Annotated in this window: 153 protein-coding genes and 1 riboswitch (1 of these 154 only partly in view); of the genes, 67 read left to right on the forward strand and 86 right to left on the reverse strand. The window is 33.7% G+C overall.

The window, feature by feature from the left end; genetic code table 11:
• From AC4FQ3_RS03490 to AC4FQ3_RS03520, 7 genes are all read left to right on the forward strand, one after another.
• Positions 1-1,430: the 3' portion of a hypothetical protein gene (locus AC4FQ3_RS03490; protein WP_371198254.1), read on the forward strand. It extends 292 nt beyond the left edge of the window; the window shows 1,430 of its 1,722 coding nt (coding positions 293-1,722); its start codon lies off the left edge, out of view; its stop codon occupies positions 1,428-1,430.
• Positions 1,431-1,648: 218 nt separating this feature from the next.
• Entirely contained in the window at positions 1,649-2,170 is a 522-nt protein-coding gene (locus AC4FQ3_RS03495; protein ID WP_073398226.1) for a hypothetical protein, read from the forward strand.
• A 185-nt stretch (positions 2,171-2,355) separates the two neighbouring features.
• Positions 2,356-4,887, forward strand: coding sequence for a PIG-L family deacetylase (locus AC4FQ3_RS03500; protein ID WP_491180880.1), 2,532 nt, complete (start codon positions 2,356-2,358; stop codon positions 4,885-4,887).
• A 124-nt stretch (positions 4,888-5,011) separates the two neighbouring features.
• Positions 5,012-6,736 (forward strand): sodium:solute symporter family protein, encoded by a 1,725-nt coding sequence (locus AC4FQ3_RS03505; RefSeq protein ID WP_491180881.1) that lies wholly within the window; start codon positions 5,012-5,014, stop codon positions 6,734-6,736.
• Between the two features lie 119 nt (positions 6,737-6,855).
• On the forward strand, positions 6,856-7,587 hold the full coding sequence (locus AC4FQ3_RS03510; RefSeq protein ID WP_491180882.1) for an alpha/beta hydrolase: 732 nt from the start codon (positions 6,856-6,858) through the stop codon (positions 7,585-7,587).
• Between the two features lie 131 nt (positions 7,588-7,718).
• Positions 7,719-8,336 carry a hypothetical protein gene (locus AC4FQ3_RS03515; RefSeq protein ID WP_491180883.1) on the forward strand — a complete coding sequence of 206 codons (618 nt, stop codon included), beginning with the start codon at positions 7,719-7,721 and terminating at the stop codon, positions 8,334-8,336.
• Positions 8,337-8,416: 80 nt separating this feature from the next.
• Positions 8,417-9,046 (forward strand): MCP four helix bundle domain-containing protein, encoded by a 630-nt coding sequence (locus AC4FQ3_RS03520; protein WP_491180884.1) that lies wholly within the window; start codon positions 8,417-8,419, stop codon positions 9,044-9,046.
• Positions 9,047-9,050: 4 nt separating this feature from the next.
• On the opposite strand, the gene AC4FQ3_RS03525 is transcribed toward AC4FQ3_RS03520, so the two are convergent.
• The 7 genes from AC4FQ3_RS03525 to AC4FQ3_RS03555 all read right to left on the reverse strand — a co-directional run bounded on the left by AC4FQ3_RS03525 (position 9,051) and on the right by AC4FQ3_RS03555 (position 14,062).
• The gene (locus AC4FQ3_RS03525) at positions 9,051-9,464 is read right to left on the reverse strand and encodes a nuclear transport factor 2 family protein (protein ID WP_042566902.1); all 414 of its coding nucleotides are present in this window, start codon (positions 9,462-9,464) and stop codon (positions 9,051-9,053) included.
• Positions 9,465-9,466: 2 nt separating this feature from the next.
• Positions 9,467-9,991 carry a TetR/AcrR family transcriptional regulator gene (locus AC4FQ3_RS03530; protein ID WP_491180885.1) on the reverse strand — a complete coding sequence of 175 codons (525 nt, stop codon included), beginning with the start codon at positions 9,989-9,991 and terminating at the stop codon, positions 9,467-9,469.
• 301 nt (positions 9,992-10,292) lie between these two features.
• On the reverse strand, positions 10,293-11,135 hold the full coding sequence (locus tag AC4FQ3_RS03535) for a DUF2911 domain-containing protein (protein WP_491180886.1): 843 nt from the start codon (positions 11,133-11,135) through the stop codon (positions 10,293-10,295).
• Between the two features lie 69 nt (positions 11,136-11,204).
• Positions 11,205-11,867, reverse strand: a complete 663-nt coding sequence (locus AC4FQ3_RS03540) for an HAD family hydrolase (protein ID WP_491180887.1) — start codon at positions 11,865-11,867, stop codon at positions 11,205-11,207.
• Between the two features lie 129 nt (positions 11,868-11,996).
• The gene (locus AC4FQ3_RS03545) at positions 11,997-12,713 is read right to left on the reverse strand and encodes a tRNA threonylcarbamoyladenosine dehydratase (protein WP_042566898.1); all 717 of its coding nucleotides are present in this window, start codon (positions 12,711-12,713) and stop codon (positions 11,997-11,999) included.
• Positions 12,714-12,809: 96 nt separating this feature from the next.
• Positions 12,810-13,463 (reverse strand): TatD family hydrolase, encoded by a 654-nt coding sequence (locus AC4FQ3_RS03550; protein WP_491180888.1) that lies wholly within the window; start codon positions 13,461-13,463, stop codon positions 12,810-12,812.
• Positions 13,463-14,062: a DUF1684 domain-containing protein gene (locus AC4FQ3_RS03555; RefSeq protein ID WP_491180889.1), complete on the reverse strand. Its 600-nt coding sequence runs from the start codon at positions 14,060-14,062 to the stop codon at positions 13,463-13,465. The genes AC4FQ3_RS03550 and AC4FQ3_RS03555 overlap by 1 nt, the downstream gene beginning before the upstream one ends.
• 96 nt (positions 14,063-14,158) lie before the next feature.
• On the opposite strand from AC4FQ3_RS03555, the gene AC4FQ3_RS03560 reads away from it, so the two are divergent.
• The 8 genes from AC4FQ3_RS03560 to AC4FQ3_RS03595 all read left to right on the forward strand — a co-directional run bounded on the left by AC4FQ3_RS03560 (position 14,159) and on the right by AC4FQ3_RS03595 (position 22,448).
• Positions 14,159-15,376: an MDR family MFS transporter gene (locus AC4FQ3_RS03560; RefSeq protein ID WP_491180890.1), complete on the forward strand. Its 1,218-nt coding sequence runs from the start codon at positions 14,159-14,161 to the stop codon at positions 15,374-15,376.
• 499 nt (positions 15,377-15,875) lie between these two features.
• On the forward strand, positions 15,876-16,241 hold the full coding sequence (locus AC4FQ3_RS03565; protein ID WP_042566894.1) for a BlaI/MecI/CopY family transcriptional regulator: 366 nt from the start codon (positions 15,876-15,878) through the stop codon (positions 16,239-16,241).
• Positions 16,242-16,276: 35 nt separating this feature from the next.
• Positions 16,277-18,007, forward strand: a complete 1,731-nt coding sequence (locus AC4FQ3_RS03570) for a M56 family metallopeptidase (protein WP_491180891.1) — start codon at positions 16,277-16,279, stop codon at positions 18,005-18,007.
• Positions 18,008-18,323: 316 nt separating this feature from the next.
• The gene (locus tag AC4FQ3_RS03575) at positions 18,324-19,766 is read left to right on the forward strand and encodes a serine hydrolase (protein ID WP_491180892.1); all 1,443 of its coding nucleotides are present in this window, start codon (positions 18,324-18,326) and stop codon (positions 19,764-19,766) included.
• A 65-nt stretch (positions 19,767-19,831) separates the two neighbouring features.
• Entirely contained in the window at positions 19,832-20,521 is a 690-nt protein-coding gene (locus AC4FQ3_RS03580; protein WP_491180893.1) for a serine hydrolase domain-containing protein, read from the forward strand.
• Between the two features lie 144 nt (positions 20,522-20,665).
• Entirely contained in the window at positions 20,666-21,271 is a 606-nt protein-coding gene (locus AC4FQ3_RS03585) for a tetratricopeptide repeat protein (RefSeq protein WP_491180894.1), read from the forward strand.
• Between the two features lie 71 nt (positions 21,272-21,342).
• Complete coding sequence (locus AC4FQ3_RS03590; protein ID WP_042566890.1) at positions 21,343-21,483, forward strand: hypothetical protein; 141 nt, start codon at positions 21,343-21,345, stop codon at positions 21,481-21,483.
• Between the two features lie 119 nt (positions 21,484-21,602).
• A complete protein-coding gene (locus AC4FQ3_RS03595) occupies positions 21,603-22,448 on the forward strand; it encodes an EamA family transporter (RefSeq protein ID WP_491180895.1) in 846 nt (281 codons plus the stop codon).
• A gap of 164 nt (positions 22,449-22,612) precedes the next feature.
• Here AC4FQ3_RS03595 and AC4FQ3_RS03600 read toward each other — a convergent pair whose 3' ends face one another.
• On the reverse strand, positions 22,613-23,167 hold the full coding sequence (locus AC4FQ3_RS03600) for a fasciclin domain-containing protein (RefSeq protein WP_318800575.1): 555 nt from the start codon (positions 23,165-23,167) through the stop codon (positions 22,613-22,615).
• 210 nt (positions 23,168-23,377) lie between these two features.
• Here AC4FQ3_RS03600 and AC4FQ3_RS03605 point away from each other — a divergent pair, with 210 nt between their 5' ends.
• Positions 23,378-23,908 carry an ExbD/TolR family protein gene (locus tag AC4FQ3_RS03605; protein WP_491180896.1) on the forward strand — a complete coding sequence of 177 codons (531 nt, stop codon included), beginning with the start codon at positions 23,378-23,380 and terminating at the stop codon, positions 23,906-23,908.
• Between the two features lie 13 nt (positions 23,909-23,921).
• Complete coding sequence (locus AC4FQ3_RS03610; RefSeq protein WP_491180897.1) at positions 23,922-24,449, forward strand: ExbD/TolR family protein; 528 nt, start codon at positions 23,922-23,924, stop codon at positions 24,447-24,449.
• 28 nt (positions 24,450-24,477) lie between these two features.
• Here the strand turns inward: AC4FQ3_RS03610 and AC4FQ3_RS03615 are convergent, their stop codons facing one another.
• Positions 24,478-26,250: a MutS-related protein gene (locus AC4FQ3_RS03615; protein WP_491180898.1), complete on the reverse strand. Its 1,773-nt coding sequence runs from the start codon at positions 26,248-26,250 to the stop codon at positions 24,478-24,480.
• A gap of 68 nt (positions 26,251-26,318) precedes the next feature.
• Positions 26,319-27,152 carry a universal stress protein gene (locus AC4FQ3_RS03620; RefSeq protein WP_491180899.1) on the reverse strand — a complete coding sequence of 278 codons (834 nt, stop codon included), beginning with the start codon at positions 27,150-27,152 and terminating at the stop codon, positions 26,319-26,321.
• A gap of 162 nt (positions 27,153-27,314) precedes the next feature.
• On the opposite strand from AC4FQ3_RS03620, the gene mnmE reads away from it, so the two are divergent.
• Positions 27,315-28,715 (forward strand): tRNA uridine-5-carboxymethylaminomethyl(34) synthesis GTPase MnmE, encoded by a 1,401-nt coding sequence (gene mnmE / locus AC4FQ3_RS03625; RefSeq protein WP_491180900.1) that lies wholly within the window; start codon positions 27,315-27,317, stop codon positions 28,713-28,715.
• 78 nt (positions 28,716-28,793) lie between these two features.
• On the opposite strand, the gene AC4FQ3_RS03630 is transcribed toward mnmE, so the two are convergent.
• From AC4FQ3_RS03630 to AC4FQ3_RS03665, 8 genes are all read right to left on the reverse strand, one after another.
• Positions 28,794-33,359 (reverse strand): Ig-like domain-containing protein, encoded by a 4,566-nt coding sequence (locus AC4FQ3_RS03630; protein ID WP_491180901.1) that lies wholly within the window; start codon positions 33,357-33,359, stop codon positions 28,794-28,796.
• A 479-nt stretch (positions 33,360-33,838) separates the two neighbouring features.
• On the reverse strand, positions 33,839-35,863 hold the full coding sequence (locus AC4FQ3_RS03635) for a heavy metal translocating P-type ATPase (RefSeq protein ID WP_491180902.1): 2,025 nt from the start codon (positions 35,861-35,863) through the stop codon (positions 33,839-33,841).
• A gap of 86 nt (positions 35,864-35,949) precedes the next feature.
• Complete coding sequence (locus tag AC4FQ3_RS03640) at positions 35,950-37,155, reverse strand: efflux RND transporter periplasmic adaptor subunit (protein ID WP_491180903.1); 1,206 nt, start codon at positions 37,153-37,155, stop codon at positions 35,950-35,952.
• Between the two features lie 10 nt (positions 37,156-37,165).
• Entirely contained in the window at positions 37,166-41,485 is a 4,320-nt protein-coding gene (locus AC4FQ3_RS03645) for a CusA/CzcA family heavy metal efflux RND transporter (RefSeq protein ID WP_491180904.1), read from the reverse strand.
• 105 nt (positions 41,486-41,590) lie between these two features.
• Complete coding sequence (locus AC4FQ3_RS03650; protein WP_463460945.1) at positions 41,591-41,917, reverse strand: DUF6660 family protein; 327 nt, start codon at positions 41,915-41,917, stop codon at positions 41,591-41,593.
• Between the two features lie 285 nt (positions 41,918-42,202).
• Positions 42,203-43,249 (reverse strand): alpha/beta hydrolase, encoded by a 1,047-nt coding sequence (locus tag AC4FQ3_RS03655; protein ID WP_491180905.1) that lies wholly within the window; start codon positions 43,247-43,249, stop codon positions 42,203-42,205.
• A 9-nt stretch (positions 43,250-43,258) separates the two neighbouring features.
• On the reverse strand, positions 43,259-43,825 hold the full coding sequence (locus tag AC4FQ3_RS03660) for a sugar O-acetyltransferase (RefSeq protein WP_491181010.1): 567 nt from the start codon (positions 43,823-43,825) through the stop codon (positions 43,259-43,261).
• An 84-nt stretch (positions 43,826-43,909) separates the two neighbouring features.
• Entirely contained in the window at positions 43,910-44,347 is a 438-nt protein-coding gene (locus AC4FQ3_RS03665; RefSeq protein ID WP_491180906.1) for a nuclear transport factor 2 family protein, read from the reverse strand.
• Positions 44,348-44,473: 126 nt separating this feature from the next.
• On the opposite strand from AC4FQ3_RS03665, the gene AC4FQ3_RS03670 reads away from it, so the two are divergent.
• Positions 44,474-44,881 (forward strand): winged helix-turn-helix transcriptional regulator, encoded by a 408-nt coding sequence (locus tag AC4FQ3_RS03670; protein ID WP_463460942.1) that lies wholly within the window; start codon positions 44,474-44,476, stop codon positions 44,879-44,881.
• Here AC4FQ3_RS03670 and AC4FQ3_RS03675 read toward each other — a convergent pair.
• The 8 genes from AC4FQ3_RS03675 to AC4FQ3_RS03710 all read right to left on the reverse strand — a co-directional run bounded on the left by AC4FQ3_RS03675 (position 44,878) and on the right by AC4FQ3_RS03710 (position 58,719).
• A complete protein-coding gene (locus tag AC4FQ3_RS03675; protein WP_491180907.1) occupies positions 44,878-45,735 on the reverse strand; it encodes an AraC family transcriptional regulator in 858 nt (285 codons plus the stop codon). The two genes, AC4FQ3_RS03670 and AC4FQ3_RS03675, sit on opposite strands and share 4 nt — an antisense overlap.
• A 357-nt stretch (positions 45,736-46,092) precedes the next feature.
• Positions 46,093-48,120, reverse strand: a complete 2,028-nt coding sequence (locus AC4FQ3_RS03680) for a protein-disulfide reductase DsbD family protein (RefSeq protein WP_491180908.1) — start codon at positions 48,118-48,120, stop codon at positions 46,093-46,095.
• A gap of 156 nt (positions 48,121-48,276) precedes the next feature.
• On the reverse strand, positions 48,277-49,665 hold the full coding sequence (locus AC4FQ3_RS03685; RefSeq protein WP_491180909.1) for an alpha/beta hydrolase family protein: 1,389 nt from the start codon (positions 49,663-49,665) through the stop codon (positions 48,277-48,279).
• Between the two features lie 21 nt (positions 49,666-49,686).
• Complete coding sequence (locus tag AC4FQ3_RS03690; RefSeq protein WP_491180910.1) at positions 49,687-51,684, reverse strand: TlpA family protein disulfide reductase; 1,998 nt, start codon at positions 51,682-51,684, stop codon at positions 49,687-49,689.
• Positions 51,685-51,748: 64 nt separating this feature from the next.
• Positions 51,749-53,152 (reverse strand): RagB/SusD family nutrient uptake outer membrane protein, encoded by a 1,404-nt coding sequence (locus AC4FQ3_RS03695; RefSeq protein ID WP_491180911.1) that lies wholly within the window; start codon positions 53,150-53,152, stop codon positions 51,749-51,751.
• An 11-nt stretch (positions 53,153-53,163) separates the two neighbouring features.
• A complete protein-coding gene (locus AC4FQ3_RS03700; protein ID WP_491180912.1) occupies positions 53,164-56,679 on the reverse strand; it encodes a SusC/RagA family TonB-linked outer membrane protein in 3,516 nt (1,171 codons plus the stop codon).
• Between the two features lie 206 nt (positions 56,680-56,885).
• Positions 56,886-58,022: a FecR family protein gene (locus AC4FQ3_RS03705; protein ID WP_491180913.1), complete on the reverse strand. Its 1,137-nt coding sequence runs from the start codon at positions 58,020-58,022 to the stop codon at positions 56,886-56,888.
• 133 nt (positions 58,023-58,155) lie between these two features.
• Positions 58,156-58,719 carry an RNA polymerase sigma factor gene (locus AC4FQ3_RS03710; protein ID WP_491180914.1) on the reverse strand — a complete coding sequence of 188 codons (564 nt, stop codon included), beginning with the start codon at positions 58,717-58,719 and terminating at the stop codon, positions 58,156-58,158.
• A gap of 372 nt (positions 58,720-59,091) precedes the next feature.
• Here AC4FQ3_RS03710 and AC4FQ3_RS03715 point away from each other — a divergent pair, with 372 nt between their 5' ends.
• Genes AC4FQ3_RS03715 through AC4FQ3_RS03730 form a run of 4 tightly spaced genes read left to right on the forward strand, consistent with a single transcriptional unit; the run spans position 59,092 to position 65,262 of the window.
• Complete coding sequence (locus tag AC4FQ3_RS03715; RefSeq protein WP_042566836.1) at positions 59,092-59,709, forward strand: TetR/AcrR family transcriptional regulator; 618 nt, start codon at positions 59,092-59,094, stop codon at positions 59,707-59,709.
• Positions 59,710-59,766: 57 nt separating this feature from the next.
• Positions 59,767-61,101, forward strand: coding sequence for a TolC family protein (locus tag AC4FQ3_RS03720; protein ID WP_491180915.1), 1,335 nt, complete (start codon positions 59,767-59,769; stop codon positions 61,099-61,101).
• 17 nt (positions 61,102-61,118) lie between these two features.
• Positions 61,119-62,204, forward strand: coding sequence for an efflux RND transporter periplasmic adaptor subunit (locus AC4FQ3_RS03725; protein WP_491180916.1), 1,086 nt, complete (start codon positions 61,119-61,121; stop codon positions 62,202-62,204).
• 7 nt (positions 62,205-62,211) lie between these two features.
• On the forward strand, positions 62,212-65,262 hold the full coding sequence (locus AC4FQ3_RS03730) for an efflux RND transporter permease subunit (protein WP_073398270.1): 3,051 nt from the start codon (positions 62,212-62,214) through the stop codon (positions 65,260-65,262).
• 195 nt (positions 65,263-65,457) lie between these two features.
• Here AC4FQ3_RS03730 and AC4FQ3_RS03735 read toward each other — a convergent pair whose 3' ends face one another.
• The 5 genes from AC4FQ3_RS03735 to AC4FQ3_RS03755 all read right to left on the reverse strand — a co-directional run bounded on the left by AC4FQ3_RS03735 (position 65,458) and on the right by AC4FQ3_RS03755 (position 76,755).
• The gene (locus AC4FQ3_RS03735; protein ID WP_491180917.1) at positions 65,458-67,251 is read right to left on the reverse strand and encodes an alkaline phosphatase; all 1,794 of its coding nucleotides are present in this window, start codon (positions 67,249-67,251) and stop codon (positions 65,458-65,460) included.
• A 271-nt stretch (positions 67,252-67,522) separates the two neighbouring features.
• Positions 67,523-69,265 carry a RagB/SusD family nutrient uptake outer membrane protein gene (locus tag AC4FQ3_RS03740; RefSeq protein ID WP_491180918.1) on the reverse strand — a complete coding sequence of 581 codons (1,743 nt, stop codon included), beginning with the start codon at positions 69,263-69,265 and terminating at the stop codon, positions 67,523-67,525.
• A 16-nt stretch (positions 69,266-69,281) separates the two neighbouring features.
• Positions 69,282-72,251, reverse strand: coding sequence for a SusC/RagA family TonB-linked outer membrane protein (locus tag AC4FQ3_RS03745; RefSeq protein ID WP_491180919.1), 2,970 nt, complete (start codon positions 72,249-72,251; stop codon positions 69,282-69,284).
• 175 nt (positions 72,252-72,426) lie between these two features.
• Complete coding sequence (locus AC4FQ3_RS03750) at positions 72,427-76,125, reverse strand: two-component regulator propeller domain-containing protein (RefSeq protein WP_491180920.1); 3,699 nt, start codon at positions 76,123-76,125, stop codon at positions 72,427-72,429.
• A 192-nt stretch (positions 76,126-76,317) separates the two neighbouring features.
• The gene (locus AC4FQ3_RS03755) at positions 76,318-76,755 is read right to left on the reverse strand and encodes a hypothetical protein (protein ID WP_042566831.1); all 438 of its coding nucleotides are present in this window, start codon (positions 76,753-76,755) and stop codon (positions 76,318-76,320) included.
• A 587-nt stretch (positions 76,756-77,342) separates the two neighbouring features.
• On the opposite strand from AC4FQ3_RS03755, the gene AC4FQ3_RS03760 reads away from it, so the two are divergent.
• Complete coding sequence (locus AC4FQ3_RS03760) at positions 77,343-77,684, forward strand: hypothetical protein (protein WP_491180921.1); 342 nt, start codon at positions 77,343-77,345, stop codon at positions 77,682-77,684.
• Between the two features lie 189 nt (positions 77,685-77,873).
• Entirely contained in the window at positions 77,874-79,094 is a 1,221-nt protein-coding gene (locus AC4FQ3_RS03765; RefSeq protein ID WP_491180922.1) for a DUF763 domain-containing protein, read from the forward strand.
• An 81-nt stretch (positions 79,095-79,175) separates the two neighbouring features.
• Here AC4FQ3_RS03765 and AC4FQ3_RS03770 read toward each other — a convergent pair whose 3' ends face one another.
• Positions 79,176-80,678 (reverse strand): aminotransferase class V-fold PLP-dependent enzyme, encoded by a 1,503-nt coding sequence (locus AC4FQ3_RS03770; protein WP_491180923.1) that lies wholly within the window; start codon positions 80,676-80,678, stop codon positions 79,176-79,178.
• A 386-nt stretch (positions 80,679-81,064) separates the two neighbouring features.
• A riboswitch (SAM riboswitch) is annotated at positions 81,065-81,164 on the reverse strand.
• Between the two features lie 213 nt (positions 81,165-81,377).
• On the opposite strand from AC4FQ3_RS03770, the gene AC4FQ3_RS03775 reads away from it, so the two are divergent.
• Positions 81,378-81,971: a 5'-methylthioadenosine/S-adenosylhomocysteine nucleosidase family protein gene (locus AC4FQ3_RS03775; RefSeq protein WP_491180924.1), complete on the forward strand. Its 594-nt coding sequence runs from the start codon at positions 81,378-81,380 to the stop codon at positions 81,969-81,971.
• A gap of 275 nt (positions 81,972-82,246) precedes the next feature.
• Here AC4FQ3_RS03775 and AC4FQ3_RS03780 read toward each other — a convergent pair whose 3' ends face one another.
• Entirely contained in the window at positions 82,247-83,755 is a 1,509-nt protein-coding gene (locus tag AC4FQ3_RS03780) for a glycoside hydrolase family protein (protein ID WP_471733282.1), read from the reverse strand.
• Between the two features lies 1 nt (position 83,756).
• Complete coding sequence (locus AC4FQ3_RS03785; protein WP_491180925.1) at positions 83,757-85,937, reverse strand: HAD-IIB family hydrolase; 2,181 nt, start codon at positions 85,935-85,937, stop codon at positions 83,757-83,759.
• Between the two features lie 283 nt (positions 85,938-86,220).
• On the opposite strand from AC4FQ3_RS03785, the gene AC4FQ3_RS03790 reads away from it, so the two are divergent.
• Together AC4FQ3_RS03790 and AC4FQ3_RS03795 are read left to right on the forward strand one after the other, a co-directional pair.
• Complete coding sequence (locus AC4FQ3_RS03790; RefSeq protein ID WP_491180926.1) at positions 86,221-87,099, forward strand: AraC family transcriptional regulator; 879 nt, start codon at positions 86,221-86,223, stop codon at positions 87,097-87,099.
• Positions 87,100-87,168: 69 nt separating this feature from the next.
• Positions 87,169-88,335, forward strand: a complete 1,167-nt coding sequence (locus tag AC4FQ3_RS03795) for an iron-containing alcohol dehydrogenase (protein WP_491180927.1) — start codon at positions 87,169-87,171, stop codon at positions 88,333-88,335.
• Positions 88,336-88,411: 76 nt separating this feature from the next.
• Here AC4FQ3_RS03795 and AC4FQ3_RS03800 read toward each other — a convergent pair whose 3' ends face one another.
• A complete protein-coding gene (locus AC4FQ3_RS03800; RefSeq protein ID WP_491180928.1) occupies positions 88,412-88,762 on the reverse strand; it encodes a winged helix-turn-helix transcriptional regulator in 351 nt (116 codons plus the stop codon).
• Positions 88,763-88,868: 106 nt separating this feature from the next.
• Here AC4FQ3_RS03800 and AC4FQ3_RS03805 point away from each other — a divergent pair, with 106 nt between their 5' ends.
• Positions 88,869-89,624 (forward strand): SDR family NAD(P)-dependent oxidoreductase, encoded by a 756-nt coding sequence (locus AC4FQ3_RS03805; RefSeq protein WP_491180929.1) that lies wholly within the window; start codon positions 88,869-88,871, stop codon positions 89,622-89,624.
• Positions 89,625-89,670: 46 nt separating this feature from the next.
• The gene (locus tag AC4FQ3_RS03810; RefSeq protein ID WP_491180930.1) at positions 89,671-90,441 is read left to right on the forward strand and encodes an SDR family oxidoreductase; all 771 of its coding nucleotides are present in this window, start codon (positions 89,671-89,673) and stop codon (positions 90,439-90,441) included.
• Between the two features lie 153 nt (positions 90,442-90,594).
• On the opposite strand, the gene AC4FQ3_RS03815 is transcribed toward AC4FQ3_RS03810, so the two are convergent.
• The 6 genes from AC4FQ3_RS03815 to AC4FQ3_RS03840 all read right to left on the reverse strand — a co-directional run bounded on the left by AC4FQ3_RS03815 (position 90,595) and on the right by AC4FQ3_RS03840 (position 96,574).
• Positions 90,595-91,437, reverse strand: coding sequence for a DUF4249 domain-containing protein (locus AC4FQ3_RS03815; protein ID WP_491180931.1), 843 nt, complete (start codon positions 91,435-91,437; stop codon positions 90,595-90,597).
• 5 nt (positions 91,438-91,442) lie between these two features.
• Entirely contained in the window at positions 91,443-94,061 is a 2,619-nt protein-coding gene (locus AC4FQ3_RS03820) for a TonB-dependent receptor (protein WP_491180932.1), read from the reverse strand.
• 100 nt (positions 94,062-94,161) lie between these two features.
• Positions 94,162-95,004 carry a FecR family protein gene (locus AC4FQ3_RS03825; protein WP_491180933.1) on the reverse strand — a complete coding sequence of 281 codons (843 nt, stop codon included), beginning with the start codon at positions 95,002-95,004 and terminating at the stop codon, positions 94,162-94,164.
• An 11-nt stretch (positions 95,005-95,015) separates the two neighbouring features.
• On the reverse strand, positions 95,016-95,225 hold the full coding sequence (locus AC4FQ3_RS03830; protein ID WP_491180934.1) for a hypothetical protein: 210 nt from the start codon (positions 95,223-95,225) through the stop codon (positions 95,016-95,018).
• A 47-nt stretch (positions 95,226-95,272) separates the two neighbouring features.
• The gene (locus AC4FQ3_RS03835; protein WP_491180935.1) at positions 95,273-95,794 is read right to left on the reverse strand and encodes an RNA polymerase sigma factor; all 522 of its coding nucleotides are present in this window, start codon (positions 95,792-95,794) and stop codon (positions 95,273-95,275) included.
• Between the two features lie 174 nt (positions 95,795-95,968).
• Positions 95,969-96,574, reverse strand: coding sequence for a DNA-3-methyladenine glycosylase (locus AC4FQ3_RS03840; protein ID WP_491180936.1), 606 nt, complete (start codon positions 96,572-96,574; stop codon positions 95,969-95,971).
• Between the two features lie 140 nt (positions 96,575-96,714).
• Here AC4FQ3_RS03840 and AC4FQ3_RS03845 point away from each other — a divergent pair, with 140 nt between their 5' ends.
• The 9 genes from AC4FQ3_RS03845 to AC4FQ3_RS03885 all read left to right on the forward strand — a co-directional run bounded on the left by AC4FQ3_RS03845 (position 96,715) and on the right by AC4FQ3_RS03885 (position 104,170).
• Complete coding sequence (locus tag AC4FQ3_RS03845; protein WP_491180937.1) at positions 96,715-97,842, forward strand: NAD(P)/FAD-dependent oxidoreductase; 1,128 nt, start codon at positions 96,715-96,717, stop codon at positions 97,840-97,842.
• Positions 97,842-98,555, forward strand: a complete 714-nt coding sequence (locus tag AC4FQ3_RS03850) for a methyltransferase domain-containing protein (RefSeq protein ID WP_491180938.1) — start codon at positions 97,842-97,844, stop codon at positions 98,553-98,555. The genes AC4FQ3_RS03845 and AC4FQ3_RS03850 overlap by 1 nt, the downstream gene beginning before the upstream one ends.
• Positions 98,552-99,604 carry a type III polyketide synthase gene (locus tag AC4FQ3_RS03855; protein ID WP_491180939.1) on the forward strand — a complete coding sequence of 351 codons (1,053 nt, stop codon included), beginning with the start codon at positions 98,552-98,554 and terminating at the stop codon, positions 99,602-99,604. Before AC4FQ3_RS03850 ends, AC4FQ3_RS03855 begins: the two co-directional genes overlap by 4 nt.
• Before the next feature lie 18 nt (positions 99,605-99,622).
• Positions 99,623-100,060, forward strand: a complete 438-nt coding sequence (locus AC4FQ3_RS03860) for a 3-hydroxyacyl-ACP dehydratase FabZ family protein (protein WP_302096340.1) — start codon at positions 99,623-99,625, stop codon at positions 100,058-100,060.
• Positions 100,057-101,331: a beta-ketoacyl-[acyl-carrier-protein] synthase family protein gene (locus AC4FQ3_RS03865; protein ID WP_491180940.1), complete on the forward strand. Its 1,275-nt coding sequence runs from the start codon at positions 100,057-100,059 to the stop codon at positions 101,329-101,331. The genes AC4FQ3_RS03860 and AC4FQ3_RS03865 overlap by 4 nt, the downstream gene beginning before the upstream one ends.
• Before the next feature lie 10 nt (positions 101,332-101,341).
• Positions 101,342-101,596: an acyl carrier protein gene (locus AC4FQ3_RS03870; RefSeq protein WP_042566812.1), complete on the forward strand. Its 255-nt coding sequence runs from the start codon at positions 101,342-101,344 to the stop codon at positions 101,594-101,596.
• Positions 101,593-102,105, forward strand: coding sequence for a 4'-phosphopantetheinyl transferase superfamily protein (locus tag AC4FQ3_RS03875; protein WP_491180941.1), 513 nt, complete (start codon positions 101,593-101,595; stop codon positions 102,103-102,105). Before AC4FQ3_RS03870 ends, AC4FQ3_RS03875 begins: the two co-directional genes overlap by 4 nt.
• 173 nt (positions 102,106-102,278) lie before the next feature.
• Positions 102,279-103,349: a BamA/TamA family outer membrane protein gene (locus AC4FQ3_RS03880; RefSeq protein ID WP_491180942.1), complete on the forward strand. Its 1,071-nt coding sequence runs from the start codon at positions 102,279-102,281 to the stop codon at positions 103,347-103,349.
• A 452-nt stretch (positions 103,350-103,801) separates the two neighbouring features.
• Positions 103,802-104,170 carry a response regulator gene (locus tag AC4FQ3_RS03885; protein WP_042566809.1) on the forward strand — a complete coding sequence of 123 codons (369 nt, stop codon included), beginning with the start codon at positions 103,802-103,804 and terminating at the stop codon, positions 104,168-104,170.
• 69 nt (positions 104,171-104,239) lie between these two features.
• Here the strand turns inward: AC4FQ3_RS03885 and AC4FQ3_RS03890 are convergent, their stop codons facing one another.
• Positions 104,240-105,229: an NADP-dependent oxidoreductase gene (locus AC4FQ3_RS03890; RefSeq protein WP_491180943.1), complete on the reverse strand. Its 990-nt coding sequence runs from the start codon at positions 105,227-105,229 to the stop codon at positions 104,240-104,242.
• A 92-nt stretch (positions 105,230-105,321) separates the two neighbouring features.
• Here AC4FQ3_RS03890 and AC4FQ3_RS03895 point away from each other — a divergent pair, with 92 nt between their 5' ends.
• The gene (locus AC4FQ3_RS03895) at positions 105,322-105,702 is read left to right on the forward strand and encodes a winged helix-turn-helix transcriptional regulator (RefSeq protein ID WP_042566807.1); all 381 of its coding nucleotides are present in this window, start codon (positions 105,322-105,324) and stop codon (positions 105,700-105,702) included.
• A 60-nt stretch (positions 105,703-105,762) separates the two neighbouring features.
• Here the strand turns inward: AC4FQ3_RS03895 and AC4FQ3_RS03900 are convergent, their stop codons facing one another.
• From AC4FQ3_RS03900 to AC4FQ3_RS03935, 8 genes are all read right to left on the reverse strand, one after another.
• On the reverse strand, positions 105,763-108,078 hold the full coding sequence (locus AC4FQ3_RS03900; RefSeq protein WP_491180944.1) for an ATP-binding protein: 2,316 nt from the start codon (positions 108,076-108,078) through the stop codon (positions 105,763-105,765).
• Positions 108,023-108,634, reverse strand: coding sequence for a biliverdin-producing heme oxygenase (locus AC4FQ3_RS03905; protein ID WP_491180945.1), 612 nt, complete (start codon positions 108,632-108,634; stop codon positions 108,023-108,025). The genes AC4FQ3_RS03900 and AC4FQ3_RS03905 overlap by 56 nt, the downstream gene beginning before the upstream one ends.
• Positions 108,635-108,789: 155 nt before the next feature.
• Complete coding sequence (gene metQ, locus AC4FQ3_RS03910) at positions 108,790-109,608, reverse strand: methionine ABC transporter substrate-binding lipoprotein MetQ (protein WP_491180946.1); 819 nt, start codon at positions 109,606-109,608, stop codon at positions 108,790-108,792.
• 219 nt (positions 109,609-109,827) lie between these two features.
• On the reverse strand, positions 109,828-110,481 hold the full coding sequence (metI, locus tag AC4FQ3_RS03915; protein WP_042566804.1) for a methionine ABC transporter permease MetI: 654 nt from the start codon (positions 110,479-110,481) through the stop codon (positions 109,828-109,830).
• Positions 110,474-111,505 carry a methionine ABC transporter ATP-binding protein MetN gene (metN, locus tag AC4FQ3_RS03920; RefSeq protein ID WP_073398152.1) on the reverse strand — a complete coding sequence of 344 codons (1,032 nt, stop codon included), beginning with the start codon at positions 111,503-111,505 and terminating at the stop codon, positions 110,474-110,476. Before metN ends, metI begins: the two co-directional genes overlap by 8 nt.
• Positions 111,506-111,957: 452 nt before the next feature.
• Positions 111,958-112,437 carry a PPC domain-containing DNA-binding protein gene (locus AC4FQ3_RS03925; RefSeq protein ID WP_491180947.1) on the reverse strand — a complete coding sequence of 160 codons (480 nt, stop codon included), beginning with the start codon at positions 112,435-112,437 and terminating at the stop codon, positions 111,958-111,960.
• A 176-nt stretch (positions 112,438-112,613) separates the two neighbouring features.
• Entirely contained in the window at positions 112,614-112,829 is a 216-nt protein-coding gene (locus AC4FQ3_RS03930; protein ID WP_042566801.1) for a hypothetical protein, read from the reverse strand.
• Between the two features lie 288 nt (positions 112,830-113,117).
• Positions 113,118-114,350: a PQQ-dependent sugar dehydrogenase gene (locus AC4FQ3_RS03935; RefSeq protein ID WP_491180948.1), complete on the reverse strand. Its 1,233-nt coding sequence runs from the start codon at positions 114,348-114,350 to the stop codon at positions 113,118-113,120.
• Positions 114,351-114,904: 554 nt separating this feature from the next.
• On the opposite strand from AC4FQ3_RS03935, the gene AC4FQ3_RS03940 reads away from it, so the two are divergent.
• Genes AC4FQ3_RS03940 through AC4FQ3_RS03955 form a run of 4 tightly spaced genes read left to right on the forward strand, consistent with a single transcriptional unit; the run spans position 114,905 to position 123,128 of the window.
• Positions 114,905-115,492, forward strand: coding sequence for a phage tail protein (locus tag AC4FQ3_RS03940; protein ID WP_042566799.1), 588 nt, complete (start codon positions 114,905-114,907; stop codon positions 115,490-115,492).
• 51 nt (positions 115,493-115,543) lie between these two features.
• A complete protein-coding gene (locus AC4FQ3_RS03945; RefSeq protein ID WP_491180949.1) occupies positions 115,544-116,680 on the forward strand; it encodes an ABC transporter substrate-binding protein in 1,137 nt (378 codons plus the stop codon).
• A gap of 16 nt (positions 116,681-116,696) precedes the next feature.
• Positions 116,697-122,228 (forward strand): T9SS type A sorting domain-containing protein, encoded by a 5,532-nt coding sequence (locus tag AC4FQ3_RS03950; protein WP_491180950.1) that lies wholly within the window; start codon positions 116,697-116,699, stop codon positions 122,226-122,228.
• Positions 122,229-122,279: 51 nt separating this feature from the next.
• Entirely contained in the window at positions 122,280-123,128 is an 849-nt protein-coding gene (locus AC4FQ3_RS03955) for an outer membrane beta-barrel protein (RefSeq protein ID WP_491180951.1), read from the forward strand.
• A 1,288-nt stretch (positions 123,129-124,416) separates the two neighbouring features.
• On the opposite strand, the gene AC4FQ3_RS03960 is transcribed toward AC4FQ3_RS03955, so the two are convergent.
• The 8 genes from AC4FQ3_RS03960 to AC4FQ3_RS03995 all read right to left on the reverse strand — a co-directional run bounded on the left by AC4FQ3_RS03960 (position 124,417) and on the right by AC4FQ3_RS03995 (position 141,480).
• Positions 124,417-126,813, reverse strand: a complete 2,397-nt coding sequence (locus tag AC4FQ3_RS03960) for a TonB-dependent siderophore receptor (protein ID WP_491180952.1) — start codon at positions 126,811-126,813, stop codon at positions 124,417-124,419.
• Between the two features lie 171 nt (positions 126,814-126,984).
• A complete protein-coding gene (locus tag AC4FQ3_RS03965; protein WP_491180953.1) occupies positions 126,985-128,481 on the reverse strand; it encodes an aminotransferase class V-fold PLP-dependent enzyme in 1,497 nt (498 codons plus the stop codon).
• Positions 128,482-128,504: 23 nt separating this feature from the next.
• Positions 128,505-130,448 (reverse strand): protein-disulfide reductase DsbD family protein, encoded by a 1,944-nt coding sequence (locus AC4FQ3_RS03970; protein WP_491180954.1) that lies wholly within the window; start codon positions 130,446-130,448, stop codon positions 128,505-128,507.
• A 448-nt stretch (positions 130,449-130,896) separates the two neighbouring features.
• Entirely contained in the window at positions 130,897-133,689 is a 2,793-nt protein-coding gene (locus tag AC4FQ3_RS03975; protein ID WP_491180955.1) for a M16 family metallopeptidase, read from the reverse strand.
• 89 nt (positions 133,690-133,778) lie between these two features.
• The gene (locus tag AC4FQ3_RS03980; RefSeq protein WP_491180956.1) at positions 133,779-134,918 is read right to left on the reverse strand and encodes a redoxin domain-containing protein; all 1,140 of its coding nucleotides are present in this window, start codon (positions 134,916-134,918) and stop codon (positions 133,779-133,781) included.
• Between the two features lie 103 nt (positions 134,919-135,021).
• A complete protein-coding gene (locus tag AC4FQ3_RS03985; protein WP_073398139.1) occupies positions 135,022-136,428 on the reverse strand; it encodes a RagB/SusD family nutrient uptake outer membrane protein in 1,407 nt (468 codons plus the stop codon).
• A gap of 17 nt (positions 136,429-136,445) precedes the next feature.
• Positions 136,446-139,982, reverse strand: a complete 3,537-nt coding sequence (locus AC4FQ3_RS03990) for a SusC/RagA family TonB-linked outer membrane protein (protein ID WP_491180957.1) — start codon at positions 139,980-139,982, stop codon at positions 136,446-136,448.
• A gap of 346 nt (positions 139,983-140,328) precedes the next feature.
• Positions 140,329-141,480, reverse strand: a complete 1,152-nt coding sequence (locus tag AC4FQ3_RS03995; RefSeq protein ID WP_491180958.1) for a FecR family protein — start codon at positions 141,478-141,480, stop codon at positions 140,329-140,331.
• 279 nt (positions 141,481-141,759) lie between these two features.
• Here AC4FQ3_RS03995 and AC4FQ3_RS04000 point away from each other — a divergent pair, with 279 nt between their 5' ends.
• The 16 genes from AC4FQ3_RS04000 (at position 141,760) to AC4FQ3_RS04075 (ending at position 162,038) form a co-directional block, all read left to right on the forward strand.
• Positions 141,760-142,362 carry an RNA polymerase sigma factor gene (locus tag AC4FQ3_RS04000; protein ID WP_491180959.1) on the forward strand — a complete coding sequence of 201 codons (603 nt, stop codon included), beginning with the start codon at positions 141,760-141,762 and terminating at the stop codon, positions 142,360-142,362.
• Between the two features lie 385 nt (positions 142,363-142,747).
• A complete protein-coding gene (locus tag AC4FQ3_RS04005; RefSeq protein WP_491180960.1) occupies positions 142,748-143,101 on the forward strand; it encodes a hypothetical protein in 354 nt (117 codons plus the stop codon).
• A 262-nt stretch (positions 143,102-143,363) separates the two neighbouring features.
• Complete coding sequence (locus AC4FQ3_RS04010; protein WP_491180961.1) at positions 143,364-144,059, forward strand: ABC transporter ATP-binding protein; 696 nt, start codon at positions 143,364-143,366, stop codon at positions 144,057-144,059.
• Positions 144,060-144,085: 26 nt separating this feature from the next.
• Positions 144,086-146,377, forward strand: coding sequence for a TonB-dependent siderophore receptor (locus AC4FQ3_RS04015; RefSeq protein WP_491180962.1), 2,292 nt, complete (start codon positions 144,086-144,088; stop codon positions 146,375-146,377).
• Between the two features lie 8 nt (positions 146,378-146,385).
• On the forward strand, positions 146,386-147,822 hold the full coding sequence (locus AC4FQ3_RS04020; RefSeq protein ID WP_491180963.1) for an ABC transporter permease: 1,437 nt from the start codon (positions 146,386-146,388) through the stop codon (positions 147,820-147,822).
• Between the two features lies 1 nt (position 147,823).
• Complete coding sequence (locus AC4FQ3_RS04025; protein ID WP_491180964.1) at positions 147,824-149,170, forward strand: DUF3526 domain-containing protein; 1,347 nt, start codon at positions 147,824-147,826, stop codon at positions 149,168-149,170.
• A 216-nt stretch (positions 149,171-149,386) separates the two neighbouring features.
• Positions 149,387-150,028 (forward strand): hypothetical protein, encoded by a 642-nt coding sequence (locus tag AC4FQ3_RS04030; protein ID WP_491180965.1) that lies wholly within the window; start codon positions 149,387-149,389, stop codon positions 150,026-150,028.
• 416 nt (positions 150,029-150,444) lie between these two features.
• Complete coding sequence (locus AC4FQ3_RS04035) at positions 150,445-151,044, forward strand: RNA polymerase sigma-70 factor (protein ID WP_491180966.1); 600 nt, start codon at positions 150,445-150,447, stop codon at positions 151,042-151,044.
• A gap of 67 nt (positions 151,045-151,111) precedes the next feature.
• A complete protein-coding gene (locus AC4FQ3_RS04040) occupies positions 151,112-152,215 on the forward strand; it encodes a FecR family protein (protein ID WP_491180967.1) in 1,104 nt (367 codons plus the stop codon).
• A 42-nt stretch (positions 152,216-152,257) separates the two neighbouring features.
• Positions 152,258-155,584, forward strand: a complete 3,327-nt coding sequence (locus AC4FQ3_RS04045; RefSeq protein WP_491180968.1) for a SusC/RagA family TonB-linked outer membrane protein — start codon at positions 152,258-152,260, stop codon at positions 155,582-155,584.
• A gap of 4 nt (positions 155,585-155,588) precedes the next feature.
• A complete protein-coding gene (locus AC4FQ3_RS04050; RefSeq protein WP_491180969.1) occupies positions 155,589-157,067 on the forward strand; it encodes a RagB/SusD family nutrient uptake outer membrane protein in 1,479 nt (492 codons plus the stop codon).
• Positions 157,054-158,517: a hypothetical protein gene (locus AC4FQ3_RS04055; RefSeq protein WP_491180970.1), complete on the forward strand. Its 1,464-nt coding sequence runs from the start codon at positions 157,054-157,056 to the stop codon at positions 158,515-158,517. The genes AC4FQ3_RS04050 and AC4FQ3_RS04055 overlap by 14 nt, the downstream gene beginning before the upstream one ends.
• Positions 158,518-158,599: 82 nt before the next feature.
• Positions 158,600-159,748, forward strand: coding sequence for a cytochrome-c peroxidase (locus AC4FQ3_RS04060; protein ID WP_491180971.1), 1,149 nt, complete (start codon positions 158,600-158,602; stop codon positions 159,746-159,748).
• Positions 159,749-159,946: 198 nt separating this feature from the next.
• Positions 159,947-160,597 carry a VOC family protein gene (locus AC4FQ3_RS04065; RefSeq protein WP_491180972.1) on the forward strand — a complete coding sequence of 217 codons (651 nt, stop codon included), beginning with the start codon at positions 159,947-159,949 and terminating at the stop codon, positions 160,595-160,597.
• A 302-nt stretch (positions 160,598-160,899) separates the two neighbouring features.
• Positions 160,900-161,517, forward strand: a complete 618-nt coding sequence (locus AC4FQ3_RS04070; RefSeq protein WP_491180973.1) for an outer membrane beta-barrel protein — start codon at positions 160,900-160,902, stop codon at positions 161,515-161,517.
• A 47-nt stretch (positions 161,518-161,564) separates the two neighbouring features.
• Positions 161,565-162,038 carry a hypothetical protein gene (locus AC4FQ3_RS04075; protein WP_042566776.1) on the forward strand — a complete coding sequence of 158 codons (474 nt, stop codon included), beginning with the start codon at positions 161,565-161,567 and terminating at the stop codon, positions 162,036-162,038.
• 174 nt (positions 162,039-162,212) lie between these two features.
• On the opposite strand, the gene AC4FQ3_RS04080 is transcribed toward AC4FQ3_RS04075, so the two are convergent.
• The 8 genes from AC4FQ3_RS04080 to AC4FQ3_RS04115 form a co-directional block, all read right to left on the reverse strand.
• Positions 162,213-165,083: an RICIN domain-containing protein gene (locus AC4FQ3_RS04080; RefSeq protein WP_491180974.1), complete on the reverse strand. Its 2,871-nt coding sequence runs from the start codon at positions 165,081-165,083 to the stop codon at positions 162,213-162,215.
• A gap of 281 nt (positions 165,084-165,364) precedes the next feature.
• A complete protein-coding gene (locus tag AC4FQ3_RS04085; RefSeq protein ID WP_491180975.1) occupies positions 165,365-166,999 on the reverse strand; it encodes a glycosyl hydrolase family 18 protein in 1,635 nt (544 codons plus the stop codon).
• Between the two features lie 133 nt (positions 167,000-167,132).
• Entirely contained in the window at positions 167,133-169,799 is a 2,667-nt protein-coding gene (locus AC4FQ3_RS04090) for a beta-1,3-glucanase family protein (RefSeq protein ID WP_491180976.1), read from the reverse strand.
• Between the two features lie 148 nt (positions 169,800-169,947).
• Positions 169,948-173,910 (reverse strand): family 16 glycosylhydrolase, encoded by a 3,963-nt coding sequence (locus tag AC4FQ3_RS04095; RefSeq protein WP_491180977.1) that lies wholly within the window; start codon positions 173,908-173,910, stop codon positions 169,948-169,950.
• Between the two features lie 572 nt (positions 173,911-174,482).
• Positions 174,483-177,410 carry a triple tyrosine motif-containing protein gene (locus tag AC4FQ3_RS04100; RefSeq protein ID WP_491180978.1) on the reverse strand — a complete coding sequence of 976 codons (2,928 nt, stop codon included), beginning with the start codon at positions 177,408-177,410 and terminating at the stop codon, positions 174,483-174,485.
• Between the two features lie 440 nt (positions 177,411-177,850).
• Positions 177,851-178,486, reverse strand: a complete 636-nt coding sequence (locus tag AC4FQ3_RS04105) for an HAD family hydrolase (RefSeq protein WP_491180979.1) — start codon at positions 178,484-178,486, stop codon at positions 177,851-177,853.
• Positions 178,487-178,562: 76 nt separating this feature from the next.
• Complete coding sequence (locus tag AC4FQ3_RS04110; protein WP_491180980.1) at positions 178,563-179,027, reverse strand: NUDIX hydrolase; 465 nt, start codon at positions 179,025-179,027, stop codon at positions 178,563-178,565.
• An 81-nt stretch (positions 179,028-179,108) separates the two neighbouring features.
• Positions 179,109-180,035, reverse strand: coding sequence for a Cif family virulence factor (locus AC4FQ3_RS04115; RefSeq protein ID WP_491180981.1), 927 nt, complete (start codon positions 180,033-180,035; stop codon positions 179,109-179,111).
• Positions 180,036-180,262: 227 nt separating this feature from the next.
• On the opposite strand from AC4FQ3_RS04115, the gene AC4FQ3_RS04120 reads away from it, so the two are divergent.
• Positions 180,263-181,432 carry a BT3233 family polysaccharide utilization protein gene (locus AC4FQ3_RS04120; protein ID WP_491180982.1) on the forward strand — a complete coding sequence of 390 codons (1,170 nt, stop codon included), beginning with the start codon at positions 180,263-180,265 and terminating at the stop codon, positions 181,430-181,432.
• Between the two features lie 93 nt (positions 181,433-181,525).
• Here AC4FQ3_RS04120 and AC4FQ3_RS04125 read toward each other — a convergent pair whose 3' ends face one another.
• The 13 genes from AC4FQ3_RS04125 to AC4FQ3_RS04185 form a co-directional block, all read right to left on the reverse strand.
• On the reverse strand, positions 181,526-184,153 hold the full coding sequence (locus AC4FQ3_RS04125) for a DUF7619 domain-containing protein (protein ID WP_491180983.1): 2,628 nt from the start codon (positions 184,151-184,153) through the stop codon (positions 181,526-181,528).
• 152 nt (positions 184,154-184,305) lie between these two features.
• Entirely contained in the window at positions 184,306-186,084 is a 1,779-nt protein-coding gene (gene rpsA / locus AC4FQ3_RS04130) for a 30S ribosomal protein S1 (RefSeq protein WP_029270489.1), read from the reverse strand.
• Positions 186,085-186,506: 422 nt separating this feature from the next.
• On the reverse strand, positions 186,507-186,833 hold the full coding sequence (locus tag AC4FQ3_RS04135; RefSeq protein WP_042566767.1) for a helix-turn-helix domain-containing protein: 327 nt from the start codon (positions 186,831-186,833) through the stop codon (positions 186,507-186,509).
• Between the two features lie 11 nt (positions 186,834-186,844).
• Positions 186,845-187,177, reverse strand: coding sequence for a type II toxin-antitoxin system RelE/ParE family toxin (locus tag AC4FQ3_RS04140; RefSeq protein ID WP_042566766.1), 333 nt, complete (start codon positions 187,175-187,177; stop codon positions 186,845-186,847).
• A 129-nt stretch (positions 187,178-187,306) separates the two neighbouring features.
• On the reverse strand, positions 187,307-187,663 hold the full coding sequence (locus tag AC4FQ3_RS04145) for a hypothetical protein (protein ID WP_491180984.1): 357 nt from the start codon (positions 187,661-187,663) through the stop codon (positions 187,307-187,309).
• 26 nt (positions 187,664-187,689) lie between these two features.
• The gene (locus AC4FQ3_RS04150) at positions 187,690-188,412 is read right to left on the reverse strand and encodes a hypothetical protein (RefSeq protein ID WP_491180985.1); all 723 of its coding nucleotides are present in this window, start codon (positions 188,410-188,412) and stop codon (positions 187,690-187,692) included.
• Between the two features lie 84 nt (positions 188,413-188,496).
• On the reverse strand, positions 188,497-189,873 hold the full coding sequence (locus tag AC4FQ3_RS04155) for a nucleoside permease (protein WP_491180986.1): 1,377 nt from the start codon (positions 189,871-189,873) through the stop codon (positions 188,497-188,499).
• Between the two features lie 68 nt (positions 189,874-189,941).
• Complete coding sequence (cmk, locus tag AC4FQ3_RS04160) at positions 189,942-190,634, reverse strand: (d)CMP kinase (RefSeq protein WP_491180987.1); 693 nt, start codon at positions 190,632-190,634, stop codon at positions 189,942-189,944.
• Positions 190,635-190,670: 36 nt separating this feature from the next.
• Positions 190,671-191,276 carry a murein L,D-transpeptidase catalytic domain-containing protein gene (locus AC4FQ3_RS04165; protein WP_491180988.1) on the reverse strand — a complete coding sequence of 202 codons (606 nt, stop codon included), beginning with the start codon at positions 191,274-191,276 and terminating at the stop codon, positions 190,671-190,673.
• Positions 191,277-191,376: 100 nt separating this feature from the next.
• Positions 191,377-191,976 carry a murein L,D-transpeptidase catalytic domain-containing protein gene (locus AC4FQ3_RS04170; protein ID WP_491180989.1) on the reverse strand — a complete coding sequence of 200 codons (600 nt, stop codon included), beginning with the start codon at positions 191,974-191,976 and terminating at the stop codon, positions 191,377-191,379.
• An 11-nt stretch (positions 191,977-191,987) separates the two neighbouring features.
• The gene (gene porQ / locus AC4FQ3_RS04175; protein WP_491180990.1) at positions 191,988-193,007 is read right to left on the reverse strand and encodes a type IX secretion system protein PorQ; all 1,020 of its coding nucleotides are present in this window, start codon (positions 193,005-193,007) and stop codon (positions 191,988-191,990) included.
• Positions 193,008-193,281: 274 nt separating this feature from the next.
• The gene (gene lon, locus AC4FQ3_RS04180; protein ID WP_073398104.1) at positions 193,282-195,735 is read right to left on the reverse strand and encodes an endopeptidase La; all 2,454 of its coding nucleotides are present in this window, start codon (positions 195,733-195,735) and stop codon (positions 193,282-193,284) included.
• A 258-nt stretch (positions 195,736-195,993) separates the two neighbouring features.
• Positions 195,994-196,686: a hypothetical protein gene (locus AC4FQ3_RS04185; RefSeq protein ID WP_491180991.1), complete on the reverse strand. Its 693-nt coding sequence runs from the start codon at positions 196,684-196,686 to the stop codon at positions 195,994-195,996.
• Between the two features lie 255 nt (positions 196,687-196,941).
• On the opposite strand from AC4FQ3_RS04185, the gene AC4FQ3_RS04190 reads away from it, so the two are divergent.
• From AC4FQ3_RS04190 to AC4FQ3_RS04205, 4 genes are read left to right on the forward strand one after another with little or no spacing between them, the layout of a single operon-like run.
• Positions 196,942-197,496: an RNA polymerase sigma factor gene (locus AC4FQ3_RS04190; RefSeq protein WP_491180992.1), complete on the forward strand. Its 555-nt coding sequence runs from the start codon at positions 196,942-196,944 to the stop codon at positions 197,494-197,496.
• A complete protein-coding gene (locus tag AC4FQ3_RS04195; RefSeq protein ID WP_491180993.1) occupies positions 197,493-198,029 on the forward strand; it encodes an anti-sigma factor in 537 nt (178 codons plus the stop codon). The genes AC4FQ3_RS04190 and AC4FQ3_RS04195 overlap by 4 nt, the downstream gene beginning before the upstream one ends.
• Entirely contained in the window at positions 198,013-199,074 is a 1,062-nt protein-coding gene (locus AC4FQ3_RS04200; protein ID WP_491180994.1) for a DUF4097 family beta strand repeat-containing protein, read from the forward strand. Before AC4FQ3_RS04195 ends, AC4FQ3_RS04200 begins: the two co-directional genes overlap by 17 nt.
• Before the next feature lie 15 nt (positions 199,075-199,089).
• Entirely contained in the window at positions 199,090-199,830 is a 741-nt protein-coding gene (locus tag AC4FQ3_RS04205; RefSeq protein ID WP_491180995.1) for a head GIN domain-containing protein, read from the forward strand.
• Positions 199,831-199,962: 132 nt separating this feature from the next.
• On the opposite strand, the gene AC4FQ3_RS04210 is transcribed toward AC4FQ3_RS04205, so the two are convergent.
• The 6 genes from AC4FQ3_RS04210 to AC4FQ3_RS04235 form a co-directional block, all read right to left on the reverse strand.
• Positions 199,963-201,288, reverse strand: a complete 1,326-nt coding sequence (locus tag AC4FQ3_RS04210; protein ID WP_491180996.1) for an MFS transporter — start codon at positions 201,286-201,288, stop codon at positions 199,963-199,965.
• A gap of 175 nt (positions 201,289-201,463) precedes the next feature.
• Positions 201,464-202,276 (reverse strand): M48 family metallopeptidase, encoded by an 813-nt coding sequence (locus AC4FQ3_RS04215; RefSeq protein WP_042565272.1) that lies wholly within the window; start codon positions 202,274-202,276, stop codon positions 201,464-201,466.
• An 87-nt stretch (positions 202,277-202,363) separates the two neighbouring features.
• A complete protein-coding gene (locus tag AC4FQ3_RS04220) occupies positions 202,364-204,763 on the reverse strand; it encodes a glycoside hydrolase family 31 protein (RefSeq protein WP_491180997.1) in 2,400 nt (799 codons plus the stop codon).
• 200 nt (positions 204,764-204,963) lie between these two features.
• A complete protein-coding gene (gene glgB, locus AC4FQ3_RS04225) occupies positions 204,964-206,868 on the reverse strand; it encodes a 1,4-alpha-glucan branching protein GlgB (RefSeq protein WP_491180998.1) in 1,905 nt (634 codons plus the stop codon).
• A gap of 35 nt (positions 206,869-206,903) precedes the next feature.
• Positions 206,904-208,184 (reverse strand): glucose-1-phosphate adenylyltransferase, encoded by a 1,281-nt coding sequence (locus tag AC4FQ3_RS04230; RefSeq protein ID WP_042565279.1) that lies wholly within the window; start codon positions 208,182-208,184, stop codon positions 206,904-206,906.
• A complete protein-coding gene (locus AC4FQ3_RS04235) occupies positions 208,174-209,601 on the reverse strand; it encodes a glycogen synthase (protein WP_491180999.1) in 1,428 nt (475 codons plus the stop codon). The genes AC4FQ3_RS04230 and AC4FQ3_RS04235 overlap by 11 nt, the downstream gene beginning before the upstream one ends.
• Before the next feature lie 139 nt (positions 209,602-209,740).
• Here AC4FQ3_RS04235 and AC4FQ3_RS04240 point away from each other — a divergent pair, with 139 nt between their 5' ends.
• Together AC4FQ3_RS04240 and AC4FQ3_RS04245 are read left to right on the forward strand one after the other, a co-directional pair.
• On the forward strand, positions 209,741-210,598 hold the full coding sequence (locus AC4FQ3_RS04240) for an alpha/beta fold hydrolase (RefSeq protein WP_491181000.1): 858 nt from the start codon (positions 209,741-209,743) through the stop codon (positions 210,596-210,598).
• Positions 210,599-210,655: 57 nt separating this feature from the next.
• A complete protein-coding gene (locus tag AC4FQ3_RS04245) occupies positions 210,656-211,300 on the forward strand; it encodes an endonuclease III domain-containing protein (protein ID WP_491181001.1) in 645 nt (214 codons plus the stop codon).
• 3 nt (positions 211,301-211,303) lie between these two features.
• Here the strand turns inward: AC4FQ3_RS04245 and AC4FQ3_RS04250 are convergent, their stop codons facing one another.
• A complete protein-coding gene (locus tag AC4FQ3_RS04250) occupies positions 211,304-211,738 on the reverse strand; it encodes a nuclear transport factor 2 family protein (RefSeq protein WP_491181002.1) in 435 nt (144 codons plus the stop codon).
• Positions 211,739-211,989 lie beyond the last annotated feature (251 nt).

Consider the following 211,989-nt stretch of genomic DNA (forward strand, 5'->3'; position numbering starts at 1 on the left):
GAAATGTTCCGTACGATTCTTATAAAGTGCAGGAATCTGAGCGTCTTATACGTGCGCAGCGATATGTAACTGCGGTTCGAATTACAAAGCAATTAGCGAGTCCGGCCTCAGATTCTGTAGATGTTACCATTCGCGTTTTAGATTCCTGGAGTACCATTCCAAAATTCTCCATATCAAGCAGCCGGGTTTCTGTGGGATTTAAGGAAAAAGATTTTTTTGGTTCAGGCCAGGAACTTGAATATCGCTTTACCAATCGTTTTGATGACGGTCAAAATGCCAATGACGTTATCTACACAATACCAAATATCAAAAACACCTATATTAGTACCAAACTAAGATACAATATGGATTTGGATAATAATTATTCTAAAAGTATTGATATTGAACGTGATTTCTACTCGCCATTAACCAAATGGGCAGGCGGAATGTTTTTTGCACAAAATTTCAGAAGAGATACGCTTCAGGCGCCTTTACCTGATACCACATATGCTTTTCAGCCTTTTAAAAATAATGTACAGGATTTCTGGGTGGGAAAAGCATCAAAAGTTTTTGAAGATGATAATAATGGCGTTACCAATTTAATTGTATCTGCCCGTTTTCTGAATGTTGATTATACGGAAACGCCTTCAGATTTATATGATCCAACGCATTTTTATTCTGATGAAAAACTATTATTAAGCGGTATCGGAATCAATACCAGAAAATTCGTCAAAGACAGTTATATTTTTAGGAACGGTGTAACAGAGGACGTTCCTATTGGTAGAATTTATGGCATTACGCTTGGTTATCAGTATAAAAATAAATATTGGCGGCCATATGTGGGAGCTCAGTTTTCTTTTGGAAATTACTATGACTGGGGATTTTTAAGTACCAATTTTGAAGCCGGAACTTTTTTCCATCAATCAAAAACATATCAGACTTCGTTTTTATTTGAATCGAATTATTTTACCAAATTATATAGTATAGGAAATTGGAAATTAAGACAATTCGTAAATCCAAAACTGGTTTTGGGTGTAAATCGTGAGGAAATTATTGGAGACGAACTTAATTTAAATGAGCAAAATGGTCTTGCGGGCTTTAATGCTGCACTATACGGAACCAGTAAAGCGGTTTTATCATTACAGACACAAACTTATTCTCCGCATGCAATATGGGGATTTCGTATGAATCCGTTTTTTAATTACTCCATCGCCGTTTTAGGAAGTCCGAATGATGCCATGTTCAACAACAAAGCTTATCAAAAAGTAACAATTGGCTTATTGATCAGTAATGACTATTTAGTTTTCAGTTCCTTTCAATTATCCCTGTCATACTATCCAAGTATACCGTTACAGGGTGATAATGTATTTAAAACCAATACTTTTGAAACTACAGATTTTGGTTTACAGAATTTTGAACTTGCAAAACCAAGAATTGTTGAATATAAATAATCGATTTTGTCTTTTAATTTTTTGCAAAAAAAATGAAGAAAAAGTGCTTTTTTAAAATTTTAGTAACTTTTTAAAAATCAAGACATTCCCAATACAGTAGCGGTTTCACATCGACGAAACGTGTATTTTATTCGTCAAAATACAAGCTGTTTTTATTTTTGGCACAGTATATGAATATCGTTAAATAACATTACGATTAATATAAAAAACTAAACAAAATGAAAACAATTAAAATAGCAATCGCGGGATTATTTCTTTTGGTTGCAAATGCCACACAAGCCCAGGTATCAGTTAATGTAAATATAGGATCGCCTCCAGCTTGGGGACCATCGGGTTATTCTGAAATGGAATATTATTATTTGCCGGATGTTGAAGCGTATTATGATGTTAGAGCTTCACAATTTATTTATTTTGGAGGAGGAAGATGGGTTAGAGCAACTCGTTTACCAAGACAATATCGTAATTATGATTTGTACGGAGGATATAAAGTAGTTTTAAATGATTATCATGGAAGAACGCCTTATACGTATTTTGACAGACACAGAGTAAAATATTACAAAGGATATCATGGTGCACCACAAAGACCATACAGACCAAGACCGGTTTATGGTTACAATGATCGTCATGACCACAGAGATGACAGACGCCACGATAACAGACATCATGATAAACATGATAGACACGATAAGCACGACAGACACGATCACGATGATCACGATGATCACCGTGGAAGAAGATAATTAATAGCCAATTTTTTTAAAGGAGAGTATCAAAATAATGATACTCTCCTTTTTATTTTTGTTTTTTTCTATATTTTCATCTTAAAAATCGGATCGATTTTTGAGCATTAACATTTCATTTAAATACTGTTCCATAAAATAATTAGTATTTTTGAAGCTATTTCAAAAAACAATCAAATCACACCATGCGAAAAATACAGGTTCAATTAATTCTTTTATTTTTTATAGGTTTTCAAATCTCTTTTGCACAACAACCACAAAAACCAAGTTCTGTAGAAATCTACAATCAAATCAAAAAACTAAACTTTTTAGGTTCTGTATTATATATTGCTGCACATCCGGATGATGAGAATACCCGTTTAATCTCTTATATGGCAAATGAAATGAATGCCAGAACAGGCTATTTATCATTAACACGAGGCGATGGAGGACAAAATTTAATTGGACCGCAATTGCGTGAATTATTAGGCGTAATAAGGACTCAGGAATTAATCGAAGCAAGAAAAATTGATGGTGGAGAACAGTTTTTTTCTCGTGCCAATGATTTTGGTTTTTCTAAAAACCCGGACGAAACTTTACAAATTTGGGATAAAGATAAAGTACTTGCAGATGTTGTCTGGACAATCAGAAAATTTCAGCCAGATATCATCATTAATAGATTTGATCATCGTTCGCCGGGAACCACTCACGGGCATCATACATCATCAGCAATGCTGAGCATTGAAAGTTATAAACTAACAAATGATCCTAAAATATATCCGGAGCAATTAAAATATGTTAAACCATGGCAGGTAAAACGTCAGTTTTTTAATCCTTCGTGGTGGTTTTACGGAAGTCAGGAAAAATTTGATGCCGCTAATAAATCGAAGTTCACCAAACTGGAAACAGGTGTTTATTATACCGGAATTGGAAAATCGAATCAGGAAATTGCTGCTTTAAGCCGCAGCCGTCACCAATCGCAAGGTTTTGGAAGTACAGGTGTTCGCGGAAACGAAACCGAATATCTGGAACTTATTAATGGAGAAAATCCTAAAGATCGTGATAATTTATTCGACGGAATTGACACCACATGGAACCGTGTTAAAGGAGGAAAACCTGTTGGAGAATTAATTTCTAAAATTATTGCCAACTATAACTTTAGTAACCCATCTGCCAGTATTCCCGATCTGGTAAAAGCCTATTCGATGATTCAGTCTTTAGAAGATGACCATTGGAAAGAATTAAAAACTAATGCAATAAAAAACATTATTGCCTCTTCTTCCGGACTTTATCTGGAAGCAGTTGCCAGCGAACAGGAAGCAACTCCGGGAAGCACTGTTAAATTAAGTCTCGAAGCCATAAACAGATGTTCTGTTTCAATGGAATTAACGAGCGTAACAACATTACCGGACAATAAAACTACAGTTCAAAACAGTATTTTGCAAAACAACAACGATCAGAAAATCAACCTTCAGATCCAGCTTCCCAATACAATTGAATACACGCAGCCCTATTGGTTAAAAGAAAAAGCAAGCGTAGGAATGTACACGGTCTCAAACCAGGAAAACATTGGGATTCCGGATATTATCAGAGAAACAAAAGTTATTTTTAATGTAAAAATAAATGGCGTTGAAATTCCGTTTGAGCGCATTGTTGTTTACAAATACAACGATGGTGTAAAAGGCGAAATGTATAATTTTCTAGATATAGTTCCAGAAGTTACAACTTCTATTTTAGAAAAAGTTTTACTTTTTGGAAGTACAAAAAGCAAAATGATTCCTGTAAAAGTTCGTGCAGGAAAAGACGATATCAAAGGAAATCTGAAGCTTGAATTACCAAAAAGCTGGGCAGTTTCTCCAAAAGAAATTCCGTTTACATTAGCAAAAAAAGGAACAGAGCAAACTTTCTATTTTGAAGTAACTCCGCCAACATTGCCGGAAGAAGCCGTTGCAAAAAGTGTGGCCACTGTGGATAATAAACGTTTTGATAAAGATGAAATTGTTATTGATTTCAATCATATTACCAAACAAATGGTTTTAAAATCGGCAGAATCAAAATGTATTCGAATTGATTTAAAAACTTCAGGAGATGCCATTGCCTATATTATGGGCGCCGGTGACGAAGTACCTGAAAGTTTGGCACAAATGGGTTATAAAGTTACGATTGTAAAACCGGAAGAAATTACACCTGAAAAATTGGATTCATTTAGTACCGTAATTACCGGAATTCGTGCTTACAACACCGTAAATGCATTAGCAAACAAACAAAAAATACTTTTTGATTTTGTAAAAAGCGGTAAAAACATGATTGTTCAGTACAATACTTTTGGCAGAACTGTAACCGATCAGATTGCACCATATCCTTTAAAAATATCAAATGATCGTGTTACCGAAGAAAATGCAAAAGTTACTTTTTTGGCACCAAATCACCCTGTATTAAATACGCCAAACAAAATTACGTCAAAAGATTTTGAAGGCTGGACACAAGAACAAGGTTTGTATTATCCTAATGATTATGATGCTGCCTTCACTCCTATTTTATCATCGCATGATAAAGGCGAATCTGCTAAAGATGGCGCTTTATTAGTAGCACCATACGGAAAAGGATATTACATTTACACAGGCCTAAGCTTTTTTAGAGAATTGCCGGAGGGCGTGGCCGGAGCTTACAGGTTATTATCGAATATTATTTCGCTGAAACAGCCAATCGAAGCGCCTAAACAAGAACTAAAAAAATAGAGATTTCAAGAATATGGAAGCTAAAAAAACAAAAAAATGGAAAAAAAGCTACACCTATGTTTTGGTAGCCAACGCAATTTATATTGTGATTTTTTTCTTAATCATGCAATTATACTCATAACCTATGCAATTATTTGATTGGATCGTACTGATCGTTACGCTTTTATTTATTGTTGGTTATGGATCCTGGAAAACCAAAGGAAGTAAAAACGTCGAAGATTTTATTTTAGGAAACAACGAAACTCCCTGGTATACAGTTGGTCTTTCTGTAATGGCGACACAAGCCAGCGCAATTACCTTTTTATCAACTCCCGGGCAAGCATATCATGACGGAATGGGTTTTGTGCAATTCTATTTTGGATTACCAATTGCAATGATTGTGATTTGTTTGACATTTATCCCGCTTTATCATAAAAATAAAGTTTTTACCGCTTATGAATTTCTGGAGAAACGATTCGATTTAAAAACGCGTTCTCTTGCTGCTATTCTATTTTTAGTACAAAGAGGTTTGGGAACAGGTCTTACCATTTATGCTCCTGCAATTATTTTGTCGGCACTTTTGGGTTGGAATTTAACTTTTATGAACATCATGATTGGTGTTCTTGTAATTATCTATACATTTTCGGGAGGAACAAAAGCCGTAAACGTAACCCAGAAACAGCAAATGTTTGTAATTATGTCTGGAATGTTTATCACGTTTTTCCTGATTTTGCATTACTTGCCAAACGATATGACTTTTAACAGTGCAATGCATATTGCCGGTGCAAATGATAAAATGAATATTGTTGACTTCTCTTTTGATCCCGAAGAAAAATATACTTTTTGGAGCGGTATTACAGGTGGATTTTTCCTGGCCCTTGCCTATTTTGGAACAGATCAGTCGCAAGTTGGACGTTATTTATCAGGAAAATCGATTCGCGAAAGCCAAATGGGATTAATAATGAACGGACTTTTAAAAGTTCCGATGCAATTCTTTATTCTGTTAACCGGAGTTATGGTTTTTGTGTTTTTTCAATTCAATCCTGTTCCGTTAAATTTTAATCCGAATAACAAAATTGTCATTGAAAAATCAGCTTTTAAGGAAGAATATCATGCCTTAGAAAAAAAATTAAGTAAACTTTCTGAAGATAAAAAAGTAATCAATTTATTGTATATCGATCAGCTGAATCAGGATTATGACAATCCGATTTTGCGTAAAGAGCTAGTTGCTTTATCCAATAAAGAAAAAGATTTGCGCGACCGTGCCAAAGAAATTATTTCAAAAGCCGATAGTAATAGTGAAACAAATGATAAAGATTATGTGTTTTTCCATTTCATTTTGCATTATTTGCCAAAAGGATTAATTGGTTTATTATTGGCTGTAATTCTTTCGGCAGCAATGTCATCAACGGCTTCAGGTTTAAATGCATTGGCTTCTACAACAGCAATTGACATTTACAAACGAAATCTGAAAACCGAAAAATCAGAGAAACATTATTTAAATGCAACAAAATTCTTCACACTTTTCTGGGGAATTGTAGCCATACTTTTTGCCTGCGTGGGAACTTTGTTTGAGAATTTAATTCAGCTTGTAAATATAATTGGTTCTATTTTTTACGGAACTGTTTTAGGAATATTTTTAGTTGGATTTTATTTGCGTCGTGTAAAAGCAAAAGCCATGTTTATCAGTGCTATTATTAGTCAGACGACTATATTTATTATTTATTATTTCATGATTTACAGTCAAGAAAAATTGGGTTATTTATGGCTGAATTTTATTGGGGCTATGTTAACTATTGCATTGTCATTGTTGATACAAATTACTTTTTTTAGAGGAGAAAAAGAGGTTGATGAAATAGTTCTGGAATAATTTCAGTGATTAAACTAGACAGTTTCTATGTTTCAAAAACTGATTCTAATTACATATGTTATTGATAAATAAAAAATAGTTAATATTTTTATATTCAAGCAATTGAAACTATAATGACTATGAAAAAGAAATACCAAATCGTAAAGATTATAAAAAGAGTATGGTTTACCATTGCTATTTTGTTTACGATTTGGTTGTTTTATTCTTATCAGGCTAAAGATGTTCCGGATTCCTATTTCGAAAGCAGTTCTAAAATATCAGTAAAAGACAGCGATGATTATTTTCTGTTTGAACCAAAGCAGAAATTTGATAAAGTCTTCATTTTCTATCCCGGCGCAATGGTCGATCCAAAAGCTTACGTGCCATTATGCAGAAAAATTTCAGAAAACGGAATCAAAGTTTATTTGATTAAAATGCCCTGGAGATTAGCTACGAAAGGATATGAAATTCCAAAAAAACTTAATTTATTTGCTGATAAAAACAAAACCTATATTTTATCGGGACATTCGCAAGGCGGAAAAATGGCTGCTCAGTTTGTAAAAGAAAATCCGGATTTAATCCAAAAACTGATTTTAATTGGAACAACACATCCGCGAGATATTTCATTGGCAGAAAGTAAAATTCCCATAATGAAGATATACGGTTCAAATGACGGTGTTGCCGATGAAAAAACAATTTTTAAGAATAAATCTAAACTTCCTGCGGATACAAAATTTATAAAGATTGAAGGCGCCAATCATGGACAATTTGGTTATTATGGTTTTCAATTGGGAGATGATTCTGCAACAATTTCCCGCGAAAAACAACAGGAAGAAACACTCCGTCATATACTTAATTTTATAAGTAAATAATTATATCATAATTGTAATAAAAAGACTATTTTAGTGTTTCCAAAATCTAGCATTAAACAAATGAAGAGTTTAAAATACTGATTATCAATTAATAATTAGTTACTAAAGTAATTTAACTATAAAATTAGTAAATGAAATTTTCAGACGATATAGAGAAATTACTTCCGCTGGGTTATATCTTCCTTGTAATAATGGGAATATTAAAGGATAGTTTTTTCTATTATCAATTAGGGATCAACATTTTAAAATATTCTACAATAATGGACATCTTGATGAGTCCAATTGCTGAATTTACTTCAAATCCTATAATCTTAACCGCCATAATTCTATTATTTGGTTTGCATTATTATTTGCCTTCACTATTATTAAAATATAATAACATTAAATTCATACAAAAAGCATTTGAATTAAAACCTACAGAAGGTTTATCAATAAATGAAACTAAAAGTTATTTCAATAGTATCGCAATAAAATCTCTGGCAATTTTTTTATGCTCCTTTTTTCTTGGTTATGGGGTTGCGGGAGGATATTTTACATCAAAAAAAATTAAAAATAATAAGATAAAGTACAACTATAAATTGAACTATAACAGCGGAGAATCGGAGGAAATTTATTTGATAAATACAAACTCATTATATTATTTCTACATAAGCAAAGGAAGTAAAACCATAGAAATAGCTCCATTGGCATCTATTAGGAATATAGAGTTAACAGATAATAAAATGCTTGGATTAAATTCTATAAAATAATTCGGATTTTATATACTGTTGTATTTTTAAAAAACCTTTACTAAGAATTTAAATATTTATAAATCAAAACCTTAAGCAAAATGATAGACCTACATAAAATCAGCAATAAAACCAAAGCTGCTTTCATTTTGCTGATTGTGATGCTGATTATTATTTTAAGCAATTTCAATACGCTGCAAAACTCTAAAAAGGTAAATGAAAATATAAACGGGATTTATAAAGATCGTTTGGTGGTGGCACATTATATTTTTCAATATTCAAAAGAACTTCATTTTATAAAAGCCGAAGCAGAGAAATTGAATCTGAGCGATACTATTAAAACAGATGAAATTATCAGCACATTAAAAGTAATTCATTCGATAGACCATTTATACGAAAAAACAGTTTTGACACCAACAGAAAGAATATTTTTTCAAAATTTTCTAAATTCCTGTAATACAATTAATAAACAAACCCAAAATAAAAATTGGGATCAAATTGCAAAATCGAGCGAAAAAGCTTTAAAAACTTTAGAACAATTATCCCAAATTCAAATTACGGAGGGAAAAGTAAAATTAGCCAGCGCAAATGCAATATATAACGACAATAATAGTCTTGGCCAGCTTGAGATTGCTTTGCTTATTATTTTGGGCGGAATTACTTTTTATTTATTAATTGTCAAAAAAACGAAGCGAACTATCAAGATTCCGGAACCACCGAGCATGAATTAGTTTATTATTTCAGTTTTCTGTCTTCTTCTTTAATAGCAAGATCGTTTATACTGGCAAATCTTTTTTGCATTAATCCGTTTGAATCAAATTCCCAATTTTCATTTCCGTATGCTCTAAACCAGTTTCCGTCAAGATTTTGGTATTCATATTCAAAACGAACCGCAATTCGATTTTCTGTATGTGCCCAATATTCTTTTTTTAGTTTATAGTTTCTTTCTTTATTCCATTTTTGCGTCAGAAAGGAAACGATTTCCTCTCTCCCATTTACAAACTGATCTCTGTTTCGCCACTCACTATCAACAGTATAAGCTTTTGAAACACGTTCCGGATCCTGGCTATTCCAGGCATCTTCTGCCAATTGAATTTTTTCTAATGCCGTTTCGTATGTGAAAGGTGGCAATGGTAGTTTCTGTTCCATTTTTATAAAATTAAAGTTTTAATTATTTTTTTAGATTGTTCTATAAGATCGTTTGATTTAAATAACTGACTTTCGATAATACAGCTTTCAAAAAGCAAATAAACATGGTCTGCAATAAGATCGTTATGGATAAGATTCTTAAAATAATTCCGCAAATCTGATTTATGACTTTGAATTACGTTAAGCACTTTTGTATTATCCGAAGGAATTTCAGAAAGCAGATTTAAAAAACTACAGCCTCTAAAATTTTCTTTCTCATTCATATAAATCAAAAAAACAAACGAAGCCTGAATTTTTAATTTTGGATCTTCTGTGTTTAAGGTGAAATTTTCCAATTCATTAAACCAATATTCATGACGCTGATTCAAAAAAGCAACACACAAATCTTCTTTTGATTTAAAGTGTTGATAAAAGCTTGCTTTTGCCACTTTCGCCTCTTCAATAATCTGATTGATGCCAGTGGCATTATATCCTTGTTTGTGAAATAAAACAAAAGCTTTGTCTAAAATTCGTTCTTTGGGTAACATTTGTGTGATGAATTAGAAATACAAATGTATGCAAAAATTACAATAAACAGACAAGTCTGTCTGTATTAAAAAAATTATATAGTATTGTCATTCTGAGGAACGAAGAATCGCACTAGAAACTCGACAAAGATTGGCGATCTCTCTGTGGAGTTTCTAGTGTGATCTCTCCTCCGTCGAGATGACAAACTAGATGTTAGTTTTCTAATTAAAAAAGAACGCAAAAAAAATTCCAAATTCCAAAAGTTTATGACTTTGGAATTTGGAATTTAAAAATATTGGAATTTAATAATTCAAAGAATTATTATCTGCTCCACTCCGCTATACTATCTTTATTTAATTTTACGTAATCCTGATTATTTGCAGTTTCAGCGGCAGCCAATGAAGCTTTTGCAGTTTCAATTGCACCTTTTTTATCTCCTTGTTTTGCCTGGATCAACGATTTTAATCTTAAGATAAAATAAGGTTTTTCAGTACTCATATCCAGAGATTTATCTACATAAGTTCTTGCTGTTTCTATATTTCCGTTTGATTGAAATAAATATTGAGATGCAGCAAAATAATCATTTGCTGTTGGTCCGCCCAACGTTTTTTCGATACTTGCAATCGCATTTTTTGCAGTTGGAACTTCAAATTTTAAAGCAACATGAGAGTTTTCCCAAGCCATTTCTAAATAACCAAAGTTTGGGTCTAAACCATTAATTCCAATTGTAAATGTCTCAACAGGAGTTGGTAAAGCCTCTTCTTTTACTGTAGTTCTTAAAACAACATACGATTCATTCCAATTTTCAGGTAATCCCCAGTTATCAGTAGAAAGATAAAAAATCACTTCCCAGCTTTCGATTTTAGGAATTGTATATATTGCATATTTTCCTTTCTTCAATGTTTTCCCATCAATAATAACATCATCACTAAAATTAATGATTGTATTTTCATTAGCACCGGTTCTCCATAATTTACCAAAGGGAACTAAATTTCCAAATACAGCTCTTCCTCTGGCACCTGGTCTTGAATAAGTAACTTCAACATCAGTTAAACCTACAGTTTGTTTTATATAACCTTTCGGACTCGCTTGTGGTGTTTTTATTTGTGCTTCTGTAGCAAAAGGAGCCAAAATAATGGCCAATGCAATAAGTAGTTTTTTCATTTCTTGTTTATTTTGTTTTGCCCAAATTTACAAATTCAATCAGGGAACAAATGTTAAATATTATATAATTCAAACGCCTAACTGTGATATTTTTTGTGCGTTTAATTCATTAAAATGATTGATAATTAAATCGGCAGCAGATAAATCCTGCATTTTAGAATGATGACTGTTATAACCTACACAAAATAGGTTTGCTGCCTTTGCCGCTTTCACTCCGTTTGTACTGTCTTCAATTACAATACAATTTTCTGCCGGTGCGACAGACAATGATGCTGCATGAAGAAAGATTGCCGGATTAGGTTTTGATTGCGGAAAATCTTCTCCGCTTACAATATGTGTAAAATATTGATGCAAATTAAATCTTGTAAAAACACGATCAATGGTTACTTTTGATGCTGACGAAGCTAATATCAGCTGTATTCCATTGGCATACAAATCTTTGATTAAATCTTCCACACCTTCTAACAGATACAAATCTTCTTTGGTATCAAAAGCATCATTAAAAATACTTCTTTTTCTCTGAATCAGATCTTCAACTTCATGTTCAATCGTTGGAAAAAAGCCTTTTAAGGTTTGAAAAGTATTTCGGGTCGAAAACCCTGTAAACGAAGTATACATTTCTTCGGTCACTTCGATATTTAATTCTGTAAATTGTTTATAATAAGCATAACGATGAACGGGTTCTGTATCTACAATTACGCCGTCCATATCAAATATTACTGTTTTTATCATTTTTTTTAGGTGCTAAGATCCTGAGGGACTAAGGTTTTTTTCTAAGATTCTGAGTTACTAAGGTTCTAAGTTGTTAAGTTTTTTAGCTTTAAATTTAAAACTTAGTATCTCAGAATCTTAGCATCTTAGCTACTCTTTCTTCAACAAATATCTAATTACAGTTTCGGCAGCGTGAAGTCCGAATAATCCCGGCATATAACTGTTTGTTCCGTAAAATGATTTTTTGAAGTTTTTTCCGTCGGTTAATTTTAAGCTTTTTTCGTCTTGAATTTCAGAAGAGAAAACCACTTTTAATTTGTTGATTTTTACTTCTTTCAAACGTTTTCTGATAGTTTTAGAAAAATAGCAGTTTATTGTTTTAGAAATATCACTCACTTTTACTTTCGAAGCCAGCATTTTTCCACCAGCACCCATACTGCTTATGATTTTTACTCTTTTGCGTTTGGCTGCAATAATCAAATTTAATTTTGGTGTGATACTGTCAATACAATCCAAAACATAATCAAATTCTGGAGAAACAATCTCAAAAGCACGTTCAGGAGATAAAAATTCCTGTACACGAGTTAGTTTCAATTCCGGATTAATATCCATCAATCGATCGCCAACAATTTTTATTTTTGGCTCACCAACTGTCGAATGCAATGCCGGCAATTGTCTGTTTATATTGGTTATATCAACTACATCGCCATCTACAATTGTCATACTCCCTACTCCTGCTCTTGCCAAAAATTCTGCTGCAAATGAGCCAACTCCTCCTAAACCAACTACTAAAACATTCGAGTTTTGCAAGTTCTGTAATCCTTCTTTTGTAAATAAAAGCTCGGCTCTTTCTGTCCACTCTGCCATATAAAATTCTTTTGTTTATTTTGTTTTTTCTTGTTTAATGTTTCAAGTTTTGGATTGCGATTATCTTTGTCAAAGTTTTAAACTTTGAAAAAGATCTCAATCTTCATTACTGAAAACTTCTTTAAAATTACTTGAGATAATGTCTTGTAATTCTTTTATATTCAAATTTTTATAATCTGCTGCTAAATTATAAACCTGTTTGATACTTTCTTCAACCGTATCAGTTTCCAGAAAAAAACGATCGTTTGGAATTTGCTCAAAAACCGTTTTCAATTCCGGATTTCTCAATAAATATTTTCCAAACGAAAGATAAAATCCATCCTTAATAAGCTGATTTGCAACTTGGGCATTTTTTGAAAAACCATGCACAATCATCGGAACTGAAATTTTCATTTCTTTCTTGATTGCACTTATTTCCTGAAAAGCCGCAACACAATGAATTACAACGGGTTTTTTGTATTTTTCGGCTAAAGCCAATTGTTTTTTAAAAACTATAATTTGCTGTTCTAACGAAATCTCAATGCGTTTATCCAAACCACATTCGCCAATAGCCAGACAATTATCGGTTTGCAATTTCTCTTCAATAATTTTCAAATCGGCATCAACTCTGTCTTCCACAATATACCAGGGGTGAATTCCAACAGAATAAAACGGAATTGCAACATTAAATTCCTGCGGATATTGATTGACCAATTCTAAAATATCAGTCTGGTTTGTAAATTGATGCGTATGAAAATTAAAGAATTCCATTAATGAAATGTTTTAACTCCGGCTTTAACTTCTACTTTCAAATCATTTTCTAAAGGAACCAACGGACATGAATACTTATGATTATAAGCACAATACGGATTATAAGCCTGATTAAAATCGACTGCAATTGTGTTTCCTTTCGGAATTTTCAAATCAATATATCTTCCTCCTATATAACTTTCTTTATCACTTGTTAAGTCAGAAAACGGTAAAAATAAATGATCTTTATATTCTGCCGTTTTAGAAAGTTCAATATTTCTATAAACGTTCAATTGCAGGGCAACACCGTTTAAAGTAAAATATAAAGTTCCGTATTTAATATATTGTGGAGTTCTTGTTCCTGTAGTTTTCATTTCAAAGACTTTTTCATTCTTTGCTTTTACAAACTTTGCGTTCACAAAATATTTTGAATCTATAGGATAAAAATCTAAAGCTTTAAAAGTCTTTAAATCTTCTTCCATAAGCGGACTAGTCTTAGGATCAGCATATTCTGAGTTTATTGTTTTCTGAAACTTTTCTGTTTCTTTCTGATCAAATTTTTTCTGACCAAAACAAAAATTAACCAGTAACAATACTAAAAAAGCAATTACATTTTTCATCTTTGAAATTTTAAGCAAAAATAGTTTAAAAGTAACAAAGCACCAACCGCAGTAAGTGACAAAGTTTCCTAACTTTGTTGCAAATACGTATTTATAATGCTCAGAACTGCTTTTACCCACTACATCAATAATTTTAGAGGATTTTCAAGAGAAATTTGGATTCTTACCCTGATCACTTTTATCAATCGCGCCGGTACAATGGTGCTTCCTTTTTTGTCAAAATATTTAAAGGAAGATTTACATTTTACTTACAATCAGGTGGGTTGGATTATGGTTTCTTTTGGATTAGGATCGATGTTGGGTTCGTGGTTAGGAGGAAAACTATCAGATAAAATCGGGTTTTACAAAATCATGATATTTAGTTTATTTACAAGTGGGGTTTCGCTGTTTCTTGTACAATATATTACTACATTTTGGGCTTTATGCGGTGCAATGTTTGTTTTAATGACTATTGCAGATATGTTTAGACCTGCAATGTTTGTTTCTTTGGGCGCTTATGCAAAACCCGAAAATCGTACCCGCGCATTGACTTTGGTACGTTTAGCAGTAAATCTTGGTTTTGCTGCAGGACCTGCTTTGGGAGGTTTGATTATTATGGGAATTGGATATCAGGGACTTTTTTGGGTTGATGGTGCATCTTGCATCATTTCGATTTCCATTTTTGCTTTATTAGTTAAGGAAAAGAAAAAAGTAGATCATGGTGATAAAATGGAAATTTCGACAGAAATCAAATCGGTTTTTCATGATCGTATCTTTTGGGTTTTCTTGTTTGTGAGTTTTATTACGGCAATGATTTTCTTTCAATTATTTACGACTTTACCTTTATATCATAATGAAAAGTTTGGCTTAAGCGAATTTCAAACGGGATTATTAATGACTTTAAACGGACTATTAATCTTTGCTCTAGAAATGCCAACTGTTGGTTTTATGGAGAGAAAAGCTTTTCCGAAAATTAAAATCATTATCCTGGGATCGTTTATTATGGCTTTGAGTTTCTTTTTACTACTTATTAATGTATGGGCTGGTGTTCTGGTTATTAGTATGATTTGTATTTCGATTGGAGAAATTCTAACGTTTCCTTTTTCGAATGCTTTTGCTTTAAGTCGTGCACCACGTGGTCAGGAAGGTCGATATATGGCACTTTATACTATGAGCTTTAGTTTGGCTCATATTGTAAGTTCAAAAGTTGGTTTCGAAATAATTTCTCGTTTGGGTTATCAAATCAATTGGTTATTTATGGCTTGCATTGGTGTTATTGCGACTTTTTGCTGTTTCTGGATCAGGAAAGCTTTAGTCGACGAGAAAATTAATTAAACACTGGTTTGTGTGATTTTACCGCAAAGTACGCGATCCCGATAGCTATCGGGATACGCAAAGTTCCCTAAGTTATTTTTAAGGTGATGTGTTTATAAACACAAAGTTCGCAAAGCTTTTTCAATACAAAGCTTTGCGAACTTTTTATTTAATAAAATCATACTTAAAAAAAACCTTTGCGCGCTTTGCGGTAAAATTTTTATTCTCGTTTTCGCTTTACTGGAAATCGCGCAATCCCGATAGCTATCGGGATACGCAAAGTTCGCAAAGCTTTTTCAACACAAAGCTTTGCGAACTTTTTTTTATTTTATAAAAAACACTTGTAAATAAAAACTTTGCGTACTTTGAGGTAAAACCACACTAAACATTGAAAATCAAATAATTAAACCATTATTTCTTTTACTGAAAACACAACTAAACTTCTTTTTTAGTTAAATAACTACGTTTTTAGTTGTGTAACTAAAAAAATAGTTGTAGGTTTGAATTAAAATTAGAAAACATGCAAAAGTTAACCAATAAGGAAGAAGAGATCATGCACATTTTATGGAAGCTCAAAAAAGCTTTTGTAAAAGAGGTTCAGGCAGAAATAACTGAAGATCAACCACATTACAACACACTTTCGACAATTGTGCGTAATTTGGAAGAAAAGGGATATGTGGCGCATAATGCTTTTGGAAACACACATCAATATTATCCAATTGTGAGTATTGAAGATTACAGAAAAGGATTTATGAGTACTGCAATCGACAACTATTTTAATAGCTCTTACAAAAGTATGGTTTCGTTTTTTGCTAAGGAAGAAAAAATTTCGGCAGATGAATTAAGAGAAATCCTTAATATGATCGAAAATCCTAAAGAAAAGTAAGAAAAAAAAATCAACCAAAATAAAATAACCTTTTTATGGAAGCACTTTTCATATTTGTCGCAAAATCAAGTGGATTATTAATCTTGTTTTATCTTGCTTATCATTTTTTATTACGCAAGGAAACATTCTTTAATAGTAACAGATGGTTTTTACTAATTGGTTTGATAACTTCGGTTGCATTGCCCTTTTTAGTTTACACAAAAGTTGTCTGGGTTGATCCTACTCCACTGCCAAATTTTAATTATTCACCAACTTACGTTCCACAAAGTAGTGAAAAAGAATCATTTGTGATAAACTGGAATTTAGTTTCTCTTGCTATTTATGCCATTGGATTTTTGGCTTTTATGCTAAAGTTTGCTCTTGATTTTTATAGTTTAAACTCGGTTTTAAAAGGTAAAAAAGTACAACAACAAGCTGATTTTAAATTTGTTGACATCAAAGAAAATATTGCGCCTTTTTCTTATTTCGATTATATCGTGTACAACTCATCAATGTACAGCGAATCTGAATTAGAGAATATTCTGGAACATGAAAAAGTGCATAGTGATCAAAATCATACTATTGACGTTCTAATTTCGAGAATCTTTTGTGTCCTTTTTTGGTTCAATCCAATCATCTGGCTGTACAAAAAAGCGATTTTACAAAATCTTGAATTTATTGCTGACAGCGAAGCTACCAAAAATATATCCGACAAAAAGGCGTATCAATACACGCTTTTAAAAATAACAACACACGAATCATGTGTTGCAATCACCAATCATTTTTATCAATCATTAATCAAAAAACGAATTGTCATGTTAAACAAAAATCAATCAAAAAAATGGAATTATTGGAAGTATTACACCATTATTCCCGCACTTGTAGCCTTTGTATTTTTATTTCAAATCAAAGTTATTGCACAAGAAAAAGAAAGTAAAGAAGATACCGAAGTTGTTGAGAAAACGGATCCTGTTGATGTTTACAAAATTAATAAACACACAACAGATCAGGATTTAAAGGAAATGGCCGAAGAGTTAAAGGAAAATTACAATGCTGATGTTGTTATTTCTAATGTAAAAAGAAATTCAAAAGAAGAATTGACATCTATTAGAATCGATATCAAAAAAGAAAATGAAGAAACCCAAACTCTTCAGATTGAAGGAGATCAAGCTATCAAGAAATGCGGAATTGTGGTGTCTGTTGAAAATGATGGCTCTAATAAAATAGGTATACTTACAGATGATGCCATTGAAAAACCAATAAGTATTGAAAATCGCAAAATTGAAGTTAGAGAAATTAGAAATCAAGTGGGTGAAGTAACTCCTCCTGTGCCTCCTACACCGCCAACAATGCCAGTGTTTCCAAATGGGCCAATGCCTCCCGCTCCGCCTATTGACATGTCTAAAATGCCAAAAGCACCAAAAGCGCCAACCAACCATAACGATAAAGCAGCCATGAAAATTTTTGAAAAAGAATTGGCTGAATTCGAGAAAAAAATGGAAGCTTTTGAACCTGATATGTCTGCTTACGAAAAACAAGTAGAAGAAATCATGGCAAAACGTGAAGCTATTTATGACAAAGAAATGGCGAAATACGATCTTGCTATGGAAAAGTTTGATGCTGATATGGAAAAATTCAATCAATACATAGAAAAAACATACGGCTCAAGCAGCGACGAATATGCAAAAAACATGGGAGAGTATGAAAAAGGCATGAGAACTTATGAAAAATATATGAGACAGCAAGAAAGGGAGATGAGAAAAGCTGAGAAAAATAAAAAATCATAAGATTTACTAAAATGAAAGAAACATTTTTTATTGCAACACTATTGTTCATTTTAAATTTATGTTTTAGTCAAAAAGAAATGAACGGGACAAAGCTAAATATTGATCGTTGTATCAAAAAAGTAATAGAAATAAAATTGAAGTAAATAAATAAGATATGAACCAGTGAACAAAACACTGGTTCTTTTTTTAGCCTTTATTTTTCAATTCAAAATTTTAACCCAATATTTCTTTTAAAAGTGAAACAAATATTTAATACGAGAGTCTTTTAATTATAACTAGCACGAATCTGTTAAATAGAACATTAAGTCGAAATCAGATGAAAAAAATAATTTTAATAATATTGATAAGTTCGGGTTTTTCCTGTTTGGCACAGAAACAATTAAATAACTTATCCGAAAAAGAAATCCTGGCATCAATGGATAAAAATGCCACAATTTTGTTAGAAAATTCCAAAGCCAATTCTGTTTCTATTGGTATTGTAAAAGATGGTAAAACATACACCAAACATTATGGCGAAATAGATAAAGGAAAAGGAAATCAAGCTGCTAACAATACCGTTTTTGAAGTTGCTTCCATAACAAAATTATTTACGGGATTATTAATTGCTCAAGCCGTTACAGAAGGAAAAATAAGTCCTGAAGATGATATTAGAAAGTACATAACAGGTTCATATCCTAATTTGGAATATCAGGGAAATCCAATTAAAATTAAAGATCTGGTTTCCTTTAGAACCGGGTTTAATAAAGATTTACCCGATAATTCGAAATTCAGAAATAATCCAAGCGATACCAGCTATCTTGGTTTTAAAAAAATGGATGAATCCTATTCGAGAGAAAAATTCTTTGAAGATTTAAAAACAATAAAGTTGGATACTTTACCGGGAACTAAATTTAAATATAGTAATGGAAGTGTACAACTGGCTGCGCATATGCTGGAGAATATCTTTCATAAAAGCTACGAAACACTTTTGAAAGAAAATATTCTGTCTAAACTCAATATGACATCGACATTTTTACATCCTGATAAAAATACCATTATTGCAAATGGATATAACGGTAAAATCCAAATGCCAATGCTGTCTGATAATCTTTGGGGAGCGGCAGGATCATTAAAATCTACTTTAGGTGATTTAACTAAATTTCTTGCTTTTGAAATAAATACCAAAAATAAAATAGTTCTCGAATCTCAAAGAAACCTATTAAATTCTGATAGTGATTTTAACGGTTATTTTTGGGATGGTATACAAGTTGACGACAACGGAAAAAACTGCTTGAAACACGGCGGAGCTTTTGGAACCCAAAATATGTTTTTAGCTTATCCAGAACGTGGTTTAGGTATTTCTATTATTGTAAATATCAGTAATGAAAAAACCGCAAATGCACTAGGAAATGCTATAGTAAGCTTGTCACACGATTTATTGGTTAATGAAAACAGCAAAAAGGAAATTTACGGTTATAAAATCAGTAACAATAATGTTGTTTTTACTTATCAGCATGATAAGGCGCTTGATGCTAGCTTAGTAAAAAGTGTTTCAATTGCCGGCTCTTTCGACAATTGGAACCCAAAGGATCAAAAGTATCAAATGGTTCGAAAAAACAAAGATACTTTTGAACTTTCAATTCCAAAAAGCCAGTTTGAAAATGATAAAGTGCGTATGTTCAAATTTGTTATCAATAAAACGGGTTGGATTGAAGCTCCGCAAAATGCTTTAAATATTGAAAATGGGCCAGATAAAAATTTGCTTTTGAAAATTGAGTAAAACATCAAATTTGAACCATTAGAAGAAAAAAAACCGAATAAAACCAACTTTTTACAATCTTAAAAATGAAAGAAACTTTTATTATAGCAACACTCCTATTGACTATTAATTTCTGTTCTGGTCAAACAAAGGAAACAAAAGAGACAAAACAAAAGATAGATACATACATTAAGGATGTAATAGCAATCAATGAAATTCCGGGTGCAGCTTTGGCAGTCATAAAAGACGGCAAAATTATTTATGAAAACTATTATGGAAAAGCCTCTTTGGAAGAAAATAAACCAGTAGATCAAAATACAATATTCAAAATTTTCTCGACATCAAAACTAATTACGAATGTTGGCATTTTTCAACTTATAGAAAACGGAAAATTATCTTTAGAAGATGAAATCTCTACATATTTAGACAATTTACCCAAAGAATGGCAAACCATAAAAGTCAAGAATTTATTAACTCACTCTTCTGGCTTACCGGATATTATAAAATTTGATGACATACCAATTACATTACCATATGATAAAAGAATAGAATTATTGGCAAAAAAACCAATGGAATTTTCTACCGGAAACCAATACACTTATAACCAGACAAATTATTTGTTTTTGGCAAAAATTATAGAAAGAATCACTGGTTTAACGTTTGATCAATATATTTTGCAAAACCAATTTTCGAATGTAAAATCGGGTGTTTATCTTTCTTCTAACTTTGGAGAAGTGTTTCCAAATAGCGCTTTTAGATACATTTTTAACAGGTAAACCAATACATATGAAAAAAGTGTTACAGACAGCGGCAAAGATTCTCATTCTTCAAACGGAATAAATATCTCTCTCCCGGAATTTATTCGATGGAATCAAAACCTGGATAATAATAGTTATTTGAAAAGCGAAACAAAGCACATTATGTGGGAACCTTTTCAATTTAAAAACAAATATAATTTTGGATACGGATGGGGAATTTATCCTCTAAATAATATTTTTACTTATGGATTTAGTGGTGGAAATGAAACTGCTTTCAGAAAATTTACCAAAAACAATTTGACTGTTATTTTTTTATCAAACGGACATAAATATTCTGGTGTTCAGGATCAGGTTGTTACTCATGTTGCCGGAATTGTAGATCAGGCTTTATTTGATGAATATGCCATTACAGATGAAGAAATAACCTTCGATTTTTTAAAACTGGATTTTAATAAAGCAGAACAAAATTATATTGCTATCAAAAAACAACATCCTGAATGGAATTTTGAAGAGAGATTAAATACCATTGGTTATGCATTAATGACTTGTAAAAGAATTAATGATGCCATCAAAGTTTTTGAGTTAAATACTAAAGAAAATCCACAATCCGGAAATGCTTATGATAGCCTTGCAGAAAGTTATTTTACTGATAATCAATTTGAAATTTCTAAGCAAAATTACCTGAAATCATTAAAATTAGCACCTGACAATAATAATGCAAAAGAGATGCTGAAAAAAATAGATACCATTTTAACTAAAAAATCTTAAACCTGTAACTCAAAAAGACTTTGCCGAAACGCAAAGTCTTTTTTTATATCTTTGCCGAAAATTAACCCACCATGTATAAAATTTTAGCCAAAATAAATAAACTACTTTTACCAAGCTTCACTAAGCAGGGTTTAGACATTGCTAAAGCAAAAAAATGGCAAATGGCAATTATCGGTTACCGCGCTTATGTAACGAAACGTGCTTTGGGATAGTTTATAATCCAATATTTTTGTAAATGTTGATTTATTTTCAACACAGCTTTCTATTTGAAAAAATTAGGAAAAACACATCTTCTTAAGCTTACTACAAGTTTGCGTTCATCATAATTTCAATGAAAAATAAAGAATTCAATATCCCTCCTATTCCGGCGGTACTTTTAGCTATTATCAGTGTACAATGTGGTGCAGCAATTGCTAAATCCCTTTTCCCTGCAATAGGCGCAGCGGGAACGGCATCGATACGAATTGGAGTTTCGGCTTTGATTTTACTATTGGCTTACAGGCCAAATTTAAAGGCAATTACGCGTGAGCAATGGAAGATTGTAGTTCCGTATGGTTTGTCATTGGGAGCTATGAATTTGATTTTTTATTTAGCGATTGAACGAATTCCAATTGGTTTAGCGGTGACTTTAGAATTCATTGGGCCGTTATTGGTCGCCATAATTGGATCAAAACATTTAATAGACTATTGTTGGATATTATTGGCCGCGGCAGGAATCGTTTTAATTGCTCCATGGTCAAATGAACGAATAGATCCGCTGGGTGTTTTGTTTGCTCTTATCGCCGGAGGTCTTTGGGCAGCTTATATTGTTTTGGGCGGAAAAATATCCCGAATAATGAATGATGGTCAGGCTGTTTCTACCGGAATGTTATTTGCAGCGATTTTAATATTACCATTCGGTTTTTACGAAAACGGATTGGCAAATCTTACTCCAAAACTTTTCGGAATGGGTGTTGCGCTTGCTCTTTTGTCGAGTGCTATTCCGTTTACTTTGGAGATGAAAGCTTTAGGTCAGCTTCCTCCACGAACTTTCAGTATTTTAATGAGTTTAGAACCGGCAGCAGCCTCTGTTTGTGCTTTTATCTTTCTGCAGGAAAACTTAAGTTTTTACGAAATTCTGGCTGTTTTTTGTGTTGTTGCTGCTTCTGTAGGATCTACATTAACCGCTAAGAAATAGATCTTTTAAATTCCAATATTGAAACACCAAAATTCCAACTTAGTTTTTTAAATTCCAATATTTTAAATTCCAATTTTCTTTGTAGAATATTATCAAATAAAAAATTCCAAATCTCAATTTGCAAATTGGAATTTGGAATTTTTTAAATTTGGAATTTAAAATTATTACATTTTTGGCAGTAAAACTGTATCTACAACATGAATTACACCATTAGATTGGTTTACATCTGCAATAGTAACTTTAGCTTTGTTTCCGCTTTCGTCGCTAATGTATAAATCTTTTCCATCCATCCAGGCAGTTAAAGTTCCGCCACTTACAGTTTTAAGAGTAGCTTTTCCTTTACCCGCTTTAATTGCTTTTGCAATATCAGATGCGTTCATTTTTCCGGCAACAACATGATAGGTTAAAACGGTTTGCAATGTTTTGATGTTTTCTGGTTTTAATAATGTCTCAACAGTTCCAGCCGGCAATTTGTCAAACGCGGCATTTGTTGGGGCAAAAACGGTGAATGGTCCTTTACTTTGTAATGTTTCTACTAATCCTGCAGCTTTTACAGCGGCAACAAGTGTAGTATGATCTTTTGAATTAACTGCATTTTCAACAATATTTTTATTTGGATACATTGCTGCTCCACCAACCATTACAGTTTTTTGTGCGAAAGATGCAAATCCAAATCCTAATGTTAAGATTGCTACGGCTAAAAATTTTCTAGTTTTCATAATTAATATTTTAAGTTATAAGCTCATTTACGCCATAACAATGGTTTTGGTTTTGCTAAAAAAATAAAAAAGATAAAACTTTATTGCAAAATCCTTAAAATACACTGTAAAACAAGGCTTTAATAAATTAAATTATTTTTGAAATATTTTAAAAACCAACTCTCTTTTTATTCGAAATTATCATTAACTTTCATAAAAAAATGACCAAATATGGAAAATCTACCTAAAAAAGTAAGAAGTAAAAAGTTAAACACACGAGTTGATTTAACGGCAATGGTTAGCGTTTCTTTTTTATTGATTATCTTTTTTATGGTTACGATTGAGTTGGCGAAACCTAAAGGAATAGATTTAGGATTACCAGATAAATATCCTAGTTGTGGAGGATGGAATAGAGGTTGCATCGACGGTAATCGTCTCTATACCATTTTGCTTGACGATAATGATAAAATTATAACCTATTCGGGTTTATTATTTGATCCTCTGGAAAAACCAAAAAAAATCTTGTATGGCACAAATGGCATTAGAAGAGAGGTTTCACAAAAAAAGAGCGAGATATCTGAATATATGACTGCTATGGGTAAACCAAAAAGCGGTGTAATCATAATTATAAAGCCAAGCAAAAAAAGCAATTTTAAAAATTTGGTTGACATTTTAGACGAAATGAAAATTGCTAACATTGACGCTTTTGCCATTGTAGATGACTTTACTCCCGAAGAAACAAAATTATTAGCTTCTAAATAAAATATTTCAAACTATGGAAAATCTATCTAAAAAAGTAAGAAGTAAAAAGTTAAACACACGAGTTGATTTAACGGCAATGGTTAGCGTTTCTTTTTTATTGATTATTTTTTTTATGGTTACGATTGAGTTGGCGAAACCAAAAGCTGTAGACTTAAGTTTGCCAGATAACGGCGACGGAACTATTTTTTGCGGACCAATCCGTGAAGGAGAAAATAGATTAATAACAATAATATTGGGTGAAAACAATAAATTAATATACTATATGGGAATTTTAAATTCACCAATAATTTCACCAAAAAAAGTTGAATACGGTAAGGATGGAATAAGAAAAGAATTGTTTCTAAGAAATAAAAAAACACTGGAATATTCTACAAATCCTTCAAGACAGGAAAAAGTTATTGTAATAATAAAGCCAAGCAAAAAATGCAATTACAAAAATTTAGTTGATATTCTTGATGAAATGAAAATAACAGGAATAAATACTTACGCTATTGTAAACGATTTTACCCCTGAAGAAACAAAATTATTAGCTTTAAAATAATCTAAACTCTACATTCTAAAATCTAAACTTATATCACTCCCATTTTTTGCATTAAAAAAGTAGCACTTTTATTTTTGCAAATTCCCGGGCGCAATTTATAATCAAAATGGAGTTCATTATTTTGAATTTCGACTTCAAAACATTGGTTCGTTAAAGTAGCAGGATATTCATTGGTTGTTAAGCAAACTTCGATATCGTGAGTGGCGATCGCCCCTATTGCTTTTTTTGCAATAATCTTTTTTACGACTTCAATAGTTCCGTTACGTTTATCATCCGAGTTTGTTCCTCTTAAAATTTCATCTAATAAAACAAAAGCCGGTTTATCTTCAAGTGCATCCATAATTTGTTTCAAACGCTTTATTTCGGCAAAAAAATACGATTCGCTATCAGCTAAAGAATCTGATAATCGCATAGAAACTAAAACTGGAAGTGGATGAATGTTAGCCCTTGAAGCACAAACAACAGAACCTACTCCGCCTAAAACCATATTAATACCTAAACTTCTTAAGAAAGTACTTTTTCCGGACATGTTAGAGCCCGTCAGAATCATGAAAGATTGCGGATAAAAATGAGTGTCATTCCCTACTCTGGTCGCAGGATTTAATAAAGGATGACTCAAATCTGAAAATTCAATTTTGTATTCAGAATTTATTTCCGGAAAAACAAAATCAGGATTATTATATGCCAAATTTGCCAAACTATTTAAAGCTTCAAATTCACCAATAATAGCAATCCATTTTTCCAGTTCATCAGAATAGTTTTCTTTCCATTTTAAAAGTGCTTTTAAAACGTGGAGATTAAACAAAAAAGTTCCGTTGAACAAAATAGCGGTAACAAAGTTGCTAATTGTATCCATTCTCGAAAACAGTTCGGACAAATCTTTTAGATGTTTACTTGCAGCTGCATTTTTAAAAATAAGCTTTTGCTGTAAATCAATTATTTTTTTAGACTGAAACTTTTCCGTTTCAATTTTCTCAACCAATAAACTGTATTGTTTGATGATTTTATCAACATTGTCTGCTTTAGCAATTTCTGATTGAATTCGTTTTAATGATCTTCCCAAAACAATCATATTTGCTATAAAAATATAAGTCAGATACGATAATAAAATTGTTTTTGAAGTGATAAAATAGGCAATTAACGTTCCGAAAAACAAAGTTGGAAGAATAATTGAGAGCGATAGTAAAACTTTAGATAAGGTATTATTTTTAAATGAATTCCAATGAATTATAGAATCATAAGAGTTTTTAGAATCATTGCTCACCATTGCCAAAGCTAAAAACTCCTGCCTCCAGTCTATTTTTGTTTTAAGCTCATTAATGGCTTCCTGATTTTCTAAAATAGTATCATTAGAAAACTGTTGCAACAAGTTATTCGCCAATGTTTTTTTACCGATAAAAGTCGCTGTTCTGTTTAGATTCTGAAACAAGGAATGTTCTCCAAAAATATCTAAATCGTATGCATAAGGATGATGAAAATCATTGAATTCTATTCCGTTCTCAAAAGGAATTTTTTCTCTTTTTAAGAAAGAGATTTCATTTTTATTGATTTTTAAAAGTGCCGTTGTAAGCTGTTTTTGAAAAGACAAACGCGAATGAATTCTCATTAAAAAGATGAAACCAACAAAAGATAGAAAAGCAAAAGCAACGTACAGGATTTCATTTGTTTTGATGTAATAAAACAACAGAAACAAACAAGCAAAAATGCTTAAAAGCCTTAGTAAACTTAAACTATTATATCTTTTATTGGTTTTATTAAGAAGTTCCGAATAATGCGCAACTTTATCTTGATATGAATTCATTTTATTGATTTGATGAAATACAAATATAGGTTTTAGATCATAAAATCAATACTAAAAAAAGACCGAATTTAATCTTCATGCATAATTAAAACGGGTACAGAAACCTCTTTTGTTATTTTTTTTGAAAAACTGGATTCGAAAATACTTTCAAAAAAAGATCTTTTATGCGTTATGGTTGTCAATATATCTATGTCTTTATAAAGTATAAAATCAAGAATTGTTTCTTTTACTTCATCACTCGGTAAAACCAGAAATTCGACGTTTTCGCCGGCAAATTCTTTTTCCCATTCTTTAACAGTAACATCAGTAACATCTGAATTTGAAGTTTTAACGTATAAACTTTTTACTTTGGCATTTGTTTTTTTAGCAATTTTTAATACTTTTTTCAGTTCTTTTTTATCTTTATCACGGTAGCGGGTCGTAAATCCAATTGTTTTAATTTTCTTAAAATTAGCATTTTCAGGAATGCATAAAACAGGAACATCTACTCCTGAAATTACAGAACTTGTGTTTGACCCGAGAAAGAATTTTGTCCAGTCAGAAACACCGGTTGTTCCCATAATTACAAAATCAATTTGGTCTTCTTCAACGGCATTTTTCAAATTGTATAATAAATCGCCATCCATCAGGCGGTGTTTTATCACTATGTCACTCAAATTTCGTTCGGCCGCAATAGCTCTTAATTTTGGAATTTCATCTTTGAACATTTCAAATTTTGCTAATTCTATGGAGCTGTAAATTGTGGCATAATTTTCAGGAAAAAATTGACTATCATATACCGGAATCTCAAAAGTATGTAACAAAATAAGCTCGGCATTCACAATTTTTGCAAATTCTAATGCATGTACAAACGCATTTGTTGCTGCGTCAGAAAAATCGGTTGGAAATAATATCTTTTTCATTTTGTTTCAGTTTTATAAAGTTCTTCTCTCAAATTTAATCATTCTAAAAACAAAACACCCTGATAATTATCAGTATTTTAACATTAAGATATGGGTTAAATAGTGCTTTTGCGAATGAGTTCCGGTTTCGGAAATTTGTGCCTTTTTTTATACCTTTGCACCATGATAAATCAAGATTCTATAGTTGCATTGGCAACACCATCCGGAGCCGGTGCTATTGCTATAATCCGAATTTCAGGTTCTGAAGCAATCACTATTGGAAATTCGGTTTTTAAATCGATTAAAAACAAAGATTTAACCAAACAAAAAACACATACCCTGCATTTGGGTCATATTGTTGATGATGTAAAAACGCTGGACGAAGTTTTGGTTTCTGTTTTTAAAGGCCCAAATTCTTATACCGGAGAAGATACTATCGAAATATCCTGTCACGGATCTACTTATATTCAGCAGCAAATTATTCAGTTATTATTGAGAAAAGGCTGCAGAATGGCCGATGCAGGAGAATTTACATTAAGGGCTTTCCTTAACGGAAAACTGGATTTATCACAAGCCGAGGCTGTTGCCGATTTGATTTCATCGGATAACGAAGCTTCTCACCAAATTGCGATGCAGCAAATGCGTGGTGGTTTTAGTAATGAAATTGCCAAATTACGTGAAGAACTTTTAAATTTTGCGTCTTTAATTGAGCTAGAATTAGACTTTGCTGAAGAAGATGTAGAATTTGCAGACAGAACTCAGTTTTATGAATTATTAAACAGAATTGAATTTGTTTTAAAGCGTTTAATCGATTCATTTGCTGTTGGGAATGTTATTAAAAATGGAATTCCGGTTGCGATTGTTGGTGAACCAAATGTTGGGAAATCGACTTTGCTAAACGCTTTATTAAATGAAGAACGCGCTATTGTTTCTGACATTGCCGGAACAACCCGCGACACTATTGAAGACGAATTGGTTATTGGCGGAATTGGTTTTAGATTTATTGATACGGCGGGAATTCGCGAAACTAAAGATGTTGTAGAAAGCATCGGGATCAAAAAAACTTTTGAAAAAATAGATCAGGCACAGGTTGTAATTTATTTGTTTGATGGTTTAAAATTTCAGGTATCAAGTTCTGAATTTGTTTCTGAAATTGAACAAATCAAAAATAAATATCCTCTAAAACCTTTGGTTATTGTAGTAAACAAAAAAGATATATTATCTGATGATGAAGTTTCAAACATCACCACTAAGCTTGAAAATTTAAATGCAAAACTTTTACTGATTTCTGCTAAAGAAAAAATTGGTGTTGACGAATTAAAGAATGAATTGCTTTCGTTTGTAAATACGGGAGCGCTTCGTAATAACGAAACTATCGTAACAAATACAAGACATTACGATTCGTTACTTAAAGCTTTGGATGAAATTACAAAAGTGAAATTCGGTCTTGAAATAAATCTTTCAAGTGACTTAATTGCTCTTGATATCCGCGAAGCTTTATACCAATTTGGTCTTATTACAGGCCAGGTTTCTAATGATGAATTGCTGGGGAATATTTTTGCTAATTTCTGTATCGGAAAATAGCAGGACAAAATAACGCAACAAATAAACGAGTTAAAATATTATTTATCAACATCTAACTCGTTTGTTTGTTTTAGATAATTATCTATTCAGATATAAATATCCAGCCTTTTCATGTGTAGTAGATCGCTTGTCCTTATATCTTAATATATAATAATAGGTACCTTCTTCTAATTCGTTTGAGTATTTACTAGAAAAAGCCCCTTCTGATATGCCCCTAAAAGCGATATCGTTGTTATTATAATGATTTCTCTCGAATACCAAAATTCCCAAACGGTTGTAAATCTGCACTGTATTATCCGGATAACATTCTAAACCCTGAATATAGAATCTTGAGTTATTTTGATCTCCATTTGCAGAAACAGCGTTAAAGATTTTGATCAGACAATCACCAAATTCTAAAACAGTTGGTCTTTCACCATTAAAATCACTAAAATCTGACTTGTCCGTAACAATTATTCTGCTTTTACTATTTCCTGATGCCATTGCCTGATTGCTTATAGTCCCGGCATTTAGATCTGCCTGAGTTAAAACATAGGTTCCTGTAATGGAAGAATTATCCATTTGCCCAATAGCTAAATCGATCGGACCACCAAATATCGCAATTCCAGGTAAAGGATCAGTAACTGTTATGTTTTCAAGATCAGAGTTTCCTTTATTTGCTATTTCGAAGCTATAAGTTAAAGTTTCGCCCACTTCTGTATATCCATTTCCGTTATCATCGTTAAAAACCACTTTCTTAACTATTGCAATAGCAGGAATTTCTACAAAAACACGCACTGTTGCTGTACTGCAATTAGATAAATTAGCCACTTCACATATTTGATAGTTGAAGGTATAATTTCCTGCCTGTGTACCTGGCGCTACATCAATTGTACCATCAGTGTTAATAGTAATTCCGGCAGGAGAATCTATAGCTTTTATTATCACTTGTGAAGCAGTAACAGGAATACCGTTTATTTTGTCATTATCCAAAACATTCCCTATTTCTAATGAACCATTAATACCGTCTGCATTCCATATAGGATCTCCTGCTGCCTCCAATAGTGCTGCTGAAATTACTACAGTTATCGTTGCCGGACTTGCGTCTATACCTCCCTGGTTATCTCTTGCAGTGAATGTAAATGTATCATTACCAACAAATGTTCCACTAGGATCATAAGTGAGCATTGCTGCCTGCGCTGTTGTCAGTACCTGATTTTTTGTTACCGGAACACCTGATAAAGCCAAAACACCGTGAACTGGTAAACTTAAGATGGTATAACTAACGATAATTCCATCAACATCTGTTGCCGTTAATTTATCGATAGGTGTTGCGCCGGATGTAGATAATATCGCTGTATTTACATGATCTAGTGCAACCGGATTATCATTGACAGCCCTAACTGTAATGAGTTGGTTTGCTGTCGCGGTTCCACCATTCCCATCGCTTATTATATAAGGAAAACTGATGGGCGTAGCCGAATTATAGTTAGCATCCGGCGTAAAAGTAATCACACCTCCTATTATGTTTACTTTGGCATTTGGCACAATTATCATCTGGTCAAAACCTGTTAAACTTGTTCCATTAATTGAAGTAATAGTCAATGTATCACCATCAAGATCTGAATCAAGATTTAATGGGTTCAATGTTGCCGTTTCGTCTTCTGCAACTGTATAAATATCGTTTACTGCAACCGGATTATCATTGACAGCCGTAACCGTAATAAGCTGGTTTGCTGTAGCAGTTCCTCCATTACCATCGCTTATTGTATAAGGAATGTTTATGGCTGTAGCCGAATTAAAGTTTTTATCTGGTGTAAAAGTTATCACGCCTGCAGCCGATATGTTTATAGTGCCGTTCGATACAGCAATAACCTGTGCTGCACTTGTTAATGTCGTTCCATTAATAGACGTTATACTCAACGTGTCACCTTCAAGATCTGAATCAAGATTTAATGGTTTCAATGTTACTGTTCCATCTTCAGTAATTGTATAAATATCGTCTACTGCAACGGGATTATCGTTGACAGCCGTAACGGTAATATACATGTTTGCTGTAGCGGTTCCTCCATTTCCATCGCTTATTGCATAAGGAATACTTATGGTTGTAGCGGAATTAAAGTTTTGATCTGGTGTAAAAGTAATCACACCTGTAGCCGATATGTTTACTGTTCCATTCGCTACGGAAATTAACTGTGCCGTGCCGGTTAAAGTGGTTCCATTGATGGACGTAACATTCAATGTGTTCCCATCAGGATCTGAATCAAGATTTAAGGGAGTTAATGTCAATGTCACATCTTCCGCAACGCTGTAAATATCATCAACCGCAACTGGCACATGATTGATATTTGGATTGACAGAGCTCGAATTATTTCCAAGGATTGGATCATGCTCAATTCCTGTTATAGTAGCTGTATTGTTATAATTACCTGTAGCATTTACTCTTGCAACGATATTCAGCGTTGCAGTAGCTCCTTTAGCAAGACTACCAATATCCCAGTTTGGTGATGACCAGGTTCCTGTTGACGCCGTTGTGCTGACAAAAGTGTAACCAGAAGGAAGAACATCTATTACCGAAACTCCCGTTGCAGCGCTTGGTCCAGCGTTGGTGGCAGTGATGGTAAATGTAATGTTATCTCCAATATTTACCGTGTTATTGCTAATGGTTTTCGATATCGAAAGATTACTCTGAACTGCGGGTGTGACAGTTGATGTATTATTTGCTGTATTAGTGTCCGGATTATTCCCGGTAATGGTAGCTGTATTAGCATATATTCCTGAAGCTTTAACTGTTGCAACAATTGACATTGTTGCCGTTGCTCCGTTGGAAAGGTTACCAATATACCAGTTTGGTGGTGACCATGTTCCGGTAGAAGGACTTGCACTAACAAAGTCATAACCTGATGGAAGTACATCATTTACACTCACCCCAGTAGCTTTATAGGGTCCATTATTTTTTGCATTTATTGTGAAAATACTAGTACTTCCGATACTTGGATTAAGATTATCCACTGTTTTTGTAACCTCCAAATCCAACGGACAAATTGCAGTCTCAAAACTTTTTGTGACTAATGATTTACTTCCACAAGAAGTAGTTACTAAATATTGAACTACAACAGTACCTGATGCGGTAAAATTTAGCGTATTTCCTGTCAGGTTTCCAGGACCGCTACGAATACTTAATCTACCTCCTGCAGGAGTTGGATCTAATAAAACAGGATCATTAATGCAATATTTCATACCAGGCCCTCCTCCTGCGGTAACTGGCTGAATAATAGGAAGTGATTCTACACCACAAATTTGTACTGGAGCTGTAGCAAAAGTATAATTTAATTCATTTGTATCTATATCACTCCCATCGCCCATACTTCCATGGTATCTATGGCCGACGTATCCAAATTTAACTTCACAATCTTTAACAATCATTGAGGTGTGCCCCCCGGTTTCTACCACCAGAATATGATCTTGTCCATTTAAACCATTAGGAATAACAGGGTTTGAAGTGGCACCTGTAGTTCCAAGTAACAAGCCATTATTACCAAATGCGTAAATACTTTTACTGTTGTTAATCACATTTATGGCACCATATTGACCGTCATGTTCCTGCGGGCTAAACCATTTAATATCATTCATCACAGGACCTGTCGGAGAAGAATATCTGGGTTGTACCCACGATAATCTGTCAGTAACTGTCCAATCTCCCAGCTCCTTATTAGAATTTTCACCCATACTATATAGGCTACCGTTTGTAGCTAAAATATAGTACGATCTTGCTGTCCCGTTTCCTGTCGAACCAATCATTTTTGGAGTTGCATTCACAGGTAGTGTCATCTGTACCGCTCTGGCTTGACTTGGAATAACAGGCGAGTTATTTCCCAATAATACATTATTACCCCATACATATACAGTACCGTCTGACTTCAATGCCATAAGTCCATCGTTATTTCCTCTACAGGCAACGACGCCCGTCAAAAATGGATTTCTGGTATCCGAAGTTGTTACTTTGTACCACGTAACAGCATTTCCCTTTCCTCCATTACCTCTTACAGTTGATGTTTGTGAAAGTACCCACACATCTCCACTACAAGTTGTTATAGCCAATGTCTTGTATGTCGCAAACATCATTTTAACATCTTGGGGATTTACACCAGTAGGCAGACCATTTGAGTTGCCATTTATAGTGAGTTTTTGAAAAGCTGTGCTTGAGGTAATTGCAGCGCTAAGAACGATTCCTTCTTTTGACCATGCATACAATCCATCAGTTGCTAAAATAATAGCCTGAATATTACCCGTAGAATTACTTCCCAAAGCAGCCTTGAGAGGGATACCCGTTAATGCCGGAAAGTTTGATTTATTTATCGTTAGAGGGGCTAATACATCTGTAGTTCCATCATTTGCCATTTTTTCTCCCCAGATCTGGAAAGAACCATCAGAAGTTCTTACAACTGTGCTATGAAAACCCGAAACGAAATTATCATATTCTATTGTTGCAGCATCATTATTTGACTCACTTCCAAAATTGGATAAATTAGTGTTTGAACATCCTACAATTGGTGTAGCACATTGACTACTCGCAATTTGACTGAATATAAAAAAAACAAAAATGAAGCATATTATTTTTTTAAAGTTCGGGCTGTTATCTAAGGGAAAATATCGTATTGGCATAATTTTCGGATTATTTTATCTGGGGGAATTAGATAATCGTTGGTTATTCAATTCATAAAACTCTTAACTTGATTTTCTTTACTTTTATTTTAATTGAAAGTACTTTTTTATTCAATTTGCTATGCGGGGGGTGCTGGTCATACAATATTAAGTAGTAAAATTATGATATTTTAACATTAATGTACTTACAATTATTAATTATATAATTACATAATTGCCAGTTAACAAAACATCAATATTTAAAACTACTTACCCAACATTCAGCCAATTAAGATGATATTCAGTTACCATTTTAGATTTTATTGAAAGCCTGAAAGTTGAACTTCATTTTGATGAAAAACAGGTTTATTTAATGGGTTTCAGCCAGCGACGAATTATGAGTATATAAAGAAGGACGTTTGATGATGTAAATCTTTGGCTGAAAAATAATTAAACAATAAAAGCGCCAAATCAATGGCGCTTTTTATAAATTTATCTATTTAAAATTTCATTTTCTGAATTCTCACAGCATTTAAAATTGCCAATAAAGCCACTCCAACATCTGCAAATACAGCTTCCCACATCGTAGCCAAGCCTCCCGCACCCAGAATCAAAACAATTCCTTTAACGACAAAAGCCAGCATAATGTTTTGCCAGACTATCTTGCGCATTTGTTTTCCTATATTGATAGCCATTGGTATTTTACTGGGTTTATCATCCTGAATTACAACATCGGCTGTTTCAATTGTTGCATCACTTCCCAAGCCGCCCATTGCAATTCCTACAGTACTTAATGCCACAACCGGCGCATCATTAACCCCATCACCAACAAAAGCTACTGTTTCATTTTTAGCTTTTATTTCATTTACTTTATTTACTTTATCTTCAGGCAATAAGTCCCCAAAAGCATTACTTATACCTAGTTTATTCGCTACAAACTGCACTACAGTATTTTTATCCCCACTTAGCATTGTGGTTTTAACCCCCATCGATTTTAGTTTGTCGATAGTTAGCTGTGCATCCTCTTTAATCAAGTCAGCAATAGTTAAATATCCTGCAAACTTTTTATCATAGGCAATGGCAATCAACGTGTAAACAATAGAATCTGGATCAATATCATACGGAATGCTAAATTTGTCCATCAATTTAAAATTGCCCACATGAAGTTCTTTTCCGTTGATTTCAGCTTTTAATCCATGCCCTGCTATTTCTTCTACATTTTTAAGTTCAATGGAAGGATCAATTGCGCCTACGTGATTATGAATGGCAGTAGCGACTGGATGGGTACTTTGGCTTTCTAAAGCATTAACCATTTTAAGTATTTCTTCTCTTTCAAATTCATTTGAAATAATAACTTCCTGAACCATAAAAACTCCTTCAGTCATGGTTCCTGTTTTGTCCATTACTACATTTTGGATATTGGCAATACTGTCCAAAAAGTTACTCCCCTTAAACAATATCCCGTTTTTACTCGCTGCACCAATTCCTCCAAAATAACCAAGCGGAATACTAATTACTAAAGCACAAGGGCAAGATATTACCAGAAAGACCAATGCCCGGTATAACCAATCATTAAAATCATAGTTAGCCACAAAAAAGTAAGGCAATAAACAAATGGCAATGGCTAGAAAAACCACTATTGGTGTATAGATTTTGGCAAATTTTCTGATGAATAGCTCCGTTGGTGCTTTTTGAGCTGTCGCATTTTGAACCATTTCTAATATTTTGGAAAGCTTACTGTCATTATAAGCAGTAGTTACTTTAACCTGAGCAATGGTTGTTCCGTTTATCATACCCGCCAAAACGGTTTCACCTTTTACTTTAGTATCTGGCTTGCTTTCACCCGTTAGAGCGGCGGTATTAAACGATGCTTTCTCTGATATTAATTCTCCGTCTAATCCTAGTTTCTCCCCGGATTTAAGCTGTATAATAGTCCCAATACTTACATCTGCTGCTTTTACGGTTTGTACAAGATTATTCACTAAAATACTAACTTCGTCAGGACGTTGATCCAACAAACTTTTTATATTTGATTTTGTCCTGCTTACTGCCAAAGTCTGAAAGACTTCGCCAATAGTATAAAATAGCATTACTGCGACTCCTTCCGGATATTCACCAATGGCAAATGCTCCAAGTGTAGCAATACACATCAAAAGAAATTCAGAGAAAAATTCGCCTTTTATTATACTTTCAAATGCTTCTTTCAAAACAGGAATTCCAACAGGTAAATAAGCTATGATATACCAGCCTAATCGTAAATAGCCTTTAAACCAGTTTTGTGGAAAATAATTATCAAATACAATAGCAATTATCAACAAAATGAAGGATATAATAGCAGGCAAAAACATCTTAAATAAGCTATCATCAGCATTATGTTCATGATTGTGCCCATCATCATCTAAATGGGTGTGATCTTCATGTGCAGCACAGCATCCGGTATTCTTATTCGATTTTTTATTGTTTTTTTGTTCTAATTCGCAACAAAGTTGTTTCCCATCTTCGTTATATATATGTTCATGTGCCATTTTTGAACTCTTTTTTAGGATTTTTTATCAAAATCATTTAATGCCTAAGTTAAGTATTTTAAAATCTATTTATATATATTTTTTGTTTAATGCTCGTGTTCACCACCGCCTTTTATTGCTGATAAGAGATAAAAAGCACCTTTGAAAACTATTTGTGCATCAGAAGGTATTTCATCTACAAATTTTACCTCTGTAAAACCTAAGTCTGTTGTTCCGGGAATAACTTCAATGGCCTTAAAATGAATTTCGTCTTGCTCCTTCTCTTTTGTTTTACTTTTCTTCTCCAGGTGATTTTGTTCCTGAACATAAACAAAATATTTATCCCCATTTCTAACAATAGCATCTTTTGGTAATGCGGGAACAGTTGCATTTGTGATATTGATATTTGCCGAGACATACATTCCCGGAATTAAATCTTTTGCATTGGCAGGATCTATTTTTGCATGTACGGCTACCGTTTTACTTTCATTCGAAAAAGATTTATTAATTCCGAAAATTTTTCCTTTAATTGATTTATTCGATTGATTCGTTAACACAAAATCAATAACCTGCCCAACAGAAATAGAACCCAGATCTTTTTCATAAACATTTAAATCTAAGTGCATCTGACTGTTATCTACTACTTCAAATAAAATCAGTCCAGTTTCTGCAAATGCTCCTTTTGCAATGTTTATTTTGCCTACATAACCACTAATAGGTGCTACGATAGGAACAAGTGAACTATTGCCTTTGGTGCTTACATGCAAAGTTTCGAGTTTATTTTTTGCTGCCTGTGCTCTTGCTCTCTCCGCTGCCAGCTTTGATTTTACTTCCTGAAAAATTTTCCGTGGATTTACATTTTCATCACTCAGTGTTTTCTGGCGATTATATTCTAATTGTAAATATTCGATATTTGCTGTTGCAGAATGATAATCTTCCTGCATCTCGATTACTTCCAGATTTTGAATGGTTGCCAGAACTTTTCCCTTGTTGACATAAGTGCCTTCTAAGACAAAAATATCTTTAACCGTTCCGCCAATTAAGGTTGCTACTTCTGCAGAATTTTGAGGTGGTACCGTTGTATAACCGTTTGCTTTGATGATTTTGTTCAGGTTTCTCTCTTCAACCAAACCAGTTTCGATTCCAACGGTTTTAAATTGATCAGCCGTTAATGCTACTTCCGTTTCAGATTTTTCTTCTTCGTGTGTATCTTCGGTTTTTTTATCCTGACAGGAAGTGATTAAAAAGAGACTTAAAACCAGCATCAATAAATTGATTTTAGCTGTTATTTTTGAAATATTATATTTTTTCATTTTGCGAAATTTATTTATTTGTAAGGGATGGAAACTGTAATTCTATCGCGCTTTGGTTAAAGGAATGTGCTGCTTCTGCATACTGTTTTTTAATGTCAATGGCCTGATTCAAAAAACTGATGTACGACCAATAGCTCATATCACCATTAGCATAACTTTTTTCTGCCGACTTTATAATCTGATCCGCATATTGTGTTCCTTCATTTTGATAATAGGTCAATGCTTTTTTTTGCTTTTCAAAATTGTTCTGCAATTCCTGCATTTGAAAATTCAAAGCCAGTTTGTTTTTATCTAATGCAAGCTCTGACTGCGAAATGCTTATAGAAGCTGCCTGCGCTTTGGCTGTATTAACTCCTCCAAATAACGGAATTTGAAGCCCTGCCGTAAAGCCCTGAAACAAAGATTCGGTATTGATGGTTTGGGCAAAATATCCCAATCCTAATTTTGGCGTACGCATAGCTTTAAACGTATTGGCTTCTTTTTGATATACCGAAATTTGCTGATTATAATAATCTGTAACCAGACCCTCTGCTTTTGATTTTCCTTTCTCATTTACATCAGAATAGAGTAATGTAGTATTGGTATCTGGTACTATGTTTTCGTTAGTTTGAACAAAAAACTGAAATTGCTTTTGGTAAATGGCCATATCGTAACTAAGCTGCTCTTTTTGCGTTTCGATCTCTTTTACCTTGGCCTTGGCACTTATAACCTCGATATTGCCACTTTCTCCGGTTTTAAAACGAAGCTCTGCATTTTTAAGAAATTTGGTGTAAATATCATTAAGTTCAGAATTTAATTTTTGGATTGAAATACCGTATAGATATTGATAATAAGACAGCGTGATTGCTTTTTCTATTTCATATTCAGATAATGCTTTTCGCTTTTCAGCCAGCTTGACCAGTTCTTCTTGTAATTGGCGATTGGCTTTGGTAATTTTCCCTATCGGAAAGTATTGCTGAATCGAAATATTATGATCAAAATCAACACTGTTGAACTGACCTCCCTGATATTGAACATTAAGCGGATCTGCCTGAAAAGCTGTCTTTTTAAGAGCGGTTTGTTTCTCGATTTCCTTATCGGCAATTTTTAAATCTATATTGTTAGATTTCCCCATTTCAATTGCTTTTTGTAAGCTTACTGGTTGTGTTGTTTGGGCAGATGAAATACTCGTAAAAAGCAATAACAATGCGATGGTAAGAGGTTGCGATATCATTTTTCTTTTTTTAGTATTGTTCTCCAATAGCAGATATAGAATTGGCAAAACAATTAAGGTGAGCAGAGTTGCCGAAAATAATCCGCCAATAACTACTGTTGCCAATGGTTTCTGTACTTCTGCCCCTCCACTGGTTGATAATGCCATTGGCAAAAAACCCAGAGATGCCACGGCAGCTGTCATTAATACTGGTCTTAGTCTGGTTTTGGTTCCAAGGAACACTCGTTGTAGCGGATCTGTTATTCCTTCTGCTTTAAGCTGATTGAAATACGAAATCAGGACAATTCCGTTTAATACTGCTATTCCGAATAAAGCAATAAAACCAATTCCAGCCGAGATACTAAATGGCATACCTCGCAACCAAAGTGCAAAAATTCCTCCAATGGCTGATAACGGAATAGCTGTAAAGATTAATCCGGCTTGTTTGAAACTATTAAAAGTAAAAAATAATAATATTAAAATTAATCCCAAAGCAATTGGCAATGCAATTGATAACCGTTTTGTGGCTTCAATTAAATTCTCAAACTGCCCTCCATAAGTAACATAATAGCCAGCGGGAAGTTCAAAACTTTTATCTAGTTTTTGTTGAATTTCCTCTACTACACTTTTAATATCACGACCACGAACATTCAGTCCGACTGTTATTCTTCGCTTACCATCTTCACGCGAAACCTGTACAGGACCTTGCTCATAATCAATGGAAGCCACTTGCGAAAGTGGTACCTGCTGCCCATTTGGCAATGGTATAAATAAATTGCTCACATCGGCAATATCGCTTCTGTTATCTGCGTTCATTCGTACTACAACATCAAAACGCTTGCTTTCATCGTATATCTTACCAGCAATCTCTCCCGCAAATGACGAACGAATAATGCGATTAATATCAGATATATTCAAACCATACAAAGCGATTTTATTATAATCATATTTGATCGTAATTTGTGGCAAACCAGTAACTTTATCTGCTTTTAAATCTCCTATTCCTTCAATGTTTTTTACTTTCGAAATGAGTTCGGTTGCTTTTGCATCCAGAATTTCTAAGTCATCTCCAAAAATCTTAATTGCAATATCACTTCTGCTTCCGGTCATCAATTCATTAAAACGCATTTGAATAGGTTGTGAAATCTCAATGTTTACTCCGGGAATAATTTCCATTTCTTTTTTCATCGCATTCGCTAAATCTTCCCAATTTTTGTATTTTCCTGACCATTGCTTTTTATCTTTAAGAACAATAATCAAATCTGCACTTTCTATTGGCATTGGGTCTGTTGGTATTTCACCGCTTCCAATTTTAGCTACAACGGTTTTAATCTCAGGAAATTTATCTTTTAAAATCTTTTCATATTCCGTAGTAGTCTTTATCATTTGGGTTAGAGAACTTCCGGTCATAATAGTAACATTTAGTGCCAAATCTCCTTCTTCGATAGTTGGAATAAATTCTCCTCCCATATTTTGAAAAACAATAACTCCCAAAATAAATAAACCAAGAGCAATACCTAATACTGTTTTTTTAAATGCCAAAGCCTTCTCTAAAAATGGTGCGTAAATATTCTCCAGCCACGCCATCATTCGGTCACTAAAGTTTTCTTTGTGTTCTGTATTTTTAGATAAAAACATGGCACTCATCATGGGTACATACGTTAACGAAAGAATAAAAGCACCAATAACAGCAAAACTAACTGTCATGGCCATTGGTTTAAACATTTTTCCCTCTGTACCAATAAGAGCCAAAATAGGCAAGTACACGATAAGAATAATGATTTCTCCAAATGCAGCACTATTTCTAATCTTAGACGCTGAATTATATACTTCAGTATCCATTTCTTCTTGTGATAATTTATCTTTTCTTTTGAGTTTCTGCAAATGATGCATCGTAGCTTCAACTATGATAACCGCACCATCGACGATGATTCCAAAATCAATTGCTCCCAAGCTCATTAAGTTTCCGCTTACGCCAAAGGCATTCATTAAAATAACGGCAAAAAGCATCGCCAGTGGGATTACAGATGCTACAATTAAACCTGCACGAAGATTTCCTAAAAATAAAATAAGTACAAAAATAACGATCAATGCTCCCTCCAATAAATTTTTACTTATTGTTCCAATAGCACTATCAACTAATTTTCCTCTGTCAATGAAGGCTTCTGCTACAACTCCTTCTGGCAGGCTTTTATTTATTTGGATCATTTTTTCTTTAATACGCGCAACAACTGCACTTGAATTTTCTCCTTTAAGCATCAAAGCCAGTCCACAAACAATTTCTCCCTTACCATCTTTAGTAGAAGCACCATATCGAAGTGAAATACCTTCCCGAACTTCTGCAACATCACGAACCAGAACCGGAGAACCATTACGGTTTTTGACTACTACGTTTCCTAAATCTTTTACACCTGTAGCCATGCCGACTCCGCGAATAAAGTAGGCATACTGGTCTTTTTCGATATAAGCGCCCCCCGTATTTTGATTGTTTTTCTCTAAAGCATCAAAAATTTCAGTGATGGTTACGCCTAAACTATTTAATGTATTTGGATTGACAGCTATTTCATATTGTTTTAATTTGCCCCCCCAGGTACTAACATCTGCTACGCCTGCTATTCCCTGTAATTGCGGAATAATAATCCAATCCTGTATGGTTCTTAATTGTATCGCATCATACTTATCTTCATATCCTTTTTTGGCATAAACATCATATTGATAAATTTCTCCTAAACCAGTTGTAATAGGCGCGAGTTCCGGAGTTCCGGCATACGCAGGGATATTCTCTTCTGCTTGTTTTAAACGCTGAAATATTTGCTCTCTGGCCCAGTAAATATCAACATTATCTTCAAAAACTACGGTCACTACCGATAACCCGAAACGAGAAATACTACGAAGTTCAATTACTTTAGCAACGGTCTTGACAGATTGTTCAAGCGGATAAGTAATTAATTGCTCTACTTCCTGACTGGCCAAAGTTGGCGCTGTAGTAATAATCTGAACCTGATTATTGGTAACATCAGGCAATGCATCTAGTGGTAATTTTTTAAGCGAATAGCTTCCCCAGGCAATTAAAACCAAGGTAAATAATAGTATAATGAATTTATTCCTTATACTAAACTGTATAATTTTATCTAACATTTGAATATATAATGAAATGAGAAATTAAGACAATAAATTGTCTTTAAATTGTGTGGAAAGTCCACAAATCTCTAACCGAATCCCGAAACTTCGGGACGGCCAACATTATACTATTTGAGGTGGCTGCCAAATACTTCCGTAGAAATTGGAAGCTAAAACTGAGATGTAATTTGGTAACGGACGCTTAATCAAAGACCCTATAACATGAAAATCAAAATTAATTGCAGATGCATAACTTAACACTTGCACTCCACAACAACTGCATACGCAAAATGGTGAGCACAAATCATTTTGTGTGTCATGCGAATGATCAATATGAGTTTCAGTAAATTGAGCTGTCTTTTGCGCAGCATTATTCATTTCCATATCAGCACACGGCATGAAGGAAATAATAAGAATGATAAAAGACAATATGATATTGGTTGTTTTCAATACAGTAAAAATACTATTTATTCTATTACAAAATTAAATTATTTAAAGTGTCTGCTATAAAAATTGGTAACCTTGGTTTTTATCAATCCACAACTCTTTCGATCTGCATATTTGGTATCTTTTTTGAAAGCCTTAATGACTGTGGCAAAAAGCCCGTAAACATAAAATAACCTCCAAAATCAAATAACTTTGGAGGTTTGTAATTGTGATGAATGCTGGTGCGCTCCATTTATTTCTTTATACATTAGAAATATTTGGCATCGCTTCAAATTGCCATCTGATATATTATTTCAAATTATCTTTAAAGAATTTTTCCAGCTTATCGAAAGGAATCACATTCACTTTATCATACAAATCAACGTGAACTGCATTTGGGATAATTATTAATTCTTTTGGTTCATTTGCTACTTTAAAAATATCTTCACTAAAATATCTTGAATGCGCATTTTCTCCTGCGATTAAAAGCATTGGTCTCGGCGAAATTTCTTTTACATAACTTAGTATTGGCATATTCATAAAAGATATTGGGTTAGTCACCAGCCAGGCTCCGTTTGAGTTTACAGAGTTAGCATGAAAACCACGTGGCGTTCTGTAGTAATCAAAATATTCTTTTATAAATTGTGGTTCATCGCCTTTCAATGTTTCCGGTAAATTTCTTGGGCCATCTGCCGGTTTTCCGTTTTCTGCATCTTTCCAACGCTGTTCACCCAGATTTTCCAATGTTTTGGTTCTTTGTTCCAGAGTAACAGAATCATTGTAGCCCTTCGACATTACTCTGGTCATATCATACAAACTTGTCACAGCAACCGCTTTAACTCGTTTGTCAATTGCAGTGGCATTTAAAGCAAAACCACCAAAACCACAAATCCCAATGATACCAATTTTATTTCTATCTACTATTTTTTGCAATCCTAAAAAATCAACCGCGGCACTGAAATCTTCGGTATTGATTTCCGGAGAAGCTACATTTCGTGGTTCACCACTACTTTCACCTGTATAAGACGGGTCAAATGCTATCACAGCAAAACCACGTTCGGCCATTATATTTGCGTATAATCCTGATGATTGTTGTTTTACAGCTCCAAAAGGCCCGCTAATTGCTAACGCAGCTAATTTTGTGTTTCCGGCATTTTTCGGAAGATATAAATCTCCGCTCAAAGTAATACCATAACGATTTTTGAAACTTACTTTTTGACGCGTTACTTTATCGCTTAATTGAAAGGTATAATGTTCTTTTGATGTATTCATTTTTTCTGATTTAGATTTTTTGTCTTGCGAAAATGCTTGCAATGTTAAAAGAAGCATTATTGTAATAATCAATGTTTTTTTCATTTTATTAAATTAAATTGTTTTTAAATTTTTTGCAGGAATTCCACCTACGATTGTATTGTCAGGAACATCTCTAGAGACCACCGCTCCTGCTGCGACAACTGAATTTTCGCCAATCGTTACGCCCGGCAAAATGGTAGCGTTGGCACCAATCCAGGCATTTTTTTTAATGAGAATTGGTTTTGGAATTAGAGAATGTCTGTCTTCGATTGAAGTTGGGTGACCTTCGGTAAGCAAACTTACTTTCGGAGCTATTAATACATTTTCTTCAATAGTAATTCCGCCCAAATCAAGAAAAACGCAATCGAAGTTGATGAATACATTTTTACCGATTTTGGTATTTTTTCCATAATTGATATATAACGGTGTAAATACAGTTACACTTTCGTCAATCTTAGTAGCTGTGATCTGGCTTAAAAAATTTATGATTTCCGCAGGATCTGACGAATTATTCATCTGAAGCAATAATTTCTTTGTAGCAAAGGAAGCTTCACGCATTTTATACGCATCTTTATCTGCTGACGAAATGATTTCGCCATTTCTTAATCGGTCGAATATTGTTGTTTGCATCTGTTTAATATTTAAAAACACAAAATTAAACACAAAGCCTCGCAGTGACTTTACTGCGAGGCTCAAAGAATCTTTCTGACAGGCTCAATAAATTTAAGAAACAGGTCTTGTTTCGATAATCAGGAAATGAGCGACACGGTCTTTGATGAACCATTTTCCATTTACAAATACATAACTGTCATCATATTTCACACTGTAATCAGTCAAAATATCTTTTCCCTCAATCTCTCTGATCATTTTGATTTGAGTAAAAGAAACTCCCGAAGCAGTTTCGTTACCTATTTTTACAGTATGCTGTCCGTTCAATGTAAAATAGGTTTTTACCAAAGAAGCATGATGATTAAAATCTTTTTCCATATTTTCTCTTCCGGAAACATCGGCCACCAAAACGCCACCCATATAAACTTTATAGGTAACATCCGGTGTTAATAAATCCATCACTTCTGCAATTTTTTTATCATCACCTAAATAGGCATAATCATCAATTAAGTTTCTAAGTTCTTCTTTTGTTTTTAAAATTTCTAGGGTCATAATTTTGTCGTTTAATTCAAATTGAAAATTTATTTTGTGTAATTATTACAAGCCAAAATTATATTATATTTGCTTACAATTTATTAGTGATTACCTAAAGGTTAGCAGGTAATAAACAACATAGTTATGGATGAAGTAAAAGAAAATCAAGTAGATAACAAAGCATTTACAGAAGATTGTCATAAAGTTTTAATGGCAGTTTCAGACGCTTTATATGCCATTGGCGGCAAATGGAAACTGATGATTATCATCGCCATGGCAAGAGGAAATAAACGATTTACCGAAATTCAAAGACAAGTTACAGGAATCTCTGCAAGGGTTCTTTCCAGCGAATTAAAAGAACTGGAAATGAATGGTTTTATCATCAAAAAAGTAGAAAATGGATACCCTGTAAGCATAGAATATGAACTTCTGCCCTACAGTCATACGCTTGAAGAAGTTGTAGGAGCCATGACAAAATGGGGAATGCAGCATCGCGAAAAAATTAAAAGCGAACATTCTTCGGGAAAATTAAAGAAAGATAAAAAAGTCTAAACTTCCGTTGGCGAAATTCCGTATTGTTTTTTAAAGGCGGTTGAAAAATGAGATGGGTTTTTAAAACCAACTTCCATATAAACGTCTTGTACTTTTCTGCCTTCTTCCTTTAGTTTTATGTAAGCCATTTCCAAACGTTTTTTTATCAGCCATTTCTGAGGTGTGAGGTTGCTGATTTTTTTAAAATCTCTTTTAAAAGTAGCCAGACTTCGTCCTGTAAACGAAGCTATTTGTTCCATTGAAAGTTCTTGATTATAGTTTTCGTTGAGAAATTCCAAAAGATCAATTTTCCAAGGTTCAGCAAAGTCAAAAAGTATTGGATAAAGCTGTTCACTGCTGTTTAGCAAAGCATAAATTCCTTCCAATAATTTTAAATGTGTAACACCTTCGGTTGGTTTTACATTACTGTCAAAATAAGGGGTAAGCGATTGAAATAAACTTTCTATTGCAGGAGTTGTATCTAATTTGAAAACCGTTTGATCGGTAACTTTTGCAGCTTTAGGAATTTCAGATTTATTCATTTTGTTGTAAAAATCACGCAATATATTTCGCTTAAAAGTCAATGAAATACCTTTGTACAAATCTTCTCCTTTGCTATTTTTATACATTTTCAAGCGATGATCTCTTCGGATAAAAGCACAATCACCAGCCTGTAATATTATTTTTTTATTTCTGTCCTCTATAATCTGTTCTCCGGAGTACAAATAAACCAAAACATGTTCGGGCGTGGCGTGAATACACTTTTCGCTATAATCACTAAAACAGGACAAAAATATCCCCGAATAGCTTAATGTTTTTAATTTATCGTCTTGCTGAACATCCATGATTTCTAATACTGTATTACTAACATACAAAATTAAAATTTATATTTCGGTATTGCTTTGTTGTGAGGTTCATTTAATCTTTCTGTAAGGCTCAATTAGATTATTGGCAATTACTCAAAAAATACTTCTAAAGGAAACCTAAAAAAGAGCTGTTGGCAAAAACAGCTCTTTTAGGGTTTCTCAAATGATGTACAAGCTTACTAATTCAAATACTTCTAAAAAATAATAATGTTTGAAAAACCAGTATTGTATTATTTTTGTTATCCTGATAAAGGAAGAATCTTCGCAAGAAACTCCGCAAGCAAAATCGCCAATCTTTGTAGAATTTCTGACGGAGATTTCTCGTTCCTCGAAATGACAAACTGTGCTTTATTTTCACTTCTTAAACTATTTTTTAAAGTTCCCTACTCCTTCTTTTAACCAATTCGTATAAAATTGAATATCCGGATTGTACGCCGTTGGCTGATTTAGGGATTCTCCGTTATGATCTGTTAAAACATAATAAGGCTGGGCGTTGGTTTTGTATTTCAGGATTTGAAATTCACTCCATTTCTGTCCAGTATATTTTAATTTTTTACCTGTTATTTTTGATACAATCTGCTCGTTTTCTGCAAGTGGTCTTTTATCGTCTACATATAAAGAAATAACGACAACATCATTTTTTAATTGTGATAAAACCTGCGGATCCGGCCAGACGCGCTCTTCCATTTTGCGGCAATTTACACACGCATATCCTGTAAAATCGATCATAACGGGTTTGTTTACTTTTTTGGCGTAGGCCAAACCAGTTTCATAATCATGAAAAGTCGTGATTCCGTTTGGACCGCTTTCTGCGCCTTCCGGCAATAACTCTTTTGCATCATTTGAAACCGCTGTGTTTCCAAAACCATTTGGCGATTCACTATATTGTTTTGCCGGCGGAAAACCGCTGATATATTGCAATGGAGCTCCCCAAAGTCCCGGAATTAAATACACTACAAAAGCCAGAACTGCAATTCCTAAACTCAATCTCCCAACAGAAAGATGAGTTACAGGAGAATCGTGCGACAATTGGATTTTTCCAAATAAATACAAAGCCAAAACAAGGAAAATTGCGATCCAGATAGCCAGAAAAACTTCTCTTTCTAATAAATGCAATTGCAAAACTAAATCGGCATTGGATAAAAATTTAAAGGCTAAAGCCAATTCTAAAAAGCCTAAAACAACTTTTACAGAATTAAGCCAACCGCCAGATTTTGGAAGTGAATTCATCCAGCCCGGAAAAGCCGCAAAAAGTGTAAACGGCAAAGCAATAGCCAATGAAAATCCAAACATCCCAATAATGGGTGCCAAACCGCCCTGACTTGCTGACTGTACTAATAACGTGCCCACAATTGGTCCTGTACACGAAAAAGATACTATCGCTAAAGCCAAAGCCATAAAAAAGATACCGATAACACCACTCTTCTGTGAATTATTATCGACTTTGGTGAGCCATGAACTTGGTAATACAATTTCGAAAGCACCCAAAAAAGAAACTGCAAAAACAACCAATAATAAAAAGAATATCAAATTGAAAACGACATTTGTAGCCAGTGCATTTAAGGCATCTGCGCCAAAAAGTGTGGTTACCAATGTTCCCAGCGCTACATAAATAATAATGATAAACCAGCCGTACAACAATGCATTTCGAATTCCGGCTGCCCTGGTTTTGCTTTGTTTGGTAAAAAAACTAACCGTCATTGGAATCATCGGGAAAACGCAAGGTGTTAACAAAGCTGCCAAACCTCCCAGAAAACTCAATAGAAAAACACTCCAGATATTTTGTTCTTCCGGCGCGGGAACATTTTTTACGGCAACAACCGCTTTCTTGATCTCCGGTTTGATCGTATTTTCTTTTACGGTATCTGTTGCAACCGTTGCAATTGTATCTGAATTTGTGGTTTTAGTTTCCACAATTACTTTTGTTTCTTCTTTTAAATTACCTTTCGGAATTTCAAAAATAAATTCTCTTTCCGTTGGCGGTAAACAGCTTTGATCGTTGCAAACCATAAACTCAATGGTAGCATTTATCTTAAAAGCTTCATTTGTTTTTCGCTCTATTATTTGTGTAAAAACAGCTTTGGTTTCAAAAAACTTAATGCGCATATTAAAAACCGGATCATCAACTTCATGTCCGTTTGGTTCTGTAACGCCACCTTTTACCGTATAATTTTTAGATTTTGCAAATTTAAAACTCGTTGGCATTGGTCCGTTTGCAGGAACTTTTTGAGAATAAATGTGCCAGTTTTTTTCTATTTGGGTTGTAATACTTAATTCATAAGTATTACTATCTAATTCTTTTACAGCTGTTTTAAACGATACCGGATCGTAAATTTGAGAAAATGCGTTTTGAAAACTAAAAAGTATCAAAAACAATAAAAGTAATTTTTTCATAGCAGGAAACATTTCATGACCGATCCAATTAAGGAAAGTCCATAATTAATTGATAAAACGAAAAATAGTTTAGATAAAGAACCTTGGTAATCAGGTGTTTTGTGGTTTTCAATCTTTGTCAAAGTTTGAAACTTTGACAAAGATGATCACCTAATATTACTTTTTATATCGGCTTAAAATCCATTTGGCGATATCGTCCAGAACTTCGGTAGCAAAAACTTCGTCTATTTCTTTGACTTCTTTCTGCGTACAAGTTGTGCAATGCTGGTACATGTGATTTAATCCCGGATAAATTTTAGTCGTCAGGTCTTTGGTTTTCAGATGTTTTTTGAATGAATTTACATTCTCTACCGCCGGAACCTGAATGTCTTTGTCTCCATTTCCTATAAATACCGGAATTGTAATTTTTGGCAAATAATCTTCAGGATTGTAATGAATGGTGTATCGATACCATTTTTTATCAGCATCTCTTGAATATCGGTAGGTAAAAGTCTCATCTCGCCTGTCTGAAAGCTGTATTTTTTTTAGCATAACTGAATCCTGCATTTTTATCCAGGCTTTTGTTTTTGCTTCAATAACAGGCTTGGCAGATTCATCATCTTTTGTATCATAAACGGCTTTGAACAATATGTTATACAACTCCATTTGTTTTCCCACAACTTCATCTGTAAAACCATAACTTTTAAGGATTGCCGTATTTTGCAAGTTCAGCATTTCGAGTCCGCTTACTCCTACTCCGGATAAGCTTATCATGAATTTTACATCTTTATTTCTCGAACTTACAATCGATGCAATCATACCGCCTTCGCTATGACCAATTAAACCGATATGAGATCCATCGATAGTTGGATCGCTTTTTAGGCAGGCAATTTCTTCATCAATATCGTCGGCAAAATCTCCGGTTGTTGCGATTTCAAAATCTCCTGTTGTTTTACCAATTCCACGGTCGTCAACGCGCAAAGAAGCGATTCCGTTTTTTGCCAGATAATCTGCTAAAACGGTAAAAAATTCTCTTCCTACATACGTATAATTACGATCATGCTGTCCTGTTCCTGAAATTAAAATAGCAACCGGATATTTCTTTTTATTTTTCGGAAGTGTCAATGTCGCTCCATACGTCAGTTTGGTATTTTTTCCTAAAAAGGTAAAATCTTTCACTTCATACGGATATGGTTTTTGCGGATGCTGTGCAAAAAACAACGGTTTAATTTCGTTTTGTTTCTTTAAGATAATTGTCGCATTTGGAATCGAGTAATTATTAAAAATCCCAGTAATTGTTGTTTTCTGCGGATTGTATTTTCCTTTAAAAGTAAAACCGTACATATCATTTTTAAAGGAAACACTATCAGCAACAATTTTTACGGCAACTTTAGATTCTGAACCTAATTCAGGAATACTAAAGGCCAGGGAATCTATTTTACTATCAAAATCACCAGAAACTAATATGCGGTACGATTGATATTGTCCCTGCCAGATGGTTTGTGAAAAACCAATCTGACAGCACAATAACAAAATGCTGAGATATAAAAAATTAACAATTTTCATTTTCTAACCTTTTTAACTAAATTATTTTTTCTCAGCTTTTAAATATTCTATGATAATCGAAATTTCGTCGGCAAGTTCTGTTGGGCTTCCAAAATATCCATTAGACATCCATCTCAATTTTCCATTTTGATCGATAATCATTTTTTCAGGAATTCCCGAAAACTGAAATGCTTTTGCATACTTTTCATAGACTTCGTCAAACTTTCCTGTTTTTGGATTTTTCCCATCATACAAAATCGTAAAATCAAAGTTTTTCTCTTTTATAAATGCCTGTGTTTGTGCTTTAAAATCTTTGATATATTCCTGTGTATCTACAAAATAGAAATTCACATTAGGATCTTGTTTGTATTTTTCAACAGCCATCTGCATTCCCGGCATTGCATTTTTACAAGGTCCGCACCACATTGCCCAAAAATCAAGTACAACAATTTTTCCTTTGTGATCGGCTAATTTTACTTTGCCTCCTTTGCTGCTTTCTAACTCAAAACCTTCAATTGGCTTATTGATAAGTTCTGCAATCAATTTGGTTTTGTGTTCCTGAATATTACTGTCTGATTTAAATGAATTGACATAAGCTTCAAAACCTGCTGCTGCACCGCCTTCTTTTAAATAAATGGCTTTTAATGAAGCTAACATTTCCGGAGTTGATTTGTTTTCTCTAATGCTGATTGCTAACAATTCCTTAGCGTCCAGCGTTTTTCCTTCTCTTATAAGCATTCTTGTATACACTTCATTATACGAAGCGTCTTTATACCCGTAAAACGACTTAATTTTATCTAAATATCTTCTCTCTAAATCATAGTTTTTAAAGTATTCCTGAAGTTTTGCATACGTAAAATATTCTCTTGCTGCATAATTCAATGCCTGAGCCTGCCATTCTTTAGGAGATAATTTTTGAACAAATTCTTTGGGAACATACAATTCCCTGCTTTCCATTTCTGGAATAATGATATCGGCGTATTTTTTTAATGTTTCCAAAGATGTTTTTTCAACTCCGTCTTCATTTCTGTTAAATGGAATTGAAATTAAATGCCAGGAATAATCTAATACATTATAAAACGAAACTTTTTTTACGCTGTTGATGGCAAAGTCGTAATCTTTGTTTTTTACAATATAATTATAGGCAATTGCTTTAAATAATTTATCGCTGTAAAGACTTTCTGTTTCGGTAACAACATCTAAGAATTTTTCTTTTGGGAAGTTCTTTTCAAACTCGTTATATTCTTTTACTTTTTTATCAAAATCTTTTTCCATAAACATTTTTTTGATTTCAATATCACGAGCCAAAACCCCTTTTGGATATTTTTTCAAAAGTGCCTGTTGTACTGAGTCTATAAAAACTTTATTGGCAGTTGGCTCTAATAAATTCAATGTTCTGGTCACATTGTACTGATCCTGATTATCTAATTCATTAGTAAGTATAAATCGAAGTTCTTTTTTAATACGAGGAGAAAAATCACCGCCTCTAACTATTTGAGCTACTTTTAAGGCAGGATAAAAAATCTTTTTGCGGCTTTCCGGATGGTATTGCAATTCGTAATTTACCCACATTACTGCCACTGAATCATTTTTAAAAGCAGATTCATCAACAATATTCGGAACATCATCTGCAAAAACTTTGTTACGCAGCATTCCCCAGCCAATATAAGCACCCGGAGATTTTGGAAGCATCCAGCTGTAAGTAGTCAGTCCGCCTTTATCTACTAAAGTATCCGAAGTAAAAATAAAAGTTACTAATGACGCATGATCTGAAAGTTTTACTTTAGTCTGCCATTTTTTATCTGCATTTGCTTTTAGATTAATATCCTTAATTTGCCATTTGAAATTATCGTAAGTATAAAGTCTTGCCGAAACTTCTTTTGCATTTTTTAAAACCGTTTGTGAAGGGTCGTATGTAATGCTAATTTCTTCACCCGGATTTGGTTGCTCTGGCGCAACATCAAATGTTTTAACTTGATCTTGCGCATATATAGAAGCATTCGCAACTATAAAAAGTGCTAATAGTTTTAATATTTTCATTTTTTTTGATTTTATAAGCACGCCTATGTAGGTTTTTAGGCGTGCTGTATACTATTGAATTTTATTAATTTTGTTGTAAATCAGGGGCATAATCAAAGTAGATTGCCGCAAAAGGAAACTGGTAACGGGCTCCATTTGGTTCGATACTAAAAGTTTCGTTTAAATAGGTGCGTGTAATGGTTTTAGCAAAACGAGGATCTTTATTTAAACGTTTTAAATCAGCCCATCTAAATCCGCCTCTTCCCATTAATTCTTTTCGGCGTTCTGCCAATACTTTAACAAGAGCGTCATTGGCATCAACTGCAGTTAAATCGGTATAATCTGCGGCTCTAAAACGACTTTTTCTTAAAGTATTAATCGTATTCATTGCTGCTCCGGCACTTCCTGCTCTGGCTTCACATTCAGCTTTAATCACATACATTTCAGGTACAGTTGGGCCGGCGTTACGTCCATCACCGGATAAAAGCTCTTTTGAATAAGCCCTTCCCTGAGTAAGAGTTCCGTACGTCATAGTACTTAAAGGTCTTGTGTACAACTGATATCTAAGATCGTTTGTATCAAATGAATTTAATAACTCGTCGCTTAATGATAAAACCATTGGCGAATACATATAACTACCTGATTCTTTTGCCAGTATATTTTCAGGATCCTGAAAAGTTCTCGGCCATGAATAATCTCCCAAATTTTGATAATCTTCTAAATTCAGCAGGTTATTTTGCAATGCCAATGCCGCTTCTGCATTTTGCTGCGCTTCGGCATAATTACCCATATACAAATTGGCTCTTGCCAAAAGGGCATAAGCAGATGCTCTTGAAGGAAACCAGATGTTTCTTCCTGTTTGTACGGCTTTTAATCCTGATGTAGTAGCTTCTGTAAGATCTTTTATAATTTGATCATATACTTGTTTTACTGATGCTCTTGTAATGTTTTCGGTCACAGTTGGCTCAGTTAAAAGCGGAATTCCCGGATCTGTCGCCGCTGTTGCAGGATCATAAGCTTTAGCAAATACATTTACCAATGTTAAAAAGATATAAGCCCTGTGTACCTGTGCTTCTCCTTTTATGGCTAAACGTTCAGCATCTGTACCGTTTTTACTGGTCATTACCTCAGAAATTATGACGTTGCAAGTAAATAATGTTGTATACAGAGAATTCATATCACTATCTCTTTCTCCTATCGGAATAATTTCATCTGCCCATTTATATGTTTGCACATAAGGTTTGTAATATGCCGATCCCGAAAAATTCTGATTAAAATAGGCCGCATGATCATCACGCATTACAATATCATCTGAAGCCACATCTACTAAACCATAAGTGCTGTTAAACGTACTGGCTCCCTGCAGTAAATATCTGTAGTTTACTGTTTCTTCCGGTATTAATCTTCCTTCAGTTTGTATGTCTACATAATTATCACAACTTGTTAAAAGTGTTGATAAAATCGCTATATATATTAAATATTTTTTCATCGTTGCAGCTTTTAAAAGTTAAAATTGAATCCTACTGAATACATTGCCGTTGGAGGCAGTTTCATGTTGTTTCCTGTATATGGCAGAAAATCAGGGTCTAAATCTTCTTTGTTTTTTCTCCATATAATGCCCAGATTTCTTGCTGAACAAGTTAATGAGGCGCCTTGTATAAAAGTGTTTGCAAATAAATCTGATAAGTCATATTTAAGCGAAACTTCTTTAAATCGAATGTGGTCTCCATCAATTACTCTGTTATCACCAAAAGTATAACGGGAATAACTGTAACCGCTCATTCCTCTTACACCCGGAACATTGGTAGTTGCTTCGTCTCCCGGATTTCTCCATCTCTGATCGATTTCTGCATTTAAATCATATCCGTTAAAGCTTCCGTATCGGGTTACATACTGATCAAATGATGGTTTGAACAACACATAATCCAATTTATAAGTAGCCAAAAGATAAAGTGAAAGTTTTTTATACGTTAAATTAGCACTTAAACTTCCGTAATATTTGGGTGTCGAAGTTCCCATATACTTCATATCTGCCATATCGGTCAAAGCAACATTAGACTGCACAATGTTTCCGTCTCTGTCATATACCTGAACAGAACCTGTATTATTTAATCCAGCATTTCTAAAGGCAAAAACACTATTAAGTCCATAACCCACAATTGGTGCTCCAGTTCCTGAACCATTTAAAAATTGTGAATAATTTGTAAATCTTGAATCGGTAACTTCGTTTTTATTATAAGATGTAACTAAGTTCAAATCAAAACCAAAATTTTTCGTTTTAACAATAACACCGTTTAAATTCAAATCAATTCCATGCCCTTCTAGCGTTGATGCATTTCTCACTAACATATTGTTTGGAGTACCATAAAATGGCGAAACCGGAAATTCCATAATTAAATCCTTGCTGTCTTTTTTGTAATATTCTATAGTTCCGTTTAAACGATAATTAAGAAGATTGAAATCCAAACCAAAATTCATGATTCCTGTTTTTTCCCAACGCAACGCCGGATTGGCTGCTGCCGAAACAAAAGCGTATGGTACTTGTGAAAAACGGTCAATATCTGCAAGCGAAATACTGGTAAAAGGAAAAGTACTCAAACTAATATTACCGTTATATCCATAACTTGCCCTAAAAGCTAAATTATCAATCAGGGTTACTCCTTTCATGAAATTTTCTTTGATGATATTCCATTTAAAACCTGTAGACCACAAAGGTGTTCTTCTATAACTTTTATCTACACCAAAATTGTTGTAGTCGTCTAATCGCGCACTTCCTGAAATTGTATATTTATTATCATAAGTATAAGATGCATTACCATAATAAGATAAAAAGCGGCGTGTTGCACTTTTTAAGGTATTATTATAACTTACTCCCTGAGGATAACCGTAAATTGTATTAGGTGTATTTGAAGGAAGATCAATCGAAGTCTGAGCCGTATCATTGTAACCAAATAATGTTCCTGACTGATTTGATTCTTTAGTTTCTCTAAATTCTATACCTCCCATGGCATCAACAGAATGTTTATCAGCCAAAGTAGTATTGTACGTTAATTGTCCACGACCGGTATAACTGTCTTTACCAAACCTTGAGTTTTGACTTATTCCTCCTAACGGAATTCCATAGACAAGTTCATTGCTACCTGGATCAAGATAGGTGTATTGATTAATAAAGTCCCTTGTTTGAAAGGTATTAATATTATATAAATTGTCGTTCTTTAAATTAGAAGTTTCAATAAAATAGGTTCCCACTGCATTTAATCCTTTTAGCAAAGGAGCAGTAACAGAAATATTGGCCGAATAATTTTGCTCGTTTATGGTTTTATTACGATTATTTAATTCATCCATATAGTTGTAAGTCCATGGCAAATATCCTTGGCTTTCAAGTCTTTGAGTATCTGCACTGTAAAAACGTCTTTCGTAAGAAACTGAATTCCCGTTTTCATCAACAATTTGGTCGTACGGTAAGTAGGTTGTTAATGAAGCCCCAAGTGGTTCTAAACCCAAACCATTTTGATCGTAATTGAAGATAGATCCTTTTACGCTTGTACTTACTTTTAGGTAATTAAGCAGCTTAAAATCCTGGTTTATAGTAAATGTCATACGTTTACCACCAGTACCAATAGCCGAAGTTTTTTCGTTTGAAAAAGAAGCTGATGTAAAATAAGAATAATCATTTTCGCCTCCGCTGAAAGAAAAATCATAACTATTTGATTCTGAAGGACGCATGATATACTTTGTAATTTGATCATAATTATTTCTGCCTCTTAAAATATCCAATTGTGCATTTTTCTGGTCAGCAGTAATAGTTCCTCTTTTTTCCTGAAGCATTAATTCGACTCCCTGACTTACAGGTGTTGAATTATAAAGACTAAAAGCCATTGCCGGGTCTGTAATAATTCCTTTATCTACCAGTTCCTGCTCCAGATTTAATACCTGAGAAGAATTCATCAAAGGCAGAGTTGAGATCTTAGATGTGTTTGCAATAGCATAATTTTGAGAAGCACTGAATTTTGTTTTTCCTCTTTTTCCTTTTTTGGTTTCGATTATCATAACTCCATTTGCAGATCTTGCACCGTAAATAGAAGCCGCTGCCGCATCTTTCAAAAAAGTTATTTTTTCGATATCTTTTGGATTTATTGTTCTAATATCCAATTCTGTAGGAGCTCCGTCTAAAATAATCAATGGTAAGCTGCTGGCACCGCTGGTATCATAAGTAGACTGGCCTCTTATTCTAAAGTTGTAACTGGTTTTGGTGGCACCTGCACCAAATAAATTGGAGTAAACAAATGTATTATCAGATTCCAAAACATCAATTGCCAAACCTGCAACCTGACCTTCTAACTGGTGCATTACGTTTGAAACCGGAATTTTCTCCAAATCTTTTGCCGTAATTACAGATACAGATCCTGTCGATTTGTTTTTTGAAATTTTCTGGTAACCATTATTCACGACAATTTCGTTCATTAAGGCTACTTTTTCTTTTGCTATTATTGTGATATTGGGCCGACCTTCAAGAAACACATTTGTTGTTTCTACGGTTAATCCTGTAACTTCGATAATTGCATCTGTTGGCACATCGTATAAAACGAAGCTTCCGTCAAAATCGGTTACAGCTCCAATTTTGGTTCCTGTTACCCAAACATTTACGCCCGGATATGGGTCTTTCTGCGCGTTAAGGACTTTTCCTTTAACCTGAATAGATCCGGTAGTTTTATTTTCGGGTCTTGAAGAAGTGACAACAATAGTTTTGTCCTGAATAGAAAAAGAAAACTGCTGGCCTTCAAAAATAATGGCTAAAGCTTCCGGAATGCTTTTCTTCTGAATATTCAGGTTGACTGGTTTTGCATTCTCTAATATCTTCACATTATAAAAGAAAACATATCCTGTTTGCTTTGTAATACTGTTAAATACAGTTTGAAAACTTAAATTATTACCATCAATAGTCACTGTCTTAGTGCTTTGTGCAAAAGAAAAGCTACTAAGAAGAAGCAATAATATAAGGTATAGTTTTTTCAAATTGCCAGTTGTGATGGACAGGAATTTTTCTATTTGGGAAGAATTCTTGTGTGGTTGTAATTTTTGATTGGTTAAAAATTTCATTACTTTTGAACGGTTAGTTATTAAATAGGATCGGTTAATTTTATTTAGAACTACGCTATACATACCCACAGCGCTCCAACGCTATGGGTATTTTTTTTGCGTAAAGTTCTTGCGGCACTATATTACTGTGTCACAAGCACCTCCTTTCCTGAAACTTTAAAGTGAACATCTTTGCTTTCAAGCATTTTTAATACCTGATCTAGTTTTAAATCTTTTTGAATGGCTCCCTGAAATTTTTCATCAGGAATTTTTCCCTTATAAATTACTTTCACATCATACCATCTTTCGATCTCCCGCATGATTTCATCATATTTTGCATTTTCAAAATAGAAAAGTCTGTTTTTCCAGGCGATGGCGAGTTCTGTATTGACCTCTGCAATTTTCATCGAATGATTCGTAAGAGATACTTTAACCTGCTGTCCCGGTTTTACCAAAGAAGAATTTTCTCCTTCAGTAATTTTAATTTTTCCTTCTAATAAAGTAGTTTTTAAAACTGGTTCATTTTCATAAGCCCTGATGTTAAAATGAGTTCCTAAAACTTCAACCTGCTGTCCGTTAGAGAAAACCTTAAACGGCATTTTTTCATTATGCGAAACTTCAAAATAAGCTTCACCGGTTAAAACAACCGATCTTTCGTTTCCATCAAAATAAGTTGGATATTTTAAGGATGAACCAGCATTCATCCAGACATTGGTACCGTCTGGCAATGCAATTTGAAAAGTTTTTCCGTTTGGCGTAATTAATGTATTATAAGTAGGTTTTCCGGTATGCTGATCGTTATTTTCATCATATCGAATGCTTCCGTCTTTATCTTTGGTAATCACGACGCTTTGCTGGCTGGCGACAACTCCATTTTTCTGATCATTCAAAATTACTTTTGAACCGTCAGATAAAGTAAGCACTATATCATTAGAATTTTGAATTGCCTCTTTGGTTTCAATTGTTCCTTTTCCGGAATCAATTGCGTTTGTTTTAGTAATCGTAAAATATCCAATTCCTAATAATAAAGCCACAGATGCAGCGATGGCATATTTATAATATGATTTTCTACTTTTCTTAGGAGAAATTCTTTTATCAACTGCCTGCCAGGCTTTATTAAGATCAAGTTCAGCTTCGCTAATTTCAATTTGGTAATTTTCCTTAACCCTTTCAAAATATTCCCTGTGCAAATCTGACTCTTTGTACCATGTATCAAAAATCGATTCTTCTTCTGGGGAAAGAGTATCGTTTATTTTCGCTATGATCGTTTTAAATTCCATTTTCAGAATCTCTTTAAATTAACAATTACTTAATGTAATATATTAGCAAGACAACCGAAAGATGAAAATGGGTGACAAAAAATTAATAAAAAGTGAAAAAAAAGTAAAATTAGCCTAAAAAGCAAAATTTAACTTACAACAAGGGAGAAAACAAACTAAGCAGCAATGGCATAGCCTGATTGATTTTCTGTTTGGCACGTTTAAGCTGCGTCTTTACCGTATTGACAGATATATCGAGCTTTTCTGCTATTTCGATGTATTTGTAATTTTCGACAAATTTTAGTTTAAAAATTTCCTGCATACTTTCGGGAAAAGTTTCAATGATTTTTAAAATCTGGGTATATAAGATTCTTTTTTCTTCTTCAGAAATCATTTCAAAATCTTCTTCCCACACTAATATCGAGTTCAGGTCAATTAAATTAATATCGTCTGTAATTTTTAGGGATTTAAGATAGTTCAGGCATTTATTGCGAACCATGGCATACAAATAGGCTTTTAGAGAAGATTTAATTTCAATATCGCCGGAGTTTTCCCATAGTGAAATAAAAACTTCCTGCACAACATCTTCACTTGCATCTTTGTCGTATAAAAAGTTATTGGCATACAAAACCATCCCTCTATAAAAATGATTAAAAACATTATTATAAACGGATTTATTCTTATTGCGAAGCTCTTCTAAAACTATATTTATTTCCAAAGTGAGATTTAAAAAAATAATATGTTTGTGCAAAAAACAAATCTATATAAATTTAATTTATCCTGAAATATCATTCCAATTTCTTTGAATACTATCAAAACTGATCGCCAAAGTAGAACAATAATTGAGAAATAATAAAAAAACGAGATTTTAATTATTATAAAAAAACAATATTAGTACTTCTCTTACTCAATTCTGATATTGCATTAATACTATTAATCTTAAGCGATTTTTAAACTTAATACTATATGTACGTAAATTTCTTTTTTAAAGTTTATGTTTCTCTGTTTAAAATATAAAGAAAACAAATTAATTTCAAAAAATGAACACTGTTCAAAAAATAATTTTATATTTGCAGAATAAATTATACAAATGAGTACTGCCGAAAGAAAAGCACGTGAAAAAGAAGCCTTAAAACTACTTATTCTAAAAGGAGCCAAAAAACTCTTTTTAGAACGCGGTATTGAGCAGACTACAATTCGTAATATTGCTGATGAAATAGATTACAGCGTAGGAACTGTATATGTATATTTTAAGGATAAAAATGCCATTTTACACGACTTACACTCTATCGGTTTTGACGAATTAAGCGGTTATTTTAAAGAGTTGTTTTCGATAAAAGACCCTATGGAACGCCTTAAAAAAATGGGGTTTACCTATATTAAATTTGCCCTTGAGAATACAGAAATGTATGATTTGATGTTTATCGTTAAAGCGCCCATGGAATTTATTGAAACCTCTGAAAAAGAAGCCTGGAATGAAGGTGTTGGTACTTTTGGCGCATTAAAAAGTACCGTAGAAGAATGTATGAATAAAGGCCATTTTAAAGGCAATACTTTAGAGCCTTTATCCTTTATGATCTGGAGCATGGTGCATGGCATGTGTTCTCTTGAAATACGCCAAAGAACAAAAGGTGTAAAATTCTCTAATCCGGATAAAATCTTGTTTGAAGGATATAATGAATATTTAAAAATAATAGAAAAGCTTTAAATTTTTTTTTGATCAAAAAAATGAACAACGTTCAACTAATAAACAATGTACAATAAAATGAAAAAAGTAATAACCCTAACGCTTTTTTGTTTTGGATTTCTAGGATATTCCCAAAGCAAACTCGACAATTATATCCAGATTGGATTAAAAAGTAATGAAGTCATCAAACAGCATAATTTTGACATCAACAAAAGCATGTATGCGCTTAAAGAAGCTCATGCCCTGTTCTACCCCACTGTTACACTAAATGCCAATTATACCAAAGCAGATGGCGGAAGAACGATCGATATCCCGATTGGCGATATGCTGAATCCGGTTTACAATACCTTAAATCAGATTACAAATTCGAATGCATTTCCTTCTTTGCAAAATCAATCTGTACTCATCAATCCGGATAATTTTTATGATGCCAAAATTCATACGACGATGCCATTATTGAATTTTGAAATCATTTATAACAAGAGGATTAAAAGCCAGCAAACTTCTTTACAAAAAATAGAACTTGAAATTTACCAGAGAGAATTGGTTAAGGAAATCAAAATTGCCTACTATAAATACCTGCAATCTATTGAAGGAATTAACATTTATCAGGATGCTTTAAAGCTGGTTAAGGAAAACCAAAGAGTGAACCAGTCTTTATTTAAAAATGATAAAATAAACCGTACCGCTGTTTTGAGAAGTGATAATGAGGTAATTCGCATCGAAGCAAACCTCGAAACAGCAAAACAAGTAAGCGGCAACGCCAAAACTTATTTTAATTTTTTAATCAATCAAAAATTGGATAGTGAAATTGAAATTGATGCAAACAACGAATCTACACCTACTATTTTGGTAAATGAAAATACATCAAACCGCGAAGAGCTTTCAAAATTAACTCAGGTAAGCGAAATCAACAGTAATGTCAGCAAACTTACAGAATCGTATTGGTATCCTAAATTAAGCGGTTTTGCTGATTTTGGTTTTCAGGATTTTGATTTTGAAGTCAACAAACAATCCCGATATTATTTTGCAGGAGTTGGTTTAGAATGGAATATTTTTTCGGGCAACAAAAACAAATACAAACTAAAACAGGTTGAAGAAGACAGTAAAAAAATAAGTTCTCAAACCGATAATGTGAGACAGCAATTACTGCTTCAGTTTCAGGTATCCCAAAATAATCTCAAGTCGGCTCTGGAACAATTTAATGCAGATAAAAATCAAAAAGAATCCGCCAAAAAATACAACGAAGACATCACCAAATTATACAAAGAAGGTCAGGCAATTTATATCGAACTCCTTGATGCACAAAATCAATGGGTTAATGCCCAACTCAATACGAATATCTCACTTTATAATTCCTGGATTGCTTTTGCCGAATTAGAAAGAGCCAATGCCACTTTTACTTTTAAATAATCCCAAAAACAAAAATTATGAAATCAAAAATTTACGAATACCTAAATAATAATTTTATACATAAAAAAGCATTAGCAATATGTCTTTTTGTATTTCCCGTTTTTTATGCGTGTCATGAAGAAAAAAAAGAGACGAATCAATTTGAAAACAGCGAAACTGTTGCCATCAAAACAGCTACCGTTGCATCCCTGTCCTTAACGAGCAATATAAATGCTTCTGGTTTAGTGACCACAGAAAATTCTGCTAATTATGCTTTTAAAATTGGCGGTGTAATCAATAAAATTTACGTTGAAGAAGGTCATTTCTTCAAAAAAGGACAACTTCTGGCCACTTTGGATGCTACCGAAATTAGCGCAGGTTTAAACCAAACGGATCTCAATGTAAAAAAATACGAACGTGATTATAACCGTGCTTACAATTTGTACAAAGACAGCGTGTATACTTTAGAACAGCTTCAAAATACAAAAACCGGTCTGGACATTGCCAAAAAACAAAAAGATGCCGTGGCTTTTAATGCGCGTTATGCCAAAATATATGCTACTGCCAATGGTTTTGTATCGCAAAAATTAGCCAATGAAGGTGAAGTTGTGGCACCGGGCTCTCCTATTTTAGCCATAAACGAAACGACTCAAAACAATAATTATTTATTAAAAATTGGTTTGACAGACAAAGAATGGGCTGCTGTAAAATTGGGACAAAAAGCCATTGTAACCCTTGACGGTTATCCTGATAATCAGTTTAATGCGACTGTTTTTAGAAAATCGCAGGCGGCAGATGCGGCACTTGGTTCTTTTCAGGCCGAATTAAAACTGGACATGAAAAACAGTAAACCGGCCGTAGGCATGTTTGGCAAAGCCGAAATACGTACTGATGCGACAAAAGATGTCATTACAATTCCGTATGATGCTCTTATTGAAGCCGATGGAAATAAAGCTTTTGTATTTATTGTAGCAAATAATAAGGTAAAAAGACAGCCTGTTTCTATTTTTAAATTTGAAAATAATACGGTTTATATCAAAGACGGCCTGCAAAAAACAGATCAGATTGTGATCTCAAACAGTGCTTATTTAAATGAACAATCAACGATCAAAATCATTAAATAATCATAAGATGAAGATAACAAACTTTGCCGTTAAAAATTATCAGTTTACGCTGATTATATTTCTTCTAGTGTCGGTTGTGGGGTATATTACGCTATTTTCCATGCCAAGATCTGAAGATCCTTCTACGCACCCGCCCCAATATCTTATTACGGTTATTTATCCCGGAACGAGTCCGAAGGATATGGAGGAACAAGTTGTAAAACCTATTGAAAATAAAATTTACGGACTTGAAAATATCGATAAAATCTTAACTACCGTCGAAGATGGTGTTGCCGCATTTCAGGTAAAATTTAAATACGGAGTTGATGTTGACAACAAATATCAGGAAATTTCTACTGAAATGAACGCGCTGAAAAACAGCGAACTTCCAAAAGATATTTATCAAATTAAAACAGAAAAAATTGCTTCTTCTGATGTAAAAATCCTTCAGGTGGCTTTGGTTTCTGAAAATGCTTCGGATAAAAAATTGCGTAATGAAGCAGATGAATTAAAATCAAGACTGGAAAAAATCACCAATTTAAAAGACGTAAAATATTCCGGAGTTCCGGAACAGGAAATTCGAATTGATCTTCAATTGGATAAATTAGCACAATTAAAAATTCCGTTGAATGTGGTTATGGGAAGCTTACAAAGTGAAGCCGCCGATATTCCCGGAGGAAGCATTGATCTTGATACCAAGGTTTTTAATGTAAAAACAAGCGGAAAATTTAAAAATGAAGAAGACGTTGCCAATACCGTTATTTACAACGCAAACGGAAAAATAATCTACATGAAAGATGTTGCCGAAGTAAGCTACAAATCTCAAACCGTAGATCATATTACCCGCATTAACGGACATCGCTGTGTTTTGGTTACGGCCGGAATGAAAGACAATGTAAACATAACCGATGTTAAAAAACAATATGATCCAATTGTAGAAGAATTTACCAAAGAATTGCCGCAAAATATCAAATTGATCAACAACTTTGATCAGGCCAATATGGTTTCGCAGCGTTTGGGGCATTTGGGTTTTGATTTTGGACTTGCTATTTTCCTCGTTATTATTACGCTTTTACCTTTAGGATCAAGAGCTTCTATAATCGTGATGATTTCGATTCCGCTTTCATTGGCTTTAGGATTAATTGCCATGAATGCATTAGGTTTTTCTTTAAATCAATTAAGTATTGTTGGTTTGGTTGTTGCGCTGGGTTTACTGGTGGATGACAGTATTGTTGTTGTCGAAAATATTGAACGCTGGCTTCGTGAAGGCCACTCAAAAATGGACGCGGTTTTGAAAGGCACAAAACAAATAGGAATTGCCGTTGTAGGATGCACCGCAACGCTGATTATTGCGTTTTTACCTTTGGCTTTTCTGCCGGATGTTGCGGGCGAATTTATCAAAAGCCTTCCAATGGCGGTTATTACGAGTGTTTTGGCCTCGATGGTTGTTGCCTTAACATTGGTGCCTTTTCTTGGCAGCCGATTTTTAAAAACACACGATCACGCCGGTGGTAATATTTTTCTTCAGTACCTGCAAAAATTTCTAACGAGATCGTATCGTGATATTATGCCAAAAGCGTTACAATATCCTAAAACAACCATTGCAATTTCATTGTTATTGAGTTTTACCGCTTTTGGATTATTCAGCCTTACGGGATTTAAATTGTTCCCCACTTCTGAAAAGCCAATGTTTTTAATCAACATAAAAACACCGCTTCAATCGAATATTTCAGAAAGCGACAGGGTTACCAAAATGATAGAAGCAGAATTAAAAAACCATAAGGAAATCGCTTTTTATACTTCAAATGTTGGTAAAGGAAATCCGCAAATTTATTACAACATACATCCACAGGACAGAAAACCTGATTTTGCACAGATTTTTGTTCAGTTGGAAGATGAAGCAAAACCTTCTGCTAAAACGGAATTGATTGAAAATTTAAGAGAGAAGTTTAAAACAATGCCGTTCGCCAAAATCGAAGTAAAAGATTTTGAACAAGGTCCGCCGCTGGAAGCTAATATTGTGGTACGTTTATTTGGCGAAGACCAGAAAGTGCTTCGAAAACTGTCTTCTGAAGTAGAAAATATTTTAAGAAACCAAGAAGGAACGATTTACGTTAACAACGAGCTAAATACGTATAAAACCGATGTTAAAGTAAAAATCAACAAAGAAAAAGCAAGAACGCTGGGTATTTTAACAAGCGAAGTCGATAAAGTTATTCGTCTTGCCGTTGCAGGATTGACCGTTGGAGATTATATTGACGATCGCGGCGATGCCAGAAATGTAACACTCACGCTGCCAAGAGATAAGTTTGCCAATCTTGACGCCTTAAAAAACTTGTATGTCAATAATATTCAGGGAACTCCGATTGCGCTGAATCAGATTGCGACAATCTCTTTTGAAACTTCGCCAACAGCAATCAATCATTTTAATAAATCCAGATTCTCAAAAGTTACCGCAGTTTCTAAACATGGTTTTTATGCAAATGATTTGTTGGTAGACATTGTTCCTAAATTGGATAAATTAAAAATGCCAAAAGGATATTATTACAAATTGGCGGGTGAAAAAGAATCTGAAGGCGATTCGCTGGGAGGTAATTTTCTTTCGGTCATTATTTTGAGTACTTTTCTATTCATAGCGGTTTTATTGCTACAATTTAAAACCTTTAAAGGAATTATCATTGTATTGTCTATCATTCCGTTAGGAATTTTGGGTGGCGTAGTATTTTTACTTATCGACGGAAGTCCAATGTCATTGGTGGCGATTATTGGTTTTATCGGCCTTTCTGGTATACAGGTTAAAAACTCACTTTTGCTGGTCGATTTTACCAATCAGTTGCGACAAGAAGGACATTCTATTGACGAAGCAATTGCGATTGCCGGCGAAACCCGCTTTCTGCCCGTTGTATTAACATCAATTACGGCAATCTGCGGACTTATTCCTTTGGCATTAAACTCAAATCCATTGATTGCGCCATTGGCGATCGTATTAATCGGAGGTTTGATAAGTTCTACTATTCTTTCCAGAATTGTAACACCGGTAATGTATAAATTAATACCTCCTAATCTTGATATTGAATAATTAGGATTGAAGAAGATTTGATAAAATGGAAATAAAAAACATTTTTATAATCTACCAAATTACGCATCAAAAACAAAAAGGCTGTCAGACAGCCTTTTTTTGTTTTTGTATATTAGCCTAAAAATCTGCAAACAATTTGCTGCCTTCTTCGTTGTCCTCAATAATAACAATTGTCCTTTTTTATTCCTAAATTAATTACTTTAACAGCGAAAGTATTTTAGTGAACACTTCATTATTTTCATATACTCCCTGAAAATCCTGCGAATGTGGCCCATAAGAAAATATAGGTACCATCGTTGCAGTATGATCATTTGTTATAAAATCACCTTCTATTTTGTGCTTTTTAATGTTTCCCTGTGGAATACCAAATCCGGAAGTTTCATGATCTGCCGTAATGACAACTAATGTTCCTTCATTTTTATCGGCAAAAATAAGAGCCTGAGTTATGGCTGTATCAAAATCTATTGTTTCAGCTACTATTCCGGCAACATTGTTAACGTGACCAAAACTGTCAATTTGTGCGCCTTCGACCATTAGAAAAAAGGGCTTATTTTTTTTATTTAAAAATTCAAGGCTGTATTTTGTCGCATCTGCCAATACTTCTCCTCTTCCTTCTAAAACAGACGGTACTCTCCCCTGAGAAATAAAAACACCAATAGTATCAGCAGTTACGGTCTGCATGTCTTTTACTGATGGCAATACTTTAAATTTAGAATCTAACGCAATATTCTTAAAAGTAGAAGCCCCGCCTCCAACAAATAAATTCAATTTACTTTTTAATAAATCTTTAGCAATTATCTCTGTATTAGACCTTTCTATTGTGTGAGCATAAAAAGCAGCGGGTGTTGCTCCTGTAATTTCATCTGTAGTTATAACACCTGTAGAAAATTTTCTTTTTTGTAAAATTTCCAAAATGTTAGTGATTGGTTTTTGCAAACTATCTGTTCCAATGGCTCTGTTATTTGTTTTTTGGCCTGTTGCCAATGCTGTTCCTGCAGCAGCAGAATCTGTTGTAAAATCGTCGGCAGATTGTGTTTTTATAAAACCAACGCTTTTTAATTGTGTTAATGACAATGCGCCGTTATTGGCCAAAACAGCCGAAGAAATTTGAGATAAACCATTTCCGTCTCCAATTAAAAGAATTACATTTTTAACAGGACTATTTTTTTGATCTGTTTTGTAAGTAGGTTTATAAACTGTTGAAGAATTTGTGGCTGTTATGAATCGCTTTGGTAAAAATCCAAGATATTGAACACAATTGTAAGGTGTGTCTGTATTGATAATATCTACTCCTAATTCTGAAAATGCTTTCCAGGCGCTTTTTGTATCCGGAGCACCCCAAAATCGGAATGGTTTATTGGTCGTTTTTGCTTTAGAAATAATTGAAGTTATACGATCGTGGTCTTCTTTTGTTAATTTTCCCAATCCATTCCAAACAGAATATTTTTTAAAATCTGCACTAACCATCGCGACTTTTTCCCAATTTTCTTTTGAAATTGATTTCCCTAATTCCTGAAAATCAAAGTAAATAAAACTAGGATATTTTGTATAAGAATCTGAATTTGGTCTGTTTCCCGAAACGATGATTTTAATATTCTGATCTTCTGTGATCGTTTTATATTTACTTAAAACAGAAACGAGTTTGTTAAGTGTTGGTTCAGCATCCGTTTTAATGTCTATTAACAAAAATAGTTTCTGCTCTTTTTTGTACTGCATTTTCAAAGCAGTTTCCAAAGGTTTTAAGTACAAAGATTCTAATGTTCTCGAAGCGGTAATATTTTGCTGATCGTGAGCAACATATAAATCATTGTCTTTCAAGAAAATATCAGCTTCTATAGACGCTGCTCCGTTTGAATATGCATCCCAAAAAGGTATAGTATGATTGTAATCGTTATGTGAATGTACTTTTACTAAATCTTGAGAATATATTGTATTTCCTGCTCCAGATAATAATAGGAACAAGCTAATGAATAAAAATGATTTTTTCATTTGAAATGAATTAATGAATTGAAAAAAAGCAATTGGGTATTAGGGCAAAAAGGGTATTAGCGTAAATCATTCGCTTATTCTGACATCAGAATAAATTGATATTTTTTCTATCAGATTGTAGGTTTTCTGAAAGAAGAAAAACGTAAAAAAACAGGGTGCTTTAAAAATTCTAAACACCCTTGTTTTTAAAAAAAATAAACACAAGAAGACTGCTCATTATATAGCAATGGCAAAAATGAACAGTCTTCAATTCAAAACAATTAAACAAATTTTAATATCCTTTATTTTGTACTAAATATCCAGGTGTGTTAGAAGCTCCGTCAATTGCTACCTGTGGAATTGGGAACAATCTGTGGTTTACATCTACATCTGATTTTTCAGTCCATTTATCTTCAAAATGGTTAAAACGAATTTGAGTAGTTCTTCTTAAACCTTCCCAATAAAATTCAAAACCATATTCTCTGTACAAAATATCTAAGTTAATAGCCGTAAGCGCAGCAGGAATTGGAGCACGTGCCGTTCTTGAAGTTCTCACGATATTCATATCAGCCAATGCTTCACCAATTTGTCCTTTTCTTAATTTAGCTTCGGCACGCATCATATAAATTTCAGCATATCTAAGCAATACCATATCTACGCTGCTGTAGGTATTTCCATCAGGAGAGGTATGACTAAATTGATATTTAGACACTCTGTATCCGGCAGCGTGCGTACTGCCTTCGTTAGTAAAATCAACTTTAAGGGTAAGGTTCACATAACCTACGTTTTTGTCAGGTCCGTTTCCTTTAATTTGCTTAACCGGATAAATTCTGTATCCGCCATCACATTTATAAAAAGCTCCATTGGCATCTTTTCTTGCTGCCCAAGGAATACCTCTCATGATTCCTCTGTCAATTTCAAAATCCTCAGCTTTTACACAGTAATAATGATTTTCGTCATTTAATGGTGAAAGTCCCGTAAGATCTTTTAAGTTGTCCGGCACTTTTGCATTATTTTTATAAAATCTTGAATCAGCATCTGCAGGATCTACAGCACCATAAGCATCAACCCATGTTTGATAAAAATCTGAAGTAATAGCCGGACCATCTGTTCCGTCTACGTTAATAGATTCTGGTCTTGCGAACATTGATCCCGGTATTGACCAGTATGCCCAACGGTTATGCTCATCTGCCAAAACTCCACGCTGATCTATAGCAAAAATCAATTCAGGGTTAGAATTATTAGCATCATCAAATAAGTCAAAATATTCTGGAGATAAACTGAATTTACCTGAGTTTATAATGTTGTCAGTATATTTAATCACCTTATCCATATCTGCTGCGGCAAATGCAGGCTTACCGTAAGGATCACGATAAACAGCAGCATTTAAGTACAATCTTGAAAGAAGCCCCCAAACTGCAGCCTGAGTCATTCTTCCCGGTCCTCTTGTAGTATTAATAACATCGGCAACAGACAATAATTCACTTTCTATATAAGAAACGGCGTCTTGTCCTCTCAATATTTCTGAGGTACTGGCCGATGATTCTTTTTTAAATACAAGTCCCCAGCTGTCCAATGTCTGCATGTTTAAATAAGCTCTCAGGGCTTTCATTTCGTAAAGCGCTCCTTGTGCTTCTGTGTTTCCACCTTCTGCAAGAGGAGTTAATACTTCAATAGCAGATAATGTTCTCGAAATATTTTTGGTAAGAGCATTCCAGGTACTTGTAACCAGATCATTTGTAGGTGTTGTAGTATGCGCGTGTACGGCTAAATATTTACCTCCATCATACCAGTCAGTTCCTCCTCTGTAAGGTAAAATACCTTCGTCACTTGCAATTAACTGTAAACCAAAATTGTTTGTATGATACCACGTTGATTTTAATTGACCATAAGCGGGAGCAATTGCACCACTAATTGCTTCTGCTTGTCCTGCCCCATTTAAGGATTCGTCAAGGACATTTTCTTCTAAGTCAGTACAGCTCCAGGTAAAGAATAAACTGAATGCAAGTCCTGCTATTATTATTTTATTTTTCATGTTTTGTTATTTTTGATTAAAATGCTGCGTTTAAGCCAAATACAATAGTTCTGCTTCTTGGGTAACTGAAATAATCAATTCCAAAAGACTGAATTTCGCCTACTGAAGTTCCGGTATTAATTTCAGGATCATAACCACTGTATTTTGTGATTACAAATAAGTTTTGTCCTGTTACCGAAAGACGAATGTTGTCCATTATATTATCAAGTCCGATTGTTTTTGGGCTTAAATTGTAACCCAGAGTTGCATTATTTAATCTTAAGAAACTTCCATCTTCTAAATATCTTGTAGAAACTGTATTTGAATTCGTAGATGCTTCGTTTAAATATTGAGAAGCTCTGTCTGTTGTGTTAAAAGAATTTGCCAAACTTCCTCTGTTGAATGAAGACATTGCAACGTGATTGTAGATTTTATTTCCCTGAGCTCCGTTAAAATTAGCTCCAAAATCAAAATTCTTATATTTCAAATTCAAATAAAACGCATAAATATAATCCGGTAAAGCACTTCCTGCAACAATACGGTCATTGTCCAGAATCTTACCATCGTTATTTGTATCTTTAAATTGGTTTAAACCATCAGCGCCAATTCCGGTAAATTCAAGCATATAAAAAGAACCAATTGGCTGTCCGTTTAGCACACCGTTTATCGTTGCTCCGGATTGTCCGCCTCCCTGCGCACCTCCTGTAGTTAAAATTTTATAAGGTGAGTTTTCTACTTTATTGTTTGTAAAAGAGATGTTTCCACCAATGCTATAAGAGAAATCTTTGCTTTTGTCGCTGCTGTAATCTAAAGCAACCTCAATACCACTGTTTTTGATTTCCATATTAGGAATGTTTGTCCAATATTTTGATGTAGGCTGAATTGGATCTACCGGCGCTACTTCTAATAAAATATTCTCTGAAACTTTGTTGAAATAATCAACAGTACCTGATAATCTGTTATTCAATAAACTAAAATCTAAACCAATATTGGTTTGTGTAGAAACTTCCCATTGAATATTAGGATTGGCTAAACGCGTGTATATTGAACCATAAGGATATCCGACTAAATCTGTAGCAGATGGGTCTAATGGATAAGTATCATATCCGCTGTTACTTTCTGTATAACTTGCTTTTGTAATTTTAGAAGGAATCTCCTGAGAACCTGTCTGACCCCAGCTTGCTCTTAACTTAAGATTGTTAAGCATTTCAGATTCTTTTAAAAAATCTTCTTTTGTAATGTTCCATCCTAATGCAACAGATGGAAAATATCCATATCTGTTATTTTTACCAAATTTTGAAGAACCATCGGCACGCATCATTGCTGTAAGCAAATATTTGTTGTCATAGCCATAGTTTAATCTTCCAAAGAAAGACTGAAGCTCATTTTCTACCGCAGATGAAGACTTGGTTCTAAGCTCAGTAGCTGCTTCGATTTGATTCTTTGGTTCAACACCATTGTCAGGGAATCCCTTAAAGTCGTAATTCTTTTGGTTTACTTGTATTTTCTGGTAAGACTGACCCGCCAAAACTGTAAAACTATGAACATCTTTACTAAAATTATACGTCAGTGTATTTTCGTATAAAATATTATTATTAGTAGTTGTAATGTTGTTCAAAGTACTTTCGGTTGTATTAGTTGCCGAAGTATATGGCAAAACTTGTACGTCTCTTTCAGACATAGAATAATCAACTCCAAGATTAAATTTGTACGTTAACCCTTTTATGAACTCATAAGATGGCGCAATATTAGCCAAAATACGATTGTTGTTGGTTTCATCAGAATAAATTCTCTGACTGATTAAAGGATTTACAGCATCATTGCTTAAGTTAACATTTGGTTCTCCATTTACAGAAATTGCATCAGTTGGGTTCATTGTTAACATGCTGCCCACTACACTTCTGGCATCTGGTCTTGAATTTTCAAGTTTTGTTGCTGTCATGTTAAAAGCAACATTAAACTTGTCATCAAATGCTTTTTGGTTTAAATTTAAACGTCCTGAATAGCGTTTTAAATCACTATTTTGCAAAACACCTTCCTGATTGTCTACTCCTACAGATGCTGCATAAGTTGATTTATCTGTTCCTCCGCTCATAGAGAAATTAACGTTTTGAGAAACTCCCGTTCTTGTTAATTCATCCTGCCAGTCTGTATTTGCTCCGCCGTCTTGTAAATTTCCGTTTACGGCAACAACTTGTTTTCTAAATTCATCGGCACTAAAAACGTCAACTTTATTGGCTAATGTTGAAAATCCGGTGCTCATAGAAAGGTTTATTTTAGTTTGTCCTTTCGCTCCTTTTTTAGTTGTAATTACAATTACTCCATTTGCAGCTCTTGAACCGTAAATAGCCGAAGCAGATGCATCTTTAAGAACCTCAATACTTTCAATATCCTGCGGATTGATAAAGTTTAAAGGATTTGAAGCAACTCCATTATTCGTATTATCCAGAGCAAAACCGTCTACTACATAAAGCGGTGTTGTTCCTGAGCGTAAACTTCCTACTCCACGAATAATTATATCTTGTGAAGCTCCCGGCTCACCACTTGCCCCAACAACGTTAACCCCGGAAACTTTTCCCTGAATCAATTGTCCGGCATTGGCCACTACTCCTTTGTTAAAATTTTCACTTTTTACAGAAGCGATAGCTCCGGTTACATCAGATCTTTTTTGAGAACCGTAACCTACAACCACTACTTCATTTAAAGTACTAACTTCTTCAGTAAGACCAACAGTCAATTTTTGGCTGCCAGAATAAGAAACTTCTTTTGTTTTAAATCCTACATAAGAAAAAACTAAAACACCATCATTTTGTTGTGCTTTAATTTTAAAATTTCCGTCAAAATCTGTCGTAACAGCGCCTTTTGGTTCTCCTTTAATATAAACAGAGACTCCCGGTACGGGTACTTTTTCAAGATCAGAAACTACGATTCCTGATACTGATACCTGCGCATGGGAGTATGACATACATCCTAAGGCAAGAATTAACAATGCGTAAACTTTTTTCATTTAAATACTTTTTTAGTTTCGCCAAAAGTATTTTATGGATCCCGGCAATAGGAGGATTTTTGTATTTCAAAAGTGGACTTTTAATGCAATTTAGGATAGATTTAACGGCAAAAAAGGGTAATTTTTGTTCATTAACATTGGGCTAACTTTCTGTAAATGCAGTCCTAACAAAAAACTACGTGCTATATTCTTTATATTCCTTCGGACTTTTGCCAAAATACTTTTTAAAGGAACGTCCAAAGTATTTTGGATCGTTATATCCGCACTCAAAACTAATCTCGGATATGTTCAGTCTTTTCGTTTTTAGCAAAACTTCTGCTTTTTGTAATCGAAGCGACATTAAGATATCCAAAGGAGACTGGTTTAGCGTTTCTTTAAACAAACGATAGCATTTTACCCTCGAAATCCCCAACTGCTCCACAAGCATTTCTACATTAAAAGAAGGATTTTGTAATTCCTCCTTAATTATTTCCAAAGCTCTTTTTAAAAGTTTTTCATTTGGTGTAATATGTTCATTGTCTTCCGTGAGAATCTCAAATATTTTTTGCTGAATTTTATATTCTCGCAAAGGCTCTGCATTTTGATTGATCAGGCTATCAATTTTCTTTCTGATAAATGATGCTCGCGCCGGCAATTTAATATGTGTATCGATACCTATTTCCAATAATTGTTCGTCTAGTTCATAATTAATATCTTCTGAGATATAAATCATGGGGATTTTTATATTGGTATTTCCTTTGTTTGTTTTTAAAAAATGAATCAGGTCATTGGAGAATGCTGCCTGATAAAAAACCAAAGCGGCTATATCAATCTGTTTTGTGATTGCATTTAAATTAGAAACAGAACTTTCAAAAATCAGGTTGTAATTTTCGCTTTCCAAAACCTGATTTGCGGCCGCATTATTAAATGGATCGCCAAAAACCAAAAGACATTTTTTATCTGAAGAAAACTGATCTTCATAATTAAAATTTTTCCAGGAAATTGTTTCTTTAAAGTTAGTTTCAGGATCAACAACCTCTATCGGAATTAAGATTGTGGTTTGAAATTGTTCTTCTGAAGATGGAATCAATTCGCCTTCCAAATCTTGTATTAAAACCTGTAAAGCTCTAAAATAAGGACTATAATGCACGATATTTTGCCAGTTGTTTTTTAAGATAACACTATCAGAAACCGCGTTAATTTTTAAAAAATTATTTTCATACGTGATTGCAATACTTAAAGTGCTGTCTCTGTCTGAATATTTGCAGAAATCATTGAAAAAATACTGCAATGCCAGTTTTAAACGCAATACATCAATAATGGCAAAACAATCTGTTTTGTCTATTTCACAATTAAAATTGACCTGATTAAACTGCAGTTCTTTCTTTAGTTTTTCGACATTATTTTTTAAAACAGGAAACAAATCTGTAGCAGTTTTTTTTATTGGCCCAAGTTCTTTAACATGTTCGAGGTAATTCCATTCAGAAATAAGGTTCATCAATTTGCCGGATTGTGACATTAGGGCGCGTTGGGTTTCTGTATCTTTTTTAAACGAACTCGAGATTTCAATTATTCTCGCTATCGGATCCTGAAATTCTGCCAGCATAAAGGTTTTAAACTTTTCAATTTCAAAATTTTCATTTTTAAAATTACTGTGCAGAATCAAAAGTTTCTCTTTTTGCTCTTCTATTTTTTTGTTTTTTTTATCCAGTTCTGCATTAATTTCTTCCAGGTTTTTTTTCTGCTTTTCAATAACATTCGTACGCGCTTTTACAAGTTCTTCCAGATATTTTTGCTCGACAAGCGCTCTTTTATTTTTCACATAAATTACGATTACACAAACGAGCAATATAAAACCTGATAACAGGATATAAAACAATGCCGATTCGTAAAATGCTTCGGTAATGTGAAGCGTAAAAAATGCAGGTTCAGGAATTCCGTTTTTGCCCTGTTTTATCATAAAGGCATAATCTCCGGAAGATAAATCAGTATATTCTATTTTATTGTTAGCACCCAAAGGAATCCATTCCTCATCATTTCCTTCGAGTTTGTAATAAATATCACTTCTTTTGGCTTTTGGAAATAGTATTGGTATTATTTCAATTTCCAATTCATTATCACTAAAACTTTTTTCTATTTCTGCCGGATAATTTTCATTACCATCGATTTTCAATTTTACTCGTGCTTTTGAATTTTCCGTATGAATGGTTCCGGGATTAAAATAATTAAGTCCGTTTATGCCTCCAAAAAACAAATTCCCCTTTGAATCCTGATGATAGGCTCCTTCAGAAAATTCGGGTGCCTGCCAGCCGTGATCCGGGTTATAAGAAGTTATGGTATATTTTTTCTTATCAATAGAAGCGAGTCCTTTTGTGGTGCTAACCCAGATTTTATTTCCATTATCAATAAGTCCGTAAACCATATGACTTGGCAATCCTTCAGCCTCTGTAATATTTTTTATTACGCCGGTTTTTTTATTAAAAACGGTTATACCTCCCAAAGAAGCAATCCAGTAATTATCTGATTCATTATCGACAAAAACAGAATAGACACTATTGCCTAAAATTCCATCTTTGGTAGTGATTTTTTTTAAAGCGCTCGTCGTTAAATTAAATACAATCACTCCGTTATTTTCTGTCGCCAGAATAAGGTTTTGATTGTTTTTTTTAACGCATCTTATATTGTATTTATTTAATAATTCCTGGCCTTTAAATGTTTCAAACTTTTCGGTTGACAAATTAAATTTTGCCAAACCTCCCCAGCATCCCATCCAAAGCTGTTTGTTTTGATCTTCAAACATAGAATAACATCTGTTAACAGGCATTCCTTTGATATTGCTTGTTTCATAGCTGGTACATTTATTATCAGAAATACGCAAAATTCCTTTGTAAGTTCCCGCCCAAACTGTTCCATCGCTTGACGTAAACAAAGTTCTTATTCGTTCCCAATCCGGACTTGAAGCAGCTTTGTCTATTTTAAATTTTTCATATAAGTGGCTTCTGTCGTTGTAGCAATAAAGTCCTCTTGTATAATAACCCAACCAGATTTTTCCTTTGCTGTCTTTGGTAACTGCCCTAATGGTTTCATCCGGCAGATTAGGTTCTTTTATAGGATGCGGCATAACAGAATTTATTTTTTCAGAACCGGTAAATGCCATACTCAAACCGCCATCTTTTTGCCCTAACCAGATATTCCCAAAATCATCCTCATGAAGTGTTTCTATTTCATTATTTGTGAAAGAATATGGTGCATACAAATCAGAGGTAAAATGTTCAATATTATTTTCATTAGATTCATTTGTAATAATATACAATCCATTTTCGCGAGTGGCAAACCATATATTTCCTAGCTTGTCTTTTAAAATATCATTGATAATAAGTTTAGGATATTTTCTAAGTAAAATACTTTTTAGATTTTCAAAATCTGTTCTTTGTACATTATTTTGAGGTATTTCAACAAAAGAATTATTTTTAAATTCATAATAAGCCGTATTTGTTTCTACTACTATATTTCCCTTTTGAGACAAATGAATCCCTTTTGGAGTGCTTTTAAACTTAAATGCTGCAAATTCATCATTTCCAAGATATTGGTTTACATTACCTTCTTTTGTAATGAGCCAGATTTGCCCCAACGCATCTTTTTCTAATTTTGTAATATAATTGCTTGAAACTGTTTTATGATCTTTAAAATTGTTCTTAAAAATCTTAAAGCTGTAACCATCAAAATAATTCAGACCGTCCCAGGTTGCAATCCACAGGCCGCCATCTTTATCGCTTTCTATATCAAGTACCGAATTATTTGATAAGCCCTGGTTTGTTGTGAAGTTTTCAAATTTTATCTGCTGTCCAAAAGAATATAGTGTAGAAAGACAAAATACTAGTAATACTCGAATCATTGTATATTATTTAACTCGCAAGTTTACAATTGCAAGTTAATTTAAACATGAACTGTGTGTTAAGTTAAAAATGAAGAGAAATTGTTCAAGTCATTGGCAACAGTTTTGATTCTTTTAAAATAAAAAAACCTGCAATTGCAATGCAGGTTATATTTATAGTAAAGTTCCGGTTGTTTTTTATAATTACGAAGTTTAGTCGGCTTTATATTTGTTATTCCAATATAACATTAGTAGCAATGTAACAATTATACAAGAAGCCGTTCCCTCAAAAAACAGACACAAAGAATATGTTGCTACCGATGGCTCACCTCCAAACATAAACGCTTCTGATAATGATTTTACGTATTTGTCTCCTCCTTTAGCATAACTATAAATAAGTAATGCTATAATACTAATAACCACACCCGTAAAAGAAGTTACCATAGCCGAAATTGCGTTGGGAACAAAACTGTTCTTACCATCAGCAAGATTCATTTTTAAAGTTCTGTTTACGCCATAAAAAATAAAAAGTACATTTAATAAACGCAGATAAAAAAGATGAGCAAGATTTAAAACTTCCAGTAATAAGAAGAAAGCAGCAATTCCTAAAAATATATAAATCCCATTAATAATTTCTCTAGGTATTTTCATAATAAGTTATTTTTAGTTAAAAAATGAACATTGTTTAGCACTGTAATTTTATATATCAAATTAAATAAAAATGAAAGAGAAAAAATTCTACTATTCGATGCCAAAAATTACAAAATGTCCATAAATTATTAAATGCAACTTCAAAGTAAACAACTGATAATAATACAATTAAAGATCGAAAAAGTATAATTTATTCTTATTTGTTGTCTATAGATTTGTAATGAATTCAATTGCTAATTAATAAGTGTAGTCCCTACGGGACAATGTCATTAAGTTAAGCTTTTTGAACAATAATTTTTCTTGCAAAGCCGCAAAGTTTAAACACAATATTGTCATTTCGACGGAGGAGAAATCTCCGTGAGAAGCTCGACAAAGATTGGATTCTCTTTGCGGAGTTACTTGTGGAGATTTCTCCTCCGTCGAAATGACAAAATATTTGCGATTTTGCGTCTTTGCGAGATATTTTTATTACTCCGTTAGGAGTTAAATATTGGTAGAAACGAAAGTAACACCCTAGAAATATCCCGTAGGGATTATACTTTTTTTATTAGCAACTTGAATTAATTATTAACTATAAACTTATTATTATGAATACTTCAGACCACAGAAACGACAGATCAGATAATCAGGCGAATAAATCTGAAACCATGGAAAGCAAGGATACTATACTAAATCAGAATCAGGCTGATACTTCCGGAAAAAGAGATCAATATAATGAGAAATCTAATGAGCATCCAATTCAGCACAGACTGGATGATAACGATAATATTGATCCCGATTTTCAAAAAAACACCAATAGACCGCAGTATCTGGATGAAGATTTAAAAAAGAATAATGATCCCGACAGAAGAACGTTGGATGAATATAATGCAACTACTGCCGAACCTGAAGATGATGATACCTATACAGAAGATGATGTAAATAGATAAATCTGTATATCAAAAATCGGAATTTTATAAAAAGTAATCTAAACCGCTGGGCAAAATCCGGCGGTTTTTATTTTGCTGATAACAATCTGTTATTTAATAAAATATGCTAATGTATTCTTAATCATTTCTTTTGCAAATAAGCGTTTTAAACTATTTTGCTTAATTTTGCAGTAATCCAAATTCTATCAAATGAAACGTTCCGGTACAGCAGATCTTCCTTTACATTATGGGCATGTTCCATTGTGGCTTGCTGAAAGAATGTCTAAACTTGGTTTTGCGATTGTAGAAACGATTGCTATGGAATTTTCTACTTCTGAAGTAATAAGCAAACTAAGCAATCCTTTTTGGTTTCAGAGTTTTGGTGCCGTGATGGGCATGGATTGGCATTCTTCGGGCATTACAACTTCTGTACTTGGAGCCTTAAAAAAATCAGTAAACCCGCATTCAAAAGAATTGGGAATATATATTTGCGGAGGCAAAGGCAAACATTCCATGCTAACTCCTCAGGAACTTTTATTTGTTGGCGAAAAAACAGGCCTTGACGGAAATGATCTTGCAAATTGCAGCAGACTAACTGCCAAAGTTGACAACACGGCCATTCAGGACGGATTTCAATTGTACCAGCATAATTTTATCGTTGACAATAAAGGACAATGGGCTGTTATTCAGCAAGGAATGAATCCTGACTCCCAAACTGCCAGAAGATATCATTGGCATTCGCAAGATTTAAAATCCTTTATAAATGAGCCTCATACTTTTATTTATGGCGAAAATCAAGGCACAATCTTAAATCTTACGGCTGAGGCGGCCACAAAATCCAGAGAAGGTATTTTAGAATTATCTAAAGAATCTCCAACAAGAATCATGAAAGAAATGCAGCATCTTTCTATGCCTGCACATCACGATGTGAGAATGGAAGATGTAAATATGAAAAGATTGGGCGCAATGTTATGGGCAACCCACGAAAATAAACCGGAAGATTTTGAAGAATTATTGCTTTTAAAAGGAATGGGACCAAGAGCTTTACAATCGTTAGCATTGGTTAGTGAAATAATTTACGGCACTCCTACCCGATTTGAAGATCCGGCACGTTTTTCTTTCGCTCATGGCGGAAAAGACGGGCATCCGTTTCCTGTTCCTGTAAAAATTTATGATGAAACAATTGATACTTTGCAAAGGGCAATTAATCGTGCTAAAATTGGAAATAGTGACAAAATACAGGCAATTCAAAAATTATCAGAGATTTCAAGAAAAGCCGAAGAAAGTTTTACACCCAATTCTAACTTTGATGCCCTGATTCAAAGAGAACGTGATGAATCGCACAAATATGGCGGAAGAACTATTTTTGGAGATGCCAAACCTCCAAAAAGCAAACCTTCAAACCCTAATAATCAATTGGAATTATTTTAAACTGATAACAGGTTTTAGCAAAAAAAAACTCATTTCGGTAATGAAATGAGTTTTTAAATTTTATTAAAAAGCACATTTATATTACCCGAGCTCAAACCATTTTTGTACCTCTTTTTCAATATCTTCTCCAATTATAACATTCTCAAATTCATTAGAAGAACTATTGTATTTATAATCTTTTTGCCATTCCTGATAATTTTGCGCAACTTGCTGTATAGCATCACAAATAAACAAAAGTTCTTCATTTGTCATGATTGGATGCAGGGATAAACGAACCCATCCCGGTTTATTGGTTTGATTTTTCTGAAGTAATTCGTTGGTTATTTCTTTTGATTTTTCTTCATCAATATCAAACAAATAATGTGCATAAGTGCTGGCGCAGGACCAACCGCCACGAACCTGAATTCCGAAACGGTCATTTAAAAGTCTAACAACCAAATTGTAATGAATGTTTTCGATTACAAAAGAAACGCAGCCAATTCTTTCGGTTGTAATATCTCCCAAAATAGATAAACCCGGAATTTTACTAAACGCTGCATAACAAAGATCAAGCAATTCTTTTTCTCTGTTTTTTATGTTTTCTACTTTCATCTGGTCTTTTAGTTCCAGAGCCAAAGCAGTTCTTATTACCTGCAAAAATCCTGGAGTTCCGCCATCTTCTTTTACTTCTATTATGTCACTATATTGATATCCTCCGGATGGATTTGTCCATTTTACGTTTCCTCCGCCCGGATTATCGGGAATGTTGCTTTTGTATAACTTTTCATTAAAAACCAAAACCCCGCAGGTTCCGGGGCCGCCCAGGAATTTATGTGGAGAAAAGAAAATCGCATCTAATTGTTCTTCAGGATCTTCAGGATGCATATTAATTTTTACATAAGGTGCAGAAGCTGCAAAATCAACAAAGCAAAAACCACCATTTTGATGCATGATTTTGGCCAATTCATGATAAGGTGTAATTATTCCGGATACATTTGAGCAAGCCGTAAAAGAGCCGATTTTCAGTTTTCGATCTGCGTATTTTTTTATTTTCTCAGCAAGAATTTCGGGGTTTACCAAATTGTTCTCGTCGGCAGGCAAAATAACCACATCGGCATTGGTTTCATACCACGGAACCTGATTAGAATGATGTTCCATGTGAGTAATAAAAACGACTGGTTTATCTGTTTCGTCTTCAGTTTTTTTAGAATGAAATTTATTATCGGCAGTACGCAAACCCAGATAACGCTGCAATTTAGATAAAGCTGCTGTCATTCCGGTTCCTGTGGTAACCAAAACATCAGACTCATTAGCATTAACGTGTTTTTTAATTACTGCTCTGGCATGCTGATAAGCATACGTGGAAGCTTTTCCGGTTTGACTTGAAAATGAATGCGTATTGGCAATCATCGGACCTATTTTATTGAGCATTATATCTTCAATCGGAATATATAATCTTCCGCTGGCAACCCAGTCAGCATATAATAAATTTTGTTTTCCGTAAATGGATTCAAAAATGTGATTTACTCCTATTGTATTTTCTCTAAATTTCGAAAAATACTTTTCTAATTGGCTTGTTTTTACTTGCTTCTCAATAACATTCATTTCCCTATCATTTTAAATTAACATATTTTATTTCTCGTTGAATCTTTGGAAGAATCCAAATTTTCGAAGTGATTTTTTAAGGTTTTGTAACCGATATATCGCAGTTGATTATTAGTGTTGCTTAATAAGATATTTTTCATAATAATTTGATTTAAAATTGAACATAAGTGTTCCCTGACCAATTTGAAATGGCCTAACGTAACGTCAATAAAGGGAAATAGACTAGAAAAAATTACCTGCCGTGCATTCGAAAAACTAAAGATTTATTTTCCTGAAATAGCAGATTGGTTTCTGTAAAATTGGCGTATAATAATAGCTCAGCTTTCATTTTAATGATAAAAAAATTTAATAATGATGAGCTTATTCAGATTTACTAAACGAAATCTTTCTTATCTGTCCGCCGTAGCGGAAGGATTTAGCACCTTATTTGGCAACAGGTTGCTAAGACATCATCGGGCCTATTCCCTCAGTCTTTCTGGATAAGTCATGTAGAAATTTTCTACTCTACAAATATATATAAATTCTATCGAATTAATATAGTTTAAAACTGTTTTTTTTAATTTTTAACAATAAATAAAGTATTACGTACTATCTGATCTCTTATCTGAACAATAAAAAATTGACATAAATCCTTTCTTTCCATGACCTATTATTTAGTTGAAATGAGCATCTTTGCATATCGAAAAATAAACTTATTTAATGATAAAAATTACACCCGAATTATCTTTTCCATTAAAAGATGTATTATTCTCATTTGCATTAGAATCTGAAGCAGCAGATATTTTCGTTGGTCAAAATACGCTCATTACCGGAATCGGAAAAGTAAATGCAGCTTATGAATTAACCAAAGTTATTCAAAACAAAAAACCATCTTTAATCGTTAATCTTGGATCAGCAGGAAGCAATTCTTTTCAAAAAGGCGACATTATTTGCTGTACTAAATTTGTGCAAAGAGATATGGATGTGAGAGGTTTGGGATTTGCACAATATGAAACTCCGCTTTCTAATTTACCAGTAATTCTTGACTATGGTTTGGCAATGGATAACCTGCAAATAGGTATTTGTGGAACAGGTGATAGTTTTGAGATGGGTCACGCCACCAAAATATATGATGTGGTAGATATGGAAGCTTATGCACTTGCCATGATTGCCATGAAAGAAAATATCCCGTTTTTATGTCTAAAATATATTTCAGATGGTGCCGATGATAATGCCGCTGATGACTGGGTTATTCAGGTTCACAAGGCTGCAGCAGCTTTTGGAAACATTTTACAACTTAATAATAACATTTAAACACGAATTTCACGAATTTCACGAATTTGCACTAATTTTTTAATAGTTGATCTTAAAATTAATTCATGCAAATTCGTAAAAGCCATAATTTATTTTACTTGTAAACATTGCCAACGGTTTCAACCGTTGGGACATAATGTATTTTTATTATGCATGTCCCCCAAGGTTGAAACCTTGGGCTATATTCATCTCTCTTTCTTTCTTCTATCCTCTTGCCTCTATTCTCTTGCTTCTATTGTCTTGCTTCTATTCTCTTCCCTCTATCCTCTTTCTTCTTAATGCGATTTTTTCAAATATTCATCAAAAGCTTTATTTGGATCTGAAGTTGCGTATTCATTTTCCGGTTCTGGAATTACGTGAATCTTTGAATCTTTTAAGGATACAATGGCAGAACAAACATAGACCCCTATTTTTCCTTCGCTGTATTTAAAATCCAATAAAGTTAATTTAACCACTTCATTGATCGATACTTCATAGTAATTTCCGTGACGGATTATTTTAAAGTAGATTTCTTTTTTATCGACAATTTCAAATTGATTCGTTTGAATATTTTCGAAGATAAAATTGTTTTTGACGTCTTTTTCATTAAATCCCCACGCTCGAAACTGGACAAAACCATTTACAAAATCAATTGAAACATAATAGGCAGTTCCTTCTTCGTCGCACTCAATTACAAAACCTGTTTTTCCCATTCCTTCAACCGCCAGTGTTCCTTCCCACACAAAATCATTGGATGGTTTTTCAAAACAAAAAACTTCGTAACCGCTTCGGCATCCAAAACGCCACTTATTTTCATGTTCTAAAACAAAATTTGCAGATGGATTTCCTAAAATAGGCACCGGAATTGGTAAGTTCTTTTGCGCAATTGTTCTCTGATAAATCGTTTCCCAATGGTGATAGGTTTTTAATAAAAGTCTGCCGCTGGTATCAACATCTAATTGTTTTGGTGGCGGAATTACGCGATGTGTGTTGACATTTCCTCCCACAAAATAAAAATTGTAGATCAAAAAATAATCGCCTTCCTTTACAATTCTTGCGGCATAATTGCCTTGTGGCATTAGCACATTATTATGAAAAGCATGATATTCTCCTTTAAAATCAGGAGAGAACCAATAACGAACTTTAATATCTTCGCGAATCGAACCCAACAAATAATGCATTCCTTTTATTTCGACTACGCAAGGGCATTCCACATCATCATATACATACGGAACATGCAGCGGCTTTTGAAGCACAAAACCAGTAGCTTCTCTTTTTGCTACACCAATACATCCCCTTCTGTAAGTTGGTCCGATGGCACTTCTGGCGCAAATTAGCAAATAATCTTCTCCCTCAAATTCATACTTATACGGATCTCTAAAACTAATCCATTCGCGGGGATTATTGGCCGAACTTTCATAATAAGGTGCCTGACTTTTTAAAGGAAGACCATATTCGTTTTCTTTCGTCCAATGAATTAAATCCGGAGAAACTGCCCTTCCTACTTTTTGCATTATTCCTTTATCCTTGCGCTTTAATCCTGTATAATACATTTCGTAACCTTCTCCCGCTGTGTTTTTACTTACGTGCATCGTCCATAACATATCGTCATCCCATTCTCCGGGATCTCCAACCCACAAAGCATTTTTTACTCTTTTCCAGGAAAGACCATCACGCGATACGGCATGTGCGATATAATCATGATTAGGAATAATCAAATGAAACAAATGATGAAGTCCGTTTTCATCAATAAAAACATCAACATCGCCTATTTCCCAACTGCTAAAACCTGAACCTGAATACATATTATTTTATTATTTTATAATGTTTTAATCCTTCTAAAATTCCTAAAGATGCTGAACTTTTTGCCACAAAAATACTTTTGGTTGTTTCATAATGATCTAATTCCATACTTCTGTTTCCTACAATAATTCCTTTTATTGCACCTCTAAACATGTCGATATCATTTCCTGAATCTCCTGCCGCAATTACGTTAGACAAAGGAATTGCCCATTTACGGCATAAAAATTTAATTGCGTTTCCTTTTGAAGCTCTTTTGGGAATAAAATCCAGAAACTGTCCGTGACTCGGAATAATGTTGATTTTATACCATCCCTTTCCTAAAGCCTTGACTAACTCTTCATGATCGTATTTTTCCTTATCATAATAATAGGAGATCTTAAAAGGATTTTGAGCTTCATCTTCCTGGAGTTTCATCCACGGAATTGCTTTTAAACGATTTTCAATATCATCTCTTTTCCATCTTCCTGATAAAAAAGTCGCCCAGCCTTTATCTAAAATGTAATCCGTACCATTTGTATAATAAATTTCGGTTCCAACAGAGCAAATAATAAAATCCGGTAGCGGAAATTGTTCTTCATCAATTACTTTTTTTACCAGCGTCAAATTTCTTCCGGATGCGAGGGCAAAAGCCATTTTATTGGTGCGATTTACTAAATGCACTTTTAATTCTTTTAAACCCGGATTATTTAATTTGGGTTCAATCAGGGTTCCGTCAATATCCGAAACTAATAAATTTTCGACTTTTCTTTTTAAACGCTCAATATTGATATTTGGATAGTGTCTGTTTTTAATTCCGGAACCAGATGAAAGCGTCAGATTCTCATTAATTAATTCAACGTATTGATTAACATGACTTAACCAACTGTAATGTTTTTGAATATTGATGGCTCCGTTATTCGAATAATATTTCCATTGATTTTCATCGGTTAATATATTTCGCACCGCTTTTTTAATTTCATTTACATCTAAAGGATCTACCAATATTCCGTTTTGGCAGGTCGGTATAATTTCAGATGGCCCTCCGTTTTTGGTCACCACAACAGGCAAACCAGAACTGGCTGATTCTATTACGGTTAAACCGAAATTTTCATGCAGCGTCAGATTGACAAATACACCTCTTTTTTCGGCCGCATAACGGTAAATAATCGAAACTTCATTTTCTACATCATGCTTTTTCGGAATTGCCATTTTCCCGTATAAATCGTACTTATCCATTAACAGCAGTAAATCTGTTAATACGTCTTTTTCTGATTCCGGCATTTGTGAAATATCTTTTCGGATACCTGCAAAAATAACCAGATTAGCGATGCTTTGCAGTTCTTTGTCTTTGCCGTAAACTTCAATAAGTGTATGAAGATTTTTATGGCGATCTGGCCTTGAAAGTGCCAAAATAAAGGGCTTGTGGGGATTTATAAGAAACTTAGAAATGGTTTCTGCAACCCAATATTTTCTTTGTTCTTCTTCCATTTGCTTATCCAAATCCTGTTCGAGATGATAATAGGGAACAAATTTTCTGGTATCAATACCGGGAGAAATGGCGTGGTATTTGGCTAAATCAAAATTTTTATACGGTTTATAAGTTTCTATTTCCTGCTCTGTCGAAGTAACAATAAATTCTGATAATTCGAGTGTCCTTTCTTCTGCGGCAATTCTGGCTTTAAACTTAAATTTCTTTTCGAGTTCCTGTTCGTCTATCCCGCTTTCGAGCAATTTTTTTCTTTTATGAAAACCTAACGAATGTCCGGTATGAGCAAAAGGAATATTCAGGATTATCGATAATTCGCTCGCCACATAACCCGCATCTCCGTAATGAGAATGAATCCAGTTGGGAAATATGTCGTGAACTTTAATATGCTGAACAATTCCGTTTACAAAAGTATCAAGACCTTCCCATAATTGTTCTTTCGGTTTGTATTTTTTCCCTAAAAAGGGAATTCGCCTTATGGTCAATTTTTCATTTACTACTTCAATAGGTACTGCATATTCTGGAGAAAGACTGCGATCGTCAATCAATCTGGTAAATAAATCAACATGCTCAACATCTGCATGTTGTGATAAAAATTCGGCAAGTTCGTATACATATTTAGTTTGTCCTCCATTATCAGCATCTCTGCCAATCTCAAGACCTGAGCCTTTCAAAAGTCCGTGAATATTGATCAATGAAATTCTTAATTTTGTCATCATCTTTTTTATTAATTTGATTTTAAGGTACGAAAAATAAAGCGAACTGACCCGAAATCTGAGGAAAAACAGACAATTTAAATCAAATCTGTAAAAATTATGGCAATAAAATTCCATTCACATCAACAAAAAAACCATGAATATTTCATCATGTAAATCTTTGATTTGCAATAAATTTCTCTTTGATTATTAAAGTATAATGGTAACTTATTGAATAGTTTTTGAGTCAAGTTTCCCCATGACCTGAATAAGTTTGCGTAAATTTGCCAAAACAGCAATTTTTAAAATGAATATAAAAAGGTCAGAGATCAAAAAAATTATTGAAAAAGCAGAAGACAAAAATTTATCTTTCCGCGTTTTTGATTTAGACAAAAAACATATTGAAAACTATCAGCAGCCTCACAAAAATGATCACTTTTTGATTATTATTGTAGAAACAGGAAAAGTTGATGTTCAGATCGAAGACAAAATTCATTTTCTAAAAGCAGGAAAAATTTCTATCATTTTTCCGGAACAAATTTGCTTTATTTCTAATTTCAGTAAAGATTTAACCGGTAAAATAATTTTATTTGAAGAAGTATTATTTTGTTCCGATATACTAAAGAATGAATTAAGTCCTTATAATGTCAATCTTTCTGCCAATCTTAATTGTACGGCACTTTCCAATGAGGAATTTGAAGAAGCAATTACGCTTGTAAAAAGTATCCAGAATATTTACAATAAACCAAGTCTTGTCAAAAAAGAACAAGCCCGTTTTTACATTAAAGTTTTTTTATTGGGACTTATAGAATCTATTCACGGACAACATCCTGTATTGCATCAAAAAACAAATCAACATATTTATATTGGTTTCAAGAAACTCTTAAACCAACAATACAGAAGCGAGCGTACGGTACAGTATTATGCTTCTCAGCTTTCAATTAGTCCAAAAAAACTCAACGAAATAACCAAAAAACATTGTGGAGAAACGGCCATAAATGCGATTCATAACCGCATCCTGACCGAAATCAAAAGACAATTATTGTTTTCTGATCTTTCTCACAAGGAAATTGCATTCGACCTTGGATTTAGTTCTCCTTCGGCACTTAATAAATTCGTCAGGGCAAAACTAAAAGAAACTCCTACCGAACTGCAGCAGGAATTGGCGCAAATTTATACCGCATAGTCTTGTTTGTATAACATCCTGCCCCGCCCGCACCTTTAACTTTGCATCAATAATTAAATACTATTAAAGATGAGCAAATTATTTGTTGCAGGAGAGGTTTTCCACGGTCCGGGAAGTCTTGAAGAATTAAAAAATATAAAAGGTAAAAAAGCTTTTGTTGTAACCGGCGGAAGCTCTATGAAAAAAAGCGGAACGCTTGACAAAGCTGTAGCTTTTTTGAAAGAAGCAGGAATTGAAACTTTTGTTTTTGATGGTGTTGAAGAAGATCCGTCATCTGCTACAAGTTTTAAAGGTGCAGAAGCTATGCGTGCGTTTCAGCCAGACTGGATCGTAGGTATTGGTGGATGTTCTGCTATTGATGCAGCCAAAACAATGTGGATTTTTTACGAACATCCTGAAACTGAATTTGATTCGCTTATTAAACCTTTCAGTGTTCCTGTATTAAGAAACAAAGCTAAATTTATCGCAATTCCTTCTACAAGCGGAACTGGTACTGAAACAACTGGTTTAGCGGTAATTACAGATCGTGAAAAAGGGGTAAAATACCCAATTGTATCTTACGAATTAACTCCGGATATTGCTATAATCGATGGAGAAATTTGTGCGTCTATGCCTGCTCACGTTACATCAAATACAGGATTGGATGCTTTAACACATTGCGTTGAAGCTTATGTTTCTAACATTGATGATAATTTTGCTGATGTATTATCAAAAGGCGGATTAGAAATTGTTTTTGACAATCTGGAAGAAGCTGTAAAAAATCCATCAAATATTACGGCTCGTCAAAACATGCACGATGCTTCTTTTATGGGAGGTTTGGCTTTTAATAATGCCTGGTTAGGAATTGTTCACTCATTATCTCATCAGGTTGGTGCTCTATACGGTATTCCACACGGAAGCGCAAATGCTATATTTTTACCAAATGTTATTCGTTATAATAGCGTAGCTACAAATAAATTTCCGTCATTGGCAAAAGTAATTGGACTGCAAACTGCCGAAGAATTGGCGCAGGCAATTGAAGGATTAAGAAAAAGAGTGAATAATATTTCGTCTCTAAAAGAATTCGGAATTTCAAAAGAAGACTGGGATAAAAACCTGGATTATATTGCAAACAACGCATTCATTGATCCATGCACCGGTTTTAATCCGCGTGTAACCAGCGTAGAAGAATTGAAAGATATTTACAACGCCTGCTACGAAGGTGTCGTTTATGCAAATGATGCTGTATTGAATTAATTCTAAAGACAAAACAATACTTTATAAACCAGACATTTATTTTATTTGTCTGGTTTATTTTTTAATAACATCTCTATTATTCAATTATCTTTTTTCGGTGTTCTATGCCCCACTCTGTCAGATTATTAATTATTGTCTGCAGAGTTTTGCCATGTTCCGTAAGCTCGTACTGAACACTTATTGGCTGCGTTTCTAAAACTGTTCGCCTGATTAATTTATTTATTTCAAGCTCTTTTAATTCTTTGCTCAGCATTTTGTTTGAAATACCTACTACATCATTCAAAATATCCGAAAATCTTCTTTTGTTATAATAACAAACAGAGGAAATAATCGCAATTTTCCATTTTCCGCTCAGCACATCCATTGAATCCTGGACTGCCATCATCTCTTTTTTGTGCATCTCTTTTTCAGGTACTTTACACTCCATAAGGTTACTTTGTTACTTCAAGGTTACTGTTACTTTTAGTTACAAAGTTACTAAAATAAATTAATCTGCTCTAAATTTGCCTTTGTAAAATCATAAAAATAAAAACATGAATAAATTAAAAAACAAAGTGGCAATAGTAACAGGCGCATCAAAAGGAATTGGAGCTTCTATAGCTAAATATTTTGCGGCAGAAGGTGCCAAAGTTGTTGTCAATTATGCATCAAGCAAAGAAGATGCAGAAAAAGTTGTAAAAGCAATAACAGATAATGGAGGAACAGCTATTGCTGTAAAAGCCGATGTATCAAAAGAATCAGAAGTAGCTATATTATTCGAAGAAACAAAAAATGCTTTTGGCACATTGGATATTTTGGTAAATAATGCCGGTATTTATCAATATGCCCCAATCGAAGAATTCTCAGCAGATTCTTTTCATCAGCAATTCAATATCAATGTTTTGGGATCATTACTAACCATTCAGGCTTCGCTAAAATTGTTTGGCGATAAAGGTGGTAACATTATCAATATCAGTTCTGAAGCCGGTAAAACACCACTTGCAACAGGATCGGTTTATTCTGCTACAAAAGCAGCTTTAGATGCCATTACGATTGCTTTGTCTAAAGAATTCAGCGGAAGAAATATCCGTATCAATTCTATTTTGCCGGGTATTGTAGAAACTGAGGGTTCGCATAGCGCAGGTTTTATTGGCAGTGAGGCCGAAACAAAATTTGTTGCCAACACACCGCTTGGCCGTACAGGACAACCGGAAGATATTGCAAAAGTGGCCGTATTTCTTGCTTCTGATGATGCTGGTTGGATTACAGGAGAAAAAATTTCTGTTTCCGGAGGTATTTACGGTGTATAAATCTTCCTCAAATTATTAATAATTAAATATTCAAGATTAAAAGAAAATGAGCAAATTAAAAAATAAAGTAACGGTTGTTACAGGCGGTAATAGCGGTATTGGATTTGGTATTGCAGAAGCATTTAAAAACGCAGGTGCCGTTGGTACAATTACGGGAAGAAATGAAAAAACATTGGATGTTGCCCTAAATGCTTTAGGCAAAGATTTTATAGCAATTAAAGGTGATGTCACAAACAGCGATGATTTGGAAAATGTATTCAAAAAAACGGCTGAAAAGTTTGGAAAAATTGATGCTCTGGTAGTAAATGCCGGCGGCGTTGTAGATGGTGTTCCTATGGGAACCATAAACGAAGTTACTGAAGAAAGCTATGACAGTTATATGGATTTGAATTTGAAAAGTGCCTATTTTACGGTACAAAAAGCACTTCCATATTTAAATGATGGTGCTTCTGTCATACTTATTGGTTCAAGTGCTGCCCATCGAGCTGCACCTGGAATGGCTATTTATGCGGCGGCAAAAGCTGCAATAATATCTTTGTCCAAAGGTTTATCGCTGGATTTGCTGCCGAGAAAAATACGTGTCAATACACTTTCGCCGGGTTCTATTGATACACCCGTTTTTGGAAAATTAGTACCTCAGGAACAATTAGAGCAGGTAAAACAAATCTGGATCGATATTACGCCTGCTGGCAGACAAGGGCTTCCATCTGATATTGGAAACGCTGCTGTATTTTTAGCATCTGATGATTCGGCTTTTATAGTGGGTACCGAAATCCTTTCAGACGGTGGTATGACCAATATTAGTCTGATGAAATAATATTAATCAAAACCTGATTTATAAAACCTGAAAACCTCCAAAGTCATTGATTTTGGAGGTTTTAGTTTTTAGTAAATGAATTAAAAAAAACACCTGACATAAATTGTTTTATATGCCAGATGTAATTACAAATCAATTTTAACAACCTAATTTTTATTGCACCAAATAATCTACTTTATCTGCTTCACAAAGCCTGAAATAACCAAAAGCATAATTATTGACATCATTTGTATTGATAATATTACCTCTGATGTTACCGGGAGGAATAGAAAATGGACTTCCTCCGTATACTTCTAAAATTAAATTCATGTAATTATAGAAGTTCTTAGAAATACCGCGATGTGTAATTTCAATCGTATGCCCGGACTTTAGTTTATCTTCATTCGAAAATCTTGTGTTTATTTCATTTCCGTTAAATAATTCATCGTCTGTTAGTTCATATTCCGGAAAAATTAAAGATTCTGTTTTATAATCTGTAAGATAATAATTGACTGCATCAGCCGGATCTTTATAATAATAGGTAACTTCAATTACATCTTCGCCTCCAAAATCAGGAACCATCTCTTGTTCTACACGATCAATTGGCGTTACCGAAGTCAGCTTTTCAACAGCCGTAAAACTTTGCCCTTCTGCCGTAACGTACAAGGTATAATCCATGCCGATAACAGGAACAAAATTGGTGCATACATAAGAGCCGGCTTCTGTCTCATTGAAGGTAAAAACATCACCATTAGTATTTTCAATTCGTACCTGAGCACCCGAAACTTTTGGTGTTGTATTATTATAATAAGGAGCCGTTTTACTAATTTTTATGGTTTGCTCGTTACCGTTTGTTCCTTTTTGCCAAATAATTTCTGCATCTACCACTAATCTTGTTTCTCCGGTTTCCAGATCAAGCGTTACGACATCTTCACAAGAAGTAAAAAACAGTACGAGAAACAGGCTAAATAAAGTCAGTGCTTTACTTTTAAAATTATATTGTTTAAACCTTTGCATATTCATTAAAATTTAAAATTATAAGAAATACCAGGTACTATTCCAAAAATAGACAGTCTTCTGGTTTCATTTGCTCCCGTATCTTCGTTTGTTGCAAACGTCATCGAAGCGGCATTTTTTCTATTGTAGATATTATAGATGCTAAATACCCAATAGCTTTGCCAGCCTTTCTTTTTATCCGGTTTTGGTGTATAGGTTGCCGCCAGGTCTAAGTGATGAAAAAGTGGCAGTCTGTTTTCATTTCTCAATGAAAAATTAGGAATATTGATTCCTCCAAACTCATAATACCCATTTGCATACGTTACAGGCTGACCTGATTGTAAGGAGAAATTAGCATTAAAAGACCATTTCGGATTGTATTCATAACTACCTACAATATTCAGATTATGCATTTTATCATATCCTGATAAATACCAATCGCCATTTGCAATTCCTGGTTCGCTTGGGGTTCTGCCGGGAGTTTTTTGTTCTGCCCTTGATAATGTATACGAAACCCAACCTGTAAAATCACCCGTGTTTTTTCTAACTAATAATTCCAAACCATACGATCTCGCTTTACCATTCAAAATAACCTGTTCTATATTATTGTTTGCCAAAATATCGGCACCATCAATATAATCAATACGGTTTTGGATATTCTTATAAAACAATTCGGTTTCAAGAGAATAATCTCCATCTTTAAAATTCTTAAAATATCCAACAGCATATTGATCCAAAAGCTGTGGTTTTGTAAAGGGGCCGCTTGGTGTCCAGATGCTCATTGGCAATGGCGACTGAGTATTGGATAAAATATGAATGTATTGCGCCATTCTGTTGTAACTTGCTTTTACCGAAGTATTATCATTAAAAGCGTACGACAATGCTGCGCGCGGTTCCAGATTATCAAATTTACTTATGGTTGCTCCACTTTTATACGAAATGCTTCCGGTTGGAGTTCCTTCTTCATAAATATTATATAACGGATTGTAAACTACTGCCTGTCCGTTTTCGTAAGTGTTGATAGTTTCGCCTCCTAAACGATAAAACATGCTATAACGAAGCCCGTACCTTAGATTTAATTTTTCTGTAAGCTGATGTTCAAAATCCAAATAAACAGAAGATTCAAAAGCATATTTTTTATCAAACTGTTTGTAATTAAACTGTGAATCTGAGCTTGTTGGCTGTACAGTTCCCGGATTAAAATCGTAATACTGACCGTCAATTCCGTAGTTAAGCTTCAATTTTTCTGTTACAGCATGATTCCATCCGTATTTAAGACCGTAGCTTTTTATCGTGTTGTTCCATTCAAAATTTTCTGTCGAAATTTCAAGATTAAATTTATAATCACTGTAGAACACAGCTAAATTTGTATTTATTTTATCAGAAAATTTATGTTTCCAGTTTAAAATTCCCATTGTATTTCCGTAAGTACTCCCAAAACGATCGTTTATGTCGAAAACATCATTTCCTAAATATCCTGAAAAAGCAATCGTATTATTGGCACTAAGTCGATAATTTAATTTAGCATTAATGTCATAAAACATCGCCGAATTACTATTATCAGACAGCTTCAAAAATAAATGAGCGTAAGAAGCACGACCGGCAATAAGAAAAGAACCTTTTTCTTTCTGGATGGGCCCTTGTACCAATAAACGACTTGATATCAAACCAATACCACCATTTACTTTGTAGTTTTCAAAATCTCCGGTTTGCTGGCTAACATCAAGAACAGAGGAAACTCTTCCTCCAAATTTAGAAGGAATCCCGCCTTTATACAACTCCAATCCGCTGATGGCATCTGCATTAAAAACAGAGAAAAAACCAAACATATGAGAATCACCATATACAGGAGCTCCGTCTAAAAGAATTAAATTCTGATCGGCAGCACCTCCCCTAACATTAAAACCTGAAGAAAGTTCTCCTGCATTTGTAACTCCCGGCAATGTCAATATTGATTTTAAGGGATCCGGCTCACCCATAGCAGATGGAATTCTCTTTATTTCTTCCATAGTAAGTTTGTTTACACTCATTTGTGTATTTCTTACATCAACCGCTTTGGTGTTGGTAATAATTACCTGTTCCAATTGCTGGCTGTCGGATTCCATTTTAAAATTAATTTTTTCATCATCAGAAACTGTAATTTGCTTTTCCTTATTTTTAAAACCTACATAGCTCACCACAACAGTGTAAGTTCCTTTATCCAATTCTAATGAAAAAATTCCGTTTTTATCGGTCGTGGCACCTGTCTGCAGTTCTTTAATAAAAACATTTGCACCAATAACAGTTTCATTGTTATCGTCAAGTACCTGACCGGTTAACTTTTTTTTTATTCTGCCTGTATTAGTTTTAGAAGCTTTTTGCTTTACAAAAATATTATTGCCTACAATCGAAAACTGAATCGTAGTGTTCTTATTAAGTTCATTAATAAGTTCTTTGATTTCGATATTTTTAAAGGTGTTTTTTTGATTAAAATACTTTTGACTTGTATTAACCTGATCGGTAAAGGCAAATTTAAAATCGGTTTGATTTTCAATTTGCTTAAAGAATTCTTTTAAGGTTACCGTTTTATCAACAGTTACAGTTATGTTTTGAGAAAACATGCACCAACTGAATAAAAAAAAGCACGCTGAAATTATATGCTTCATGAATTTTTGTATTTTTGAATATTATTAAATGGAATAGTTTTATACTATCCTGACTATGAGGAGGATGTTTAGTTTCGCGGCTAGTGCATCCTTTTCTTTTCTATTGAAAAGTAATTTCTTTTAATTCGTCATTTACTTCGAAGTTTAGGTTATACATTTCTGATATTAATTGAACAATTGTTTTTAAATCCTCTTTTTTGTTTATTCTTACTGTAATTCGCTGGTTGTAATATTCCTGCGGAATTGCCATTTTATAACCGTAATTCTCCTCAATATAAGTTCCTAATGCGGTTAATTTTTCATTATCAAAATCAATAAACCTGTCAAATTCGGCTACTGCTGCTATTGCGTTTCCATATGTAAATTTGTCGCCGGGTTCCAGTATCCATTTTTTATCCTGACCTTTTACATTCATCTGAACACTTCCTTCATAAAGTGCTATAATGGCTCCGTTTTTAGTATATTCTTTCACAGTAAAAGAAGTTCCTAAAACAGTTGTTGTGGTTTCATTACAAAAAACCTGAAAAGGATGTTTTTTATCTTTTTTAACTTTAAAATAAGCTTCTCCGTGAATTTCAATTTTTCTGTTTCCTGCAAAATTATTGGCATATACAATTTTAGAATTTGGGCTTAATTCTACTTTTGAACTATCCGGCAGGAAAACAGTTTTTATTTTTGAAGTCGTATTTTCAATTACATTGGAAGACGCAAAAACATTTTCCTGCAAAGGACTTTTGCTAAAATAAATTCCGGTTCCGATAAGCATGAAAATGATAACTGCCGCTGCTGCTGCATAACGCCAAATTTTAAAATCCTTCTTTTTTGGAGCAAAGGCTTTAGATTGAAAACTCTCCCACGAAGCCTCTTTTTCAGCATCAGAATGTAAATTGGGAGTTTCGTCCCAGATTTTTTTTAATTCTTCTTCTATTTTTTTCTCATCCATGTCTTTGAGCGTTAAAGTTTCTGACAATAAAATCCCTGCTTATTAAAAACACCATACACCATTTCCTTAATATCTCTGTTAGTTTCGATTCTTAGAATATGATTAGAATCTTCCAAATCAAAATTCATGATACAATCAGAAATAACAAATTGAAGAAGCGCTACAATAAACCTTGCATCTTCCCTTGTTGTAACATCTGTTTTATAAGCCTCAATTTCCATTTCTTATGTTCCGTTTTTATATATAACAAACGAGAACAAAAAAGTTCCTAATGGTTTTCGATTTTTTTTCTAATAAATTTACTGGCGAGATAAATATGATTGGCTATGGTCTTTTCAGAAAGATCCGTCATCGCTGCAATCTCCTTATAGCTAAGGTTTTCCAGTTTATGTAAAGTAAATATTTTTTGTTGCTGTTCCGGAAGCTGATTTATGAAATTATATAATTTTTCGCTTCTTTCTTCAAAAATTCCCGTATCAATCTCTTCCTCTGCGATTTCTAATTGCGAAGGATCAAACTGAATTATTTTATTTTCTCTGTTAAGATGATTGATAATGATGTTTTTGCAGATTACAAACAGTTGTTTATCAAATAAAACATCTTCGTTTAGTAATTCTCTTTTATTATATAATCTTAAAAAAGTTTCCTGGACAAAATCCTGCGGGGTAAGAACCGTAAAATTAAAACGTCTGGCAATGTTTATCAGTTTATCGTAGTATTTTAAGTAAGCTTCTTTGAAAGAAGCCTCATTACCCTTTTTTAAACTTAATATAAACTTTTTGTTGTCCATAACGTAAATATGATAATTAATCTAAACTCAATGTCCAGAATAATATTGCCTTCTAAAGCTGATCGCTTAAGACAGCTTTAACCATTTCTTTAGTAAATGCTAAGTTGCAAAGAACAGAAATTTATTCGAAAATTATTTAATAAAAAATATAAATCAATGTTTCTATGTATTTAATTAGATTTTATTGGGTTTGCTAACGTATTTATTGTCTTTTACAAAAAATCTCCAGGGTAAAAAAGCATCTTCCTGCGCATAGGCAACACCTACGCGCGGACCAGACACGATAGCATCATCAGGATATTGAATCCCATGATCTTCTAGCCAGATTTCTTCGCCGCCTAAATCTTTTTTATTGAAAGAATTATCAATTCCCAAAGCCTTCGCCGCAGAACCAGGACCAGATGAAATAGCGCTTTTAGAAACAGGCATTTTCCGTCTCAATTCCATAATTCCCTGACCAATTAAAGGTTCAATTGCCCTAATTAAAACCGCGTGAGGTTCGCCATTTACAGAAGTTACAATATTAAAAAGATGATGAATTCCGTAGCATAAATACACATACGAAACCCCGCCTTCACTGTACATTATTTCGGTTCGGTTCGTGCGTCGGCCGCCATAAGCGTGAGAGGCTTTGTCTATTTCGCCAAAATAAGCTTCGGTTTCAACGATAATTCCTGCGGTTATTTGTCCATCAACTTGCGTATAGAGAACTTTCCCAAGCAAATCTTTGGCTAAAAAAAGCACATCGGGATTAAGATAATAGGATAATGGTAATTTCAAAACTGAATAATTTAATACTTTAATATAAAGATTTACAGACCTCTAAATTAATTTAAAAGCACTTCATTTCATTACCAAATTAACCTATTTATAATAAAAAATCATTAGTATCTCTAAGATTTTTTTGCTAAATTGGATATATGAAAACAAATCCGGATGTAGTAATTATAGGCGGCGGTCTTGCAGGTTTGACAGGAGCCATACATTTGTCAAAAAAAGGATTAAAAGTAACCCTTATCGAAAAATCCGATTATCCGCGTCATAAAGTATGTGGTGAATATATTTCTAATGAAATTCTGCCCTACCTTCTGTGGCTTGGTGTTGATGTTTTACAATTGAAGCCAACCAATATTTCTAAATTTGAATTTACTACACAAAATGGCAAAATGGCAAAAACAAAACTTCCATTAGGCGGTTTTGGCGTAAGTCGTTTTGCACTCGACAATTTTCTATGTCAAAAAGCATTACAAAACGGCTGTACCATTATAAATGAAACAGTTACTGATGTTTCTTTCGACAATACTACTTTTACAGTTACAACTCAAAATCAGGTTTTAGCATCAAAAACAGTATTGGGTGCTTTTGGAAAACGTTCTAATTTAGATCAGGTTTTATCCCGGGATTTTATCACTAAAAAATCGCCATGGTTAGCCGTTAAAGCGCATTTTTCGGGAGATTTTCCAGATGATGTTGTGGGCTTACACAATTTTAAAGGTGGTTATTGCGGTGTTTCAAAAGTAGAAAACAACGTTATAAACATTTGTTACCTCGCTGATTATGCCACTTTTAAAAAATATAAAAATATAGACGATTACCAGCAAAACGTACTTTATAAAAACAAGCATCTTAAAAACGTTTTTGAAAGCAGTAACTCCGTTTTTGAAAAACCATTAACGATAAGCCAAATTTCTTTTGATAAAAAACTGCCTGTAGAAAATCATATTTTAATGATTGGCGATACGGCAGGTCTTATTCACCCGATGTGTGGTAACGGAATGGCAATGGCAATACACAGCGCCAAAATAGCTTCAGAATTAGTACTTGATTATCATAATGGAAAGATAGCATCCCGTGAATTATTAGAAAAAAAATACATTAAAGAATGGAATAAGAATTTTGCAAAAAGACTGCTTATGGGCCGGTTTTTGGCAAAAACTTTAACCTACAAAACAATCACCAATGTGTTTGTTGCAATAGTAGCTTCAATGCCTGCACTATTATCTGCAATAATAAAACAAACGCATGGCAAACCTATAGCAGTCGAATAATGAGCATAAATACCAAATATAGAACACAGGAAGCCGAAATAATGGATGATTTTTCGCTTCAGGGCAATGAGCTGACGGCCGCGCTTGATCAAATTGCGCGTATAAACCAATTGCTTGGAGGAAATAATCTCACGCTTAACGGCGTAAAAAAATTATTAAACAAAGCTGATATTTCAAAAACCATCACAATCGCAGATATTGGTTGTGGTAATGGCGATATGCTGCGAATGTTATCAAATTACGGTCAAAAAAACAATATCAATTTTAAACTTATTGGCGTAGATGCAAATGCTTTTACTATCAATTACGCCAAAACACTTTCAAATTCATACCCGAATATTGAGTATAAATGTATCGATATTTTTAGTGAAGATTTTGCAGCTCTTCATTACGATATTCTTTTATGTACGCTTACACTTCATCATTTTTCTAATGAGCAAATATTAAATATTATTACTATCTTTAGTAAGAATGCTGCTATTGGTGTTGTGATAAACGATTTGCACCGCAGTAAATTAGCTTACAGGCTTTTTGAAATAATTTGTTCTGTATTTAATTTAGAAAAAATGTCTCGTGAAGATGGTCTGGTTTCTATTTTAAGAGGATTTAAAAAAAATGAACTGGAGGAATTCTCCAAAAAACTAAGTTTAAAAAACTATATCATACGTTGGAAATGGGCTTTTCGCTACCAATGGATAATTACTAAAATATGAGTGTAAAAATAGTTACTGTTGCAAAACAACTACCACAATATTCCAGAACAACAGCAGATATACTTCCGTATTTGGATGGATGGCTTGATGGACAGGAAGAGCGTTTTATAAAAAAAGTAAAAAAAATATTTGAAGCCGCCGCTGTAGACAAACGCTATTCGATAATGGATCCTGTTGAAGTTTTTACAGCGACATCTTTTGAAGATAAAAATGATATTTACAGTCGTGAGGTTATTATTTTAGGAGAGCAGGTTTTAGAAAAAGCACTTAGAAAAGCCGGCTGGGAACCGCAGACTCTCGATTACATTATAACGGTAAGCTGTACCGGAATTATGATTCCGTCGCTGGATGCTTATCTTATCAATAAAATGAAACTGAAACAGGATATTGTACGATTACCGGTTACAGAAATGGGTTGTGCTGCTGGTATATCCGGAATTATTTATGCCAAAAATTTCCTGAAAGCCAATCCCGGAAAACGCGCCGCAGTAATTGCGGTTGAATCGCCTACAGCAACATTTCAGCTCGATGATTTTTCCATGCCGAATATCGTAAGTGCTGCCATTTTTGGTGATGGAGCAGCTTGCTGTCTTTTGTCTTCTTATGAAGAAGATAACGGCCCGGAAATAGTGGCTGAAGAAATGTATCATTTTTATGATGCCGAACATATGATGGGATTTAAACTAACCAACGGCGGTTTGCAAATGGTTTTGGATATTGAAGTTCCGGACACAATCGCTTCTCATTTTGACGATATCATTCATCCATTTCTCAAAAAGAACAACTTAGAAATTAAAGATCTGGACCATATGATATTTCATCCCGGAGGTAAAAAAATAGTAACAACCGTAGAGGCGCTTTTTTCAGGATTAGGCAAAAATATTGATGATACAAAAGAAGTCCTTAAACAATACGGCAATATGTCCAGCGCAACCGTATTGTATGTTTTAGAGCGTATTATGGACAATAAACCACAAGCGGGAGAAAAAGGATTAATGCTTAGTTTTGGTCCTGGATTTTCGGCACAGCGTGTTTTATTGCAATGGTAATTATTTAGAAAAACAATTATGGAACTTAACAATATTATAGCACAACTGCCCTACAGCGAACCATTTTTATTTGTAGATGAATTACTGCATGTTGATGAAAATGGCGCAACGGGAACATTTACTTTTAGAGAAGATTTAGATTTTTACAAAGGACATTTTAAAGATAATCCTGTAACTCCGGGCGTTATTTTAACCGAAACTATGGCGCAAATTGGTATGGTTTGCCTTGGTATATATTTATTAAAGGATGACTTGAAAAAAGATACTGTAGTTGCTTTTACATCAGCAGACATGCAGTTTTTAAAACCTGTTTATCCTAACGAAAAAGTAACCGTTACTTCTCAAAAAACATTCTTTAGGTTTGGCAAACTTAAATGTGATGTTGTAATGAAAAATGAAGCCGGGCAAGAAGTCTGTAAAGGTATTGTAGCCGGAATGATTACTACAAAATTATGAGTAAACGAGTTGTCATAACAGGCTTGGGTGTAGCGGCTCCAAACGGGGTTGGAATTCCTGCATTTACTAATGCGCTAAAAAAGGGCATTTCGGGTATAAAACATGATGCTCAATTGCAGGAGCTGCAGTTTTCCTGTCAAATAGCGGGTAAACCGGAAATAAGTGATGAACTGAAATTACAATATTTTACTGAGCTTGAACTACGCGGATTTAATAGTACTGGGATTTTGTACGGTGTTATTGCGGGCATAGAAGCCTGGAAAAATGCAGGATTACCTATAGAAAACAATAATGAACCCGATTGGGATAACGGAACTATTTTTGGCTCGGGAACTTCGGGAATTGATAAATTTCGCGAAAGCATTTATAAAATAGACGAACTGCAAACCCGAAGATTAGGAAGCACTGTTGTGGCTCAAACCATGAACAGTGGTGTTAGCGCTTATCTTGGCGGTAAACTCGGACTTGGAAATCAGGTTACTACAAATTCATCGGCCTGCTCAACGGGTACTGAAGCTATTATAATGGCGTACGACCGTATTCGATCCGGACAGGCAAAACGTATATTAGCGGGCAGTACAGGCGATAGCGGTCCTTATATTTGGGGCGGATTTGATGCTTTAAGAGTATGCAGTTCTAAATTTAATGATAATCCCGAAGAAGGTTCGCGCCCAATGAGTGCCACAGCCGCAGGTTTTGTTCCCGGCAGTGGTGCCGGAGCATTAGTTATTGAAGATCTCGAAAGTGCCTTAGAACGTGGCGCAACAATTTATGCCGAAATATTAGGCGGCAACGTAAACTCCGGAGGACAACGAGGCAACGGAAGCATGACCGCTCCAAACAGCGATGCCGTGCAGCGATGCATTACAACTGCAATTAAGAGTTCCGGTATTTCTGCAAATGAAATTGATGCCATAAACGGACATCTTACAGCCACCACAAAAGACAGTCTGGAAATCGAAAACTGGACAAAAGCATTAAACCGAAATGGAAATAACTTTCCGTATATAAACTCGCTGAAAAGCATGACAGGACATTGCCTGAGTGCCGCAGGAAGTATCGAAAGTGTAGCTACCGTTTTACAGCTTTACGAAGGTTTTTTGTTTGGAAATACAAATTGCGAAGATTTACATCCGGAAATTACGGCACTGGTAGATGCATCAAAAATACCTTTAAAAACAATAAATACAGATCTTACTATAATTGCCAAAGCAAGTTTTGGTTTTGGAGATGTAAATGCCTGTATACTATTTAAAAAATTTGAAAACTAACCAATCAATTATGAATAAAGAAGAACTTATTGCAAAACTAAAAGAAATCATAAAGCCATATACCACAAATACAGAGGCTTATGATAATCTTACAGAGAAAACTGATTTCATTAATGATCTTAATATTAATTCGGCCAACCTTGTGGATATTGTATTAGATATTGAAGAAGCTTTTGATGTCGTAATCGACAATACTGATATGGAACGCATGCTTGATGTAAAAACGGCCGTAGAAATTATAGAAACTAAACTTGCCGCAAAATGATTGGTAATGATGTGATAGACTTATTACAATCACGTCATGAAAGCAACTGGCAGCGCAAAGGTTTTATTCAAAAACTTTTTACAATTGATGAGCAGTTACTTATAACCCATAATCCTGAACCTGAAATTATGGTCTGGACGTTATGGAGCATGAAAGAAGCTGCTTATAAAGTTTATAACAGACAGACAAAAATTAGAGAATACATTCCCCAAAAACTGGTTTGCAAGATATTATCACAACAAAATAATGCCGTTTTTGGTCAGGTTATTTGTTGTAAAAATACCTATTTTACAAAAACAACTTTGTCAAAAGACATTATTCATAGTATTGCAACCCAAAATTTGTATGATTTAAATAATGTCACCGAAATTGAAAGAAAAGAAATTTATAAAGACCATAACGGTATTCCGCACTTGCTAAATATTGCTTTAAATAAATTTCAGGATGTTTCAATTAGTCATCATGGTCGTTTTGAAAAAGTGGTTACGATAAACACTCCTTCTCATTAATAAAATAACTTAAAGTTTTATAATCCGTTTTGAAAATTATTGAATCCGTTCCATATTATAAAATGAAACGTATTATATCTATTTCAACTATTGAAAAATGGAAAATGGCTTTAATTTAGATGAAATTAAAAATCAATTTGCGATTCAGCTATTAACTTCTGAAAATACCTCAAATGCAAAGAATTTCATTTACACTACTATTCTTTCTGTTCTGTTTATTGGCATCTGCACAAACCAAACCAATAGATACTACGGCAACCCCTTCTCCCGCCAAAAATATTGATTTTAATGTGATGCCTTATATCAACTACAACAGAACGCTTGATTTTATGTTTGGGGCAATCCCGATGATGATGTACAAAATAGATAAAACAGATACTATTTCTCCCAAATCTTTATCAGGATTGTCGGGAGTTTATACCACCAATAAATCATATTTTATAAGCTTGTTTAATAAATTTTATTTTAAAGAAGACAAATGGCGTGCACAATTGTTTTTTGTAACAGGCGATCATAATTCACAATTTTATATGGATGATCTCGAAGCGCCGGATTTTTATGATTACGGAACCAAAACAACAATCGTAAACACGAGTCTTCAGCGTAAAATAATAAAATCTTTATACCTGGGAATTGGCTATTCGTATGCGCATTATAACACAAAATATGAAGATGATGTACAGCCAGCTTCTATTACCCACACCAATGGTTTACAATTGATTACCTTATACGACACCCGTAACGCCGTTTATTACCCTACCAAAGGCGATAAAATAAGATTGCGATGGATTACTTACCCGGAATGGTTTGGAAATGATGTGAATGCCAATAAAATATTAACTGAATACAATAAATATTTTCCAATGCGAAGTGGGACTGATGTACTTGCCGCTCGTTTTTCGGGAAAATTTGGATTAGGAAATATTGCTTTTGAGCAGCAGGTTACCATTGGTGGAGAAGATATTAGAGGATATTCGGAAGGAAAATATCGTGGCGACGGGCTTATAGCTTTACAAAGTGAATATCGCTATAATTTTAATAAAAAAATGGGACTCGTAGGTTTTGCAGGAATTGCTACTATTTATGGTTCTGATACGGCAGATTTCAATTGGAACATATATCCCGGAGCCGGTGTAGGTTACAGATACAGAGCTTTTAAAACAGAGAAATTTAATGTTGGACTTGATGCTGCGGTAGGAAAAGGAGATTGGGGAATTTATTTCCGTATTGGGGAAGCTTTTTAAAACAATTTGCTTTCGTTGTAAAATCTTTCACAAATCAAAAAAAATGGGAATTATATAACAATAATGGAAAATTATATAAAACCTTGATGTATTGTAGAATTATTTTTATAAACTATCCATATTACGAGTTAATCTATATAATTCAGGAAATATATGGAATTCATTACCAGTTCGAAATATTCTGACATTCAAACAAAAGACATAAAATGATCAAAAATTATTTGAAAGATTTAAAGGTAACAAGACAATACTCCATCAATTACATGGATTTTGCTGGCAATGATATTTAAAAACGTAGAAAGCTTGTTATAAACAAGTTTTTTTTATCCCTGCATCTTTTTAAAAATAATCATAATCTTATATTATTAATAAATCAATTTAGTTTTGGGACAAGGAAAACTAAAAGATCACAATTACTTAAGAATAGAAAAAGTCAACCAAACATTTTATAAATGAAATATAAAAATATTTTGCAAATCGATGATGATTTTGATGATTGCGAATTTTTTCAACAAGCTTTGGAATCTGTATCCAATGCCGTATATATGGCTTTACATAATCCTGTAGAAGCTTTGCAAAAATTAATAAACAGAGAAATCAAACCCGACATAATTTTCCTGGATATCAACATGCCTTTAATGACAGGCATTGAGCTTTTGGCTGAAATTAAAAAAACGGAGGCAATCAAAAATATACCTGTTATTTTATTTTCGACCGGACCAGCACCAATTGCTTATCCCAAAGTACTTGGCGCAGAAGATTACTGGACTAAACCTAACAATTTTAACGAACTAAAAAATCTTTTAAAGGATATAGTCTGAAACCAATTTAAGTAACAACCAAAGAAAATGACGCCCAAAAAGCGTCATTTTTTATTATCTGAATTCTATTTAATTTATCTTCATTATCAATTTCTTACCTTCAGTTTTATTTTCCCGAAGCATTTGATGTGCTTTTTTAATGGTAGCAACTTCCAATGGACCAATTACATTAATTACCGGAGGTTTTATTAATTGTTTTTCTAATAAACCTTTTAGCTGCTCCAATCCATTTTTATAATAATCATATCGTTTTTCAAGACCATATGTATAATTTGAAATATTCATTATTGTAGCCCCTTTCCCAAAAAGTATTTCGCGGGAATATTTGGTCGTGAATGCAGTAACATCGAGATAAGTTCCGTTCGTTTTTAAAAGTTTTACAACGATATCCGCGATTGCATTTCCCACTAAATCAATTACAAAATCAAATTTTTTAGCCGCATTTAAACGAAGTGCTGTTTCCTCTATCGGATCAATTTTGTAATTTATAATTTGATTTCGTTTTACACCCATTTCTATTAGTGAAGCAATACTTTGATCATTTCCTGCTGTTACAATAAAATTATGATAACCGTTTGCAATCAACAATTTAACCAACAAATTACCTACTCCTCCGGCTGCTCCGGTAATCAAAATTGAATCTGTTTTAGATGCCTGCATTCTATTTAAACATTGCAGCGCCGTAAGTCCCGAAGATGGAATTCCGGCAGCTTCTTCAAAAGAAATATTTTTTGGTAAATACACTGCAATTTCTTCGGGGATACAAATAAATTCGGCATAAGTCCCGTTAGATCCCATACTTCCTGATCCGGAGAAAACTGGATCTCCTATTTTAAAACTAGTGACTTTTTTTCCAATCGCGGTTACAACTCCGGAGAATTCCCTGCCAAGAATGGGCGAATGCAAATACTTTTTTTCAGAGCCGTCTTCTGTCATTTGATAATCTACCGGATTAAAACCAGCAGCGATAATTTTTACCTGAATTTGATTTTCCAGCGGTATTGGAGTAACTATTTCTTCCCGAATAAATTCGGCATTTTTATATACTATTGCTTTCATATTTATTGTTTTATTATACAAAAATATAGCGCTAATACCTTATTTTTGTTATGGGTTAACCCAAGGTAACCGGTTACCAAAGAGAAACTAGTATGGCAAAAATAAATGATAACGGAATAGTTAGGGAAGCAAATTGTTCAGAAGAATTAATGGCAATGCGCGATAGTCTTGATGTTTTGGGCGGCAAATGGAAACTGATGATTTTACGTTTCCTGACAAACAGAACGGATAAGGTTATTCATTTTAAAAAAATGCAGCGCGAAATTGATGGCATTTCTGCTAAAATGCTAAGCAAAGAACTCAAAGAATTAGAAACTAATTTACTTGTTAGCAGAACTATACAAGAAACCAAACCCATTACAGTTGCTTACGCCATTACTGAATATGGAAAATCTGTTTTACCGGTAACCGAAACACTGGTAAACTGGGGGCTTAGCCATCGTGAAAAGATTATAGATTCTATCAATAAATAATTCTTTTTTTTGAGGCGTACTATTTATTATCCAAAATGTGCTTTAATTTATTCTAATAGTTTACGATAGCGAATTTAAATGATCGCAAGGAAAATAAATCGTTATGGCTGTACCTTCGTTTGGTTTAGATTCAGCGCGAATTGTTCCTCCGCACGTTTGCATTATTTTTTTGCTCAATGCCAAACCAACTCCCGAACCACTGTATTTTTCTTGTGGATGTAATCGTGTAAATATTTTAAAAATAGAAGCAGCATATTCTTGTTCAAAACCAATTCCGTTGTCTGTAAAAGTAATCCAGTGACAATAAATTTGAGTTGAAAAATTATAAGGTTCCGGTTTTTGCGAAGCTGTTACTTTTATAACAGGCAATCTGTCCGAAGATGCATATTTTAATGAATTTTGCAGAATATTAGAAAACAGCTGTTTCATCAAAAAATGAATTCCATAAATTTCAGGCAGTTTTTCGTATTCAATTAAAGCGCCACTTTCAGTAAATGATTCTTTCATTTCATCGAGAGTAAGCTCCATAATATGGTTTAAATCAATTTTCTGAAGTGCATCTTTGGTATATTTTATACGGGTATATTTTAGAATATCCTGTAACAAAACCTGCATTCTGTTTGCTGAATTTGAGACACGCTGTAAAGAATCATAAACAGATTGAGGCGGAACTTTGTCTATTTCGAGAAGTAATTTAGAAATAATAAGCTGAATCTTTCGCAAAGGTTCCTGCAAATCATGTGTACTGATCCAGTTGATATTTTCCAGTTCTGAGTTTGTTTCTTTTAAAACTTCACTCTGACTTCTGTATTTCTCTTCTTCCTCACTCAGCATCAATAAAATAATCTGATTGTGAAGTACATGCGCATAACTTGCTGCTGCATTTATTTCGGGATGAAGCCACCTGCTGCTTTGATTTTTAACAATTTGTTTCCAGATATTAAACGAATTTCTGGGATGAAGTCCATTATTGTCTTTGATAATGGCTTTTTCCGGATCTCCTCCCCAATTTATTTCTGATATAGTTTCTGGTCTGTACCATACAATACTATTTTCATTTCCTAAAGAATGGTAAATAATTCCGGCAACATCCGGATTATCATTAAATTCCGGAAAATAATCTGTTAGTTTATTGGTAGTGAATATTCCTTCTTTAGCAAAATAATTAATTTTTATATTGATTCGCTCAATCTGATCATCAGAAGGTGTAACGCCATGTTTGTATATTTTATCTCCAACGCAGATAGAAACCCCCATTGCATTACAAAGATTCAATAACTCCGGATCAGCACAAATAGTTGCAAATGATAATGGGTCCAGAGGCAGATCTAAACCTGTTAGATGTTCCAGTGCCAAAGATGTTTTGCGCGCAATTTGATATTCATCTGTAGATTGTCGCAAATCAATTTGAGAACTAATAAATTGTCCCTGAAGTTTTGCTGCAAGCCTGATTTCGGGAGAAATATTTTTTGCCGAATAATGGTGGCATGCAATTAACCCCCATAATCTGTCATGATGAATAAGAGAAATTGTTAGTGTAGCGCCAACCCCCATATTTTTAAGATACTCGACATGAATTGGCGATGTACTTCTTAAAATTGAAAGACTCAAATCGAGGTTTTTATTTTCCCGATCATCGATGGTAAAAATCGGAACAGGTGTATAACTCATATCAACTATTAATCGCAGCTGATTTTTCATATACAATTCTCTTGCCTGAACCGGAATATCTGTATGCGGATAATGTAATCCTAAAAAGGATTCTAAATCTTCCCTGCAATTTTCAGCAAAAACTTCGCCATTATAATCGGCATCAAAACGGTAAATCATAACACGATCGTAACCGGTTATTTCACGAGTCCCTTTTGCTACAAGCGCACATAAGTCCTTCAAACTACTTGTGCTGTTCATATCGGTTATAAACTGAAGCATTTGAGTATATAATTCAGCTGTATTCTCTTTGCCTCCAAAATGCGGTTCGGCTTCAAGAACATAAATATCATGACTTTTGTGAACGCTCAATTGAAATGATTTTCCTAAAAACTCAATTTCAAGCGGAAAAATCAGTTGTTTTTTGTCACCATTGATATAAGTAACAATTTCTTCTTTTGCCTGAACCCCGAAAGTGGCACTAAAATCTTTCCCAATTATATCTTTATAAACCAGATCAACGAAAGCTGAAATATTTTCGGTACAAAAATCTATTTTCCAATCTGCAGTAACGCCAACCAAAAAACCATGTGGCTGAATACTGCCCGGAATATGTATGGGCTCATGCTCGCAGTTTGTTAACGTAACAATATCCCTATTTACAATATCTTTAATTTTCATTTTTCTGTATCTCCACAAAATGGTCATGAATACAATCAAAAGCATAAATTGCTCCTTTGATTATTTCATCTTCACAATTATTTTCTTCCTGATATTCGGTTAATACATTTAAGAAATTTTTCCAATGACTTCCTGTTTTATTACCGTATCCTGTAAAATACGAAACTCCTTTTCCTTCATCAAGTCCTTTTATTGTTTCGATATTTTTCAATATAAATCGACCTCCCAAAGAAGAACCTTCAACAACGTACAAAATACCCAATGCAAATGGTATTGTTCTATTTTCAGTATTAAAAACCGGACTTACAACGGGTTGCTTATAATTTAAAAAAGTAAGATCTTCTTCTATTAAATGCTTCTTTTTTCTTTCTGTTAAATCTGGAATATTATCTGAAAGCAACGGAAAAATATTTTCTTCTACATCATAATGAACGTCGTACATCAATTTTAGATAATGTGCATAATCTTCTATTTTCATTTCCGGAGAAAGAATACAAGAAGAAACCGGTAAATTTTCCAGTCTTTTATGCGCACCGGCTGTTTGTGTTTTAAGCGTATGTAAAAAATCTAAGGATAAGGAAGAATTCAAATCTGGGGTCATTTTGTTTGTATTAATTTTCTTGATTTATACAAATATACTATTTTGAAACATTTTTTATTCTATAAATTGATGATCAAATATAGTATTAATAAAAAGAAAAAGCGCTAAACCAAAAGATTAGCGCTTCCTTATTTAGAAATGTGATACAATTTATATTACCATCCTTTTACAGCTCCGCCCTTAAATTCGCGAACAGCTGCTTTTTCAACTTCAACAGATTGAAAAGCTTTTAAAAATTGCTTTACTTTTTCTTCATTTTTATTATCTTCTCTGCTTACTACAAGATTTACATAAGGAGAATCTTTGTCTTCAACAAACAAAGCATCGGTTGCCGGAACTAAACCTGCCTGAGATGCAAAAGTATTGTTGATAATGGCAATCGTTACATTTTCGTCATCTAAAGCTCTTGGCAATTGTGGTGCTTCTAATTCTAATATTTTCAGGTTTTTAGGATTTTCTGTAATGTCGGTTACTTTTGGAAGCAAACCAACACCATCGCGAAGTTTCAACAAACCGTTTTTCTGCAAAAGCAATAAAGAACGTCCACCGTTTGTTGGATCATTCGGAATAATAATCGTGCTTTCGTTTTTCAATTCAGAAAGATTTTTGATTTTTTTGGAATATCCTGCAATTGGGTAAATGAATGTTTTTCCGATAATCGCCAGTTTGTAACCTCTTTGTTTTGATTGTTCGTCTAAATAAGGTTTATGCTGAAAAGCATTGGCATCTATATCGCCCTGGCTTAAAGCCTCGTTTGGAATAACATAATCGTTAAAAGAGACCAATTCTACTTCAAGACCGTATTTTTCTTTTGCTACTTTTTTAGCTTCTTCTGCCACTTTATATTCTGGTCCGGTTGCAACGCCTACTTTTATAAAATGCGGATCGTTGTTTTTACTTTTTCCGCAATTTACCAATGAAAGTGATAAGGTTAAAATGGCGATTATTTTTAAAAAATTATTTTTAGTAATCATGTTTTTATTTTTATAATTAATATTTATGTATTGTAGAATTTGCCACAAAGTCGCAAAGACACTAAGTTTTTCACGCAGATTTAAAAAGATTTAAGCTGATCAACGCAGATTATTTAATTCAAATCTGCTTAAATCTTTTTAAATCTGCGTGAAACAAAATTATTGACTTAAATAAAAACTTTGTGTCTTTGTGTCTTTGTGTCTTTGTGGCAACTTTATCTATCTATGATCAAAGCGTTTTGATAATGTATCGCCCGCAAACTGAATCAGGAATACCAAAAGTACCAGCAATGCCAATACAGAATTCATCGTTACGGCATCATAACCAATATATCCGTATTGATAACCAACCTGCCCTAAACCGCCTGCTCCAACTGCTCCACCCATTGCAGAATACCCAACAAGTGTAATTAAGGTAATGGATGCTGCATTTATTAACGATGGCAAAGCTTCGGGAAGCAATACTTTGTACACAATTTGAAAAGGTGTTGCGCCCAATGCTCTTGCTGCTTCTATTAATCCTGATGGTAAACCCAGTAAACTATTTTCTACAAGACGGGCAATAAATGGTGCTGCACCAATACTTAAAGGAACTAATGCTGCACTTACGCCAATGGAAGTTCCTACAAGTGCTCTTGTAAACGGAATCATCCAGACGATTAATATGATAAATGGAATGGATCGGAAAATATTAACCAAAACAGATAAACTTCTGTTTAAAACGGGCTGATCTAATATTTGATTTTTTCGGGTAAGGAAAAGTAAAATTCCGGTTGGAAGTCCTAAGGCGAAACCAAAAAAGCCTGACACGAAAGTCATTACTATGGTTTCCCAGGTTCCTTTTACTAATAATTCAATAATTGCTTCAGACATAACCTATGATTTCTGTTTTAATATGTTTTGAAATAAAATAATCGATTGCCGCTTTGTAATTTTCGCGTTTACCGGATAATTCGATCAGCATAACACCAAAATTAACTTCTCCGGCCTGATCCATTTGTGCAGAAATGATTTTGAAATCGGTATCGAATAATCTCGAAACTTCTGAAATAACTGGCTCATTTACAGATTTTCCGGTCATTTCAAGTCGCAACAGCGGGTTTAAAGTTCCATTATCTTCTTTTTGAAGTTTGTCCTGATAAACAGACGGAACATCAAGATGTAAAGAAGAAGCGATAAACTCTTTTGTTAATTCATGTTTCGGATCGGCAAAAATTTCACCTACACTTCCCTGCTCTATCAATTCTCCGTGACTAATTACGGCAACCTCATCGCAAATTGATTTCACCACTTCCATTTGGTGTGTAATTAGTAAAACTGTAATGTTTAAACGACGGTTGATGTCTTTTAATAATTCAAGAATTGATCTTGTCGTTGCAGGATCCAATGCACTTGTGGCTTCGTCGCACAAAAGTACTTTTGGGTTGTTTGCCAAAGTTCTGGCAATAGCCACTCTTTGTTTTTGTCCTCCTGAAAGACTTGCCGGATAATCGTTTGCTTTTTCTCTTAAACCCACCAATTGCAATAATTCGAGAACACGCGTTTCAATAGCTGCTTTTGAAGTTCCGACTAATTCTAATGGAAAAGCAACATTTTCGAAAACAGTTCTTGATGAAAGTAAATTGAAATGCTGAAAAATCATTCCGATTTGTCTTCTTTCAATTGCCAATTGAGAATTTGATAATTGCATCAGCGATTTTCCGTCGACGATAATTTCTCCGGAAGTTGGTCTTTCCAGTAAATTTACACATCGAATCAATGTGCTTTTTCCTGCTCCCGAAGTACCAATTACACCAAATATTTTTCCCGGTGGAACTTTAAGTGAAACATCGGCTAAAGCAGTAACAATTCTGTTTTTCTGATGAAACGTTTTGGTAACATTTTTTAATTCAATCATTATTTTAATTCAAATTAATTTGCATTGTAAATGTCTTTTTACCGCAAAGAACGCTAAGATTTTATCCAATAGTCTCTTATGAAAAGCACAAAGTTCGCAAAGCTAAATCAATACAAAACTTTGCGAGTTTGCGGTAAAATGTATTCGCATTTTTTAAAACAAAAAAACCTTTCAACGATTATGAAAGGCTTTTGTAATAAATCATATTATTTTTATATAAGCCAGACATTTTTATTGCATAACAACATCACAACACATCATCATGTTGTGGCTATAATGGCTAAAATTCTGGATCTCGTTTTTCATTGCTGCGGCAAATTTAAAGAGATAATTTGAATTTGAATGCATAAAAACGTAAAACTTTTTAAACCCTATCAATATAATAGACTAATTACAGAATTGAGTAGTATTTGCTAAATATTTAACAGAATAATTTTAAGGTTTTCAATTAATTATTGATTACAATTTAATTGTAAAACATTGGCTCCTAAAGGTTGTTCGAGTTTGCGTTCTAATTTTTCATTATGAATGGTAATATAAATTTCCATAGAGCCTGTTCCTACTTTTAAGGCCAGAATATGTCCGCCATAAGCATCAAACTTATTATCGGTTGCTACACCATGAACGTGAATGGATGGTTTTTCTTCTTTCCAGGCGATTGATCCGGTTAAACTTCCCATTTCGACTTTATTGAAGGTTTTGGGATTGAATTTCTTTGCGTTAAAATCATAAAAACCAAAAGTAGCGTCGCTTGCAAAGCCAATTCCGGTAAAGTTGGCCGAGGGGATTTGTTTTTCTTTGGCTAAATTTTCAAGGTTAGCCAAAACATCATCTCCTTCTCTTAAAACCATTAAATAACCATAATCTGTTTTTGTATAGCGACATTTTTCGTTATCTGCTTTTTCTTGCGTATGTGCTGCAAGTAGTGCCATACCTATTATTAATATAGCGAATATTGTGAATATTATTGTTTTTGGTGATAAGTTCATATGGTGAATTTTTAAACAAAACCTGCAGTAATAATTACTGCAGGTTTTTCTGAATCAATAACTAACATTATAAATAAATTGAATCAATACATAGATTTATTAATCTATTTGCTGTTTTCCTATTTCGGAGTTGTAGTTGCTGTTGTGTCTTTTACAGCTGTTGTGTCAGTAGGTACCATTGTAGTATCTACTGCGGCGGCATTGATACTATCAACTGTAGTGTCTGTTGAATCGTACGTTGAATCTGCCGGGACAGTGTCTGTCTTTTTGCATGAAAATGCAAGTCCTGCTAAAATAACAAGTAAGGCAACTTTGGATTTGATAAGTGTTTTCATAATAATACGGTTTTTTATTGATAACTAATTATTCAAATTTAGACTTTGATTACATTAAATTTCTTACATAATTATTTTTAGTTTTTACAAAATATTACATGTAAAAAACTAAAAAGCAACAAGTTAATCAAAAAAAACAGGGCCTTAATCTTTATATTGCAATACAATATTGCCTCCTTTATTAAAACTATTTACTAGTAAAACTATTTACTAGTGAATTTCAAATAAAAAAAAGGTGCAGTAATGCACCTTATCATGTTTATTTAAAAAAATCGTGAATCTTCCGGACTATTTTTTATCAATTTTATAGAGTCTACCACCATCTGTAACGGCGTATAAAGCTCCGTCACTTCCCTGGGTTACATCTCTAAATCTTTGACCTTCGCTGGCAAGCAATCTTTCTTCGCCAATTACTTTATTGTCTCTAATGGCAAGACGAATAATATGTGTTGCGCTTAATGAACCGATGAACAAATTGTTTTCCCATTCTGGTACACGGTTTCCTGTGTAAAAAGTCATACCACTTGGAGACACAACAGGATCCCAGTAATAAACCGGCTGTTCTAAACCATCTTGTTTTTGAATTCCGGCTCCAATTTTCTCTCCGCTGTATTCAATTCCGTATGTTATTGTTGGCCATCCATAATTAGCTCCTCCTTTAAGGCGATTAATCTCATCACCTCCACGTGGTCCGTGTTCGCTTTCCCAGATGTCACCTGTAACCGGGTGAAGTGCTAAGCCTTGTGGATTTCTATGACCAATAGAATATAATTCTGGTAATGCACCGCTTTGGCTAAAAGTTGGATTGCCTGATGCTGCCTGACCATCTTTAGTTATTCTAACTACTTTACCAAGACCGCCAGTTACGGATTGAGCCAATGGTCTGGTTTCAAGAACAGAACGCTCTCCGGTACTAACGACAAGATTTCCTGTTTTATCAAAAAGAATCCTTCCTCCATAATGAAGCGTACTTGGGTTTGCAGGATTCGCATGATAAATTACCGTTGCGCCTTCTATTGTTTTTTCGTCATTTGATAGTCTTCCTTTGGCAACTGATGTTTGATTTCCTCCTGTTACTGCTTCTGAGAAAACCCAATAAATCATTCTGTTTGTAGTAAAATCAGGATCGAGCACTAAACCTAATAATCCGCCTTGTCCTGCAGGATTTACAGCCGGGGCTCCTGTAATAGCGGCACTAACTACTCCTTCTTTAGTTACAATTCGAAAGGTTCCTCCTTTTTCGGTTACTAATAATCTGCCATCAGGAAGGCTTTTTACTCCCCATGGAGCTGTTAAGTTTGTTGTAATCACTTTTCCTTCATAAGGAGTATTTGTCTGCACACCATTAATACGGGTCTGACCTGTAAATGCAGGAGCATAAGCTGTATTAGGTGTTTCTGTTTCTACCGGATTTGTAATTGTACCGGGATCAGTATGTGGGATTTTGTCATCGTTTGAACAACTCGTAAGAGCTAATAATGCACCCGCAAGGATAGCAAAGATGTAATGAATTTTTTTCATGGTATTTGGGAGTTTAAAAATTAAAAAAGGTTTATATATAAATAAGTTAACACTAATTGAATAAGAATTTTACTTCATTTTCTTTTCGTCGGTTCAAATTTCTTAACTTATGAATATAAAATCTTACATGATTTAACGCAAAACTTATACAATTAATTGTTTGATCTGAAATAAACCTACAAATCAATAAGCCAAACAAATTTAATTGTGACACTAAAAATTAATTTCATGACAGTAAATTCCTGTTCCATGACATATTAATCTGGTGATGGGTATGAGATATTTACTTTTAATCTGAAAAAATAAATTATTCATATTAATAAAGAGTAAACGAATATCATTTGACAAAAAAGTGAAGAATTATTCAGTTTTCTGTAAAAAAATAAGTAAAAACTCTCTTTTTTGAAGCAAAAACAGGTATAAACACCTGTTTATTAAATAGATATAAAAAGTAACTTAGCATTATACTAAAAAACTGTCAAATCTATCTTTTACTATAGAGATAAGACGACAAAACCAAAACTAAATTTATTAACTATCTAATTTTTAAAACCATGGAAGAATACATTGCGACTATCAAAGCTTTTGCTTTTAATTTTGCACCAAGAGGCTGGGCATTTTGTAACGGACAAATCATGTCAATAGCACAAAACACAGCACTTTTTTCGTTAATCGGAACAACTTATGGCGGTAATGGCCAAACAACATTTGCTTTGCCTGATCTAAGAGGCAGATCTATTGTACACCCTGGACAAGGGCCTGGATTAAGTAATATTAACTATGGAGAAGTAAGCGGAACTGAAAACGTTACTTTAACAATAAACAATATGCCTGCTCACGGACATGTTATTCCTGCATTGGGTCTTACTGCTGTTACAACTATTAACGCATTAAGCGGCGGTACAGTTAGTAATGAAACTGATGGCGGCAACAATTCATTTTCAAGTGGAGGCTCTACAGCAAATGTCTATAGTGAGCCAGGAGGTACTGCTACACCTATTAAAGGAGCAACTACAACCGGAACAACTGCAGTAGGTACTACTGGTATTGCAGGAGCAAATAATCCATTTAGTTTAAGAAATCCTTATTTGGGAGTTTACATGAGCATTTGTTTAGAAGGTATTTTTCCTTCCAGAAATTAATAAATATGAAACAGAGGTATCTATTGCCTCTGTTTTTTTTAATCTCATTTTATGGATAACGACATCAAAGTAGGAATTTTAATTCCAAAATCGCAACAGTATCCTACATTAGATAAAGATTTTATACGAGGCTTAAAACTTAATAATCTCAAAGTAAAATTTTTTGTGGAGAGTATTGGTATTGGTTCCAGCGAGAAAGTAATAATTGAGAAAATACAAAAATTAAATTTTCAGGAAGAAGTATCAGTTATCATTGGCTTTTTTGGTCATAATAATATAATGGAGGTTTATAATTATGCCTCACAAAATGATATTTTATTACTGGCTGCAGATCTTGGCGCGACATTACCTTATGAAACCACCACACCAAAAGGAGTTTACATTAATTCGTTTGGATTAACAGAATCCTGTTATCATTTAGGCGGTTATTTAACAGACAAAAAATTGCAAAGAATTGCAACAGCCAGTTCTTTTTATGATTCAGGTTACGGTATGCTGTCGGCAATTGAATATGCTTTTCAGGAAAAGGCAAATTTTTCAGGACATTATATTACTCCTTTTGTTCCCAGAGAAGATGAATCTTCACAAATGGATCAATCTATAAATGCTCAGGAGCCTGATGCTGTTTTTGCTTTTTATAGTGGTTTATATGCTCAGGAAAATGCTGATTTTATAAGTCAAAATAAAATTACTCAAAAGTATCCGTTTTATGTTACTCCGTTTTTTATTAATGATAAAATTCTGGATGATTATAAAAATGACCCTCACGAGCTTTATGTAGTAAGTTCCTGGATGCAAAATGATAGTGATACTGCAGATTTTACTATCGAATATAAAAAAGCATATGCAGAGAATCCGTCGGTTTTTTCTATTCTGGGGTACGAAAACGGACTGATTTTAAAGAACATTCTTCTTAATGCTGATAACAATCTTAGTATTGATTTTTTAATTGAGGAGATGAACAAATTAAATATTGCCGGACCAAGAGGAAATATTCGATTTGATAAGGACACAAACAGAACCATATTTAATCATTACATCTATGAATTAAATATTGATTCTCTTAATACTATAAGCTTTAAAAAAATTGAAACATTGATAAATGACGGACATTTTATTAAGGCTTCTACTTCATTTACTAAGCCAGATAAAATAGGCGGCTGGCACAATGCTTATCTATGTCATTAAACTAACATTATCTATTATGAAAAAAAAATTACTATTATTCATTATGCTCTTATGTACATTTTTTGTGCATCAAAATGCAAAGTCACAGACTTTAGCAGCGGGCGATATAGCTTTTATTGGCTACAATACCAGTCCTCTGGATGGCTTTTCTTTTATCACATTAAAAGATATACCTGCAGGTACAGTAATCTATTTTACTGAACGTGGCTGGGGTAACGGAACCTGGGTAGCTGGAAGTACTGAAACACATTTGCAATGGATAGTACCCGGTCCCGGAGTAACTCCGGTAGGAACTGTTGTTTCTGTTATGGAAACAACTCCTGATGTATTTACAGTGACCGGAACAACAGGTATTGGTTATGCTCCTGGTTATACTGGTTTTAATCTTTCTGCCGGTGACCAGATTTTGGCTTACCAGTCAGCAAGTGGTGTTTTGCCTATTTTACCAAATCTGCCCACTTTTATTGCAGGTATTCATGGAGAATATAATTCTGCTGATTATGATGCTACAACCAAATGGAATCTTTCAACTACAAGTGGAGGTCCCGGAAGTGCTCAGCCATTAGGTTTAACCAATGGTTTAAATTGTATTTCTTTATTTCCGGCACCTGGTCCTGAAGTTGCAAATAGCAAATTTACCGGAACATTAACTGGTACTGCTCTCGATATAATGACAAGTATTAATACCTATACAAATTGGTCTCATGACCCCACCGTTAATTATACTATAACTCCTGTAAGTTACCCTGTTCCGGCAATTACTACCGCAGTCGCACCAACAGTTACAACTACCGCAGCCGGAACTATTAAATCTGTTTCTGCAACACTTGGTGGTGTGGTAACTGCAGATGGTGGTGATGCAAGTATTGTAAGAGGAATAGTTTGGGCTACAACAGCAAATCCTGTTATTGTTACAAATAATACTGTTCAAATTGGAAATGGTACAGGAACATTTTCAAATGTTATAACAGGACTTCCTCCTGCTACAACTATTCATTTTAGAGCTTATGCAACAAATAGTGGAGGTACCGGTTACGGAAGTGATTTAACCTTTACTACAGGAGCGGCTTTGAGTACCTCATCAACTCCACAGACAAATATTAGCTGTAATGGCGGTACTAATGGTTCTGCCTCTGTTGTAGTAACTGGCGGTACTACTCCTTATACTTATGCATGGGCTCCATCCGGAGGTACGAATGCTTCAGCAACAGGACTTGGTGTTGGCTCTTATACGGTAACCATTACAGATGGTGAATCGACACAAATTACAAGAACTTTTAATATAACACAGCCGCCAGTACTTAACGGAACTCCAGCTACAACTCAAGTGGCATGTTTTGGAGGATCTAATGGTGTTGCCAGTGTTACAGCATCCGGAGGTACTCCCGGATATACTTATTTATGGAATACAGGAGCAACAACTTCTGCTATTACCGGACTTACCGCTGGAACTTATAGTGTGACAATTACAGATGCGAATGCATGTACAAAACTTGTAAGTAATATTATAGTAGCACAGCCATCGGTTTTATCAGCTTCTCAAGGCACAATAACTAATGTAAGCTGTAATGGAGGTGCTAACGGATCTGCAACTGTTACAGCTACAGGAGGCGCAGGAGGATATACGTATTCATGGTCTCCATCTGGAGGAACGGCTGCTACAGCATCGGGACTTTCTCAGGGAAATTATACGGTTACGATTACAGATGCAAACTCATGTCAGGTAACTCAAAATTTTGCAATCTCACAACCTACTCCATTTTCTGTAACAACTTCACAAACTGATATATTATGTAATGGAGCTGCAACAGGATCTGCAACAGTAAATGTAACAGGCGGAACTGGTGCTTATACCTATTCATGGTCGCCATCTGGCGGAACTGCTGCAACAGCAACAGGACTTACAGCGGGAACTTATACGGTTACGATTAAAGATGCTAATCTGTGTCAGACTACAAGAACTTTTACTATCAATCAGCCAAGTGCATTGATAGCTACACCGAGTGCACAGACAAATATTGGATGTCGTGGTGAGGCCACAGGATCTGCAACGGTAAATGTAACTGGTGGAACTCCGGGATATACTTATTCATGGGCGCCATCTGGAGGAACTGCTGCAACAGCAACAGGGCTTACAGCAGGAACTTATACAGTTACGGTTACGGATGCTAACGGATGTATAGCAACACAAACTTTTTCAATTACTCAGCCGGCAGCAATTTTATCTGCAACTACTGCAACAGTTGGTGTTAGTTGTTTTGGAGGATCTAACGGAAGTGCTTCTGTAACAGTTTCAGGTGGAACATCAGGATATGCTTATTCATGGGCGCCTCTTGGTGGTACTACAGCAACTATTACAGGACGACCTGCCGGTAATTATACCTGCACAATTACAGATGCAAATGGCTGTACATTAGTTAAAAACTTAACAATAAACACACCTCCTCTATTTTCGGCAACTGCAGTAAAAACAGATGTTTCATGTAATGGAGGTACGAATGGTACTGCTACTGTAAATGCATCCGGAGGTACTCCGGGTTATACTTATTCATGGTCGCCATCTGGCGGAACTGGTGCAACGGCTTCAGGTCTTGCGGCAGGAACCTATACTGTCACTGTTACAGATGCTAACACATGTCAAACCACTGCAACCGTTACTGTAGGTCAACCTTCAGTTTTAGTAGCCTCAACAGCAAAAACTGATGCACTTTGTAATGGAAGTGCCAGCGGAACGGCATCAGTAATTGTTTCAGGAGGGACAGGAGCATATTCATACATATGGTCACCTTCTGGCGGCACGGCTGGTACAGCAACAGGGTTAGCAGCTGGAAACTACAATTGTTTAATTACAGATGCTAACGGATGTACTTTAACTAAAACCTTTACAATTAATCAGCCTGCAGTCTTAAATGCTACTACAACGCTAATTAATGCAACTTGTACAACTGGAGGTCAGGCAGCCGTAGGGCCTGTAGGTGGTACCTCACCATATAATTATCTATGGTCCCCTTCTGGCGAAACAACGCAAACAGTAACTGGATTAAGCAATGGAAATGTTAGCTGTTTAATTACAGATGCTAACGGATGTACAGTTACAAAAAACTTTACTGTAACCACAACAAATACATTAGTTGCTACAACATCTCAAACAGATATTTTATGTAATGGAAGCAATACAGGAACAGCAACCGTTGTGCCTTCTGGTGCTCCTGGTCCGTTTACTTATGTTTGGTCACCTGCCGGAGGAAATGCAGATACAGCAACAGGACTTACTGCAGGAAATTATTCGGTAACAATAACTTCTTCAAATGGCTGTTCAATTGTAAAAAACTTTACAATAACTGAACCTACTGCTTTAACAGTTACACCTTCACAAACAAATATTTCATGTAACGCAGGATCAAACGGATCTGCTTCTGTAATCGTAACAGGCGGAACGGGAGGTTACACTTATTCATGGTCACCATCTGGTGGAACTGCTGCAACTGCATCGGGATTAACTGCAGGCACTTACACAGTAACGATTACAGATGTTAACTTATGTCAGACAACACAAAGTTTTACATTAACTGAGCCAGCTGCCCTGGCTACTACATTCTCTCAAACAAATGTTTCCTGTAATGGAGGATCTAACGGATCTGCTTCTGTAAGTGCAACAGGCGGAACTGGTGCATATACTTATGTATGGTCTCCATCTGGCGGAACTGCTGCAACAGCATCAGGATTATCTGCAGGTACTTATACTGTAACTGTAACCGATGCTAACCTATGTCAAACTACAGCAACTGTTACTATAACAGAACCTAATATACTTGCAGCAACAACATCACAAGTTAATGTTTCTTGTAATGGACAAAGTGATGGTTCTGCCACAGTAAACGTAAGCGGTGGAACTAGTTCTTATACTTATTCATGGGCTCCATCAGGAGGAACTGCAGATATAGCTTCGGGCTTGGCAGCAGGAACTTATACCGTAACTGTAACAGATGCAAATAGCTGTACATTAACCGAAACGGTAACGATAACTACAATTCCAGATGTGACGTTACCGGTACCAGATGTAACAAATCTTCCTGATATTACGAATTATTGTTCAGTTTTACCGGCCGAAATTGCTATACCAACAGCGACTGATAATTGTTCAGGAATTATAACTGCAACAACAGCCGATCCTTTAAGTTATACTGCAGTTGGTAATTATGTTATTAACTGGACTTATACTGATGATAGCGGAAATACTGCAACTCAGCAACAAAATATTAATGTAATAGCTTCTCCTTTAGATCAGGTAACTTTTACTGATGCAGAATTCACTTACAATGGAAGTGTTCATACGATAGAAGTTGCAAATCTTCCTGCCGGAGCAAGCGTAGTTTATACCACTACTCCATCAACAGGAACATCAAACGGAGCTGTTGATGCAGGTTTCTATTCAGTTACTGCAATAGTATCACCTTCTGTAAGTTCGCCAAATTGTTCACCAATTACGCTTACTGCAGAGCTTGAAATCAAAAAAGCGCCTCAACAAATTACTTTTGGAGCTTTAGCAGCGAGAATCCTTGGAATTAATAATGATTTCAGTTTAGAAGCTACATCAAATTCAGGTTTACCAATTCGTTATTCGTTTACTTATACTTCTGCACTTCCTCCGGCAAACGTGTCTGCGAGTGGTTTAGTGAGTCTGATAAGATCCGGACAATTGGAAATTACTGCCCATCAGGATGGTGATGACAACTATTTGCCAGCCGTTTCTGTTTCTCAAACTCTGGTGATTAAAAACAACGATGTTTCGATTACAAGTATCACTATCAATGGTGAAGTGTATAGCGATCCTGCAAAAAATATTACGTATGTAATGGAATGTGGAGAAAACAATCCAAACATCGCTATTTTAAACAGTACAAATGCAACAATAACACCATCTGCCAATTTTACGGTTCAAACTCCTAAACCGGGAATTTATACGCAAAACGTAACCATTACTTCAGAAGATGGAAGTACTACTGCTAATTATACTATCAAAGTAGAAAAACCATTTGGTTTCTATGATATTGTGAAACAAAAATTCAACAATGTACTTCTTGTAAACAACAACCCTCAAACAAATGGCGGTTATGAGTTTACTGCATACCAATGGTTTAAAAACGGTCAATTGATAGGAACCGGTCAATATTATACTGCAGGAAATGATTCTAATAATGTATTGGACCCAACTGCATCATATAGTGTAAAAATGACTACCAAAGATGGAAAAGTACTTCAAACCTGTGGATCGACAATTGTAATACAAAATTCATTTCAGGCCAAACTTTATCCTAACCCTGTTCAAGTTGGAAAAGTTCTTACCGTAGAAGCCGATTTTCCAGCAGAAGATCTGGCAAATATGCAGATTTCACTTTATTCTGTTTCAGGAAAACTGGTTAAAACAGTTCAGTCATCTTCAGTAATAACTGAAATACAATTACCTGCAACGACTGAAAGCAATATGTATCTCGTAGTTCTTGAAAGTGCGAACATAAAAAAATCATTCAAAGTAATTGTAAAATAAATAAACCCGCCAGTATCAGATAAAAATGATACTGGCTAATATAACTTTAAGATGAAAAAATATATAAGCAATCCTATAAAATCATTAACCATAGCCGGGCTTTTAATAATTTGCCTGAATAGTTATGGCCAGGATAAAAAGCAGGAAATATCAATCTCTGTAGGCGGGCCTTTTTCCTTCCTGAAATATAATTCAGCTGGAGAAACAGTATACGGAAATGGTATTAATGCAGGAATTCGTTATTCTTATTATTTAAACGAAGGTTTAAGTATTGGAATTGGTGTAGAATATCAAACTTATAATTCTGATGCAAAATTTGGTTATTTGGCAGGACAATATATGACTACAGATGCCGAAGATGAAAATTTTCAGTTCAGATATAAAGCAACAAATCTAAGAGAAGAGCAAAAATTGGGTTACATTAATATTCCAATAGGCATTCAATTTGAAACTCCCGGAACATCACAATTATATGTTGCAGCAGGAGCAAAAATTGGATTTGCAACAAGCGGAACTTACGAAACCAAAATGCAAAATCTAACTACAAGCGGTTATTATCCGCAATATAATGTAGAATTATTTAGTCCTGCATTTGCCGGTTTTGCCAGCACAGATAATGTTACAGCCAACAAACAGGATATTGATACAGATGTATCTTACTCTGCCACTTTTGAAACTGGTCTAAAACAAAAAATCGGAGACAGAAGTTCTATTTACATCGGTGTTTATTTAGATTACGGCCTAAATAATATCTATGACAAAAACAATAATAAAAACCTGGTGCAATACAATCCTGAATTGCCTGTGCAATTACAATATAGCAGCGTATTGGAAACTCCATATGCAAACGATGTGCGACTAGTTTCGTATGGCCTTAAATTACGATTTGCCTTGCGTTAATCTTAATTTAGTTAATTAATGAAGCCGGTTTCTTGGGGGGAAACCGGCTTTGTTTTTTTATTTAAATGATAATTTTTATAAGGTCGATTTTTGTTTGTTTTTCGAATATTCTAATTGAGATAAAATGCGGATTATTGGAACGCAGACGCACTGCTGCGCGTCTCTACGATATAGATTGAACATAATTTGTCGTGAACATTTGAATAATATTTTTCAAATATTCTAATTGGAATAAAATGCGGATTATTGGAACGTAGACGCACTGCTGTGCGTCTCTACGATATAGATTGAACATAATTTGTCGTGAACATTTGAATAATATTTTTCAAATATTCTAATTGGAATAAAATGCGGATTATTGGAACGTAGACGCACTGCTGCGCGTCTCTACGATATAGATTGAACATAATTTGTCGTGAACATTTGAATAATATTTTTCAAATATTCTAATTGGAATAAAATGCGGATTATTGGAACGTAGACGCACTGCTGTGCGTCTCTACGATATAGATTGAACATAATTTGTGGTGAACATTTGAACAATAATTGCCGAAATAAAAAAACATAAACATCTAATACCACGTATCCACACAAAAAATATCGCACAAAAATATCTACACAACGCATATTGTAGAGACACATATCTGCACAACGCACATCGTAGAGGTGCACAGCAGTGCGTCTCCCGCAAAGTAACCTCACAGTTTATAGAAATTTTCAACCTGCAACAAAACAATAATAGTCGAAATAAAAAACATAAACACGACTACCAAATATCTACACAAAAACATCTACACAACGCATATCGTAGAGGCGCACAGCAGTGCGTCTCCCGCTTTGTTTTTTTATTTAAATAATAATTTTATAAGGTCGATTTTTGTTTTTTCGGATATTCTAATAGAGATAAAATGCGGATTACTGGAACGCAGACGCACTGCTGTGCGTCTCTACCGTATAGATTGAACATAATTTGTGGTGAACATTTGAACAATAATTGCCGAATATCCTAATTGAAATAAAATGCGGATTATTGGAACGTAGACGCACTGCTGTGCGTCTCTACGATATAGATTGAACATAATTTGTGGTGAACATTTGAACAATAATTGCCGAAATAAAAAAACATAAACATCTAATACCACGTATCCACACAAAAATATCTACACAACGCATATCGTAGAGGCGCACAGCAGTGCGTCTCCCGCAAAGTAACCTCACAGTTTATAAAAATGCCACAAAAAAAAGCATGCGAAACCGCATGCTTTTTAATCAGAATTCTAAAAAAATATTAGAATTTATAAGTAACACCAACTCTAAAATTTCTTGGAGCTTCTGTTTGCCAGTAATAAGCATTAAGCCATTCATAATAAGATCCACTGTAAAGGTATTTATCCAAAATATTAAACACATTGGCAGTAACTTTCACTTTTCCAATTTCATAAGACAAACCTCCGTCAAGTTTAAAATAGTCCGGCAATCTTTCTGCTCCCGGGCTCCATGTATCAGTTTGACGTCCTGCAAGGAAAGTTCCTCCAATAGAAGCGCCAAATCCTTTGATTTTACCGCTTTGAACAGTATAGTTTAACCACGCATTTGCGGTATGTTTAGCATATCCGGGAACAACTGAGCCTACAGTTAAAATATTAGATTCTGTAACTATTGATTCTGTAAAAGCATAATTAGCGATAAGATTCAATCCGTCTAATAATTTTCCTCTAACATCAAATTCAAAACCTTCAGCTCTTTTTTCTCCTAATACAATTTTATACGGATCATTTGGACCATTGTTAGGATCTGCAGTAAGTTCATTTTCTTTTATAATTCGGTAAGCCGATAATGAAGTATTCCAGGATCCGTCAAACCAGTCTTTTTTTATACCAAATTCGATATTACTACCCGTAAGAGGTTTCACTTTATCTCCGTTAAGAATAATACCTGATTGAGGCAAAAATGCCTGATCATATAATCCGTAAACGGCCAGATTATCAGTTACAGAAAAACTGATACCCGCACGTGGCGTAATATGACTATCCGCCTGAGTTTCTCCCCAACTTGTCTGGCTAATCCAGGTGTATCTTGCCGCAAGAGTTACCCTTAATTTGTTTTCAAAAAATCCTAACTCATCCTGAACATAACCGGCAGCATATTCTGAACTCATAATTCCACCCGCTGCAGCAGCTCTAACACTAAGAGGCGTTGTATGATCAAAATTAGGAAGTCCGTTTGATGGAGTGCCATAATCTGGGTTATTTACATTAAATGGATCGTCTACTGTATCAAGATCGTGAGCTTGTCCCCAATCTGCCATATAATCTTTACTTGCTAAATCTATACCTCCTAATACTTTATGGGTGATTGGTCCCGTATTAAATTTTCCGTTAAGAAATATTTGTCCTAAATACATATTGCTTTCCGCATCCCAAATACCAACATTTCTAATGATTTCACCGGTACCTAAGCTTCCATCAACAGTTGGTCCTACCGTACTTGGCCATGAACTGTATCCTTGTTGTAAATATTTAAAATAAGAAGTTTGTGCTGTAAGTTTCCAATTGTCATCAAACTTATGTTCAAACATCAGGTAACCACTATGATCCTGAATATTAGTATCCGGCAATCCTGGCTGTGTCATTGTAAAATCTACAGGAGTTGTTGCATATCCTCCGGAATCAGCACCAAAAACATAATAAGAACCAACTTCGGTCATATTTGCATACTGAAAATTATATTCTGCAGTTAATTTTGTTTTATCATCAATTTGATATGAAATTACCGGAGCAATTACATAACGGTCGTTGTGTTCAAAAGGCCTGTGAGAACCTTTCTTTTGCGCAGCTCCGTTAAATCTGTACAATAATTTTCCTTTTTTGTCCAGTTTCCCGTCAAGGTCAAGACTTACTCTGTAAAAATCATAACTTCCAACTAATGCAGAAACTTCGCCTTTTGTAATTCCGGTTGGTTTTTTAGTTACTACATTATAAAGTCCACTAGGATCACCGCTTGAAAGCATAAATCCTGCCGGTCCTTTTACAAATTCGATATGATCTACAAAACTCATATCTTCAGTAAGTGGTCCCCAAAAAGAAGATACCACGTTGAAACCATTACGGAAAGCCTGAATTTGAGAACCACGCATCGTAATATTTGTATATAAATCTCCCCAATGTTCTAAACGCACAGCACCGCTCACATTACGAATAACACCGTCGCTCATACTTGTAATTTGTTGGTCTTTTAAGGTTTGACCACTTACAATCTGAATGTTTTGCGGAATTTCAAGTACCGGAGTTTGTAATCTTAAAGATAAAGAAGGCTTATCCTGTTTGTATTTATTTTTGGTAATTACTACTTCATCAAGATCTTCTTTGCTCTCAGAAAGAGAGAAATTTTTAATTGTTGTCTGACCAGCAGTTACGACAATATTATCTTCTACAGAATTTATACCAACTGATTTTATACTAATTGTATAATTTGCCGGTTTTACATTTTTTATCTCGTATTGCCCTTTATCATTGGTAACTGCATTGTATTTTGTTCCTTTAAGACGAACAGTAATATTATCTGCAGGAGTATTTCCGCTAAGGACAATTTTCCCGCTTACTTTTCCCGTTTCCTGTCCTAACATTGTTAATGAGGTCAGAAACAATAAACTAAACAGAATTTTCTTTATGGTTGTGATGTTCATTTTGGTTATGATATTAAAATTTCTGACAAAAGTAATTGCTAAAATCTTTTTATCCAAATTATTTTTAACCATTCTAAATAAAAACAATGTTTTAATTATAAAAAAACTTCATAAAAAAAAAGCGGATGAATTATCTTCATCCGCTTACTGTTCTTAAAATAAAGTGAGTTTTTAAAAAGAAAACCAAAGTTTTACATCCTCACAAATTGTTTCTTCTTTTATTAAATTATCAAACTCATTTGTACAAGGATTATATTGATAATTCTTTTGCCATTCTTCATAATTTAAACCTACTTTTTGAATGGAATCACAAATAAATAAAAGCTCCTCATTTGTCATTGTTGGATGTAATGATATACGAACCCAACCCGGTTTATCAGTCAAGTTTTTCTGAAGAATTCCGTTTGTAATCGCTTTTGATTTTTCTTCATCAATACCAAATAAATAATGAGCATAAGTACTTGCACAAGACCAGCCGCCACGAACCTGAATTCCGAAACGATCATTTAAAAGTCGTACTATTAAATTGTAATGAATGTTTTCTATAACAAAAGAAACACAGCCAATTCGCTCTGTTTTTAAATCTCCTAAAAGAGACAAACCGTTTATTTTTTGAAGTTCAGAAAAACAAAGATCCAAAAGCTCTTTTTCTCGGTTTTTCATGTTTTCGATTCCCATTTTTTGTTTTAGTTCCAAAGCCAAAGCAGTACGCATAACCTGCAAAAATCCCGGAGTTCCGCCATCTTCTTTAACTTCTATGGCATCACTGTAATGATATTCGCCCCAGGGGTTTGTGCATTTTACATTTCCTCCTCCCGGATTATCCGGAAAATTAGATTGATACAGCTTTTCGTTAAAAACCAAAACACCGCAAGTTCCGGGACCGCCCAGGAATTTATGTGGAGAAAAGAAAATTGCATCCAGTCGTTCTTCCGGATCTTCGGGATGCATATCGATTGAAACATACGGTGCCGAAGCTGCAAAATCAACAAAACAAAATCCACCGTTTTGATGCATTATTTTAGCCAATTCATGATACGGCGTAATGATTCCCGTAACATTCGAACAGGCCGTAAACGAACCTATTTTTAAACTTCTGTTGGCATATTTTTTTATTTCTTCGGATAATATTTTGGGATCAGCTAAATTGTTTTCATCGGCAGGTAAAACCACAACATCTGCCATAGTTTCGTACCACGGAACCTGATTAGAATGATGTTCCATATGTGTGATAAAAACAACTGGTCTTTCATCTTCATGAAGCAGTTGCAGACTATAAATATTATCTGCAGAACGCAAACCCATTATTCGCTGTAATTTTGATAAAGCTGCCGTCATTCCCGTTCCGGTTGTCACCAAAACATCAGATTCATTGGCATTGACATGCTTTTTAATTAAATCTCTCGCATGATTATAAGCATAAGTTGAAGCTTTTCCCGTCTGGCTTGAAAATGAATGTGTATTGGCAATCATGGGACCAATTTTGGTACACATGATTTGCTCAATCGGAGTGTATAACCTTCCGCTGGCAATCCAATCTGCGTACAACAGTTTTTGTTTTCCGTAAATAGATTCAAAATGATGATTTGCGCCAATTGTATTTTCTCTGAATTCAGAAAAATATTCTTCGAGCTGACTCGTTTCCGGTTTATTCAAAATAGTATTCATTACTTTTATATCTTAAAAACAACTTATTTTTTAAAGTTTTTAATTCCCCAATTCAGCCAATTGTAATAATTCTCAATATCAGGATTATAGGCTGAAGGTTCTGTTAAATTTGCACTTTTATGATCTACAATTACATAAAATGGCTGTGCGTTTGCTTTATAGGTTTTTATTTGTAAATCGCTCCATTTGTTACCAATCGTTTTGATTTTTTTTCCTGTAGTTTCAGATGTATATTGCTCGCTTTCCGGCAGCTCTTTTTTATCATCAACATATAAGGAAATCAAAACCACATCATTTTTCAAAACGCCCAAAACTTTTGGATCAGACCAAACCAATTCTTCCATTTTTCGGCAATTTACGCAAGCATAACCTGTAAAATCGAGCAAAACCGGTTTGCCTGTTTTTTTGGCAAATTCCATCCCTTTATCATAATCATGAAAGGTGATAATATCCTGCGGACCGTATTCTGCACCTTCGGGTAAGCTTTCTTTATTTGCTGTTCCTGTATTTTTAGAAAAACCAACTCCGTATGGAGATTCACTGTAATGCATTGGCGGCGGAAAACCACTTATTAATTTTAAAGGAGCTCCAAAAAGCCCGGGAATTAAATAAATGGTAAAACTTAAAACAAGCAATCCTAAACTTAATCGTCCAACAGAAATATGATTTAAGGGTGAATCATGAGGAAGTGTAATTTTTCCGAATAAATAAAAAGCCAATGTTCCGAAAACGGCAATCCAAATCGTTAAAAATACTTCTCTTTCCAGCCAATGCAATTGCAGAACCAAATCGGCATTTGATAGAAATTTAAAAGCCAAAGCCAATTCCAGAAATCCTAAAACTACTTTAACGGTGTTTAACCATCCGCCAGATTTTGGCAAAGCATTCAGCCAACCGGGAAAAGCGGCAAATAATGAAAAAGGCAATGCAATCGCTATTGAAAATCCTAACATTCCAACAATTGGTGCAATTCCGCCTTTTGAAGCTGCTTCGACCAATAAAGTTCCCACGATTGGGCCCGTACATGAAAATGATACAATTGCCAAAGCCAAAGCCATAAAGAAAATACCAATAAGCCCTCCTCTGTCTGCTTGCGAATCGACTTTGTTGGCTAATGCATTGGGCAGCATAATTTCGAAAGCACCCAAAAAAGAAGAGGCAAAAACAACCAATAAAACAAAGAAAATAATATTGAACCAAACATTTGTAGAAAGTGCATTTAGAGAATCGGCACCAAAAACCGCCGTTACAATCGAACCTAATAAAACGTAAATAATTACGATTGAGAACCCGTAAATTAAGGCGTTTCTAATTCCTGCAGCTTTCGTTTTACTTTGTTTTGTAAAATAACTTACTGTCATTGGAATCATTGGAAATACGCAAGGCGTTAACAAAGCTGCAAAACCGGATAAAAATGCTATAATAAAAATGCTCAGCAAACCTTTTGAGTCATTCTTTTTATCAGTATCCATTTTATCTTTTTTTACAGCAACATTTTCTTCAGCAGAAGCCACATTCTTAGCATTCGGAATTTTAAATACTAATTCTTCCGAAGACGGTGGCAAACAATTGCTATCATCACAAACCATGAATTCAACTTCAGCCGCAATATTCGAAACAGCATCCGAAGTAAATTTTATTTTTTGTGTAAAAAGCGCTTTACCTTCAAAATATTTAATTTTCATATCGAAGATTTTATCGACTACTTCGTGTCCTTTTCCTTCGGTAGTTTTACCCAATAATTCGAAGTTTTTCTTTTTGAAAGTAAAAGCTGTTGGCGATGGCCCGCCTTCTTCAATATATTGTCCGTACAAATGCCAGCCAGCTTGTATTGTGGCTTCGGCTTTTAAAAGATATTCTTTTTCAGAAATTTTTTCGACCGCTGTACTCCATTTTACGGGATTGTACATTTGTCCAAAAATGCTTCCGTAAAAGAGCAGCATTACTGTTATGATGATATTTTTCATTTGGTTATTTGATTTTTTTCCTGTTTGTGATTTATATAAAACATAAAAACATAGGTTCAAAAACGACATAGGTCGCCCTTGCTCAAAATAACAGATCTTAAAAGCTCAGCGAAAAATTTAGATTTTCCGGAAACTTCCAAAATTGAATTTTAAGTCTATGTGTAAAATGTAAAGAATTGTGTTTTTTAAAAGAGCTGTCGGCAAAACAGCTCTTTATGGTCTTTCATAGAAAATGGCTTACTAATTCAGATTCTAAAATGAAAAATGAAAGACTGCTATTAAAATTTATTTTTAGGTTATCCGCATATTGTCATCCCGAGGAACGAGGGATCTCCGCGAGAAGCTCCGCAAACTAAATCGCCAATCTTTGTCGACTTGCTTACGGAGATCCCTCGTTCCTCGGGATGACAAAAATGAGATAATAACTTTGACAAAGTTTAGTTACCCCTTATTGCAAAGGCTTACCATCCTTATCAAGCGAACCCGATTTAATGATAATCATTTTATCTAACTGAATGTATTTTTTGATAGCGTCGTTTACTTCTTTCAACGTTACTTTCTCGATATCTTTTGGATATTGTTCGATATAATTTGGCTCTAAACCTCTTTCGACAAAACTCAAAATCGTTCTGGCCATACCGCTTGTAGTTGACATTCCTACTTTAAAACTTCCAATTAAATTGGTTTTCTTGTTCTCTAATTCTGCTGTGGTAATTCCGTCTTTTACCCATTTATCGACCTGAACCATAGTGGCATCCAATCCTTTTTGAAACAAAGTTGGGTTGAAAGAGGCATTCACAAACCAATATCCTCCGGTGGTGATATTTCCGCCTAAACCAGACGAAATACTATAAGTTAAACCATCATTATCACGAACAGTCTGCATTAAACGTCCCGCAAAACCGGCACCTAAAGTGTAATTGGCAATGTAAAACGGAATATAATCTGCATCGGCTCTTTTTAAACCTGTGTATTGGCCAATGAATAATTCGGCGCTTGGTTTTTCAGGAATAGTAACCACTTCTGTTTTTGATGCTGCTTTTTGAGTGTCATTAAATTTCAATGTTTCAGTCACACCGCCATTCCAGTTTTTAAATGATTTTTTTAAAGATGCGCCCAAGTTTGCCCCTTCTGTATCACCCACAATTACAAAGTGCATAGATGCCGGACCAAAATATTTTTTATGAAATGCTTTTACTTCATCAAGCGTTGCATTTTTGATATTGGCTAAATCCTCTTCAACACTTAAACTGTAATTTGGGTTTCCTTTTTCATAAATCGCCTGTGATAAAGCAATATCTCCTCTTTCACCCGGATCGTTTAAATTTTGCTGTGTATTTCCGGTAAATTGCATTTTAAGGTTTTCAAATTCGGTCTTGTCAAATAATGGCGAACGTAATTCTTCTGCCAATAAAACAATAACCTGATCCAGATCTTTTTTCAGACATTTAAAACCAATATTAATTTTCGTGTTTGATGCACCAATATTAATGTTCACACCTAATTTTTGAAGTTTTTCAGAGAACTTGAATTTATCATTAAGCGTAGTTCCTTTTGATAACAGGGATGTTGTTAACGAAGGAATCATCGAATTTTTAGTCTCACTGGCAAAGTTTCCTAATGAAATACTTGCTGAAACGGTAACAAAATCTTTGGCAGAAGTTTTTACAGAAACCACATCGATTCCAGCAATTTTTTCTCTTTTATAAGATGAAGCTCCTTTTTCAATTGCATTTTCAACGTTTTCATCAATAGTATTTATTGTGATTTTTTGTTCCGATGAAAGAGCTGAATGAGTTTCTTCTAAATGATTATGATTTGAATCTCTATAATAAAACGGACCATTTTCTGGCATAAAATTCTCTGCTTTTGCCTGATCTTGTCCTTGATTTCCTGATTGTTTCGGAATAAAATACCCTGTTGTACTTTGATCTTCAACTAAATATTTTTGAGCCACACGTTGTACATCGGCAGGCGTTACTTTTTTTAGTCGGTCAACTCCTGTTACAAAATCTGTCCAGTCACCAGAAGCAATTGCTTCATTCAATTCTGATGCAATAACACCAGAACCATCACGTGCTAAAATAGTCTGAGCGCTAATTTTTGCCACAACACGATTTACTTCATCCTGCGTTACGCCTTCTTTTTGAATTTTAGCTACAACCTCACTTATTTTAGCATCAATATCTTCATGTTTTGATGTTGTTGGAAAACCTACGCCAATGGTAAAAAGTCCCACTTCTTTAAAGTTCGTTGCACTGGCATACGCATAAATTCCCATACGGCTGTCTACAAAAGTCTTGTTTAAAATCGCAGACGGACCTGAGCCAATAATTTCACCCAAAATATTTAAAGCCGGTAAATCTTCATGTAAAGCACCCGGAATTTTATAAGCTTTGTTTACAACGCCCAATTCTCCCGGTTTTTTAACTACAATTTTACGAGGCCCATATTGTTGAGGTTCTTCTGTATACGGTTGTGGCATTTTGTTTGGCGCTTTGGTAATTTTACCGAAATATTTCTCAACTAACTGAAAAACATTTTCTTTTTGAAAATCACCAATAATGGTCAATGTCGCATTATCCGGCCAATAATAGGTGTTATAAAAATTACGTAATACTTCAATTGGTGCTTTTTCAATATCTGATTTCCAGCCAATTGTAGAATGATGATACGGATGTGCAATATATGCCGAAGCCCAGATTTCTTTGTCCAGTAAACTATTTGGGTCATTTTCGCCACGTTCAAATTCGTTACGAACTACCGTCATTTCGGCTTCTTTATCTTCTTTTAATAATAAAGAATTACGCATTCTGTCGGCTTCGATTTCTAATGCCAAACCAATTTTATCACTTGGTAAAGTTTCAAAATAATTGGTACGATCATACCAGGTTGTAGCGTTTAACTGTGCTCCGGTATTTTGTAGAACATCAGTAATTGTATTTCCGTTTTTTTTATTGAAAGCTGTAGTTCCTTTAAACATCAAATGTTCAAGAAGGTGCGTTGAGCCTGTGTTTCCTAAAACTTCATTTTTAGAACCCACGCGATATACAATTTGAACGGTTGCAACCGGAGATGCATTATCCTGCAAAAGCAAAATATTCATACCGTTTGGCTCGTATAAATATTCTTCGATTCCACCTAACTCTTTTATTTTCTTAAAGTTAACAGATTTATTTTGCGCTGAAATTAAGGTACAAAACGCTAATGAGCAGTAGCCCAAAAAAATGTATTTTTTCATTTTTAGTGATTGATATGTTGTTTTTAGATTGAGATAACTTTCTCAAAGTTAAAAACTTTGAGAAAGTTTAACTGCTTATTTTTTATTATTTAAGACTTACTGAAAATTTCTTTCAATTTTGACTGAAGTGCTTCTTCTCTAAGATTTTTGGCAACGATTTTTCCGTCAGGTCCAATTAAATAATTTGTTGGCACTAATTTTACGCCATATAAAACAGCCGCATCGTTTTTCCATCCTTTTAAATCAGAAACATGTGTCCACGTTAAACCATCTTTTTCAATTGCTTTTTGCCAAAGATTCTTTTTATCATCCAGAGAAACGCCTAAAACATCAAATCCTTTGTCATGATAGGTTTTGTAAGCTACAAGTACATTTGGATTTTCTTTTCGACATGGACCGCACCAGCTTGCCCAAAAATCTACTAAAACGTATTTTCCTTTGTAATCTGAAAGTTTTACTACTTTTCCGTTTACATCTGTTTGAGAAAATTCCGGAGCAGTTACACCAACAGCCGTTTTATCATTAAGATCGATTGCTTCTTTCAACTGTTTCCCGTAAACTGATTTTTGTACTTCCGGAGATAAAACAGCGTAATACGTTTTTACCTGTTCCGGAGTTCCGTATGATACAATTCGGTCATTAATTACTAAAGCTGCAGCGATTTTATCTTTATTTTTTCTGATGAATTTATCGGTTAAACCATCAGCAAAAGTTTGAAGATCTTTCCACTTTTTATCCATCATCGTTTGTTGTTCAGCAGTCAGTTTTGCTTTTCCGTTTTGAGTTAAAGAATCTGATAATTTGTAAACAGGACCGGCAATACTTTGTATTTTTTTGAATTCATTATCGTAAAACGATTTGTAAATATCGTTTTGTACTGCACCGCTTACTTTAGCTTTGAAAATAGAATCTTTTTTGGCTTCAACTTTTATACTTTCATTATCTAAAAGAAAAAAAGCACCATATTCTTCTCCTTTTAATTTAATAGTATGTAATAATGGCTCTGAAACTTTTCCTGTAAAGGTAAAAGCTCCGTCTTTATTGATTTGAGCAGAATCTGCTATTGTTTTGTTTCCTTTTTCATCTGTATTTTCCAGATAAACAGTTCCCTTGTCTAATCCGGCAATTGTACCGGTAATAGTAAATCCTTCTTCTTTTTTAGAGCATGAAGAAATTGTCGTTATTAGCGCTAAAGCCAATAATCCTGATTTAAAGATTGTACTTTTCATTTTTGATATTTTTGTGTTTATTATTTTTTAATCTAGGTTTTCAGTCCCGGATTGAGAACTTTGTCAAAGTTTAAAACTTTGACAAAGTTGCTGAAACTGAATACTACTTACTTACATTCTGCGTTATCGTTCCGTTTCCTGGGTTTTGTGTAGCGCCTAGCGGAAATGGCATTGTCCATAAATGAGAATCTGATGCTAAAGTGTAAGTAGTTCCGTTTGCTGTTTTGGTGTAACTTACTTTATAAACGCCTTCAGCATTTAAACGACGTGCATCTGCAAAAGGAATCAGCGTGTTATTAAGTTCGTTATTTTTTGTTCTAAAAATAGCATTCAAAGCCGTAGTTTTATCAGTAGTAGAAATATCCTGATAAGAAGCTGGCAGAATACGCGTTTTACGAACTGTATTTAAAACATCCAAAGCCTCACTAATTTGCCCCGCACGCGCAAGACATTCGGCTTTAATCAAATACACTTCAACAGTTGTGATGCCTCCAAAATTAAAAGCACCGGATAAGGTTCTTCTGTAATACGTTTCTGCGCCCACTGTATAAATTTTCCAGCGAGAGATAAATTTGGCATCTCCAGCTTCAAAACGCTGTGCACGTTCTACCGGAATACTGTTTTCTGTGGTTAAAGTAGAAAAAGTACCGTGACGAAACGTATAATTTTCTACATAATTATACCCCATTGGAGATATGGTAGTGGTATACGAATTTGGAGCATCAATAATGGCTTTATTTGTATTGTAATAACCTATCCAGTCGTATAATTTATTGTTTTCTGATAATGCTAAATCTGCATATTTCAGGGCTTCTGTATAATTATTCATTTGCAGATAAACTCTTGCATAAAACGCATAACCGGCACCCAAATTTGGATGTAAAGCTGTCTGGGAAACTTTCGGCAGATAAGGCAATGCATCTTTAACATCATTCAGAATAAAATCATACATTTCCTGAATTGTAACTTGTTTGTTTGGTGCATTAATATTGGCACTCGTTATTAACGGAACTGATAATTTTGTGGAAGCTGTAGAAGCGACATAAGTATCAGCATAAAAATTAACCAGATTAAAATAGTTCATGGCACGCAGTACTTTTGCTTCTGCCCAGACTATTCTTTGTTCTGCTTCGGTCGCTTTGGTTGTAGTTAATGCATTTTCGATAATTAAATTAAAAGTCGAAATTCCGGCATAACTTGAATAATAAGTAGTTTCGTCTGATACCTTCAATGCAATACGATCTGCATTTTCGTCCCACATATAATTTGCATTATACAATCTGTAATTTGCTAAGTTGGCAACAGTTACATATTGGTCATTTAATAATTGTGAAGCTCCGGTAATATCAACTCTGTGATTGGTGTATTCGTCACGCAAAAAAGCTTCATAATCTGCTAATGTTGTTGGTGATTTTGATCCTTTTGGAACATCGCTCAAATAATCTTCGCAAGAGACAAATGTTAATCCTAAAGCTAATAAACACGCTATCTTTTTATATATATTTTTCATCGTCTAGTCTTTATAAATTAGAAATTAACATTTACGCCTAAAACAAAACTTGGAGAAGTGAAACCGCCTAAAATGAACTTAGCATCTCTGCTTTTTGCAAAAGTATATACGTTTTCTGCGTTTAAATTGAAACGTATGCCGTCTAGTTTTACTTTTTTAATAAGTGCCGCCGGCATTTGGTACGCTAATGAAATGTTGCTTAATCTCACATTTGAAGCATCCAGAATATTGATATCTGCATACGAATAAATAGTACGGGAATCTGAATTAAATTCAGGATCATATTCGTAAACTGCTCTCGGAATATTTGTAAAAGCTTCGTCACCAGGCTGCATCCAACGATCGGCAATATGATTGTTTACTACTGTAATATCAGTTACGTAACCTCCTGCTGCTCCATTGTAACTATTATTTAGCATTGGAAGAAATGAATTTCTTACCTTGTGTCCTAACTCATAAATGAAAAGTGCCGAAAGCGAGAAATTCTTATAATTGGCAGAAGTATGAAATGAACCGCTATGTGTAGGAACTGTTGAACCATAATCTTCAATCGCTTCTAATTGTCCCGGATTGTATTTTACTGCTGTTCCCGAAGCATCATAAACTTGCGGAATTCCTGTACTGCTTAATCCTGCCCATTTATAGCCATAAATAGAATTAAAGTTGGTGCCTACTCTTGGAAAAGAATCAGCATGATCTAACTGCAGGTAATAAACAGGTGCTTTTACATTTACATAATCTACCTTGTTTTTGTTATTGGCATATAAAACAGCCGCGTCCCAGGAGAATGAAGGTGTTTTTACGATTGTTCCTCTTAAACTAACTTCGATACCTTTGTTGGTCATTTCTCCGTTATTGATTTTATAAGTAGAATATCCCCATCCTTCTGTTGGAATTCCCTGGCTGCTTGCTAATAAGTTTTCACCTTTTTTCTTATAATAATCTAAAGTTCCTCCTAATCTGTTTTTGAAGAAAGAGAAATCTAAACCAACATTGGTTGTAGTTGTTTTTTCCCAGGATAATTCCGGATTTGGTCTTGCGCTAACGGTTCCCTGATTACCTCCAACATTTGGATTAGAATTATAATAAGCTGTTAAATACGGTGCAGAATCTTTGGCAATATTTCCACCAATACCATAAGAAACACGAACTTTTAGTGCGTCTACCCATGAAGCAGTAAAGAAAGATTCTTTATCGATATTCCATCCGGCTCCGGCAGACCATGTAGGCTTATTTTGATATTCGCTGTCTGTTCCCCAAAGATTAGAACGGTCCCATCTTAAACTTCCTGATACTGAATACTTTTTATCATAAGTATAACCTCCTGTTCCATAAACAGAAACGTAACGGTTTAATAATTCTTTTTCTAATGAAAAATCGTCTTGTATCATAGATCCGCCAAAAACACTTCCGTATACTTTAAGAAGATCTGCCTGATTTACTGGTGCAAAACCTAAAGTTTGGGCATCATAACCATAACGTGTATTAGTATTGAATTGTAGCTTAGTGTGACGAATTTCCATACCTGCAATAGCAGACACATCATGTTTTTCGTTAAAAGTTTTATTGAAATTTAACTGTTGACGGAAATTATAAGCATTTGTAATTTGCTCTGTATTTTTTATAATATCTCCGTAAGGCAAATTATAAACTGCTTTGTTATTGGCAATTGTCACCATACTATTTACCATACTTCTTACGTAATATGAGTCTTTATCAAATAACTGGTTGGCACGATCTGAACCAAATTCGTATTGAAACATGGCATTATAAGTAAATGCATTACTGAATTTTACATTAAACTTGGCAAATGTTCGATTTAAGAAATTTTTACTTTCTGTAAGATTTCTTCCCAGCTCATCCATTGGCGTAATGTTCATATCATAAAGACCATAGTTTTTGATAGAATTTAGCGTAAAAGCATTGTAGCGGGATTCTGGTGTAGAAACAAAATTAGTTCCATCGTCATTAACTAACTGATTGTATGGCATATATTTATAACCAGGATTGTTTGAAACAGAAGCTGGATTTGTAGGCAGATAACTCTGCGTATCACCTTTTCCAAAATTGGTATAAGATCCTAAATCCAAAGAAAGCCAGCTGTTAATCTCAGTTGAGTTTTTTAAGTTAAGACCAACTGTTTCGTTTTCAGAATACATATCTTCAAACTGATTGCTTTTGTATGTCAAAGAAGCATTAAAAGTATTTGTTTCTGTTGCTTTGCCTAAACTAAGATTATGCTGTAAAAAATATTGATCACGTTTAGCATATTTAGCTACATCGTCATAATATTTATAACCTTGAGAGCCAAGCTGATCTAAACGACCGTTCATTTCTGTTTGCGAAATATTTCCTGCATAACCATTTAAAATAGTCTGCATTCCTAAACTTGTAAATACAGCATTATTAAGCAATGATTGTGAATAAGTATTTGCATTAGTCGTTTTTAAATTAGGGTTTCCGTCTGCCCATCCTCTTTCTAAACTGATAATATCTGCAGAATCTGTTAGGTTTCCTGTATAATTTCTATAAGGAGTAATAGTTAAATTACTTGAAAACGAAATATTTGTTTTTCCTGCTTTTGCTTTTTTAGTTGTAATTACCACAACTCCATTAGCTGCACGCGCACCATAAATAGAAGAAGCTGCCGCATCTTTTAAAACCGTAATCGTTTCAATATCTTCTAAATTCAGATTAGGCAAATTTTCTTCTATTGTAGAATACGGAGTTAATTTTGTATTCTCAACCGGAAATCCATCAATAACATATAAAGGATTACTCGTACCTGTCATAGTAGTTGTACCACGAATTTTTCCATTTTGATATCCAACGATACGTCCTTCCAAAATGTTGTCTAAACTACTTAAACGCTGTTCCTGAAAATCCTTTGCTTTTAAACTGGAAAAAGATCCTGTCGCTTTCTCGGCACTAATATCCTGATAACCTGTTTTTAAAACAAGACCTTCTAATTCCAGAACATCTTCCTTCAAAACAACATTTATAACACTTCTACCCCCAACTTTAATTTCCTGTCTCTCAAATCCTAAATAGGCAAAAGCCAAAGTAGTTTCACTGCTTACAGCAATAATCTGATATTCACCATTAAAATCAGTCTGAACACCTCTTCCCGAACCGTTATCAGAAATCGCGGCACCTACTAAAGGCATTCCTTTTTCATCTGTAACCCTACCTTTTACGATAAAATCCTGAGCTTCTGTTACAACTGGTTTGGGTTTCGTTTCTTCCGGTGCTTTTTTGGCACTTAGAATAATATGAGAACCCGAAATTTTAAAATCCGTTCCCGTATTATTAAAAATTACGCTCAAAATATTTTCCATCGAAACATTTGTTAGACTAATGTCTATCATTCGATCGAGATCTACAGATCTAACATTGTAAACAAATCTGTAATCTGTAGTATACTCAAGCTTTTCTATCACTTTTGCAACAGTCATATTTCTTGCATTGAAAGAAATCTTTGCTTTTTGTGAGTAAGAAACTCCAGCGTGCATTACAGATAAAGTGGTCAATAAAAATATTGTAGTCAATTTCATTTTCAAATCAAATTTCAAAAAAGGCTTATCAAACCTAATTTTGTTCAAGAGTTTTTTCATACTTTTAAATGTTTTTTAGTGTGGTTGGTTAATTAACTGATCGCATTTTATCTACCGGAAAATGTTGGCGCATTTTCCGGTTCTTTTTTAAACACGATCCTTTTAGCGGGATTTTTGCTTCATAGGCGTTTTTTAATTTTAAATTTTAGATTGTTGATTTTAGATTTTAAATTCGGTCTTAATAAGATATTCTATTCTCTTTATTCTTTATTCTAACTTCTTGCTTCTAACTTCTAACTCATAATTCATAATTCATAATTCATAATTCATAATTCATAACTCCAAACTACCTAATCACAATCTCATCTTCATCAATCTTATAATCAATAGCATAACTGTCGCTGAAATATTTTAAAACCACTTCTATAGGTTCATTATCAAAACGGGCGTTAAAAATTTCTTTTCCTAAAGCTTTATTTCTGTTGATAAAAGTTACATTGTAATGACGTTCGAGTTTTTTAATGATCGACGCAAAAGATTCATTTTTAAAAACCAAACTACCTTTTACCCAGGCCGTATAATAATCTGTATTTACTTCTGCTTTTGTAATTGCCGATTGTCCTTTTACATTCGTGCCTTTTAATCCCGGAGTTAAATAAACCTGATTCTCGTTTGTTTTTTGACCTTTATAAAGCGAAACTTTACCTTCAACCAACACAATATCAATGCTTGTATCTTCTGTATACGAATTCACGTTAAACTTAGTTCCCAAAACTTCCACATCAACTTCCTGAGTATTTACTGTAAACGGATGCGCTTTATCTTTGGCAACTTCAAAATAAGCTTCGCCGGTTAGAAAAACTTGTCGGCTTTTATTTTTGATAAACTGAACCGGATATCGCAACGATGTTCCCGAGTTTAAATGCACAATAGTTCCGTCAGATAATTGAACTTCAAACTTTTTGCCGTACGGAATCTTCAAAGTATTATAAACCAATTCTCCGCTTGACAAAGTATTTGTATAAACCAATTTGCTTTTGCTTTGTTTTCCTATTATGTTTCCAAATTTATCGGTAACATTTCTTTCTTCAGACAGATCAAGCGTTTGTTCCGATTCGTTACCAAATTGTAAAACAATATCATCTTCTCTCGGAACCACAACATTATCTTTATGATGAAATAAAGTCGGGTTTGTATAGAAATAAAAACTGCCCAGAACCAATATCAATATCGCTGCATATTTATAATAAGAAGAAAATCTTCTTTTATAAAAAACACTTTTCTCACTTTGAATTCTTTCAGATAATTGTTTTTTCACTTCCGTTGAATCAAAAGTGTACATGACTTTATCAACGGCATAATTTGTTTTTACAAACTCTTTAAATGTGATTTTGTTCTCTTCCTTTTCAAGCCACTTCGTCAATTTTTCAATTTCTTTTTGATCGGCCTGATTGGTGATATATTTTACAATTAATCGTTCTGACTTTTTCACTGTCATTTTAGTTATTTTTAATATTATTACGAAGCCAAAAAACAAAACCCTAACAATTTGATAAAGTTTTTTTCATTTTGATGAATTTTATGTTTTTCACAAGTCTTTTCTTTCAATAAAACTATACTAATTCAATAGAAATAATAAGGTAAATGATTTATCTTTGCATTTTTGCCTCTTTTTATTTGTAATAAAATTCAAGTAAAAAATGGTAAAACACCGATTCTGAGCCAAATTAAGCTACTAAATGAATCCTAAAACCCATTAATTTATATATTTGTTTCTATGAAAAATGATGATTATAACGATAACAATGTGCTGATTGAATCTCTGAAAAATGGAGATGAAAAAGCGTATGCATATTTAATCGATACATATCATCATAAACTTTGCGTTTATGCAAACAGTTTGGTAAAAAACATTTACAGCGCCGAAGACATCGTGCAAAATGTTTTTATTAAAGTGTGGGAACAGCGCACCAGATTAAAATCAGATCATGCCCTTAAAAGTTTTCTTTATAAATTGGTATACAATGAATTTATTGATTTGTACAGAAAAAACCAATCGTTGTTTTCTCTGGAAAAATCGTATTATGATGCTTTAAATTCCATTGTTTTTGAAGATGATTCAGAATCGTTTCAACGTGTTTTAAATGTTGTAAATAAGGAAATCCAGAACTTGCCGCCAAAATGCAAAGAGGTCTTTATTTTAAGCAAAAAAGAAGGTTTAACCAATATAGAAATCGCCGAACATCTTGACGTCTCTGTAAAAACAGTCGAAGCTCAAATCACCAAAGCCTTCTCTATTTTGCGTACTTCTCTTGAAGAAAAAGTAAAAAATGTGCTGTTTTTATTATTCGGAAAAAAGAAAAAACTGGGATTAAATTAGAGTACAGTTTTTTTGTCCCGAATGCACAAATTTCCACCAATTTAATTTGCTGATAAAAAATCCTTCTGTAATCTGTGGCTCATATTTTTCACGCAGATTTTAAAAGATTTAAGCAGATGTCGAAAATTATTCAAATTAAATCTGCTCACCCGAGCGATAGCGAACAGGCGAAGCAATCTGCCAAATCTGCGAGAAATATTTTTTTAATCCTGGCAAAAAATACCAGATTAATTCGTGCAAATTAGTGTAATTCGCGGCAAACCAAAAATCATTTTAATCTTATAATCCGTGGCAAACCAAAAAAAATAAAAAACTAGTTCTAATTTATTTCTATATTTGCAACCAAGTTGCGTTATTTGCCACAAAAGATTTTCCAAAATCAAGAATGAAGAAAAAGAAATTTTTAATAATTAATCTTTTAATGTCGTTGACAGTATTGTTCGCCATGCTGTTTCAAACGATACATTCTTATGAACATGTTTATAAGCAATTAACAGAAAAACCCTGCGATCATAAATACACCGCTCACAAAAATCAAATTACGCACAGTCATAGTGTAGAAAATAATTGTCCTGTTTGTCATTTTACATTTAGTACTTTTATTTCAAATTCATTTCATACTTTTTCATTTCACAAACAAGAGGTTTCAACTTTAACTGTATTTTTCTACAATAGAGAAACTTCAACATTTTTTAAAGGCAGTCTCTTTGCTTTACGAGCGCCTCCTACTCTATTTTAGTTTACTTAACGATATTTATTTAGATTGAACTTTTGCCTTATTTAAAAGCAAAGAGCATCACTATTTCATTTTTTTGATGAATTCTATTTTGGCGAATAGAACAAAATCTCAAAATGTACTTTTTTCTCTTGAAGAAAACTGCTTAATTCGTTAGTAAACAACACCTCCGCTATTATATAATATCCACATTAATAAGCTTTAAAAAAGTTTATTGATTCGATAATCTTATTATTAAAATTAAATTCCAAACAAATATAAAACCATGCTTACAGCAGAAAATCTGACTAAAAAATACGGCGATAATATTGCCCTAAACAGCTTGAATTTAACAATTAACAAAGGAGAAATTTTTGCTCTTTTGGGACAAAATGGTGCCGGAAAAACGACAACAATAAACCTTTTTCTTGGATTTATAAAACCAACGCAGGGAGAAATTAAAATCAATGATATTTCGGTTGTAACCGATGCTGAAAAAACAAAAAAAGATGTGGCTTACATTCCCGAAACTGTAATGTTATATCCCAATCTTACTGGTTTAGAAAACCTTAAATTCTTTTCTTCTCTGGCCGGATTTAACTATTCTACCGGAGAACTGACTTATTTTCTAGCAAAAGCAGGTTTGCAAACCAAAGCTCACGATCAAAATCTTGGAGGATATTCTAAAGGAATGCGACAAAAAGTGGGAATTGCAATTGCGATTGCCAAAAAAGCAAAAGTGCTTTTATTAGACGAACCTACAAGTGGTTTAGATCCAAAAGCATCAAATGAATTCTCTCAAATCCTGAAAGAACTTTCTGCAGACGGAACGGCAATTTTAATGGCAACACACGATATTTTCAGAGCGCGTGAAGTCGCAACACATATCGGAATTATGAAACAGGGAAATCTGGTAACGGTTATTGAAGCGGAAAAAATTTCGGCTAATGAACTGGAAGATTTGTATTTACAAACGGTTTAAAAGGAAAGATTTCCATCAATATAAAAATGAAACAGCTATTTTCCTTTATATTTTTAATAATTGGGACACATTACGTACAATCTCAAACCAATAAAATTAATGATAGTATTGCTAAAGATTCCATCAAAACAGAAGCACTCAACGAATTGCAAACCGTAGAAATTGTAGGCCGGTCTACCAAAAAATACAACAGCGATTATTCTTTTGCAGCGACAAAAACAGCGGCATTAAACAAAGATATTCCGCAATCTATTTCGACTGTCACCAAAGAATTAATTGCTGATAAAGCCGCTTTTTATCTCGCCGATGCCGTAAAAATGACGAGTGGTGTAATTCCGTCAAGTTATTACAACCAATACACCATTCGCGGAATCAGCCAGAACGAAGAAGGACAGATTATCAACGGAATGCGAACCCGACAATATTACTTTTTACAGCCTTTAACCAATAATATCGAACGTGTTGAAGTCATAAAAGGTCCGTCGAGTGCGACATTTTCATCTGTAGATCCGGGCGGAAGTATTAATTTGGTGACCAAAAAACCTTTGGCGACAGACCGAAAAGAAGTGACTTTAAGTGCCGGAAGTTTCAGTACTTTTCGCGGAACTCTGGATTTTACAGGTCCTTTAAACGAATCAAAAACACTTTTGTATCGTGTAAACGCAGCCTATCAGGAAGCCAAATCGTTTCGTGATTTAGTGGGCAATAAATCGTTTTTGCTTTCTCCGTCATTCAGTTATATTCCCAATGAAAAAACTGCTATCAATGCCGAATTAATCTTAAGCGATATGACGGGAATTCTGGATCGCGGACAGCCCATTTTTGGTGCCGTTGCCGGAGTTACCAATTTAAATAAAACGCCAATTAGTTTGAATCTGGGGGCGCCAAGTGATTTTTTTAAGTCGAAAGAACTTATTATGATGACCAATTTTGCACATAAATTCACTTCAAAAATTGGTTTTAATGCCCAATATATGAAACAATCCTGGACAGAAGATCTTCAGGAACACAGAACTACAAATGCTTTTGCGGTCGATATGAACAATCAGCCTGTAACAAGTTTGGCAATGATGCAATTTGTTCAGCGTCAGCAATATTGGAATGTAGACAATTTAAGCACTTATTTTAATTTCGACATAAAAACCGGAAGTCTAAAGCATAAATTATTGACCGGATACGATTTAAGCAGTTGGAACAAAACCAAAGGCGGCGGACAAAATGCAGCAAGAGGGTATTTATTAAAAGACGGAACGGTTGCCAGCACTTTTGTTCCTGCAAACGCTGGAAATTATCAAACCATTACAGTTGACGGTGTTGTATTGCCAAAACCAAATGTAAATTTTTTCAACTTAAATAATCCGGTATACACAGTTCGAAGCCCCGAAGATTATACCTTGAATGTTCGAACAGCATTGCCATCGGCATTAACGACAACCAATGCCATTTATATTCAGGATATGATTCAGTGGGAAAGATTTACTTTTTTATTGGGTTTAAGAAACGAATGGTTTGAAGACATTACAAATTATGAAACCAACAACGAACTAAAAGTAAAAAAACAAGCTTTACTGCCTCGTATTGGTGTTACCTATGCTGTAAATAAAGCTATTAACGTTTATACAACTTATCTTGAAGGTTATCAGCCACAATCGAACACTGTTACTTTAATGCCTCAAACAGGCAGTTTACCAGCCGGAAGTTTATTTGATCCGCTTGAAAGTAATTTGAAAGAAGTAGGCTTAAAAGCAACATTTCTCGACAATACTATGAGTTTTAATGCTGCAGTTTACGAAATCAATCAGCGTAATATTTTGATGAATGCCAATGATCCTGCAAATCCTGATTTATTGGTTACCAGAGGTGCCGAAAGAAGCCGTGGTTTCGAGTGCGATTTGGCGGGATATATCACGCGTGATTGGCAAATCAACGCTTCGTACAGTTATATCGATGCCGAAATTGTAAATGATCGCGACGCTTCGTTAATTGGTGCAAGAAAACAAAACACACCAAAAAACAGCGCCAATTTATGGACACGCTACAACTTCAGTTCTGATTCTGTTTTAAATGATTTTGGAATTGGTTTGGGAATGCAATATCAAAGCAGCAAAATTCCGTGGTTTACAAGAGATTTTACCCTTCCTGATTTTACCGTTTTTGATGCTGCTTTGTATTACAAACCCACAAACAGCAATATGCAAATTGCCATTAATGCGGGCAATATTTTTAATAAAACCTATTGGCTGGGTGCACAAAATTATCTGCGTTTATTTCCTGGTGCGCCACGAAATGCAACGCTTACTTTAACTTATAAATTTTAATAAAAGCCATGTCTTTACACGTAGAAATTTTAATTGCAAAACATTTAAAAAACTCCGCTTTTAAGAATTCGGCTGTTTTTATAATTACCTTTTTTATTGGTATTTTACTCGCTTACGCCGTTTTTTCTGGCTGGGAAAATTATACCAATCAAAACGAAACCAGCGCAAAATACCAGCACGAATCTCGCGAAGACTGGTTGAAAAATCCGGATAAAAACCCGCACCGAATGGCACATTACGGCAATTTTGCTTTCCGCAAAAGTACTTCGCTAAGTGTTTTTGAATTTGGAATGGAACCGTTTTTCGGAAATGCCATTTTCCTGGAAGCTCACAAACAAAATACAGCCAATTTTTCTGAAGCCGGATTCTCTAACAGTATGTTACGTTTTGGCGAAATTAGCATTGCCATGATTTTGCAAATTTTATTGCCACTTTTGATTTTTTTCTTCGGATTTAATTCGGTTGCGGCCGAAAGAGAAAACGGAACTTTAAAACTGCTTTTAAGTCAGGGAATTAACTGGAAACAGCTTTTGTTAGGTAAAACTCTCGGAATTGCTTCTGTAATTATGATATTGTTTATTCCAACAATTATCGTTTTGGTTTTCATTTGGTTAGTGCTTCAAAACTTCACCATTTCATTTGATGAAACGATTAAGATGATTCTGTTTATTGTATTTCATTTTTTGTATTTAATATTCTTTTGCGTCATCGCGGTTCTGATTTCTGCTTTAAGCAAAACCTCAAAAAAAGCTTTGATTTCCCTTATCGGAATCTGGCTGCTTTTTACGATTATTTTGCCAAGAGTTACACAGGCAATCGGCGCTTATATTTTTGAAGCTCCTTCTAAAATAGAATTTAACAGCAACATCGAAAAAGACATTCTGAAACAAGGAGACAGCCACAATCCGAATGATTTGCATTACAAAGCAATAAAAGATTCTTTACTTGCGGTTTACAAAGTCGATTCGGTTCAAAAATTGCCTTTTAATTATTCCGGTTTTATCATGACCGAAGGCGAAAAAATTAGCGCCCGAATTTACAACAGACATTTGGATACTTTACTTCATGTTTACCAAAAACAAAACAGTTTTTCCAGAGCCATGTCCTTTTTAAATCCGTATATCGCGATGAAAAACCTTTCTATGGCCTTGTCAAATACCGATTATGATTCGTATATCGATTTCCAGAAACAAGCCGAAACATATCGTTATAATATGGCTCAAAAAATGAATGCTTTACAAATTAAATATATCAGTAATGATAAAAGTAAACCGGCTTTAATTGGCAAAGATCATTGGGCAGAAGTAAAGGAATTTCATTATGAACCAAAAGGAATCCGGGCAATTTTAAAAAATGAAATCACTTCGGTCATTTCCCTTTTTCTGTGGATTAGTTTACTGTTTATTTTCATCAAAATAGCCTCAAAAAATCTTAAAGCCATTTAATATGTTAGCATTACTATTTAAAAATTTCATTCGGTCGAAAGGAACAAAAGTTGGATTATTGTTTCTATTTCTTATCGGATTTATAAGCCTTTTAATTGGAAAACAATTTCAGGAAAAACAAACTAAAAATATCGCCGAAGCCGCTGAATATCAAAAAGAACATATTGCTAGAAATGCTGCTTTCCATAAAGACGAAATTGGGCTTTTGCTCTATTATGTCAAGTTTTCGCTAGTCAATAAAACTTTCCCGATAAACAGTTTGGCGATTGGGCAGCGAGACGTAAATCCGTCTATTCAAAGTGTCACAATTCGCGGTTTGGAAGGTCAGAAATATGATTCGGAATTAAATAATCCGAGTAATCTTTTGTTAGGAAATATTGATTTTAGTTTTGTTCTCGTTTATCTTTTTCCACTTTTAATAATCGCTTTTACCTATAATATTGTTTCTGAAGAAAAAGAAAGCGGAACCTGGAAAATTGTAGCAACACAAACTGATAATACATTTTTCTATATTCTTAAACTATTTTATATCCGGATTTTAAGTTTAATTGCATTATTAACGATTGTAACTTTCATTGCCATTTTTATACTGAATATTCCATTTAACAAATCACTTTTTACATTTTACACAATCAGTATTTTGTATATTCTTTTTTGGTTTTCGGTTTGTTTTTTTATTGTTTCATTGCAAAAGAATTCAAATTTTAATGCGGTTATTTTGTTAACAATTTGGCTGTTTCTGATTATTATTTTACCGGCAACAATTAATACTTATATAGTAAATAAATATCCGGTTCCCGAAGCTTTGGAATTGACTTTGAAACAACGAAATGCCTATCATGAAAAATGGGATATGGATAAGCAAACAACGCTTGATAAATTCTACAAACATTATCCTCAATTTAAAAGTTATCCTTTGCCGGATAAGGAGTTTAGCTGGCTTTGGTATTATGCCATGCAGCAAATGGGTGACGACGAATCGGCAATTCAGTCGAAAGAATTAGGAACCAAGTTGACTCAAAGAAATCAGGCAAGCCAGACAATTGCACAATTTATTCCGACTTTGCACACACAAATTCAGTTGAATGAAATTGCAAAATCTGATTTGGGAAATCAACTTTTGTTTATGCAAAAAACAAAAGACTTTCATGAAAAAATGCGATTGTATTTTTATCCGAAGATATTTGATAATGCTCCGGTAGAAAAAGAAAACTGGTCTAAATTTAAGGTTGAAACTTTTAGTGACGAATCGACAATCAGTTTTACGAAGTCTTTTGTTCCTTTACTCCTTTTCAATTTATTGCTGATTGGTTTCGGATATACAAACTTCAAGCGTAACTTTTCTTAACCGCAAAGAGCGCAAAGGTTTACGCTAGGTTCGCTAATTTATTTCGCGCAAAGTCGCAAAGTCGCAAAGAAAATAAACTTTGCGGCTTTGCGACTTTGCGCGATTAATAGAACAGCTTTTAATCAGCCTTGCGCTTTTTGCGGTTAAAAAACTTTGCGTACTTTGCGTAAACCTTTGCGCACTTTGCGGTAAAAAAAACGTTCCAATATTCACAAAATGAAAAAAATAATCTTAATAAGTTTACTCATCATTGCAGTTTTCTACATTCTTAAACAATTCGTTTACAAACCTTATGCATGGAAAAAAGCAATTAACAGTCCGGAACACAAACTACAAGTTGGCAGTTTTATTTTTAGCAAAAAAAGAGGCTCAAACGGAAGCCAAAGCATGCAGAACTATTATTTTGCTTTTAAAGTAATTGAAATAAACGGCGATTTGGTAAGACTTTCGGTGATTAGAAAATTATCAGATAAAAATAATCTTTTGCAATCTGATTTTTCGACTACAAAAGAAGCTTATAAAAACTTAAAACAAAACATTCAAAATCTCACCATTACCGGAATACTAACAGAAGATTTATACAAAGTTGATGGTGCAACATACACCATAAACGACTATTTAATAAGTAAATATCCAAATCTAAAAAAGTCAAGATATTATTATCAGGATATTCCGGCGACTAAAAAAAATACTACTGTACCAACAAATCCTGACGATCTGATTATGTATTACGATTTAGTTTATTCGAAAGAAGAAATCATTAAAAATGGCAGACTTTCTCCGTATACAATGACAAACAGAACTAAAGGCGAAATTGATACGGGATTATCTCAAGATATCGATTTGATAATTAACTAATGATTTTATTCACCATATAAGTTATATAAGTTCATATAAACTTTGCGCAGATTAAAACTAAACTTTAATTAAGACCATATAATACTGTTTGCAGTTATATATTTTTTCACGATATGAGCTCATAAACTTTTACAGTTTTTTAACCATACAAGTTTGTATAAGTTTAAGTTTGTGATTAATATTTGATGACCTATATTAAGCTTTAAATTATCCCAAAGTTTATATGAACTTATATAACTTATATGGTGGGATTTTTTTTTACACTTATTCTGAATAATTTTTCGGGAAACATTCTTTATTTGATTTTTATTTAGAATTAGTATAAATAATATTTTATATTTGCCGGATTCCGAGCAAAAACGAGTAGTTTTTAAAAATTACTTATATTGCTTTTCCAAAAACAGAAATCCGTTTCGATGATTGATAATAACAGTTTTGAACTTAATCTTTTTGAATCTTTTAAAGAAGGAGATCAGGCTGCATTTACTTATTTCTACGACAAATATTTCCGCCGGATTCAGGCTTTTAGCGTTCAGTTTGTTTATGATAAAGATGAAGCAGAAAATCTGGCTCAGGAAGCTTTGCTTTATTTATGGCAAAACAAGGAAAGTGTTGATTCTATAAACGGAATACAATCTTTTTTATATACCTACGCCAAATCGAAATGTTTGAATATGATTCGTCATAATAAAGTGAAGGATAAATTTAAAAGCGATGTATTAAATCAGAAAGAAAGAGAACTGGATATCGAAGTCTTAAATTCGATACAATTTGACACTTTAGAATTAACCGAATTAGAACGCATTATTCACGAATCGATCAACGAACTTCCTCCAAAAACCCGAGAAGTTTTTATAAAAAAACGATTCGAGAACAAAAAAAATGCAGAAATAGCAGAAGAAATGCAAGTGACCTTAAAAGCTGTAGAAGCCCATATGACAAAGGCTTTGAAGATTTTAAAAACAAAATTATCTGATTATTTATTTTTACTTTTTATTCTTATTTGTAATAATTAAAAATAAAAGGTAGGGTTTTTTATTTCTGAAGTGTACTTACTAAAACCAAAAAATTAAATACCAAAAAATGATATCGGAAATAATCTATAAATATTTATCGAACGAAGCTTCGGAACAGGAAATTCAAACTCTTTTTGAATGGATCGATGCTTCAGAAGAAAATAAAAAACAGTTTATAAATTTAAAAAAGACCTGGGCAATAACTTCGTTGTCTGAAGATTTTTCGAGTGAAGCTATTCCAGTAATTTCAATCAAAAAGAAAAACAAACTAACAACCTTCTTAAAATTTGCTGCTGTATTTTTAGTCCTTTTCGGATTAGCAAAACTGGCTTTTAATTATAGTCAAAAAACAGCATCTTCAAAAGAAATTGTGTTAGAACTCGCAGACGGAAGTTCAGAGTTAATTACTTCAAATAATCAATCGAAAGTAGTAAATGACAAAGGAGATTTGATTGCCAAAAAATTTCCAGACCAAATTGTTTACTTCGGAAAAGTTCAGGATCAGGAAGTGGTGTATAATACACTTAAAATTCCGTACGGAAAAAGATTCAAACTACAGCTTTCAGACGGTACTGTTGTGAACTTAAATTCAGGAACTACTTTAAAATATCCGGAGCAATTTGGTGTAAACGGAAAAAGAAATGTTTACCTGACGGGTGAAGCTTTTTTTGAAGTTGCCAAAGACAAAACCCATCCTTTTATTGTGCACGCCAACAAAGTCGAAGTTGAAGTTTTGGGAACAAAATTCAACGTAAGCGCTTATCATGAAAACCCAACAGTAAATAGCACTTTGATCGAAGGAAGTATTCAAATGGCAGAAGCCGAAAACAAATCAAATGCTGTTTTATTGGTACCAAACCAAATGGCGACATGGCAAAATAATTCTAAAAAAATCACCACCAAATTCGTAGATACAAGTATTTATTCGGCCTGGACAAAAGGCGATATTGCTTTTAAAGATACTCCATTTTCAACCATTGCAAAAATTATAGAGCGCACTTATGATGTAAAAATCATCAACGAAAATTCTGATTTGGCCAGACAGAATTTTACCGGTTCTATAAAAATTAGTGAATCGAGCGTCGAGAATATTTTAGAATTGCTAAAACGCGACACGCCATTTAATTACGCAATAAAAGAAAATACTATTACCATTACCAATATTCCATAATTAACTAAAAACATGACATTTACGATACCCAATTTAAGGAAAATGCTATTTTTCCTAGCCCTGTTCATATCTGGTTTTAAAGGTTTTTCCCAGAATAAAACGATCACATTACATGCAAAAGAGCAGCCTTTAAGCCTGATTATTAAATCGATTGAAGAGCAAAGTAATTTCAGAATCATTTATAATGCCCGTAAAATCGATGCCGATCAAAAAGCTTCGATTGATGTAGATAATGCAGCTTTAGAAACTGTTTTGACACAATTGTTTAAAGGAAAAAATATTTCATTTTACGTTCAGAACAAGCAGGTTTTACTAACCAGCTCTGCTCCCGTTTCAACAGATAATTCTTTGCAGGAAGCAGAAAGATTCATTACCGGAACCGTTTATAGTGCCAAAGACAAACTGCCTCTTCCGGGTGCCACAATTCGCATTAAAGGAACAGGAATGGGTGCTATAACAGATTTTAATGGAAAATTTGTTTATCAGCTAAAAGGAAATAACATCAATAATCTTGTTCTGGAAGTTGCTTTTTTAGGAATGATTCCACAATCTCAAAAGGCAGAAAACAAGAAAGATTTTGTGTTTTATCTTGAAGAATATGTAGACGAATTAAATCCTGTTGTGATTACGTCATCTTACGGAACTACAAAACTGAAGGAGGAAATTGTGGGGAGTATTTCGACTATAACTGCGAAAGATATTCCGGTGCAGCAAGCCTCAGAAAGCGTTGATAAAATGCTGGAAGGACAAATTGCGGGAGTTTTAATTGAAAACACTTCTGGAGTTGGTGGTCCTGTAAAAATAAATATTCGTGGTCAGGGAAGTTTGAAATCGTTAAGTAATTCCATTTTAGGTACATCTACTCAACCTTTAATTATAGTTGATGGTGTAATTATGAGTGAACAAACTGGAATTGACAGCCAATATTTTGACGGAGGAAGACTCGCAGAAGGATTATCAAATCCATTGGCAATGATTTCGCCTGATAATATCGAAAATTTCACTGTTTTAAAAGATGCCGCAGCCGTTGGTATTTATGGTGCCGATGGTGCAAATGGTGTAATTTTGATTACAACCAAAAAAGGGAAATTAGGAAAAGCTAAATTTGGTTTCTCCAATCAGCTTGGTGTTTCATCAGCTATAAATCAAATTAAATATTTAAACGGAGAACAATATACAGAAGTAAGAAATCAGTATTTAAAAAATACAACTTCCGGTTATGTTCCTGTTGCTTATAACGGAGTTGATACAGATTGGTTTGGTTTATTAAACAGATCTGGCATTTATAATAAGTATAATTTTAATGTTTCAGGAGCCACTTCAAAATTCTCTTACCGAACCAATATTTCTTATTTAAATATTGATGAACCACAAGTAGGAAATACTACAAAACAGCTTAATGGAGGGATAAACTTAGGCTATCGTGCATCAAAATGGGATATTAATTTATCGCTTAATCCTAGTTATATTAAAAAAGATGCTCCAAACATTTATTATGATTTTGCTTATTTGCCCACTATATCTCCATACAATGCTGATGGAACTTATGCTAATTTAGGTGTATCCGGTGGTAATACAGGAGGAAATCCGTTGGCTGCAATTGAGCAAAACAAAAATGAGACTGAATCACGTGGACTTTTAGGAAGTTTGAATGTAGCTTATGAGCTAAATAAAAACATAAAATTTTCGACTTTATTCGGAATGGATTATGTTGATAAAGTTCAGGATCGCTGGTTCTCTGGCGAAAACGAAAGCGGTCAAAATAACGGATCTTTTATTTTAAATGGCACTACTTATCCAAACTGGGGAAGACGACTTTTTAATAACCGAAACTCAACCAAATGGAACTGGCAAGGGCAAATGCTATATAATAAACAAATCAATCCAAATCATGGTATCGATGGCGTAATTGGTTTTGAACTTTCTGAAGAAAAAACCAATTTTGATTATGCATCGGCTTCCGGTTTTTCAAATCCAAATGTAATTAACAGAGTTGAAGATGCCATTCAGGATGATGACACCACAACTCCGTTAGTTGATGAAAGAACGACAAGACAAGTTCGAGGATCTGATTTTAGTAATAATTCAAGAGTTTCTTTATTTACGCAAATCAATTACAATTATAAAAAGAAATATTACGCTTTAGTCAATTTTAGACGTGACGAAAGTTCTGTTTTTGGAGATGATACCAATGTTGCTTATAACAGCGGCGCAGGTTTGGCCTGGATTACAAGCAACGAAGATTTTTTAAAATCAAGTTCATGGATAGATTTATTAAAACTTAAAATTAGTTATGGCTCAACAGGAAATTCGCGAATAGGTTCTTATCGTTCAAAAGGACTTTATACGCTTTCGCAAAATGGATATAACGGATATCTTGAAGCTAATCCAAGTGCGGCACCAAACGGAAATCTAAGCTGGGAAAAAAATCTAAAATTTAATACAGGAATCGATTTTAATGTATTTAATACTGTTGAATTATCATTAGAATATTATTATGATGACTTACAAGATTTGATTACAAGTAGAAATATCCCAACTGAAACAGGATATGGAACAGTACAATTAAATGCTTCAAGCATGTATAATAAAGGTTTCGAATTTTCAACGCGAATTAAATGGTTTCAAAAAGGTAAATTTAAGTGGACATCAGCATTTAATATATCGACTGTAGACAATAAAGTAACCGAGTTAGTTGGTTTAGGAAGCAACTACTCTATCGCAAACCTTGCACTTGCACAAAAAACCGGTTACAGTACCACTACAATTTGGGGTGTAAACTGGGTAGGAATTGATCCTGCAACAGGCAGAGATCTTATTAAAAAAGATGGACAGCTGTATGATTCTACAACTTATGCAAGAACATTTAGCGAGGCTGACTGGGTGCCAATTGGAGATTTACAGCCAAAAGCTTTTGGTGGTTTCAGCAATTCTTTTTCATTAAACAATCAAATTACTTTATCAATTAATGGTGCTTTTCAATGGGGTGGAGATAAATTGGTTTCAGAAGAAATAGTAGCAAAATACAGAACTTCGTCAAACAGAAATATGTCTGTCAACGCTTATGATTATTGGAAAAACCAAGGAGATATAGTTTCACAGCCTTCTCCTGGAGATAATACCATAATTTCTAACATGAGTAAATATGTTTATGATGCTTCGTACATTAAAATAAGCAATATTAACCTGAGCTATAATGTTCCTTTAAAAAACACTTTTCTTGATACATTAACTCTTTTTGCTGATGTTTCTAATGTGCTTTACTGGTACAAAGAAAAAAGTCCTTCCGGGATGAATGGCATTAGAGAATTTAATTACACTTATCCACAAGCCAGAACTATTTCGTGTGGAATTAATACTAAATTTTAAAAAGATGAAATACTTCAAAAATATAAAGAGCTTTAAGTTTCTTATGCTTTTGGCAACAATTTGTTTGCTGCAAAGCTGTAGTGATTTTTTAGAACAGGAACCAGGAACTCAAATTTCAATTACTGAACAATTAAAAACGAAACAAGGTGTTTTACAGGCTTTAAATGGTATATACGGCGATCTTGAAACTGATGTTAGAGGGGAACGTTTTGCTGTTTACGCAGATTTGCAGGGAGGAAACTTAAAATTTAGCCCATCATTAACAAATGGTTCTCAAGGACAATTTACTATTCCAACTAACATTAAAAATCTGTATTCTTTTGGAGATATTGCTGATGAGTCTAACTTCTCAATTTTTTATGGCGATAGTTATGATATTATCAATCAGGCCAATTTAATTTTAGAATTTACAGATGCTTTAACAGACGCCACTGAAGCTGAAAAAAACCAGATAAAAGCCGAAGCTTTAACAGCAAGAGCATATGTGCACTTTTTATTGAGTGAAATATACAGTCAAAATTATGGTTATACTGATGATGCATCACATTTGGGAATTGTGTATAATACAAAATCTATTACTGAAGGAATTCAATATCCTTCGAGAGAAACTGCTGCAAACACTTATTCTTTAATCATTAAGGATATAACAACAGCTTTAAACCTTTATTCTGACAGTTCACTTTTACAAGGTCCTGTTTATTCCTTTTTTAATACTAAAAATACAAAAGCACTTTTGGCAAGAGTTTATTTGTCTAAAAAAGACTGGAAAAATGCTTATGAAACTGCAAATGATGTAATTGTAAATTCAGGCGTAAGCTTAATGAATTCTGCTGATTATATTACGCAATGGGAACAACCCGATCTTCCTGTTTCAGAAGTTTTATTAGAATTTTCGATTTCAAAAGGTTCAGACGGAACAGCCAGTGGATCATTATCTTCCTATTTTGGTTATACCAGCGATGCCAGTTACTCCAATTATGTCGCGTCAAAAGACTTATTAAGTTTGTATGAAACAACAGATATTAGAAAACAATTGTTTTTAGAAAAGCCATTATCAACATTGGTCAACAATCAACAAATCAAACAAAATTATTATTTCACTAAAAAATTTCAGGGAAATCCGGGATACGTTGCTTTTAGATTGAGCGAACAATATTTAATTCGTGCCGAAGCAGCATTGGAACTAAATAATACTGATCAGGCAAAAAAAGATATTAATACCATAAGAACCCGGGCAAATGCAAGTGAATTAACAGATACTGAAGATTTGAAAGAGGCATTATTCCTTGAACGAAGAAAAGAATTGTGTTTTGAAGGGCATTTGTTTTTTGATATTGCCAGATACAAAAAAGATATTTCCCGTAATGATGGCTGTATATCTCTTAGTTGCAGTTTAACCTATCCGTCGCCAAAATTTATATTGCCTATACCACGAAGCACTATTATTGTTAACCCAAACTTAAAACAAAATGAATCATATTAAAATTATAGCAGTAAGTATCGTTTTAACGTTATTTGCTTCATGTTCAAAAGATGATTACAAATTAGATTCTAAAAACATAGATCCCTTTATCAGGTTTAATTTCCAGACTACAGGCAGTGGTATTCCGTTAGAATATCCAGCAATAAATACTTCATTATTGCCTGCCAGTACATACGATAATAAATCTGTGAAAACTTTAAAAATACCAGTAACACTAACCTCTACAAATTTAAAAAATGCTGTAGAAGCTTCTTTTAGTGTAACAACAACCGGAAGTGAAGATGATTTTACTTTAAATCCTGTTGATAAATTATTATTTGAAGGAACAAAACTTACTGATACCCTTTTTCTTTCTTTTGATAAAAGATGGCAGCCAAATCAAAGTATTACACTAAAACTTAAAGAAACTTCAGATCCGGCAATTCACATTGGTAATTTAAATACCTCAGCGGTAAATGATGTCTTTACAGTAAATTTGGGAGAAATAAGCACGACTTATACTTTTCCTGTAAACCGAATTAATCTTAAAGGAGTTGCCGGAGAAACAGTAGATTTTAAAATCAATTTCCCAAATGGATTCTTGCCATCTGAGATTGAAAATCTTGATATATTTACATTTCTTAATGGTTTTGAATATTCTTTAACACACGATGATTTTGGAGATGACAGAAGCTCAATTACCTATCATTTAACGCTTTTAGAAGATATTCAAAATGATGATGTTCGTTATGAAACTGATATTACTTTAAACAATACAACAAATTACACCGCTACCGGAAATACTATTTTACAAATTATAAAACCAATTAAATCACCAAGAGATGTTCAGGCCAATCCGGCATCTAAATTTTATGATTTATCAAATCAGTTTTACCTGACTTACGGCGAGCATTGGTTTGATAAAAGCGGTACATGTGCCTGGCAGACTTTTAATGCCTTTACGTTTCCTTTAGTAGTAACAAAAGACAACGAAAATGCTATTTTATATAGTGATAAGGGTACAACAAATACGGCTGATGATGTTTATCATGACGCTTTTATAATTGGATTTAATGTTGTAACCGGAACAAACACAACAAATTCATTTGGGTTAAAAAGATTTTTTTCTAACGAAAGTACAGCAGCGCAATATTCTCCCGGATTTAATATTACTTCGGCTCTTGAATTTTTTCCAACAAATGGAAACAGCAAAACCGATGGAAAAGTACTTGTTATTCCGCAATATATAACGATTGGAACTACTAAAGTATCTCATGTTATTGCTATAGCTGGTGAAGGAACTTATAAAGAAATTAGTACCGGTTTGTTTGAAATTTCTTTTGAGTTAAAACTAACCAATGAGGAACTTTTTGGAGGAACGGTTTCTACACAATATAAAATGTATAACAACAAAACATATCCAAAAATAGACCCAATAAACGACGCTTGCCCTAAAGAAGTTACTCTTTAAGTTTTAAATTAAAAAAGTTTCAAGTTTCAGGTTTCACGTTCTGCCGCAACTTGAAACCTGAAACGTGAAACAAAAAATAAATATGAAATTAAAAACCTTAATAATACCTATCGTCCTTCTCTTAAGTTTAACAGCCTACAAAACCGTTGAACAGCCAGATTATATTGATATTACAGAATTAAGAAAACTGTATTCAAGCGGAGATGCTTCGAAATGGCCTGCGGCAGAATTACACGAAAATATCGATAAATCTAAATTTGAGGATATTGGTGTTTTGCCTGCAGTTCCGTATCCGGATTATAATCCGTATTCGAAAGAGAAAGAAGCTTTGGGGAAAATATTGTTTTTTGATCCGAGATTGTCTTTGAGCGGACAAATTGCCTGCGCGTCGTGTCACAATCCGGAATTGGGCTGGACAGATAATTTGACGCGTTCTTTTGGTCATGATCGCCAAACGGGAAAACGAAATTCGATGACGATTTTAAATTCGGCGTATGCCAAAACTTTATTTTGGGACGGCCGAGCTTCCAGCCTTGAAGATCAGGCACAATTTCCGATTGGAGATCCATTGGAAATGAATGAAAAACTAACGATTGCTGTTGATAAAATTGCAAAGATTAAAGGATATAATGCTCTTTTTACAGATGCTTTTGGAGACAAAAAAGTGAATCTGCAAAGAATTCAATATGCCATTGCTACTTTTGAAAGATCGATTAATAGTCCGAAAAGTAAATTTGATAATTTCATTAGCGGAAAATCTGAAGCATTTACAGATGCTCAGGTAAAAGGTCTGCATCTATTTAGAACCAAAGCGCAATGCATTAATTGTCATAACACGCCTTATTTTAGTGGTAATCAATTTCATAATGATGGTCAGACTTTATTCGGGACAAAAAATGAAGATTTCGGAAGATTTAATGTGACCAAAGATGTAAAAGATATTGGCAAATTCAGAACGCCTACACTTCGTGAAGTCGCCAATACAAAACCCTGGATGCATCACGGACATTTTCCGTCTTTATTAGATGTTGTTGAATTGTATAATGGAGGAAATCCCTCTCCTATTCAGAAAAAATATCTAGGAACGGCAAGAGATTCCCTGATTCCAAAAGTAGATCCGGTACTTAAAAAATTAAATTTAAACAAAGAAGAAATCAGCGATTTACTAGCTTTTATCGAAACATTAAGCACACCAACCAGACGTATTATGACGCCAATAATGCCAAAATAAATTATTTGATAAATTGTGAATGCGCCCCAAAGTTCCACAATTTTAAAGCTCGTTTCATTTATATGAAACGGGCTTTTTTTATTTCCGTTAATGCTTTTTCATATCATTTTTTTATAATCTTATCAACGTATATAATCACCTTTTCACGATAATACGAGTGCCGTTTTTTAAATTTGATCTAAAGAAAAAACACCTCACATGAAACTAGAACAAATACAAATTCAGACCAATAATATTCAGGAAACAACTGCATTTTATCAGGACATTCTTGGGCTTTCCATCATAGAAAAAAACTCAAAATGGGTTACAATTCAGACAGGGAATTCTATTTTAAAATTCATAGAAAATTCAACTTTTAATTCTATTTATCATTTTGCTTTTAATATTCCGGAAAATAAACTTGAGGAAGCTATCGAATGGTGTAAAAACAAAGTGGGTTTAATTGTAATTGAAGATCAAAACGTGATCGCCAATTTTGAGGCATGGAATGCCAATGCGGTTTATTTCTATGATAATAATGGCAATTTATTGGAGTTTATTTCCCGATATGATCTTGAAAATGCTTCAACAGAAAATTTCAGTTCTAAATCAATTTTAAACATTAGCGAAATCGGAATCGTAACCGAAAAGCCGTTAGAATTAGGAAATCAATTAATCGAAAAACATGCGTTAGAATTCTTTTCTAAAAATAATAATAGCGAAGTTTTTTCTGCTCTGGGAGATGATGAAGGTTTACTAATTATCGTAAAACCAAACAGAAACTGGTATCCAACGCAAACTCCTTCTCAAAGTAATCCAACAGAAATTAGAATTCAGAATAATGAAAATATTTTCGAATTAATTTTTTAAGCATTCAGATAATTTTATACGAAATATATACACAATGCATATCGTAGAGGCACACAGCAGTGTGTCTACGCAAAGTATATCAACAAGGATAACAAAGTCCGTTTCATTAATTTGAAACGGACTTTGTTATTTTTTATTGAACGAATTTCACTACAATCTTGTTTCATTTTCTAATATGAAACCAAGTTACGGCGTTTAAATACTTTTTCTAAATAACTAAAATTAATTTTGGATTATAATTTTAAAATCCCCTGTTAAGTCTTTAACACGAACTAATTACAAATCAAATTAAAACTAAAATTATGAAAAAGTATAATCTATTATTCGTTATTTTTTTATTTTCATTTTTTGCAAAAGCGCAAACTTCAAACTCATTTCTGCTTAATTTATATGCAGGTTATGCCTTTCAGGATAAAGTAGAATATGATAACTCTTATGCTTATGTAGAAGACGGTTTTGAATATGGTATTGGTTTCGAATATTTTATTGTAGAAAATAGTTCTATCGAATTAAAATACAACAGACTCGATACAAAATTGCCTATATATGGTCCCTTAGGAACTCAGCTTAATGCCGGAGATGATAAAGGTGCATTAAACTATATTTTAGTTGACTACGCACATTATTTTGATATTGGTTCTAACGTGATGCCCTATCTTGGTGCCGGTGCCGGTATTACTTTTCTTGAAACACCTCAAAGCGGAACCGAAAATTATTTTGCCTGGGAAATAAAAGGGGGTGTAAAAATCAAAACTTCTTCGCCTTGGTCTATCAATTTAAATGCTTATTTACAATCTATGTCGGCCTCAGTTGGTACAAGCTATTACTGGACTTATTATGGCCCGGTTGGTGTAACAGATTTTGTAGCAACCTATCAATTTGGTTTAGGAGCAACTTTAAGTTATGATTTCAGTAAATAATTTAATAACCAATCAAATATTTTTCAACTAAAATAAAACTTCAAATTATGAAAAAATTATTTCTATTGTCAGCCCTTCTTATTTCTACTATCTTATTTGCTCAATCTACTGATGATGTGATACTGGTGCAAAGTCTTTACGGAAAATCTAAAGGAGATATTATAAAAGATTATTTGAATTTGGCAGAACCACAAGCTACAGCATTTCAGGCTGTTTACGATAATTATGAAGCCGAGCGCAAAGCTTTGGGTCAGAAAAAAATACAGCTAATAAACGACTACGCCATCAATTATGATAAAATTACCGATGAAAAAGCAGATGAACTGGCAAAAAATAATTTGAAAAACAATGTTGATTTTGAAAAGCTTTTATCTAAAGCTTACGGTAAAGCAAAAAAAGCAATTGGACCAATTAATGCCGCAAAGTTTATTCAGTTAGAGCAATATTTTCAAACTACAATACGATCTGCGGTTCAGGACGAAATTCCGTTTATTGGAGAATTGGAAAAAACGAAAAAATAGTTATGAATTATAAATTATGAATTTTGAGTTAGAGGTAAAAAATCATAAACCATAAAATTAACTCAAAACAATAACTTATAATTACATTATAATAGAAAAGGCTGCCGTTAAAACGGCAGCCTTTTAACTAAAATTACAAGCCATAATTCATAACTCATAATTCATAACTAACTCTTACTTTTTAATGAAACGTTTGATCGTTTTAGTTCCATCTTTCTCAAAAACAATCAGATAAATTCCGTTTCTTAGACCCGAAACATTTAGATTATTGTCGTTGATTTTTTGTGACACAACCAAACTTCCTGTTTGAGAATCTACCACACTTACGTTTCCTCCCACTACATCTGTAGTAAAGAAAAGTATATCTGTAACCGGATTTGGATATACATTTAAAGCAACTGAATTTACCTCATCTTCAACAGTAATAGTTGACGCTACAGGAGTTGCCGCTGCCCCAATTTTTGTAATTCTGATCCAGTTAATGTTCATTCCCGTATTTTGAATATAGATTCCAAAATTGTACGTTCCGGCATTTACGCTAACTGTTTGCGTTACAGTTTGCCAATTTTGCCATCCTCCGGTATTGGGAATATCAACATTTCCTAAAATAATTGTTCCGCCGTTTAAATCAGATGACAATCTGCCACCTGCAACCCCGCTCGCTATTCTGTATTCAATTAAATAAGAACCTGTTGTTGGGAAATTAATATTATTATAGGCCAGCCAATCTCCCGTTTCTGTATAACCAACATTTGAGCCTCCGCCTGTATCAGTTGTAACTTCCGTCTGAATTCCGCTCATTGCAGAATAATCTTCTGCCTGAATTAGGGTTGAAGTTTGCGCAGTTGTTGTTGAAATTAATTTCCATTGTCCGCAAATCTGTCCATTATCCTGCCATTGCTGTACGTTGGCACCATTTGTTGTGCTTGCACCCGCAACCTCAACTAATTTACCGCTATGTCTGGCAATAATTTTATAAAATCCATCTCCGGTAGAAAACAATATAAACTGTTGATTTGTAGTTCCGTTGTACGGATATTGCTCTACATTGGCACCATTGTCTTTATTAAAATTATTTAGATCTAAAGACTGACCGCTATGATTGGCAATAATTTTATACAAACCGTCGCCTAAATGGGTGAACGTAAACTTTTGATTTGTAGCCGAATTTGCAGTTCCCTGAGCCACATTGGCACCATTTGATAAACTTGCATTCCAGACATCCATGTTTAAACTGCTGTTTCTGTTTTGCAAAAAGAAAGTTTGATTTCCTAAAGTGGTAACTCCGTTTGCAAGAATTCTAATCGAACTCACTTTATCATTCCAGGTTGTGTTCAAACAAGAATTATCAGAATTAATTACAGTTGAAGCTCCCGTAAAATTATCGTCCTGATATAAAATTGCCTGAAATCCCTGCGTGATTCTTAATGAAGAAATATCATCATTTAAAATTCCCAAAGAATTTAAACGTGCTAAATTGTAATCACCAATTGTTAATCCGCCAGAAAATCCGGTGTAGTTACAATCTTTATAAGCCGTAATTACATCTGTTGAAGCCGCTATATTTCCTCCCGGCGGAATTGTTCCTGTAACCGTATAACTTCCGATAGAACCATATGCCGAATATCCTCCATAACCAGCACTTCCTGCACCGTTGCCATCAACACCAATAAAGTATTTTCCGGCTGGTAAATTCACATTCATAGCAGCATTTAAAGCAAATGGATCAGAGTTCCAATACGTTCCCATTTCTGCTCCTGCCGAATTATATAAACGAATTAAAAGATGCAGATTTCCATGTCTGGAAACGGTATTGGCATTAATTGACACATTTCCTCCACCTGTTGTAAACGTAAAGAAATCATAATCTGCTTCGCTGGAAATAATTCCGTTTTTTTGGTTGATGGCTCCGCTTGCGTTATAATCTAAAGTGGCTGCAGATGCGGTTGTGTTTCCGTAATCATCTCCTCTGTAACCTACTCCGAATTTATTACTTGCAATAATCGCAACATCATCTTGTTTGTTGTTCGCATAATCGTATTCACCTTTACTCCAGTGAACCACAGGTCTGTAATATCCTGCACCCATAATTGGCGCCCACGAAGTATTGTTTATTCCTATGAAATAATCTTCTGCAGGATTTGTACGGCCGTCGTGACCAAGGTCGAAAGTATGACCAACTTCATGCGCAGAGGCATCTCCACCAGATTTACCCGAGGTAATAAATACCCAGCAAGGCACATCGTTGTCCCAATTGAAGGAACCAATATACGCTACTCCCCCCGCCCCCGGGGCCGCAGTATTGGTTGGAGTTACCACCACACGCATTCTTCTGTTTCTTGGGTATGAGTTAAAAACAGCTTCACTTGTTGTAACATTCACGTTAAAAGGTCTGTAGTCTTCAGCCACCACTTCCCAATGTTCCTGCACGGCTGCATCGCTCATTCCGGATGGCGCTGCGTTGATCGCGTTTCCGTTGTTCCAGAGATTTCCTGCCGGCATATTGTATCCGTCAAAATCTAAAAAAACACAGCCTGCCGCACCAGGTAAACTTTGCAAATTCAACAAGGCCTGAGCAATTTGTGCTGCGGCTGTTTTACTTGTTATTTGAGTTTTTTCTGGAACATTTTCATAGTTCACACAAATCAGCGTATTGATATCTACTTTCGATACAAAAGCATTTCCACTGGCGTCAGAATAATATTTGTAAGCTTCTTTTGTTTTCTTTAAAATAATGTGACCTTCCAGCGATTTGTCCATCACTTTGATATAAAAAGAAGATTCAGGAACATTTTTTATTTCACCAATCAAAAATTCACTTGAAGCATTTGATTGTTTGTAATTGATTTTTCCGTTGAAGTTTTTATGCTCCGCCTGAAGTAAAACGGTTTTCTCACCCGTACTTTTTGAGGTAGTACTTGCGAGTCCGTTCTTTAAAGTGTTCATGAATGTTTTACTTGAACCTAAAGAAGTCTGCGCGACGGCAAAACTGCTAAAGGCAATAAAAACAAATAAACTTAACCGAAATCTGTAATTGTTTTTCATATTGTATTTGGGGTTTGGGGTTACTTTTTAAATAGGCTGTGTGTTTTATTTTCACGCAGATTTCAAAAGATTTAAGCAGATAAGCGCAGATATCAAATTTAAATCTGCTTAAATCTGCCAAATCTGCGTGAAATAAAAATCATGTAAATCCTTAAATCTGTGGCAAATATTCTCACACAGATTAGAATAATTTTTAATTTTTGATTCTAAATTTTTAATTTAAAAAAAAGTACTATTCCTTCTTTCAATCAAAAAGAAGAAATAGCACTTTTAATAAATACTTATTTTTTAATAAAACGTCTTATTGTTTGTGTACCTTCTTTTTCAAAAACAATCAAATAAATACCTGATTTTAAAAGAGAAACATCCACAGTATTATTGTTTACTTTTTGTCCTGAAACAACAGCACCTGTTTGAGAATCAATAATACTCACATTTGCGTTACTTACATCCTGAGTTATAGAAAGTGTATTGTCTACAGAAGTTGGATATATATTTAAAGCCACAAATTCTTCTGAAGTTGCCGAAGAAGCTGATTTTGCTGCCAAAGCTGAACCAGATTTTGTGATTCTGAACCAGTTGATATTCACCCCTGTATTCTGAATATAAATTCCGAAATTATACGTTCCTGCATTTACATTTACGGTTTGAGAAACCGTTTGCCAGTTTTGCCAACCTCCCGTATTCGGAATATTTACAGCACCTAACTGAATAGTTCCTGCACTTAAATCTGATGATATTCTGGCTCCTGAAACGGCACTTGCCACTCTATATTCAATTACATAGTTTCCTGAAGTTGGAAAATTAACATTGAAATACGCCATCCAATCTCCTGTATCTGCGTAACCTACATTTAAACCTCCGCCAGTATCTGTTGTTGCTTCGGTTTGAACACCACTCATAGAAGAGTAATTTTCGGCCTGAATTAAAGTTCCGCCGCCAACTGGTGGCTGACTTCCTGTAATAACCTGATTTACGGCTGTCAATAAAGATTTTGATCCGGTTGCATCTTGCGATAATTCCCAGATCATAACACCACCCGCATTTTGAATCGCGAAAGTAGTTTTTGCTTTGATGGTTGGTATTCCATTATAATAAATGGTATTTCCTACCTGATCCTGATTTTCTGCTCCCGGATATTGTGCTACAATATTCGCAAAAGAAATTCCCTGATTGGCAGAAGCTCCAAAACCATAACCGTAAAACGGAAGTCCAATAATGGCTTTACTTGCCGGTAAACCTCTTCCTGTCCAGTAATTAAACTGGTTTACAGCCATACTGTACGGAGAGTGCTGTCCTGGATTTCCTGGTGCCCAAGGACCTGTTGCGTCGTACGCCATAATGTTGATCCAGTCATAAGCCGCAAAAGTAGATGATGGCACATTGGCACCGCCATATCCTTCTGAAAGTGCTGCTGTAATTTGTTTTCCTCCTGAATGCAATTTATTCGCTAAAGCAATTACAAACCCTCCGTAATCACCGTTAATTGCAGGGCCTTCTAAATCTACATCGACTCCGTCAAAATTATGCGCTATCACATAATCGTAGATTTTTTGGATAAAAGCTGTTCGGTTGGCAGGCGTAATCAAATTAAAATAATTATCACGAATTGCGCCACCTTCAGAAATTGCACCTCCGCCAAGCGAAACAAAAACTTTTACGTTTTGAGCGTGAGCCGCATTAATAATTGTGTTTGATCCTGAGTTGAAAGTTAAATATCCGTTGGCATCCGGATTTTCAAACGCAATATTTATATGCGTTAATTTGCTGTACTGAATAGTGCTCGAAAATGAATTCAAATCAATCCAGTTGGGAATGTAAGCGATTACTTTTTTTTGGGCTATTGATAAATTAACAACACCCAGAACCAAAATTAAGATCCATTTTAACTGGATCACTTTGTAATTGTTTTTCATAGTAACATTTTTTAATAGATTAATAGATATTTAATTTTCGGGGGAGAAAATATAATTTTAGATTTTAGACTTTAGATTTCAGATTATTATCTAATCTTAACCTAAAGTCTGCCATCTAAAATTTCTTTTAAAACTATTTTTTAATAAAACGTTTTACCGTTCTTTGTCCATCTTTTTCTAAAACAATTAGATAAATTCCTTTTTTAAGTTGAGAAACATCAACGCTGTTATTGCTAACTTTTTGTTTTGAAACTGTATTTCCACTTTGAGCGTCTACAATACTTGCATCTTCACTGCTTACGGCAGTTGTAAAATAAAGTATGTTTTCTGCCGGACTTGGATAAACGTTTAATGCTGTATCTGATGCTTCTTCAATTGTTTCTGTAGAAAGTGTTTTTGCAGCTAAACCAGCACCCACTTTTGTAATTTTAATCCAGTTGATGTTCATTCCCGTATTCTGAATATAGATTCCAAAATTGTATGTTCCTGCATTTACATTTACTGTTTGAGAAACCGTTTGCCAGTTTTGCCATCCTCCCGTATTTGGGATATCAACATTGCCTAAAACAATTGTTCCGCCATTTAAATCAGATGATAATTTACCGCCTGTTACGCCACTTGCTACTCTGTATTCGATTAAATACGAACCTGTTGTAGGGAAATTAATGCTGTTATACGCTAACCAGTCTCCTGTTTCTGTATAACCAACATTAGAACCACCGCCTGTATCCGTTGTTGCTTCCACCTGAATTCCACTCATGGCTGAATAATCTTCGGCCTGAATTAAAACAGACGTTTGTGAAGATGTTGCCGGAACCAGTTTCCATTGTGCGCAAGTTTGTCCGTTATCCTGCCATTGCTGAACATTGGCACCATTTGTAGTACTTGCACCTGCCACTTCTATTAATTTACCGCTGTGTCTGGCTACAATTTTATAAAATCCGTCACCAGTAGCAACCAATACAAATTGCTGATTTGGTGTAGCATTGTATGGATATTGCTCTACATTGGCACCATTATCTTTATTAAAATTATTTACATCTAAAGATTGTCCGCTGTGGTTGGCAATAATTTTATACAAGCCATCACCTAAATGCGTGAATGTAAATTTCTGATTGTTTGCTGAGTTTGGAGTTCCCTGCGCTACATTTGCAGCGTTTGCGGTACTTGCGTTCCAAACATCCATATTCAGGTTACTGTTTCTGTTTTGTAAATAGAAAGTCTGATTTCCTAAAGTCGTAACTCCATTTGCTAAGATTCTGATCGAAGTCACTTTGTCATTCCAGGTTGTGTTCAAACAAGTATTATCAGAAGTAATTACGGTTGAAGTTCCTGTAAAATTATCATCCTGAAACAAAATTGCCTGAAATCCTTTTGCTACTTTAAGTGAAGAAATATCATCGTTTAAAATACCCAGAGTATTTAAACGAGCCAAATTGTAATCTCCAATCGTTAATCCTCCTGAAAAACCTGTGTAGTTACAATCTTTATAAACCGTAATCACATCTGTTGTAGCAGGAACCGAAGGAACTGTTCCGGCATATCCTCCAAAAACAGCAATTACTTTTGTTGGCTGTGGTGTATGAAGAGATGGCGACTGATCGGCTACATCATCATAAGCAAAACCGTAAGCCAGATTATCAATGCTGATTCCTGGTAAATGCCAGAATTTAGAATAATGATTGGTTGGGTTTACCTGATAAAATTTTGATGCATCGTACCAGTTTTGCTGACCCGGATTTGGCGTTGTGGTATTTACAACATGTCTGTTTATTGCTGCTGTTAATTGTGCCTGAATAACAAGATCCAGATCTCCGTCAACCAATCTTCTGTCCAGAACGCCTTTTCCTTCAAGTGCTTCCTGAGTCGTTGGGCGATTTTGAACACGTCCAGTGCGACCAACAAATCCACCGGACTGCCCCACCATTTCCAGTTGTTCGCCAATAACTCTTCCCTTGAAAACTCCCGCATCTCCGGCATAAAATATTAAATCTTCGTTTTTATATTTGTTCCAGATGGCATCAATATAAGATTTTAAATAATTAGCCTGAGGTCCTACAGTAGTCCCTCCTGTTCCATCTGCAAAAGCAGGCGTTTTTGATGGCGCTGTAATTTCTCCTGTGGCGTCATTTACACAACCCTGAAATTCTGATGGTACATTGGCTTTAAAAGCAGCTACGATATCAGCATGTTTTTTTAATTCACCCACTTTTTTCTGATATCCGTTTGCACCAAATAATTCCAGTCCCATTGGGTATTTATATGAATCCACACGTGAAGGATTTCCGAAGAAACCATATTGATTATTTGTCAACTCAATAATTTCATATAAAATTCCCTGATTTGGATCTGTAACATTCAAAGGGTTTGGTGAAGTATATCCAGATGGCGCACCATTGGCACCAAAAAAATAGAAATACAATTGCTGTCCTTTTGCAATAAAAACTCTACAGCCCGCGATTAAAGGCAATGTGAAAGTTTTGTTTGGAATCTCACTTAACTTGGTAAAACAAGCCGCATATTTTGAGTTTTGTCCCGGGCCTGTATTCCCGCCAATTGTTGGTCCTGTAACAGTATTATAAGACGGACTCATTGGCAATACCTGACTTGTTTTGGCATTGACCCAAACGTGGTTTCCGGTTGTATAATCGATACCTACGATGGCAACGTATAATTCGCTGTCATTAAATGTAGAACTATTTGTAATTGTAAATGGTATGGCGCCCTGGCCGTACATAAGGTTTGAAAACACCAGAAACAGTGCTGCCAAAGATGATATTCTAAGTTTAATTTTATTCATATCTAAATTATTTTGGGGTTACTTAAATAGTTTTCAAATCAAAAAATTATGTCCGTCAAGTGTATTGTTTGGTGCTATCCTTTAAATTTAAATTCCTATTTAATTAGGCAATATTCTTTAAAATCACTTTACACCCAACGGATTATAATTATTGCTTAAGTAGTTTTTTAGTCCAGCTTTTTTGATCTGATTTAATATTCAGAATGTAAATTCCTCTTGTTAATCTGCTAATATCAATTACGCTTTCCTGTGTATCAGCATCTACTTTTGTTTGTATTAAGGCTGTTCCTGAATTATCATAAATCGTAATCACTTTATGATCTAATTTTTCAGGTAATGAAACCTGAATATAACTGCTTGCAGGATTTGGATACATTACAAAATCTGTATTGGTAACTTCGGCTTCCTCCACAACATTTGCTATTTTAGCTGATGATGCAGATCCGTAAGCTTCAATTTCAAACAATGAATATCCGTACGGAGCCAGCGCTTTTGCAGTACATAAAATTCTCAGGTATCTTCCTGTTCCGCTTACCGCTAAATCATCTGTTCCGCCATCACTTGCCGTTTGAGTATTTATGGTTTCGTTTTCTGTGAAAACATTATCTGTAGAAAGTTGTATTTTGTATTGGGTTGCAAAAGCCGCTTCCCATTTTAAAACCACACGATTAATGTTGTAATTAGATCCTAAATCAACATAAATCCATTCGCTTGCATTGGCAAAACTACTCGCCCATCTTGTGGCTGCTGCGTCACCGTCTGTGGCTTTCGCCGAAGAATAAGTAGCGTTTTCTTCTGTTGAAGCTATTGCAGTTTTGGCTAGAGCCAAATTGACATTATTATTTGGAGGTGTAATATTTCGAACAATTACGTCGCTGAAAACTCCTGTTGCCAAAGTTTCATTTGCATGGGAAGTCACGGCCATTCCCACATAAATCGTGTTCGCCATTGCAATCGTTCTTGGTGTTCCAAGTTGTGTCCAGGTAGTTCCGTTATCCGATGAATAAGATGTAAATACATTTCCTGAACGAACAATGCGAAGCCATTTTGGAGTGGTTCCCGCCGCTCCCTGTTGAATTGTTGCTACAGAAACTGCATCTCTTGATAAAAACTCTACTCCTGCCGCAGCCGTAATCGTGGTCATAGCGTGTTTAGAAGTTGGCGTAAGTGTTTCTCTAAACATCACTCCTGCTTTTGCATAAGTATTGGTATTGGTCAATGAAGTTACTCTGGAGATAATCTCGGCATCACCAGTTATCGGTTGATATACATATTGAAACTGATCGCTAGATTCCCAAATATCAGTTCCCGAACCTTTTATGGTGAAAGTTCCGCTGGCGTGCGTTGCTTCTCCTGCCGGAGTTACAGCGCCTAAATCTGTACTCACCCACGGTGCAGGTAAAGTTGCCGGAGGATTTTCTGTAGAAACTAAATTTAAAGCTCTTAAATTATCAAAATAATAGGTGTTTCCTGAATTTGTTCCAGGTTCAAACAAGAATACAAAACGATTTACATCGCTGTCTAATGTAGAAGCGTCCGGAGTACTTGCATATGTGAAAGTTACGGTATGCCATGCATTGCTTTGTTTTACAACACCTTGGTAAATGCTATGTCTTCCCGCAGGATAATTGGACGGAATTGAAGCGCTGCTTTCTGCCTGCCATGAAATTATAGATCCAACCGGCGCTGAAGTATACACATCCATCGCAAACTTTTTAGTTCCTGATTTGAAATCTCCAATATTGGTTAAAGTGGTATTGAACGAAAAATTATCATACAATTCAGTTGATTTTCTAACATATCGCCCAACATTTGAAGAGGTATTGATGCCGCTTGCGTTTGGATTTGCAACGTTTGCAGTATAAGTTCCGATGGCATCTCTAAACGTAATATTATGCGTGTTTTGATAATCTTCATAAACAACACCCGGCGTAAAAGTGTCCGGTAATTTGGTTGAACCAATTCTGATATTATCAAAATAATAAGAATCGCTTGTATAAGAACCTGAATTAAATAACAATACCATTTGGTTGATTGCCAAATTTGAAGTTCCTGCATCAGGACTTGAATTATAATAGAAAGTTAGTGTTTCCCATTGATTTTGTTTGGTCGTGATCGCTACATAGTTACTGTTTCTTCCTGTTGGAAAATTCGCAGGAAGCGATGTCGCACTGTTCTCTAAATTCAAACTTACAACTGTACCAATTGGTGCCGAAGTATACACATCAATCATAATTTTATTGGTCTGATTTTTCAATAAACCGGCATCTTCGATAGTGCTTTGTGTGTTGAAAAATAAAACGTCGTATTGTTCGGTTACATTTCGAACATAACGTGCCACATTCGCGGAAGCGTTAACTGAATTTGCACCCGGATTTGCTACTACGGAATAAGTTCCTGTTGTAGTTCCTTTGATAATTTTATTGATTCCGTCATAGTTTTGTAAAACATCAGTCGCAATAATTGGTTTTTCCGGTGCCGCTTTTGTCAGCAGATTATCGAAATAATAGGTCGCTCCCGAATTAGAATTGGATTCAAAAAGAAAAACTATAGTATTGATTGTCAATGCACTTGTATTGGGATCGATTACTTTTTCGAATTCAAATTCGATTGTTTCCCATTTGTTTTGTACCGTTGTCGTTGCTTTGTAACCACTATGTCTTCCTGACGGAAAATTGGTAGCGGTTGTTACCAAACTGTTTTCTAATTGCATGGAAATTTTTGTACCAACCGGCGCCGAAGTATAAATATCAAAAGACATTCTTTTTCTTCCGTATACATAATCATTTGCATTGCTGATTACGACGTTTTTAATATTCAAAACATCATATAATTCAGATGAGTTACGAACATATTTCCCCACCAAAGCAGAGGTATTTATTCCTGTTGCCGATGGGTTTGCTGTAGCTTCTGTTAGAACTCCCGTTTTAAGACCATAAACTATATTTCGATTCGATTGAAAATCTTCATGGATTTTTTCTACAGGCAAAACTGCTTCTGTTGTTACGGCCAGTTTATAAGTACTTGAAGTACATCCTGAAACTGTTGTAGCTACGGCAACATCTCCTCCTGATGTTCCCCAGTTAACCGTAATAGTATTTGTTCCTTGTCCCGATGTAATACTGGCACCTGCAGGAACTGTCCAGTTGTAAGTGGCACCGGCAATTGCATTTAAAGAATATGTTTTATTAGTTTCGTTTTGATACACTTTTGCATCACCAACTACGCCGTAATTAAAACTTCCGCTGTAAACACGAACATAATCGACTTGTAATTTTGCTGGAAAATCTGCTGGAATTGGCTCAACTCCTGCTCCGTTTACACTGGTATAAGGCGTTCCTAAACTACCAACAGCCAGATTTAGAATAATATAAAACTGTTGCTCATTAAAAGGCCAGCCTCCGTTTACTGTAGTATTTGGAGTAGCGGTATGAAATAAATTACCATCAATAAACCATTTGATAATATTTGGTCCCCATTCTACAGCATAAACGTGAAATTCATTAGATAAATCTGTTGGTGATGTATAACTTCTTCCTGTATAATGGTATCCGCCTCCATCATAATGAATGGTTCCATCTATTGATTTTGGGTTTCTGTGTTTGGCTTCCATAATATCAATTTCACCGGTATAAGGCCAGTTTGCTGTACCTGCCGGTAACATCCAAAACGCAGGCCATGCACCCATTCCTGATGATAATTTCATACGGGCTTCTATTCTTCCGTACTTTATGGCATACTTTCCTTCAGTAGTTAATTTGGCTGAAGAATACGGTTGTTGCGGAAATGAAGCACTTGGTTCGTATTTGGCCTGAATATTCAAATAACTATCTGTACCTTCTTTAACAATTGTCGCCTGGTTTGGATCATAACGCTGAGCTTCTGCATTTCCAAATCCGCAAAGCGATGGACAGCCGTTTCCGGAAATACTTTGCCATTTTGTTAAATCTACTGTGGTTCCGTTAAACTCATCAGCCCAGACTAAAGTGTTGCATTGTGCCTGAAGTTTTAAAAAAGGTGTAAGAAAAAATAGTATTAGAATAATACACCTTTTTAAAAAATAGTAATTGCTTCCCGGTGGTCGGCCGAAAGAAAAGTCTTTTTGTTTCATTTTTTTTAGTTTTTTGTTAGTAAAGCTCATTAACAAAATAAATCTTCTATTTTTTAAAAAACAGTTCTATATTGTATTAATAAGATGACAATATTAACAAATAAACTACCGAAGATGTCAATTTTGAGGTACGGTTTGACTACGGTGTTTGTAAAAAAATGTAATAATCAGCTTTCAAAAACCGTAAAACTACTTAGGATTTTACTGATAGTGAAAAATTGCTCATGTACTGGTTTTAAGCACATAAGCATGAATTTTATTTTGTAAGAATGTGCAATAAATGTTTGTCAAAGATTAAAAGGATTTAAAAAGATTTTATTTCACGCAGATTCTGCAGATTTGAGCAGATTTAAATTTGGATAATGATCTGCGCGCATCTGCTTAAATCTTTTTAAAATCTGTGTGAAATAATTTTAAACACATAGAAACATAGATTTCTATATCAAAAAGAATGCAGAAAAGAAACTAGTTTCCTTCACATAGCTATGTACATTAAAAAAAGTGAAACGCCTTTAACCGTTTTTATTAAATTATAAAATCTATGTTTCTATGTGTTTAAAAAAACAACATATTTAAAAATTCAAAATAAACTCTGTAATATTCGCATCTGACGAAAGTTGTAATTTCTTGCGAATGCGATATCGGGTATCTTCTACCCCTCTTACGGAGATTCCTAAAAGCGGCGCAATTTCTTTGGTATTAAAATTCATTCGCAAATAAGCACATAAACGCATATCACGGGGAGTTAATTCGGGAAAACTCGTTTTTAGCCGTTGCATAAAATTATCATGAAGCTGGTTGAAAATTTCTTCAAATTCATTCCAATGCTGATCTCCCTGAAGTTCGTGATCAATCAATCGGTTTATTTTGGTTAATAAACTGAAATTTACATTGGCGTCATTCTTTTTATCAATTTGTCCGATAAGTTCTTTTATCGAAAGCAAAATTTCATTTAAATGGATTAGATTCACCGTACTAGAAGCTACTTTTGCATTTTTAAGATTAATGGTAGCTTCGAGGTTTTCGCGCATAATGGCCATGTTTTCCTGTTCTAATGCCAGTTTTTGTTCGTTTAATTCTGCTCTGTTTCGCAATAATTCTTTTTCCTGATTTAAAATCAATTGTTCCCGATCGCGCTCGGCAAGATTTTTTTGATATTTAATAATCGCATAAATCAAAACACCAAAAAGCAACAAATACAAAATATAAGCCCAACTTGTTCTGTACCACGGCGGTGAAATTTCAAATTTAAAAATAGCTTCTTCGCTTACAACATCGTAAATGTTTTTTGCCCTTACGTGAAAAATATATTCGTTTTCAGGCAAATTGGTATATTCTTTTTCGGTCTGCAAACTCCAATCCGACCATTTTTCTTCAAAACCCTCCAGCCAATATTCGTACTTTGTAGCATCGGCTTCATCATAACAAAGTGAAGCAAACGAAAAATGCAAAGCATTATTAGAATGTGATAAAACGGGAGTGAGTTCATTTTTATCCAAATTTATATTCTTAGGAAGAATATCGTATCTACTGGAAAACAATAAACTATCTTTTGGTAAAATACATTTCACCTCAGAAATAACCGCTTTATATTTTGCCTGATAACTTTTATTTTTTGTTGCGTTATAATGAATTAAGCCATCCTGAGTACCAAAAAAAACATCGCCATCTGTAGTTGTCTGAATGTTTTCGAAACCCGGAACATATAAATATCGAAGTTTTCTAAAAGGCAATTCTTCTACAGTAAAATTTCCATTTGCCTGTCGGGTCATTTTCCCTGTATTTTCTCCGGAAACATACCAGATATTATTTTGATTATCTGCTTTAAGCAATCGAATATGATTTTCCAATCCCAAATACTTTTTAAAAACCGCATCGGGAATCATTTTTTTTGATGTATTGTCTTGTTTGTAAATACCTTTTGTAGTTCCGAAAAGTATTTGATTATTAATTTTAAAAGTATTCAAAAACAAACTAGAAGGAAAACCACTTTCCTGATTGTAAAACTGAAGATCTGAAACTGCATCAAATGTTTTATTGAGTTTAATTTTATAAATTCCTTTATAACCATGAGCAAGCCAGATACTTTCGTTATCAGTTACAATTATCCTGCTGCTTTCCTGAAAACCCTTAATTTTATGCTGATATACCCAGGAATCGTTTATTTTTTTTAACAAATGCATTCCGTTATAACCGCCAACTAATAATAAATCAGGGCGATTTGGAATATTTATGCCTTGCCACGCACCATCAGTTTTTGCCAGTAATTGAGCCGAATTTCCTTTGATTTCATAGATTCCGTTTTTTTCAAAAGCCAATAGCGACTTGCCAAAAACGCCAACATTCCACACATTTTCAGACATTCCTGAAATGTGTTGGAAATGTGTATTTTCACGCTTTCCGTTTTTATATGCTTGCCAATCCATCCAAAATAAACCGTTATCTGTGGCGATATATAATTTATTTTGATAAATCTGGCTGCAATATATTTTAGTTTCGGAACTTGATGTGTCTAGTATTCTCGACAAAGGTGAAGAAATCTGAATTAGTGAAATGCCCTCTTTTAAAGTTACCCATAAATTGCCTTCTTTATCCGTTTTAAGATTTGTAACATATTCATTTTGCAGCCCCATTTGTTTATTGATGTGCTGAATTAAATGTCCGGTACTGTCAATAACTATCAATCCGGATTGTCGTGTTCCAATTCCTAAATAGCCATCGGGAAACAAAATTGCGGTCGTAATTTGATGCTGTTTAAATAAATAATCAGCTTCTGTAACAAAAGGTTTTATTTGATTATTTTTATAAACAAAAAGACCATCTTTTTGGGTTAGCAGCATCAATCCTTCTTTCGTTGCAAAAGCTTTCCGAATTTTCATTCCCAAAAACTGTTGTCCTTTTTCTACAGGAATTAAAACATCATCTTTTAACTTCAACAAACCCTTTCTGTTATCTAAAACATAAATAGAAGTGCCAACATTAAAAAACTCATCAAAATTTGAAGTAGATTGTATTACCTTGATTTTATTGTTCTTATAAATAAATATTTTTTCGTTTGAGAAAAAAATCACTTCATTATTTCGAACAACAGTATGTAAAACATCGCCAAAATTTCTGGACGAAACCGGAAGTAATTTTACCAATGAAGTATATTTGTATTGCCCGTTTGGCAACTGAAAAGTATAACCAAAATCGCATTGAGCCCCTACATATATTCGATCATTTTTATCGATTGCAAGGGACCTTACCATACTTTTATTTTCTGGCTGTGTAACAATATTCCATCGCACACCATCAAATTGCATAATACCAAAATGATTGGCAAAAAACATCATTCCTTTTGAATCCTGCAAAACATCCCAGTTTTCTGAAGCTGCCTTGTATGTTTTTGGATTATAATTTGTAATAAACGGAACCCCGATTTTTTTTATTTGCGCACTTATAATAGCAGGCAAAAAAAAGATCGATACAACTAAAAATCTAATTATACATTTTGTCATTTTGTTTCTGTCTGTAGGTTATTTTTTATGGTCGTGAGAAAACCATAATCCTAAAAACAACAGCTTGGGATTGCTGTTTTCAGGCAAAAAAAATCGTTTTATGATGCTTTCTAAAATTATAATTTGATAATTTCCAAGGCTATAAAAACAATTATATATAATCAAATATATAAAATTTTATTTTATTGTAACAAATTACATTAGAATTAGATAATTTGATAATGCGGTTAATTAGATAATTGGGCAATTAGATAATTTTAAACACAATCTTTTCAGGTGAAGTCGAAGCCTCGTGAACATGAAGTTTTGTAAAAAGCTTTGTCAAAGTTTTAAACTTTGACAAAGCTAACTCAGTATAAACACTAAACCCGACAGGTTTTTAAAACCTGTCGGGTTTAGCGCACTATTTTCATTGCGAGGAACTAAGCAAACCTGAAACTCTATTTCAAAAGATTTTCTAACTCTTCATAACTATTAAAGAGAATTGCACCTTCGTTTGCTAAGTCTTTATTGTTATAGCCATTCGCAAAACCGTAGACTTTAAATCCGCCGCTTTTTCCTGCCATTACTCCTGCTTTACTGTCTTCGACTACAATGCAATCTTTTACATCAAAACCCATTTCTTTTGCTGTGTGCAAAAAAATTCCGGGTTCTGGTTTCCAACTATTAATTTGGTAGGAACTAAATATTTTATTTTCGAATTTATCCAATAATCCGGCAACTTCAAGATTAAGTCTGATTTTATCTACAGGACCGCTTGAAGCCACACAATACGGGATTTTTAATTTTTCTATAAATTCAACTACGCCTTCCATAGGCTTAACCTGCGTTTTAAAAGCTTCAAAACTTTTGGTACGATATTCATTTTCAAAACTCTCCGGAAGTTTTTTATCTATTGCAGTTTCTATATGCTGAAAACATTCTTTTAAATTACGGCCGTTAAAATCGCGATAAGCATCTTCTAATTTCATTTCAAAACCGTGTTCGGCCGCCATTTCGAGCAAAATTCCGTTACCAATTTTTTCGGTATCTACGAGAACTCCATCGCAATCGAAAATTATACACTTAGTATTCATATTTAATTTTTTACATTTAATTATCAAATTTGACAAGAATGTAAATTACAAAATAAATTTTAAAAAGTCTGTGAAATTAAAGTGAAACAGATATTCTGGAAACAATCTGAACTATAAAATCAGCCTGTGCCGGGTTTATTTTTTTCAAAGCTTCTGCTGTTTGAAACCATTCTGCCCTGTCGATTTCTGGAAAGCTTTTCATGCTTCCGGACTTGGGCGGCCATTCGATTTCAAATTCATTACTTTTTATTAAAGTAACGTCAATATCAAATTCTAAAGCCCAGGCAAAAACTGTTTTACCTGATTTGAGTTTTACAGGCTCCAGTTTAATAAAATCTCCATCTGCTTCAAAGCCTGTTTCTTCAAGAAACTCACGCTGGGCGGCAATTAATGCATCCTCATCATCTGTAAACTCTCCTTTTGGAATCGACCAGCTTTCTAAATCCTTATTTTTCCAAAATGGACCACCAGGATGAACTAATAAAAAATAAATCGTTACATCTACAAATTTATAGAGTAATAAACCGGCGCTTTGTTTCATTTTTTTGATATTATAATCTTAAAGATAATTCTTTTTATTTAGCAAAAGTTCAATTTGATATTATTTCAAAAGTGATTCTGTTTAGTCATGATTTACAATTTGGCGATATAGCATCAAAACACCATTTTTATCTCTTTTCCAGATATTGGTGCTTTTTCCGGTAACTGTTGCTTTTTTTTTCTTGTCCCACGAAACATCTACATAATAATAACCATATTCGATAACAAATTTATCGAGAGCAATCATTTTACTTGCCTTAATTTCTAAAAAATCAATTGATACTCCATTTGGCTTCTCATGTTCAACAAAATAAGGTTTTATATTATCCATACCTATCAGCATTGGCGTATCATAAGTCATGTATATCGCATCATTTGCAAATAACTCTGTAGCATGTTTCTCCCCTTCTCTTTTTGTTACAAGTTTAGCAATAAGATCATTACGTTTATTTACTTCATCAGATACAGATTTGTTTACCTTTAGCTTTGGCATATTACTGGCCTGCGGTTTTAAGAATGAAAAATTAGATTTATCTACCGCACTGTTGGCTCCCCAAATTTCTGATATAAGGGTGAGATTCTCATCTTTCTCAATTCTCCATACATTCATGTACTTTCCGTCATAAACAAATAAAGTACTATCAGGTTTTGTAAAATTATTGGTAAAAGTTCCTATTTCTACTAAGTGATTTTTAATTAATAAAACTTCGTAAATAGTACGTTTATACGAATTTATCTTAACGTTATCAAACCATTGCTGATAGTAGTATGCTATACCATATTTTGAATATATTGCCTTATAGTATTCAGGCATGCAGGTTGGCTCATTTTCATCATAATATTTCATTATGACATTGATGTCTTTATTTACAAAAGCATCTGCTAATTGAGTATTTATAGAATTTAACTTTTCTTTCCAATAGTCAATACTTTTAGCTGTTTGAGATTGTGCAGACAATTTTAGAAAACTCAAGAAGATTATTGTAATCAACAAATATTTTTTTTTCATCTTTTATAATATTTAAATTGATAGACTAAAAGTAATAAATAACTTTTAATAGACTACAATACAATGCATTAAACAAGAAACAGTTTTTTTTTATTAATCACTAAAATTAAATCTCTGTACATTTTTATACCAAATATGTATTTATATCTAAAGTTTGATTTGTAATTTTAGAAAGTCATAAGCATTCAATACATTAAACTTTCTAACGAAAATTAAACCGCAAAAAATTGAAAAAATATCTTTTACTCACCGTAATTCTGGCAAGTAATTTTGTCACTCATTCTCAAAACAAAATTATAACCATAATAAATTCTCTCAATATTGAAAGGGAATTTGAAACTGTTGAACTCACAAAAAAATCACTCGGATTACCCGATTCTGCAAAATTGGAAGAACTTGCCATAAAGGAAAAAAACAATGATTTATTTCTCGAAAGTCAAGCTGTAGATAACGATGGCGACGGAACAATGGATGTTTTATTATTTCAGCCGAAAATAAATGCTTCTTCTCAAAAAGATTTTGAAGTTGTTGTGGCAAAAAATACATCAGCTACAAAAAACAGTATTTGCTATTCGAGATTTGTTCCTGAAAGAACAGACGACTATGCCTGGGAAAACAACAAAGTTGCTTTTAGAACTTATGGTCCTGTAGCACAACAAATGGTTGAAAATAAAATTGAAGGCGGAACTCTGACCAGCGGAATTGATGCCTGGCTAAAAAGAGTCGATTATCCTATTATTAATAAATGGTATGAAAAAGCCACTAACGGAACAGGAACTTATCATAAAGATACTGGCGAAGGTTTGGATAATTTTCATGTTGGAAACAGTCGTGGCGTTGGCGGAATAGCCGTGAAAGTTGACAATAAATATTATTTTTCTAAGAATTTCATCAGCTGGAAAACTATTACAACTGGCCCAATCAGAACCAGTTTTATTCTAACTTATGCCGATTGGGATGCAAAAGGAAATAAAATAACCGAATCTAAATTAATTAGTCTGGACTACGGAAGCTATTTATCCCGATTTGAAATTTCAATTACAGGAACAAAAACAATAGCTGCGGGATTAACACTTCATGATAAAAAAGGAACGATTGGCACCAATATAAAAGAAGGCTGGTTAAGTCATTGGGAACCAATTGATGATTCTGAAATAGGAACTGGATTAGTTGCGCCAAAAAATACTTTAACTAGTTTTGATAATTATCTTACCAATGATAAGGACTTAAGTAATTTGTATGGAAACTTAAAAGTAAAAGACAATAAAGCAATTTATTTTGTTGGTTTTGGATGGAAAAAAGGAAGCCCATTTCAAACCAAAACTGAATGGGAAACCTATTTGAGTTCTTTTGCGAAAAAAATTAATAACCCACTTGTTGTGAAAGTAAAAAAGTAATCTTTTCATGTAGATTAAAAATATATTTTCAGGAACAAGTGTATAAAAAAAAGTCCCACATTGCTGTGGGACTTTCTATTTAGAGGAATTTATTTATTGTTTGATAAATTTCATGCTTGAGCTTCCTTTATCTGATTTCACTTTTACAAAGTAATTACCTGTTCTAAGTTTAGAAACATCAATAGTAGAAACTAATTTTGCATTTGGAACAGCAATTACTAATTGTCCTAAAATATCATAAATAGCGAATGATTGTATTTCTATACTTTGAGTTGCAGTAATATTTAAAACATCTTTAGCCGGATTTGGATATAAAGTAAAATAATTCGAAAATTCAAAATCCTGAGTACCCAGATTACTAACAGTTTTAAAAGTTGAAATGGCTTTATTCGTTAAAATCGGAAAATTATAATCAAAATAAATATTAGCATCATTGGTAAATGAATCTCCTACTTTTAATGTTGGTTTTGTTTTTATTTTAAAAGCTACATAACCATCATTATTGGCATCATCAAAAGGAAGATTAATGTTTTCGAAAATAAATTCTACTTTATTTCCTTCTGAAATTTTTGTTACAAAAGGGTGGCTTGAACTTGTTGGAATTAAAGTTGAAATATCAAATTTTGTTAAATCAATCATATCTTTCACAACTATATTTTCTGCTTGATAAGTCCCGGTATTTTCAAAACGAATCATATAATGAACGTACTCGCCTATTAAACCTGGCGTAATAACTGAACCTTCTAAACAAGTTTTATCGTTTGGATCATAAGAACCCACAACTGTTTGATTTAAAGTAAATGTATTGTCAATTAGAGTTTCATCTGTTTCTGATGAAGTAATTGTTGCTACATATTTCAAAATATCTCCATTATTAACGGCAGGTATTTCTGTTGGTCTGTTTACCTTCATTGTCAAAGTAATTTCTCTGCTTTCAAAAGGCAATAAATTAGTAAAACTCCAATTTAAGTTATTTATTTTTTGATTGGAAACTACCGGATTAGAATTTTCCAACTCTAAAATCGAATCATCAAAATTTAAATTAATTGTACCTGATTGAGTCATTGTTCCTTTGTTTGCAAACACAACTTTATATTTTAAAACAAACCCTGGTCGTGCCGCGTCAATAGGAATTAATGTTATTTCCAAATCTGGATGAGCGCCATTTGCTGTAACACAAAAATCCTGAATAAAAGGATTTGCTTGTACTGGAAAAACAACATTTACCGTTGATGGATTTATAGTATAATAATTAGGTTTTTCTAATACTGGCTTAAGCGTATATCCTCCAGCCGAAACAGGAAAAGAATAAGAGCCCAAATTATTAGATATGGATTCTCCAATGATATTGTCTGAAATTGAAAGTTTTAGAGAAGGAAAATTAATATCATCCACATCACACCCATTTGCATTTTCATCATACTTAGTATTTCCTTTTATGGTATAAAAATCACCACCCGGAACAAAAGTGCAATAACTATTTACATTACAATTAGTATATCCTAATTGATCAACCATGCTTTGAACAGGTTTTAATTTAAAATCATCTGTACATATATATTTTAGATTTGGACATTTAGAAACATCAGTATATAATTGCTTTTCAGGTGAACCATTTTTAATTGATACCGAGATTAGATTTGCATTATTATCTAAATCAAGATTAGTAAGCTTCTTAAATTGATTTGCATCTAAAGAAATAAGTTTGTTGTCATATAAAGTTAAACTTTCCAGATTAGGACAATCAGATATATTTACTGACTCCAGCAAATTCCTGTTAGCCTGAATACTTCTGATTCCTGTTAAATTGGTTAATGTTAAAGATGTCAATTGATTTCCACCAAATAATATTTGTTCAAGTTTTACCAGATTATTTATATATAACGAAGTAAGAAAGTTACCCGTAAAATCTAAAGATTCAAGATTTTGCAAGCCATCTAAATCCAAAGAAGTCATTTTATTACCTCTAAAAGATATTCTTTTAAGTTTAGGTAAAATACCAAAAGTTAGTGTAGATATTTTATTAAAATCAAAATTTACATTATCAAGATTAATCAGATTAGTTAAATCTACGCGGGAAAGTTCACTATCTGTACAAATTACAGAAGTAAGATTTGTTAAATTATTAATATCTAATGATGAAAGGTTTGTATTACTGCAAATTAGGGTTTTAAGGTTTGCTAACTCAAAAATGTCCAGAACAAAAAGTTCATAATTTGTCTCACATCTTACATCTGTAAGCTTAGGTGAGCCATTTAATCTCAGTACACTAAGCAGATTATAGGAGCAATTTAATGTAACTAAATCAACTAATCCTTCTAAATTTAAAGTGGTAAGCTTGTTATTATTACAAGCTAACGTTTTTAACTTCGTTAGGGTACTTACATCCAAATCAGAAATCCTATGACCATTACATATTAATGTTTCCAGATTAGTAAATTTCCCTATACCTACAGAAGAGTAAATTAAACCATTGACACTATCTCCGTGAACATCTATATACCCTACCTGTAAAGCTTCGCTTTCCTGAATCTCACCGTCATTATTGGCATCGATTTTAAGAGTATTACCTTGCAAATCTTTAATTATCGCAGTATTGTTAATAATCCCAGGAGTTCTTAATAACATATTTTTAAAACGAAGATCCGGTATATTTACGGTCTGTGCATTCAAACCATTAAAAAAACATAAAGTCAGAACTAAAAAGTAGAGTTTTTTCATATATAAAAATTTTGAAACAAAAATAACTTTTTAAGACTATAACACAACTTTATTTGTTAAAATAAAAAACATAAACCAAAAAAAAGTCCCACATTGCTGTGGGACTTTCTATAGGAATGTAGACACGCACTGCTGTGCGTCTCTACTAAGAATTATTTTTTCTCAGTTTTTTCCATTTTAGCTTTTAATGCAGCCAATACATCATTGTTATCTCCTAAAGTTGCAGCTGGTGCATTTGTAGTAGAGTTAGATGAAGTATTTTCAGTTGCAGCTTTCACGTTTTTCTCTTCTTCTTCACGGAAGATAGCAGTGTGAGAAGCAACTACTCTTTTGAATTCTTTGTTGAATTCGATTACTTTGAAATCAGCAGTATCACCTTTTTTCAATTTCTTTCCGTCTTCTTTTTCAAGGTGACGAGTAGGAATGAAAGCAACGATATCATCTCCGAATTCTACAGTAGCTCCTTTGTCAACGATTTCAGAAATTTCACCATTGTGGATAGTTCCTACAGCGAAAGAATCTTCGTATTGATCCCAAGGATTAGCAGTAGTTTGTTTGTGACCTAAAGATAATTTACGTCCTTCAACATCTAATTCTAATACAACTACATCAAGTTTTTCACCAACATTTACAAATTCAGATGGGTGTTTGATTTTCTTAGTCCAAGATAAGTCAGAGATGTAAATTAATCCATCAATTCCTTCTTCTAATTCTACGAAAATACCAAAGTTTGTAAAGTTTCTAACGATACCTGTATGTTTAGAACCTACTGGGTATTTAGAAGTAATGTCAGTCCATGGATCTTGAGTCAATTGTTTGATACCTAATGACATTTTACGGTCATCTCTATCTAAAGTTAAGATAACAGCCTCAACAACATCTCCAACTTTTACGAAATCCTGAGCAGAACGTAAATGAGTTGACCATGACATTTCAGAAACGTGGATTAAACCTTCAACACCTTCAGCAACTTCAATAAATGCACCGTAATCAGCGATTACAACTACTTTACCTTTTACTTTATCACCAATAGTTAAATTAGCATCTAAAGCATCCCATGGGTGAGCGTTTAATTGTTTCAATCCTAATTGAATTCTTGTTTTCTCATCATCGAAATCAAGGATTACAACGTTTAATTTTTGGTCTAATTCAAGAACTTCACTTGGGTGGTTGATTCTACTCCAAGAAAGGTCAGTAATGTGAATTAATCCATCAACACCACCTAAGTCAATGAACACACCATAAGAAGTAATGTTTTTAACAACACCTTCTAATACTTGTCCTTTTTGTAATTGACCGATGATTTCTTTTTTCTGTACTTCGATATCAGCTTCGATAAGCGCTTTATGAGATACAACAACGTTTTTGAATTCGTGGTTAATTTTTACCACTTTGAATTCCATCATTTTGTTTACATATACATCGTAGTCTCTAATTGGCTTAACGTCAATTTGAGAACCAGGTAAGAAAGCTTCAATTCCGAAAACGTCAACGATCATACCACCTTTAGTTCTGCATTTTACAAAACCATTAACGATTTCTCCTGTTTCGTTTGCAGAAATAACTCTATCCCATGATTTAATAGTACGTGCTTTTCTGTGAGATAATACTAATTGACCTGTTTTATCCTCACGGATGTCGATTAATACTTCTACTTTGTCACCAACTTTTAAGTTTGGGTTGTAACGGAATTCGTTTAAAGAAATAACACCTTCCGATTTTGCGTTGATATCAACGATAACGTCTCTATCTGTAATTCTAACAACTACACCTTCAACTACTTCTTCTTGGTCTGTAGCGATGAAAGTTTTTGAAACTAGTTCTTCGAATTCTTGTAAGTTTTTCTCATCTACTGCATCAATTCCTTCTTGGAAGTTATGCCAGTTAAAATTTGCTAAAAACTCTTCTTGTGATTTTAATTGTTCAGACATGCTCTGATAAAAAATTTGTATTCTGTATTTCTTGAGTTTCTTAATGCAGTAGAAAAAACAGAAGTTGTTTTACATAAATAGTTGATACCTAAAGGAAACTCTTCTTTGCCAAAAGGACTGCAAAATTAATACATTTATTTGTAATGGCAAAATAAAACCAAATGATAATCAATCAATTATTCAGGAGCAGAAGATTTCAGGTTTTTCAAGACGTTCAGTCCCGCTTTCGCTCCTATCTTTTATGGTGAACGCCACCATAAAAGGATATCCGCTCTATCGGGGCTAGATTAGAGGTTTTAGTGTTTTTTAGAACTCAACCCTTTGTTATTGACAAACCCGACAGGTTTTATCCCGAGGCTTCGGGACTGTCGGGTTTACTATGCGCAACTATCTTTGTCAAAGTTTTAAACTTTTACAAAGTTTTACGAAACCTGCAAATTCTGATTTTCTATTTTCACATTAAAACTAATTTCAGCTTTTAGTGCTTTGAAAACCTTAATTATAGTATCAATTGTTGCGCTATTTGCACTGGTTTCCAATTTAGAAATTTGTGCTTTTTTCACACCAATTAATTCTCCTAATTGCTCTTGAGTAAGGTTTCTCTCTTTTCTTGCGGTCTTGATCATTCTTCCTAAAATATCCATACGAAGTTCATATTCATATTGATCTCTATCAGGTGTACCAACTATACCAATATATTTATCTTTCATTTCAGAAAGAGAGTACGACTTAATTATTTTCTTTTCCATAATTTTGTTTTTTACTTATCTTGCAAATAGCGAATCCTTATTTTATTTGCTCTTTCAATCTCGTCAGTTGGAATTTTATCCACCTTTTTGAAAAAGCCATGAGTTGCAAAAACTAAAGTTTGTTTATTATCCGTTTTATCCCAAAATGCTAATAGCCTAATTTGAGTACCTCCAAATCTCACTCTAAATTCCCAAATCTCATCTTTCAATTTTTTAAATAATCTTGGATCATGACTTTTCTCTGCCAAATCAATATTATAAAATAATTTATTAATTATTTTTCTATCAAGTTTTGATATAAACTCATCAGCCTCTTCTAAAAATTTTGTTTCAAAATATTTCATTCAAATTGCATATAACAAAAATACCACAAAAGTTTCTAAATTTAGAAACTTTTGTGGTATTTTATATTTATTAATATTCTTTGTTCAAATACTTGTTATCAAAGCCTGAACGACAACAAAGATAATAGATTATTTCTTATTTCTCTTAATCCAAAACAAACCTCCCAAAACAGAAACAGGCGCAAAAACAAAAATTGCCAGCAATTGCGTCCAGAAACTACCACTCGATTTAAAAAGTGAAAAAGCAGCAAAACCAGCCATGATAATAAAAAGCACATAATTGACTTTTAAGCTTCTCGCCTTTGAAATTAATTGAGCAACTAGTCCGCTTATAAACGAAAAAACAGTTCCGTAAACAAATGTCAAAACCATAAATAACTTCGAAGCATCTTCATGCGGATTAACTCCTGAAAATTTAAAAAGAAATATAGAACTAATTACAAAAACAGCATACCCAAGAATAACACCTAATATTTGCTTTATCATGACTTAAAATTTTAAAACAATTAAAATCAATAAACTACAAAGTATAAAATTACTAAAATCAACACACAAAATAAAAATCCAAAAAATTGAATTTGCCTTCGTTGACGATAATTAATTACATAGTTTTCAGAATCAATATAGTGCTTTACAAAAATTGCGGGATCTATAGTAATATCAGGTCTGTAATGCGCAGTTCCTAAAACAAAAGCCCTAATCAATTCCAACCGGTTAGAATAAATCATTGCAAAAAAGTGTTTTCCTAAAAATGCATCATTATGAACTATGACTTTATCATTAATCAAAACCGGCCAATAAAACTGATCAAACACTGCTTTCATAGGCGTATTTGAATTAACATCATATTTTGGTGGTTCTAAAATGTATTCAACTTTTTCTTTTTTAACAAAACATCTCCACGGTAAATCTTTTACAATAGCATTATTAAAATTATTTAGATACCGAATTCCTTTTTCATCAATTATAGTTGTGGTGTACATTCTTTTTCTATAACAAAATAGCAATACCGAAAAACTTACTAAAGCAAATAGAAATATCAAAAAAAAAGCAACCGTAGCAATTTCATCCAATCCGGTTTCATCAGAAGAATTAGTCATTATAAAAATTATTCCTGCCAGAAAGAATAACAGAAAAAACACTCCAAAAAACCCAATTAGAACATTAATAAATACCATTGGTTTCGAAGTAACAGCTTTGAACGGCGGTAGTGATTTTTTTATCTGATTTTGCATTTTTTAAATATATGATAAAATAATAAAAAGAAGAAACCCGACAGAATTTAAAATTTGTCGGGTTCTTAATAAAATAATATAATCTTAATGACTCAAATTCTCAATCTCCTTCGGATCATGTTTGTGTTTAAATAAAACAGCAAAGGCAATTGCAATAACTAAAGCGTAAGCTGCAAATGACAACCAGATGGTATGCCAGTCTTTCATTAAAATTGGATTTGCAAAAACTCCATCTGTAGAAATTGAGTTCCCCTGACTTTTTACAAATTCTAACATTTTAGGATTTGTAGTTTCTGTTTGCAAAAATCCAGATAACTCGATTGTATTACTAAACGATTTGGTAAAAAATCGATCAATTGCCCAACCCGAAGTTAAACTTCCTAAAACAGCTCCTACTCCATTGGTCATCATCATAAATAATCCTTGCGCTGATGAACGTATTTTAGAATCGGTATTGCTTTCTACGAATAACGAACCTGAAATATTAAAAAAGTCAAATGCCATCCCGTAAACGATACATGACAAAATAATCATCCATAATCCTGTTACAGGATCTCCAAAAGCAAATAATCCGAAACGTAAAACCCAGGCAAGCATACTAATAAGCATTACTTGTTTGATTCCGAAACGTCGTAAGAAAAACGGAATTGCCAATATAAATAACGTCTCAGAAACCTGTGAAATCGACATAATAATCGTCGAATATTTAATTACGAAAGAATCTGCATATTTTGGAAAATGTTTGAATTCATCCAGAAATACATCTCCGTAAGCATTTGTTAATTGCAAAGCGCCTCCTAAAAACATAGAGAAAACAAAAAACAAAGCCATTTTATAGTTTCCAAATAACTTAAAAGCTTCTAAACCTAATGTTTCTGTTAATGAAGCGTCTTCTTTGGTCAATCTTTGTGGTTCACATTTTGGTAACGTAAAAGCATAAAATCCAAGAATTAAAGCACCAATTCCTGCAATATAAAATTGATATTCTGTCGCTTTGCTTCCACTTAAATTGGTAATCCACATTGCGGCAATAAAACCAATAGTTCCCCAAACACGAATTGGCGGAAAATCTTTTACTATATTTTTATTATTTAATTTTAGTGAAGTGTAAGAAATTGAATTACTTAGTGCAATTGTGGGCATATAGCAACACATTGCTGCAAGCATTACATAAATAAAATTATCAGGAGTTGTAACTTGCGCAATACCAAATAAAACTAAAGCATATGTTATATGTAAGTAACCATATAATTTTTCGGCATTTACCCATCTGTCAGCAATAATTCCGGTCAAAGTAGGCATAAATAAAGAAGCAATTCCCATGGTTCCGAAAACAAGACCAAATTGGGTTCCTTCCCAATTTTTAGTTCCAAACCAATAATTTCCAATTGTTATAAGCCAGGCTCCCCAAACAAAAAATTGAAGAAAGCTCATTATAATCAACCTGTTTTTAATGCCCATATGATGAATTTGTCTTTAGAAATAAATGAAGCGGTAAAACTACCATTAAAAATGTTATCTACAAAAAATTAAACCGTTTTAACAACGTCATTTATTAATTCTAAAACAGCATTAAATTGTTCTTCTTTGCTCAAGTAAGAATTATCTATTTCAATTGCGTCATCAGCAATAATTAAAGGTGAATCTTCACGGTGTGTATCTATATAATCTCTTTCTACTACATTTTTTAAAACATCCTCATAAGAAACATTGTCACCTTTTTGCTGCAATTCATCAAAACGTCTTTGCGCGCGGGTTTCGGCACTGGCAGTCATGAATATTTTAAGTTCTGCATTTGGAAAAACTACAGTTCCTATATCCCTGCCATCCATCACGATAGCTTTGTTAGTTCCCATTTCCTGTTGTTGTTCAACTAATTTGGCACGCACTTCAGAAACCTCGGCTACCTTGCTAACAAAACTAGAAACCTCAATTGTTCTAATTGGTTTTTCGACATTTTCACCATTTAAATACATCTCAGCAAAACCTAAATCAACATTGTATCGAAACTCTAGTTGAATTTTTGGCAAAGCTTCAATTAAAGCTGCTTTATCAAAAAAATCAGCACCAATAAACTCATGCTGCATTGCAAAATAAGCTACGGCGCGGTACATTGCTCCGGTATCTACATATACATATTCAAGTTCTTTTGCCAATTGTTTTGCCAAAGTGCTTTTTCCTGTTGATGAAAATCCGTCGATAGCAATAGTAATCTTTTTCAATGTTTTATGTTTTAGTTTTTATTTTTTTTAGAGCTTTCAATAATAAATACACATCAAAATATTAGATTCTGATGCATCAATTATTTTGGCTATTCTTTCAAAGTATCTTTTATTGACCATTGGACAGCCATAACTATTGCAAATGTAGCCATCTTTCTCGTTATATGGAACATCATAATAATAATGAAAAACAATATCTCGTTTGAAGGCATTATTATTTGTTTTATCTAAACCATACAGCTTATACGCTTTTCCAAACTTACCGGTATAATAATTTCCGATATAATAACTTCCTAAAGAAGTACTTAAAGAATTCTGGACATTACTAAATTTTAGTCTTCCCTGAATACCAGTTTCAGAACCTGAACCATGCGCAACTATCCCTTTATCTATGATTTTATTTTCTTTTAAATCATAAACAAAAAATCGATTTTTGCCTGATGGTATTTTCATATCTATAAAAAAGGCAACATCCTTATTATACTTAGGATCATTACTGATTATCTTTTTTATCTTATTAACATGAGAATTGATTCTGTTGTTTGTTGCTACTTCAGAATCAGGTTTAATATCCTTATAGATAAACCTGTAAGCAATAAAAGCCAACAATATAAAAAACAAGATAACGAAGAGCTTTTTCATAAAAATTGCAAAAAAAATCTTTTATAATCTAAAACAAAAAACTGTTTTTAGATCATAAAAGATTTATGTGAGTTTTATTTTATCTGGCCGAATAAAAATTTTAATAATAAATATCTAAAACTATTTTCGATTTAGAATTATCAATTATTTTTTCTATTCTTTTAAAAAATTGTTCATTAACCATTGGGCAACCTTTGCTACGTGATATATAATAATCTTGTTCTTCCTCTGGAACTGCAGAATAATGATGTAAAACTATCGCTCTTTTTAAAGCATTGCTATTGGTCTCATCTAATCCGTTTAGTCTGTAAGCTTTTCCAAAAATCCCTTTATAACATTTTTCGATCGAATATCTTCCTAATGCGGTACAGTTAGAATTTGGTTCATTGCTAAATTTTAATTCTCCTCTAACCTGAGTTTCAGAACCTGATCCGTGTGCTACAAGTCCCTGGTCAAGAATTTTATTGTTTACCAGATCGTAAACAAAAAATCGATTTTTACCTGACTTTATTCTCATATCTACTAAAAAAGCGATCTTTTTACTGTACTTCGAATCAGTACTAATCACTTCCTTAATTTCATTTAACTGATTATTAAATCTTTCGATTTCGGCATCAGTCATGTTTTCATTTTTAAAATTTAATTTTGAGGTATTAAAAAAACCTGCAGTAACAAAAAGAATCAAATAAAATAGCTTCATAAATTACCTAATTATTGAAAGTTTAAGATTAGTCCAAAAAGACTCGAATTACCCGCTAATGTGTATCGTGAATATGAATAATTAAATTTTAAACGGTTCATTCTTAAACCGAAACCTAAAGAGATGCCTGAGAAATTACGCTGATCATTAATTCTCAATTCCTCACCTCTTCTAAAGTTGTAACCTAAACGCAAATTAACTGCTTTTTGTGGAAAAAGTTCTGCCCCAATAACAACATGTCTTAAAGCATTATTTACAAAGGAAACTTTCTCTTCACTTGTTGTTCCATCGATATTGGTTTCACCACGCACGGGATTCGAAAAGGAAACGTTCCATTGTTGTAAATTTTCTAAAGAAAGATGCCAGCGCAGTGGCACATGCTCTAATTCCTGCGACACTCCTGCAATGATTTCAAGTGGCAATTTTTCATGTATTCCTGAATATGTTGTAAACTGAGTTCCTATATTTCGAACTACAAGTGCCAGATTTAAATCATTTTTTTCAACTATATATAAAAAGCCTAAATCAATTGCGCCTCCAAACGAATTATAACTTTCTAATGTTGAAGTTATTAACTTTGCATTTACTCCAACATGAACATCTGTAAAAGGTATATTGTATGCATAACCAAACGATAACGCCGCTTCACTACCAGTAAAGTCTGAAGTTGCCTGACCATTTTCATCATAACCTTCAAATGTTCCGTAGTTAATATAGCTTATTCCGGCATGAAAAGTTTGTACATGTCGATCATAAGTATAAGCATAAGAAGCAGTTCCGTAAGATGCTTCTCCATAATAACTGCCATAATTCATAGCCAGATGATTGTCCATATCTTCATTTAGGGTAGCTGGATTAAACATAACCTGATTAACATCTTCATCATAAATCGTTATCGTTTTACCACCTAACGCCGCCTGTCTTGGTGATGTCGTTAAATTTAGAAATTCATAGGTGTAGCGCCCACCAATTTGTCCGAAGGAAACCGAACAAAATAGTATCATAAAAAATAAAACAAATTGTTTTACCATATTTTTTTTGGCGTTCCTATATGGGAATAACGCAAAGACAAAGATAAAATTATATAACTTATAAAATAATTTTATATGAAATTCCAATTGAAAAAAATACCAAAAATTAAATTCCAAATTCCAATTTAAAAAGAAAGTCCAAAAAGAAAATTCCAAATTCCAATTGAATTGAATTGAATTCAAAAAAAAACCAAATCCCAATCTTTAAGTAAAGTTTGGAATTTGGAATTTTAATCCCGATAGCTATCGGGATGGAATTTACAATTGAAATTTTTTATTTCAATGTTTTAGCATTTTTAGCATTTTGATCCGTCAAAGCCAAAGCCAGAACTTCGCTCATTTCTTTTACATAATGAAAAGTCAAACCTTCTAGATATTCGGCTTTAATTTCATCAATGTCACTTTTGTTTTCGTGACATAAAATGATTTCTTTAATGCCTGCTCTTTTTGCAGCTAAGATTTTTTCTTTGATTCCGCCAACAGGTAAAACTTTTCCACGAAGTGTAATTTCTCCTGTCATGGCAAGACTCTTCTTCACTTTCTTTTGTGTTAATAATGAAACCAACGACGTTAACATTGCAATACCGGCACTTGGTCCGTCTTTTGGCGTTGCACCTTCGGGAACGTGTAAGTGGATATTATATTTTTGAAACAATTCTACACCTAAGCCAAGTTTTTTAGCATTTGCTTTAATATATTCCAAAGCAATTGTTGCAGATTCTTTCATTACATTTCCTAAGTTTCCGGTAATTGTTAAAGCACCTTTTCCTTCAGAAATTAAAGATTCTATAAATAAAATATCCCCGCCAACACTTGTCCAGGCAAGACCTGTAACAACTCCGGCAACATCATTATTTTCATATTTATCACGCTCTAATCTTGGTACACCCAAAACAGTTACAATATCTTCATCTGTAACTTTTTTGTTGTACTCCTCTTCCATAGCAACAGCTTTTGCTGCGTTACGGATAACCTGAGCAATTTTTGTTTCCAGATTACGTACACCAGATTCACGTGTATAACCTTCTACGATTTTCTCTAATTGTTTTTTTCCAATTGTCAGATCTTTTGAAGTTAATCCGTGTGCCTCTAATTGTTTTGGAAATAAATGTCTTTTTGCTATTTCTACTTTTTCTTCAATTGTATAACCTGACATTTTAATTACTTCCATTCTGTCACGCAATGCTGGCTGAATCGCCGACATATTGTTTGAAGTAGCAATAAACATTACTTTAGATAAATCATACCCCATTTCAAGGAAATTATCATAAAAAGCATTGTTTTGTTCCGGATCTAAAACTTCTAACAAAGCTGAAGACGGATCGCCGCTATTTCCACTTGATAATTTATCTATTTCATCTAAAATAAAAACAGGATTTGATGTTCCTGCTTTTTTCAAACTTTGAATAATTCGGCCCGGCATGGCGCCAATATAAGTTTTTCTGTGTCCGCGAATTTCTGCTTCGTCACGTAAACCACCTAAGGAAATACGAACATATTCACGTCCTAAAGCTTCGGCAACAGAACGACCAATAGAAGTTTTACCAACTCCCGGAGGCCCTGTTAAACAAATAATTGGCGATTTCATATCGTTACGAAGTTTCAATACAGCCAAATGTTCGATCATTCTTTTCTTCACTTCTTCAAGTCCGAAATGATCTTTATCTAATATTTTCTGAGCAAATTTCAAATCAAATTTATCTTTAGAATATTCGCCCCATGGCAATTCTAAAAATAACTCAAGATAATTTCTTTGAATACCAAAATCCGGCGATTGCGGATTCATTCTACGCATTTTAGACAATTCTTTTTCGAAGTGTTTTTGCGTTTTTTCATCCCACTTTTTGGTTTTCGCTTTCAGTCCCATTTCGTCCATTTCTTCTTCCTGCGAAACGCCTCCCAATTCTTCCTGAATGGTTTTCATTTGCTGATGAAGGAAATACTCACGTTGCTGCTGATCTAAATCAAAACGAACTTTTGACTGAATGTCATTCTTCAATTCTAATTTTTGCAGCTCAACATTCATGTAACGCAAAGTTTCAAGCGCACGTTCTTTTAATCCGTTTATCGATAATAAATCTTGCTTTTCTTTTACCGATAAATTCATGTTTGAAGAAACAAAATTGATCAAAAACGATTGGCTTTCAATGTTTTTAATCGCAAAAGTTGCTTCTGAAGGAATGTTTGGACTTTCTTTTATAATTTGAATAGCCAACTCTTTTACAGAATCTAAAATGGCCGTAAATTCACTGTCGTTTTCTTCAGGACGTTTTTCTTCAACTTCTTTAATAGTTGCTGTCAAATAAGGTTCTTCTGAAACTACCTGGTCAATTTCGAAACGTTTTTTTCCTTGTAAAATAACCGTAACATTTCCGTCAGGCATTTTTAAAACGCGTAGAATTCTGGCTACAGTTCCTATTTTATGAATATCATCTTTTGATGGATCTTCGTCTTCTTCATTAATTTGAGAAACAACTCCAATGATTTTTCCACCGGCATTTGCATCATTAATTAATTTTATTGATTTATCTCTTCCTGCAGAAATCGGAATAACGACACCCGGAAATAAAACGGTATTACGTAAAGGTAAAATTGGTAACGAAAGCGGAAGTTCTTCATTGTTCATTTCCTCTTCGTCTTCCGGAGTTAATAATGGAATTAATTCTGCTTCTGAATCAAATTCTTGAAGTGACAGATTGTCAATAGTAAGTATTTTATGATTTGACATAATATTATATAAGTCGTTTTGTCATTAAAAGTTAAATTCTAACTGCAAAGTTAACCTTAAATACAACAGTTTTTGTTAAAAGTATAATAAGTGTTTCGTTTACAACGTAGGCCATAAAAATAGACAATCATTGTGCCAAATGCAAAATAGTCAGTTTTGAAATTTATCTTTTCTTCCTTATTTATCTTTTATAAAATCCTGGATATAAAAAAACCCGAAAGTAATTTCGGGTTTTTGTTTTATTATAGTTACTCTAAATTATTTTAAAGAATAAGAAACTAATTCGCTTACTGTACTTCCAGAAGTCATTTTAATTATACCAACATCTTTGGCAACCCAATATTCTACAGTTACAGAACTTGCGGTTTGTCCTTCCATTTTTGTTTCCATAAGAAATTTAAATTTAATTACATCCTTATATGAAACACTATTAACTGTTGCTGTTGCACCTTTTTCTAAAATTGTACCTGTATAGTTAACATTTAATTTTATTACAGGAACACCCGGGAAATCAAATGAAGTTTCTTGTGTATAACTTCCTGTCCAGGTTTTATTTACTTCTAAATAATCTTTAAAGAAAATGAATTCATAACCAGTTGTTTTACCTGTAATACCATTTGCATTGTATATCACATCGGCAATTTTAATGTAATAATCTCCTTTAACTTTTTTGATGGCAGCAGTAGCGCTTCCTTCTCCTCCATCCTGAGCAAGTGAAAACTGATTGAATTTAAAATAAGTGTCATCATTTACTTTTTCTGAACTAACAATTTTCATTGTACTTTCTGTTCCATTCTGATCCAGAACCCATTGATTATTAACTGCTGTAGGCCAATAATCTCCTGTTGAAGCTTCTGCAGTATTTTCATTATCCGAATCATTCGAACAAGAAATAAATAACGAACTTGACATCAATAATGCCAATAAAGCAATACTTTTAATTTTTCTCATGGTTAAATTTGTTTTTAGTGCTCCAAAATTAACATAAAAAAACGATTTTTTTAGCATTTTTTTAACAAACTAATTCTTCAAAACAAACAATTTCGTAATGTATTATATTTCAGTATTTTAAACTTAATCCTTATGAAAATAAAGTATGTTTTAAGAACTACTATCGAAATAGACTTAAAATAATTTTAAAAAAATAATCAAAACTGTAACAAACCAAAAAAAGCAAAGTCATTATAAAAAACTAGCAACCATTACTTGAATATAACTAATCAAAATATCGAAGAATTAATTGCGCTTTGCAAATTAAATAATCAAAAGGCGCAATTTGAAATTTACAATCGTTACTGTAAAGCTATGTACAATGTAGCTTACAGAATTGTAAAAGACGAACATTTTGCACAAGACGTCATGCAGGAAGGTTTCCTGAAAGCTTTTACAAAAATTAACGATTATAAACAAGAAGTTGCATTTGGAGCCTGGCTTAAAAAAATCATTATTAATTATAGTATTGATTTTTATAAAAAAAATAATGCTTTCCAAATGGATGACCTGAATAAAACACTTTATAAAATAGAAGAAAATGATGATTTTTTTTCTGAAAATATCGATTTAAATTCACTTAAAGTGAAACAAGTTTTAGACGCTATTTCAGGTTTAAAAGATAATTATCGAATGGTTTTGACGCTTTTTTATATTGAAGGTTATGATCAGGAAGAGATGAGTGAAATCTTAAACATTAGTTATGCAAATTGCAGAACTACGTTAAGCAGAGCTAAAGAAAATTTACGAAAAAAATTAGAGGATATATGAAAAAGGAAAATGACAATTTAGACGAGTTATTTAAAAAATTGGAGAATCAATGGGATGTTCACGAAATGAGTTCTGATCATCAGGTAGATTTTTTGAATAAATTAAATAAAAAACAGCCACAGAAAAAAAATTATGCCGGTTGGGTCATTGCGGCTTCGATAGCTTTATTATTAGGGATTTCTGTTTTGTATAACAATAACGAAAAACCTAAAGAATTCAAATTTGCATCGCAGGAAACCAAACGCACAGATTCTATTTTTAATATTTTAATCGAAAATGAACTTGTTAAATTAAAAGAAAAGAGCTCGCCTGAAAATGAACAAATCATAAATGATGCTTTAAAACAAATGAAAGTTTTTGATGCTGATTATGAAAAAATCATAAAAGAAGTTCAGAAAAACGGTGAAAACAAACAAATCATTTATGCGATGATTAGCAATCTGCAAACCAGAATCTCTTTTTTACAGACGGTTTTGCAGCGTATCGAAGAAAATGAAAATTTAAAAAACACAACTCATGAAAAAACATTATAACATACTTATTTTATTCATCTTGCTTCCTTTTTTAGGGTTTTCAAATGATGATATGGTAATTTCAAAACAAAAAAACATCAAAAAAACGTATATCGTAAATTCTAATGCAGGAATCGATATTGAAAATAAATACGGAAATATTACTGTAAGTACCTGGGATGAAGATAAAATTGATCTTGATATTACTATAAAAGTAACGGGAGGGAATGAAAACTGGGTAAATGAAAGATTAAATAGTATTGATATTGATATAACTGCCTTAAAAGGATTGGTTTCTGCGATTACCAAACTTGGAAATTCTTCTATAAAAAGCGGCGGAAGCAGTAATAGTTTTGAAATCAATTATGTGATTAAGATTCCGAAAAACGGAACTGTAAAGCTGGATAATAAGTACGGTAATATTACAATTCTGAGTTTAGAATCTACAACTGATATTTCGTGCAAATACGGTAAAGTTAATTTAGGAAAGCTAAACGGATCCAATAATCGTGTTCATATTGAATATTGCCAAAACTCAACTATTGACTATATCAAAAACGGAACTATTGAAGCACGTTATTCTGGTTTGAAAATCGTTGATTCGGGTAATTTAAATTTAGATACAAATTATACAGATTTGGTTATTTCCGAAGGACAAAATATAAAATACGATTGTAATTACGGGAACTTTAGGTTTCAAAAGATAAATTCATTCTCAGGATCTGGAAATTATCTGACGGTTAATATTGCCGAAATTTCAAATAGTGTCAATCTGGATACCAATTACAGCAAAATAAATATATCAACAATAACAGATAAGGCTAATAATGTCAACATCAACTCAACTTATTCTAATGTAGCCTTGGGGTATGACACTAATTACTCTTTTGATTTTGATATTAATACGAGATACGGAAATATCAAAAGCGATAATTCTCTGGATGTTTCTGTTACTGAAAGCAAAAGCACCAGTAAAAGAATAAGTGGTTTCAACAAGAAAAAAGGTCAGAATAAAGTGGTAGTGAATTCAAATTACGGCAGCGTGTCATTAATCAAAAAACAATAATCAAAAATCAAAACAATGAAAAAATCAATTCAATTATTAGTTTGTGGTGTATTTTTAGTGAGCTTTATTGCTCATGCACAGTGGTCATCTAATGACAAAAATAAAATAAAAGGCAATGGCAAAGTGGTAACCGAAACCAGAAACACAGGTGATTATGATGCTATTAAAGTTGGTGGTTCTTTTGATGTAAATCTTGTAGCAGGAAAAGAAGGAAAAATTACTATTAAGGGAGAAGAAAATTTACTATCTGCTATAAAAGTTGAAGTTGAAGATAATGCCTTGAAAATTTATGTTGATAAAACAATAAATATCCGACCAAGTTCCGGACACAAAATTGAAATTACGGTTCCATTCGAAAAAATTTCTGCTGTAAGTCTTTCGGGTTCAGGAGATCTAAAAACAAAGGATCAAATTAAAAGCGATACTTTTGCTGCGAAACTGGCAGGTTCAGGAAACGTTAATTTAAACGTTAATTCAAATGATTTTGAGTTGAATTTAAGTGGTTCCGGAGATGTTACTCTAAAAGGTTCTGCAGATAAATTTACTTCAAAACTTGCGGGATCAGGAAATGTAAATGCTTCAGATTTAAAATCAAAAACTGTTGAAGCCAATGTTTCAGGTTCAGGGAACAGTACTGTAAACTGTGAAGGAAGCTTAACTGCCAGAGTTGCGGGTTCAGGAAATATTAAATATTTTGGAAACCCTGAAAAACGTGACGTAAAAGTTTCCGGATCAGGAAATATTACAAAAGGTTAATTCAAAAAAAGCTCAATACTAAATATATTACAATCATCAATCCGTTTTAAAACGAACAAAATCATCCTTTTTAGTATTGAGCTTTTTCTATAAATTTTCTACTTAAATAACAAAACTAAGTGAGGTGTTTTATTAATTTAAAACGCCTTTTTTTGGCACTCTTCGTAATAATAAAATACCTACTGTAAAAAATACGCCTAATACTACAATTGCATATCTGGGGCTTCCGGTAATTTGATCAATCGCGCCGTAAACACACATTCCAATTACGATTCCTATTTTTTCGGCAACATCATAAAAACTAAAAAAAGATGCTGTATCATCAGATTCCGGCAATAATTTAGAATAAGTAGATCGTGATAAGGCCTGAACTCCTCCCATTACAAATCCTGCCAATGTAGCCATCGCATAAAAATGTATTGGCAGCCAGATAAAATAAACAATAACACAAAAAATTACCCAAATAGAATTTATTACAATTAGGGTTGGAATATTGCCATATTTTGCAGAAGCTTTTGAAGTTAGAACGGCTCCAATAACAGCTACTAACTGTATTAATAAAATACAAATAATTAAGCCTTTTGTACTTTCAGCCTGAGATGGCCAGTCAATTTCCTGAGCACCAAAATAAGTTGCTGCAATCATAACAGTCTGTACAGCCATACTATAAACAAAATAACTGCTCAAATATCTTTTTAAGGAGATGTTTTCTTCCAGTAATTTCCACACTTTTTTTAATTCTTTAAAACCATTAAAGATTACATCTTTATTTACTTTTTGATCTTCTTTTTTATTTCCTTTTGGTAAATAATAATAAGTATATTGACTAAAGCCAATCCACCAAATTCCAACCATTAAAAATGAATAGCGCATTGCTTTCATAGCAGCTTCGCCTTCAGTCCCTGTTATGCCAAAAATTTTCGGTTTCATGATCATCGCAAGATTAACAATCATTAAAATAACACTTCCTATATATCCTAAAGAATATCCTTTGGCACTTAATTTATCTTGCTGTTCAGGAAAAGCAATATCAGGCAGGTAGGAATTATAAAAAACCAAACTTCCCCAAAAACCAATCAATCCCAAAAAGTAAAAAAGTAAGCCGATGTATATGTTTTCAAGGTTAAACCAATATAAACCCATACAGGACAAAGCTCCCATATAGCAAAAGAATTTCATAAATGTTTTTTTATTCCCCACATAATCGGCAATACCCGATAATAATGGCGAAATAAAAGCAACAACCAAAAATGCTGCAGCTGTAATAAAACTGATTAAAGCAGAATTTTTAAGATTCATTCCGAAAACATCTATATAATGATCTTTGTCTGAAAATAATGCCTCGTAAAAAATTGGAAAAACGGCCGATGAAATAACTAATGGATAAACTGAATTTGCCCAATCGTAAAAAGCCCATGCATTTAATAATTTTTTATCTCCTTTGTTTAAATCTGCCATATTTATGAATTTGGTTGCTAAATTATTTCTTTTTTTCTATAATTGGATATAATATTCATAAATCGTACATTATTAAATTATTATTTAATCGCAATTAATTGACTTATTGACAAATACAAAAAAAAGCTACTCTGAAAGAATAGCTTTTATAATTTTTTGATATAGGGAATATTGTTTATCTGATAACACCAACTTTTGCAGCTGTTGCCCTTGCATCAGGAATTAATGCTTTTAAATTTGCAATTCTTGTTGCATCAGAAGGGTGTGTACTCATAAATTCAGGAGTTCCCGATCCGCCAGATTTAGCCGACATTCTGCTCCAAAAAGCAATTGAATCATCGGGATTGTAACCTGCAATTGCCATAAGTGTCAAACCAATTTTATCGGCTTCACTTTCATTGCTTCTGCTAAATGGAAGCATTACTCCTACTTCAGAACCAACTCCGTAAGCTTGCGAAAATATGGCTCTTGTTGACTCTGATTTACCGCTTGTTGCAGCATCTAAAGCAACTCCTCCAATTTGCTGCAATTGTGCTGCACTCATTCTTTGTGCCCCGTGATTAGCCAATGCGTGAGAAACTTCATGCCCCATAACAGTTGCCAAACCTGATTCATCCTGAGTGATTGGCAAAATTCCTGAATAAACCACGATTTTACCTCCTGGTAAACACCAGGCATTTACTTCTTTATTTTCTACCAATTTGTATTCCCAACGGTAATCTTTTAAGTATTGCGTTTGTCCTAAAAAAGTTAAGTATCTTTCTGCTGCAGCTTTAATTTTACTGCCCACAAGATCTACTCTTTTAGCATCTGCAGTTCCTGTTATAACTTTATTTTCTGAAATAAAAGCATTGTACTGTTGAAATGAAGTTGGAAATAACTCGCTGTTTGATACAAAGTTAAGAGTTGATTTTCCTGTTACAGGATTTGTCGCACATGCAGCTAGTAAAAGTGCCGCAAAAGCGGTTAAGAAAAAGTAATTTTTCATGATCATAGATTTTAATATAAAATAAAAATACGATTATTTTTAATAGGTATTTTTATATAATTAAATCGAAACGTATCATAATTATTATTATTGTCCAATAATGTGCAATTCGGTAAATTCTTTATCAATAATCAGGAAATGATTTTCTTCAAATCTTTCACTATCAAATTCTACTTTTTCGTTATCAATCTCTATTTCAGTTACTTTGAATGGCAATCCAATTAAATTAATTTTATATCTACTATAAGGTGTATCGTATTTTCCTTCTTTATGCAATTGAATAATAAGTTCTTTTTCTTTCCCGATGGTTCTAAAAGATAAAAAGCTGTAACGGCCTTTTTTATAATCATAACCATCCTGAGCATCTTCATAAACTACTGATTTTTCCTTACCATTTTTATAATATAAATCCAGCGTTAATTCATCAAACTCAAGTTCACCGACATATTGCTGTACAGGATATTTAGGGATAATTGCTCCTGCTTTAACAAAAACCGGAATTTCATCAAATTTGGTATCGATCCAAACTTCTCGTCCGCCGGTTGTAAACTCATTTGTCCAGTAATTGTACCATTCTCCTCTTGGAATATACATTCGTCTTCCTAAAGAATTAGGTTCCAGAATTGGGCAAACTAATATTTGATTTCCGAAGATAAATTCATCGTTACGATAATGTGTTTGGGTATCATCCTGATCGTAGTAAACCAATGGTTTTAGCATCGGGATACCTTCTTCTATATATTGCCAAAACATGGTATACAAATAAGGCAATAGCTGATAACGTAAGCTCACAAATTTTCGGGTAATATTAATCACTTCTTCATCAAAAGCCCATGGCTCCTGATTGCCGTGATCTCCGGAAGAATGCGTTCTGCAGAAAGGATGAAAAACGCCCAACTGAATCCAGCGTGCATATAATTCTCCTGTTGGCTGTTCTGCAAATCCACCAATATCAGAACCTGTAAAACCCATTCCTGAAATACACATTCTTTGTACCTGAATATTGGCAATCCATAAATGTTCCCAAGTTGCTACGTTATCACCTGTCCATGATGATGTATAACGCTGCGCACCTGAATATGCCGATCTTGTAATTACAAATGGACGTTTAGGATATGCAAAACGCTTTACTCCATGATAAGTAGCACGAGCCATTTGTGTACCATAAATGTTGTGTGCTTTTCTATGGCTACAAGGATTTCCATCATACATATGACGTACATCCATTGGAAACGTTTTATTCGGAACTTCCATAACAGCAGGTTCGTTCATATCATTCCAAACCCCTTTTACACCAAAGTCCGAAATTAATTCTTTAAATAAGCCCGCCCACCATTCTCTCACTACTGGATTTGTATAATCCGGAAAATTACATTCTCCCGGCCAGACTTTTCCTTTCATGTAAGGTCCATCTGCTCTTTTACAGAAATAATCTTTTTCAAGAGCTTCCTGGTAAACCCAATAATTTTTATCAATTTTAATTCCCGGATCGATGATTACAATTGTTTTAAAACCATCTTCGGCTAATTCTGCAATCATTCGTTTTGGGTCGGGAAAATATTCACTACTCCAGGTAAAACATCGAAAACCTTCCATATAATCGATATCCAGATAAATAGCATCACAGGGGATTTTTAATTCTCGAAATTTTGAAGTGATTTCTTTTACTTTGCTTTCCGGATAATAACTCCATTTGCATTGATGGTAACCCAAAACCCAAAGTGGCGGTAATTCTGGTTTACCTGTTAAATCAGTATAAGTTGTAACAACATCCTGCATTTGTGGGCCATAAATAAAGTAGTAGTTCATTTCACCACCTTCGGCCCAAAAACTGGCTACATTTCTTCTTTCCTGACAAAAGTCAAAGAAAGTTCTAAAGGTATTATCAAAGAATATCCCGTATGATTGTTTGTTATGTAAACCAATGTAAAAAGGAACAACTTTATACAATGGATCTTGTTCTTTGTGAAAAGCGTACTGATCTGTCGCAAAATTTTCTAATCTTTTGCCTTTTAAATTCATTTGTGTGGCTTTGTCGCCAAGACCGTAAAAACATTCTCCATCTTTGGATGATTTACTCATTTTTACGATATTTCCGCCATATTCATAACTTTCTTCCCAATGAAAACCAAGCTCATCTTCAAGAATTAGAAAATCATTGAGGTCATAAATAGACAAACGAAGATCCTGTTTTTGAATTTTACACTTTACTTTACTGGTTCTTATTTGAAAATAAGTTTCCTCTTCGGTTAATTCTAAAAAATTATAACCATGCAATTGTGTTTTATCTATTGCGTATGAAAAATCATTGCTGAAATAACCTTTTGTAGTAAATCGAAACCGAATTAAACTGTCTCGTAGAATAGTGACTTTTAAGATTACTTTGTTGTCTGTATGAAAAAAGATGGTATCTCCTTCATGTTCGTGCGAAACAATTTTTGATGGATATAAATCGCCTTTATACTCTAGTGCTGTATTTGTAATCATACGCTAAATGAATTAATTATAGAACTCCAATCTTTATCTCAAACATACAAAAAAACTTAATAAGCCTCTCTGAATAAAAGGATTATTCACGAAAACGATTTTTCTGAATGACTATTAAATTACATCTCAAAAAATCAGGAAATCGATAATTTAAGAATGCAAAACTGATAAAATTGCATTACGAAATAAAGATTAAATTTTTATTGAAAGGAATAAACTGTTACGCTCAAGGGAGGTAAAGTTAATTCTACCGAATAATCTCTTCCATCATAAGAAATACTTTGAACTTTTAATGTTTCTGAATTCCCTACTCCACTTCCGCCATATATAATTGAATCACTATTAAAAATTTCTTTTAGTTTTCCTTTTTGCGGAATTCCGATTCTATAATTTTCTCTTATCACTTGTGTGAAATTACAAACAACAATTACATTTTCTTTCTCGTTATTTCCTTTTCTGATATAAGACAAAACGGCATTTTGATGATCTGAATAATTTATCCATTCAAAACCTTCGCCAGTAAACTGTTTTTCATATAATGCAGGATGAGTTTTATATAAATGATTCAAATCTGTGATTATCTTTTTTATGCCCAAATGATAATCATATTGAAGTAAATGCCAGTCTAAACTTTTCTCAAAATTCCATTCATCACTTTGTCCAAATTCTGATCCCATAAACAATAGTTTAGTTCCGGGATGTGTAAACATATAACCATACAGCAAACGCAGGTTAGCAAATTTTTGCCACTCGTCGCCAGGCATTTTATTGGCAATAGATTTTTTTCCGTAAACCACTTCATCATGTGAAAATGGTAACATAAAATTTTCTGTAAAAGCATAAGTCATCGAAAATGTCAAATCATTTTGGTGGTATTTGCGATAGACGGTTTCTTTCTGAAAATATTTTAATGTATCGTGCATCCAGCCCATCATCCATTTCATTCCAAAACCTAAACCTCCGGTAAAAGTTGGTCTCGATACCATTGGAAAAGAAGTACTTTCTTCTGCAATTGTCTGAACTCCGTCAAAATTAGCATAGATAACTTCATTAAATTCTTTAAGAAAACTTATAGTATCAAGATTTTCTCTTCCTCCATAAATATTGGGTTCCCATTCGCCTTCATTTCGCGAATAATCAAGATATAACATCGAAGCTACGGCATCAACCCTTAATCCATCAGCATGATAATTTTGCAGCCAAAAAACAGCATTACTTATTAAGAAAGCACGAACTTCATTTCTACCATAATTAAAAACCAAACTTTTCCAATCCGGATGATAGCCTTTTCTACGATCCGGATGTTCATATAAATGTGATCCATCAAAAAAGCCTAAACCGTGTGCATCATCAGGAAAATGTGACGGAACCCAGTCTAAAATAACACCAATTCCAGCCTGATGCAGCTTATCAACCAAAACCATAAAATCCTGAGGTTTTCCAAAACGGGATGTTGGCGCAAAATATCCGGTTAATTGATATCCCCATGATGGATCATAAGGATATTCCATAATTGGCATAAATTCAACATGCGTAAATCCAGTTTCTTTTACATAATTAACCAAATCATCAGCAAGCTCTAAATAGGTTAAAAACCGATTTTGATCACCTCTTTTCCAAGATCCTAAATGAACCTCATATACAGAATAAGGCTTATCCAGCTTATTACTTTCCTGACGTGATTTCATCCAGTTTTCGTCTTTCCAGTTATAATCCAAATCCCAAACAACCGAAGCCGTATGAGGTGGTTTTTCACAATATAAAGCAAAAGGATCTGCTTTTTCGGTTACAACGCCATCAATATTAGATTGAATTTTATATTTATAAAGTGCTCCTTTTTCTATATGTGGAATAAATCCTTCCCAAATTCCGGAAGAATCCCATCGAACTTGCAATAAATGTTCTCCTTGTGTCCAATAATTAAAATCTCCAACAACAGAAACTGATTGTGCAGTTGGAGCCCAAACGGCAAAATAAACACCTTTTTCTCCATTGACTTCAATTAAATGTGCTCCTAATTTTTCATATAATTGGAAGTGCTTTCCTGCTTTGAATAAATCAATATCGAAATCAGTAAATAAAGAATGCGTGATTACTTTAGACATATTTGGTTTTTAAGGCAATAATTAATTTTGAACTTTTATTCAATTCTGAAATTATCTGAGAGAATTGCGCCTTTTTTAATAACTACAATTCCATCTTTTATGCTGTATAATTCATTGGTAAAATTATCTAAATGTTTTCCTCCGCTAATGTGAACATTATTTCCTATGCGGACATTTTTATCTATTAAAGCATTGCTTATAAAACAATTATCTCCAATTCCAATATGGATTTTATTAATAGTACTTTCATGGTTCATTTCATCAAGATCCTGGTAAAAATCATTCCCCATCACATAACAGTTTTGCAACACAGTTCCTGTACCAATTCTGGAACGAATACCAATTACAGAACTTATTATTTCTTTGGCATTAATAATACAGCCCTCAGAAATCAATGATTGATTTATAATTGAATTTCTAAATTTTGATGGCGGTAATAATCTTGGTCTTGTAAAAATTTTATTCTCATTATCAAACAAATTGAATTCCGGAATATCAGCAGTTAGCCCAATATTAGCTTCAAAAAATGATTCAATATTTCCTATATCCGTCCAATATCCTTCATATTGATAACTTAGAATTTTATGTTTTCCAACGGCTTGCGGTATAATTTCTTTTCCAAAATCTTTCGTTTCAGTATCAGACATTAAATCTTCCAGCAATTGTTTATTGAAAATGTAAATCCCCATTGATGCCAAATACTTTTTACCTTTTTCCTGCATTTGTTCACTTACCTCAGATTCCCATTCAGGTAATAAAGATGCATCAGGTTTTTCTATAAAAGCTTCAACACAATTCTCGTGATTGGTTTTAAGAATACCAAATTCAGGGGCATCTTTCGCATTTACAGGTAAAGTCGCAATAGATATCGCAGCATCTGCAGCAATATGGGCTTCTAACATTTCGTTAAAATCCATTTGATATAATTGATCTCCGGATAGGATTAAAGCATGGTCAAATTCATGCTTTTGAAAATGCGACATACATTGTCGAACTGCATCTGCAGTTCCCTGAAACCATGTTGGATTATCAGGGGTTTGTTCTGCTGCTAAAATATCAACAAATGACTGACTAAAAATACTGAAATTAAAAGTGTTTTTGATGTGAGCATTCAAAGAAGCAGAGTTGAACTGTGTCAGGACAAATATTTTGAAAATATCTGAATTGATACAATTTGAAATTGGAATATCCACCAATCGATATTTTCCTCCAATTGGTACTGCAGGTTTTGATCTCGTTTCTGTTAATGGAAACAAACGGGAACCTTGTCCTCCTCCTAAGATAATGGCAACGACATTTTTCTTTTTAAATTTCATTTTTCTCAATTATTAGGTTGTATATCTCGATATATTCTTGGCAAACTCTTTCCCAGGAATGATCAATGCTCATTCCTGTTTTTATAACTTTATTGAAATTTATTTTATCATCGTATAATTTTACAGCGCGATTTATAGAATAACAAATATCACCAACCGAAGCCTGATTATGACAAATCCCATTACCATTATCTCCAAAATCAACTACAGTATCACGCAGACCTCCTGTTCTCCTGACAATCGGAATTGTTCCATAACGCAACGCATACATTTGATTTAATCCACATGGCTCAACTCTTGAAGGCATTAAAATATAATCTGAACCTGCGTAAATCAGGTGCGCTAATTCTTCATTATAACCAATGAAAGCATTGTAATTTCCCTTATAATCATTACGTAACTGTATTAATTGTTCTTCAATTAGGGAATTTCCAGAACCCAAAATCAAAATATTGATATTCTCAAAATTTTCCGATAAGGCCAATGCAGCAGCCTGAGGCAATAAATCTCCCCCTTTTTCCTCAAATAAACGCCCAATAAAACTAAAAAGAGGTTTTCGCGGATCTAATTCAAATTGCTCACACAAGTTTTCCTTATTCAATTGTTTTCCAAATTCAAAACTATCAATCGAATAATTTTCTACGATCATTTTGTCTTTAGAAGGATCCCAAACTTCTATGTCAATTCCGTTTAAAATACCTTTTGATTTACTTTGAACCGAATTAAATAAAGACTCTAAGCCATTTGCTGAATAGTTTATTTCGTTTAAATAACTCGGAGACACCGTCGTAACAGCATGTGCGCATTTAACTCCAACAGCCAATGAATTCAAAGAACTTCCCCATTCCAGAAAGCCAACATGAATTAAATCGAACTCAGGTAAATAATGTAGTTTATCAAAACCAAACCAGCCTTGATATAAACCGTTATGAATTGTAATTACCGTTCTTACACTTTTTAACTCTTCATATTTATAAGCATATTTTAGCAAAAACGGAATTAATCCAGTATGATGATCATGACAATTTATTACATCAGGAATTGTTTTTCTAGCTAAAAGCCAATCTAATACTGCGATTTGGAAAGAAAAAAAACGCTCAATATCATCTTCATATCCATAAACATTTGGTCTGTCAAATAGTTCCTTAATTTCTATCAGATATAATTCATAACCTAGTTTATCTGAAGTTTCTTTTAAAACATTAAAAGGAAAATCGAAATTTCCTAATTTAACATTTCCCCAATGGACACATTCAAAGTTATTTTCTTTTTTAAATTTTGTATCATAACAAGGAACCACAACTCTAACAAGATTACCCGCAGAAGCTTGATATTTAGGTAATGCACCAACAACATCGGCCAAACCACCAACCTTTACCATTGGATAACATTCTGCACTGATATGAAATATTTCCATGTTAGAAATTTATAGGTTTAATAGTAAAATTAATTCTCAAATTATTTTTTAAATAAGCAATTATTAATATGTTACTTTTATGTTTTTTAAATTTAGGAAAAAATAAACAAAATTAAGCCTCAAAAAAATATTTATTGATATGACAAAAAATATAACTAATCCTACTAAATCATTAAAAATTCCGCAGTTTATAATTATATCCTGTAAAATTTGTGCTTTTATCTCAACAAAATTAGTTACGTCATATGCTGCTAAACTATTCACAACTCCGATAAAACATAAAGTTCCAAAACGGGAGCTTGAAATGGATATAAAAAGCATTCAAAATAAAATCTATATTCCTAAAATTGACAAAAGTGTAGTAACTTATAAATATGGAGAAAGTGATCGCAAAATTTTATTGGTTCATGGATGGTCAGGGAGAGGAACACAACTATTTAAAATTGCTGATGAACTTTTAAAACTAGGTTATTCTACAATTAGCTTTGATGCACCTGCGCATGGAAAATCTAAAGGAAAAACTACAATTATGTCTGATTTTATTGCATCAATATTAGAAATTGAGAAACAGTACGGTCCGTTTGAGGTTGCTATTGGTCATTCACTTGGAGGAATGTCGGTACTAAATGCGATTAAAGATGGTTTACGGGTAAATAAAGCTGTTATAATTGGAAGTGGAGATATTGTTCAGGATATTTTAGATGATTTTATTTTGAAATTAGCTTTAAAGCAAGAAATAAGCGAAAGATTACGCGATCTGTTTGAAGAGAAATATCAGGTAAAAATGGACGATTTCTCAGCATATAAAGCAGCACAAAAAATACAAATTCCAGTTTTGGTAATACATGACAAAGATGATCCCGAAGTTCCTGTAAAAGCAGGAATTCATATTCACGAACAACTTAAAAACGGGATTTTATATATTACTGAAGGTCTCGGGCACCGAAAAATACTTGGAAATCAAAATGTGATAAAAAAGATATTAGAATTTATTTAAAGTGCTTAAATTTGTGTTAGTTACATTTTTAATTGTATAATTCTAAAGAAAAACAAAATGGATTTATTTGGAGAAATATCTGATTGGGAAAGTAAACTAAAACCTCTTTTGAAAAAATATAAAGGAAAAAAACACCCTTTGGATTATCAAAACATCTATCAATTGTTGGTGATGGTAGTTCTATCAGCACAAGATTCTGATGCAAACATTAATAAAATTGCTCCACTCTTATTCAAAAAATATCCCACTTTAAATAGTCTGTCTAAAACTGATTTAGAGACATTTACTCCCTATATAAGTAAGGTTCGGAATTATCCAACAAAAGCACAATGGCTTCTGGAAATTGCTAAGTTTATTAAAGATGATAAAGACATACCTTTAAATATGAAGGAATTAACAGCATTAAAAGGTATTGGTAGAAAATCTGCAAATGTGATTATAAGAGAAAGCCACAAACCAGCAGAAGGAATAATTGCAGATTTACATGTAATACGTGTAAGTCCAAGAATTGGTATAATAAAAGAAAGTAAAGATGGAAATAAGGTTGAAAAAGATCTTATGCAGGCATTACCAAAAAATATATGGTCAGAGATAGGAATGGCTCTCTCATTCTTAGGACGGGAAACCTGCAGACCTAAACCAAAGTGCGAAGAATGTCTAATCACAGATTCTTGTCATTACTATCTAACAGAAGTAATATAACTATTATTTCCTTCTGGTATCAATTAAATAGACAATCTTCCATGAATCTTTTTCTTTGAATAAAGTAAAAGCATTAACTCCAGAATGGCTCAATTTATCATTTAAGTAAAATTCATAAGGAGTCCAAACATGCGCCATACTCCCATCTATTTGGATATTATAATTCAAGATTTTCTCCTCAAATTTTAAATTAGAAGGTATTGAAGCGATAGACTTGTAGAATTCCTTTATATTCTCTTCAGATAACTTATTTCCTTTGGTTACACTTTCACTAATAGATTGCAAAATAAGTTTATCAGAACAAACTAACTTCAATTTAATTGTGTCTTTGTGATGAAAGGCTACAAAAAAAGATTCAATGGCTTTCTGTACATCCTGTTTTTGTGCATTTGAAGACAACCCAGCAAACATTAATATTACAATAAAATACATTCTCATAATTAATACTTTTTCTTAAACTCAAACTAACTTATATGACATAAAGATATAAAAGATAATTTATGATTAATAATAAGAATGTGTAGAAGAGTAGACTTTAAATACATAATAATATGGCTCATAACAAACTATTTATAAAACAAAAAATCCCCATCAAATAAATGATGAGGATTCTCAAAAGAAAGGCGACGACATACTCTCCCACATAACTGCAGTACCATCTGCGCAGGCGGGCTTAACTACTCTGTTCG

The sequence above is a fragment of the Flavobacterium sp. AK-345 genome (genome assembly GCF_058310175.1).

Excerpts from the sequence above, each read along its gene's own strand:
- AC4FQ3_RS04005 (WP_491180960.1), top strand. The coding sequence starts at position 142,748 with ATGAAGAAAAAGAAATTTTTAATAATTAATCTTTTAATGTCGTTGACA.
- AC4FQ3_RS03555 (WP_491180889.1), bottom strand. The coding sequence starts at position 14,062 with ATGAAAAATGTAATTGCTTTTTTAGTATTGTTACTGGTTAATTTTTGT.
- AC4FQ3_RS03715 (WP_042566836.1), top strand. The coding sequence starts at position 59,092 with ATGAGTACTGCCGAAAGAAAAGCACGTGAAAAAGAAGCCTTAAAACTA.
- AC4FQ3_RS03725 (WP_491180916.1), top strand. The coding sequence starts at position 61,119 with ATGAAATCAAAAATTTACGAATACCTAAATAATAATTTTATACATAAA.
- AC4FQ3_RS04070 (WP_491180973.1), top strand. The coding sequence starts at position 160,900 with ATGAAAAAGTATAATCTATTATTCGTTATTTTTTTATTTTCATTTTTT.
- AC4FQ3_RS04140 (WP_042566766.1), bottom strand. The coding sequence starts at position 187,177 with ATGAAATATTTTGAAACAAAATTTTTAGAAGAGGCTGATGAGTTTATA.
- AC4FQ3_RS03815 (WP_491180931.1), bottom strand. The coding sequence starts at position 91,437 with ATGCAAAGGTTTAAACAATATAATTTTAAAAGTAAAGCACTGACTTTA.
- AC4FQ3_RS04055 (WP_491180970.1), top strand. The coding sequence starts at position 157,054 with ATGAATCATATTAAAATTATAGCAGTAAGTATCGTTTTAACGTTATTT.
- AC4FQ3_RS04150 (WP_491180985.1), bottom strand. The coding sequence starts at position 188,412 with ATGCAAAATCAGATAAAAAAATCACTACCGCCGTTCAAAGCTGTTACT.
- AC4FQ3_RS03595 (WP_491180895.1), top strand. The coding sequence starts at position 21,603 with ATGAAAAATAAAGAATTCAATATCCCTCCTATTCCGGCGGTACTTTTA.
- AC4FQ3_RS04205 (WP_491180995.1), top strand. The coding sequence starts at position 199,090 with ATGAAAAAATCAATTCAATTATTAGTTTGTGGTGTATTTTTAGTGAGC.
- AC4FQ3_RS03900 (WP_491180944.1), bottom strand. The coding sequence starts at position 108,078 with ATGCTTTTGATTGTATTCATGACCATTTTGTGGAGATACAGAAAAATG.
- AC4FQ3_RS04080 (WP_491180974.1), bottom strand. The coding sequence starts at position 165,083 with ATGAAAAACAATTACAGATTTCGGTTAAGTTTATTTGTTTTTATTGCC.
- AC4FQ3_RS04170 (WP_491180989.1), bottom strand. The coding sequence starts at position 191,976 with ATGAAGCTATTTTATTTGATTCTTTTTGTTACTGCAGGTTTTTTTAAT.
- AC4FQ3_RS04235 (WP_491180999.1), bottom strand. The coding sequence starts at position 209,601 with ATGGAAATATTTCATATCAGTGCAGAATGTTATCCAATGGTAAAGGTT.
- AC4FQ3_RS03635 (WP_491180902.1), bottom strand. The coding sequence starts at position 35,863 with ATGGCACATGAACATATATATAACGAAGATGGGAAACAACTTTGTTGC.
- AC4FQ3_RS03530 (WP_491180885.1), bottom strand. The coding sequence starts at position 9,991 with ATGTTACCCAAAGAACGAATTTTAGACAAAGCTTTTGTTTTATTTCAC.
- AC4FQ3_RS03820 (WP_491180932.1), bottom strand. The coding sequence starts at position 94,061 with ATGAAGCATATAATTTCAGCGTGCTTTTTTTTATTCAGTTGGTGCATG.
- AC4FQ3_RS04125 (WP_491180983.1), bottom strand. The coding sequence starts at position 184,153 with ATGAAAAAACTCTACTTTTTAGTTCTGACTTTATGTTTTTTTAATGGT.
- AC4FQ3_RS03570 (WP_491180891.1), top strand. The coding sequence starts at position 16,277 with ATGGAAGCACTTTTCATATTTGTCGCAAAATCAAGTGGATTATTAATC.
- metN (WP_073398152.1), bottom strand. The coding sequence starts at position 111,505 with ATGATTGAATTAAAAAATGTTACCAAAACGTTTCATCAGAAAAACAGA.
- glgB (WP_491180998.1), bottom strand. The coding sequence starts at position 206,868 with ATGTCTAAAGTAATCACGCATTCTTTATTTACTGATTTCGATATTGAT.
- AC4FQ3_RS03600 (WP_318800575.1), bottom strand. The coding sequence starts at position 23,167 with ATGAAAACTAGAAAATTTTTAGCCGTAGCAATCTTAACATTAGGATTT.
- AC4FQ3_RS03560 (WP_491180890.1), top strand. The coding sequence starts at position 14,159 with ATGCTCAGAACTGCTTTTACCCACTACATCAATAATTTTAGAGGATTT.
- AC4FQ3_RS04100 (WP_491180978.1), bottom strand. The coding sequence starts at position 177,410 with ATGACAAAATGTATAATTAGATTTTTAGTTGTATCGATCTTTTTTTTG.
- AC4FQ3_RS03705 (WP_491180913.1), bottom strand. The coding sequence starts at position 58,022 with ATGGAATTTAAAACGATCATAGCGAAAATAAACGATACTCTTTCCCCA.
- AC4FQ3_RS03845 (WP_491180937.1), top strand. The coding sequence starts at position 96,715 with ATGAAAACAAATCCGGATGTAGTAATTATAGGCGGCGGTCTTGCAGGT.
- AC4FQ3_RS03805 (WP_491180929.1), top strand. The coding sequence starts at position 88,869 with ATGAATAAATTAAAAAACAAAGTGGCAATAGTAACAGGCGCATCAAAA.
- AC4FQ3_RS03505 (WP_491180881.1), top strand. The coding sequence starts at position 5,012 with ATGCAATTATTTGATTGGATCGTACTGATCGTTACGCTTTTATTTATT.
- AC4FQ3_RS03875 (WP_491180941.1), top strand. The coding sequence starts at position 101,593 with ATGATTGGTAATGATGTGATAGACTTATTACAATCACGTCATGAAAGC.
- AC4FQ3_RS03630 (WP_491180901.1), bottom strand. The coding sequence starts at position 33,359 with ATGCCAATACGATATTTTCCCTTAGATAACAGCCCGAACTTTAAAAAA.
- AC4FQ3_RS03565 (WP_042566894.1), top strand. The coding sequence starts at position 15,876 with ATGCAAAAGTTAACCAATAAGGAAGAAGAGATCATGCACATTTTATGG.
- AC4FQ3_RS03800 (WP_491180928.1), bottom strand. The coding sequence starts at position 88,762 with ATGGAGTGTAAAGTACCTGAAAAAGAGATGCACAAAAAAGAGATGATG.
- AC4FQ3_RS03735 (WP_491180917.1), bottom strand. The coding sequence starts at position 67,251 with ATGAAAAAATCATTTTTATTCATTAGCTTGTTCCTATTATTATCTGGA.
- AC4FQ3_RS04085 (WP_491180975.1), bottom strand. The coding sequence starts at position 166,999 with ATGAAAAACAATTACAAAGTGATCCAGTTAAAATGGATCTTAATTTTG.
- AC4FQ3_RS03665 (WP_491180906.1), bottom strand. The coding sequence starts at position 44,347 with ATGACCCTAGAAATTTTAAAAACAAAAGAAGAACTTAGAAACTTAATT.
- AC4FQ3_RS03775 (WP_491180924.1), top strand. The coding sequence starts at position 81,378 with ATGATAAAAATTACACCCGAATTATCTTTTCCATTAAAAGATGTATTA.
- AC4FQ3_RS03500 (WP_491180880.1), top strand. The coding sequence starts at position 2,356 with ATGCGAAAAATACAGGTTCAATTAATTCTTTTATTTTTTATAGGTTTT.
- AC4FQ3_RS03545 (WP_042566898.1), bottom strand. The coding sequence starts at position 12,713 with ATGGCAGAGTGGACAGAAAGAGCCGAGCTTTTATTTACAAAAGAAGGA.
- AC4FQ3_RS03645 (WP_491180904.1), bottom strand. The coding sequence starts at position 41,485 with ATGTTAGATAAAATTATACAGTTTAGTATAAGGAATAAATTCATTATA.
- AC4FQ3_RS04185 (WP_491180991.1), bottom strand. The coding sequence starts at position 196,686 with ATGAGAAAAATTAAAAGTATTGCTTTATTGGCATTATTGATGTCAAGT.
- mnmE (WP_491180900.1), top strand. The coding sequence starts at position 27,315 with ATGATAAATCAAGATTCTATAGTTGCATTGGCAACACCATCCGGAGCC.
- AC4FQ3_RS04015 (WP_491180962.1), top strand. The coding sequence starts at position 144,086 with ATGAAACAGCTATTTTCCTTTATATTTTTAATAATTGGGACACATTAC.
- AC4FQ3_RS03620 (WP_491180899.1), bottom strand. The coding sequence starts at position 27,152 with ATGAAAAAGATATTATTTCCAACCGATTTTTCTGACGCAGCAACAAAT.
- AC4FQ3_RS03885 (WP_042566809.1), top strand. The coding sequence starts at position 103,802 with ATGAAATATAAAAATATTTTGCAAATCGATGATGATTTTGATGATTGC.
- AC4FQ3_RS03585 (WP_491180894.1), top strand. The coding sequence starts at position 20,666 with ATGTGGGAACCTTTTCAATTTAAAAACAAATATAATTTTGGATACGGA.
- AC4FQ3_RS03895 (WP_042566807.1), top strand. The coding sequence starts at position 105,322 with ATGGCAAAAATAAATGATAACGGAATAGTTAGGGAAGCAAATTGTTCA.
- AC4FQ3_RS04090 (WP_491180976.1), bottom strand. The coding sequence starts at position 169,799 with ATGAATAAAATTAAACTTAGAATATCATCTTTGGCAGCACTGTTTCTG.
- AC4FQ3_RS03830 (WP_491180934.1), bottom strand. The coding sequence starts at position 95,225 with ATGGAAATTGAGGCTTATAAAACAGATGTTACAACAAGGGAAGATGCA.
- AC4FQ3_RS04245 (WP_491181001.1), top strand. The coding sequence starts at position 210,656 with ATGGATTTATTTGGAGAAATATCTGATTGGGAAAGTAAACTAAAACCT.
- AC4FQ3_RS03765 (WP_491180922.1), top strand. The coding sequence starts at position 77,874 with ATGAAACGTTCCGGTACAGCAGATCTTCCTTTACATTATGGGCATGTT.
- AC4FQ3_RS03550 (WP_491180888.1), bottom strand. The coding sequence starts at position 13,463 with ATGGAATTCTTTAATTTTCATACGCATCAATTTACAAACCAGACTGAT.
- AC4FQ3_RS03995 (WP_491180958.1), bottom strand. The coding sequence starts at position 141,480 with ATGACAGTGAAAAAGTCAGAACGATTAATTGTAAAATATATCACCAAT.
- AC4FQ3_RS03825 (WP_491180933.1), bottom strand. The coding sequence starts at position 95,004 with ATGGATGAGAAAAAAATAGAAGAAGAATTAAAAAAAATCTGGGACGAA.
- AC4FQ3_RS04110 (WP_491180980.1), bottom strand. The coding sequence starts at position 179,027 with ATGAAACAAAGCGCCGGTTTATTACTCTATAAATTTGTAGATGTAACG.
- AC4FQ3_RS04030 (WP_491180965.1), top strand. The coding sequence starts at position 149,387 with ATGAAAAAAATAATCTTAATAAGTTTACTCATCATTGCAGTTTTCTAC.
- AC4FQ3_RS03535 (WP_491180886.1), bottom strand. The coding sequence starts at position 11,135 with ATGAAAAAACTACTTATTGCATTGGCCATTATTTTGGCTCCTTTTGCT.
- AC4FQ3_RS04230 (WP_042565279.1), bottom strand. The coding sequence starts at position 208,184 with ATGAAATTTAAAAAGAAAAATGTCGTTGCCATTATCTTAGGAGGAGGA.
- AC4FQ3_RS03985 (WP_073398139.1), bottom strand. The coding sequence starts at position 136,428 with ATGAAAAATATATATAAAAAGATAGCGTGTTTATTAGCTTTAGGATTA.
- AC4FQ3_RS03510 (WP_491180882.1), top strand. The coding sequence starts at position 6,856 with ATGAAAAAGAAATACCAAATCGTAAAGATTATAAAAAGAGTATGGTTT.
- AC4FQ3_RS03970 (WP_491180954.1), bottom strand. The coding sequence starts at position 130,448 with ATGAAAAATATCATCATAACAGTAATGCTGCTCTTTTACGGAAGCATT.
- AC4FQ3_RS03615 (WP_491180898.1), bottom strand. The coding sequence starts at position 26,250 with ATGAATTCATATCAAGATAAAGTTGCGCATTATTCGGAACTTCTTAAT.
- AC4FQ3_RS03905 (WP_491180945.1), bottom strand. The coding sequence starts at position 108,634 with ATGACCCCAGATTTGAATTCTTCCTTATCCTTAGATTTTTTACATACG.
- AC4FQ3_RS04115 (WP_491180981.1), bottom strand. The coding sequence starts at position 180,035 with ATGAAAAAAAAATATTTGTTGATTACAATAATCTTCTTGAGTTTTCTA.
- AC4FQ3_RS03855 (WP_491180939.1), top strand. The coding sequence starts at position 98,552 with ATGAGTGTAAAAATAGTTACTGTTGCAAAACAACTACCACAATATTCC.
- AC4FQ3_RS03720 (WP_491180915.1), top strand. The coding sequence starts at position 59,767 with ATGAAAAAAGTAATAACCCTAACGCTTTTTTGTTTTGGATTTCTAGGA.
- AC4FQ3_RS03740 (WP_491180918.1), bottom strand. The coding sequence starts at position 69,265 with ATGAAAAATAAAATAATAATAGCAGGACTTGCATTCAGTTTATTCTTT.
- AC4FQ3_RS04215 (WP_042565272.1), bottom strand. The coding sequence starts at position 202,276 with ATGAAAAATTACTTTTTCTTAACCGCTTTTGCGGCACTTTTACTAGCT.
- AC4FQ3_RS03495 (WP_073398226.1), top strand. The coding sequence starts at position 1,649 with ATGAAAACAATTAAAATAGCAATCGCGGGATTATTTCTTTTGGTTGCA.
- AC4FQ3_RS03930 (WP_042566801.1), bottom strand. The coding sequence starts at position 112,829 with ATGAAAACACTTATCAAATCCAAAGTTGCCTTACTTGTTATTTTAGCA.
- metI (WP_042566804.1), bottom strand. The coding sequence starts at position 110,481 with ATGTCTGAAGCAATTATTGAATTATTAGTAAAAGGAACCTGGGAAACC.
- AC4FQ3_RS04220 (WP_491180997.1), bottom strand. The coding sequence starts at position 204,763 with ATGATTACAAATACAGCACTAGAGTATAAAGGCGATTTATATCCATCA.
- AC4FQ3_RS03760 (WP_491180921.1), top strand. The coding sequence starts at position 77,343 with ATGAATACTTCAGACCACAGAAACGACAGATCAGATAATCAGGCGAAT.
- AC4FQ3_RS03975 (WP_491180955.1), bottom strand. The coding sequence starts at position 133,689 with ATGAAAAAATACATTTTTTTGGGCTACTGCTCATTAGCGTTTTGTACC.
- AC4FQ3_RS03925 (WP_491180947.1), bottom strand. The coding sequence starts at position 112,437 with ATGGCACTACTTGCAGCACATACGCAAGAAAAAGCAGATAACGAAAAA.
- AC4FQ3_RS03835 (WP_491180935.1), bottom strand. The coding sequence starts at position 95,794 with ATGGACAACAAAAAGTTTATATTAAGTTTAAAAAAGGGTAATGAGGCT.
- AC4FQ3_RS04135 (WP_042566767.1), bottom strand. The coding sequence starts at position 186,833 with ATGGAAAAGAAAATAATTAAGTCGTACTCTCTTTCTGAAATGAAAGAT.
- AC4FQ3_RS03575 (WP_491180892.1), top strand. The coding sequence starts at position 18,324 with ATGAAAAAAATAATTTTAATAATATTGATAAGTTCGGGTTTTTCCTGT.
- AC4FQ3_RS04105 (WP_491180979.1), bottom strand. The coding sequence starts at position 178,486 with ATGAATACTAAGTGTATAATTTTCGATTGCGATGGAGTTCTCGTAGAT.
- AC4FQ3_RS04250 (WP_491181002.1), bottom strand. The coding sequence starts at position 211,738 with ATGAGAATGTATTTTATTGTAATATTAATGTTTGCTGGGTTGTCTTCA.
- AC4FQ3_RS04060 (WP_491180971.1), top strand. The coding sequence starts at position 158,600 with ATGAAATTAAAAACCTTAATAATACCTATCGTCCTTCTCTTAAGTTTA.
- AC4FQ3_RS03880 (WP_491180942.1), top strand. The coding sequence starts at position 102,279 with ATGCAAAGAATTTCATTTACACTACTATTCTTTCTGTTCTGTTTATTG.
- AC4FQ3_RS03670 (WP_463460942.1), top strand. The coding sequence starts at position 44,474 with ATGGATGAAGTAAAAGAAAATCAAGTAGATAACAAAGCATTTACAGAA.
- AC4FQ3_RS04040 (WP_491180967.1), top strand. The coding sequence starts at position 151,112 with ATGATATCGGAAATAATCTATAAATATTTATCGAACGAAGCTTCGGAA.
- AC4FQ3_RS03860 (WP_302096340.1), top strand. The coding sequence starts at position 99,623 with ATGGAACTTAACAATATTATAGCACAACTGCCCTACAGCGAACCATTT.
- AC4FQ3_RS03655 (WP_491180905.1), bottom strand. The coding sequence starts at position 43,249 with ATGAAAAAAACATTGATTATTACAATAATGCTTCTTTTAACATTGCAA.
- AC4FQ3_RS03950 (WP_491180950.1), top strand. The coding sequence starts at position 116,697 with ATGAAAAAAAAATTACTATTATTCATTATGCTCTTATGTACATTTTTT.
- AC4FQ3_RS03685 (WP_491180909.1), bottom strand. The coding sequence starts at position 49,665 with ATGAAAATTGTTAATTTTTTATATCTCAGCATTTTGTTATTGTGCTGT.
- AC4FQ3_RS04210 (WP_491180996.1), bottom strand. The coding sequence starts at position 201,288 with ATGGCAGATTTAAACAAAGGAGATAAAAAATTATTAAATGCATGGGCT.
- porQ (WP_491180990.1), bottom strand. The coding sequence starts at position 193,007 with ATGGTAAAACAATTTGTTTTATTTTTTATGATACTATTTTGTTCGGTT.
- AC4FQ3_RS03755 (WP_042566831.1), bottom strand. The coding sequence starts at position 76,755 with ATGAAAATACCTAGAGAAATTATTAATGGGATTTATATATTTTTAGGA.
- AC4FQ3_RS03525 (WP_042566902.1), bottom strand. The coding sequence starts at position 9,464 with ATGGAACAGAAACTACCATTGCCACCTTTCACATACGAAACGGCATTA.
- lon (WP_073398104.1), bottom strand. The coding sequence starts at position 195,735 with ATGTCAAATCATAAAATACTTACTATTGACAATCTGTCACTTCAAGAA.
- AC4FQ3_RS03810 (WP_491180930.1), top strand. The coding sequence starts at position 89,671 with ATGAGCAAATTAAAAAATAAAGTAACGGTTGTTACAGGCGGTAATAGC.
- AC4FQ3_RS03745 (WP_491180919.1), bottom strand. The coding sequence starts at position 72,251 with ATGAAAAAAGTTTACGCATTGTTAATTCTTGCCTTAGGATGTATGTCA.
- AC4FQ3_RS04045 (WP_491180968.1), top strand. The coding sequence starts at position 152,258 with ATGCTATTTTTCCTAGCCCTGTTCATATCTGGTTTTAAAGGTTTTTCC.
- AC4FQ3_RS03580 (WP_491180893.1), top strand. The coding sequence starts at position 19,832 with ATGAAAGAAACTTTTATTATAGCAACACTCCTATTGACTATTAATTTC.
- AC4FQ3_RS04020 (WP_491180963.1), top strand. The coding sequence starts at position 146,386 with ATGTCTTTACACGTAGAAATTTTAATTGCAAAACATTTAAAAAACTCC.
- AC4FQ3_RS03690 (WP_491180910.1), bottom strand. The coding sequence starts at position 51,684 with ATGAAAATATTAAAACTATTAGCACTTTTTATAGTTGCGAATGCTTCT.
- AC4FQ3_RS04025 (WP_491180964.1), top strand. The coding sequence starts at position 147,824 with ATGTTAGCATTACTATTTAAAAATTTCATTCGGTCGAAAGGAACAAAA.
- AC4FQ3_RS03605 (WP_491180896.1), top strand. The coding sequence starts at position 23,378 with ATGGAAAATCTACCTAAAAAAGTAAGAAGTAAAAAGTTAAACACACGA.
- AC4FQ3_RS03890 (WP_491180943.1), bottom strand. The coding sequence starts at position 105,229 with ATGAAAGCAATAGTATATAAAAATGCCGAATTTATTCGGGAAGAAATA.
- AC4FQ3_RS03515 (WP_491180883.1), top strand. The coding sequence starts at position 7,719 with ATGAAATTTTCAGACGATATAGAGAAATTACTTCCGCTGGGTTATATC.
- AC4FQ3_RS03750 (WP_491180920.1), bottom strand. The coding sequence starts at position 76,125 with ATGATTCGAGTATTACTAGTATTTTGTCTTTCTACACTATATTCTTTT.
- AC4FQ3_RS03945 (WP_491180949.1), top strand. The coding sequence starts at position 115,544 with ATGGATAACGACATCAAAGTAGGAATTTTAATTCCAAAATCGCAACAG.
- metQ (WP_491180946.1), bottom strand. The coding sequence starts at position 109,608 with ATGATTACTAAAAATAATTTTTTAAAAATAATCGCCATTTTAACCTTA.
- AC4FQ3_RS03540 (WP_491180887.1), bottom strand. The coding sequence starts at position 11,867 with ATGATAAAAACAGTAATATTTGATATGGACGGCGTAATTGTAGATACA.
- AC4FQ3_RS04155 (WP_491180986.1), bottom strand. The coding sequence starts at position 189,873 with ATGGGCATTAAAAACAGGTTGATTATAATGAGCTTTCTTCAATTTTTT.
- AC4FQ3_RS03590 (WP_042566890.1), top strand. The coding sequence starts at position 21,343 with ATGTATAAAATTTTAGCCAAAATAAATAAACTACTTTTACCAAGCTTC.
- AC4FQ3_RS03795 (WP_491180927.1), top strand. The coding sequence starts at position 87,169 with ATGAGCAAATTATTTGTTGCAGGAGAGGTTTTCCACGGTCCGGGAAGT.
- AC4FQ3_RS03865 (WP_491180940.1), top strand. The coding sequence starts at position 100,057 with ATGAGTAAACGAGTTGTCATAACAGGCTTGGGTGTAGCGGCTCCAAAC.
- AC4FQ3_RS04095 (WP_491180977.1), bottom strand. The coding sequence starts at position 173,910 with ATGAAACAAAAAGACTTTTCTTTCGGCCGACCACCGGGAAGCAATTAC.
- AC4FQ3_RS03770 (WP_491180923.1), bottom strand. The coding sequence starts at position 80,678 with ATGAATGTTATTGAGAAGCAAGTAAAAACAAGCCAATTAGAAAAGTAT.
- AC4FQ3_RS04075 (WP_042566776.1), top strand. The coding sequence starts at position 161,565 with ATGAAAAAATTATTTCTATTGTCAGCCCTTCTTATTTCTACTATCTTA.
- AC4FQ3_RS03520 (WP_491180884.1), top strand. The coding sequence starts at position 8,417 with ATGATAGACCTACATAAAATCAGCAATAAAACCAAAGCTGCTTTCATT.
- AC4FQ3_RS03955 (WP_491180951.1), top strand. The coding sequence starts at position 122,280 with ATGAAAAAATATATAAGCAATCCTATAAAATCATTAACCATAGCCGGG.
- AC4FQ3_RS03965 (WP_491180953.1), bottom strand. The coding sequence starts at position 128,481 with ATGAATACTATTTTGAATAAACCGGAAACGAGTCAGCTCGAAGAATAT.
- AC4FQ3_RS03610 (WP_491180897.1), top strand. The coding sequence starts at position 23,922 with ATGGAAAATCTATCTAAAAAAGTAAGAAGTAAAAAGTTAAACACACGA.
- AC4FQ3_RS03960 (WP_491180952.1), bottom strand. The coding sequence starts at position 126,813 with ATGAACATCACAACCATAAAGAAAATTCTGTTTAGTTTATTGTTTCTG.
- rpsA (WP_029270489.1), bottom strand. The coding sequence starts at position 186,084 with ATGTCTGAACAATTAAAATCACAAGAAGAGTTTTTAGCAAATTTTAAC.
- AC4FQ3_RS03640 (WP_491180903.1), bottom strand. The coding sequence starts at position 37,155 with ATGAAAAAATATAATATTTCAAAAATAACAGCTAAAATCAATTTATTG.
- AC4FQ3_RS03935 (WP_491180948.1), bottom strand. The coding sequence starts at position 114,350 with ATGAAAAAAATTCATTACATCTTTGCTATCCTTGCGGGTGCATTATTA.
- AC4FQ3_RS04000 (WP_491180959.1), top strand. The coding sequence starts at position 141,760 with ATGAAAAATGATGATTATAACGATAACAATGTGCTGATTGAATCTCTG.
- AC4FQ3_RS03870 (WP_042566812.1), top strand. The coding sequence starts at position 101,342 with ATGAATAAAGAAGAACTTATTGCAAAACTAAAAGAAATCATAAAGCCA.
- AC4FQ3_RS04165 (WP_491180988.1), bottom strand. The coding sequence starts at position 191,276 with ATGAAAAAGCTCTTCGTTATCTTGTTTTTTATATTGTTGGCTTTTATT.
- AC4FQ3_RS03980 (WP_491180956.1), bottom strand. The coding sequence starts at position 134,918 with ATGAAAAGTACAATCTTTAAATCAGGATTATTGGCTTTAGCGCTAATA.
- AC4FQ3_RS03850 (WP_491180938.1), top strand. The coding sequence starts at position 97,842 with ATGAGCATAAATACCAAATATAGAACACAGGAAGCCGAAATAATGGAT.
- AC4FQ3_RS04195 (WP_491180993.1), top strand. The coding sequence starts at position 197,493 with ATGAAAAAGGAAAATGACAATTTAGACGAGTTATTTAAAAAATTGGAG.
- AC4FQ3_RS04145 (WP_491180984.1), bottom strand. The coding sequence starts at position 187,663 with ATGATAAAGCAAATATTAGGTGTTATTCTTGGGTATGCTGTTTTTGTA.
- AC4FQ3_RS04050 (WP_491180969.1), top strand. The coding sequence starts at position 155,589 with ATGAAATACTTCAAAAATATAAAGAGCTTTAAGTTTCTTATGCTTTTG.
- AC4FQ3_RS04035 (WP_491180966.1), top strand. The coding sequence starts at position 150,445 with ATGATTGATAATAACAGTTTTGAACTTAATCTTTTTGAATCTTTTAAA.
- AC4FQ3_RS03785 (WP_491180925.1), bottom strand. The coding sequence starts at position 85,937 with ATGATGACAAAATTAAGAATTTCATTGATCAATATTCACGGACTTTTG.
- AC4FQ3_RS03940 (WP_042566799.1), top strand. The coding sequence starts at position 114,905 with ATGGAAGAATACATTGCGACTATCAAAGCTTTTGCTTTTAATTTTGCA.
- AC4FQ3_RS03730 (WP_073398270.1), top strand. The coding sequence starts at position 62,212 with ATGAAGATAACAAACTTTGCCGTTAAAAATTATCAGTTTACGCTGATT.
- AC4FQ3_RS03780 (WP_471733282.1), bottom strand. The coding sequence starts at position 83,755 with ATGTATTCAGGTTCAGGTTTTAGCAGTTGGGAAATAGGCGATGTTGAT.
- AC4FQ3_RS03790 (WP_491180926.1), top strand. The coding sequence starts at position 86,221 with ATGAATATAAAAAGGTCAGAGATCAAAAAAATTATTGAAAAAGCAGAA.
- AC4FQ3_RS04010 (WP_491180961.1), top strand. The coding sequence starts at position 143,364 with ATGCTTACAGCAGAAAATCTGACTAAAAAATACGGCGATAATATTGCC.
- AC4FQ3_RS04200 (WP_491180994.1), top strand. The coding sequence starts at position 198,013 with ATGAAAAAACATTATAACATACTTATTTTATTCATCTTGCTTCCTTTT.
- AC4FQ3_RS04240 (WP_491181000.1), top strand. The coding sequence starts at position 209,741 with ATGACAAAAAATATAACTAATCCTACTAAATCATTAAAAATTCCGCAG.
- AC4FQ3_RS04065 (WP_491180972.1), top strand. The coding sequence starts at position 159,947 with ATGAAACTAGAACAAATACAAATTCAGACCAATAATATTCAGGAAACA.
- AC4FQ3_RS03990 (WP_491180957.1), bottom strand. The coding sequence starts at position 139,982 with ATGAAATTGACTACAATATTTTTATTGACCACTTTATCTGTAATGCAC.
- AC4FQ3_RS03680 (WP_491180908.1), bottom strand. The coding sequence starts at position 48,120 with ATGAAAAAATTACTTTTATTGTTTTTGATACTTTTTAGTTTTCAAAAC.
- AC4FQ3_RS03695 (WP_491180911.1), bottom strand. The coding sequence starts at position 53,152 with ATGAAAAAATATTTAATATATATAGCGATTTTATCAACACTTTTAACA.